Origin of the sequence: Pseudoalteromonas sp. CF6-2 (assembly GCF_021729425.1) — a bacterium.
Taxonomy (GTDB): Bacteria; Pseudomonadota; Gammaproteobacteria; order Enterobacterales; family Alteromonadaceae; genus Pseudoalteromonas; species Pseudoalteromonas arabiensis.
Genome location: NZ_CP091442.1, coordinates 705,515 through 936,200, shown reverse-complemented (window position 1 = coordinate 936,200; position 230,686 = coordinate 705,515). Strand labels below are relative to the sequence as shown.

The following is a 230,686-nucleotide window of genomic DNA, read 5'->3' as shown; positions in this document are numbered from 1 at the left end:
CATTAAGCTTTTGTAATTGATATAAATTTAGTTCCGCAACTAACTCAGCCAACTTTGTAGCAGTATTAAAGTTAACTTTTACCTCAACTGCTTTTTGACTCGACAGCTTAAGGCAAAACTCATGCAGCTCACATACTGTCAATTCGGTAATAAACACACCAGCCTGCCTGCTAATTCCAAGTTCTTGCACTGCGGAGTCAATACCATCATAAGCGCTAAGCTCACATATTCCATGAACTAGCAACGGTGCAGCTTCATTTTTGAAATCAAGTGTCCCTTCAAACATGGCTTCCTCCATTATTGAACTTAGCCAGCTGTCTATCCTTGCGCTGAATGATCCTTGCCAACTTTTTTAACTTGTACTGTTGCTCACCGTTTACTTTTTCCAGTTCTGTTGAACGCTGCTTAATAGTACTTACATCATCTAAAAATTGTGCCCATTCAGCGTCAGGAATAAATATACCGTACACATCGCGGTACTTTATTTTTTCTGCCATCTAATTGCTCCTATCATCGACCTAAATATATGACTGTGATCTGCTCTCGGCTGTGGCCAAGTTCATTAGAAACCTGTAATCGCGCTTGCCTATCAATTTGTTTTTGTTCTCGAGTGAGTTGTTTGCTTGTTGGCCCACCGGCGATTGGAGAGCGCCAACCGGTTAGTTCTAAGTAGCGCTTTTGGGCATACATGTGCCTAAGCCCGTGGTTTTTATCTAGCCCTGCTTGGCTTGTTTGCCGTTCATACGCTTTGAGTTGTTGAATATAGTTTCGGTCGGGGCGGATCAGCGCGCCTCCACCGACTTGCTTTTGCACTTGTTGAAGTAGATGTCGCTGAGATTCAGTCCTAATAGGAATGACTCTGGGACGACCGCCTTTTGTCCAGCTGGGTTTTAGCACTAACTGTTCGCCTCGAATGGCATAGTTAGGTCGAAATTTAATGGCTTCTTCTCTACGTAAGCCAAACTCTCGCTGAAGCCGAAGTGAGAGCTTAACAAGTGGGTCGCTGACTTTCTCAAGCTTATTTTGTTCTAGTTCTTTTGCTTTTGACTCGGTAGGTGTGTAGGTTCGCTTTTCCAAATCAAGTGTGATTGCTTGGTTTGCACCATTGTTAGACTTTGGCAGCATCGAAGCTTTACCGATTTTTTCCGCCCACCATCTTATATGGCTAAGTCGATTTTTAATGGTGCCAGCAGATAGCCCTTCTCCCTGCCAGCGCTCAACAAGATAGTTTACGTGTTTGGGTTTGAGTGATTGCACAGATTGCAAGCGGTATCCGCCCTGTTTAAGCTGAGCAGAGATCTGAACCAGTACTTTTTTACGCTCAGCCTTAACTCCAAAACTGCCGTCTTGATTTCTGAGCATAAGCCCTTGAAGCTGATATTTTAAATTACTCAATACTTGTTCACTCACCGTGTTTATAAATTCGATTACACGTTACCAACCCAACTAACTATTGAACCAATATCCAAATGGTAAGTTTTAAATGCCAATTGCACGTTGGAGCGTACAATTTCCGTATAAATACGAATAAGGGCACAACAGTTCAAAATGGCCAAATTAGCCTCACTTTAGATGCTTCCCTCAATGGGCGTGCATGATAAAGCGCAAATAAAAAATGTGCTCAGCACAGGTCAGTTAGGTCATAACATTTCTCCTATTTGGGTTCGTTAGGGATCGCTTAATTCTCTGCAAAACGCAGGTACAAATAGTCAAATTCAAGACACAAAAATGCCTAAATCATCTGGACTAATTTGTGAGGTAAAAAGCCCGAAAGCTTGGTTTCTAGTTGTGAGTAGATCTCATTGGTATGACAAAGCCAAAGGCTTTGTTTGATGACGCGATGACCGATGTCTCGCTATTGTTGGAATCATTTTTAGAGTGTCATAACGCCCACAGAACGTCAACAATTGATTCTCCCCCTCTTTGTTCTGCTTGGTTTAGCGTGGGGTTTACCACCACGTCATTCCTCTTTGCTTCGCGGAATGACGTGGTTTCTCAGGTACTTTTTAAGCATATATTTTTCTTTGTGCTGGATAAGAAATATGAAAAAATCAAATACGTTAAAAAAAATTAGAAACTAACGGCATATTCAACGCCCCACTTTTATTAACATTTATCAATAGCTTGGCAAGCTTAACAGTAGAGTACTTAAAGTAGGAAAAGCTTGTATCTTCCCAACTCATATAGTAGTTTTTTTGTGGCATTCGTCGTTTGGTTTTTATGGACACAATCAGACTTATTACAAAGCCATAAGAGGAATGCCTGGAGATTTGCCGATTTTTGAAGTGGTGGAAATTAGATTGTTGATTGATATTTGCTTATCAGCTCAGTAATGGTTGTCCTCTCACCAGTCATAAAAGAGTGACAATCCTAGGATACCCACAACAAAATAATCAAAAGGCACTAACCACTAAATTAACAATTACAACGTTTTATAATGATTCTGAACTAATACTATCCGTTCTAACAATTTATGAAAACCTGAAAAGTCTATAACATTTTTCTTGGCTTGCACAATATGTCTTGAAAAAGCATCTTTACTGAGGTCTACATTATCATTCCTGAGCTTTACAGTATTAAAGCACTTCCCATTGTAAGGCCTTTTTCGATCGAAATCTGTGAAAAAGTACTCAATATCAGTATTATCACCAGTGTTGGATTGAGGAGTTAGAATCAAGTACAGATTATTTGAAATATGAACAAAATCCGACTTCCTTATATCACCCTTATTCAAGCTTGTAGGGTAAATCCCTATCCCTTTCATTCCTTTTATTCTGCTTATTAGCTGATCAGGTCCTGTATCATTATCAACGAAAATAATAACCGGATTTGCAGGCTTTGGTGCTTTATATAATCGATAGCGCTCTTCGTATGAGCCAACAAAACTTTTAAAATAGTCCCCACCACCATGCAACTCTAACAAAAAACGTGTTCTTTCTGTATATTTAAAGAACTGGCAAAGTGGTTCATAAGGTTGAGACTTAGCTAACGATGGAAACGCCGTTGCTAAACGACTTAAAGCAGCTTTTAGATATATGTTATCTGTTTTCCCTTCCGTTAAAATCATTGTTAGAGGATTCGCATAGAAAAGCTTATAAAACAGAAAATTGCTAAAGGTTTTCTCCCGATTGTTATACAGGTACCTACGTTGTTTTTGATTTCCCCCTTTAGCAAGGGCGTCTTTTTGCCGGTGATACTGTGGGTTGAGCGCTGGCTTTTGACGAAGCCTGTTATAGTGGTCTAGTTGGTCTATAAAATTTAGCTTACCTTCCAACTCATAAATATTCCCCTCTACCTCCTTGTTATTTATAAGATCATAAAACTTTCCTGTCTTAAATAATAAATTGCATTGTGCTCTAACTGTTCTCCAATATTCAGCTTTAATATTGGGCTTTTTATTTACAATCAAGCCAGTAACATCTTGCCTTGAATCTTTATAAAGAACCCTTGTCTTTTTTGAGTTTATAGAAAAACCAGAGCGCCTAACCTCTGATTTAAGCTTCTTTCCGAGAGCACATATACCATTTTCCTCACTAACAATTTCAGATGGAAATTTTCTCTTTCCAGTTGAAAAAGTTATATCATCTGCATACCGACTGTATGTACATGAATTTTTCCTCGCCAAATCAGCAAGCCTAATATCTAATGAATGAGTGATGAGATTCGTGATTACTGGAGAACAAGGGCTTCCTTGAGGTAATTCATTATCATGGCAAGCTATCTGAGCTATTGTTGTGGCAACGTTATCATCTAATTCAAAGTTTTTGTTTTTTATAAAGAAGCCACGAACCCGCCCAAAATTGAAGCTTGAGAAAAAATCTTTTAAATCAATATTCAAAATTGCTTTTTTATTAACATGCATCATAGCATTAGTAATAATTGAGCGATGCCTTGTAAAACCGTGAGAAAGTGAAGGCTGCTTAGTTTTCGCACTGTTACATTTGACCTTCAATATATTCGAGTGACTAGCTTTCGGTGACGCTAACTCTGAATCAGGAAAATTGGCTAAATTGATTTCATCGATACAGTCTAAAAGCAAGTTGGATAATGCAGATTGAATTGACTTGAGGCCAGAATCAGGGGATTGTATAGTTCTTACACCGCCAGACTTTTTAGGTATATTAAAGGAAGTATAGAGCGAATTTGTTCCTCGCACATACAGAGTATATGTAAGAAAAGATGGATGCACTCCTAGCACATCGGCCAACTCAGGTTTTGTTTTTGCAGCTCTTAGCTTTGCAAGCTTACTCATATAAATCCTTTAAAAGTAATTAGCTTACGGGCACTCTTACGCGTGTCGAGAAGTACCTTAAAGTGATGATACATTTCCTCATAGGCGGTCCGTTCGAACATTTTTTTCACTGTTCGCGAAGCGCGAACAAAAATCTGCCCGTAAGCTAATTAACAACTTAGCGAACTATGTATGTATAGGCAAGAATTTTGAGTTTGGAACCCCAAACAACTTCACTACTTTGCTTTATGAAAAAGCCAATGGTACTCACAAATCGTTTTCACTTTCACGTCGATTATTAAAGATTAACTCTCTGTTTCTCATAGTAAAACAGCGGTTATCAATCTGGAGGTACTCCACGCAAGAAACTAGGGGGGGAAATATCTAAAGCCTCAACCACGGCGAATCGTCCCACCTCCTAGACTTGTTAACCTTTTAGTGTGTACTACTGTTACTCAAGGGTTTTTCATCAGACATGCTCAAAATAACTTGCATCATATAGTCTTGAATTGCTTCACTTTCATCATCTGACACACCTTTCAACACAGCTCGTTTTGAAACGCACTCGACACCAAATCGCTCAAAGTCAGTTTGACCAACACAGAAAAATACATATTCACCATTCAGATCATGCTGAAACGTTACTGGCTCAACTCCAAGCTCAATCTTTTCCATTACAACGGCTACCTTTAAAAAACTTAAAAATGATTTTGGCCAAACTACGTTTTGGTAAAAATCTATCTATTTATATTTAAACACTATATTTAAAGGCATCACCAGCTAAAAGTGATAGATCACTAAGTTTGTAGCTTTTAGCACTGATTTAAATTGAACGAAAAACACCTATCACTAATTTATATACACAGTACTCTCAAGGCGTTGCAAAGAGCGCATTTAGGCCCTTAAGTTGCTTAAACTAGGAAAATTCTGGTTTTCATTCATCTGGAGAAGTCAACGGAGAAGCTGTGTGCTCTATTTTTTGAATTTCAGGCACAACAAAGCCCTGCATCGAGGCAGTTCTGATTTATCTTGGCGAAAGCTGTATTAGGCTATGGGAATATCGCGGTATCGCTCGATTGGTGGTGCTTCGCGCTCTTTTCTGGAGATTATCGCTTGTTGCATTTTGGCTTTACTTGCCTTCAACTCACCAAACACAAGCTTTGCTACACGATCTACTTGCTCTTTGAGCACCGACAACAAACCAAGTGGCCGCATGGTTTCAATTAAAGACTTTACCGTCATATATGCCCATCCCAACTTTTTAGAAAGCTGAGAAATGCTTTGTTGGTAGGTATCTCGTTTATTACGTGTCGATAGTTTGCTGGCTTTGATTTTACTGCTGATCAACGCATGTAGCATCAGCATTTTGTGTTGATGTCGTGAATCATACCGGCTTTTTGAGTCGAATAAATGTAACTGAAGACCATAGAGGGGAAGTGTATCCGCTGCTTGTTGGCCATGAATGATTTGCGTGTAGCTTTGAAGTAGCCGGTAGCCTAGTTGGTGTTTTAAATTAAGCCTCAATGTACGGCTGTAGCCTTTTGTACATTCTTCAAGCAGCAGTGGCTGTTTTTCTTCATTTTCAGCGCTTAGAAGCTGGCTCAGCGCATTTTTTATCGCGTTGATTGAATAACAAAGGTGTTTTGCGATGGATGAAACGCTGGAGTTAAATTTTCCGTGTTTAGCATGATGATAGGCAATATGGCCTAAAACTAATGTCTGGGTATCAGATTTAGTTTCATGCAACACTTCTAGCGAGAAAAAGACTTGCTTCTTTTTACCTTGGTTGTCCAAGTTTTGCTTTGCACTTGGTGCAAATTTATTTTTTTGGTTGTGACTCAACTTATTTTCGACAGGAACGTCGTCAGCAAATTTTTAACTACCTACTAGACACAGGATTACCCTACGGCTAAGATAGCCATATAAACACTTTCGAATGTTTATGAAAGCCGCGTTGGAAACTTAAGTCGCCAAACTTAATCTGAGTTTCTTTATCGCGGTTTTTTGCTTTCTGGCGTTCGCTAAATCGCCTCCGTCATGCGCGACGAAGCTATAGGTTTTGTAGGAAATGGGTGTTTTTGTAGGAAACGGTAGTTCTAAAATACGCTGTAAGCGAGAAGGGATGGTGCCCAGAGGCGGAATCGAACCACCGACACGAGGATTTTCAATCCTCTGCTCTACCGACTGAGCTATCTGGGCAATATTCGGTTTTTATGCTGAATATCCAAAGAGGATTTTCAATGCAATTCCCAATGGCTCTACCGACTGAGCTATCTGGGCATTCTAAACTTTCGTTTAAAATAAATGGTGCCGACTATCCGAGTTGAACGGATGACCTACTGATTACAAGTCAGTTGCTCTACCAACTGAGCTAAGTCGGCACACTAAATTTGCGTGCGCTGTGCACTATAATCACTTTAAAAGAGATTATCAAACAATGGTGCCCAGAGGCGGAATCGAACCACCGACACGAGGATTTTCAATCCTCTGCTCTACCGACTGAGCTATCTGGGCAATATTCGGTTTTTGTGCTGAATATCCAAAGAGGATTTTCAATGCAACTCCAAATGGCTCTACTAACTGAGCTATCTGGGCAATATTCGGTTTTTGTGCTGAACATCCAAAGAGGATTTTCAATGCAACTCCCAATGGCTCTACCGACTGAGCTATCTGGGCTAAGTTCCTGACTGCAATTTGCTGCCAAGGATAATAAATGGTGCCGACTATCCGAGTTGAACGGATGACCTACTGATTACAAGTCAGTTGCTCTACCAACTGAGCTAAGTCGGCACACTAAATTTGTGTGCGCTGTGCACTATAATCACTTTAAAAGAGATTATCAAATAATGGTGCCCAGAGGCGGAATCGAACCACCGACACGAGGATTTTCAATCCTCTGCTCTACCGACTGAGCTATCTGGGCAATATTCTGTTTTTGTGCTGAACATCCGAAGAGGATTTTCAATGCAACTCCCAATGGCTCTACTAACTGAGCTATCTGGGCAATATTCTGTTTTTGTGCTGAACATCCGAAAAGGATTTTCAATGCAACTCCCAATGGCTCTACTAACTGAGCTATCTGGGCATAACAAAAAGCTAGAAGCTTGATGTTTAAATAAATGGTGCCGACTATCCGAGTTGAACGGATGACCTACTGATTACAAGTCAGTTGCTCTACCAACTGAGCTAAGTCGGCACACTAAATTTGTGTGCTTTGCACAATACTGATGTTCTCACTATTAGAGATAACACCAATATATTAAATAATGGTGCCCAGAGGCGGAATCGAACCACCGACACGAGGATTTTCAATCCTCTGCTCTACCGACTGAGCTATCTGGGCAATATTTAGTTTTATGCAGAATATCCACAAGGATTTTCAATGCAACTCCTAACAGCTCTACAACTGAGCTATCTGGGCACTAACTTTTAAACGCACTTTTAAGCAACAAATCTAGTTGTCGCTGTCTGGGCGTGCGGCGTATTAAACGGGTTTTGCCCTCTCAAGTCAACTTTTTTTTAAGGATTCTGACTGTTTGAACAGTTTTCAATCAAGATTGCTATTTTTCGTACTTTTACGGTTACTTATGCAGCAAAAACTCCTATTCTGATAGTTTCCTCCAACGATTATTGCTTTGCTAAAGTAAAAACGTGGTGAATTTTTCTTCGTTGATGGTAGGATTATGTTAATCAATCAAGTAACTACTTCTTACTGCTGTAAAATTGTTGGATAAAAGCCATGTCGAGTAAATCTACATCTCCTGTAAAAGGGCTATTACCGTTATTCATTATAACGAATCTTGTTATTACACTTCTCGCAGTTGTAGCTTACTCTTTTTACCCAACAAAGGATTCTAAAACTCAAGTTACACACCCAAGCCTAAATGCTGCGCAAGTAGTCGAACAATTATCACCACCATTAGTAAGCGCACTCACAATGCCAGGCCAAGATAAGGTCAAAGAAGTACTGGATCTTAGCCTTTTACTCAATGCTGGGTTTGATTACTACTTGTATAGGTACGAAGTGAATGGTGATGTGTCTTTGGTATTTGCAAACAATAAAGAAGAACTCATCGCTGTAACGAAAGTAAATCAGCAATTAGAACAAGCCAGCATAATTCACAAAGTGCTTGAATTTAACGACCAACCCGTTGGCGAGTTAATCGTAAAGCAGCATTCACAAGAACAGCCAATTGTTGAATCAGCTGTAATGTCATATGTATTAGCTGCTGTTGCTCTGATTGCACTTATTTTTCTGTCTGTATTATTAAATGTGTATATTAATAAACGTTTTATGAAAAGTAGTGAACTACTTAGCGATGAACTATTAGCTATTACAGAAAACCAAAATTACCACACTCATGTTACTGAAACTCTTGACTTTGGTTTAGATATTGTAGCTAAAAACATTAACCATTTACTTAGTAAAGTTCAGTCTGCAATTACTGAAAATAAAGCAGCACAACAAGACCTACAAAAACTACAAAGTAGCCTTGAAACTGAAGTACAAAACAGAACACTGGCACTTGAACAAGCAACATTAAAAGCAGAGCAAGCCAACGAAACTAAAACAACCTTCTTAGCAACAATGAGTCACGAAATAAGAACACCAATGAATGGGGTGATTGGGACTATTGATTTGCTGCGCCAAACAGAGCTCGATGGTGCACAACATAGACTCAGTACAATAATTCGTGATTCTGCCTTTTCATTGCTTGGCATTTTAGACGACATTCTCGACTTCTCTAAAATCGAAGCAGGAAAACTCAATATCGATAACATTCCTTTTTCGGTCTCAGATACTATCGAAGAAGTTGCCCGTGTGCTGTCTTCTGTCGCTAAAAAGCGTAACTTAGATCTAGAACTTGCCATAGCACCCGATATTCCGACTAACTTAATTGGCGATACAGTGCGCGTACGCCAAGTGCTTTATAACCTATGTAGTAATGCGATTAAATTTACAACCACAGACGATAACCGAAAAGGTCATGTAAAAATATCTGTCGAAGTCGCGCAAAACACAACCGATCATTACACCTTGCGTTTTAGCGTTTCCGACAACGGTAAAGGCATGACCCAGGCACAGCTTCGCGAAATATTTAACCCATTTATTCAAGCCGAAAGCTCTATTACACGCGAGTATGGAGGCACAGGTCTTGGGCTTTCGATCTGTAAGAGCCTTACCGAGTTGATGCTAGGTACGATTACTGTAAACAGTGATTTGGGGATCGGTAGTGAATTTATCGTTGAGCTGCCGTTTAGCACGCAAGGAAAAGTTAACTTTGCTCACAAACAGGTGATGAAAAACCAGCGAGTGGTTGTTGTAACCCAGCACGAAGGCAGACACAGCTTATTAACTCGTTATCTTTCATTTATGGGCGCAACGACAATCATTGCCAATAGCAATGAAAAAATAGAAGCTGAGCAAGATAAAAAAGACATAATTTGGATTCTCGATGGCATCGAAAGCATGGAGGATATTAACTACATACTGCGCCGTTTGCTTTACACCTTAGAAGACAACCATCAACAAGTGATTGTATTAAGTAAGCTAGATGAAGCCGCTGTTAATCATAAAAATATTTTTTATTTAAATGCAGCACCACTATGTAAGTCTAACTTTATGGTGTCGTTATTAGTTGCTGCTGGCCTTCATCAGCCAAAACAAATTTCCTCTGCAAAAACACTCAATAACTATTTGAGCGTGGATCAAGCCCGTGAAGAAAATAAATTAATTCTTTTGGTTGAAGACAATGTTCTTAATCAGCAAGTGCTGACAGATCAATTACATTTATTAGGTTATGGTGTCGAGTTAGCCGAAAACGGTGAGCAAGGATTAGAGATGTGGCGTGAAAACCACTACTCGATCATTTTGACCGACTTACACATGCCAAAAATGTCAGGCTATGACATGGTTGAAAAAATTCGCAGCGAAGCCTCTTTGCTTCCTGACATCAATGCCCAACCCTACATTGTTGCTATTACCGCTAATGCACTCAAAGGGGAGAAAGAGCGATGTTTAAGTATTGGCATGAACGACTATATTACAAAACCTGTCGAACTCAACGTACTTGAGGCAACATTGCTAAAGTGGTCGCATAAAGTCGACCCTGAGCGAACACCTCTTGAAATAAAACAACCTGCCATGCCAATTGATATGAACATGCTTGGTAAATACATAAATAACGATGAAGCTAAAAAACTGCGTTTCTTTAAAATGTACCTTGAACAAAGTAATCAACTAACTAAAGAGGTAAATGCAGGGGTGATCGATCATGATTTAGAAACCATCATTTCGGCATGCCACCAATTAAAATCGATTTCCAAAACAATTGGAGCAGTGAAAATTGCCGAACTGGCATCAGCATTTGAACAACGCTGTAAAGAAGAAGAGCTAACAAGTGACGATCTAATTGAGCTGCGCGACGAGTTCGAAATCGAGTACTCTAAAGTAGCACAGTTCTTAAAAGAACAAATCAAAAAAGCCGAACAAGAAAGTGAAAATTAAAAAGGGCCAATCGGCCCTTTTTAATTTCTGTGCTTATTTTTCAGGTGGACGATAACCTTCAATTTCAACGTCTTTACCTTCAAATAAAAAACCAACCATCTGCTCTTCTAAAAAAGTGCGATGTTCTGGGTCCATCATGTTTAGATGCTTTTCGTTGATCAGCATCGTTTGTTTGTGTTGCCATTGGCCCCACGCCTCTTTACTGATGTTGTTGAAAATCTTTTCACCAAGCTCACCTGGATATAGTTGGAAGCCTAAGCCTTCAGCTTCTTTTTGTAACTTTTGACAAAATACTGTACGTGCCATAATTGCTCTCTACTCTTATTGCGTGATGTTATTGTAATCTATTGTGCGTAATTGTTTAACCAGCTTTTTCGTAGGGGCTGCAAGGCCGACTTCAATAGACTCATCAAGCGGATACCAAACCAATTGACGCTCATTAATGAGATCTGGAATGCTTGGCAATGTTAAAACATGCGGATTAATGGTCAGCTCAAAATGCGAAAACACATGAGTAAACACTTCAAGTTCCTGTGTATTAGCCGTTAAACCATGCTGGACTAAAAATGTTTCTAGCTCGCTTAACTCACTAAACTCGAAAAAGCCAAATAAGCCTCCCCAAATTCCTGAATTAGGCCGTTTTTCCATAAGAACTTTATCACCACAAGCTAAAATAAGCTGATGACATGACTTTTTCGGTACCGCCTTTTTAGGCTTTGAATGCGGAAACTCTTTAACCTTACCCTCATTAAAAGCACTACATTTGCTATTTAAAGGACAAGGCTCACAGTCAAACTTGCTGCGTGAACACAGACTTGCCCCTAAATCCATCATTGCTTGATTAAACTCAGTAACGGACTCTTTAGGCGTTAATTGTGATGATAGTGACCACAGTTGGTTTTCAACTTTTTTAACCCCATACCAGCCTTCGATCATAAAAAAGCGCGCGAGTACACGTTTAACGTTACCGTCCAAAATTGGGTGATGCTGACCAAGCGATAACGATAAGATAGCCCCCGCAGTTGAACGACCGATGCCAGGCAAATCCATCACTTCTTCAAGCGTGGTTGGAAACTCACCTTGGTATTTATCACAGACTATTTTTGCCGTTTTATGTAAGTTACGTGCGCGAGCGTAGTAACCAAGGCCCGTCCAGTGATGCAGCACTTGATCTTCATCGGCATCGGCCAGCGCAATAATATCAGGAAAACTCTGCATGAACTTTTCAAAATACGGAATGACAGTGACGACCTGAGTTTGCTGAAGCATAACCTCAGAGATCCACACTTTATAAGGGGTTTTATTTAACTGCCATGGAAGAGTTTTACGGCCGTGAAGGTGATACCAGTCAACGACTTGGCTCGCGAACCAAGTTGACTCCTTATTGCTTAAATTCAAAATAACATCTTTACTTGCTGAAGCTCATTGCGGCTCAGTCTATTGCAGTTAGTTAGGCCAAGCAAGCTAAAAGCTTGTACTCAAGGCGCAGGTCAGGGATAATACGCAACCTTTTTCTATAGTCAGTGTTTTTATCAGGCCAAATTATATGAATGACTCAAGTAACCCAAACCTCGAGCAAGCAAAGCAAGAGGGTAAATATATCCGCACAATTCGTAGTTTCGTTAAGCGCGAAGGTCGCCTAACAAAAGGCCAAGCAGCCGCCATCGAAAAGTGTTGGCCAACAATGGGCCTTGAGCACAAAAATGGCATGCTCGACTTTAAAGATGTATTTGGTAACGATAACGACGTCGTACTAGAAATCGGCTTTGGTATGGGTAAGTCACTGGTTGAAATGGCTAAAAACGCTCCAGAGCTTAACTTCATAGGTATTGAAGTACACCGTCCAGGTGTTGGCGCTTGTTTAATGGATGCCGACGAAGCCGGAGTTACTAACTTACGCGTATTCGAGCACGATGCAGTTGAAGTATTAGCCGATTGTATTGCTGATGAAAGCTTAGCTAAGTTGCAGTTATTCTTCCCTGATCCGTGGCACAAAAAACGTCACCACAAGCGTCGTATCGTACAGGCTGAATTTGCACAAAAATTACGTAGCAAATTAAAAATTGGTGGTGTTTTTCACATGGCTACTGACTGGGAAAACTATGCCGAGCACATGCTTGAAGTAATGCAGGTCGCTGAAGGTTACAAAAACCAATCAAACACGAATGATTATGTTCCTCGTCCAGATTCTCGTCCGTTGACGAAGTTTGAGCAACGCGGGCACCGTTTAGGCCACGGCGTATGGGATCTAATGTTTGAGCGCACTAAGTAATAATAAGGTAAAAGCAGCATGAGTAAGTTAACCAACCCAAGTTTATTATTGCTTCGAAATGAAGACGAGCTTGTTGGAAAGTCCATTTTAGTGGTTAACTTTGAGCAAGATGGCTTTTTACGCGAGCTTACAGCGCTAAACCCTGACGCAAAAATTACCGCGTTCAGTTATAACCACGCTAACGCTATGTATGCCAACAAAATTGCCGGTGTACATGCTGTGGTTGATCACACCATTCCCAATGGTAACTATGATTTAGTTATCTACTACTATCCAAAAGCGAAGCCTGAAGCACTAATGTGCCTTGATAACATTCGTGCTGTATGTCACCAAGATGCCCAGTTGTTTGTGGTAGGTGAAAATAAAAGCGGCGTTAAATCAGCAGAAAAGCAATTAAAAGACTACTCTGGCTTTAGTAACAAAATCGACAGTGCCAAACACTGCATTTTGTATCTATTTTCTGAGCTTACGCTAAACAATAGCTTTGATATCAGCCGTTATCACAAACAATTCCAAGTCAAAACAAACGATCTAGAATTTACAGCTATTAGTGTGCCTGGGGTATTTAACCACGGTGCGCTTGATGTTGGTACGGCGGTACTTCTTAATAATGCACCTCGTATTAACAAGGGTAAAGTGCTCGACTTCGCGTGTGGTGCAGGTGTTATTGCTACTTACTTAGGACTCAAGCAGCCTGAACTTGAATTTGTGTGTAGCGATGTAAGTGCGCTGGCAACTTATGCCACTGAGCAAACGCTTGCGCTAAATAACCTCAAAGGTGAAGCTTTATTGAGTGATGGCCTTGAAAATATTAGGGGCAAATTTGATTTAATCATCAGCAACCCGCCATTCCACACAGGTATCGCCACAGATTACAGTATTGCTGAAGCGTTTTTAGCTAATGCTAAACACCACCTAACCAAGCAAGGTTCATTAACGATTGTTGCTAATAGCTTTTTAAAATACCCGCCCATCCTCGAGGCGCAGTTTGCTAGTTTCAACACAGATTTTAAGAATACCAAATTTGCCGTTTACTCTGCTAAATAGCAAAAACGCCTAATAGCCTATTCCGTGACTAAATATTTTTCCTAATATTTAGTTACTTTCTATTGTCTTTGCTAGACTAAACAGTTACTAATAATATAAAAAAGCTTGGCTTAATAAGGCATATGTCAATATTCAAAAGACAAACAAGTATTCGCAAAGCATTGACTAATGCTGTTATGTTAGTCACAGCATTATGCTTGTCATTGTCGATCTCAATTTCGACTTATCTTGATGTCAAAGAACAAAAAAGCCTTATTATTGATAAAATAACGATCCTCTCGAAGATTGTCTCTTATAATGCCCAAGTGACTGTGCTATTCGACGATAATGACACAGAAACTGAACGCTTAAAGTCATTTGAATCTGTGCCATTAATCAAAAATATTCATATTTACTCTATTGATGAGTTATCTAACGAGCCCGTCTTCTTTAGTAGCTTTAATGCCAGCAAAACGCCGCCAGTGCCCATTAAAGTCGGCAGCATAAATGAACTATTAGAGCCTCATATAAAAGATAAGGTCATTGAGCTCATTACCCCCATCGTTTACGAAGGCAACACCATAGGCTACGTGTATGTGCGAGGTGGATTAGACAGATTAAACCAATACATCAACAGAAAAATCATTATTGATATTTTTCTGATACTTTTTGTCTTAGTGTTGGTGTATTTTGTCGCGCGTCAAATTCAAAGGCGTATTGCAAACCCAATTGATGAGCTCAGTGTGTTGTTGCAAGATGTGTCAAAAAACCATAATTACGAAACACGGGCGAAAAAGACAAATATCGATGAAATAAACCAACTTGCTGCTAGTTTGAATATCATGCTTGCTCGCACACAAAAGCAAATTGAACGTCATGAAAAAGATAAGCAAGAAATAAAACAGCTCAACCAAAGTCTTGAAGAAAAAGTTAACCAACGAACAATAGCCCTACGCGAGGCAAATCAAGAGCTTCTTAATACCCTTGAAAGGATGCACCAGTATCAAAACCAAATTGTTGAAAATGAAAAAATGGCTTCGCTTGGGCAAATGGTTGCGGGTGTTGCCCATGAAGTAAATACCCCTATTGGACTGGGTATAACTGGTTCCACCCTATTACGCGATAAGCTTGCAGAAATTTGTACAGAGTTTGAGCAAAAAACCTTAACCTCGACTCACTTAAAGCGTTTTATTGACGATGGCATTGAAAACCTCGATCTCATTTATCGAAACCTTAATCGAGCAGCCGAGCTCGTTTCAAGTTTTAAAAAGGTCGCTGTGAATCAAGATAGTGAAAGCACCTCACAAGTTAATCTTAATAACTTATTAAGTGATGTGGTACTTTCCATGCGTTCAGAAATACAATACCGCAACCCTAAAATCACAATAAACTGTGATAAAGAACTTAATATTGAAACCAAATCAGGGCCCTTACAGCAAGTTTTACAGCAACTCCTAAGTAACTCGGTGATCCACGCATTTAATGATGATAAAGACAACGAAATCACCTTCAACGTACAAAATAATGAATCAAACTTCACTATTCATTATTTTGATAATGGCATCGGTGTTGAGAAGTCCGTAAAAAAACGTATTTTCGATCCATTTGTTACCACCAAACGTGGTGAAGGTGGCAGTGGTTTGGGCATGCATTTAGTTTACAACTTGGTCACTCAAGCGCTTGGTGGCAGTATTGTGTATGACGAGTTAGCGCAAGATGGGGCACACTTCATCATCACCTTACCAAAGAAAGAAGGTGACATACGATGAGAAGTATTGTTTTTATATTGCTGATGCTTTCATCGTGGTCGATTTTTGCTAAATCCCCTGATCAAGTTAAATCTGCTTTTTTGTTTCAGATTGCAAAGTTTGTCGAGTTTACCCACGATGATATAACCCGCCCTATTTCATTTTGTTTTTATGACTTAGAGTACGGACCAGGTGCGTTCCTAAAAGATAGAAATGAACTGCAAATTAACAAAAAACCAATCAAGGTTATTTTAGTGAAAAAAAGTCAGCAAATTTCTGAACTTTCTCAGGTTTGTGATATCACATACGTTGATGAAACATTAGAAAATGATATACTTCCACTTTGGACCGATACAATTTCATTGGATACTTTAACCATAGGTGAAAGTATCAGTTTTTTAGAAAACGGCGGTATAGCCTCTCTGGTTCAAGAAGGAAATAAAATCCGACTGTATATCAATAAGCAGCACGTATTGCAGCAAAACTTTAAAGTGCAATCTCGATTGTTAGCTATGGCTAAGTTTTATCCAAATTGATTTTACTTGTTAACAATTGGATCTAATCCTATAATCTCTAGTATTCGGTTTTGCTTGGTAATACCGAATTTTTGTAAATAAAATTTCCGAAAAGGTTAATATACAATGCAAACGCCAGTCATTCTGATCGTAGAGGATGAAGACGTAACTCGACTAAACCTCGTTAGTTTATTTGAAGCTGAAGGTTACAAAGTTATTGAAGCCATTGATGGCGATGATATGCATGACAAGCTTACAAATAATGATGATGTGAACCTTGTAGTTATGGACATCAATCTGCCAGGTAAAAACGGGCTAATTCTAGCACGTGAGCTACGCCAAAAACGCAACGTTGGTCTAATTTTCTTAACAGGTCGTGACAACGACGTTGACCGCATCTTAGGTCTTGAGATTGGTGCTGATGATTACATCACAAAACCATTCAACCCACGCGAATTAACAATTCGTGCGCGTAACCTTATTACACGTACAGCGCTTGGTGGTGAAGAAACTAACCTTGAAACAAATGGTGTGATTACATTTAACGGTTGGGAACTTGATGAAAACAGCCGTTGTTTAACATCGCCAAGTGGTGATGCTAAACGTTTACCTAAAGGTGAATACCGTGCACTGCGTCTAATGCTTGACTCTCCTGGTCGTATCTTCAGCCGTGAGCAACTTATTAAGCACATGACAGGTCGTGAGCTGCGTGCTAATGACCGTACTGTAGACGTTACTATTCGTCGTATCAGAAAACACTTTGAAAGCGATAACAGCACATCTGAGCTGATTAGCACCATCCATGGTGAAGGCTATCGCTTCATTGGTAAAATCGACAGCTAATTAGAATTAGCTTTCTAACTGTTGTAAAAATGATTGGAGGGCGTCACGCCCTTCATTTATTTTAACTGCTAAAACATCCAGCCACTGTTGTAACTCTTCACTACTTTGTTCAAGCGCGCCGTGTTCCATCTTCTTCGCGTGTAACTGCACATCATTTAAGCCCACAGAGCCAGCCGCACCTTTTAGTTTATGCGCAACAGACTTATATTCTTCTCTATCATCTGATGCCAAAGCATCTGCAAGCTCTGTTTGATACTGCGGGTTCAACTTATTGAATAACTCACAGCTACGATTAAAGATAACTAAGCCCATTGAACCAACAAAGTCCTCAATCGTTTCTATATCGAGTAATTCAACACGAATACCCGATAAGTCTTTTTTAGTCACGGTTTTGATTGGCTCAGGCTGACAGTTTTGTTGCTGCTTGATATCAAATAGCTCACCGAGCATTTTATCAAGTTTCGTGGTATTAATCGGCTTAGCAAGTGCTCCTTGAATGTTAATACCAGCAAGCTCTTCTTCAGCACTACGAACGTTTGCGGTCAACGCGACTATAGGTAGGCTATCAAAATGTTCATCATCACGAATTTGGCGAGCTACTTCATCGCCATTAATATCAGGTAACTGCATATCAAGTAACACGAGATCTAAATCATCTTCGGTATAAACGAACGACAATGCATCTTCACCGGTTTCCGCCCAAATAACCTCATGCCCTCGTTGCTCAAGTAAGTTCGTGGCAATTTCAGCATTGAGAGGAACATCCTCAACCAATAAAATATTTAAACTACGCACGGCATAGCTTTTCTCTGTCGGTGCAATACAAAGCTTAAGCGGTATTTCCACCACAAATACACTTCCTTCGCCCTCTGTACTGCTCACGTGGATTTCGCCTTTCATTGCAGTTACAAGTGCTTTTGTTACCGCTAGACCAATACCAGAGCCAATTGCATTGGTACCATTCACATCTGGTGCTTTATAATACATATCAAAAATACGGTGTAGTTGCTCTCGTGGGATCCCTTGCCCAGTATCAGTGACTCGCATAACAAGCCACGGACCATCAGGGCGGTTTTCACGGCGGCACTCAAGCTCAACATGACCTTGCTGAGTAAACTTCACCGCATTATTAATTAAATTCCAAACAACCTGGCGTAAGCGAGTTGGGTCGAGCGACGCATAAACATCCAGCGTGCCTTTACGTTTAATATTAAACTCAAGCCCTTTTTGCTCAGCAATAAGGCCTGCAAAATTCACTACATCGTTGATAAAGTCAGCGACATTCACAGAGTCCGTGACAATATCTAATTGCTCACGATCAATTTTGTCTAAGTCAATAATGTCATTAAAGATATTGCCAAGCGTTTCGGCACTAGAAAAAACAGTATTACACCAGCTACGCTGCTGCTTATCGAGCTCAGTATCGAGTAACATACGGGTTAAACCAACGATACCGTTCAAGGGAGTTCTTAGCTCATGACTTAAGGTGGCAATAAATTTCCCTTTATCTTTATATGCCGCTTCAAGTGCTTGAGCAGCCTCTTTACGGCTAGTAATATCACGGCCGAAAGCGAGCAAACCAATGTACTCACCCTTTTCATTGATAAACGGTAACTTACGCATCTCAAACCACCGTTTTTCACCATCAACAGGGTATTCAACATCTAAGGTAAGTGCTTGGTGAGTTTGTGCTACCTTTTTATCTGTACACAATACTTCAGGAAGGTAATCACTAGGGTAGATTTCTTCAACGCTCTTCCCTATTAACTCTTCACTACTTTTACCCATCACTTGTTCAAACATTTTATTACAGCCTGCAAAAACACCATTGTTGTCGCGGTAATAAAATAAATCGGGTGAGGAGTCGACGATTGAGCGCAGTAACATCCCTTGCTGTGCCAGCTCTTGCTGTGTTTTTTTACGCTCTGCGATTTCACGCCTTAGCTCTTCAATTGCTCTGTGCTTTGCATGAAAAGCCATTTTACGTTCATCAATCTCTTCATTTAAACGACTGATATTGTCTTTTAGCGTTTGGTTTAACAGCTTTTCTTGCTTAGTTGCACTATCTAAATAACTGTAAGAGGCTTCTAACTGACGAATTGAGTTTAATAATACAGAAATTAAAAGTGGCGATACGACAGCGGTAAAAAACATCACCGCAAGAACATCAACCAAGGTAACAGTGCCCACTGCCACGTAATAAAACATACATGACAAAATTAATGACATGACTAACAATAAGGCATAACAAACTGCGGCAGTTTTAAACTCACCATATTTAGAGATCAAGCTTGAGAGTGTGCGAGCCCACGGACTCAAAGACGAATCAATCATAGATAAAGCTTAGGCACATAATTGAAAAAAAACAGCATAGTTAATTTTACCACTATTCCTTTAGAAATATTCATATTGTGCGATAAACACAGAATTTTTTCATCAACGCCGATTTTTTATATTTTTTCATGTAAACTACCGCGCTTTAATAACTGCAAAGAAATGAGTATAACCATGCAAACCACAATGCCTGACATTGCTGATACAGCACCTGCTTTACAAACTGGTAAATTAGACTGGGTTGGCATGGGTGAAATTGAGCTCCCTTTTATTTTTGAATCTCACAATATTGCCCCTGTAAATGTGATTGCCAAGGCACGTGCTTTTGTAAACTTATACAAAGAAGATGCCAAAGGCATCCATATGTCGCGATTATTTTTGGCGCTTGATACCTTATCGACTGAGCAACACGTTAACCCGCAGACATTAGCACAAGCACTCGATGCTTTTATTACTAGCCATGATGATTTGAGCGACCGAGCACAAATTGAGTTTAAGTTTGAACTGCCGCTGCGTCGTAAATCACTGTTAAGTGGCAAAGTTGGCTGGAAAAACTACCCTATTCATCTTATAGCAAAAATAAACCAAGGCACCTTAAGCTTTGAATTAATGGTTGATGTTACTTACTCATCAACTTGCCCATGCTCAGCGGCACTTGCTCGTCAGTTAATTCAAAATGCCTTTGCTGAAAAATTTACTGACAGTCAACTTGATAAACAAGCTGTCCATGAGTGGCTTGGCAGCACAGAGGGAATAGTAGCAACACCACACTCACAACGTTCGATTGCCAATGTAAAAGTGAAGCTTGATAGCAAGATTGAGAGCTTTGATGTTGTTGGTTTAATAGATGCCATTGAAAGCGAACTGAAAACACCAGTACAAGCGGCGGTAAAACGTGAAGATGAGCAAGAATTTGCTCGCTTAAATGGTCAAAACCTGATGTTTTGTGAAGACGCTGCCCGTAAAATTAAAGCCCTGCTTGAGGCACAAAGCTACGCTGATTATTGGTTGCAAATCAATCACTATGAATCTTTGCATGCGCATGACGCCGTTGCCATTGCGGTAAAAGGTGTTGCCAACGGATATACCGCTTAATTCAGTAACTACTCACAACTTAGGCACATAAATTGCTAATACAATTCAGTGTCAATTTGTTGTTGTGGAGTTACCAGATGGAATTCGCTTTATTATCAATTTTAGTTTTAGTCGTAGGGGCTTCTGTTGTTGCGTCAAAGTATACAGATGATGGCGGAAACCCATACCCTTTCACTCGTAAACAAAGTGTATTTACACAAGTAGAGAGTGCGTTTTTACACCTTCTTGAACGTGCAGTTGGCGATCAATATAAGATTGTAAGTCGTGTTAAACTCATCGACTTAATTGACTGCAAACAAGGGCTTTCGCCGAAAGCTAAACGTGCTGCAATTACTAAAGCCAAAAACAAGCAATTAGACTATGTCTTAATTGATAAAGATAAGCTCACCATTGTTGCCGCAGTTGATCTTGTTAATAACACCAACAAGGATGGACACAAAGCGCAGCGTGATTGGTTTGTAAGTGGTGCGCTTGAAGCAGCAGGTATTCCACATATCCGCATGAAAGTAAAAGCGGGTTACCAACCTAAAGAAGTACGTGATGCGATTATGTTTAAACTTGGTAAACCTAGCGCAGCGCCACTAAGGCCCACTCGCAACCGCGTAACAAAACCAGCCGTGTTGTCGCCTTCTCAGGCAAAAGCTCACTCAACAGCATTGGCAGAAATATAGCGTGTCATAATTTTGGCAAAAGCAGACTTTAAGTCTGCTTTTTTGTTTTTACACTTGCTGAATTCTCGTAACTACTCAAGGTTGGGTATATAATCACCCTATTCAATCTAAGGAAACAAATATTATGCATGTTGGTATCATTGGCGCGATGGAGCCTGAAGTAAAAATTTTACGCGAAACCATGGTTAACCCAAGTGTCATGACAAAAGCTGGATTCACATTTTATACAGGTGAGTTAGCAGGCCATACTGTTACACTTGTACAATCAGGCATTGGTAAGGTTGCTTCTGCAGTTGCTACTACGCTTTTAATTGACAACTTCACTCCAGATTGTGTGATTAACACAGGTTCAGCTGGCGGCTTTGAGGCTTCTCTTAGCGTGGGTGATGTTGTTATTTCATCTGAAGTTCGTCACCACGATGTTGATGTAACAGCCTTTGGTTACGAAATTGGCCAAGTACCACAAATGCCAGCAGGTTTTGCTGCACATCCTAAATTAATTGAAGCTGCTGAACAAAGCGTAAGCCAAATCAGCGATGTAAAAACCATGATTGGTCTAATCTGTACAGGCGATTCATTTATGTGTGATCCGGTGCGAATCGATAAAGCACGTGCAGACTTCCCAACCATGCTTGCAGTTGAAATGGAAGGCGCAGCAATTGCTCAAGCCTGTTACTCACTAGACACTCCTTTTGTGGTTATCCGCTCTATGTCTGATATTGCTGGTAAAGAGTCTCCACAATCATTTGAAGAGTACATCGAAACTGCCTCTATTAACTCATCTAAAATGGTTGTTGCTCTACTAGAGAAACTAACGTCGGTGAGTTTATAAGGTGATTGCAAGTTTTGTTCAAACCCATTTGGACATTATTGTATTTTTTATAGCGCTCCTTGCTGAGCGCTTTTTCCCTTTAGTAAGCTGGTATCACCCCAATACATTGCTGAGTGTTATTTTTTCTTCACTTGGCGATCGCCTTTACGATCAACATAACCCAAGAAGCTATCAGTATTTATCGTCAATACTTGCATTTACGCTTACAACTTTGCTGATTGTCGTACTGGTCATGTTGTTTTTGGAGTTTGCCTTTTATCCTGAGCTGCTCAACGGGCTAATTCTTTACTTATTACTCAATAGCCGCGGACAAGAAAAGAAGTCACTTCGAATTGCGCGCTTAGTTAAAAAAAATCAGAAAGCGGCTGCCAGAGAATTACTCTCAGGTTTAGTTGCACGAGATGTATCTCGTCTATCAGCTCCTGGGATTTGTAAGGCATGCATGGAGTCTTTACTCCTACAAAGCGCACGGCAGTATTTTGCCGTGATCTTTTTTTACTTAGTCGGCGGCGCAATAATATGCCTGACTTACCGTTTATTAACCCTTATTCACCAAGCATGGCGTGAAAAACAATTACCTGACAGCCCTTTTTTACTACCCATTGCTAAACTGTTATTTGTACTTGAGTGGATACCTATTCGACTCCTAGCCATTACACTTGCAGCAACAAATGCGAGTAAACAAAGCCTGCATTACATTAAACATTATGGACGCCATTTTTACCAAACCAATACTGGCTGGCTACTCAGCGTAAGTGCGGCATCACTGGGTGTGCAACTAGGGGGGCCCGCTTTATACAAAGGTGTGCGCTTTAACAAAATGCGTGTAGGTACGGAGCGATTACCCAGTGCAGATGACATTCCAATTCTTATAAGCCGACTAAATCAGGCTAAAGCATTTTGGCTACTATTTATCATCTGTATTGAGATAATCACATTTCTAGCTTTTGCTTAACAAATACAAAAAAAACCAGCCGAGGCTGGTTTTTATAATACGCCCTATTAACGCTTAAGCGACGGTGATTTTAGCAAACTTACGTTTACCTACTTGGTAAATTTCAGTACTGCCTTTAGCAACTTCAAGCTTAGTATCTGTTACTTTTTCTTCACCATTAATTTTTACAGCACCTTGTTTGATCATACGCATAGCCTCAGACGTACTTGCAACAAGATTAGCTTCTTTTAATAAATTAGTGATAAATACAGTGTCTTCAGCAATTGTTACTGTTACTTCTGGGATCTCATCTGGTAATGCATTTTTTTGAAAACGCTTAATAAAATCTTGATGAGCACCTTCTGCCGCTTCTTCACTGTGGAAACGAGCAATCATTTCTTTTGCTAATTCAATCTTAATGTCGCGCGGGTTTGCACCGTCAGCAACACGCTGTTTAAGAGCTGCAATTTCTTCGATTGATAATGCGCTTAATAAGTCATAGTAGCGCCACATTAGCTCATCGCTAATAGACATCACTTTACCAAACATATCGTTTGGCTCATCGGTAATACCAATGTAGTTACCTAATGACTTAGACATTTTCTGAACGCCGTCAGTACCTTCAAGCAGTGGCATCATTAGCACTGTTTGTGGTTTTTGACCTTCATCTTTTTGTAGCTCTCGGCCCATGAGTAGGTTGAAACGTTGATCTGTACCGCCAAGCTCAACATCTGCTTCTAATGCAACTGAATCCCACCCTTGTACCAGTGGGTATAAAAATTCGTGGATAGCAATTGATTGACCACCGGCATAACGCTTTTTGAAGTCATCACGTTCTAGCATGCGTGCTACTGTTTGACGCGCAGCCAGTTTGATCATACCTGCTGCACCTAAGTTTTCCATCCAAGTAGAATTAAATGCAACCGTTGTTTTTGCAGGATCTAGAATCTTAAATACTTGCTCTTTATATGTTTCTGCATTAGCAAGTACATCTTCACGAGTTAACGGCTTACGCGTCACATTTTTACCCGTTGGGTCGCCGATCATGCCAGTAAAGTCACCAATAAGGAAAATAACCTCATGACCTAAGTCTTGAAAGGTTTTCATTTTATTAATTAAAACCGTATGACCTAAATGCAGATCAGGCGCCGTTGGATCGAAACCCGCTTTAATTTTAAGCTTTTTACCAGACTTTAGTTTTTCAACTAATTCGTCTTCAATTAATATCTCTTCTGCACCGCGTTTTATCTCAGCTAGAGCGGTTTGTAAATCCACTGTGTATTACTCCAAAAATTCAGCTTACCGGGCGTGGTGGCCTATCAGGGTTAAAAATAGAGCTAAAAATGATTAAATTTAGCAAGTTAGCTCCAGAAAAGCTGCACCAAGAGCAAGCCAACTTAAGTATTTTAAGCATCAGCCTAGTGGAGCAGCGCGCGTGATTGTTCTTTATACCGCGTTATTGCATTTTTATGAAGGTACTTTAGTTAACTAATGCATATTTAGCTTAACATCAGACATATGCTGCAAATTTAACCAAAAAAGATTAACACGCTGAGCAATTCTAGCGTAAAATAGCGCTAGTTTAAATCTACAAAACACTGGTATTTGCTCTATTTTAGGTATATCCTGCAATATTAGTAATTAATTTTCTTGACAGCAGAAAAAGGCACGTTATGGTTCACGTAGTGCATAAACTCCCCAAAAAACACAAACTGCTTATTCTCGGTTTGGTTTCTGCTATTATCGGCTTAGCATTATTACCGTCAGAAAAAGCCACCGCTTCAAAGGATAACAGTGCCGACGCACTTGAAATTGGCAAACGCTACGAATTACAAGTTAAAGTTGATGATAACGAAAAACTAACTGAACTAAATTCAGAGCAAGCAGCTGCTAAATTACCAGAATACGACCTTGTCGATCATCAAGTACGTAACGGCGATAATCTAGCACTTATTTTCAAACGCGCGGGCTTTTCAGCGCAAACATTACATAAACTAATCAACACAAATGCCGAAACGCGTAAATTAACCAAAATTCACCCTGGTGAAATTTTGAGTTTTGCTACAGCTGAAGACGGTTCTCTTGCACAGCTTCGTTATGTAATTTCAAAAACCGATACTCTGTACGTTACTTTAAATGATGAAGGTAACTACGACACGGCAATCGATAGTAAAGAAATCGAAACCTTAAGTAAGTCGGCCGGTGGCGAAATCAGCAATAGCTTTTGGACCTCAGGTATCGCCGCTGGGTTAAGTGAACGCCAAATAATGAATTTTGCTGACATCTTTGGTTGGGATGTTGACTTTGCTAACGACATTCGTAAAGGCGACCAGTTTGGTCTTATTTACGAAGCGCATTATGTTGATGGCGAGTACATAGGCGACGGCAAAATAATTGCCGCTGAATTTATCAACCAAGGCGAACGCTATTCTGCAATTCGTCATACTGATGGAAACTTCTACACACCCGAAGGCCGCAGTATGAAAAAAGCATTCTTACGTGCCCCTGTTAACTTTAAATATATCAGCTCAAGCTTTAATCCGCGTCGCTTACATCCAGTAACGAAGACTGTTAAGCCGCATAATGGTATTGACTACGCTGCTCGTACGGGGACACCGGTGGTTTCTGCTGGTAATGGTAAAGTAGTTAAAGCTGGCTACAGTAAGTATAACGGTAACTATGTATTTATTAGCCATGGCACTCAATACGTGACTAAATACTTACACTTGAACAAAAAGCTTGTTAAAACAGGTCAAAAAGTAAAACAAGGTCAAAAGATTGGTACCGTTGGTGCAACAGGTCGTGTTACAGGCCCTCATTTACATTATGAATTTTTAGTAAATGGCGTTCACCGCAATCCTAAAACAGTTAAACTGCCTAAGTCAGAGCCACTACCACGCGATGAGTTAGCTAAGTTTAAACCAATTGCCGACAACTTCTTAGCGCAGCTTGAACGCAATCGCGAGCTACAACTGGCACTTAATAAGTAATCGCTAAAGTTGAATAATTGAAAACCCCAGTAACTTAATTACTGGGGTTTTGCTTTATAACCACACTGTTTCTATGAACTAACACATAGCGCGAGTTAGATTACATCTTGCTTTTTACTTTGTTAGTAGCCTGACTTAAAGCAGGGTTATCTGGCCAGAAATGTTTGGGATAACGACCTTTCATCTCTTTCTGTACTTCTTTATAACTAGTTTGCCAGAAATTTTCTAAATCTTGAGTGAGTTGTAGTGGCCGCCTTGCTGGCGACAATAGCTCCATTAGTAGGGGTAACTTGCCCTGTGCAAGCAGGGGTGTGCTAGTCATGCCATAAACTTCTTGCATGCGTACACTCAGCTTTGCAGGTCCATCCAGCTGGTAAGTAATTCTCACATTTGAGCCACTGGGGACGGTTAAACGCAGCGGCAACAACTCATTAAGTAAACTCTGCTGGTGCCAATCAAAACAATTTTTTAAAGCTTCACTGTAATTAAGCTTTTTTAATTGCTCTACGTTTTTTATCTCATCAAGGAAAGGTGCAAGCCACTGATTATTAGTCGTCAATTCGTCACGACTAATAACTGGAAATGACTGCGGCAATAATTTGCTCGCTAAGCTCATTCTAATTAGTAATTGCTCACTTTCACTTTGCTCATTAAATAGTGAAAAACCTTTTTTATTGAACAAATTTAGCCATGCTTTAGTGCGCTCGGCTTTATCAAGAGGCTGTTTACTTGGCTGGCTTGCTACTGTAATCGCCCCTAGCTTTAGTTCCTCTTGATGAATAAAACGTCCAGATTTTTCATCGTATTCACAGCGAGTTTGCTCTGAAAATAAATGCCCTAACTGATCTTCAAGTTCATCTGGTAAAAATGCGACTGCCGCAAATATTCGACTTCCTTTGTGGCCGCCCATACTGGCAATAGCAAGATAGTCATCGTTATGCCAAAACTCATCACTTAAGTCGGCCCCCGCGCCATTGGCGAGCAAGTAGCCGTTGCCACGCTTTTTCGCTAAGCGATCTGGGAATGCAAAAGCCACCAGCAAAGCAAGGTGCTGCATATTTAACTCGCGCACTGCCTTCAAATTTAAACGTGATAGCCAATAGTTTAATTGTTGCTTAAACAGTGGATGAGGCTTTGTATGCATGCTGTGAAGTGCAAGCTTAAGATCAGCCGGTATACTCACACGACTCTCAAGTAGCGCCACTAAGTATGCAGCGAGTTCATAAATTCTCGGCATACTTGCTTGAAGTTGCTTAGCCTTAATAAGCATATGTGATAAACGAATATCCGCCCCAAAACTAAGCATTTGGCTACCAAGTTTTGTTAGTTTTTCATTTTCATCAAGCGCTTCAAGCATTTTTAAAAGTGCTGTAGCGTGTTTAATTTGCTGTGGGCTTGGTGCATCAAGAAGGTTTAGTTCAGTAATAGCTGCGCCCCACTGCTTAGTTTCAAGCAGTAGTTGGCTAATATCACTTGTTAGAATTTCTGGGGCGTCATGGCTGTTACGACGTTCAAACGTTTGTTTACTACCTAGGCGATATACCACACCAGCTTCTAAACGCCCTGCACGGCCCGCGCGTTGTACCGCAGAGGAACGAGAGATGCTTTGGGTTACAAGTTCAGTTACGCCAGTTTTTAAGTTGAAGCTGGCTGCACGGCGCTTACCGCTATCGACAACAATACGGATCCCTTCAATCGTTAAGCTGGTTTCGGCTACATTTGTTGTCAGCACGACTTTTCGCTTACCTTGTTGTGCAGGAGCTATGGCTGCTTGTTGCTCTCCTTTGCTTTGTTCACCAAATAAAGTAAACACTTCGCAATCATCAGCAAGATCGTTCAATGCCTGTTTTACACGTAGAATTTCTCGCTGACCGGGTAAAAACACCAAAGCACTACCAGTTTGCTCATTGAGTGCTTGCTTAATAACCGCAGGAATATCCTCTAACCATCGGCTTTCATCTATAAGTGGAACATAAATTTCATCAATTGGGTAACTTCGCCCTTCAGATGATATTATTGGGCAATCAAAAAACTCACTGTACCGCTCACCGTCTAAGGTGGCCGACATGAGTAAGATTTTTAAATCGTCTCTAAGGGCCGCTTGCGTTTCAAGCGCAAAAGCGAGGGCTGTGTCTGCGGCAATCGAGCGCTCATGAAATTCATCAAAAATAAGTAAATCGACACCGCTTAACTCAGGGTCATTTTGTAGCATCCGTGTGAGCATCCCTTCTGTCACAATTTCCAGCTTGGTTGCATTACTAATTTTTGATTCACCCCTAATGCGCAAACCAACACTTTCGCCAACGGCCTCATTTTGTAAAGACGCCAAGTATTGAGCAATGTTACGTGCAGCCAAACGCCTGGGTTCAAGCATAACAATCCGCTTGAAGTGGCCTGCTTGCATCAGCGTTAATGGCAGCCATGTTGATTTACCTGCCCCTGGTGGCGCTTGCAGCAAAGCCATAGGGTTATTTTGTATCGTCGTTAACAATGATTGGTAAATATCTTGTACGGGCAGCACGTTTCTTTCTCTTACTTTATTTTTAGCTATTGTAACAAAAAACAGCCGACGACAATGACTCTCCCTTGCAAGAAAAAATTACAGGGTTTTATAAATAACTAAGAACAAATTGCAGTAAAAAATAAACGCCTTATAGATAAAAACAATTATTTACAACAATTTCAACAGGTTAAAAAATTTAACGGTATGGCATATCAATTGCTTTTATAAAAATGAATGTTTAACAAAGTAAGGAGATAATGATGAACAGCGATCGTTTAGAAGGCAATTGGAAAGAGTTAAAAGGTAAAGTGCAACGTAAATGGGGCGACCTTACCAATGATGATTTAGATAGAATCGAAGGTAGCCGTACAGAGCTTGTTGGTAAAATCCAGCAAAAATACGGCAAATCGAAAGAAGAAGCAGAGCGTGAAGTTAATGACTTTGAGAAAAGCCATTAATTTTGCAGCCTAACAAAAGCCGCCATCGGCGGCTTTTGTACTTATTTTGTTAGTGCTATTGCTTGGCCTGCAAGAGAAAACACATTTTTAAGCATTAACTTTAAAATATGCCTGATAGATGCATACGTAAACGAGATTGCTTTGAATGGATAGCCACAAAAAGCCAGCATGTAACCTAAAATTCCCTTCACATCACTTGTATAATTTTTAGAGAGATCGATGCTGTCGGTTAATGCTTTAGCAATTTGATCATAGACGGTAAGCGTATTCGTGTAGTGGTTTTGTATCGCATATAACTTACCTGTATCACGTAAATATGTGATTAATGCAGCGCCTATTTTTCTTGCCCATCTTGAAGTACGGCTGCACTCTAATCGCTTATCATAATCAAGCCTGACTTCTTCTTGAATCCGTTTTTCCATGCCCTTATTGATTGCAGCATAACTTTTAAAATTACTCGCAGTATGTAAGTAGCCTGGCGTCTGGTCTGTCATACTATGGGCTTTTGGAGTAATTGTTGCAGCACCATTTAAAATATATTCTTGCTCCGTATGCATAAATGGCCAGACTGGCACTAAAGGTACGGGGTCGGCGGCATGCACACAGCGATAAACATGGTTATTTGTTGCTGCTTCTGTCTGTATAGCAAAGCTATGATAACCAACTCGTGGAGCACCAAAAGTATAAAGCTTCACATTTGCACCAAAGTGATTTTTTAACCAATTCGCAGCCAAATTAGCCAAAGCACCGCCTAAGCTATGACCCACAACATGTATATTTAGCTTTTTGCTCGCTTTTTTACTAAAAAATTGTTCTAACTGCTTTCTAAATGAGTTAAAGGTGTGATTAAACCCCGCATGCACAGGCTGACTATTACTACAGGTACTCAAACCACAATTAAGGTCAGTAATCACATCTCGCATTTTCGCCGTACCGCGTAACGCTAAAACATAATCACCTTCAAATAGTCCCTTTTTGCCTTTTGCAATACAACCAAATTCAGTTTTATGATTAAACATTCGTTCTAAAACTGAGCCACTCACCCCCTGAACTGGCTCAGACTCCAGCGTAAAAAGAGAATTAACTCGTTCAACGTAAGGGTTGGTAGCTATTAAAGGTTGTTTATCTAATAGTTCATATGCAATTGCAGCGAAGTTAGCCGCAATTGCAGGACTTAAAGTCTTCATTTTCATTTCCTTATAATTTTGATTTTGAAACCTTAATCTTCTTCAATCTCAGAAAGATCGAAATAATCACTTTGCTCTAAAATCTCAAAATCTTTATCCCAACGCCCAATACTGACGGCTTCAAATGTATAGCCTTCAACTTTTGTGTTCTCAAATTTAAAAAGTACTTTATCACTAGAAATATCTGCAACTAAACATCCTAGCTTCTTGGCATATTCTTCACGATAACTAAAACCTGACAATCTTGCCCCCCATAAGCAGTACTCTTTACTCTTATGTGTTAAAAGAAGTGACTGGGAAGTAAAAATTTCTGCAAATGGCACTGCGGGTTGATTAGAGCGAATATTGGTTTCAGGAAATGAAAAGCCGCCTTTATCATCGGTATAGGCAAAATCTTCTACATATTTTCCATCAGAGAAACGAAGCCTTCTTTCTATTTTTGCGTTTACTAAAGGTTTACCATTTTCACTAACTTGACCTTTAACTTCGGGGCATAGGTGTACCTTGTATGCACCAAAATAGTTACCCAACTTCTTAAATGATTCTAAGAGTGACATTAAAAATGAGCCTCAAAACAGGCTGTGAACTTAACGGGAAGAAGATGTTGATGATATTCCTTATCTTGACTCACTATTCACATGCCCTTGTAAATAATGAGCACATAGTACACAACTCAGCGATGAAAAAAAATAGTATCATTGTAAATAATTGTGCCGCAAAACTATGCCAAGCAGATTAGTCTTTAGGTATTTTGCTTTTTAAAACTTGCTTTAAAATTAATATTGAGAGTTTTTTAAAGGAAATAAGTTAACGCTATGATGAGGCTTAAGTGTTATGACTGACACTCTTCATCATCAGATTCAATTTCCGATAATCCATAGTATGAGTCAAGATCTATAACTTCAAAGTCCTCATCCCAACGAGCTATACCACCAGCACTTAGTTTATAACCTTCGACTTCATCATTTCTGAAAAAGAAAGATACTTTTTCATCAGATATATCTGCTTTCAAACAACTTAATTTTTTAGCATATTCATTGCGATACCTTGTACCTGACAATCTCGATGTCCATAAAATATATTTAGTGCCTTCATAAATAAGCGTTATGATTTGAGATGTAAAAAGCTCTGCAAATGGCACTGCGGGTTGGTTAGAGCGAATATTGGCTTCAGGAAAAGAAAAGCCGCCTTTGTCATCAGTATATACATAGTTTTCTACATGTTTTCCGTCAGAGAAACAAAGTAGCCTTTCTATTTTTGCGTTAATTAAAGGTTTGTCATTTTCACTCACTTGGCCTTTAACTTCGGGGCATAGGTGTACCTTGTATGCACCAAAATAGTTACCCAACTTCTTAAATGATTCTAAGAGTGACATTAAAAATGAGCCTCAAAACAGGCTGTGAACTTAAGAAGAAGATGTTGATGATATTCCTTATCTTGACTCACTATTCACATGCCCTTGTAAATAATGAGCACATAATACACAACTTAGTGATAAAAAGTAGCATCAGTAAAAATAATTGAGTCGGCGAGGCTTATTAGGCTGGCTCGTGTTTGGCCAAATCAGGCTCAGCAACTGTTTGGTTTTTACCTTGAGATTTTGCTTTGTATAGTCGCTTATCAGCAATATTTAAGCATTGATCAATACTGTCCACTAGAGTTCGCTGATACAAACCAATACTTAAACTCACATTGAAGGAATGCTTACCACTTTTAAATGTATTATTTGCGAGTTGTGTGTGTATTTCATCAGCAACGTTTCGTGCGCGAAGTTCATGCCCTTTTGGGATTACAATTAAAAACTCTTCACCACCCCAACGCGAATTAATGTCTTCATCGGTACACACTTTCTTAAAGATATCGGCAATAAAGATAAGCACTTCGTCACCCACTTGGTGACCATAGGTGTCATTCACTTGTTTAAAGTTATCAACATCAATTAAAAGAAACACGGCGCCCTCTGCAAAGCAACGACTTTGCATACACTCTGTCGCATAACGTCGGTTTGATAAACCGGTCATGGCGTCGGTGCGGGCCAGCTTTTTGTTTATTTTAAGCTGTGCTATGAGCTCACGACTGTACTTATTTCGGTAATACTCATAGAACGCGCCAAGTATACATAAAATTGAAAAGCACAGCATAACTCGTGTAGGAAAGTAATGACTTGGATAACTGTAATAACCCAATTTGTCCGTGTAATAAAAGAGAGTTGAAATCACACAAGCAAGCACGATTAAGTCTATCGCTCCGCGCTTTAAGCCACGAATAAAAAAGGTCACAGGCGAGGCAATAAATAACCATAAAGGACCTGTACCATGATTACCGCCAGACACTATCAAAAAGCACATAATCGCATATAAGGTGTAAAGCATCAGAATAGCAATTGTATGGTCACGATTTTTGATTATAAACGGACTGGCAAATACACCCACAGCAACCACTAGCATACTACTAAGAAGGGTGTAGCCATCTAAGTAACTAGTAATAGACATAAAAAAAGAGGTAACAGCCCCAATGAATGCAAATACACGTAAAAACAGTGCTTTATCTTGCTGACTTGCATTGACTGTATCGATCACACTTTTGCCTTGCGTTTATTATTGCTTATTCCTAAATAACTTTAACACAAATATCTAATAATGAAGGCGTAATACAGCTTTTCACATGCTAAATGCTTAACAAAAAGAATAAAGTATTAAAAATACCGACCTTTTTGTTCATTAAGGCTAGGTTATTTTTACCTTAAACAGGAGCAAAGTTTCTATAAATTAACTACTTATAGCACTATCAAAACTGAGAGCTAGGCGAGTAAGAGGTTAGCCATGTTTATATGGCAGATTATTTTAACTACGACGAACGGCTGCATGCGCGACTAGCTCATCAAGTTGATTCTGATGCTGACGAGCCTGTTTTTGCTTTGTCTGATATGCTTTTTTAGCAATTACGCCCTCTAACCCCTTCGTGAATGAAAGTTGTTGGATACAAGCATGTTGTTGCCGTGATTGATCGCCTTGTAGCTGCGTTACTCGTTCGGCCTGCTGCTGCGATAGCCCATGCAGAATGTGTTTCATGCCTGCTAAATTTTGCAAACCAATTGCATTACCCATCTGGTTGTTTGTTTGCATTTCGTCGATAAATTGCTTTAGTTGGGCTAGTCGCTGTTGCTCTACTTCGGTTTGTTGTTTTAGAACTGCCTGCTCAGAGAGCATGTTATCAAGCTTCTCTTGTTGCATGTCTTTAAACTTATCTAGCATCATGTTTTCCTATTAACTGCGAAAGCTGTTGATTTGTAGTCGCAAAGTCTGCTTTTTCATTTAATGATTGGCATAAGAATGCTTCTATTTGTGGATACAAGTGTACAGCTAAATCCAATTCAGCATCTTTCCCTGCTTGGTAGGCACCAAGCGGTATTAATTCATGTACTTGTAGGTATCGACTGTAGAGCTTTTTAAGCTTATAACAAAAGGCAAGCTGCTCAGAGGAGACAATGTTAGGCATAACACGGCTTATAGATGCGCCAATATTAATAGCTGGATAATGACCTTTTTCTGCAAGCGTTCGGTCCAATACAATGTGGCCATCTAAAATAGCCCGCGCATTGTCCGCAATTGGGTCTTGCTGGTCGTCCCCTTCTGCTAATACCGTGTAGATCGCAGTCATTGAACCTTTACTTTTTTCACTGTTTCCAGAGCTTTCAACTAACTGAGTTAGCTTACTAAATACCGATGGCGGATACCCCTTAGCGACAGGCAACTCGCCAACCGCAAGGCCTATTTCTCGCTGTGCTTGCGCATAGCGAGTCAAAGAGTCCATCAATAACAGAACATTTAAATCTTGGTCACGATAAAAAGCAGCCAGTTGATGACTTAACTCCGCCGCTTTTGCTCGCAGAAGCGGTGAATCATCAGCAGGGGAAGCAATTACGATGGCCTTTTTGAGCCCTTCTGGACCAAGACTTTGTTCTATAAATTCTTTCACTTCCCAGCCACGCTCACCAACTAGAGACACGATTACAACGTCTGCACTGGTAAAGCGAGTCATCATGGCCAGTAGCTTACTTTTACCGACACCTGAGCCTGCAAAAAGCCCTAAACGCTGCCCTTTTCCAACGGTAAAAAGACCGTTTATTGAACGGACTCCTACATCCAAGGGTTCGCTCACCCCTTTACGCTGCAATGGATTTAAAGAGGGTTGTTTTTTTAGAACGCAATCAGCTCCTAAATCAACACGACTTAAGTTACCTAAATCATCTATCGGTTGCATTTGTGCATCAATTACTCTTCCGAGTAAAGACATATCAACCTTTATCGCTTGTGTATCAGCAACAGCTCTGACTCTCGCACCTGCGTATAAACCATCTGCTTTATTTAGTAGCATCAAGAACGCTTTGGTATCATCAAAACCAATCACTTGAGCGTCATTCCACGTGCCATCAATGCTCTCGACTTGGTATTTTTTTGCCATTAAAAACTGCCCGCCGACAGCTGTTAATGTCATACCATTGACTCTTACAAGACGACCGTAACTTTGGATTAAAGGCGGGGCTGTCAGCTGTTTTGTAGCAGTATTAAGAACATGAGATAACACGGTATTACTCATGAATAACTTGACCGTTTAGAAGGGCTGGCGTTATATCAGCAAGTACAGCATCTAAACGCTCTGAAAGAGACAAGCTATGGCTTTGCTCACTAGAAATAAGCTTTACACTGCCGCTTGCAAGTTGAGGCTCAAAACTCACTGTTAGGGGTATTTTATCAAAGCTTGAATCGTCAAAAAGGGCCGCATCAGCGCTAGAAAAAACAATTTCGTTAACATCATCTCGCCCTGCTAATAAATTGAGGGCCTGTTCGACTAAATCAATTAAGCAATTAGGCTGCAAAGTTAACTCACAGGCAATTACCTGCTCCGCGACCTTTGCAACTAACACACTAAGATCTTTTAGTACCTCATTAGACAGCAGATTAAGTTGTTGCTTTGTTTGCTGTGTTAGCACATCGAATTGTGCCAGCATTTGCTGCTTTAATTCTAGTTCACGCTCTTGTAGTAATAGTTCAGCTTGCTGCGAGACGCGCTTTTCTATATCAGCTTGTAGCGCCGCTTGACCTTGCTTTAATCCCTCATCATAACCCTTTTGCCAAGCAGCCTGCTCAGCTGCCTCGATACGCTGTTGAACACTCTGGTGCTGTTGTTCTTTTGTTAACGTTGGAAATTGATAAGCTTGCATAGCACTTAACCCGCGGTCTCTTCTTCGTATAGCTGATAAGTAATTTCTTCTCGCTTGCTCATATCACGTACAATGCTCATGATTTCACGACGTGCAGCATCCACTTTACTCACCGGCTGTGATGTTGTTGCTTCTAACTGCTGTTGATACACTTGCGCTAAGCGTTTTGGTAATGCCCCCAAAAGGCGCGCCACAATTTTTTCATCTGCGCCTTTTAATGCCATCAACCAAAGCTCGTCAGGTACGTCGTTCATTAATTGAGAAAGGGTCTCATCACTTTGCAGTAATAAACTGGCAAAGTCATACATACGCTCTTGTACTGCATCTGCCACTTGTAAATCATGCTTTTTAATAACTTCAATAATTTGGCTTTTATTGCCGCTATAACGGCTCATAATATCAGCGACTTTATCAACACCATTTACCTGAGAGCCGACTTGCTTGCCGACAAACTCAATACAGGCTTCAATGGTTAATCGAATATCATCCATCACATGCTCACTGACTTCTCGTAAGCTGGCAATACGGTATAATAGGTCTTCATGCTTTGCTTCAGGAAACAATGCAATGACAGCAGCGGCTTGATCCGCTGGTAAAAACGCTAAAAACAGCGCTTGCATTTGCACATGTTCATGCTCTAAGAAACGGACAATTAGCTCAGGTGGGATCCACTCTAAACGACGCAGATCGTCACTCATCGCGCCACCATAAATATCATCTAACATGCCACGGGCAAGCTTACGTCCAACGGCTTTATCAAGTGCTCTTTCAAGATACAGCCTTGATGCACCATTAACCCCACTTTCGTTACGGTAACAATCGAAAAAACTGGTGAGCGTGTCAGCTACATCATTTTTTGTAATGTTAGAAATACTGGCCATTCGCTCTGAGATTGCCTGTACCTCACGGCGACCGAGTTTACGGATCACACTTGCTGCATTTTCTTCGCCCATACTGAGCAGTAAAATAGCAGCTCTATCGAGTGACGCACGAGCAGGTGCTGACATTGTCACATTATCTTGATTTACTTGACTCAACTTCAACTCCTTGCTCTACCCAATATTTAATAACAGAGGTTACACGCTCGGTTTCTCGGCTTGCTAATAACTGCATATGTGCAATTTGCTCTTCAAAATCACTGCCTATCTTAGGCAACGCAATATTTTCACCTTCCTGCTCAGGCTGCTCATTTTTGCTATCTCGCTCAAGTGCGCCATCCAGAGGTGTACTTTGTCTTTCATAGGCATCGCTTTTAGCGGCGGCTAATTTTTCTTGCTCATTTTCACTTGGTGTTGAAGCTGTTGTTTTGCCTTTAATCAAATGATTTACCAGCGGTCTTACCGCAAAGAAAATAAGCATTAAACTAATAAAAGTACCGAAAATGTAACGAGCATACTCTCGAATTTCAGGCATTTGCCACCATTGTAATCCGTCAGACGGTACAAAAGGTTTTGCTTCAACAAATGCAAAACTGGTGATATTGAACTGATCGCCACGCTGCTCATTAAAACCGGTGGCTGTTTTAACCATTTCGCCTAAAGAGTTTAGGCCTTCTTGGCTCCAACCTTCAGCTGTGGCTGCGGCTTGTTCATTAACAAGTACCGATACGCTCATTGAGCTTAAGCGTCCAACTTCAAAACGAGTATGGGTAACAGAGCGGCCATTTTCATATTCACGGCTACTTTCACTGCGTTCAGACACTCGTTCATTTTCAGCCTCTTCACCTTCTTGATCTGGCAATGGAGGTTGATTAGCCAGTGAACCTGGAATACCACCGGCAAATTGGTCTTGTCGAGAATCTGATTTAACCAATTCTTGCTTTAACACCCCTTGTGGGTCTACCGCTTCACGTGTTTCTTCAACAACGCTAAAATCAACATCTGTTGAGACCTGAATTCGAAAATTTCCTTCGCCTAAAATAGGCAGTAACATAATTTCAGCGCGTTGTTCTATGTTACGTTCAACCTTTTCGATAAAAGCGAGCTTCTTATCACTTTCTTTACCAACGGGAGTGGTATCAAATAAATCACCCGACAGTAACTTTCCGCGCTGATCGACTACTGATACATCTCGCGGGTTTAAACCTGGTACCGAGCCAATGATGAGTGAAATAATAGCTTCTACTTGTTCAGCTTTTAGCTCATGCCCTGGCGCTAAATCAACCATTACAGATGCAGCTGATTTTTGCTCTTCCCTACCTATAAATAAGCTACGCTTTGGTATTGCTAAATGTACTCGCGCATTGCGAACACCTTGCATATTAATAATGGTTCGAGCAAGTTCTCCCTCCAAAGCATGTTGATATTGCATCGATTCCATAAACTGGCTTGTGCCCATCGACACTTTAGCACTTAGGTTATCAACGCCCTCAGGCATTGAAGCTTTAATACCACGTGCCGCTAGAGTGATTCGTGCGTCTGCTAATTTTTCTTGAGGAACTAAAATATTGCCTGTGTCGTTATCGATACGAAACACAATTTGTTCTTTATCCAATATTTCTAAAATATTAGCTTTATCATAACTTTCTTGGTTGCCGTAGAGTGGCACGTAGTTCTTTGCTGATGTCCACAAAATAACAACGATAGTTGCAGCTACTAACGTCGCCAATAAAGCGATTGTCGCGACATTTCTATCATGGCTTTTATTTGAAAAGTTTATTTTATTTGAGAAGTTTACGACTTTTTCACGTAGGTTTGTCTCCCCAGACATCGGCGGTACAGCTTTAGTTAATTCGCCTTTCATAACAACCTCTACAGTGACATACGCATGACATCATCAATGCCATTAAGTAGTTTATTGCGTACTTCCATTAACATTGAGAAGCTTAGGCTGGCTTTTTGACTTGCGACCATTGCCCCCACAACATCATCCGTTTGCCCCGTATCTACCGCATGCATCATTTGCGATGAGATATTTTGTTGCTCATTAACAGCGCGAACAACTGTTTTGAATTCAGTACTAATTGCTGCGTCTTGATATTTACTTGCTGCAGGCGCAATGCTCTCTGCCGCAGCTAGTTGCTGCATATCAGTCATTTTTCCAAGCAGAAGGCGTTGACTTTCAATAGGTGACATTACTCTGTTCCTTAAATTAAGCGATTGCGTCTATATCCATGCCATACTCACGCATGGCGGCTATTTTGTATCGAAGAGCTCGGGTACTCACACCGAGTGCCTCTGCGGTTTGGGTTCTGTGTCCTTTGAAACGGCTAAGTAAATCATAAATATAATCAAATTCAGCTTGTTTCTTGCTATGTTTTAACTGTGACGCACTGGTTGTCGTGAGTGCTTTAACGTTTTCGGGTAGGTTTAGATCTGCCGCTTGAATTTCGACACCGCGAGCCATCACTAATGCCCTTTGCACTACATTTTCCAGCTCACGAACATTACCTGGCCAGTGATAGCTATGCATCAACTGCTCTGCCTGTTGACTAAAGTGAAACTTCTCATCTCCGTATTTAGCAATAAAATACTTCGCTAATGGTAAAATATCGTCACTTCGGTCACGTAATGCTGGCCACATTAACGGCAATACATCTAAGCGGTAAAATAAGTCTTCACGAAAAAGGCCTTTCTCTACTTGCTCACGCAGTGGCTTATTGCATGCTGCAATCACACGAATGTCGAGTTTAATGCGTTGATGACTGCCTAATCGCTCAACCTCTCGCTCCTGTAGGACACGAAGTAATTTAGCTTGCAGCTCTAAAGGCAGTTCAGTTATCTCATCCAGTAAAATAGTGCCGCCATTTGCAAGCTCAAACTTACCCGCTTGCTGTGCTACCGCCCCCGTAAATGCACCTTTGTTATAACCAAATAACATAGACTCCAGCATATTTTCTGGAATAGCTGCGCAGTTAACCGCAATAAATGGCTTATCTGCACGTGGAGAAGATTGATGAATGAAGTTAGCGAGCTTTTCTTTACCTGTACCCGACTCACCCATAATGAGTACGCTTGCAGATGTTTGTGCTGCACGATTGGCAAGTCTAAGCACTTGCTGTGATTTCAGTGACACAGCAATTAAGTCACTCACACCATGCTTCATAGAATCAGCGTTACGGATAGTTAGTTTGAGTTGATCAGCAAAAAACGGTTTAAGTAAAAAGTCGACAGCCCCATTATTGAGTGACTGTGAAGCAAGCTCACCTTGGTTCGATTCCACAAGCGTGATAATTTGTCCACCTTGATGAGTTCTTTTAACTAGTTTTACCAAGTCAACCAAGTTCATTTGTGCTTGTTGAGCATCAATTAATACCAGTTCAGGCTGATAACTCAAACAATAACCAATAGCATCGGGGATCGAATCTGTGTACAGAAGTTGATACTGCTCATCATTGATCGCCAATTCAATTTCACGTGATGGTTGTTCTGGCGCAAGCCATAGTAGATGTTTCTGATCCATATTCCTTCTCACACCTTAGCTTTTTTGACGAAATAGACGAATTAAGACGCGCCTATTTGAAGACTGACCGTTCGAATCTGAATTGCTTGCCACGGGATAGCGTCCTCCGTGAGCCCTGATCTCAATTAACTTTGCATCGATCCCGTACTCAATAAGTCGGGATGCCACATCATCGGCTCTTTCTTTCGATAACAAACGATTGGCAAGTGGAGAACCTACATTATCTGTATGTCCATCAATCATGACTTTCTTAACTTTAGGATCGAGTTGAATATAACGAACTAGTTTCTCTAAATAACGCAGGTCTGCGGCACGTTTAACAACACGCTCTCCTGAGTCAAAATTAATTTCATAATCTCTCGCTTGTCGCCAAGATAAAGGTGCTAATTTTTCACGGCATTGCTGGTATTTATCAATCGCGTTATCACTATGAGTTGTAGGAAAAGTCAGTCTCAGTTGCTCATCGCCAAACCCGACGATTGTATCTAACCAGTAGCCTTGCTTAATGGCGCTTAAAAGAGGTGCAACACCTTGTTTAAACGTAACCTGTTGCTGCTCAATATTGGCTGAAAAGAATTGTATAGAAGGGGCGATTGCTTGCTTGTTTTGCCAATCCGCTGTACGGGCAAATACTTGTACATCCGTGATATCACGTTCGGTTAACAACCACTTAAAATCTAGGTGCTGTGGCTCTGCAGGCTCGCTAATAATCGATAATTGCGCATAACTATCTAATTTTTGGCTAAGTTGGCAATAAAAAGCATCACCACTGACATACCATGTTGCCTGCTCATAATTTTGGGTAATTACGCGTTCAGCTTTCACAGGCAATGCATAAGCAGTTATAATGCCTACAACAATTAAAAAAGTTGCCTTAACAAGCTGATATGAGTTGTTCATTCGTATTCCAATTATCATAAACAGCCCAATTAAGGGCTTTAACGTATATAATAAGCGGAACAAATTGCCTGAAGAGGCGAATAGACGTGCCGCTAAGTTAATGTAACCCCACTATCATGACCTTGCGGTTTTAGACTGGAAGCTTTGCGTCCTACCCTTTCGGTGTAGTTTGCCATTTAATTGTCTTAGTGTTTCCAACTAAGTAACTGTTATTATAAAACAGTTAACAAGTACCTAATTCTTAATGATTATAGATAAAAAAAACCAAAAAGCAACATTACGGGTATTTATTCATATTAAATTCATACCGCTTACACTATCCTAAAGAGCCAACGATACTAACTTTAATATTATCAGGCACTTCATTATAAGAAAGCACTGATAAACCTCCCTTCGTAAATGAACGTGCATAGCGCGCCAGTAAAGGTCTTAGCTGCGGAATAACAATCAACACAGGGTTAACACCTTGAGATTTCATTTCATCAGTAATCACAGGCATGGCTCGTTGGAACTGGCCAAGTAAATTAGGATCTACAGCAAAACTATCTAATGCTACCTTCCCTGCTTGCATGGCTTGTTCTAACGAACTTTGCATCGTTTGCTCTAGTTTTTCATCTAAGCTATAAGCAGCTAATTCGTCACGATTGCCCATCACTTGTTTTACTAACACACGTTTTAGTGCACAGCGTACATCGGCAGCAAGTAGAATCGGGTCTTTTGTGACTTCGATACTGTCAACTAAAGTGCCTGCAATAGTCACGATATCACCAATCGCGACATGCTCCTTAAGTAGCATTCTCATCACTTTTAGTTGCAGGTTAATTGGTAAAGACTTTTCAAGCGCATCAGCCAAACTAGGTGATACAGTCTTTAATCTCTCGTGTAAGTTTTGAATATCTTCATAACTAAACAGCTCATCTAAATGCTCTTTTATCACTTTGCCCATATGCGTTGCGATTACCGTGGCTAAGTCGACAACTGAATAACCCATATTCAGTGCCTTGGCTTTATTTTTCTCATCAACCCACACAGCTTCCAAACCATAAGCTGGGTCCGTCGTTAGTTCACCATCTAACTGGCCGTAAGTATCGCCGGTGTTTAAAGCTAGTAGCTGCTTGGCATTCAGTTGAGCAGACGCAACGGCCACTCCTGCTAGTTTGATTTTATATTCTTGAGGATTAAGATTGAGATTATCTTTAACTCTGATTTCAGGTAACAAGAAACCAAGTTGTTCAGATAAGCTTTTACGCATACCACGTATTGTTTTTGCTAGCTCCTCACCTTTTTCCTTATCGGCCAGATAAACTAAACGAAAACCAAGCTCAACGCTTAAAGTATCGACATGCGGAATATCTTGCCAGCTCAGAGCTGCTTGTTCTTGGGCAATTGTATCTGTAATACTTTGCGCTTCTTCTAACTGCCCTTGTGGTGTCTTTTTGTAAAGTCGCCAAGCAACATACAAAAGAGGCAGTGCAAAGCCAATAAACGCAAGGCTTGGCATGCCTGGCACAATACCTAACACCAGCATGACTAATGCGGCTGTTAGAATCACTCTTGGTGAGGCAAGTAACTGGCTTCCCACCGCTTCACTCATGTCACCTTCATCGTTCATTCTGGTAACAATAATTGCCGCAGCAACAGCCAGTAATAATGAAGGGACTTGTGCAACTAAGCCGTCACCAATTGTTAAAAGAGCGAAACGTTGAAATGCTTCAGCCATGCTCAAGTCATGCTGAAATACCCCAATGCTGACACCACCCAGTAAGTTGATCACTAAGATGATCAGACCGGCTATTGCATCACCGCGTACAAATTTAGAAGCACCATCCATTGAACCATAGAAATCAGCTTCTTGTGCCACGGTAGTACGTCGTTCTTTAGCTTGTTCTGGGCCAATTAGTCCCGCATTTAAGTCGGCATCAATTGCCATTTGCTTGCCTGGCATTGCATCAAGAGTAAAACGTGCTGCAACTTCAGAGATACGCTCGCCACCTTTGGTGATTACGACAAAGTTAATCACCATCAGAATAATGAATACGACGATACCAACAACATAGTTGCCACCAATCACCACCTCACCAAATGCTTGAATGACTCGCCCTGCCACATCAGAGCCTTCATGACCATGTAGTAAAACAACCCTAGTCGATGCAATATTTAGAGTAAGGCGCATTAAGGTTGCAACCAACAGAATGGTTGGGAAAACAGAAAAATCGAGTGGTTTCGAACTTGAAACAGCAACCAATAACACGATCACAGAAAGTACAATATTAAAGGTGAATAAGGTATCCAGTAGCCATGCGGGTAATGGCAAAATAACCATAGATAAAACAGCTAACAGCAATACCGGTATAGCAGTATAAGGTCGGGTTAAACTACGCCAATTCAAAGTCATTCTCCACCATTATGGTTTTTGTAAATTTTTTGGAATTTCAAGTTCAGGCAATGGCGCTGGCGCTTGACCTCGCCCTTGCTTGTAAGCCTTTAGCTGCATTACGTAAGTAAGTACATAAGCAACCGCTTTATAAAGTCCATTAGGTACTTCTTGGTCGATGCGTGTCGAAAAATAGATAGCCCGCGCTAAAGCAGGTAACTCAATAACTTCTTTATTGTGCTGACGCCCTAATGTTCTGATCCTAAGTGCCATTTCATCCATGCCTTTAGCGACAACATAAGGTGCTTTGGCTTTTTCTTCGTTATAGCGAATCGCAACCGCATAGTGTGTTGGATTTGTAACAATCACGTCTGCTGTGGGGACCCGCTCTTCGATACGCCTATTTGCTTGCTGATATTGAATTTGCTTAATTTTGCTTTTGATCTCGGGGTTACCATCGGATGATTTGCGCTCTTCCTTGACTTCTTGATGGGTCATTTTAATTTTATCTAGAATTTGTTTTTGCTGAATAGGCACATCAATCACAGCTACAAATAACAGCAAAGTTACAGTGATCATCATAGCTAAAAATAGCAGGCTAATACCTTGATTTAGAGCCACCAGCAAGTCTTGATTTTGTAAGGCTACTAACTGCTGCCATAACTGAGTCAAAAAGCTAAATAAGCAAATAGCCAACAAGGCAATTTTAATCATCGACTTTAACAGCTCAGTCAAAACCTGTTTACCAAACATTCTTCCTAAACCCGAAAGAGGATTTAGCTTACTTAACTTAGGTGCGAGTAATTTTTTTGAGAAAATAAACCCACCAGGTAACACCCCCGTGATCCACATAGCGCAAAACGCGAGCAATAAAAACGGCACTAAAGTTGCCAGCATATCGAGTATTGCTTGAGCTATGGCATTTGGCATGAGTTTCGTATTATCGATAATACGATGATCCAGTTGCATACTTGTGCGCATCAAGCCAATAAATAGGTCATAAAATAAATTAGCGAAAAACAATAGCCCTGCCACACTCACCATCAATAAAATAGCCGTATTAAGTTCTTTAGAACGGGCTACCTGCCCATCTTCACGTGCTTTTTTGAGGCGCTTTTCACTGGGCTGTTCTGTTTTTTCTTGTGCACTGTTATCTGACATTCACCCTCCCATCGCCGTTTTAAATACGGTTAAAACATGGTAGGTCAATTTAGCAAATGCATTGCCTGTGTAACTAAGTGTCATAAATACACAAAAGAAACCCATTATTAAGGCCATCGGAAAGCCTAAAACAAAGATATTCAAAGAAGGAGCTGCGCGACTTGCTACGCCAAACGTTAGATTGACTAACATCATGGCAATCACGCCAGGTAGTGCAAGTAGTAGAGTAGAGGCTAATAACCAAGCAAATAAATTAACGACAGCCATAATGTCCAAGTTATAAATACTGCTGCCTATAGGCCAAACAGTAAAACTCTCGACCATAACGTGCAACGTAATTAAATGACCGTCAGCGGCAAAAAACAAAAGCGCAGCCATTATCCAGAATAACTGTCCTAATAATGCAACCTGATTACCACTGCCAGGGTCCATTACCAAAGCCATCGATAAACCCATTTGCATCGACAACACAAGACCAACCAGAGACATCACTTCAAACAACAACCGCAAGGCAAGCCCCATTAAGACACCAAAAATGATCTGCTCAACAGTCAGCACGACAGCATCTAACGAAAAAATATCAACCGCTGGAGCGAGTGGCAATTGCCCTGCCACTAAAAAGGCCAGCATCATAGCCACAGCGATTCGGGCGCGTGGAGTCACTGCGGGGTTTTCAAATACTGGCATTGCCCACAGCAAAGCCGAAAACCGAACAAATGGCCACCACATGGTGCCCATCCAGCTAACAATGTCGTTACTGGTTAAAGCAATTAAGGAGTTCAACCAAAAACCCCTGGGATCATAAACTTAAGGTCTTCAAACCACGTCAATAAGGTGCGCACTAACCAATGCCCTGCAAACACCACCATTAACAGTGTTAGCAGCATACGAGGTAAAAAGGTTAACGTTTGCTCTTGAATAGAGGTAGCGCCTTGTATAACTGCCACCACAATACCCAAGATAAGCCCAGGTACTATCAGTACCAAAATCATCTCTATAATGGTATAGACTGCATCGGCAATCAGTTGCGTGGCCATCTCAGGACTCATATTGGCCCTCCGAATGTCGCAGCCAGCGTTCCTGCCACCATTGACCAACCATCAGCGAGTACGAACACCATCAGCTTAAATGGTAAGCTGATAATCAATGGGGATAACATCATCATACCCATCGACATCAATACGCTGGCAACCACTAAATCAATAATCAAGAAGGGAATAAAGAGCATAAAACCGATTTGAAAAGCGGTTGTCAGCTCACTAAGCACAAAAGCAGGCATAAGTACTTCAAATGGAATTTCATCCGCTTTTAAGTTGGTGGGCTCATTAGCAATTAAAAGCACTTGATGTAGCTCGCTTTCACGTGTTTGCTTAAGCATAAATGCACGTAGAGGCTGTTCAGCTCGAGCTAGTGCTTGCTCTAATCCCATCTCTTCTGCTTGAAAAGGCTTATACGCATTTTGATATATATCTTGCCAAACCGGACGCATAATAAGCATGGTGAGCATCAATGCAATACCAATTAAGACACGATTTGGGGGACTTTGCTGTAGCCCCATTGCTTGGCGCAAAATCGCGAGCACAACAATGATCCGAGTAAAGGAAGTCAGTACCATTAACAACGCTGGTATTAAACTCAACACCGTCATCATTAACAAAATTTGTAGCTTGACGTTATAGTCTTGCCCTTGCTCTGTGTCTTGCAACGAGAACAATGTTAATTCTTGCGCGTTTAACCAAGTTGGTAAAAGAAGGATAAGTAAACCAAACCCGACGTTGAATGCACTGCGTAAATTCATTACTTAACTATCCGCCTTTTCTTGCTCATCTTGGCTGATAAACTTAATGCCATATTGGCCATCAACCAGTACAACTTCAGCTTTCGCAAAGTATACACCGTTCACTTTCACATCCATCGGCTCACCTGCGGCTTTGTCTAAGCGTAAAACATCGCCGTGTTTGGCTTGTGATAACTCACCTAACGTTAATTCTGTGCTCGCGACTTCTAGCGTAATAGTTAACGGCACATCAGCAAATACAGACATATCATTCTCATTGCTTGGCTCAGCGCTTAAGTTGTCTAAGCCATCAAGCTCTAAACCTGCTAATGCATCATCAAGGTTGTCAGTCATAATTCATTTACTCTTTATTTGTGTTATCTGTAATTTGGAAAGTCAAACTGGCATCTTGTTGTACAATTTGACCTGTAAAGAAGGTTTTATTACCTAACTTGAAAGAAGCAGGCTCACTAAGTTGAATAGGCAATACCTCACCATTTAATGCCGCTTTTAACTGCCTTAACGTGACTTTTTTGCGCGCCATTTCAACATGTCCTCTCACTAAAAATTGGCTGCTTTTTTCCATATTTAATAAGTGTGTTTGTTGTTCGTCATGCTCGCTTTGCGGTTGACTAAAGAAAGCCACTGGCAACCAAATGAACCAGCTGATCACATCGTTATCAAGAATTAACCGTACTTTAAATGCAAGGTAATTGACCGCGCTCGGTAAGTTGTTAGTGCTACATGGCTCAGCGAGTAAGCATGCCCGCTCTTTAAAAATAAGCTCTTGAATACCCTGAACTTGTTTTTGTAATAACCGTGCACAAATGCGGCTTTCTGTGCGTGTTAACTCTGCTGGCGGCTCTTCTGCTACAGCCTTATTAGCTTGGCTTAAATCACCACCTAGGCATAAATCAGCCATTCTGTGAGCACTTGTGTAATCCAATGCGATATAAGCATCAGCGTCTATTGGCTCAAAAACAGAACTTTTAAAGAAAACGCGTTTCGCTTCAGCTAGCCAGCTTTGCAAGGTGCTGTGTGAACATAAGTTAATATCAACAGCAAACTGACTATCATTAAATAGCTGTCCTAACTCAAACTCGATGGCTTTATGCAAACTAAACTCACCCGCTCGCTGATGGGCAATTTCGTATTGACGTTGTTGCTGTGTGATCGCATACGGCCTAAACTCTTTACCTTGTTCAGCCTTGAAGAGCTTTATTTTTGGCTTAACAAATTGCTTCATAAAATTTTCCAATATCCAAAAGTGTGGCTATAAAGTCGTTGTGTAATTAGCCTGCTTTTGTAACTCAGCAACTAACTCTATACGCCTTAATTCATCTTTCTTTTGCCATTCAATACCAACAAAGTTCAGTTTTTCTGTAACGGGATACGTATAACGAATTGTGCCAATAAAAGCATTACTATCATTAAATGCTACACGGACCTTGCCCGGTAACTTATGCTCATTTGGCACCAACATTCCAGCCCCACCTACGCTAATATCTTTAACCACAGCACGGCATATAAAGTAGTTAAACAACCATGAATGATGCAGCTTAACGGCAATGCCACCTTGTTGCATTGCCGCAGGAAGTTGAGTATCTTGCTCACAAAGCGGCCAGCGAGGGTGAGTTCGTTTCGACTCTTCTGACTTATTCATATAACTCCTGCGAGCGTAATACTGGCTGATTTGCTGTTGCAGCACTAGCGGCCTTTTTAACAGGATTATTGATGTTATCCTCAGCGAATAACGCCTCTAACTCTGATTCTGCCTTTTTGGTCAGAATCAGGATCTCGACACGTCTATTTTCACTCGCAAATCTATCTTTTTGATTAATCGGTCTATTAGAAGAAAAAGCATTAACTTGCATAACTTGGTTTGTTGGCATCCCACCTGCTGCCATGATTTTTCTTGCTTGAAATGCACGTGCACCTGATAAGTCCCAGTTATTCGACTGAGTTCCTTTGAATGCACTGGCATCACTGTGACCCGAAATAATGATTTTGTTTTCAATACTTCTGAACAGGCCACCTAAGTGTAAAAATAAGTCTTCAAAAAATGGCGACATGGTTTGCTCTGAACGCGCAAACATTTGATGATTTTTGTCATCTTGAATAATTACTCTGAGCCCAGAACTAACTTTCTCAACCTGCAGATTGTTCTGTAATAGCTCTTCTTTGGCTAAATCTTGAAAGCTACTTAGTAATAAACTCAGCTCACTTGATGCTGCAAATTCACTGTCAATCACTGAATTAAGCTTATCGCCTTTCCCCGCTAAAGGCGCATGATCGCCTTTAGGTACTTTTAAATATTCACTCATGCCTGGGCGAGGATTATCAGGTGGCAAGCGATTTGATGCTTTATGATCAACAACGGAAGGTGACCCCCCTAAATCGACAGGAAAAGGGCTATTGCCTGGTTCAAATAATGCGGGGCTACCATCAAAGATTGAATGTGTACGCATATAATGAGCAATATCTTTTCGCTCTTGCTCATTGGTAATAGCCATGATCCATAGCACCATGAAGAACGCCATCATCGCTAATGTGAAATCAGCAAAGGCGACTTTCCAAGCACCACCATGCTTGCCACTCTTTGCTGAGCGGCGACCACGTTTAATAATTACTGGGTTAGAATTATTCATTTAAGCTGCTCGGTTATTGATCCACTGTTCCATCGTGGTAAAAGAAGGTTTACTTTCTTGTGTTATCAGTTTTCGACCAGAGTCAGTCGCCACAATAGCTACATGGCCTTTTGCGTGGGCAACCAACATAGCTCGAACACACTCAAGCATAGTCATTTGTTTCTTTACATACTGCTGCATAGCCGATGACAGAGGTGCTAATAGGCAGTAACAACCAAAAATACCAACAAAGGTTCCCACCAGTGCTGCCGCAACGTGATAGCCAATTTCGCTCAATGGTCCATCTAAGTGCTGCATCGTGATAATAATGCCACCTACCGCAGCTAAAATACCGAAACCGGGCATTGCTTCGGCAATGTCGCCTAACGCATTTGACGGCTTCATTTTTTGCTCTTCAATGGAAAAGATCTCTTGCTCTAACATAGCATCGAAATCATGTGGGCTAATTTTTCCCATGCTGTATAAGCGTAGGTTGTCACAAATAAATGTTACTAACTCAGGAAAGGCTGTGACCTGTGGGTAGGCTAAAAAAATTGAGCTAGTATCAGGGTTTTCTACATGATCATCTAACTCTTTAATCCCTTTTAGGCGAGCCAGTTCAAGTAAGGTGTATACCACCATGAGCAAGTCATGATACAAGTCTTTGTTATTTTGATTTTTATTGCCAAAGAATTGATATTTTAACTGACTTAACATTTCAGTTAAAACATGACGTGAATTACCAACAATAAGTGCTCCTAAGCCCGCACCAAAAATGATTACAAACTCTGCAGGCTGCCACATACTCGCTAAGTTACCACCAGCAATAGCAAAGCCACCTAGTACGGCGGCCAGCACAACGACTAAACCTAATATTCTTTGCATAATTGTTTTCCCGGTTGGTTATTCACTTTGTTGAAGTTTTCTTGTTAAAGATTCTATTGCCAATTTATGTAGTTGGCAGACCCGTGCTTCGGTTAAATCAAGGGCAAGGGCTATTTCTTTCATGTTCATTTCATGGCTGTAGTAAAGATGCAGTAACAACTTGTTTCTTTCTGGTAGGCTGGCGAGTGCTTTTTGTAGCATTAAAGCCGTTTCTGTATGTGATAACTGGCTGCCTGCATCAGTAAACGAATCATCGTGACCGAGCAATGCTTCGAGGCTATCAATTGCTTCAGCTTGACTTGCATAATGCAGTTTCAACAGCTGGTCTAAATCAATATCCAATGCTTGACATAGCTCACTATCATTTGGCTCTCTGCCTAGTTGCTTCAATAACTTGCGCGAAGCATCACGCAATTGATGCGACTGTTGTCTTAGTTGTCGTCCTCGCCAATCTATTCGACGAAACTCATCTAGCATCGCGCCCCGAATACGCTTAAAAGCAAATGCCGAAAATTGTTCGTCGACATTTCGACCATAACGACGAATTGACGAAAGCAGTGCCACTAAACCTATTTGCTGAATATCGTCCATGTCGACAACAACACCCAATTGCGTTCGCATGTGGGAAGCTGCACGCTTCACTAAGTATGCATACCGTTCGAGTAGTTCCCCCTCGGTATGTGTACTCATTAAACCTGCTTGCTGCTCATCCGAAGATGGCCATTGTTGTTCAACTAACATACGCGTTCTCTACTGAATGAAAACATTGGTTATTAATACATCAGCCAATTCAAGCGATGACTTATTAGCCAACACCTTATTAAACTGACTAAGTAGGTCTGTTTGAACTTTCTCTACATCGGTAAATGTGCTCCGCACAGTAGCGTGCTCCATATTCGCAAAGTTTTTTACAAGCACATTGCGTAGTACTGGCATAAAGGTTTCAGCATCTGTTTCGTTTTGTAAGGTTGGTGCAAAACCAAGGCTCAAATCGAGCACTAAATAGCGAGCATATTCATCGTCAGCAACACTGATAATAAAGCGATCCATTGCCATATATTTAACGTCTGGTTTATCAACAGAGGCCACTGGGGCTTGCTCTGTTTTTGATTCTTGAAAATAGCTTGCACCAAAAAAACCAAGTGCTAATAATCCGACAGCAAGTACTGCTAATTGTATTTTTTTCAAAGTTCCACTCCCATTTCTATATCAGTCTATTCAACCAATCTTGTTGCTGCGCTTGCCTAGGCTCAACGGAGGTAGGCAAATCATTTAACTGATTAGCTGCAATATCTTGCTCTTGTGTAAATTCGTGTGTTTGTTTGTGCTGTTGATGTTTATCGCTAATATCAACATCAACAGTACTTTGCTCGGCATGAGTGAGTGATTGGCGAAGTTGCTCAAGCGTTTGTTGCATGGCTTCACGTATTTGTGGATTACTCGCAACAATGTGTACTGTGGTTTTTTCTCCCTCAACACTAATACTTATGTCAATACTGCCTAACTGGGGAGGATCAAGGCGGATTTGCGCGCGTTGAACCTGTTGGCCTATTTGCAACTGCACCTTGTCATGCAGCACATTCAGTAAGCGTTGGCCCCATTCACTACTATTTGTCGATAACGACTCAGTTCGCCACTGCTGCACCTGTGTGGCTTGCTCTGAACTAGCAGCAGAAGAAAAAGAAAATGAACGACTTAATTCTGTCGTCGCAAAATTGGGCTGCTCAAGCGCTGTCTTAACCTTAGTGGGCTGTGTAGGGCTTGTTTCCACCATTAAAGCCGGTCCTACTCTAGTTTCACTTGAGCGCAACGTTTCCAACTCAGCCACCGGGGGCATGTGCGGTTGTTGGCTGCTAAGTGGGTATTCTTTACTCGGCGATGCAATAGCCGTATTCAAACTTGATGCATTAAATAAAGGTACTTGCTTTTTAGTTAACTCAACAGTTTCATTGTTTAATAATTGATTAGCTGCCGGTATAGCTTGAGCGCTATTAGGGCTAGGCTGTAATAACTCTTTAGCGTTCGAAGCACTCGTTACTTGTAACTGTTCCTGCTCTGTAGCATTTGCTATCGACTGAGTAGATAAACCACCAAGCAAGGTTTTCGAGGCTGATTCACCCTGTGTAGTAGGGCTTTGCTCATTCACGCGTATTTTTTCTGATATAGCTTCATTTTCAGCAGCAGTCTGCATAGCTAAAGTAAGGCTATCCTGCACAGGAAGCGAGCCCAAAGCTTGTGGTTCTGTAACTCCCTGAGAAGCGGGTTGAATAGGCAGGGCTGAATCAACTTGCTCCATATTGATTTGTTCTTGAACTGTCGCTTCAGCACCTTGTTGCAGCGATGTTTCAGATAATGCAGTTATACCTGGCGCTAACATGCTTGACTCATTTTCAGCTTTAAACTGTGTATATACACCTGAGCGCCATTGAGACGGTAGCTCAAATGGCTTTTCTGTCTCTACTTGCTCAAGCTCAGAGCGAAGCTCACTAGTAGATTGTGCTTGCTCTTCATGGTCGGTTAAATCGAATTGGCTTGTTTCAGGGTCAGTAAAGTTTGCTTGCACCTTTTCAGCACCGGCTCTATTCCCTGAAACATGTGGGTGTATGATTAATTCTTTCATTAACGCGCACCATCAGTAAATTGTTTGTATGCAATAATGCCGTCACGATCTTTTTGATGTTGCTGCATACGTGTTTGTAATTCGTTTTTTTGCGCATTAATTAATGCTAGAAAGTGTGAATATTCACCTTTCAACTCACTCACTCTAGACTGCCAACTTGGATACCAAGGTGCTAACTTCGCCTCATTAAGGATCTGCATTAATTGCTGATCAAAATGACGAATATGTTGCCACTGCTGCTCTTCTATCGCTTTCGCCATAGCTTGCAATAGGGTTTGAATTTTCTGGTCTGTTTGCTGTTTATTCATCATGATCATTTCAATTAAAGCGAGCAGCCGTAAACAATTCAGAGCTGCATTAACACCAGCTTAACGAGCAAAAAGCATTCCAAAACACAACGTGTTGATATATAAGGAAAAAGTTAATCTACAAAATGCTGAACGGAAGTTTAATTTCCGCTTATCGGAAAGGTAGGAAGTAAAGAGGAACTTAAGCGTTTGTTGAGAATGCTAAGTTACAAAAAAAGCCAGCTAAAAGTGCTGGCTTTGGATTCAGAACAAATAACATTACTTATAAATAAGGTGTGATTAAGCAGCTTGAGAGCCTAATCCTGCCCAGCCCTGCTGTAGGTTTTGCATAACTTCACGTACAGATGACAATGCAGATAAATCATTTTGAAGACTTGCAGTCATTAAAGCACCACCACAGTACTCATAAAGCTGCTGCATATTAACAACGACTTCGCCGCCTTTTTCTGTATCTAAAGAGGCATCTAAACCACCAAGAATACGCATCATTTTTTCGATGCCCTGAGCTTTTTTATCAAAACGCTTTTGCTGTATATGACCAGCTACCCGCTCAAGTTCATCTAAAAACCCATCGAATAACATTAAAACTAACTTATGAATATCAGCGCCAGCTGCACGGCTTTCTACTGAAGTATTTTTATAAGCTGAAAAGCCATCATTTAAATCATACATAATTAATCCCCTTAAAATTGTCCCATTGATGACTCTAATTTAGAAATCGTTATTTGCATTTGCGTAAATTGTGATAAGTAGCGGTTGTAAACCTGCTCCATAGAATATTCATGGCGCTGTTGTTTATCTGTCACTAGGTTTAAACTCGCTTGCAGAGTATTTTTCTTATCATTAATTAAGCCATAGCTTTTTGTGTATGGCTCAACACGCTGCTCGAGTTTCGCCATCAAACCATCAGCACCTGTTAACATGTGTGTTAGTTGCTCAGGTTGAGTGGCAATTGCATCTTCTAACTTACCTTTATCAATAGATAGCTTGCCATAACGGTCAAATTCAATACCAATGGAAAATAAGGTTTTCCCTGCAAATTCACCTTGAAAGTCATTGCGTAATGAACGCCCTATTCCCGATGCCATAACATCTCTTTTTAATGCATCGTTATCGTTTATTGAGCTTAATAATGTATTGAACTTATCAACAAATTGCTGAATATTCTCAACGCTTTTCTCATTATCTTGTGCAACAGACACTTTAATGGGTGTCTCTCCAGCCTGCTGGGCTTGAGTAAGGTTAATGCTCACACCATCAATAACATTATCTAGTTGGTTACTGGTTGAGGTCACCGTAATATTTGAGTTTGCACCTAGCTTTACAATAGCATCTTGCGCACTGGTTAATTCCTGCTGTGATGCAATCGCATTACTAATATTTGCACCATTTGCATCTGCACCGGCTGTAAATGTTGTTGATACAGTATTTGCAGCACCAGACTCTTCACTGGTCAGCACTAAAAATGTTTCACTCCCTGAGCGCATCAACGTCGCTTTTACGCCACTATTGTCAGCATGATTGTTGATTGCACTGGCCAAGTCAGTAAGCGTTGCCCCCGCAGGCAAACCCGCTAAGTCAACAGAAAAGCTGTCCGTGCCAAGGCTAACAGCCAATTCGCCATCGGTCGATAAGGGTTGGCTTGGATCAAAACTTAATGCTATCTGGTGTGCTTGTGCTAACTGCTCAACAAAAATATCGTAGTCACCGCTGACTGCATCAGCTGAGGCTGTCACATTCATATTTGTTTCGCTACTAACAGACGCTGTATTAGTAAGCAAACCTGTATCAGGGTCTTGGTAATCTTCTAATGCATCAAAAAAATCTGATAAATCATTCTTAAGCTGAGTAAATGCTTTAATTTGATTATTATATTTTGCATATTGCGTAGATAAAATCTGATCTTTTGCTTGTCGCTCAATTTGCGTGTATTGACTCGCTAAATTAGCGGGATCAATGCTTAGCGCTGATGTCATATTGGCTCTCCAATTAACGATAACGAAAGCACTTTACAAAAAAGCGCTTTCGTTATTGCAAAGCACCGCTTAATTGGCGGTGCTTATTATAATGATTAGATTAACGTAATAGTGAACCAATCATTTGTGTTGTGCTGTTTGCTGTACTTAGTACTGAAATACCAGAATTCATAAGTAGCTGTTGCTTAGTCATGTTTGACGTTTCTTGTGCAAAATCAGCATCCATTAATTGACCCGCAGAAGCTTGCGTGTTCTCTTTCATGTTTGTAACGTTGTTCATTGTGTGCTCAAGGCGGTTCATTGTTGCACCTAAACCAGAACGCGCTGTACCAATCTCATCAATGATAGTGTCAACAAATGCGATTTGAGCTTGAGCTGTTGCAACATCAGTAAACGCTGCTGCGTTACCAATTGCAGTAGTTACGTTGCCAAGCTCAGTTGAGATATCCACACCGAGTGTTTCTGCTGCACTTGCACCTACTTGGAAATCAACTTGACCAGCACCAAATTTACCCGCTGCATCAAGTAGTGTTGTACCGTCACCAAACGACGTGTTATCCATGATGTTAGTTAGCTCTGCTGCAAGAGCTGTGTACTCTGCACTTTGTGCTGTCCACTCACCTGCACCATTTGTGTCACTTGCACCTTGCGTTGCAAGTTCTTTCATGCGGTATGCAATATTGGTCATTTCTTCAAACGCGCCTTCAGCTGTTTGCATCATAGACATTGCATTGTTACCGTTATAAAGACCAGCTTCTTGACCACGAACCTGAGCATTAAGACGTGTTGCGATTTGCAGACCCGCAGCATCATCTTTTGCTGAGTTAATTTTAAAACCAGAACCTAAACGCTCAAGTGCAACAGAAAGATCGTTGTTGCTGCGGTTAAGTTGGTTTTGAATAGAAAGTGACGCCATGTTTGATTGAATTGATAAAGCCATTTTTAAATTCTCCTGTGAATTCTATTTATTTAACTTTCATTTATTAAGAGCGACCACCTATTGTAAAAACTAAAATTTTTTTTCTATTTTTTTCATTTATTTTTAAATCTGTTCAAAACTGCCTGTTATTAAAAACGCAATAGCGTGCTTCAAGGCACGCTGTACGAATTTAAAAACTAATTTATCTTTTAAGCTAAAGCGTATTTCACCATGCTACGGGTCATGTTTGCTTGTGCTGTTATCACAGCAATGTTATCAACATTTGGCGTAAGCATTTTTGATTTTAATGATTGGCTAAGTTGCGTCATTTGCTCACCAGAGACATCTGCACTTTTTTCTATTTGCTGTAATTGGGCTGTAAGCTCACGGTGCTGGGCTTGGATTTGTAATAAATTAGCCTTTAGCTGACGCTGAGCACGATTTATAAAATCTAAATGTGCGCTAACATCTTGCTGTTTTTTTACCGACTCTTCTAGTTGATCAAGCGGACTGGCGAGCTCTGAAAGTTGAAGTGAAATAGGGTTACCCGCTGCCACCCGTACTCCCTGGCCGGTAATGACCCAATTTTCTTTAAGTGCATCACTGTGCTCAGGGGATGTAGTGAACAGTAGACGGTTATCGCGGTTAACCTCAACATTTATTTGCTGCTTGGCGAATGCTTCAGCAATCGTATTTAAGTTTTCAGCTTCACTTTGATTAGCCGGTAGCTGTAAATGTACAGCTTTACCGCTTCGTCCTAGCAGCAAATGAATACTTTCATCGTGCGGACGTTGTGATATCAAATCGACTTTACTATTTAACTGACGCACAACTTGAGCATTTGGCTGCTGCACTTTAAGTTGCGAATTTAGACCTGAACTTTGTGCGCTTGCTTGTTGCTGCAGTTGAGTAATTTGCTGCGTCATACTGTGACTTTGTAAAGCAGAAACCGGTGCACTACTAGGCATTGATTTTAACTGTTGCGCGAGTTTTTCAAGACCTGAATATAACTGTTTTATGGTCATTTCACGATGTTCAACTTGCGCCATAGCTTGGCTCAACTGGCCCTTTTTAGCCCATCGAGATAATACGGCAACTTGGCCTTGTTCAGGAGCTGTATGTTTAGCTGATTGCTTTACATCACTCGCCGACACCGGGCTCTGCTGCTCAACAACAGATGCTTTGCTCGACTTAACTGATTCAATCTGCGTTGGCTTCTCGCTACCTTGAACAAGCATGATTAATTATTCCTTAAACAATAACTACTTAATATATGAAAACAATGATAGCTGTGTAACATTTGCATACACTTGCATCGAAGACTCATAAGCGGCCATTGATTCGTTCATGCGAATATAGGCTTCAGGGTAGTCAACTGCACTAATATCATCACGCAGGTTAGTCGTAAACGTATTGATGTCTTGGTTGCTGGTTGCCAACGAATCCATTGATGCCATCGTGCCACCGATCACTGTTATTTCGCCGGTAATATGCCCTAAATAATCAGATAAATTATTAATCATGGTGCGCGATTCATTACCAACACCCGCAGCAGGTGGGTTGTCAATTAAATCCAAATAATCTTTCATAGCGTTTAAAAAATCAGCATTAGGGTCTAAATCACTACCGATAATATTTGTTAATACGTTAGAGTCTGGTGACACTGCCACTTCGCGAATACGTTCATCACCGTTATAAATGTAATCTCCCGCTGCATCTTGAATAAAAGGCTTATTATTGGTTTCGCTACCAGAAAATAAATAACGCCCTTCGCCATCCTGAGCATTCATTAAATCGAGCATTCCTTGAAAAATCACCCGCATTTCTTGTCCAAGTGCTTTTAATTGCTCAGTGCCCATTGAACCATCTGCTGCAGTCGTAATGAGCTCTTGTAATGAGTAGCTCTGATTTACAATGCCTGTTAGCTGTACTTCTTGCTGACCTAAAGCGTAATTGACTGCATCCATGTTGCTTTGATATTGCGATAAAGACTCGATTTCACTCTCAAGCTTTAGCAGCATTACGGCTCCTAAAGGGTCATCCGATGGTTTCGAAATACGCTCATTGGTCGACAATTGAACCGATGCTTTATTAAATTCTGCAGTGTTATGTTGGATATTTTTAATTGAATTAAGATGAAATTGGTGACTACTAATACGCATGACTCACTCCTAAAACATGGTTAGTAAAGTATTGAATACTTGATCAGCCGTAGTAATCACTTTGGCATTAGCGCTGTACATTTGTTGAAAATGCAGCAAATTAGCAGCTTCTTCATCTAAATTAACGCCGCTTCGGCTATCTCGAGCAAGTACCGCATTGCTATTTAACACTTCAGAGGTTGTCGCACTGTTTTGATTTTGTTTACTTGCAATTCCCAAATCCCCAACCAATACAGAGAAATCATCATCATTACTTTGAATTGCCGCAATAATATTGGCGACATTGGCATTATCGCCACGCCCGCCTGCTGCAACCCAATTTCCTCCTGCGTCAAACTCCCCCCCTATTAACGCTATTTTTTCTGGGGTAATTGCAGGATTAATTTCGATTGACGATAGAGGATTTGCAACGTTGTAAGTAAATAAAGGAATACCAGCATCACCATTTAAGTCAAATCCTTCAGATAAAGCAGTATTCACATCATCGGCAAAGTCCTTGACCAAATCACTTAGCTTTTCAAGTGTTGGTTGAATAACCTGTGAGTCAGCACTAATTAAGCCACCAAACTTACCACCGACTTGGTCATTAAGTGTAAATGATTGCCCCTTTAATGACGTGCTAACCTCAGTTCCCGCAACTGACACTGTTGCAGCAGAAGTCCCAATAACTAAAGGCGCGCCACTTAGGGTACTAATATCAAGGCTGCCATCATCACGTTCAGTGATGGCAATGCCTATCTGCGATGATAGTTCTGTTATTAATTGTTCGCGCTTGTCTTTGAGTTCTGCGGTAGGCTGCTTGTTTGCTATAGCTTGCACTATACTCTGATTCACGTCCGCGATCTGTTGAGCTGTTGAACTTGTGTTACTTGCTAGGTTCGTCATCTCTAGGCTCAACTTATCTATTTGTGCCGAAAGCGCACCATTCATTTGTGCTAAATCTTGTATCAATCCTTCCGATGAAGAAATAATTTGCTGTCTATATGCGTTTGAATCAGGGCTACTTGCCGCAGCATTAAAGGCATTTGTTATCTGTCCAACAGCATCATTAAAATTTAACGAGTCTGTACCAACAATTTCTTCTACATAACCTAAATATGTTTGCTTGCTTTGATAATAAGACAAGTCAGACTGCGTGCGCCAAATATCATCATTTAAAAATGCATCGACAATACGATCGACTGAATTAACATAAACACCGCCTAACGGCGAGTTGCTCGTAGCAAAACTTGCAGCTTGACGTGAGTAGCCATCAACCGCTGCATTTGCAACATTTTGACCTGCAACCGTCATAGCGACATTAGCCGCATTTAAGCCACTCATGGCGTTACTTATCATTGACATAGCAATTACCTAATCGGAATAATATTAAGTGATTGAGCGAATGCAGGGCCACTTAAACGCTCAACAGGCGCTGCCTCAATTTCATTCACCTCTTTACTATGTTCAGCGACAACCTGTGCCATTTCCTTAAATTTATTTTCAACCGGTGTAAACTTTTCGCTAAATTGACGGACAATAGCCTCAGCTAAACCTAACTGGTTATTTGCAGCTAGCTCCTGAGCTGTTTGGGCATCATACATATCACGAAATTGCTGTTGCTCTTTACTTGCAAAAAAGCCATTTTGTGATGACACGGCCTCGGTTGCTGCATGCATGTTTTTCAATACTAACTGCAAGAAAATAGCTTCAAATTGCTCCGCGGCCTTTTGAATTCCTTCCTCTTGCGTATTATTAGCTATAAGCTGCTGAACTTGACCAGGATCGATAGCAAGCGATTGTAAGGTATTAAAATCCGGCTTGGTTAACTCAATAGTCACTATATTGACCCCTTATTAAATCACGAGTAGTTCAGCTTCTAAGGCGCCAGCCTTATCGAGCGCAATTAGAATTGACATTAACTCACTCGGTGTAGCACCAAGCGCATTAATTGCTTTTACAATTTCATCCAGCGAAGTCCCTGCCGGCATCAGTAACATGCCATTGTGTTGCTCCTGCACATCGATATTACTCGATTGCAATGGCATCGTTCTGCCATTCGAAAATGCGTTAGGCTGTGAAGCCCCTTCCATTTCAGTAATCGTAATGGTCAAGTTGCCATGACTTACCGCAGCTTGATTCACTTTTACCAACTCGTTCATCACGACCGTACCAGTACGACTATTAAAAATAACACGAGGCTGTTTAGAGCCCTGTTCAACACGAATATCTTGAAGCATTGACATAAAAGTGTTGCGGCTATCAGGGTCGATTGGCGCACTGACTTTTAAACGCCCCCAGTTTTCAGCACTTGCAACCGATGGCCCAAAAACTTTATTGATCGCTTTAACAATGTTTCGAGCGGTTTGGTAATTGGGTTCTTTTAAATTCAAAATGACATCAGGTTGCAACTTGAACATATCAGCCGTGTTACGTTCAATAATCGCACCGTCAGGAATAATCCCCGACGTGGGTACGTTTACTGTGACAGATGAACCATTACGGCCACTGGCATTAGTACCACCTACAACAAGATTACCTTGTGCCAGCGCATACACTTTGCCATCAATGCCCTTTAAAGGAGTAAGCATTAAACTTCCCCCATGAAGGCTTTTGGCATCACCTAAAGAGTTGACCGTTACATCAATTGCTTGGCCAGGGTTGGCCATAGGAGGAAGTGTTGCATGCACAGCAACCGCAGCAATATTCTTTGATTTCGGCAGACGGCTTTCATCCATTGTTACGCCGAACTGTTTAAGCATATTATTCAAAGATTGCGCAGAAAACTTTACTTGTGCCTTATCGCCTGAACCAGCTAGACCAACCACTAAGCCGTAACCTACAAGCTGATTGTCTCTTACTCCTAAGACATCAACCAGCTCAAGAAGCTGGCGTGAAGACGGCTCTGCTTGCACTGGCGTAAAGCAACTACTAAGAACAAGCAATAGTAAAAGTATCTGTTTCATATCTACGCTCTAAAATGGGTTTAAATAACGGCTAAATAAAGAAGTAAACCAACCTGGGCTTGATGCATCGGCTAGTGTGCCGCTACCTGTATAGCTAATTTGTGCTTCGGCAACTCTTAATGATGAAATGCGGTTAGCTACGTCAATATCATCTGGGCGAACGAGGCCTTCCATTTCAATGTATTCATCACCTTGATTTAGCTGAATTTGTTTGCGTCCTTTAATCACTAATGTGCCATTTGACAGCACATGAATAACGCGCACTGTGATTGCACCGCTTAAAAAGTTTTGCTGACTTGCGCTACTACCACCATCAAATTCAGTACTTGAACCAATTCCTAAATTAAAATCAGCGACATTCAAGTTACCCGCAAAAGGCACCGACACATCAACATCAGTATTTTTTTCTAAGTTACTATCAGCACTTTTGCTCGACTGTGTACGCTCATTTAAAACAACCGTTAAAATGTCACCCACTCGATAAGCACGTTTATCGGAATACAGAGAAAACATATAGCTGTCACTGTAAAGGCTACCGTTTTCATAATTTAAGCCTACTTGATACGCATCTTTAGCGACTTCATAGTCTTCGCGTGCTCTAGATTGTTTTTGAATCGGGCACTTGGGTTCACCATGAACAACTTTACATTGCACATATTGTTCATGATCGGTAGTGCTGCATCCTGCTAGCAGCATAACCAATAAAACAGTAGCACTTAACTTAATCATAGCAATCACACATTCTGATTAATGAAACGCAACATTTCGTCAGCTGCAGATACGACCTTAGCGTTCATTTCGTACGCGCGCTGTACCGCAATCATACTTACCATTTCATCAACAACACTGACATTCGAACCTTCAATGGTAAATTGCTGTAATTCACCGAATGCTTCTTCACCTGGTACACCTTCAATGGCTTCACCTGAGGCTGCTGTTTCACGGTAAAGGTTACCACCTAAGCTCTCTAAACCAGCAGGGTTCGCAAAATTAACCGTTAGTAACTGACCCAACTCAATTGGCTCAACGCCATTATCAACAACCGCACTCACTGTACCATCGCGACCGATGGTGACTTTAGTTGTCCCCTCTGGTAGAGCGATATTTTGCGCAAGCGGTAAGCCGTTACCATTCACCAATAAAGACTCTGAATTTAATTGGAATTGACCATTACGTGTGTATAGTAACTCACCATCTGGGCTTTCAATTTGAAAAAAGCCTTGCCCTGCAATCGCAACATCTAATTGATTGCTACTTGTCTCAAAGCTTCCTTCAGTAAATTGCTTTTGCGTACCATTAATACGCACCCCTGTTCCCACCTGAATACCCGACGGTAACTGATTCAAGTCATCTGCTTGTGCGCCTGGTTGCTTCTGTACTTGGTAGAATAGATCTTCAAATACGGCACGGTCTTTTTTGAAACCGGCCGTGCTCACATTCGCTAAGTTGTTTGAAATTGTGGTCATACGCAAATCTTGCGCTGCTAACCCTGTTTTACTTACCCATAATGCTGAATTCATTATTCACTCCACATCCTAACCGCGACCGCTAACCAGCTTATTGCCACTGTTTGCCAGTTCATCAGCTGCTTTCATCATGTTGATATTCATTTCAAATTGGCGGCTGATATTCATTGTTTTAATCATTTCTTGAACCGCATTCACATTCGACCCTTCCAGTACACCTGTACGCAAACGAATAGCTTCGTCCATGTCTAGCGGCTCAAGGTTCTCAGCACGAAATAAACCATCACGCCCTTTAACCATCACCGCACCTTCATCACCGGTACTAGCAAGTTTAATTTGTGCTTCTTCAGCGATAACACCACCACCGAGCGGAACCACATTAATGATACCGTCAGGGGCAATTTCTAACTCTGCAAAATCCCCTAGCTGAATATCACCGATATTGCTTTGCACACGGCGATTATTTACGGTTAAGAAACCATCCGCATCAATTTCAAGGTTACCAGAGCGCGTATAAGCAGGTTCGCCATTGTCATCAATCACTTCTAAAAAACCACCATCGCTAAGAGCAACATCCAGTTTTCTGCCAGTGTCCATCATAGGACCCGCTGATAAATCGGTAGTGACAGGCAACATTTGTGCGTGATAACGAGTGCGAAACCCACTGCCTGTAACTTGCATTGATTGCGCTTGCTCTAAATCAGCCTTAAAACCTGCAGTGCTTACATTGGCTAAGTTATTGGCTGTTACTTTTAAGGCTGTATTGTTTAGTTCAGCCCCTGAGACAGCGGTATAAATTAACTTTTCCATAAGATGAAACCTTAAGTATTACTAAATAAAATTTGCATCATTTCATCAGCACTGCTGATGGTTTTCGCATTTGCTTGGTAGTTCTGTTGGAACGACATTAAGCCGACTAACTGCTCACTGATATCAACATTAGAGCCGACATACGCACCTGCGATTAATCCGCCAACTGTGCCGCTGTCTGGCTCACTGTATGAGGCACCACCAGAGTCACGGGTTTCATACCAAACCGTATTATCACCCGCTTCTAAACCATTTGTGTTTGCAAACGAAGCAAGTACAACCTGCCCTTGAAGCTTAGATTCTCCGTTAGTGAATGTGGCGAAAATTTTGCCATCTTCTTCGACTGATAAACCTGAGAAAGTGCCTGCTGAATAGCCACTAGCATCATTTTCAAGAATATTAAAATTAGTACCAAACTGCGTTGTTTTTGCCATATCCAGCGTTAAAGACATTGGCGCAGCACCGCCCCCAACAGGGAAAGACATGGTAATTTCACGTTGATTGTAAGGGTCAAGTACGTTGTCATCTTCTTGTGCTGGCGGCGCAGGAGGCGTAAAGCCAGGATCAAGCGGTTGCATTTGACCGTCGGCATCAAAGGTAATATTAACAACACCTGCTGTGACAACATTGCCATCAACAACAACATCCTGAGTATCAGTCACAGCCCCTGCGGGGGTACCAAGTGCACTTGCTGGTAGTGGTGAACCATCCATAAAGTACATTACTTGCCATTGGTTATCAGCTGTGTGATTGAAGTATTGAGTCAATACATGGCTGTTACCTTGCGAATCGAATACTTCTGTTAGCTGCGAAAAGTTATACTGTGTGCCATCGGTAGGATCAAAGTTATTCGGTGCTACAGGATAAGAAATAATGTCGCTGGCAGAGCTTAAGTTGCCATGAAAATCGATTGCATCAGTTGCGACAGCTGGGATGTTCGCGCCTTGTACTTTAAGATCCGTTAACACACCTGGGATGATCTCAGCTTCGCCAGCCGCATCAGCATCACTCACGCCATAACCTTGCAGCTTTGCCCCATTTGCATTAACAATATTAAGCTCGTTATCTAGGGTAAATTGCCCTGCTTGCGTATAAGCAATACGGTTACCTTCAGAGATAGCAAAGAAACCTTGACCATCAATTGCAATATCAAGTGCGTTACCTGTTCTAACAATATCACCACCGGTTACAAAGTCTTCTTTGATATCTGAAACACGTACACCGCCACGGCTACCACCATTGTAAACCGCGGCAAATTCTGTATTACCTGTTTTATAACCAGAAGTTGATGAGTTAGCGATATTATTACTTGTTACTTCTAACCCTGTTTGAGTGCTTTTAAGGCCGCTTAAACCTATATTAAACATAGACATAATTATTCCTCTTCAGTCTAAGCAACTTGATTAATATCGGTTAAGGCAAAATTACCTAAGCCATCAACTTGCAATAAAATATCGTCGCTGCTGCTACCCACAGAGACGCGTTCTACTTCACCATTTAGCCAAGGTGTTAGGCGTTGTGAAACACCATTGGTAGTCGAAAAAGCATTAATCGAATAGCCACCCGCATCTTGTTCATCAAATTCGAAATTCAAAGAACCCACACCACTGTATGCCAACTGTTTTTCTTCAACTAACTGGCCATTACTGTCATAAAGTTGCACAGTGACTGAATCAGCAGGTGTTGATAAGTTAACTAACCCCGACACTTTGCCCTCTTTTTCTAAAGCCACCACGTCCGCTGGCACTGTCACTGTTTCACCAACTAAGTTGGTCGCTTCAAGGACTAACATGCTGCTACTGTTATCTAAACTCGCACTGGTGTTATTTTTTATACTTTGTAATGATTCAACATTTGAGAATTCAGCTAGTTGGCTAACATATTCGGTTCCGTCCATAGGTTGTAACGGGTTCTGATTGCTGATCTGTGCCACTAGCAACTCTAAAAACATGGTCGACATTTCTTCTGCCGAGTTAACATTCCCTGAAATACTTGAGCTTACATTGGCAGCATTATTATTGCTTTGTGTGGTATTTGCGATATCCATGGTGCTACTGTCCTAATTTAAGAATGCTTTGCTGCATGCTGTTAACACGCGACATAACATCAACGGATGTTTGATAACTACGACTTGCTGACATCATGTCTGCCATTTCTTCAAGTACATTGACGTTTGAATAGAAGACATAGCCATCATCATTGGCAAGTGGGTTGTTAGGCTCATAACGTTGCTCAACAGTACGATTAGACTCTGTCACACCCATGGTATTAACAGCAGCCGCAACATTTTGCTGATCAAAAGAGTCTTTATACATGGCAGAAAAAACCGGTTTAAGCGCCTTATATGCGCCCTCTTCGGTAGACGCCGCTGTGTCAGCATTAGCAAGGTTAGAAGCAATGGTATCTAAGCGCATCACTTGAGCACGCATTGCACTGCCGCTAATGTCATAAATAGAATTAAAAGACATTATTAATTTCCTTTGATTACTTTATGCAGGCCACTGATTTTCATGTTTAGAAAGGTCATACTGGTCTGAAAATCCATACTGTTGTTAGAGAATTTTGCCTGCTCGACATTGAGCTCTACGGTATTACCGTCACTGGATGCTTGATACGGCACACGATACATCAGCTCATTGGCAGTGATTCCCGCAAAGCCCACATCATTGTTATGCTCCATACTCGCTGCGACATCGCCCAAAATTTGCTGGTAATCCACATCTCTGGCTTTAAAATTTGGGGTATCAACATTTGCTAGGTTACTTGCGATCACCTCAGCTCTGTCTATTCTCAACTGCATAGCAAATGGGTGTACGCCTAACGCTTTATCAAATAATGCCATTGTTGCCTCAACTGACTACGTCTTGTATGCTCGTTTGCACATTTTGAATTCGGTATAAGGCTATTAACAACCTTTGTGCCAAATTTTATAAGACATATTTTTCAATGAGTTACTGTAATAAATTCAATCTAAGGCACGCCAAAGCGGAAGCAATACTTCCGATACGGAATGGTGCTTTTTTCCTCTTTTTTGGAATTATTTCCTTGTTATTTTCAGCCAATGTCTTAGCAAGCAATTTTCAAAAAGAGATTAAACGGTATATAAATAACGAAATAACTCATTACTTGGGCAGCATAAACAAGCAAAGTCAGCAAAAAAAAATTGCGTTATACATACCAGCTGCAGCAAAAGAGCTTAGCTGTGATCAGTTATCAATAAACAGAGTAAAACCCAATTCCATTCCCGCAGGCAGAATTCGTCTGACCGTCAGCTGTGCAGATCCTATTTGGCAATTTAGAGCCACCGCAAAAGTGGATCTGTGGCTCAATTTAGTCGTTGCTAAACGCGACTTACAACGCGGCGAAGTGTTAAGTAATGAGTTACTAAACTATGATTCGATTAATATTGCAAAACACGTTTACGGTATGGAAACGAGCACAAATGAATTGATTGGAATGACAGTTAAAAGAAACATCAAGCAAGGCGATTTAGTCACTCGCAGACAGCTCGAAAACAACTACCTAGTCAATAAAGAGCAGCATATAAAACTTCTCATCAGCACAAGCTCCTTTACTGCAAGTGTAAAAGCAATTGCACTTGAGGAAGGGATTAAAGGCCAAATGATCAAAGTAAAAAACCTCAGTTCTGGTAAAATTGTTGAAGGCCAAGTGATTGATAAAGGGGTTGTGAAAGCAACACTTTTATAAATTTAAAAATAAATTTAAGAAATCGATAAATTGGGTCGCTTTACAAAATTAGTAGAAAATTAATTGGGGATTGATAATGAACATAAACAACAAAGGTAGCAGTAGTCATGTTGAGCAAGCTGCAAAAGTGAACAACTTTATTGATGCGGGCAGTCAAGATATCAGTAAAAAATCTCACACAGCGGCGAACAAGCAAGCAAGCACAGAACAAATTAGTTCGCTTAGTAAAACAATCGATAATACCTTTGAAGACTTAGCGTCAAAGCCTGATGTTGATCTTGAAAAAGTAGCAAAAGTAAAAGCCGCTATTGCTAATGGTGAGCTGTCGCTTGACCAAGATACATTAATTAATGCCCTACTAGAGTTTCATAAAAAATGACCATAAACAGCATTAAGCAGTTTATTGAAAGCCTACAACACGATGTACGCAAGCTTGATTCACTCATTAGTGCACTTGAACAACAGTATGTGCTTCTAAGCGAACGAGATACAACATTACAACAGCACAACGCCAAGATGTCTGCTGTTTTACAGTCTTTAGATAAAAACCATCTAAGCCGTGATAGCTATTTACAAAGTTTAGGGCTTGCACAAGGTAAAGAAGGCTTAATGATGTTAGTTGAAAAGTTGCCAAAAGAAATCAAACAAACAACACAAACATTAATGCAGCAGTTAGTCATTAAATCAAAGCATTGTCAGGCACTTAACGAACGTTCAGGTTTATTATTAGCCCGACAAAAACAGTTACTGCACAGACTAACAGGCACACAAAGCAAAACCGCTTACCCTGAATCACCTTTTTAATTTTTATGCCTCCCCTAGCATCACATCAGTTCATTGGTGTGGTGCTTTCTATTTTAATAAAGCTAACCTAGATTTATAGGTTAGAATTAGATGACGTTTAAATTAATATTTTCGCACCTAAGTTTAATGAGATATTTACTTTTCATATTAAGCACTTTTTTATTTGGCTGCAGTTCAAGTAATAATACTTTGCATAATAATGATTTGCTCGATTCCTTCAATAAATATAAATCCCTGTACGGCACCCCTAGAGAGCAAACTTTACTAAAAAAAGAGCTCTGGGAGGCTTTAGTGGAAGCAAGATCCATAACTGATAAAACAGCATTTGTTGATCCTCTAGCAAAATTCCCCATAGAAATTACCAAAATAATTGATACTAAAGAGTCAATTGATGATAAAGATGGGTGTTTATTAGTAAGCGGTACCAATACTAGCGGAGTCCCTCTTGATTACTACATTTCGTTTAATCAAGAAGACAATCGTTGGATAATAAATGAGGTTACCGTCAAGTATTTTCTCGATGGTTCTGAGCAATACCTTGAAAAAGCGGTGTGTGATGAACAAGAAAGAATGAATTTATGGCTTGAATCAATGGAGAGTAGAGATAACTCATAACAACGAAAGTGATTAAACGAGATGAAGTTACGGAAAAGCTTTACAAAGTTTAACCCCATCCGTTAGAAGAATTAACCTGATGCATCGTACGAGATTTAAAGTACGAAAGTTTAAGTTAGGTACTTAGCCTTATTCGCAATTAAGTATCGCTTTAGAGTATCGGCTTCTAGCACCACTCCCTCAAATTAAGACTTTATCATGCAAATCTAAGCACAATAAAAAAGCCGAGTATTTACATACTCGGCTGTTTACTATTCTGGCTCGTAGCCTAAGTTCGGTGATAGCCAACGCTCAGCTTCGGCAAGAGTCATGTTGGTACGCTTAGCGTAATCTTCAACCTGATCTTGTTGAATTTGCGCCACTGCGTAGTATTTCGCTTCAGGATGAGAGAAATACCAACCTGATACCGCCGCCCCAGGCCACATTGCGTATGAACTGGTTAGCTTCATGCCGATACGCTGCTCGGTATCAAGTAACTGCCAGATTTTCTTTTTCTCAGTATGTTCAGGGCAAGCAGGATAACCTGGCGCTGGGCGAATACCTTGGTAGTTTTCACGAATAAGTTCATCGTTCGATAGGTTTTCATCTACCGCATAGCCCCAATACTCTTTACGCACTTGCTCATGCAAATATTCAGCAAACGCTTCTGCTAAACGGTCAGCAACGGCTTTAACCATAATCTTATTGTAATCATCTTGCTTAGCATCGAAGGCATCAGCAAGGTCATCTTCTTCAAGACCACCGGTAACCGCAAACGCACCAAAGTAATCAGGGGTGCCTTTAGGCGCTATATAATCAGCTAAACAGTAGTTAGCAAAGTCGGTTTTTTCAGTTTGCTGACGTAAATGACACGATGTAGTTAAAAGCGTTGTACGCGACTCATCGGTGTAAATCTCAATGTCATCCCCTACTCTATTTGCTGGGAATAAACCAATGACACCAAGTGGTTGTAACGCACCTGATTGCTCAAGCTCATCAAGCATTGCATTAGCATCAGCGAATAAGCTTTTAGCCTGTTCACCAACAATTTCATCTTCAAGAATACGTGGGTACTTACCAGCGATTGACCACGTCATGAAATAAGGTGTCCAGTCGATGTACTGTCTTAACGTCGCAATCGAAACATCTTTAAACTCAGTCACACCCAGCTTTTTCGGCACAGGTGGCGTGTAGTTGTCCCAATCAAGTTTGACTGCGTTGTCGCGAGCACGCTGTAAAGTAACGGGTTTTGAGCGAGGCTTTTTACGTGCTTGTTGTTCACGTACTTTTTCATACTCAGCCTTGGTTTTCTCTAAAAATGCCGGTTTTAACTCTTTCGACAATAAATTAGAAACCACACCCACTGCGCGGCTGGCGTTATTGACGTAAACCACACCTTTATCATACTGAGGCTCAATTTTAACCGCGGTATGCGCTTTCGAGGTTGTTGCACCGCCAATCAGTAGCGGTAATTCAAAACCACGACGGGTCATTTCTTTCGCCACATGCACCATTTCATCAAGCGATGGGGTAATCAGCCCTGATAAACCAATAATGTCGGCTTTTTCGTCAATGGCGGTTTGCAAGATTTTCTCTGCCGGCACCATAACACCAAGGTCGATAACCTCGTAGTTATTACACTGCAGTACAACGCCTACGATATTCTTACCAATGTCGTGTACGTCGCCCTTAACGGTTGCCATAACCACTTTACCGTTGGTTGCGCCCTCTTCTTTTTCGGCTTCAATGAAAGGGTCAAGATAGGCAACGGCGCGCTTCATTACACGAGCAGATTTAACAACCTGCGGTAAGAACATTTTACCCGCGCCGAATAAGTCGCCTACTACGTTCATGCCGTCCATAAGCGGGCCTTCGATCACTTCGATAGGCTTAGCTTTGCTCTTACGGCACTCTTCAGTATCTTCGTCAATATACTCGGTAATGCCTTTTACTAACGCATGTTCAAGGCGCTTTTCAACAGGCCAAGTACGCCACTCTAAATCTTCAACTTTTTCTGCTTGCGCCATACCTGAGTATTTTGGTGCAAGTTCAACAAGTCGCTCACCAGCACCTGGGTCGGTATTGAGGATCACATCTTCCACTGCTTTGCGCAGCTCTTCGGGGATATCGTCGTAAACCGCTAATTGGCCAGCATTTACAATGCCCATATCCATACCCGCTTTAATCGCGTGATATAAAAACACTGAGTGAATCGCTTCACGTACTGGGTTATTACCACGGAACGAGAACGACACATTCGATACACCGCCCGACACTTTACAGTGCGGTAAGCCTTGCTTAATTCGACGCGTACCTTCGATAAACTCAACCGCGTAGTTATCGTGCTCTTCAATGCCCGTTGCAACAGCAAAAATGTTCGGGTCAAAAATAATGTCTTCTGGCGGAAAGCCAATATCTTCAACAAGAATTTTGTAGCTACGCTGACAAATCTCGAACTTACGATCAGCGGTTTCAGCTTGCCCGGTTTCATCAAACGCCATAACCACCGCAGCAGCACCAAAGCGCTTAATTAGCTTAGCTTGGCGAATAAATGGCTCTTCACCTTCTTTAAGTGAAATTGAGTTAACAATGGCTTTGCCTTGAATACATTTTAAGCCCGCTTCAATCACGTCCCATTTAGATGAGTCAACCATGATAGGTACTTTTGAGATATCAGGCTCTGAGGCAATTAAGTTTAAAAACTTTACCATCGCAGCTTTTGAGTCCAACATGGCTTCATCCATGTTGATATCAATCACTTGCGCGCCATTTTCAACTTGTTCACGGGCAACATCGAGAGCGGTCTCGTAATCTTCTTCCATGATCAAGCGCTTAAACTTAGCCGAGCCTGTTACATTGGTACGCTCACCGACGTTAGTAAATACAGCAATTTGGTCAGTCATGTCGGTTTCCTAGTTTAAGTTACACGCTTCAAGGCCCGATAAGCGCATACGCACTTCAAGCTCAGGTAATTGGCGCGGTTTAACACCTTCAAGGCCTTTCGCAAACGCCTTAATATGAGCCGGTGTGGTGCCACAACAACCACCTACAATGTTGATAAAGCCAGACTTGCCCCAATCGATAATTTCTTTGGCCATCTCAGGGGCTTCTAAATCATATTCACCAAACTCATTCGGTAAACCCGCATTTGGATGCACCGAGGTAAAGGTTTCACAAACGCGCGATAGCTCTTCAACATATTGACGCAGTAAGTCAGGGCCAAGGGCGCAGTTAAGGCCGATTGAGAGCGGTTTAATATGGCGAATTGAGTTATAAAATGCTTCGGTGGTTTGTCCTGATAAAGTACGACCAGAGGCATCGGTAATGGTGCCTGAGATCATCACAGGTAAACTACGACCTGCTTGCTCGAATGCTTCCTCTACGGCAAACGAAGCCGCTTTTGCATTTAGCGTATCAAAGATAGTTTCAATCAAAATAAGGTCTGCACCGCCTTCCATAAGTGCAAGTGTTGACTCAACATACGCAGCCACCAGCTTATCAAAGTTGATATTACGATAACCTGGGTCGTTTACATCTGGTGAAATCGAACAGGTTTTTGACGTTGGCCCAAGTACACCGGCTACATAACGCGGTTTGCTTGGATTTTTTGCTTCAAACTCATCACACACACCGCGTGCAAGTTTCGCTGACTCGAGGTTGATTTCGCGGCTAAGACTCGCCATATCGTAATCTTCCATCGAAATAGTCGTGGCATTAAAGGTATTCGTTTCGATGATATCGGCACCGGCTTCTAAGTAAGCACGGTGAATATCAGCAATGATTTTTGGCTGAGTTAGACTTAATAAATCGTTATTGCCTTTAATAAGTACATGCCAATCTTTAAAGCGCTCACCGCGATAATCCTGTTCTTCTAATTTATGTTCTTGGATCATGGTGCCCATCGCGCCATCGAGGATTAAGATTCGCTGTTTTAGCGCCTCGGTTAATTGTTCGCGTTTATTCACTGCATTACTCGGCATAGTTGTTAGTCCTTACGTCTTGGCTAACTAAGTTAATATCATACGGTGTAGTTTGGTACACATAATAGTTTAACCAATTCGAAAACAATAAAAAGGCATGACTTTGCCACGTTTTCGACGGTTCGTTGTCTGGGTTATCGTCAGGGAAGTAGTTTTCTGGCTTAGGCGCATCCGCTGATTTTTCTTGGTCACGCAAATACTCCCCTTTTAAGGTATGCGCATCGTACTCTGGATGACCAGTAATATACACTTGGCTGCCTGATTTATTTTTAATTAAGTAGGCACCTACTCGCTCAGAACCAGCTAACACTACGAGCTCGTCGCAGGCAGTGATCTTGTCGATATCAATATGACCATAGCGAGAGTGTGGCACTAAAAAGGTATCATCAAAACCACGGGTAAGTGCTGCATGGTCAAAGTAACTTTTATGGGTAAATACCCCGCTCAGTTTATTTGGTTTAAGTTCACGCTTAAGGCCATAGTGATGATAAAGCCCCGCATGGGCCGCCCAACACGAAAACAACGTCGACGTAACATGCTGCTCTGCCCAATCTAAAATAACTTTTAGTTCATCCCAGTAAGCAACTTCGTCATACTCTAAATGAGCAAGCGGCGCGCCTGTTATGATCATGGCATCGTAGTTATTATCTTTCACTTCTGAAAAATAACGATAAAACGTATCCATGTGCTGCTCAGAGTTACTACTGGTGCGGTGAGTATCTAAGCGCAACAGCTCAACATTAACTTGCAGCGGTGAGTTAGCGAGCAAACGAATAAACTGCACTTCGGTTTCAACTTTGTTTGGCATTAAGTTTAAGATGGCCAAACGCATTGGGCGTATTTCTTGCGTTTTCGCGCGACTTTTTGGCATTACAAACACGTTTTCTTGACGTAACTTTGCAATAGCAGGCAATTCATCTTTTACTGTAATGGGCATAGCTGGCTCCGAGCATACTTATCTGACTGCTAATTATGAACGGATAGTTAGAAATTTCAACCTCTAGATGTTTAGATGTCCAAATGAAGTGATATTTCTGAGTGGCCATTAATTAAAATGTATGACTCTTTGAGTAAATAACACCTTGATATTAAGCCTATCATAAACGCTGAATTCTGTATTTTGAGGTAGTTTGGGTATACAATACTTGCTGTTAATTTTTATTATAAATTGAAGGCTTCTTTCATGGTGTTACCAGACAAGTTTATATTCTCGATGAGTCGAGTATCTAAGGTTGTGCCACCTAAGCGCACTATCTTAAAAGATATTTCTTTACACTTTTTCCCAGGCGCAAAAATTGGTGTGCTAGGTCTAAACGGTGCAGGTAAATCAACGTTACTTCGCATTATGGCCGGTGTTGACCAAGACTTTGAAGGTGAAGCTCGCCCTCAACCAGGCACTAAAATCGGTTACTTACCGCAAGAACCGCAGCTAGACGAGAACAAAACAGTTCGCGAAACAGTAGAAGAAGCAGTAAGCGAAGTTAAAAATGCACTGAATCGCTTAGATGAAGTATACAACGAGTATGCAATGGATGGTGCTGACTTCGATGCACTTGCGAAAGAGCAAGGTGAACTTGAAGCTATCATCCAAGCACACGATGGTCACAATATCGACAACGTGTTAGAACGTGCAGCTGATGCATTACGTTTACCACCTTGGGATGCAAAAATTGAACACCTTTCGGGTGGTGAGCGACGCCGTGTTGCGATCTGTCGTTTACTACTTGAAAAACCAGATATGCTAATTCTTGATGAACCAACCAACCACTTAGATGCTGAGTCAGTTGCTTGGTTAGAGCGCTTCTTACACGACTACGAAGGTACCGTGGTAGCTGTAACCCACGACCGTTACTTCTTAGATAACGTAGCAGGTTGGATTTTAGAGCTTGACCGTGGTGAAGGTATTCCTTGGGAAGGTAATTACTCATCGTGGCTTGAACAAAAAGATTTACGTTTACAACAAGAGCAGAAATCTGAAAAAGCACGTCAAAAATCAATCGCGCAAGAACTTGAATGGGTGCGTTCAAACCCGAAAGGCCGTCAAGCTAAGTCTAAAGCACGTATGGCACAGTTCTCTGAGCTACAGCAAAACGATTACCAAAAGCGTAACGAAACGAATGAGCTATTCATTCCACCTGGTCCGCGCTTAGGTGACCAAGTTATCGAAGTGAAAGGTCTGAAGAAGAGCTTTGGCGATCGCGTATTAATCGATGACTTAAACTTTGCAATGCCAAAAGGCGCTATCGTAGGTATTATCGGTGCCAATGGTGCGGGTAAATCAACCCTATTCAAAATGCTAAGTGGTGAAGAAACGCCAGATAGCGGTGAGATCCTTGTGGGTGATACTGTTGAGCTTGCAACCGTTGATCAGTTCCGTGGTGACATGGACGAAAGCAACACGGTTTTCCAAGAAATCTCTAACGGTCAAGACGTATTAAAAATTGGTAACTTTGAATTCCCAAGCCGTGCCTATGTTGGCCGCTTTAACTTTAAAGGTAACGACCAACAAAAATTCGTTAAAGACTTATCAGGTGGTGAGCGCAACCGCTTACACCTAGCTAAGCTATTAAAAGCAGGTGGTAACGTATTACTACTGGATGAGCCAACCAATGACCTAGACGTTGAAACACTACGTGCACTTGAGAACGCTATTTTAGAGTTCCCTGGCTGTGTGATGTGTATCTCGCATGACCGTTGGTTCCTTGACCGTATTGCTACACATATTCTTGATTACCGTGACGAAGGCCAAATTAACTTCTTCGATGGTAACTACACAGAATATGAAGAGTGGTTGAAGAAAACCTTAGGCGCAGAAGCGGCGCAACCTAAGCGTATTAAATACAAAAAAATAGGTTAATTGATACTTAAGCTATCATTATCAGAGCCCTGCACACGCAGGGCTTTTTATTTTGAAAGAAAAATGTTTGCATTTAGTTCTTATTAAAGTACCAACTTTAAAAAAGAACTAATCTCATGAAACACCTGCTAGCACTTATTCTACTCTTCTCATGCTTTATAAATAGCACCTTTGCATCTGAACTTGAAAACCCCATACAACTTCCTCCTCTCACGCTTGAAATGGCTGATGGGAGCCAGCTTAAAACGGCTGAATTACTTGGCACGCCTTATATTCTTCACTTTTGGGCAACGTGGTGCCCATACTGTAAAAAGCTTCAACCTGGACTTGAGAAAATTCATCAACAATATAAACGTCACGGCCTTCGCGTGATAGGTGTTAGCTTTCGTGAAGACGATGATGCAACACCTCAACAATCTTTAATAAACAGAGGGCATCATTTTAAAACAGCAATAAAGGCAGATCTGATTGCGCAACAACTTGGCGTAAAAGGAACACCCACAACGCTTTTTATCAATAAACAAGGCCAAGTTATTTGGCTAACCACCACATCAGACCCTGACGATAAAAAACTTCATGACAATGCCGCCAAACTCGTGAGTGATTGACTATACTCTAAGCTTAAGCATCGCTAAGGGTTATTATGAAAAATCGTCGTAAGTATTCGCGTATCTTGTTTTCTACACCAGCAACATTGGTTATGAATGAACACACATACAATTGTGAATTACTCGATATATCTTTAAATGGGGCACTGATAAGCCTTCCTGATAAGCTCTTGGCTGATAAAAATGCGCTGGCAGAACTTACTTTCTCGCTGCCAGAAAGCCAAATCACTATTAATATGTCTGTTGAAATCAGGCATATTGAGCCGTTTCATTTAGGCTTACACTGTGTCCATATCGATATTGATAGCATCACTCACTTAAAGCGGTTAGTAGAGCTAAACCTAGGAGACGATGACCTATTACACCGAGAGCTAACTATGCTAATACATACACCCGAATAGACTATTAAAGGTAACTTTATTACCATAGTTAAAAACTGGCTGTGCTGTATTCAATGAATTTAAATCCACATTTACCTATCGTCTATCATCCTAATTACTCATTTAACTTCGATCCGAAGCATCGCTTTGTAATGAGCAAATTTGCATACTTATATGAACATGTAAAAAGCCTTGGTCTTATTAATAGTAATTTAGTCCAACCAAAGTTAGGCACGCCAGAACCTCTCGAACTAGTACATTGCGATAATTATATTTATGACCTTTGGCATAACCGCCTTGACGAAAAAGCAATGCGCCGTATCGGCCTGCCGTGGTCTGAGCAACTCATGGCGCGTACTTTTACCGCCCCACTTGGCACCTTGCAAACGGCGCGTCTTGCCTTGAAGCATGGTATAACTTGCCATCTAGCAGGAGGCACCCACCATGCTCATACTGACTTTGGATCCGGCTACTGCATGGTAAACGACTTAGCGTTTACCAGCGAAACCCTAATAAAAAGTGGTGAAGTCACCAATATACTTATTTTTGATTTAGACGTTCACCAAGGTGATGGTACCGCAGCAATGCTCGCGCATCAGCCCTATGCCTATACCTGCTCTATCCACTGCGAAAAGAATTTTCCGTTTCGCAAGTCAGCCAGCGATTTAGACATAGGATTAGCACCCAATGCGGCGGATAGTGAATACTTAGGCGTTGTTGACGATACTCTGAGTTATTTATTAAACACCCTTAACCCAGATTTAGTGCTTTATGATGCAGGTGTTGATGTATGGCAAGAGGATGGCTTAGGAAAACTTGATATAAGCTGGCAAGGGATAGAGCAACGCGATCATTTAGTCCTTAAGCGTTGCCTAGAGCGCAATGTACCTGTCGCAACGGTAATTGGTGGTGGTTACGATAAAGATCACCGTCGTCTTGCCGCTCGCCATGGCATAGTGGTAGAGCAAGCTGCACGCTTTTAAACAATAACGAAAAAAGGCCCGGTGGAGAAAAGAACCGGGCCTTTGCTACTGTAACATTGGGATATGTTAGCAACTTTTTTCTAAGTTAAAACAAGTAGCTGTGGAGCTACCGAATGATAATCTAAAGCCATCGCTATACTCAAAACCGTAATATTTACTATCGAAAAAGCAAATACTTGGCGCGCCCAGCCGCTTACATCAATATTACGACGATAGCCACGGAGCGCCATTAGCAACCACCAAAAACTCGTTGTACAAGCCACAGCCATAAAAGCTAAACCTGTATAACCACTAATGGTTAATAACATCACAACCAACGCATACACGGCGATATATAAAACAATGTGATGCTTTGCCTTCTCAATCCCTTGCGCTACAGGTAGCACAGGAATTCTGGCCGCTTGGTAGTCGTTATAACGAAAGATTGCAATTGCATATGAATGAGGCATTTGCCATAAACTAAACATTACCAATAAAATCACAGCACCAGCATCAAACTGCCCAGTTACCGCACAATAGCCCACCACAGGTGGAACTGCGCCCGATAAACTCCCTACAAAGGTGCCGTACACAGAACGACGCTTCATATATAAGCTGTACACACCGACGTAAATGACGTAACCAAACGTAGCAAATAAGAGTGCCACTACGTTGGTATACACTGCTAATAATGTGAAACCAAAAACACCAAGCACGATGCCATGTGTCATAGCCGCCTTTGCTGACATTTCGCCAGTGACTGTGACGCGTTTGCGAGTGCGCGCCATAGCAACATCAATATCACGATCAATGACATTATTGATTGCGCATCCAGATGCTACGACTAAAGATAACCCTAGCAAGGTCGCGACCATTAACCATGGGTCAACATCACCACGAGAGGCTAGCAAGAATCCTCCCGCGACGGAGATTAAGTTGCCCATGATAATGCCAGGTTTAGTGACATTTAAATAACGTCGAAACACTTCCTCGACTCCTCTAATATTTCGCACAAACGCAAAATTACGAAAGAAACTAGCTAGTAACAGACTGTAAGAACTGGAGACACAACCTCAAACTAACCAGCTCCTTTCGTAAACTCTTTAATCAATTACAAAGTAATTGTTATTAGTACATCATCATGGCGTTCGATTCGTAGATGATCCACACCGACAAACCAACCACCATTACGATAATGATAGCGCTGAAGATAAATGACAATGAGCTGGCCTTGCCGTCTTCAGTTTTAAAACTTAAATGCAAGAAGTACTTTAAATGCACCCAAATTTGCACAACAGCCATCGTTACAATGCACCATACGGTGGCTGGTTTTGAAAACGACCCACTAATTACAGCCCAAAATGGAATAGCCGTTAAAACCACTGACAGTAGAAAGCCAACTAAATAGTCTTTGATACTGCCATGTGATTGCGCGTTATGTGCGTGTACTTCTAGATTATTAATGACATGTGATTCACTGTGACTCATTACATTGCTCCCATTAAATAAACAACGGTAAATACACAGATCCACACCACATCTAAGAAATGCCAGAATAAGCTTAAACAACTTAGGCGTGTCACTGTTTGCGGGTTTAAACCACGACGTAAAACTTCGATCATCATGATTGTCATCCAAATCAAACCTGCCGTCACATGCAGACCGTGTAAGCCCACTAAAGAGAAAAACGAGGTTAAAAAGGCGCTTTGTTGTGGGCCATTACCGTGCGCAATTAGGTGATGAAATTCATATACTTCCATACCAATAAACACGGCACCAAAGGCAAACGTGACCAGTAACCAAGTTAATGTAGCGGCCTTCTTCTGCGAATGCGCAGAGATCATCGCAAAACCAAAGGTAATACTACTAAGTAGGAGTGCCGCGGTTTCAACCGCAACAAAATCAAGTTCAAAAATATCTTTGCCAGACACGCCACCGGCTGTGTTCATAAACAGTACGGCATAGGTTGCAAAGAAAGAAGCAAACAATAAGCAGTCGGTCATCAAGTACAACCAAAAACCGAAAACCGTGTTGCCACCCGTATCGTGATGCTCATGGTCATGTGCATCAACATGACCTTGAGTATTATCTAAGGTGTTTAAATCAGCAGTGATAGAACTCATGCATTCACCCCTTTAGTCGCGGCGGTATTGTGCGCCGTTTCAAGTTCAACAATTTCATCTGGTTGCACGTAATAATCAACATCCGCCGTATAACAACGTTTGATAAATACCGCGATAGCGCCCAGTAAACCAAAGGCTGCAAGCCACCAAATATGCCAAATCATGGCAAAACAGAAAGTTGTTAAAGCTGCGCTCATTAATACACCTGCCGATGTATTTTTTGGCATGTGAATTGGGCTATAAGAGGCTTCTTGCTTGTAAGCTAGGCCTTTTTCTTTCATGTCAGTCCATGCATCAATGTCATCAACATGGGGGATTTTTGCAAAGTTATAGTACTGCGGAGGTGAAGCAGATGCCCACTCTAGGGTATGACCGTTCCACGGATCGCCCGTTGTATCGTCAAGTTGCTCGCGGTTTTTGAAGCTCACCACAAGTTGTACTACTTGGAACAAGATACCGAACATAATGATCACCGCACCGCCAGCTGCAATGTATAACCAGATGTTCCAATCAGGGTTGTTTGTGTGGTTTAAGCGACGTGTCATACCTAAGAAACCAAGTACGTATAACGGCATGAATGCTACGAAGAAACCAATTAACCAACACCAGAAAGATCTTCTGCCCCAGCTTTCATCAAGTTTGAAGCCCATTGCTTTAGGGAACCAAAATGCAAAACCAGCTAAATAACCAAACACTGCGCCACCAATAATGGTGTTATGGAAGTGAGCGATTAAGAATAAGCTATTGTGTAATACGTAGTCAGCACCTGGAATGGCAAGTAACACACCGGTCATACCGCCGATAGTGAAAGTCACCATGAAACCTAAAGTCCAAAGAACTGGCACCGTAATACGTAAACGACCACGATACATAGTGAATAACCAGTTAAACAACTTAACCCCGGTCGGTACCGCGATAACCATGGTCATCACACCAAAGAAGGCATTCACATTAGCGCTTGAGCCCATAGTAAAGAAGTGGTGAAGCCAAACGATGAACCCTAAAATAGAAATCGCACCGCTTGCGTAAACCATCGACTTATAACCAAACAGGCGTTTACCAGCAAACGTTGAAATAACTTCTGAGAAAATACCAAACGCAGGTAAGATCAGAATGTAAACTTCAGGGTGACCCCATGCCCAGAATAAGTTGATGTACATCATCGCATTACCACCTAATTCATTCGTGAAGAAGTGGAAATCGAGATAACGGTCAAGCGTTAGCATTGCCAGTACAGCCGTTAAAATTGGGAACGATGCTGCAATTAAGATATTCGCCCACGTACATGCCCACGTAAAAATAGGCATTTTCATTAATGTCATGCCTGGTGCACGCATTTTGAATACAGTCGCTAAGAAGTTAACTGACGTTAACAAAGTACCCAAACCGGATATTTGCAAGGCCCAGATATAATAATCGACCCCCACACCCGGACTAAACGACAGCTCAGATAATGGCGGATAAGCAACCCAACCTGTTTTAGCAAATTCACCGAAAAACAGTGAAATATTAATGAGTATCGCACCACCAGCAGTTAACCAAAAACTTAGATTATTCAAAAATGGGAATGCAACATCACGGGCACCAATTTGCAGCGGTAAAATGATGTTCATTAAACCAATCATGAACGGCATCGCCATAAAGATGATCATAATCACCCCGTGTGCCGTAAAAATTTGGTCGTAATGTTCAGGTGGTAAGTAACCACTTGCACCGCCGGTAGCCATCGCTAATTGCAGTCGCATCATAATGGCATCCGCGAAACCACGGAAAAGCATGATAAGCGCAAGAATGATGTACATCACACCTAAGCGCTTATGATCAATTGAGGTGATCCAGTCGTGCCAAAGCACGCCCCATTTTTTATATTTTGTTACTAAGCCTGCCACTAGCAAGCCTAAGACAGCAACCACCGTCATGGTAACCATGATAATTGGTTCATGAAACGGGATTGCGTCTAATGTTAATTTACCTAACAACGACATGATTATTCCTCGTCCTCGCTATGCCCTTTATGAGCTGAGTGCTCTGGCATTGCGTGTTGCATTGCACCGTGTGAGCCATGCGCTTGCATATATTTCATTACGATTGAATGGAACATATCTTTATCAACACTGGCGTAGTATTTAACTGGGTCGTACTCACTTGGCTTAGCAAGTTCAACATAGGTCTGTTTAGTAAGCGCAGAGCCTGTATTTTTAACCTTATTTACCCATGCATCGAAATCAGCTTGGGTTGGGGTAGCAATGGCATTAAACTTCATACCCGTGAAACCAGCACCGCTGTAATTTGCAGAGAAACCTTTAAAAGTTCCTGGTTCATCAGCTATCAAGTGAAGTTTGGTTTCCATGCCTGCCATTGAGTAAATTTGGCTACCAAGCTGAGGTATGAAAAACGAATTCATGGTGCTTTCTGAGGTGATCTTGTATTGAACAGGCACGTTAGCCGGAAAAACCAACTCATTCACTGTTGCAATGCCTTGCTCTGGGTAAATAAATAACCATTTCCAGTTTAAAGACACCACTTCTACAGTAAGGTGCTCACCCTTCCCTTCAAGTGGTTTATAAGGGTCAAGATCTTGCGTTGATTGCCAAGTGATCACACCTAAAATAACCACAATAATAATCGGAATGGTCCATACAACCGCTTCAATCTTGTTTGAGTGAGCCCACTTAGGAGCATAAATTTCTTGGTCTCGTCCATCACGGTATTTCCATGCAAAATAAATTGTCATGGCAATAACTGGGATTACAACAATCAGCATTAATACCGTCGCTACGATAATTAAATACTTTTCGTCAGCCCCAATTTGACCTTTTGGATCAAGTACCCCGCCTTTACAGCCAGACAAAGCCAGCACTAAAGACGCTAGAGCAATATTACAAAGGTTACGAATTGACAAAGGAATATCCTACAACCTAAAAGTTAACACTTGTCGATAAGTACACGACGCTTCTCTGTAGCAAAAAACGGCCACAGACATCCCCAGCCAAGTAACGAGCACAGAAAATCGGCACGCTAAAATGTGGGAATAATTAGGTTAGCTGACTGAAATTTGGACGCAGAAGGCCCACTAGGTGCTTAGTAAAGACAACTTAGTAAACGACTAAAATGGCTGAACTTAAGCAACAAAGCTTATTTACAGACAACCATTTACACGAGGAGGAGCACGACAGCCATGAGCGCTGTGTACTACTAAAGACTTTATCGTTTCACGCGCTGCGAAGGCCGCTTTACGTAAAATGACACCTGCACGACGCGCAGGGAAGAAATGGAAGACCAACCAGCATAAACCAATAAGTAACTGGCAAGACACCACTGGGTAAGCTAAAAAGCTCAACACATTAAGTAATGGTGCTTCGTACAGAGCCCCTTCACTTAATAAACTTCTTAGCCCGTGAGCATCTTCTAATGTACCGTTGATTAGCATGGCTGAATTAATCAGCAGCAAAGCTAAAACAGACATTAGTTCTTTACCAGCAAAAAACGCACGCGCAGCCAATTGCAATCTAGCTAAACTAGACTGTTTGACACCTTGTGACTGATTAATTGCTCGCAAAACTCACGCCTTTTAAAACTTTCACCACATTTAAGGTAGTTGCTCTACCCTATTTTTTAATGCGGTAACATGATCTTCATCAATAAAGTTTCAGTAATTACTGAAATTTCGATGTGGAGTATAACAAAGTCAACTTATCATACAAGAAAAAATTAACAGCGGTCAGTTAACCAGCATTTAATTAAGCTATAAAAAAATGTAAATAACCAATACTAACTTAGATAACCACCTAAAAAATTAGAGGATTTTATATTACAAAGTGAAATAGATAGGAAAGAAATTGTATAAAAACTTCTTAATACTGCAAGGTAATGCAGCTTGAGACAACTGTGTATCAGTACTCAAACCCAGAAGCATTCTAAATAATATCACTTTTTTATTTTTCATTCCCTAATTCAGTTACGCAGCATAATAAAGTATGTTAATTTACTATTACCTCTTGTTGTTGATATACAAGGGTCCAAAACAAAAACGCGAAACTATTTTTAAGGGAATAATATGAAGTTTGCTATTACATCGACACTTCTCAGCTTGATGTTAACCACTCAATCATCATACGCCGACGTAGAAAAAATGAAGCATTTTTCAAGCTTTGATGATTTAAGTAATGTTAGAGTGATCGATATTGATAATGATTCGAATAAAGATATCATTGCAATGATTAATGATGACAGCCAAAGGTTGTATATTATTAGTATCATCGGCAATGATGAAACTGTCAACACGCCAGTAACCAATGCAATAGAGTTTGAGAGCGAAGGAGAATCAATTGCTTCGTTTGAAATTTATTACGATAAAAGTTCAGATAATCACTTTGCTATTATTATTAGCGATCAACGCAACGCACACCTTGTAAATTTAACTGCTAGAAAATATGTAAAAAAGATCCCAAATATAACTGCTGATAACGTTAAATTTAAAGACATAGATAACGATGGCAATATTGAGGTTATGCTAATAAATGAAAGCACTATGTATACGCTAGATATGCATAGCCTCGAAACAAAAGCGCACTACACCCTGCCACATTATGAGTTTACTGTCGGAAAGTTTACCAATCATCTGCTCAATGAAATGCTGACATGGGACGGCGAAATCTACCAAATTCAAGGCAGTGATGTAAAAAAAGTTGGCGAGCTACCCGTAACAAGCAGATACTTATTTGCCAAAGATTTAAATAATGATGGCATGGATGAAGCTGTAGGTGAAAAGTGTACTATCGATGTAAATGAAAACAGCGTTATTTGGCCTTTGGAGAGTACGCTAGAAGATTGTAATCAAGATAATGATTTTTTAAAATACACTAGTAGATCGCCTTACTACAACAACGACCTTTATCAAGATTATACAGCCATTGATAACAATGCCGAGATGTACAGTGATTCGAATCGTAGGACTCACTTTAACTATTTCTATAACTATTTAACAAGAGAAGAAGAAGTCATTGGCAGGAGCGTCACAACACAGGATGGAGGCGATTATCAACCTAATATTCTTCATTATATCTATGAATATTTAGACTTGTATGGCGATGAGCAAAAAGAAACAATTGAGCAAATACAGAGACTCAATGTTAAAGAAGTGAGATTCGGAGAGGTAACTGAACTCGGCTTTAACGGCAATGCTTATTTAGCCATGCAAAATGAAGAGATAAAGATTATTGAAGAGTATAGACAGCTTATTATTACCACAGGTTCGAAGTGGGATCCTGCCTATTTAACAAGTTATACAATATTAAATAGTATTTCTCCTGTCACACAAACTGAATCATGGTCAAAAAGTGTAACTAAAGAGCTTTATGCTTCTGAAGTAGATAAAGTTTCCATAATACCTTTTGGTAGAAACACCGATAATAAAATTGTGTACTCGACTCTAGGTGAGCAGTGGAATCCCGGTATTAGTAAACACTATATATTGAACATGGATGGGTCTAATCATATCGAACAACCTTTTATTGGCTATTTCAAGCTATTGGGTGATATTGACGGTGACGGAAACCAAGAATACCTCTACCAATATTCAGACTGGTATTATGCTGATCAGTCAAAACCATTTGAAGTCAGAGAGTTATACAGTGACAACATAAAATATACGATTTCACTTATCGGTGAGCCTCAACTTGATATATCAGAATTACTAACGACAATTGACTTTGACGGTGATGGTATTAAAGAACTTGTGTTCGAGCATCTAGGAACTAACAAGCAGACAGCCGTCTATAACTTTGTTAAAGACACCCACTCATTACTTGATTTAGGTGATATCCAATCACTTGATACTTTTACGTATAATAATAACGAGCAATTGTATACAACAACTCAGGACGGGGCTTTAGTATCTATTTCCGCCCAAGGAAACAAACAAGAAGTGGCTAACTTCTGTGCATCATCAAAATTAATTGCTGTTGAGCAACACCTTAGTGGCCAACTTCATATCGCCTGCGAAAATGAACTAGGTGTCTTTAATTTGGCAAATGCACAATATAATAAGCTGGTTACTCTTGATGTGGCCGCTACACATTCAGATATTGAAATAGTTAACGAAAAGACCTATTGGCTAATAACACACTCAAATGGCAGAGAACTATTTAAAATCGGCGAAAAAACAGAGCAACCTTATCAACTTAGTGTAACTGAATTTAACACCAATAAGTTCACGCCTGTTGAGTTTAAAGCATTGAGTGAAAAAGATTCCTTCAACTATCGCTTTTATATTTCAAAGGCACCTAGCAAAGGCAATATTACATTTACCGATAGGGCTCTTGGCCACTTTAGTTACACTCCCACAACTGGCGAAGTTGGCCTAGACCAATTTGAGCTTTCTATGTCTATAGGCGGAAGGGCCACTGAAAGTGTGTCGGTTTCAGTCAATATTGATGGAACACCTCTTGTCATTGAGCCTAATCCAATTTCTGCTCATTGGCGCACGCCACTGAGCGAAACTCTCTCCTTATCAGGTGCAGGTGAAAACAGTAATCTTCAACTTAACGTAAAGGTACAGCCAGCATCAGGCGAGTTTGTGTTTAGTAATAATGCAACGGGTGAGTTTACCTATACACCATTAATCTCAACGTTAGAGCCAGCTAATTTTGTCGTTAATATAAGCAACGAGATTGGTTTAAATATTGATAAAATGATTACAATAAATCATACCAATACATCCCCACAGACACAGGCTCTGGAATTAATCATCAATCAATCTGAAGCAGCTCAATTCGAACTATTAGCCCAAGATGCAGATTCAGATCCACTTACTTATGAGCTTGTATCTGAGCCAAGCATAGGTTCAGTAACATTAGACAACATCAGTGGAATCGTATCATATACGCCGCAAACTAATACAAGCTACGAAACTAGCTTTCAGTACCGCGTTTTTGATGGTATGAGCTACTCTGAGCCAAGTACAGTTACTATAACCACTAAAGCCGATGATACAGACGATAATGGCGAAGAAACAAAAGAAAAAAGCGGGGGCAGTATGCCCTTCTATATTCTTTCATTACTTGCCATTGTGGGACTGCTGCGTAAATCGAAGTTTTCTTTCACTGTATAAACTTAGCAACTCCAACCTTTACTTGCTCTTGGGAAATATTCCAAGAGCAAGATTCAATAATAGCGCCTCTATTCTGTGTGCTTCTATAAAAAATCAACTAAAGACGCGCGCCGCTAAGTACCCCAAAGTTAAAAAGAATAAAAACAAGAAGATAAGGTTGAACAAAAGTTAGCCAAACGAATGCAAATATAATATTCTTAGCATTAAAACAAAAAGGAATAAAGGATATCTTATGCGGGGCTGTATACTTGCCATGACTTTGCTAATCAGTACACCAATAATTGCCACTGAAATTGAAAATAACGAGGTTGATGGTTTTGATAAAGCAGCGATTAATCTCACAGATATAAAACCTGTTTTAAACCGCATAGCCAAGCATCCTGCAATTACACTACAGCAACTCGGTAGGTCGTACCACAGTCAACCCATATACGCTCTTGATATAGGCTCTGGCACCACAAAAGTGATGATGTGGAGTCACATGCATGGTGATGAAAACACGGCAACCGCTGCACTTATGGATTTTCTTGATTTTATAACTTTGCCCGAAAACGCTCACTGGCTACAAAGCTGGCAAGACAAACTAACGCTCAGGATTATTCCCATGATTAATCCTGACGGTGCCAACGCTCAAACGCGTCACAATGCACAAGGTATTGATCTAAACCGTGATGCAAAAGCATTGAGGACCCCAGAGGGGCAAACACTCATGCGTGCCGCTAAGGAGTTTAAACCTGATTTTGGCTTTAACTTGCATGATCAGAACGCGTATTACGGTGCAGGAAAAAAAGGGAATCAAGCTACTATTTCTGTACTCGCCCCTGCCTATAATGATGCAAGAGAGATTAATACTAGCCGTGGCGAAGCCATGCAGCTTATCGCTCACTTAGCTAAAACAATTGAGACAATGATCCCAGGGCACCTAGCAAAGTATAACGACAGTTACTCGTATCGAAGCTTTGGTGATACATTTTCCGAAATGGGTATTCGCACTATATTAATTGAATCAGGTGCTTACCCGAACGACCCTCATCGCCAAGTTGCGCGAAAAGTAAATCGTGTACTTTATAAAGAGATAATCGATACACTACAAAATGGCACGTGGAAAGCAGCCAGCATTAACCAATACAATGCAATTCCTTTTAATGCTAGTAATAACTGGGTCGATCTACTTATTGATGATGTGAATGTACAGAGCCATTACGGTGATTACAAAATAGATATAGCCATTAATAACAAAGGTAATGCACCACGTATCAAAGAGCTGGGAGATATAAGTAGCATTCGCCGTGGCTACACTCAAATAGATGCCAACAAGCTCGTTTATAACCCAGGTAAAGGTTTTTCTTTAACAGAACCAATTAAGCTTAATAAGAGGCATTATAAAGAGCTATTAAAGCAAGGTTATAGCTGCTTTTCAGGGGATTTCGCGAAACTCGATAACCGTTCACACTGGCCAGTTTACCGGTGCCAAGGCGCATTTGATTCGCAACCTAAATTGCACGCCTCAGCGGCATTCTTACTTTACCAAGAACAAACCGTAAAATACGCAGTACTAGGTTCAGAACTCATAAAACTCAATTAATAAACATTAAAAAAGCGCCTAAAGGCGCTTTTTTTGTGGTTAAAGAATTTGATTCTCTTTCCAGACTTGTTCTTTTGCCATGCGCTTTTTGCGCTTGTCACACGGGTCGTCGCAGTCGCAGGCTTTGTCGATACCAACAGCACCTAGGCCGCCACAACTACTGGCCATAGATTTCTTTTGCACAATCATACCAACAGCCATCGCTGCCACAATTAAAATAAGTAGACCAAATGTAAGAAGAAAAAGTGACATTGCTTTGCCCCTATTGTTCAGCAATAAAATTGAGCCCAACCTGTTGGGCTGTATGCATTATAAACTGCTTCTTGCCCTGCTACAAATAAGGTTTAAAAGCAGGGCTTGAATAAGTGACTAAGCCATTGTCTGACTTACCAATTAAATATACCGGCAGATTATGTTCTTCAGCATATTTTTGCGCACGCTTCATTCCCATAACTGTCAATGCTGTTGCTAAGCCATCAGCCGTCATTGCTGAAGGATGCAATACTGTGACCGACACTAAGTCATGACGACTTGGCATGCCTGTTACAGGATCAATTAAGTGACTATATGTCACACCATCCATTTCATAAAAAATTCTGTAGTCACCTGATGTGGCAATACCATTGGTACCTGGTTCAATCACTTTATGTACTTTGCGCACGCCAGGCTCTGCATCTGGCTGCTCAATTGCAATTTTCCACGTGATGTTGTCTGGCTTAATACCCGATACACGTAGCTCACCACCTATCTCAACCATATAATTTGTTAAGCCGTGGCTTTCAATAACCTCTGCAACTTTATCTATGCCGTAGCCTTTTGCCGTAGCCGAAAACGACAGTTCTAAACCGTCTATCGTTTTCATAAGGCCTGAATCTGTTAATTCAAGCTTATCAACACCAATCTTTTCAATCATCGCCGCTAAGGCTTCATCAGTCGGGCGTTTAGTCGGCTTTTTATCTGGACCAAAGCCCCATAAGTCAATAAGTGGCCCCATTGTCACATCAAGGGTTTTTGTTGATTCACCAAGGCGAATTGACTCAGCCACAACCTTACGGAAATCATCACTAATCGGCATAACCTGCCCTGCTGGTAACTGGTTGAACTGGTTAATTTCTGAATCAGCAATGTAAGTTGACATAGATTGGTTTACATCTTTGAGTGCTTGCTTAATTTCAGAATGTAAATCAGCCCCTTCTAGTTTAGAAGGTTCAGCAAATACCTTGATGTGATAAGTCGTTCCCATGGTTTTGCCTTCGAAATAATGCTCCTCAGCTTTATCTGCTTGGCTACAACCTGCCATGAGTAAAGTAATAGTTAGTAAAAAAAAGGCCATCAAGCCTTGGCGATAAAACACTCTATTCATAGCACTCACCTTTAGGATACCGTGACGTTGGTATAAAAATAAAAAAAGCCTCGTAACACATTGTGCTACGAGGCTTGTATTCTAACCAAAACTTATTGTTTTGTGTATGGTGTTAGCCACCGAAGTCATCTAATAAGATGTTTTCGTCTTCTACACCTAAGTCTTTAAGCATATTGATAACAGCCGCGTTCATCATTGGAGGACCACACATGTAGAACTCACAATCTTCAGGCGCTTCATGATCTTTCAAGTAGTTTTCATAAAGTACGTTGTGGATGAAGCCTGTGTAACCTTCCCAGTTATCTTCTGGTTGTGGATCAGACAGTGCTGTATGCCATACGAAGTTATCGTTTTCTGCTGCTAAGCCGTCGAAATCTTCTACGTAGAACATTTCACGCTTAGAACGCGCACCATACCAGAAGCTCATCTTACGCTTAGAATTTAAACGCTTAAGTTGGTCAAAGATATGTGAACGCATTGGTGCCATACCTGCACCACCACCTACGAATACCATTTCTGCATCAGTGTCTTTCGCGAAGAACTCACCGAATGGGCCAGAAATAGTCACTTTATCACCTTCTTTTAGTGACCAAATGTACGAAGACATTTTACCACATGGAAGGCTTAGGTCTCTTGGCGGCGGCGTAGCGATACGCACGTTAAGCATGATAATGCCTTCTTCTTCTGGGTAGTTAGCCATTGAGTATGCACGAATTGTTTCGTCATCCACTTTAGACTCCAGATCGAAGAAACCGAAGTGGTTCCAGTCGCCACGATACTCTTCTGGAATATCGAAATCAGCGTATTTAACGTGGTGAGCTGGTGCTTCAATTTGAATATAACCACCGGCACGGAACGGTACTGACTCGCCATCAGGAATTTGTAATTTAAGTTCCTTGATGAAAGTTGCCTTGTTATCGTTAGAGATAACTGTACAGTCCCACTTCTTAACACCGAAAATTGACTCTTCAAGTTCAATTTCCATGTCGTTTTTAACATTTACCTGACACGCTAAACGGCAGCCTTCACGCGCTTCACCTTTAGAGATGTGATCAAGTTCTGTTGGTAAGATATCGCCGCCACCTTCTTTGATGTGTACACGACACTGACCACAAGAGCCACCGCCACCACATGCAGATGAAACGAAGATACCTGAATCAGCTAGGGCACCTAATAGCTTGCTACCTGCTGATGTTTTAATAGCTTTATCTGGGTCGCCATTAATTCCGATGATGATATCGCCGCTTGCTACTAATTTAGATTTAGCACCAATGATAACTAAAACTAAAATAACAACGATAGCGATGAAAACACCAACGCCTAAGAAAATCTCATTCATGATTTATCCTCGCTACCTATTAAAGTGAAATACCAGAGAATGACATAAAGCCAAGACCCATAAGACCAACAGTGATGAAAGTAATACCTAAACCACGTAAGCCATCAGGAACGTCTGAATACTTCATTTTCTCACGGATACCAGCAAGTAAAGTAATTGCTAGCGCCCAGCCCACACCTGAACCGATACCATAAACAACAGACTCGCCGAAGTTATAGTTACGCTCAACCATGAAAGATACCGCACCGAAGATTGCACAGTTAACTGTGATCAGTGGTAAGAAGATACCTAACGCGTTGTATAGTGCAGGGAAGAACTTATCTAATGCCATTTCAAGAATTTGTACCAGTGCTGCAATAACACCGATGAATGTCAAGAAGCGTAAGAAGCTAAGGTCTGCTTCTGGGTAGCCAAGCCACTCTAATGCACCTGGTGCAAGAACAGCGTGATAAACCAAGTTATTTACAGGTACAGAGATACCTAGTACCACGATAACTGCCACACCTAGGCCGATTGATGTTGTTACTTTCTTTGATACCGCAAGGAAAGTACACATACCTAGGAAGAAGGCTAAAGCTAAGTTTTCAATGAAAACTGCTTTTACAAATAAACTAATATAATGTTCCACTGCTCGCCCCTTACGCTTTTGCTTCTACTTGGTCTTTCTTGAAGGTACGAAGTACCCAGATGAACAAACCAATAATGAAGAATGCACTCGGTGGTAAAATCAATAGACCCATTGGTTGATACCAGCCACCGTTTTGTACAAGTGGGATAATATCAACACCGAATAGTGAACCTTTACCGAATAACTCACGGATGAAACCAACAGTTAGTAGTACTACTGAGTAGCCTAAACCGTTACCGATACCGTCTAAGAAAGACATTAACGGTGGTGACTTCATTGCGTATGCTTCAGCACGACCCATTACGATACAGTTAGTAATGATTAGACCAACGAATACTGAAAGCTCTTTTGCCGTTGCATAAGAGAATGCTTGCAATACTTGGTCAACCACGATTACTAATGATGCAATAATCGTCATTTGCACGATAATACGCACAGATGATGGGATGTGGTTACGAATTGACGAAATAAACAAGCTTGAGAATGCTGTTACAAGTGTCAATGCGATTGACATGATAAGTGCATTTTTTAAGCTTGATGTTACCGCTAGCGCAGAACAAATACCAAGTACTTGTAGTGCGATTGGGTTATTTGCGAATACCGGACCAAATAGGACCGACTTCATTTCTTTAGTATCAGCCATTATTTCAACGCTCCTTCACGTACTTTCGCAAGGAAAGGACCAAAGCCGTTTTCGCCAGTCCAGAAGTCAACTGTATGATCAACACCATTTGAAGTTAATGTTGCGCCAGAAAGACCATCGATTTGATGTTCATTGCTTGCACCACTTTTCACGATGTTGATTGGTAACTCTTTACCTTGCCATTTAGCAGTCCACTGTGGATTTTGAATTTCACCACCTAGACCTGGCGTTTCGTTGTGCTTGAAGAAATTGATGTTCTTAACAGTTTCACCATCACTCTCAAGCGCTAAGAAGCCATACATTACACCCCAAAGGCCATAACCTTGGATAGGTAGAATGATTGCATCAGTAGAACCATCTGCTTTTTTCGAGATATAAACAGGTGAATTCTTAGTCATGCGTTGAATACCCGCGATGTCTTTAATTCCCTCTTCTTTCAACGCAAAGCTACGCGCTTGGTCGAATTTAGTTTTCTCGAAATCAAATGAGTTAGGATCTGCGCCTTCAACAAATTCACCAGTATCCATATCTACAACGCGCGCTTCAATTTTGCCATTGAAAGTCTCTGATACAGAGCCTTCAACGTCAATGTCAGCTGCCGCTAGGATATTACGTTGAATATCTTGAGTTTTGTTAGCTTGCTGTAAAGGACGAAGCTGAACTGAAGCAAACGATACGATGACTGCACACACTAAACATAGTGCAACAACAACGGTTAGCGTTTTGCCGATTGATTCGTTATTACTAGACATTACGTGCCAACCTCCGCTTGATATTAGCTTGCACTACAAAGTGATCGAATAATGGTGCAAATAAGTTAGCAAATAAGATTGCTAGCATCATACCTTCTGGGAATGCCGGGTTAACAACACGGATCATTACAACCATAAAGCCGATTAACGCACCGTAAGCAAACTTACCTTTGTCAGTGAATGATGCAGATACTGGGTCTGTTGCCATAAAGAACATACCAAATGCAAAACCACCAAGCACTAAGTGCCAGTGCCAAGGCATCGCAAATACTGCGTTAGTTTCAGAACCAACTGTATTTAGTAAGAATGCCGTTGCAACCATACCTAGGAATACACCTAGCACGATACGCCATGAAGCAATACGCACATAAATCAGGAATAAACCACCGATTAATAATGCTAATGTTGACGTTTCACCTACAGAACCTTGAATGAAACCGTAGAACGCATTCCACCATAGTTCCATGTTGCTGTAATCAAGTGAACCAACGAATGCTTGGCCTAGCATAGTTGCGCCAGAGAATGAATCTACCGCAGTCCATACTGTGTCACCTGAAATTTGCGCAGGGTATGCGAAGAATAAGAACGCACGACCAGCAAGCGCAGGGTTAAGGAAGTTACGACCTGTACCACCAAAGATTTCTTTAGCGATTACAACACCAAACGTAATACCTAATGCAACTTGCCATAAAGGAATTGTTGCCGGCAGAATGAGTGCGAATAGTACAGATGTTACGAAGAAACCTTCATTTACTTCGTGCTTACGCACAGAAGCGAATAGTACTTCCCAGAAACCACCCACAGCAAACGTTACTGCGTATATTGGTAGGAAGAAGCAGGCCCCGTAAAACATTTTCGCGCCCCAACCAGAGTCAGCAGTTAATTCACCGCCAAATAATTGGAACAGACCAACTTGCCATGTGTTTGCTAATTCAAAACCTTGTGCTAATGCACCCGCGGCCTGATGACCGATGTTGAACATACCAAAGAACATTGCAGGGAACGTCGCCATCCACACTAAAATCATCATACGTTTTAGGTCGATGTTATCGCGAACGTGTGTTTTGCCTTTATTTACATAACCAGGCGTGTAGAAAATAGTCGCAGCAGCTTCGTAAAGCGCATACCACTTTTCATGTTTACCACCCGGTTCAAAATGCGGCTCAATATCTTCTAGAAATTTTTTTAAACCCATCTCTCTAGCCTTCCTTCTCGATCGTAGTCAAGCAATCGCGCAGGATTGAACCGTACTCGTATTTACCTGGACAAACGAAAGTACATAACGCTAAATCTTCTTCATCAAGCTCTAGCGCACCTAACGAAATTGCACCATCAAGATCACGTGCGATTAAATCACGTAATAATAGTGTAGGTAAGATGTCTAAAGGCATAACACGCTCATAGCTACCAATTGGTACCATGGCACGGTTCGAACCACCTGTAGAAGTCGTCATGTTAAATAGACGGCTCGGAGTCAGGTGAGATAAGAAGGTACGTGTTACAGAGAACTTATTAGCACCAGGCGCAATCCAACCAAAGAATTCTTTTTCGCGACCTTCAAGTAATACAGATACTTGAACATGGTAACGACCTAAGAAAGCATGTGGACCTTGTGAAGTAGCGCCTGACAGCACAGAACCAGAAATTACACGGTTATCACCGTCTTCTAATTCGCCAGCAACTAAATCATCTAATGATGCACCTAATTGAGTTTTCACTAAGCGTGGGTTTTTAACACGCGGACCAGCAAGCGAAATAACACGGTCTGTGAAGATTTCACCTGTCAGGAATAAGTTACCAAACGCAATAACGTCTTGGTAGCCTAAGTGCCAAACCTGTTTGCTAGCAGAAACGGGGTCTAAATGATGAATGTGTGTACCAACAAGGCCAGCCGGGTGTTTGCCACCAAACTCATGTACTTCTACTTGAGGGATTGATGAACTAGGCACTTGACTACCAGCTTGTTTACAAACAAATACTTTGCCGTCAGTTAAACGAGATACCACAGCTAAACCGGCTTCAAATGCTGGAGTGTTTTCAGCAATGATGACTGCAGGATCTGCAGCTAGCGGGTTAGTGTCGATAGCCGTTACAAAGATAGAGCTAGGATTTGCATCCAAAGCAGCTACTCTGCTGAATGGGCGAGCACGTAGTGCTGTCCATTGACCTGACTGAACTAGTACTTCTTTCACTTTTTCACGGTCTAAGCTTGAAAGCTCGTCGGCCTTGAAAGAGTCAAAGGTGATTTGCTCACTGCCATTAACTTCAATAACAACAGATTGCAGCACACGTTTAGCACCACGATTAATTTCTTTAACTACCCCAGAAGCTGGTGCAGTAAATAAGACGCCTGGGTTCTTTTTGTCTTCAAAAAGTACCTGGCCTTTTTTGACTTGGTCATCCACACGAACATGCATGGTTGGACGCATACCAATAAATTCTTCACCTAGCACAGCTACACGTTTGACGGCAGAACCATCATGAATAACTTGCTGAGGTGCGCCCTCTATGGGTAAATCCAGACCTTTTTTTATGTTGATCATACGCACTTGCATTACATTAACGGAAAGAAACTGAAAAATCGTACCAACCACGTCGCTTCTTGATATGCTCAAGTTAAGTTCTTAGTGTCTAAAAACAGCTTGTTTCACACCCAAACAAGCAACGCAGTAAACTCCTCACATATATTGCCCGAATTTTAACATCAATCAGGGTGACTATGCGAGAGCAAATATGAAATTTATACGACTGATGTGGTTATTTAGACTACAAAAAACCATTTGAATTAATTTCAATATAGACCAAAGTGCTATTGATGCCGTTTTATTTTCTCTTAAAAACAAAAAAGCCGCTTAAAAAAGCGACTTTTCCAAAACCAGCGTTATTTAATCACTAGTCAATCAGCTGTGAAATCGCCACATCAGGATTCACATCTTGCTCGTAATCTACGCTATCAATACCAAAACCGAATAAACGTAAAAACTCATTGTGGTAACCCACATAATCCGTTAATTCGTCAATGGTGTCTGTGTCTACCGTATCCCACACTTTTTGAACACGAGCTTGAACATCGTCTTCTAACTCTTTGTAGTTTTGGAATAAATGACCGCCGTCATCGAAACGTGGCGTTTCGCCGTAAAGGTTTTCAGTGAATAGCGCATGGATTTGTTCAATCGTACCTTCATATGTACCGTCAGCTTTCATTACTTTGAATAACGCAGAGATATATAAAGGCATGATAGGAATTGCTGAACTTGCCTGTGTCACAACTGCATTTAATGAAGAAACATACGCTTCACCATTTAAGCCTTTTGTAGATTCTTTGATTGCTTGTGTTGCGCGATCAAGGTCTTCTTTTGCTTTACCAATCGTTGCGTGACCGTAAATTGGCCATGTTAACTCTTTACCAATGTAGGTATAAGCCGTTGTTTTGAAGTTATCAGCAAGGACATCGGCTGCTTTTAATGCATCAATCCACATTTCCCAATCTTCACCGCCCATTACTTTAATTGTATTGTCGATGTCTTCTTGGCTTGCCGCTTCAACGGTTACTTCATCAATCACACGCTTAGACGTATTTAAGTTTTTCGTTGTGATATCTGAGCCAATTGGCTTAAGCGTTGATGAGTATGTCTCACCTGTATTTGGGTCAGTACGACGAGGAGACGCTAAGCTGTAGATAACTAAATCAATTTTACCTAAGTCAGCTTTAATCGTATCAATTGCTTTTTGCTTGATTTCATTAGAAAACGCATCGCCATTGATATTTTTAGACCATAAACCCGCTTCTTCAGCAGCTGCTTGGAATGCCGCAGTATTATACCAACCTGCTGAGCCTGTTTTACGCTCGCTACCTTCTTTTTCAAAGAAGATGCCTAAAGTCTTAGCGCCACCACCGAATGCAGCTGTAATACGCGATGCCAAACCATAACCAGTAGAGGCACCAATCACTAATACATTTTTAGGCGCATTGCTCAGTGGCCCCTGTGCTTTCACATAATTAATTTGTTCTTGTACATGCTCAGCACACCCTACTGGATGCGCGTTAGTGCAGATAAATCCACGAATTTTAGGCTTAATGACCATTGATCATCCTATATCTATCACAATAAAAATTAGCGCTAGTTTAAAGGCTAATAGTTAAAATACAGGTCTGATCAGTAATATAAGTATAAATTACTAATCAAACCATACGATTAATCGAACTTTGAACCACCCAAACATGTTGGTGATTCAGGAGCCTGCCCTTGCTGTGCAGAAAACTCATCGGGCGTAAAAGTATGAATCGCCAATGCATGTATATGATTAGCTAATTCATCTTGTAATAATTCATTAATTTGACGGTGGCGTGCAAGTAAACGCTTACCAGCGAACTCTTCGCTCACCACAATTACCTTAAAGTGTGATTCTGTGCCACGACTATGCATATGGCTTTCATTAACAACATTTAGGTGCTTACATTCAATACCCGCTGCGAGCTTTTCCTCAATTTGTTGTTGCATTGACATGTGTCATAGACCTTTAATAGCAAAATAATTGGTCGTCACTATATCAAGGGGATGACTCATTTTACCAATAATTTTATATTATCGAGCGAAAGGTTAAATTAATACGGGGATGCATTAGCTTTTGCTGCTTTGGCAAGCTGTGTTGATAGTCACGTTGACTAAAGCCATTCATTATTAAGCAGCTACCACTTTGCAGCAAGATACTCTGTTTTTCATTACTGTGTTTGTGCTTAATTTTAAATACCCGCTCAGCCCCCAGTGAAATAGACGCAATAGTCGGCTGCTCACCAAGCTCTTTTTCATCATCACTATGCCATCCCATACAATCTTGACCGTCACGATATAAATTTACCAACAACGCATTAAATGGAATGCGTAATTGTTGGGATAAGCGCTTTCGCATTGCATCAAGCACCTCAGGCCAAGGTTCAACCACAAGCTGTGTGCCTGAATAAGCATAGTTAATCTGCTCATCAGCGATAAAGCACTGCAAACGAGGAATAGGATGGGTTTTACCAAAAACAGTGATATTGGGCTGTTGCCAATTTAAATGTTGCTGTAAAAAATAAAACAAATCGAGACTTTTTTGAGCACTCAACGCTTTCTGTTGATAATAAAACCCTTCAGGTAAATGATTAGGCTTGGCGTTTGGCTGTTGCATGTTAGAATTTACCCATACTTAAATACTTACCCTAAAACCATGATGACCACCCAAGTACAACTCGGCGATAATACCTATACCCTAGAACGTTTTCCATTAGATCAAAAAAATCGCAGCCTACAAGCTTGGGACTCTGCCGATGAGTACCTTGTCACTTATGTACGGGAGCATCATGCGCAGGCAAATTCAATCCTGATTTTAAATGACAGCTTTGGTGCATTGGCTTGTGCGTTTAATCAATTAACCACTTATTCAGTTAATGATTCGTATATTAGTCATCAAGCAACATATTACAATTTACAAGCAAATGGCTTAGAAACAAGCTCATTGACGCAATTAAACTCTTTAGAGGCATTACCAAACAAGGTTGATTTAGTGATCTTAAAAGTGCCACGAAATTTAGGCTATTTGCAACATCAACTTGCTGCAATCAGTGCCGCGCTACCTAAAGATGTTGACATAATTGCAGCAGGCAAAACCAAAGACATTCATAACTCGACAATTAAAGCGTTTAGCCAATTCATTGGCGAAACATCAACAAGTTTAGCCGTTAAGAAATCTCGCTTAATCATCAGTAAAACGAGCCAACTCAATAAACAAGCTGCATTTCCTGTAAGCTGGCCACTTGAAGGCAGTGAGTTTGAGATTCAAAATCACGCCAATGTTTTCTCTCGTGATTCTTTAGATATTGGCGCTCGCTTTTTCTTTAACTACTTGCCACAAACCAGTAAAGCACGCCACATCATTGATTTGGGCTGTGGCAATGGCGTGATTGGACTGATGACACTCAAACGCTGCCCCAAAGCACATGTCACCTTTGTTGATGAATCATACATGGCAGTTGAATCTGCACGCCTAAATATACAAAGTAATTTACCTGAGCAATTAGCTAACTGTGAATTTATTCAAAATGATTGTTTAACAGATTTTGAGCCGCAAAGTGCAGATCTTGTTTTGTGCAACCCCCCTTTTCACCAAGCGCAAGCTGTGACCGATCACATTGCTTGGCAGATGTTTAAACAAGCTAAGCAGGCACTTAAACAAGGTGGTGAATTAAGAATAATAGGTAATCGTCACCTCGATTATCATGAAAAACTAAAACGCATGTTCGGCAACTGTAAACTATTGGGTTCAAATAAAAAGTTTGTTGTTTTAAGTGCAAAAAAGACAACTTAATGGAGCAATATAAATGAAAAAAATACTTCTTTTAAGCATGTTAGTTGCGCTAACAGCGTGTAGTAACCAACCTAACCAACTGATCTTAAACCCTGTTTATAAAGGCGGTAAGGTTGCATCCATCAATGCAAATATCAGTACTAGCGTCATTGATTTGCGTGGTGATAATGTAACCCTAAAAATTATTGAATCAGATAAAGTAAAAACACTGGCAAGTCCAGGCCTGACTGAATCGGTAAAAAGCACACTTGATAGCGCCCTTAGCCGAAATGGTGCCAGTATCTCTAACCTTGCGACAACACGATTTGAATTAGATATTCATGCATTACAAGCGATCGTCACCGAAAAAATGATGACACACACGAGTCATGCCAATATTGAGCTGGGTATTCGCGTAATAAGAAGTAACAGTAACTTTAGTAAAGTTTACCGTGGTAGTGCAAACCTTGAAGGGCCATTAAGACACGATAGAGCAAAAATTGAGAGTCAGCTTAATAAGTTGACTGAACAACTAATTACCCGCATTGTATCTGACCCAGAATTAATCGCTTATTTGGAAGGTTAACTATGAAGCGCATTTTTATACTTAGTTTTATCTTACTGTTCAGCCAGAACACCTTCAGTGCAACTGAGGGTAAGTTCATCCAAAAAGACAACATGTTTCCTCGTGTCGAAATTGTCACCACACTCGGTAGCATCATAGTAGAAATGGACCGTTCTCGCGCCCCTATCACAGTCAACAACTTCTTAACTTATGTCGCTGATGGTAGCTACAAAGGGAGTGTATTTCATCGTGTAGAACGTGATGAAGACAACGAACGAGATTTCGTTATTCAAGGCGGTGGCTACGATAAAGATTACGATGGCCTACACGAGTACGATCCTATTTTTAATGAGAGCGGGAATGGTTTAAAAAATGATATGTATAGTATCGCCATGGCTTATCAAGACAGACAACCACACTCAGGGACACGCCAATTCTTTTTTAATATGGATGACAATGATCATTTAAACCCCGGTCGTGACTGGGGATTTGCTGTATTTGGCATGGTTATGGATGGCTATGAAACACTGGATAAAATTATGCGTGTGGAAACGGCTTATAACGAAAAAATAGGTTACAGCTTCGTACCCAAAACGCCTGTGGTTATCTTAAATGTAAAAATGATTGAACCCACTGCACTATAAAAATAACAAGCGAGCTCATCGCCCCACTCATATGGCAGTACTATGACAAAGACGCTTTCTGTTTCAGAGTATTTTTCGTACTTTAAAGACAAACGCTTAATCAATATTTTTCTGTTTGGGATCAGCAGTGGCTTTCCGTGGGTACTCATTGGCTCTGTCATGTCTGCGTGGCTAAAAGATGAAGGCCTCAGCCGAAGTATGATCGGCCTATTTGGCATTGTATTTGGGGCGTACAGTATTAACTTTTTATGGTCACCTTTGGTTGACCGCGTAAAACTGCCAATTTTATTTAACTGGCTTGGTCAGCGCCGCAGCTGGATTTTACTATGCCAATCAGTAATTTTTATAGGCACCTTTTCACTTGCAGGGCTCGATATCAAAGCGAACCTTTGGTTTGCCGCCGCGCTGTGCTTAGTCATTGCGGTTGCCTCTGCGACTCAAGACATCGCCATTGATGCGTTTCGTATCGATACTTTAAGTGAAAATGAAAGCCATAAAGCCACGGCGGCTGCAGCCATGGCAACATCAGGTTGGTGGAGTGGTTATGCTTTGCTAGGGGCACTCCCCTTCTACATGGCTGATATCCCCTCTATTGATTGGCCCCAAGTTTACTTTTTCTTATCCGTTATCATGTTGCTATTAATGGGTAGTGTACTTTGGGCAAAAGAGCCCGAATCAAATCGTGAAGTTATTCAGGCTGAACTTGAGTCTACCTATCAGCAAAAACTTGTCGGTGTAGAACAAACGCGATTTGCAAAAGTAATTGCTTGGTTAGCGGTCACCGTGTTTGATCCATTTAGAACCTTTTTTGCACGCAATGGTGTAAAAACAGCGCTCGCACTTTTAGCGTTTATCTTCCTATTTAAAATTGGCGAAGCCTTTCTTGGGCGAATGTCGATTGTGTTTTATAAAGAAGTGGGCTTTAGCAACAGTGATATTGCCACCTTCTCAAAAGTAGGCACTGCGATTCTTACCATCGCTTTTACTTTCGTCGGGAGCCTATTCAATCAACGCTACGGTATCGTAAAAGGCTTATTCATTAGCGGCATTGCTATGGCAGCATCTAACCTTGCATTTGCTTGGATTGCGATTGCAGGCCCTAAATTAAGCCTCTATGCTTTTGCAATTATCATTGACGGCTTTACACAGGCTTGGTCACTGGTGGCAATGGTCGCCTTTATTTCTATGCTATGTGATCGCGCCTTTAGCGCAACTCATTATGCACTTTTAGCGTCACTTGGAAACTTAGGCAGAACACTCTTGTCCAGTTACAGTGGTGTTGTGATAGATGATTGGCTTTTAGGTAACTGGGCACTGTTTTTTGTACTAACAGCACTCATGGTTATCCCTTCGCTGGTATTTTTATTCTTAATCCGCCACAAACTTTATGCGTTAGAGAACAATTATCACCGAGATAATTAACAAAAAATATAAAGATGTAATTGAAATAGACAGAAAAGTGAGGATGACTGTTTAGTGCATCCATGCACTAATTGTATTACTAAAAATGTATTAGTAACAGCAAATTAAGCGTCTTTTAATAGATTAAGACCTTCGTATGGGTCTACTTCCAAAGCATCACAGTAACGCATAAATTCAATAACGTCTAAACGACGTTCTTGGTTTTCAATTTTACCAATGAATGAATGTGGCGTTCCTAAAACTTGAGCAAGGCTGCGCATTGTATGGCCTTTCTCATGGCGTTTTGTTTTAAGCCATTTCGTTAGTTTTGAGTTTTCTTCAGAAGAAACTGTTTTACCCATCATAAAAATACATCTCCTACTAGATGATTTAAGTTAATTAATTAAGAGTGAAATTTTGCCCGTCTCACTCTTGGATACATTATATACTAATAATTTTTTCTGTGAATTAATAATTATACAAATGTCCACGTTTCAGGTATAGACTGCTTTGCTTAGCAAGTCTAGTTTTAAAGCTAAAATTAAAGCAGATGCTCTATTATTAGTTGCTTAACTGTACCAAAAAATCGATCAATTGGAACCGTGTTAACTATAAATATAGCTTTTAAAATTGCATACTTATGCTTAAAGTGTACGTAAATACTGAAAAAGGCTAGAAAATGTTTCGAATATTATTTTTGTTGCCAATTGTACTGTGTGTCATCTGGTACCTATTTCTAAAGCAAAATCGTATACCTATTAAGCAAGGCAAACGAGGATTTATCTATATTTTAATCGCCTCAGCACTGGTATTAGGGTTTTTCCTGTTAATGATTCAGGTTACCCAAAGCTAGTAGCGCTAACATTTATAATAACTACTTGGTGAATGGTACTTATTAACGAAGCTCAGCTTCGCGGTATAATCATATACGAAAGGCAAGCGTTTCTATTAACGCTGTTTTCATTTTCAAAATTTTTTCTAAACGAAAAGCCATTGCTAAGATCAGCACTAAGAATAAAGGCAGGATGATGTAGAAATTAAAGCAATAAAAAAGCCATATCACATGGCTTTTCATAAAATCCGTTAAACGCTGAAGCTAGCTCCGCAACCACAGGTTGTGGTAGCGTTGGGGTTGTTTACAAAAAAGCGTGCCCCTTCGAGTCCTTCGGTGTAATCGACCGTTCCATCAACGAGGTATTGAATACTCATAGGGTCAATCACTAAGGTAACGCCATTTTTTACAATTTCTAAATCGCCAGGGTTGGCCTTTTCATCAAAGGTAAAACCATATTGAAAACCCGAACATCCACCACCTGTCACATAAACACGTAGTTTTAGATCTGGATTCTCTTCTTCTTCAATTAACTGTTTAACGCGAACAGCAGCTGCATCACTGAACTTAATTGGCAACTCTTCAGACATACCAAACCCCTCAAAATCTATAATGCTGTAATTATCTAATACCCGAGTATTTTAATCAAGTATCGACATAGACTCATAAGTATTTGCAAGTACGTATTAGCCAAGTCATTTGCATTGAACTAAGTTTAATTTATACAACTTTTTAATTAATTAAAGTAAGCGGTGAGAGAGTATCACAGTGTTTGACCATTTGAGGCTTCATTTTATTAGCTCTGACTTAAATAGTGCGCAAATAATCCCCGCACAATATGATACTTTGCTTGTCATAGCCTCAGTACTTACCGCCGTATTCGCCTCTTATATTTCTTTTTTACTATCGGCACGAATCAAAAGTTCTCACCTTAAAAATGAAAGCTTGGTATGGACTGTAATGGCAGCCTGCTTTTTGGGTATCGGTATTTGGGGTATGCACTTTATCGGTATGCTTGCTTATACATTACCGATAAATGTAGAGTACAACACCACAATAACCCTAGTATCTGTACTGCCAAGTGTGTTTGCCAGTTATATTGTACTTTCAACTTCACTCAGCCATATAAAAGGGCTTATTTTTCGAAGCGTTCTAATGGGAGCAGGAATTGGCAGTATGCACTTTGTCGGTATGATGGCAATGATGATGCCCGCTCATATGGCTTATGAGCCAAAGCTGTTTTCATTATCAATTTTTGTGGCAATCATTCTTTCTGGCATTGCCCTAAAAATAAATGACCTCCGACAAGCCCAAAAAATACATCAAGTACGCATGAATATGTTAGTGGCTATTGTGATGGGTAGTGCTATTTCAGGTATGCATTACATCGGTATGATTGCTATGTCGGTCTATGCAACCGAGCAAACCGTTTATACTACGAGTCACGATAGCTCAACGCTGGCTCAGCTTGTCATTTCTGTACTACTGGCGTTAAGTCTTTTAGTACTGAGTGTAGTAGAGCTTAGAGCAAGAAGCTTACTTTCCGCTAAACTAAAAGCCGTACTGAATACTGTGCAAGATGTCGTTATTAGCTTTGATAACACGGGTATCATCGAGTTTGCTAACCCTGCTGTTTTGCCTGTTTTTGGCTATAAGCCTAATGAATTAATCGGTAAGCATATTTATACGCTCATCCCTGATAAATCAACCGAACTTGAGCTAATCTTAAATACCTCATCAACGACATCCCAGCAATCAAGTTGCTTTTGTAAAAGCAGGTTATTAAATGCTCATAGAGCGAACCAAAACTCATTTCCAATTACCATGACAATCAGCTCTATAGGTAACAAGGAGATAGGCCCATACGTTGCCACGATTAAAGATTTGAGTGATATCCACAATCAAGAAGCATTTACTCAAACCATATTCGATAACCTACCTATTATGTTGTTTGTAAAAGAAGCTGAGCACTTAACATTTAGCCACGTAAATAAGGCCGGCGAGCAACTATTAGGGAAAACTAAAGAACAACTGATCGGCCTTAACGACTTCGACATTTTTAATGATGAAGATGCGCTTGGTTATGCGCAAACAGACCGTGATGTGCTTGCAAGTAACGATATTCTGACACTGGATGAAAAGCCTATTACAATTGACGGCCGAACTCACTACCTTCGTACCCGTAAACTCCCTATTAAAGATAGCCATGGTAAAGCACAGTACCTGCTCGATGTTTCAGAGGATATAACAGAGCTTAAGCAAGCCAAAACAGAGCTTGATAATTTACATCAAAGAATGTCAATGGCCGCCGATGCAGCCCAAATAGGAATTTGGGAGTGGAACTTTGAAAGCAACGAACTTATTTGGGATGATTGGATGCATACCTTATTTGAGATCCCCAAATCTCAGTTTAATGGTAATTATGCCGCATGGGCTAATACGCTTCATCCTGATGAATACGAAGCCGTGACAAACAAACTCAAACTAGCAGTTCTCAATAACGAGGATTTTCATGCCGAATTTCAAATTGTTCTCCCCAGCGGGCAAGTACGCTTCATAAATGCCGATGGTAGAATCTACGGAAATAGGATGATTGGTGTTAATTTTGATATCACCAAACGGGTTTTAGCAGAGCAAAAGATCAGACAGCTTGCCCAAACAGATCACCTCACAGGTTTAGCTAACCGCAGTGCACTAAGTAAATTCCTTAAGCATGAGTTTGCTCGTGTAGAGCGAACAGGAACAAAAGTAGCTTGCTTATACTTTGACCTTGATAAATTTAAACCCATTAACGATACCTATGGCCATTTGATGGGTGACTTTGTGCTTGTAGAAATCGCAAAACGATTGCAAGAAACCGCACGAAAAACAGATTGTACGGCGCGTATCGGTGGTGATGAATTTGTTGTTGTGATAACGGATGTTGAAAATAAAGAACATATAAAGCGTGCTCTAACGCGGTTAATTAATGCGATAGAAGCGCCGATAGTCAGTGAAGTGGGTATGTTAAACATAAGTGCAAGTGTGGGTTATGCAGTCTATCCTGATAATGCTAAGTCTCTCGACGAACTTCTTAAAAAAGCCGACGAGCAAATGTATAAGCAAAAGCGAGATTGCTCGCTTAAAACAGCAAGAATAAAAACCCAGTGACTCTGTGCACTTGTTTAAAGCAGATAATTTTGCAAAATCACAAGGACTTAGTGAATTTGATTTGCTAAACTTGCGTCTCTAAAGTGCTGTGAGGAAAAATGCATGTGGCTTGAAACGCTGAGGCGTCGTCTAGCAAAGCCTAAAACATCTGTGCAATTGTGCTTACTAGGAGTTTGCGCAGGATTAATTGCGGCAGTACTGATTATATTATTCCGCCTCACAATTATGTTTTTTCAAAGTCTTTTTTTGGAAAAGCCCGATGACTTCTCTACCTTAGACACGCTAGAGCGTGTACTTCTCCCGATTGGTGCTGCCTTAGTCATCGCTTTATTTGCAGCACTAACAGGTTTTAAGCATTACCGTTTAGGTATTCCTTTCGTTATCCATCGGATAAAAAAGCATTATGGTCATATGCCACTGTATAACACGGTCAATCAATTTGTTGGTGGTGCGCTCGCTTTAATCAGTGGTTTTTCTGTTGGCCGAGAAGGTCCTTCTGTGCATATGGGCGCAACCGGTGCAAGCTTGTTAGCAGATAAACTACATTTACCCCATAATGCCATGCGCACACTCAGCGGTTGTGGTGTGGCTGCAGGCATTGCCGCCTCGTTTAATACCCCGCTTGCTGCCGTTATTTTTGTAATGGAAGTAGTACTGAGAGAATACAAAGTACATATTTTTGTGCCTATTATGCTCGCAGCGGTTACAGGCGCCTTAGCCACTCAATTTGTCTTTGGTGACGCATCTGAACTTGCACTTATCACTATGAACCCTCTAAGTGGCTGGCACTATCCTTTTTTAATTATTTTTGGCATGGCGCTAGGCGCAGTCGCTTATGCATTTAATCAAAATTTAATGTTGATTATTCGTACCTTTAAACCGCTAAGTATGTTTCCTCGCTTATTACTCGCAGGCTTAATTGCAGGGCTAATTGCCTATATGGTGCCTCATGCAATGGGCTCTGGTATGAGTGCCATCACCATTGCCATTGAATCCCCTGATGATGTGCAATTTTTAACAACGATTTTAATCGCTAAATTACTTGCCACACTCTTTGCTATTGGTCTAGGGATCCCCGGCGGTATTATTGGCCCCGTGATTGGTTTGGGCGTATTAATGGGTACCTTAATGGCATTTTTTGCTCAATTTATTAGCCCAGGAACAGATATTGCGGGCACCTATAGCATGCTTGGCATGGCAGGCTTATTAGCGGCCACCCTGCACGCCCCTCTTGCAGCACTAACAACGGTAATGGAGCTAACATCCAGTCCTGAAATTATTGTGCCTGCCATGTTAGTTATTTCTTCTGCGTATGTTACTGCTCTGCAATTTTTTGGCAATCGTTCTATCTTTATGCAGCAACTAGACTTTCAAGGGCTTGAATATCAAATATCCCCTGCAACCGAAGCATTACAGAAGGTTGGAGTGATGGAAGAAATGGATGAACAATTTAAACTGCTATACAGCGACGATAAAGAACAAATAAAAGAGTCATTAGACGCTTTAGATAGTCAAACGCCATTGATTGTTCATGATGATGAAAATGGCTATCGCCTTGCAGAGTATGACTTAAGCCTAATGTCTGACCAAAGTAGTAATATAAAGTATGTCAGTTTGAATGGTTTAAGTAGCCAAGCAACACTTGCCGATGCATTTGATCTATTAAAAGATAAACGAAGTGGTGCTGTATATATTTATAACCTACTGGATAACCAGCAAATTATGGGGCTTTTGCGTTGGGATCAAATCAGGCATATTCTTACCATACGTAACAGCTTGCTATAACAACTAAAAATGGACACAACAATGAGCGCGCTATTAGTTTACAAAACCTTTCATGTATTTTTTATGATTGCTTGGTTTGCGGGGATTTTTTATCTTCCTCGCTTGTTTGTATACCACGCAATGAGTGAAGAAAAAGCCTGCAACTCGATGCTAAAAGTAATGGAACGCCGTTTACTGTTTTTTGTGACACCGTTTGCCGTTTTAACACTCGTGTTTGGCGTACTGACCATTTTTGAATATGGTCGAGATTGGTTTAGATACAGCATGTGGCTGCACTACAAACTCGTGTTAGTGATTATTCTTTATATCTATCATGGCTACTGTTTCAAATTACTGGCTGACTTTAAACATGATCGTAATACTCGCAGTGATCGTTTTTATCGTATTTTTAATGAAGTCCCAGTACTTATTCTATTAGCAATAGTTGCACTCGCTATTATCAAACCTAGCTTATAATTTGCTGCGGTGTACGCTAAAAATTTGCTATAGTACGGCGCAAATTTATGCGGCCTCCTATACAGAGAGCCGGCGCCTTAATAAATGTAATTAGGAACAACCCCATGTTAAGTTTCCAAGGTGAAAATATTCTGTCGGTTAATCAACTTGACCGCGATTGTATTGAACGTATTTTTGCAGTTGCTAAAAAAATGGAGCCTTATGCTAAAAAGCAAAAGCGCACCAATGTATTAGAAGGCGCAATTTTAGCAAACTTATTCTTTGAACCAAGTACACGTACTCGCGTAAGCTTTGGTACAGCATTTAACTTACTGGGTGGTTTAGTTCGCGAAACAACAGGCATGCAAAGCTCAGCTTTAGCCAAAGGCGAATCTCTTTATGACACCGCACGCGTTATCTCAGCGTATGCTGATGCCGTTGCAATGCGTCATCCTGATTCAGGATCAGTTGCAGAGTTTGCAACCGGTTGTGATGTACCTGTCATCAATGGTGGTGACGGCGCAAATGAACACCCAACCCAAGCCTTACTTGACTTACTAACCATTGAACGTGAACTTTCTCGCTTCAACCAAGGTATCGACGGTATGCATATTGCCCTAGTGGGCGATTTAAAATATGGCCGTACTGTGCACTCTTTATCTAAATTACTGTGTCATTATAAAGACGTTAAGTTCTCTATGGTGGCACCAGATGGTTTACAGATGCCGGACTACATTTTAGATGCTGTTGATAACGCAGGTCATAAAATTCAAGTAGTGAATAAAATGGAAGGCAACTTAGCGGCAGATATTGTTTATCAAACCCGTATCCAGGAAGAGCGCTTCCCTTCACAAGAAGAAGCTAACAAATACCGTGGTGGTTTTCGTATCAGCCAAGCAATTTACAATGCACACTGTAAGCCAAACTCAGTACTGATGCACCCACTGCCTCGTGACAGCCGTTTAGAAGCAAACGAGCTAGATAACGATTTAAATAGCAACGACAACCTAGCCATTTTCCGCCAAGTACAAAACGGTGTGTTAATTCGCATGGCGTTGTTTGCTCTAACCTTAGATGTTGCCGACAAAGTTGAGCAATATGAAGTCGACGTGCCTTGGTTTAGCCGTAAGCGTAATAGCTAATACGCTTCATTTTGGGCTCTTTGAGCCCTTGCAAACCAACTCATTTAACGTGACAACCCAATAGGACTATTCATGACAATTAGCCAAGACCTTTTTAATCGCGCGCAAGAATCAATCCCAGGCGGTGTTAACTCACCAGTTCGTGCCTTCAATGGCGTTGGCGGTACTCCTTTATTCATCACTAAAGCAGAAGGTCCTTTTACCTTTGATGCTGATGGCAACCGCTACATTGATTACGTTGGTTCATGGGGACCCATGATCATGGGGCATAACCACCCTGCTATTAAACAAGCAGTCTTAGAAGCCGTTGAAAATGGCCTAAGCTATGGTGCGCCAACTGAAACTGAAATCCTCATGGCCGAAAAAGTAAAAGAACTGGTACCATCAATCGAAAAAGTACGTATGGTAAGCTCAGGTACTGAAGCGACAATGAGTGCAATTCGCTTAGCGCGTGGCTTCACTGGCCGTGACAAAATCTTAAAATTTGAAGGCTGTTACCACGGCCATGCAGATTCACTCCTAGTTAAAGCAGGCTCAGGTGCGCTGACTATGGGCGTACCGAACTCACCAGGTATTCCTGAAGATTTTGCTAAACACACATTAACTGTGTCATTTAACAACCTTGATGAAGTAAAAGCCATTTTTGCCAAATACGCTGACGAAATCGCTTGTATCATCGTTGAGCCAGTTGCTGGCAACATGAACTGTATTCCTCCTGTACCTGGCTTCTTAGAAGGTTTGCGTGAAGTGTGTGATGAATACAAATCAGTGCTTATTTTTGATGAAGTAATGACAGGTTTCCGTGTTGCTTTAGGCGGCGCGCAAGCGTACTACAACATCAAACCAGACCTAACGTGTTTGGGTAAAGTAATCGGTGGCGGTATGCCTGTGGGTGCGTTTGGTGGTAAAAAAGAAATCATGGATTACATCGCACCAGTCGGGCCGGTTTACCAAGCGGGCACATTATCAGGTAACCCTATTGCCATGGCTGCAGGCTTAAAATCTTTAGAGCTTTTAAGTGCTGAAGGCTTACACGATCAATTAGAAGCAAAGAGCAAAGCAATTTGTGAAGGCTTTGAAGCCGCTGCGAAAAAAGCTGGCATTGCACTTACAACAAACTACGCAGGTGGTATGTACGGCTTCTTCTTTACTGACAAAGAAAAAGTAACTAGCTACCAACAAGCCACTGAGTGTGATTTAGAGCGCTTCAAAAAGTTCTTCCACTTAATGCTTGAAGAAGGTGTTTACCTTGCTCCTTCAGCATTCGAAGCAGGCTTTGTATGTGCAGAGCATTCAGAGCAAGAAATTAGCGACACCATAGCAGCGGCAGAACGCGCCTTTGCGAAGCTATAAAATATAATTAGAAAAAAAAGCCCGTAAGGGCTTTTTTTATGAATAAAAACAACGTAACCACAGGTCTACTCCTAATATAATTTCTAACTGGGTGTATCTGTGAATAATCTAATTAAACCTGCTGTTTTCTTAATGAGACAATTAAGTTACAAAGCAAAAATGTCGCTAATGTTTGGCATTTTAATTTTTCCTCTTTGTTTAAGTTTATTTTTTTTACTAAGCGTTCTAAGTAAAGGAATTGAAATATCACAAAAACAAAATCAAGGGGTCCAAATATATCCTCAATTACTCGCTAATTTACTCACTGCAAATCAAGCTGATAATATCAGTATTGCCCAACAAGCGGGTTTTGCGAATACAGCCACTGATGACGACAACATTTTAGAGATAGTCTCGATTGAGTCACAGCTTGCTATTGTAAACGAGCTCAGTAGTAGTTACTTAAATCGTACATTAGTGACCGCTCTACCGCCTCTTATCACACATTTAAATAAAACCATACAAAGTGCAGAAACCGTTTTATCTAGCGGGCAGTTTTCACCGAGTACATTTATTACTTTATCAAACCAAGTTAAAGCTCTGCCGCAGTTAGAGTCACAGTTTTTAATGAGTTTGAATACATCTTTAACTGCAAACGAGAAACTTAAAAACACCCTAACAGAACCCGCAACGCAACTTTCAAGCAGTATTAATGCGCTTTTTCTAGCATTAAACCAAGATCTACTCGAGCCAGATGAAATTGCGCTTACACAGCAGCAGCTTGCAAATTTAAAAGTAAATATTAACAGTAAGATTAATCACTTTATTAGCAACAGTGAGCCAGCTTTATCATTGATGATCTTAACGCAATTAAAACAGCAACGTATGACCCGTGTTGTGGTTATCATTGCCGCTTTAATCAGCCTATTTATAGCAAGTTATTTGATGATGGGGTTTTACCGCTCATTAGTTGATACTTTAAAGCAGTTTTCTAACGCAGCAACAGAGGCTGCAACAGGTAATTTAGGCGTGCGATTAGATTTAAAAGGCAAAGACGAGCTCAACTCAATAAGCTTACTATTCAATGATTTACTAAAATCGTTTACGGCGCTTATCAAAAATGCTCAAAAAACCACTCACTCAGTAAGAAGTACCACTCAGCACGTATTTGAAAGCCGCAATAAAACAACCAATGATGTTACTGAGCAGCAACAAAGCATTAGCGCTATTAATGACTCGCTAGATAACATGAGCCAATCGGCAGAGCATGTTGAAAAAACAGCCTCGCATGCTGTTTTTCTCGCTAATAGTGCCGCCAAACAGGTCCAAAACAGCGCAAAAAATAGTGAGGAGTTAGCGCAACATATCGCACAGCTACAACAAGAGTTTAACCAAGGGTTAAAAGCGCTGGATTCATTAGCGCAAGACACCTCAAATATTAGCCAAGTAAGCAAAGGAATTAGCGACATAGCTGAACAAACAAATCTTTTAGCCTTAAATGCTGCAATCGAAGCTGCAAGAGCCGGCGAGCAAGGACGAGGGTTTGCTGTTGTCGCTGATGAGGTTAGAACATTGGCAGGGCGAACTCAGCTACAAACAAAGGAAATACACGATATTATCGCTTCATTACAAAATGCATTGCAGTTAACACAGCAGAAAATGCAGCAAAGTGTCGAAAAAATGGAGCAAGGGGCAGCATCCGCTAACCAAACAAAAGCAAGTTTAGTTGAAGCCGTAAATACGATGGATGAAATCAGTCAACATGGTGAACAAATCGCGCAGTTAGTTGCTGAGCAAACGAGTGCAACACAAGATGCTTTAAATGATGCCAAGCGGGTAAGCTGTTTAGCCGAAGAGACGCTTAAATCATCAAAAAATGCCTCAGCAAGCGCACACGATTTAACCGCGCTTGCTGAGCAACTTAACGATGCAATGAAAGCATTTAGCGTCGACAACTCGGACGAGGCTCAAACTCACTAGCTCGAATAGGCAGTTGCACCACTTTGCCGCAGCCAGGTGGTGCTTGCAGACCTGTTTCTTCATTTATGAACGCCCAGCGAATAGAAGCTGGGCGAGTATCTGCAATGGCTTCAGGGTTAAGTGGTTTTAGATAACGAATATAGGTTTCTAACGCACCAACACTCCCCGTTAGGCCGGTATTTTTATTATCGTCTCGACCAATCCAAGCAACGGTAACTGTATTTTGGTCAAAACCTGCAAACCAGCTATCTCGTAAGTCATTACTTGTGCCCGTTTTACCCGCTAACTGAATCGATGGAAAGTGGGCATTTAAACGTTTTGCTGTGCCATCTTTAGTTACTCGCTTCATCGCATATTTAGTCATATAAACTGATGCTTCATCGAATCGCTTTTGTGACTCAACATTATGCTTATAAAGTACTTTACCTACTGAATCAGTCAGTGCAGAAATTGATGTTAGTTCACGATACTGTCCGTCAGCAGCAAGTGTTGTATAAAGTTGAGCGACCTCAAAGCTAGACAACTCCAATGCACCAAGTAGCAGTGATGGGTATTCATCGATGCTTCCTTCAACTCCTAATCGCTTCAAGGTCGTTGCGACAGTGTCGACCCCTACATCTAACCCAGTATTTACCGCAGGTATATTGATACTATTACTAAATGCTTTATAAAGCGGCATCATGCCTCTAAATTGCCTATCAAAATTCTCTGGCTGCCATATTTTTCCTTGCTCATTCGTTACTCTTAGAGGAGAGTCATCAACCAAAGATGCAAGGTTAAACTTGCCGCTTTCAAAGGCACTCAAATAAACAGCAGGTTTTACTAATGAGCCTATATTACGCTTGGTATCTAATACTCGATTAAAACCAAAATAGCGAACATCACGACCGGCAACTAAGGCTGAGACGCCACCTTTTTCAACGTTAACCGAGATCATAGCGGCTTCTAATTCTTCGGTTTTAGGACGTCTTTCAAGGTAAGGTAAGCTTGCCTCAACCGATTTTTCCATTGCAGTTTGTTTTTGTAAGTCGAAATAAGTAAAGACACGCACACCAGCATCCAATACTTGCTGGTCAGGTAACAAACGCTTTAATTCGCGATTAACTAACTCTAAATAACCAGGATACGACTTCTGTAGGCTATCTTTCATAGGTGAAATATCAATTGGACGCTTTAACGATGCGCGATACTCACGTGTATTTATTAAGTTATTTTCGACCATTAAGCGCAGTACTAAATCGCGACGCTCCATCGCACGTTCACTGTAACGGCGTGGGTTGTAGTACGATGGGCCTTTAACCATAGCAACCAGTAACGCAATTTGGTCATACTCTAGCTCGTCCACAGGTTTAGAAAAGTAGAATTCAGCGGCAAGCCCCATACCGTGAACACCCTGATTGTATGATTGCCCTAGGTATACTTCATTTAAGTAGGCTTCTAAAATTTCATCTTTGCTATAGCGGTAGTCTAATATCAATGCGATAAGTGCTTCATTAAACTTACGTACAAGAGAGCGTTCACGTGTTAAATAAATATTTTTAGCGAGCTGTTGTGTTAAGGTACTTCCACCCTGCACTGTTCTTCCCGCTTTAATATTGCTGTATAGGGCACGCATAATAGACCATACCGACACACCGTGGTGCTGATAAAAATCTCTGTCTTCAACCACCAGCAAGGTGTCTTTTAACATTGCAGGAAACTTATCAAGCGGCACAAACTCACGATCTTGATTCGAATCATTACCAATTCGCGCAATTTGCACAGGCTCCAAACGCGCAGAATTTAAGCGTCGACCGAATTTATCCTTAATAGTTGCTAATTTTTTCCCTGAAAAACGAAGCTCAATAACACGAGCATCTTCGAGCCCATCGTAAAATTCAAATTCGCGGCGATACACTTTAATACTGTTAGATGACTTAACATACTGCCCTGTACGACTAAGCTTATTCACTGAAGAGTAGTTTAATCTGTTAAGCTCCCAAAGAACTTCTTGCTGTGATAAAAACTGCCCAGGGTAAAAGCTCATTGCTCGCGCGTATACCTGCGCAGGTAACTGCCACTTGTTGCCCTCAAATTGACGCGTTATTTTTGCATCTAAATAAATAAGATACAGCACCATCGCAATCACAACAGCTAAGGATAACTTCCAAAAAATTGACCACGTTTTACGAAAAATACGCGACTTTACTGTCGTATTCGAAGAGGTTTTGCGTTTTTTAGTGGTTCGTTTCGTGGACGCCGTTTTCTTTGCTGGCGTTTTTTTAGCAGGAGTTTTTTTATCAGCCATTGAGTTCGCTATTGGTCAGTTAATTTTACAGGTGTAATCAGTCGCAATTCTATCACCTGTAAAATTAACAGTCACTTAAACTCGATTAGCGGGTACATAACCAAAGCGAGTGAATAACCGCAGGTATAAAAAATATAAAGCATAAAATAATATTAATAACTAAATCTTTACCAACACCGGCTTTTAAAAACACAGCCACAGGTGGTAAAAACAATGACAAAATAATTAATAACAGTTTGTTATCCATAGTATTCTCTTGTTGATTAAGTTATTTGAGCATAGTCAATATTGTTGAAATCGCCTATAAGAAAACACTTATTTTGAATGCAAAAAAGCCCTACCTGAGTAGAGCTTTGATTTGAACACACAATGATTATTGTATGTGCGTGCTGAAGCACGCACTAAAATTAGTTACTGCGAACTGATACAAACTCAGGGTAAGCATCAATACCACAGTCATGTTGATCCATACCGTTTAATTCTTCTTCTTCGGTAACACGGATACCCATGGTATTTTTCAGAATTGCCCATACAATTGATGACGCGATAAACACAAATCCTAAGATACACACTAAGCCAATTAATTGATTAACGAAGGTTGCATCTGAGTTTGAAAGTGGTACTAGCATAATGCCTAATGCACCACACACACCGTGTACAGAAATCGCACCGACAGGGTCATCGATTTTTGCTTTATCAAGTGCAACAATACTAAATACAACCAGTGAACCGCCGAGTAGACCTAATAGACAAGCAAGTAATGGTGTGGGTGATGCTGGCTCAGCCGTAATAGTGACAAGGCCTGCTAATGCACCGTTTAGTACCATAGTTAAATCAGCTTTCCCCCAAAGCACTTTACATACGAACAGTGCTGCAATAGCACCACATGCCGCTGCTGCGTTAGTGTTTAAGAAGATTTTACCCACTGCTGTTGCATTTTCAGCGTCAGAAACAAGCAGCTGGGAACCACCGTTAAAGCCAAACCACCCCATCCAAAGGATTAATGTGCCTAGTGTGGCAAGTGGTAAGTTAGAACCAGGAATTGGGTAAATTTCACCGTTTTTACCGTATTTACCTTTACGAGCACCAAGGAAAAGTACACCTGCTAGCGCTGCCGCAGCACCTGCCCCGTGAACAATTGCAGAACCTGCAAAGTCAACAAAGCCCATTTCAGATAAAAAGCCTGCGCCCCAAGTCCAATAGCCTTCAATCGGGTAAATGAAACCTGTCATAACAACAGTAAAGATCAAAAATGCCCATAACTTCATACGCTCAGCAACAGCACCAGATACAATAGACATAGCCGTAGCTACAAATACAACTTGGAAGAAGAAATCAGACTCTAATGAGTGATTTGCATCAGCTGCTTGTGTACCAATTAAAGCACCAAAAGAAGGAACAAAACCGCCTTCAGCGTTATCAACATACATGATGTTATAACCCACAAGTAAGAACATGGTGCAGGCGATCGAGAAAAGTGCTACGTTTTTAGTCAGTATTTCTGTTGTATTTTTTGCACGAACTAAACCCGCCTCTAGCATCGCAAAACCGGCAGCCATCCACATGACTAAAACACCCGACATCAAAAAGTAAAAAGTGTCGAGTGAGAACTTCAACTCTACAATCGTGTTTTCCATAAATCCCCCTTAAATTGCTTCTTCATCAAGTTCGCCGGTACGAATACGGACGATTTGGTCTAGGTCGTAAACAAAAATTTTGCCGTCACCAATTTTGCCTGTTGAAGCAATTTTCGTGATGGTTTCAACAACGCGTTGACAATTTTCGCTACGAGTTGCAATTTCAAGTTTAATTTTAGGAATAAAATCGACTTGGTATTCAGCTCCACGGTATAGCTCAGTATGACCACGTTGGCGGCCAAAGCCTTTAACGTCGACAACTGTCATCCCCTCAATGCCTAAATCAGCCAGTGCTTCACGCACATCATCAAGTTTGAATGGCTTTATTATTGCACTAATCATTTTCATAGTGGCCCCCTTCGGACGCTTATTGTTATCCTGTTGGCTTTAACAATCCAACCTTTGTGCCACTATTTTTTATTATTTATTTTCAACTGGTTAAATACAATTAGTCACTTACAAACAAAAAAAATGCACCACAAGGGTGCATTTTTTTAACAATTAACCAGCACTGGTGCAATTCAAGCAATTAAACCTTGATTATAGCAAAGCAAAAATCTCGTTACTTAGTTATACTTGGTAATTGCTTTGCATCCATGAAGTAGTAAAGCAATTATTTTTCAATCGGCTAGCAACAGCTTTAATCCCTTAAATAATTAAGTATTATTGCGTATTGATACTATAAACGGACCACGCAGTTACGTTGTTGCTGTTTAGCTTGATATAAAGCTTTATCAGCTAAGCGCATTGCGGCTGTGAGTGAGACATGTTGAAATGCGGTCATGCCAATACTCATGGTGAGTGAATAAGGTTCGCCATTAATTGAAAACTGGTGCTCCGCAAGTTGTTCCCTGAAACTATTTAACCTTGCTTCTGCTTTTTCAAGGTCCATGTTGTCTAACACAACTGCAAATTCTTCCCCACCAATGCGAGCAATTGTGAAGTCGTCGAACTTGGTTTTTAAAAAGGTGGTTACTTGCTTTAATGCATGATCACCCGCTTCGTGACCAAACTGATCATTAATCGTTTTGAAAAAATCAATATCGAGTAATGCCAGTACATTCTTTTGTTCTGTTTTCTTTAGGATTTTCTCAGCGTATTGATAAAAATAACGGCGATTATGAAGCCCGGTTAAGTGATCCCGGTATGCGCTTTCTTTAATGTCTGCGATTAGGGCAAGCTGTTCCATCGTCTGCATTACACGGCAATGAAACTCTTCATTCATAAATGGCTTAGTCAAAAAGTCATTAGCGCCGTACTTGATAAAACGTGCCGACAAACCGTGCTTACCTGCACCTGATAAACCTATAATAGCTAAGTCATCACGGCCTCGAAAATTACGCACCGCTTTAACAAGCTCAAAGCCATCCATCGTTGGCATTGCATAGTCTGTGAGTAGCAGCTTAATTTCAGGGTCATCTTTGAGCATTTGCAATGCTTGCTCACCATCGTGGGCATCACTTACATTAAAAAGCTGCTTTTCTAACATTTGCTTCATCAAGGTGCGACTTAATACCGAATCATCGGCAACAAGTGCCTTTGAACCATGGTTTCTAAGTAGTTGTGCAACAAGCTTAATAGCATAGTGGTATGAGTCACGATTATCTTTAACAACATAATCAACCACACCAAGTTCTAGCATTTGTTGACGAATGTATTCATCAATTTTAGACGTTAACACAACGGTAGGAATATTCTTTGATAAGGTGTATTTAGCCACTTCACCGTTCATCGCATCGGGCAGTGTTAAGTCGACTAAAGCGAGGGTGTAGTCATGCTCAGCGATTAAATCTATGCCCTCTTGCAAAGACCAAGCAAAGTCGACATCCACATCTAAATAGTGGGCAGATAAGTGGCGTAACACTTGCTGTACTACTTTACTGTCTTCAACAACTAACACTCTTTGCATTGCAACTTCTCTTTTCTATGCAGATGTACACAAATTACCAACATGCCAAATATACGTTATTTTTTAATCTAGCTAAATGATTAAGCAAAATATCTTTATTAAAAAGTACTTTTTAGTAATTAACCACGCAGTTTAGAGAATCTTCCTATTTAACAGCTATTATTGGTCACTAGTCTCAATAGTTTGTCTTCAAGCGAGCTTTTCTCTTTAATAGCAGCAACTCGAATAATAAGGAATCAACATGAAACTAGTTAGTTTTATTGGCTTGTCAGTAACAGCCCTAACACTGACCTTCAGCACCCCCAGCTTAGCTGATAATGAACGACGCATAGACGTTGACAGCAGTGTTGTTACAGAACATAAAGCACGTATTAACGGTGAGCGCTTCTCTTATACTGCAACAACAGGCACCCAACCAGTTTGGGATGAGCAAGGTAATGCGGTTGCAACGCTGCAATATACTTATTATACCCGCGATAAAGTAGACGATAGAACAAAACGTCCACTGGTTTTTTCATTTAATGGCGGCCCTGGCTCTGCGTCAGTGTGGATGCACCTTGCTTATACTGGACCACGTGTATTAAAAATTGATGACGAAGGCTACCCAGTTCAACCTTATGGCGTAAAAGATAATCCTTACTCAATTTTAGACGTGGCTGATATTGTTTATATCAACCCCGTAAACACGGGTTACTCTCGCGTTCTTGAAAACGATAAAGGAGAGTTACCAAGTAAAGCTGACCAACAAAAAATGTTTTTTGGTGTAAACGCCGACATCAAATATTTGGCTGAGTGGTTAAATACCTTTGTGTCGCGCAACGAGCGTTGGCGCTCACCTAAGTTCTTAATTGGTGAAAGCTATGGTACAACTCGCGTTTCAGGCCTTGCTCACGAATTACAAAACCGCCAGTGGATGTATATCAACGGTGTTATTTTAGTATCACCAACTGAAATTGGTATTAAACGCGAAGGCCCGGTAGAAGCAGCAAATCGCCTACCTTACTTTGCCGCAACGGCTTGGTACCACAAAGCCCTCAGTGCAGACTTACAAGCAAAAGGCTTAGATGAGTTACTGCCTGAAGTTGAAGAGTTTACTGTTAATAAGTTCTTACCAGCGATAGCTAAAGGTGGCTTCTTAGCTGCCGATGAAAAACGCGCAATCATCAAGCAAGCAGCAAAATACGCAGGCTTATCTGAAAAGTTTGTTGAACAAAACAACCTTGATATTCCAACTAACTTCTTCTGGAAAGAACTATTACGCGAGCGCGGTCAAACAGTGGGTCGCTTAGATTCTCGTTATTTAGGTATTGATAAACGTGATGCAGGTGAGTCACCTGATTACTGGGCAGAGCTTACCTCATGGTTACACTCATTCACGCCAGCAATTAACTATTACCTACGTGAAGAGCTTAACTACAAAACAGATATCAAATACAACCTATTTGGTAATGTTCACCCTTGGGATCGTACTGGTAATAACACAGGTGAAAATTTACGTTTAGCGATGGCGCAAAATCCATACTTAAACGTGATGATCCAATCAGGTTACTACGATGGTGCAACCAATTACTTTGATGCTAAATACACAATGTGGCAATTAGACCCAAGCGGCAAAATGAAAGACCGCCTAAGCTTTAAAGGCTACCGCAGTGGCCACATGATGTATTTACGTCATGCTGATCTTGAATCATCAAATAATGATTTACGTGAGTTTATCCTTAAATCACTACCAGCTGAAGGCAAAGCAGCTAAGTACTAACTAGACGATGACTCATTTATAAAGAAAAAGCCCGTTTTATACGGGCTTTTGTTTATCCACTAATCTATTTGGGTATATACTCAAGTCATTGATTTAAGGAATTGGATAATCACAACATGGCTGAAAAATTTCGTGTGATGTTTGCAGGGCTAGAAGCCGGTGTTGATCAAGCACACGCTACTGAGCAACTTGCAGCAAAATTAAAAACAAATACAGATAAAGTAGCCACTCTTTTTGAACATAAACCACTCTTTGCACCTAGCGAACAAGAAAAAGCATTAAAGCAAGCAAAGCTGTTGGCAAGCGTGGGGATTAAAGCTAAGCTCCAGCCAGTAAATCAAAACCAAGTTAATCAACAAACGAATGCAAGTCTTGAGGCTAAACAACGTGATGAACGCATTTTTGATGCCTTAGATTACATTACAAGTAGCCTCATTCGCCTTGAAGAAAAGCTTGATGATCTAGAACAGCGTTTGCCTGAAAGTGAGAGTACCAATCCACAAGATAACGAAGATAGCTGGCAAGAAGATGACTTACTGCTGGAAGAAGAGTTAACAGAGCCCGTTAAAAAACGCTCTAATACATTACTTTATTCACTCATCGCCATGGTGATTTTGTTACTAGCTATTCTTGGCGTTGTAGAGCTTTTTCCTGAGTTTTTCTCTTTTTTAGAAAGTTAACACCTATATTGACATGAGCAACACGCGAGCAGAAATTAGACAATCCATTCGAAAAAAGCGCAATTCACTGACTGTTGAGCAACAAAAAAATGCAGCAATTGCGCTGAAAGTGAATTTTACTCAACACTTAAAATCACTAAAAACCACTAAAAACGCCCACATCGGTATTTATTTCAGTAATGATGGCGAATTAGACACCTCATTGTTAATTAAAGAATTATGGATGCAAGAACAGCATTTATACCTGCCTATAATTCACCCCTTCAATGGCACAACTTTGTACTTTCAGAGGTATGAAGAAAATTCACCCATGACAGCAAACCGCTATGGTATCTTGGAGCCCAAGTTGAATTGCAGTCAAATATGTCCTTTAGACAAGCTTGATATTTTACTTATGCCATTAGTGGCATTTGATGATCAAGGTAACCGTTTAGGAATGGGCGGTGGGTTTTATGACAAAACGTTGGCACGGTATTACCAAGAAAACTGGCAAAAACCGATTTTGATAGGCCTTGCCCATCAATGTCAGCATGTTTCAGCATTGCCGATTGAATCGTGGGATGTACCGTTAAAACATATTATAACCCCAGAGAAAATCTACCAATGGTAAGCAAACTATTTGTATACTATGGGCCCTCTCTGACAGCTAACTGAGCACATAATTATGACGCAAGATGAATTAAAAAAAGCCGCTGCCTGGGCAGCACTCGAGTTTGTAAATGAAAACACCATAGTGGGTGTAGGTACAGGCTCAACAGTCAATCATTTTATTGATGCACTGGGTACCGTAAAAGACACCCTTGTTGGTGCGGTTTCAAGCTCTGAGGCTTCAACTGAAAAGCTAAAAGCACTGGGTATTGAAGTATTCGAGCTTAACGAGGTATCAAGTCTTGATGTGTATGTTGATGGTGCAGACGAAATCAACCCACACAACGAAATGATCAAAGGCGGTGGTGCAGCGCTGACACGTGAAAAAATCGTTTCAGCAGTCGCAAAACAATTTGTTTGTATTGTTGACGAATCTAAAGAAGTTGCAACATTAGGGGCTTTTCCACTGCCGGTTGAAGTGATCCCGATGGCACGCAGCTATGTAGCTCGTGAACTCGTAAAACTAGGTGGTGACCCCGTTTACCGTGAAGGTGTTGTAACAGATAACGGTAACGTTATTTTAGACGTACACAATTTAGATATCAGCAATGCCAAAGAATTAGAACTAACAATCAACCAGATTGTGGGTGTAGTAACAAACGGCTTATTTGCCCATCGCGGTGCAGATAAAGTCATTATCGGCACCAAAAATGGGCCGCAAATCAAGTAAATAGGAATGAGGATATGAGTAAGGTATCGTTAGCAAAAGACAAAATTAAAATTCTCTTGCTGGAAGGCGTGCACCAAAGTGCTGTAGAAACGCTTAAGCGTAATGGCTACAGTAATATTGATTACGTAAAAACATCCTTACCTGAAGACGAGCTCATTGAGCGCATTAAAGATGTGCACTTTGTAGGCCTTCGTTCTCGCACTCATATTAATGAAGCGGTATTAGAAGCAGCTGAAAAGCTAGTCGCAATCGGCTGCTTCTGTATCGGTACTAACCAAGTCGACCTGCAAGGTGCTCGTGAACGTGGTATTGCGGTATTTAACGCACCATTCTCGAACACCCGCTCTGTAGCAGAATTAGTACTTGGTGAAATCTTATTATTACTTCGTGGTATTCCAGCGCGTAATGCTCTCGCGCACCGTGGCGGTTGGTTAAAATCTGCCAACGGTTCATTTGAAGCGCGTGGTAAAACGTTAGGTATTATTGGTTACGGCCACATCGGTACACAGCTAGGGATCATGGCTGAAAATATCGGTATGAACGTTGAGTTTTACGATATTGAAGACAAGCTAACACTGGGTAATGCAACACAAGTTCATAACCTTACTCAGTTACTACAACGTGCTGACGTTATTAGCTTACACGTACCAGAAACACCGCAAACGAAGAACCTAATTGGTATGGCTGAGCTTGAAGTAATGAAGCAAGGCGCCATCTTGATCAATGCGTCTCGCGGTACGGTTGTTGATATCGATGCACTAGCAGAATCACTACGTGATAAAAAGCTAAGCGGCGCAGCAATCGACGTGTTCCCTGTCGAACCAAAATCAAATGATGAAGAATTTGTATCACCACTGCGCGAGTTCGATAACGTAATTTTGACTCCACATATTGGTGGTTCAACACAAGAAGCGCAAGAAAATATCGGTATTGAAGTAGCAGGTAAACTCGCTAAATACTCTGATAATGGTTCAACCATTACTGCGGTTAACTTCCCTGAAGTATCACTGCCTGAGCTTGCAAACCGTAGCCGCCTATTACACGTACACCACAACCGCCCAGGTGTTCTAACGCAAATTAACCAAGCGTTTGCACAGCACGGTATTAATATCGCTGCCCAGTACTTACAAACTGACGAAGCGATTGGTTACGTGGTCATCGATGTAGATACCGATCACTCTGAAGTAGCCCTTAAAGAACTAAGTGCCGTTGAAGGTACAATCAGAGCACGTATCCTCCACTAATCATTCGCATATCGAGATTAAAAAGCGCAACCAGTTAAACTGCTTGCGCTTTTTTGTTGTAACTTTGTAGGTTGCTCTAAGCAAAGCGAAAGCCACCAGCATCAAGCTTGATCGCTAAGTCAAAAATACCTCACCGTAGGCGTGAAATTTATTTCGCGTGAACATCAGCTACTGAAGATAACTTTCCGGTAGTATTTCCTTAGTTAATTTGTTAAAAATGTTTTTATTATTTATTTGTGCAATTTATAAACAACCAAATTATTGAGAGTCAAAAGGAATTTGAGTCATGGATGAAATATTTGCATTTGCCGATGAAAGTGGCACCTCAAAAGGATGTCCCTGCTACACGATAGGTATAATTGCTATTCCCAAGCACTACTTCGCTGCATTCAATCAAAAGATTTCTGACATTTACGATAATAGTGGTCTACAAGGTGAAATAAAATGGGAAAAAGTTAGGAAAAGTGCTGGTCAGATAAATTTATGTATAGATATATTGAGATTCATATTAACTAGTCCTGTTTCATTTCATGCTATAGCAGTACATAAACAACCTTATAGAAAGTGGCATAGCAATGAGGAGACAGCTTTTTACACAACTTATGATTTCCTCATACGTGAGAGTAGCCGTTCGAAAAATGCAAAAATAACTGTCTTTGCAGATCAAAAATCTAGCTCTTATTCAAAACAAAATGAAGTAATGCAGATAGTAACAAATCATATGTTAGCGAAGCTGCCAACATGTTCAAAAGTACATCATGTTGCAATGGAAGATTCTAAATATCACTGGGGCTTACAAACAGTAGATATATTAACTGGTGCAGTTAACAGCAGTTATCAATTGTTTTTTAATCCTTCGGCACAAATGCAGCTAGCTAAGAAAATAGCTATAAGTAAAATGGCAAGTCTTCTAGGTTGGGATTCTCTAGCATACGATACAATGCCGAACAATGACTTTAATATTTGGCACTTCCCTCTGGAAACGAGAGCTATTCCTGCAACAAAGCAAGTTATACCAAACTTTTCAATAACTAATATAAGTAGAGAGGAGTTTGAGTATTATATGAGAATTAACAAATAATTTTACTTTATTACTAATCACTTTCTTTGCGAATAAACTCCCCCACAACCACACTTCCCTGTGTAAATCACGCCGATGAGTCAGTAAATTTTACTCATCAGTCGCTTGAGATTCTGCATCTTTATCTTGGTGTTTTTCGCTTATCATGGCGTTTAACTTCTCGCCGCCTTTGATACCAAAATCTAACGTGCGGATTGGGAATGGGATGGTCATGTCAGCTTCGCTCAGCGCGCTTCTGACTGCCACAACTGCCTTGTGACGAACGGTCATGAAATCTGCTTCGCCTGGGTATTTAATCCAAAACCAAACCAATAAGTTAACGCTGCTATCACCAAAGCTTTCGGCGTACACAGCGGTTTCTTCTTGTTTAATGACAAAATCAAACTCATTGATTTTTTTAACAATTACCTCAGCGGCTTGCTCTGGGTCGTCAGCATACGAAATACCCACAGGCACTTCAATACGACGCACACCTAATGTACTGTAATTGCTGAGTATATTTCTAAACAGAATCTTATTAGGCACCAAGATAAGTTGCCCATAAAAGTTTTCGATAAGAGTGTTTCTAAGGTTAATCGCCTTGACGGTACCAAACACACTTTCGGTGCGAATTACATCACCTGTTTTAAATGGTTTGCGAATACCCATAGCAATACCTGCTATAAGGTTCTCTGTCATATCCTGAAAGGCAAAACCAATGGCAAGGCCAACTATACCCGCACCCGCGAGTAATGAGGTGACAGTACCTCTAAGCCCCAAGAAATCAAGGGCTACAAATAAGCCTACACATAACACGATGACTTTTACTATCGACGACATTAAATCGGCTATTTGCGAAGACTCTAGCGAGCGGCGTAATAGCTTTCTGAGCATTGAACCAACAATACGCGCCAGCAATGAAAACACGATAGTGATTATTACTGCGACAATAAAGTTTGGAATATGGCTTATGATGATATCAACCCAGCCACCGAGTTTTTCTTCTATCAGCTTTTCAGCTTCACTTACTGACGGAATTTTTAACATTTTTATACCTTGTTGAATTAATTGCTCAACAAAGTATTTAGCAAAATGAACGCCATTTCTAATTTAGTATATTAAAACCATAAAAAAGCCGTGCTTAGCACGGCTCTTCTAATTCATTTTACTAAAAATTAGTTCTGCTCTTCGCGTAAGAAAACGGGCTCTAATTCTTTTGCTGTTGCATCGCTGCTGAAGTAATAACCTGCAACGGTGAAATCTTTTAAATCACTCAATTGGGTAACTTTATTTTCAATGATGTAACGCGCCATCATGCCGCGGGCCTTTTTCGCATAAAAGCTGATCACTTTATATTGGCCGTTTTTACAGTCCTTAAAGTGTGGCGTGATAATTTGTGCATTTAAGGCTTTTTTATCAACCGCTTTAAAATACTCATTAGAAGCAAGATTAACTAAATACTTGCTATCTTGCTCAGCAAGCACAGTATTAAGCTTTTCGGCAATCACGCTGCCCCAAAATTCATAGAGGTTTTTACCACGTGGATTTTCAAGCTTGGTGCCCATCTCAAGGCGATAAGCTTGCATTAAATCAAGTGGCTTCAGCACACCGTAAAGACCAGACAAAATACGTAAGTGAGATTGTGCATAATCTAGCTCTGAACTCGTCAATGTTGCTGCATCTAAACCACCATACACATCACCATTAAAAGCCAGCACCGCTTGTTTTGCGTTATCGGTAGTAAAGGGCTGTGACCACTCTGCGAATCGTGCTGCGTTTAAACCAGCTAGTTTATCGCTGATTTTCATCAAGCTACCAATTTGCGCAGGTGTTAAATCACGGCAAACTGACATTAACTCTTCGCTGTGCTCGAGTAATTCAGGTTGAGTGAATTTATCGGTCGTGGCTGGTGTTTCGTAATCTAAATTTTTTGCTGGTGAAATAACAGTGATCATAGTTAGCTATTGACTTGTAATTTGTTTGATGTCAATTTCAACATTAATTGAATCAAAATGCACGTTTTGTTTCATCCTGCCTTGATACACTGCATTTTTACACCTAATGCCTTGGTTTTCTAAATTAAGGACATATAACCTATTAAACACTGTCATAGTGTTGCAGTATTAAGGCCGCTATAATGGATTTTCTTTTAACTTGCTTGGAATGAGGAAAGCAAATGACTTCAGCACTACAAAGGCTTAAACAGCATTCATCTATTGTTGCAGATACAGGTGATATCGAAGCTATCAAAAAGCACCAACCAGAAGATGCAACAACAAACCCATCTTTACTTTTAAAAGCCAGTGAAATTGAAGCGTATAAGCCTTATTTAGATAAAGCGTGGCAATACGCTAAAGAGACCGAGCAAGATGCAGCTAAACAACTTGAGTTAGCATGTGATTACTTCGCTGTATTAATCGGTAAAGAAATTAGCGAAATCGTACCGGGCTATATCTCAACAGAAGTAGACGCTCGTTTATCATTTGATACCCAAGCGACTATCGACAAAGCTCACACTTTACTGAGCCTTTACGAAAAAGAAGGCGTGAGCAAAGATAAAATTCTAATCAAAGTTGCATCAACGTGGGAAGGTATCAAAGCCGCAGAACAGCTTGAAAAAGAAGGCACTAAGTGTAACTTAACGCTGTTATTCTCTGAAGCACAAGCCCGCGCATGTGCCGATGCAAATGTATTTTTAATTTCACCATTCGTTGGCCGTATTCTAGATTGGCACGTTGCTAATGGCATGGAAAAACCAACTGATCCGCTAAACGATCCTGGTGTGCAATCAGTACGTAGTATTTACGAATTCTACAAACGCCACGGTTACAAAACGGTTGTTATGGGCGCAAGCTTCCGTAACACAGGCGAGATCATCGCGCTTACAGGCTGTGATAAGTTAACGATTAGCCCTGCTCTTTTAGAAGAGTTAGGCCAATTAACTGATGCACAAGAGTACTTACTAGAGAGCGACTTTACTGTTGAAGAAAAACCAGCACCGCTAACTGAAAGCCAGTTCCGTTGGTTACACAACCAAGATGCTATGGCAACAGAGAAACTAGCTGAAGGTATCCGCTCGTTCGCTCAAGCTCAAATTGAATTAGAAGCTCGCTTTAAAGCGATGTAATTTGCACAACAGCATTTTTTTGAAACGCCACCGCTCGGTGGCGTTTTTGTTTCTAAAATAACTAAATCATTGATCTATTCATCTATCAATCACAGTTCTGTAACAGTATTGTCACTTTTTTATTCTATTTTTAAGCAGCCTGTGGTATAGGTATTTCCGAGGTTCAAAAAATCAATAGGAGAAGTTCATGGATAGCCTAGACGATATTTTAGAAATATTAGAAGGTCCTAATAAAACAAGAAAGACCTCTACAAAAAATAAAAAGAGAAAATGGCGTGAAATCGAAGCGTTAAAAGATAAGCATAGATTACGCAAAGAACTACAGGAGTTAGACTACTTTACAGACAGTATTGCTATTGATGAGCTAGACTTTTTGTAAATTCAAAGGCCCAATTGGGCCTTTTGCATTTCTGTTATAGAATTTGTGGTAAAGACCAATTTACTGGCGTTTTATTTTGATCGCTAAGTAGCTGGTTTGCTTTTGAAAAGTGCTGACAACCAAAAAAGCCACGGTGAGCAGAAAGCGGTGATGGATGCGGACCTTGAATCACATGATGACGCGAGGTATCAATATGTTTACCTTTTTTCTGAGCATGTGCGCCCCATAATATAAACACCACCCCCTCACAATGCTGATTGATAAACGCAATCACTGCATCGGTAAATTGCTCCCAGCCAAGGTGCTTATGAGAATGAGCCTGCCCTTGCTCGACCGTCAGTACGGTGTTAAGTAAAAACACACCTTGCTCGGCCCAACTTTGCAAATAGCCATGGTGAGGTACTTCAAAACCATCAATATCGGTTGCCAACTCTTTATACATATTTTTCAAAGAGGGAGGTAACTTTTTAACTTCAGGCAATACAGAAAAGCACAAACCATGGGCTTGGCCTTCTCCGTGGTAAGGATCTTGCCCTAAAATAACCACTTTGATTTCACTTAATGGTGTGGCATCAAAAGCTGAAAATACCTGTTCATCTTTTGGATAAACGCTAACGCCTGCTGCACGTCTATCTGCCACATATTGCAAGGTTTCTTGCATGTAGGGTTTAGCAAGCTCGGTATCTAGAAGTGTTTGCCAATCGTTCATTTTGAAGCCTGTATTTGCTGACGAGAAACGTCTATTTTACCACACATATCAGTCAAACCATCAAGCATGCGGGTTGTAAAGCGGTGCAATAAATCTGCATTCACACTAATAAACTGGTTATGCTGCACCGCTGGCATTTCTGGCCATTGTCGCCAATCAATTTTAGGCTGAGGCTTTTTCGATTTTTCATCTGGGATAATGATGACTTCTGGCTCTGCTACCAATACATTTTCAATACTAATGCGCGGGTAGTCTGTATCGCTATTAGCAAACACATTATCCGCATGACAAATGGTTAATAGCTGATTGATCCAAGTATTTCCGCCAACTGTCATCATCGGCTCTGGCCATAATTGATAAAACACCGAAACGGTCGTTTTACCCTCTTGGGCTGCACGAATAGCACTCAGCTTAGCTTCAAACTCTTTAGCCACTTTATTTGCCTTTGTTTGCAAATGCGTAAGCGTGCCTAGTTTACGTAGTTCATCAGCAACATTATCAACCTGATTTGGGTTGCTGTACGCTACCGGAATGCCTAATTTTTCAATGTAAGCAAGATCGTCGGCTTTGTTGCCCGCTTTCCAAGCCAAAACAAGGTCTGGTTTTAACGACAACAGTTTTTCCATGTTGATGCCGTAATAACCGCCTACCCGTTCGATATCATTCGCTTGCTGAGGGAAGTCTGCATAATCAACGGTACCAACAATGCGCTCTCCTGCACCAATCGCAAATAGGTTTTCAACGATATGCGGTGCTAAAGCAACAATACGCTGAGGCTGTTTTATTTCATGAGCCTGAGCCAATGCTGGTAAATAAAATAAAACACCTAAGAGTGCAAACTTGATGGCCTTCATGTTAATAATCGAACCCTTTTTGCGCTTTTATTCCTGCATCAAAAGCGTGTTTTACATTTTTGACTTCACTGACTGTATCAGCTAAGTCGGTCAATTTTCGGTGCGCTCCACGCCCAGTAATAATCACCGATTGCATAGCAGGGCGAGAGCCAATTGCCTCTAGCACTTCATCTAAATCAATATAGCCGTAGGTGATCATGTAGGTTATTTCGTCTAGCATAACGAGGTTAATCGAGTCATCCTTCAGCATTCTTTTTGCTTCTTGCCATGTCACCTGCGCAGCAGCGGTATCTGACTCTTTGTTTTGTGTTTCCCAAGTAAAACCGGTGTTCATAATAACAAATTCAACCCCTGCTTTTTCCAATAGGTTACGCTCACCGCACTCCCAAGTCCCTTTAATAAACTGACACACAGCCGCTTTCATTCCGTGACCAACCGCACGTGCAACAGTACCAAACCCAGAAGTCGATTTACCCTTGCCATTGCCAGTTATAACCTGAAAAATACCCTGTTCTTTTTGTGCAGCAGCAATCCGTTCGTCGACTTTTTCTTTAACTTTTTGCTGGCGTTGTTGGTGCTTATCTTGATTCTGTTCGCTCATTATTGTTCCTTATGCCTCTAAATTGAAATTCTCATAAATATTGATGATTTGTTCAATATCGAGATTCTCTGCTACCACGTTTGCTAAACGGCTTAACTGCTGTTCACGGTTTAAATTAATATCAATGGGATTTATTTGGCTATTTGGTGCAAGCCAAGTTATTAGCTCAGATACGCCCTCAGGGGTATCGAACAAGCCATGTAAGTAAGTACCTGCTATTTGGTTATCATTACTAATAAAGCCATCTACTTTGAATCCACTTGGGTGATTATTAAAACTCAAAAATGGCTTTTCAAATGCCGGCCCTTGGCTTATCCCTGCGTGAATTTCATAACCTGAAATTGCTTTATTGCTATTGTTTAAATGAAGAGTGCCAGAGACTTGGCTTAGTACTTTTTGTTGCCCTAATTGGGTTTCAAAGTCAGCAAGCCTTAGTCCTTCTGCGCTACCTAAATTAGATTCAACAGCATGTGGATCAGCAAGGTAGTTACCTAACATCTGCAGCCCACCACATACTCCGAGCACTTTGCCACCATAGCGTAGATGACGTGTTATTTGTTTATGCCAACCTTCATTTTTTAAAAACGCTAAGTCGCTAAGTACATTTTTACTACCCGGAATAATAATCAGATCAACACTTGGAATAGCCTGAGTATGACGTACATACTGTAAATCGATTTCGGGTTGTAATCGCAAAGCATCAAAATCTGTGTGATTACTAATATGAGGGAGTAACGGCACTGCTATGCGTAATTGCGGTTTATCGACCTGATTAGTTATAGCAACGGCATCTTCAGCATCTAGTGCTAAGTCATGTAAATAAGGTAACACCCCAAGCACTGGCTTATTGGTGTATTGCTCTAACCAATCAAGGCCACCTTGCAATAACGCAATATCACCCCGAAAACGATTAATCACAAAGCCTTTTACTCGCGCTTGCTCTGATTCTGATAATAACGCTAATGTACCGACTAAATGGGCAAACACACCACCTTTGTCGATATCGGCAATAATGATCACTGGGCAATCTACCGCCTCGGCGTAGCCCATATTGGCAATATCATTTTCACGCAGATTAATTTCTGCAGGGCTCCCTGCTCCTTCAACAATAAGTAATTCAAAACGCTCACTTAAGCGCTGCTGCGAAGTAAGAACCGCATCCATCGCCACTTTTTTGTAGTCATGATAACTGCCCGCTTCCATATTCGACAGCGCTTTACCATGAACAATGACCTGCGCCCCGGTATCGCTGTTAGGTTTTAATAAGATAGGGTTAAAATCGACTTCTGCGGGCACTTTTGCTGCTATAGCTTGTAGAGCTTGTGCTCGACCTATCTCGCCACCATCGGCGGTTACAGCGCTATTTAATGCCATATTTTGTGGCTTAAGGGGCGCAACCTTAACGCCTCGCTCAGCAAAGATTCGGCAAAGTGCTGCGACAAGAGTACTTTTACCTGCATCTGAGGTCGTGCCTTGCACCATTATTGTTTTCATGATTTTTCACTTTTTAAGGTTTGTGCAAGGCCTGCAATCACAAACTCAACACGTGTAACTTGCTGTGCTAAGGCTTGATGCAACCAGCCAGAATGATCAACAAACTGACGACTTAATTCACCGAGCGGCACAATACCATGACCTACTTCGTTACTAACAAAAATCACTTCACCAAGCAATTTTGCTTGCACATCAAGTAAGGCCGCTTTTTGCTCAAGCCAAAATGTTTCACCATGCTGGCATAAGCAATTACTCAACCACAGGGTTAAACAGTCCACTAAAATACAGTTTTCAGCTTGGCTATACTGTTGTAATGCTTTGGCTAAATACAAAGGCTCTTCAACAAGTTGCCAATGCTTAGCACGCTCTGCTTGATGCCTATTAATTCGGGCTGTCATTTCTTCATCACCTGCATTTGCTGTGGCAATGTAGATAAGCGGCTTGTTTGAATTTATTGCCTGCTGCTCAGCAAAACGGCTTTTACCGCTGCGCGCACCACCTAAAATTAAAGTATGTTGTTGGCTCATAATAAACTCACCAAGCAAAGGTAGGTAGCAAGCTCTGACACTTGCTGAGCTGCTCCTAAGCAATCACCGGTATAGCCAGATAACTGTTTTTCAAACCAGCGCTTTAATAGTAAACGAGTAACAAAAAGCACACTGACGAGTATTAATATTTGCCCTAGAGTGTAGCCAAAAAACAACCATGCAATTGCTAACACCGCACCGCCCGTTGCTAGCAGTATTTGATAACTTTGCGTGCTTAAATGTATCGCTATTGGTTTTACTTTAGATGTGGCGTCCTGACTTACATAGTCCATGTCTGCAATTAAACTTGTTGCGACAACACGGCTTAAGCTTTGCCCTAAAACAAGTGCAATAATCAGAGTACTGGTTACTTCACTAAGTGCGACGAGTGTTTGGTACTTAATTAATAAGGCCATCATTAACGCCGCAGCACCATAGGTACCTAAGCGACTATCTTTCATAATGCTCAGCTTATCTACAACGTGCCAACCGCCACCAAAGCCATCCCACACATCAGCTAGACCATCTTCATGAAAGGCCCCTGTGATTACCAAGCTAAACGCCATAACTAACGCGACTGCAATGGCTACAGGGAATAACCAACTTAGCAGTAAAAAGCTCAGCGCTAAAAGTACACCTAATAACACTCCAACTAATGCAAAATAACGGCTGGCCTGATTGAGTGCCGTGCTCGATACCTCAAAGTTTAATTTAACGGGGATACGCGTTAGAAAACTAAGCGCCAGCAAAAATAACTGAAGCTGGCTTGGGGTCGTGTTTGAAGTGTGATGTTCAACGCTCATATCAAACTACTTGCTCAACATTAGCATAGGCAAAACTTGCCATGTCATTGTAAAACGCCAAAGATGCTTGCAGTAAAGGTAAGGCAAGCGCAGCCCCAGTGCCCTCTCCTAAACGTAAATCGAGCTGTAATAAAGGTGATGCATGCAAGGCATTGAGCATTATTTTGTGTCCTTGCTCATCAGAGACATGGGCAAATAACATGTAATCACGAGCGTTTGCATTAATACGAGTTGCAACAAGCGCCGCTGCGGTACAAATAAAGCCATCAACGATCACAGCCATACCAAGCTCAGCAGCAGCTAAAATGGCACCGGTGATCTGTACAATTTCAAACCCACCTAATGCCGCTAGCGTCATTAAAGGGTCGTCAAAATGGGCTTGATGTAATTGAAGGGCTTGCTCAACAACCTTGATTTTTTTAGCAATAACCTCGTCACTCACACCAGTGCCTTTACCAACACATTGGCTGGCAGGTAAAGACAACAAAGCAGCCATTAGTGCTGCAGCACTTGTGGTATTGCCAATGCCCATCTCACCAAAGGCGATGGTATTGCAGCCTTGCTCATAGAGTGAATGAACTCTCTGCTTGGCTAATTCAAACCCTTTTTCAACCTGATTAAGTGACATAGCCATTTCAGTATGCAGTGGTGCAGTGATTTCACCTAAACGCTGGTTATGCACACTTTTATCGTGTGCCGTAGTGAGTGTTCCAGCATCAACAACTTCTAGCTGCCAGCCAAGCTGGCGACAAAAAACATTGATCGCTGCACCTCCTGCTGCAAAGTTTGCCACCATTTGTGATGTAACACTGCTAGGAGCAATTGACACCCCTTGGCTTGCCACACCATGGTCGCCTGCAAATACAACCAAAGAGGGGTTTGAAATAACCGGTTTAAAGGCAACTAGTGCCTGCTCACTATCAAGCTGCTTTGAAAAAATAAGCGTTAATTGTTTAGCACAATTCTCAAGCTGACCTAAGGCACCAAGCGGCTTTGTTTTAAGGTCTATTTTTTGTTGAATAACAGCTGAAAATTGCTGGTTAATTGGCATGATATTAAACATCAGCTACCTGCTCTGTTTACGAAAGTAAAGTAAAAATAAAAAGAACACGCTACCGATAGCGGCTGTGATCACACCAACGGGTAGTTCTTGGTTATTCAATAGGGTTCGGCATAACACATCTACCCACACCATAAAAATACCACCGACCAAGGATGTCATAACTAAGTTATGGCTGCTGCCTTGCGGTGAAAAGTAGCGCACAATATGTGGGATCATCAGGCCGACAAAACCAACGCCCCCACACATGGCAACAAGCACTGCTGTAATTAATGAGCTTAGCAGCAGCATCATGATTCGAAAGCGCTGTACATGAATCCCCAAGGTCGCAGCACTTTCATCACCAAGCAGCATTGCATTGAGCTGACGACGAAATGCAATCATCAGCGTCATGCAGGCAATAATAACGGCAAATGGCAACCAAAGAGTGTCCCACTGGGCACGAGAAAAACTGCCCATCGTCCAAAACAAAATAGCGGTTATGGCTTGAGGATCGCTAAAATAAAGCAGCAGACTAGTCAGAGCACTAAATAAAAAAGATAGAGCAACACCAGCAAGTAACATGGCTTCAACTTGGCCAACATGGCGACGCCCTGCAATAACAATAAGCAACAGCATAGAAAGTAAGCTTCCGGCAAATGCTGCAACTGACATACTAAAGCCAAAACTCACACCTGTTAGGGCTATAAAGCACACCACACCAAATGAAGCCCCGGAAGAAATACCAAACAAGTAAGGATCAGCAAGTGGGTTTCGGGTTACGGTCTGCAAAATTAATCCCGCGAGAGCAAGTCCAGATCCCGCTAAAAATGCCAGCACTGTTCTTGGCATACGCAACTGCCAAATAATGCGCTGCACAAATTCATCACTACCTTGGCTAAACAAGCCATTGAAAACCTCACTCAGCGGTGTATTTGCAGCACCAAAGCTCAGTGCTAAAAAACAACTAATAAGTCCAACGACAACACATATACTTAAACGCATTGCATCAGTCATGTTGATGCTCCTGTGTCTGATAACCATAGAAATAAGTTATATGCGGAATAAACTTATCAGTGCTTGATTGCGGATGAGCAGATACCGCTGCACAGACGCCAAATACATCGCTCAACAGCTGCTCTGTTAGCACCGCTTTTGGTTGCCCCTGACAAACCAAGCGACCTTCATCAATCACCAGTAGCTCATCACATAAACTCGCTGCGAGATTTAGATCATGGAAAGAGGCAAGCACAGTTACATCGAGTGACTTCGCTAATTCCATTATTTGAATTTGGTATTTAACATCAAGATGGCTGGTTGGCTCATCCATGATGAGCAACTTAGGCTGCTGTACAATAGAGCGTGCAATGAGCGCTCTTTGCTTTTCGCCGCCTGAAAGCGAATCAAATGCTTGTTCACTATGATGAGATAAACCAACCTGCTCTATCGCTTGATATATTCGTTGCTTATCATTGGCAGACGTACCGCTAAAAAGTCGCTTATGAGGTGTTAAGCCTAAACTCACCACATCGAATAAAGACAAATTAAACTGCGATGGTGATTCTTGTAAAACCACAGCAACCTGCTTTGCATACTCATCAGCACTGATTTGCCAGATATCTTGACCGCTTAGCAGCACAGCTCCTTGCTGAGGTTTCAAGTAACGATAAAGACAACGCAGCAGGCTTGATTTACCAGCCCCATTAGGGCCGAGTAAACCTATAAACTGCCCTGCCTTTAACTCAAGGTTAATTGATTCAAGTATGGTTTTATTCGCAGTACCCCAACTTAAATCAGACACTGATATCAATGGCGCAGCGCTAAGGCTATTTTGTTGCAAGCTTTTTCTCTCTTGGCGAGTAAGCACAACGCACAAGAAAGTACTGCTAAGTACCAGAAAATGACGTGAGTTGACCCGCTCGATGATTAATTGTTAGTACTAAGTATCTGGCTGACCATATATTTATATGGATTACAGTTGCGGGAACAGCTGGAGAATTTCACTCCATTCCATAGCATATGAGTATTATGGCGGGCTAAGTAAATAATTCAATGAATATCGCTCTAGATGGCTAAAAAACAATTTTTGGCCAAGCTTGCCCTTGTTCATCTATATATACATCGAGTGTAATTAGCCCTGCATAAGGGAGATGGAAAACATTTAAATGCGTAGCTGATTGTTTTGGCATCAGGCAAACAATAGCAAGGATTTGTTTAATCACACCTGCGTGACTAATTACCAATGACTGTTCATGCTTAGATTCGCACAATGATTGTAAAAACGTTTGCCACCATGCCTCTACTCGTGCATAAAAGTCTGCCATAGACTCACCATTAGGTACTTTTACTTGCCAAGGATGCTGCCAAAAATCACCGATATGAGGTTTACTAGTTTGCTGCCAAAGTTGCTGATAGTCTTGGCCGTCCCAATCACCGAAATTAAACTCTTTCAGCGCGTTATTGTACTGTACATTCAAGTTATGTTGGTTGGCTAAATAATCTGCATGGACTGAGCAACGTTTTAGCGGTGAGCTATATATGGCATTTAAATTTATAAGCTCAGCAGAGGCTTGGCGCATTTGTTCAAGGCCTTGCTCAGATAAAACAATATCGATTTGCCCAGCAAGAATGCCTAGCGTAGCTATCTCGCCATGGCGAAGAAAGTAAACTCGTGAAGTAAATGCGTCCATAATATTCCTCAGTAACCAATAGTCAACGTTAACGCGTTTTAAATACACTGTCGACTTATGCTAAGGAACTCATGCGAAGAGAGTTAAGCTAAACGCATTAATCGAACATCAAAATGCAGCACTGCGTTTGCGCCAATCTTGCCACCGTTACCTTTTTTACCCCAAGCAAGCTCTGGGGGGACCACAAATTCATAGCGAGAACCAATATTCATTAGCAACAAGCCTTCTTTTAATCCTTCAATTGCTTCAGATAAAGCGAACACCTCTGGCATACCCGCTTTGTAACTATCGGCAATCACACTGCCATCAGCAAGCATAATGCGCTGATTAATCACCACAGTATCAAACTCCGTTATGCGATCCCCCTCAACATCATCAATCACTTTATACATTAAACCCGATGGGCACTGATGCGTATCTGGATGAGATGAGAACTTAACGATGAATGCTTCACTATTTTTACGGTTTAAACCTGAGGAGCCTTTTGACTTAGTAGTTTTCTTACGAGACACAGCAAACCTAAATTGTATTACAAATATAAACGCTTTATCGCATAACAACGTAACTGAAGCAAGTGGAGGTGTGAAGAATGAGCAGGGCAAGTGCTGAGAGACTCAGCACCTAACACCCACACAGGTCAGCTGACACTTAATGTCTCTGTGTTTCGGCTGATAGCCTGCGGCCAAAAGTCTATCACGCGATATAAAATCTCGCCACATACGAAAAAACCCGTTGCATTGCTGTAACGGGTTTCTCTAATTGGAGCCATGGTGCGCTACGCAGTAGGATGTCCTACTTTCACATGGCGAGTGCCACACTATGCCTACAAGGATAGAAGTAGTAGGGTCTTGGTTGGGTGTTTTATTTTTCTACAGGCAACAAAAAACCCGACTCTTTCGAATCGGGTTTCTCTAATTAGGAGCCATGGTGCGCTACGCAGTAGGATGTCCTACTTTCACATGGCGAATGCCACACTATGCCTACAAGGATAGAAGTAGTAGGGTCTTGGTTGGGTGTTTTATTTTTCTACAGGCAACAAAAAACCCGACTCTTTCGAATCGGGTTTCTCTAATTAGGAGCCATGGTGCGCTACGCAGTAGGATGTCCTACTTTCACATGGCGAATGCCACACTATGCCTACAAGGATAGAAGTAGTAGGGTCTTGGTTGGGTGTTTTATTTTTCTACAGGCAACAAAAAACCCGACTCTTTCGAATCGGGTTTCTCTAATTAGGAGCCTGGCGATGTCCTACTTTCACATGGCAAATGCCACACTATCATCGGCGCTGTTTCGTTTCACTACTGAGTTCGGCATGGGGTCAGGTGGGTCCAAAACGCTATTGTCACCAAGCGTATTCTGTTTGTTAATCGCCTTAGCAATTAACTAAAATTCGGAAATCTGATAATCGTAAATCTACTTTAGTATACTAACTTCTGTCTGTTACGCTGTCATAAAAATCTGTCTGGAACAGATTTTAACGCACGCAGTGCGGCTTTAGTGATTTACATGGATGTAAATCATAAAACGCGTTTGGCGTTGTATGGTTAAGCCTCACGGGTAATTAGTACAGGTTAGCTTAATGGCTCACACCACTTCCACACCCTGCCTATCAACGTTGTAGTCTTCAACGGCCCTTCAGAGACTTTAAAAGTCTAGTGAGAACTCATCTCGAGGCCTGCTTCGCGCTTAGATGCTTTCAGCGCTTATCAGTTCCGAACGTAGCTACCGGGCAGTGCCATTGGCATGACAACCCGAACACCAGCGGTTCGTTCACTCCGGTCCTCTCGTACTAGGAGCAACCCCTCTCAATTCTCAAACGCCCACGGCAGATAGGGACCGAACTGTCTCACGACGTTCTAAACCCAGCTCGCGTACCACTTTAAATGGCGAACAGCCATACCCTTGGGACCGACTTCAGCCCCAGGATGTGATGAGCCGACATCGAGGTGCCAAACACCGCCGTCGATATGAACTCTTGGGCGGTATCAGCCTGTTATCCCCGGAGTACCTTTTATCCGTTGAGCGATGGCCCTTCCATTCAGAACCACCGGATCACTATGACCTACTTTCGTACCTGCTCGACGTGTCTGTCTCGCAGTTAAGCTGGCTTCTACCATTACACTAACCGTACGATGTCCGACCGTACTTAGCCAACCTTCGTGCTCCTCCGTTACTCTTTGGGAGGAGACCGCCCCAGTCAAACTACCCACCAGGCACTGTCCGTAATCCCGATCAGGGACCAACGTTAGAACATCAAAACTACAAGGGTGGTATTTCAAGGACGGCTCCACAAAGACTAGCGTCTCTGCTTCAAAGCCTCCCACCTATCCTACACATGTAGGTTCAATGTTCAGTGCCAAGCTGTAGTAAAGGTTCACGGGGTCTTTCCGTCTAGCCGCGGGTACACAGCATCTTCACTGCGATTTCAATTTCACTGAGTCTCGGGTGGAGACAGCGTGGCCATGGTTACACCATTCGTGCAGGTCGGAACTTACCCGACAAGGAATTTCGCTACCTTAGGACCGTTATAGTTACGGCCGCCGTTTACCGGGGCTTCGATCAAGAGCTTCGTCCGAAAACTAACCCCATCAATTAACCTTCCGGCACCGGGCAGGTGTCACACCGTATACGTCATCTTGCGATTTTGCACAGTGCTGTGTTTTTAATAAACAGTCCCAGCCACCTGGTCACTGCGGCTCCCGTCCGCTTAGAGAGCAAGTCTCATCACAGATAGGAGCGTACCTTCTCCCGAAGTTACGGTACGATTTTGCCTAGTTCCTTCACCCGAGTTCTCTCAAGCGCCTTAGTATTCTCTACCTGACCACCTGTGTCGGTTTGGGGTACGATTCGGTATAATCTGAAGCTTAGAGGCTTTTCCTGGAAGTATGGCATCAACAACTTCACACCCTTGGGTGCTCGTCTCGTGTCTCAGTCTTAAGAGTCCGGATTTTCCTAAACTCTCAACCTACTCACTTTCACATGGACAACCAACGCCATGCTTGTTTAGCCTGCTCCGTCCCCCCATCGCAATTATACCAAGTACGGGAATATTAACCCGTTTCCCATCGACTACGCCTTTCGGCCTCGCCTTAGGGGTCGACTTACCCTACCCTGATTAACATGGGATAGGAACCCTTGGTCTTCCGGCGTGCGGGTTTTTCACCCGCATTATCGTTACTCATGTCAGCATTCGCACTTCTGATACCTCCAGCATACCTCCCGGTACACCTTCAACGGCTTACAGAACGCTCCCCTACCACTCAAACAAAGTTTGAATCCGCAGCTTCGGTGCATAGTTTAGCCCCGTTACATCTTCCGCGCAGACCGACTCGACCAGTGAGCTATTACGCTTTCTTTAAAGGATGGCTGCTTCTAAGCCAACCTCCTGGCTGTCTGGGCCTTTCCACATCGTTTCCCACTTAACTATGACTTTGGGACCTTAGCTGGCGGTCTGGGTTGTTTCCCTCTTCACGACGGACGTTAGCACCCGCCGTGTGTCTCCCGGATAGTACTTTACGGTATTCGGAGTTTGCAAAGGGTTGGTAAGTCGGGATGACCCCCTAGCCTTAACAGTGCTCTACCCCCGTAAGTATTCGTCCGAGGCTCTACCTAAATAGATTTCGGGGAGAACCAGCTATCTCCCGGTTTGATTAGCCTTTCACTCCTAGCCACAGGTCATCCCCTAACTTTTCAACGTTAGTGGGTTCGGTCCTCCAGTTGATGTTACTCAACCTTCAACCTGCCCATGGCTAGATCACCGGGTTTCGGGTCTATACCTTGCAACTCAACGCGCAGTTAACGCTCGCTTTCACTACGGCTACCCTAATCGGTTAACCTCGCTACAAAATATAAGTCGCTGACCCATTATACAAAAGGTACGCAGTCACATAACAAGTATGCTCCTACTGCTTGTACGTACACGGTTTCAGGTTCTATTTCACTCCCCTCACAGGGGTTCTTTTCGCCTTTCCCTCACGGTACTGGTTCACTATCGGTCAGTTGGGAGTATTTAGCCTTAGATGATGGTCCACCTATATTCAGTCAAAGTTTCACGTGCTCCGACCTACTCGATTTCACTTAGATTGCATTTTCGTGTACGGGACTATCACCCTGTATCGTCAAACTTTCCAGAATGTTTCACTAACACAAAATAAGCTTAAGGGCTGGTCCGGTTTCGCTCGCCGCTACTTCCGGAATCTCGGTTGATTTCTGTTCCTACGGGTACTTAGATGTTTCAGTTCTCCGCGTTCGCCTCTTACACCTATGTATTCAGTGCAAGATACCTGCAAGCAGGTGGGTTTCCCCATTCGGAAATCCTAGTCTCAAGCGCTTTTTACTAGCTTGACTAGGCTTATCGCAAGTTAATACGTCCTTCATCGCCTCCAACTGCCAAGGCATCCACCGTGTACGCTTAGTCACTTAACCATACAACCCAAACGGGTCTTTGTTAGTGACAGCTGTTAACTTCGCCAGAAGTTAATTCATCAAATAATGATGAGAATACTAAAGTAGATACCAATTAATCATAAATGATTAATGGCATTTTTTTACTTTTGAAAACTCTTTATAGATACAAGTATCTATAAGAATTTTAATATCAGCTTTCCAAATTTTTAAAGAGCATATTAATTAGTCAAACCAAGCGGTTTAGCTAACTAACAATCATCTGTGTGGACACTACGAACAAATAAGTTCTAAATCGTATAAGGAGGTGATCCAGCCCCAGGTTCCCCTAGGGCTACCTTGTTACGACTTCACCCCAGTCATGAATCACTCCGTGGTGAACGTCCTCCCGAAGGTTAGACTATCCACTTCTGGAGCAACCCACTCCCATGGTGTGACGGGCGGTGTGTACAAGGCCCGGGAACGTATTCACCGCATCATTCTGATATGCGATTACTAGCGATTCCGACTTCATGGAGTCGAGTTGCAGACTCCAATCCGGACTACGACGCACTTTAAGTGATTCGCTTACCCTCGCAGGTTCGCAGCACTCTGTATGCGCCATTGTAGCACGTGTGTAGCCCTACACGTAAGGGCCATGATGACTTGACGTCGTCCCCACCTTCCTCCGGTTTATCACCGGCAGTCTCCTTAGAGTTCCCGACCGAATCGCTGGCAACTAAGGATAGGGGTTGCGCTCGTTGCGGGACTTAACCCAACATCTCACAACACGAGCTGACGACAGCCATGCAGCACCTGTATCAGCGTTCCCGAAGGCACCAAACTATCTCTAGTAAGTTCGCTGTATGTCAAGTGTAGGTAAGGTTCTTCGCGTTGCATCGAATTAAACCACATGCTCCACCGCTTGTGCGGGCCCCCGTCAATTCATTTGAGTTTTAACCTTGCGGCCGTACTCCCCAGGCGGTCTACTTAATGCGTTAGCTTTGAAAAACAACTCCGAAGAGTCGAGCTTCTAGTAGACATCGTTTACGGCGTGGACTACCAGGGTATCTAATCCTGTTTGCTCCCCACGCTTTCGTACATGAGCGTCAGTGTTGACCCAGGTGGCTGCCTTCGCCATCGGTATTCCTTCAGATCTCTACGCATTTCACCGCTACACCTGAAATTCTACCACCCTCTATCACACTCTAGTTTGCCAGTTCGAAATGCAGTTCCCAGGTTGAGCCCGGGGCTTTCACATCTCGCTTAACAAACCGCCTGCGTACGCTTTACGCCCAGTAATTCCGATTAACGCTCGCACCCTCCGTATTACCGCGGCTGCTGGCACGGAGTTAGCCGGTGCTTCTTCTGTAAGTAACGTCACAGCTAAGTGCTATTAACACTTAACCTTTCCTCCTTACTGAAAGTGCTTTACAACCCGAAGGCCTTCTTCACACACGCGGCATGGCTGCATCAGGCTTGCGCCCATTGTGCAATATTCCCCACTGCTGCCTCCCGTAGGAGTCTGGGCCGTGTCTCAGTCCCAGTGTGGCTGATCATCCTCTCAAACCAGCTAGGGATCGTCGCCTTGGTAAGCCATTACCTTACCAACTAGCTAATCCCACTTGGGCTGATCTTATGGCGTGAGGCCCGAAGGTCCCCCACTTTGGTCCGAAGACATTATGCGGTATTAGCAGTCGTTTCCAACTGTTGTCCCCCACCATAAGGCACATTCCCAAGCATTACTCACCCGTCCGCCGCTCGACGCCAGAGGTGCAAGCACCTCTTCGTTTCCGCTCGACTTGCATGTGTTAGGCCTGCCGCCAGCGTTCAATCTGAGCCATGATCAAACTCTTCAATTAAAAGTTTTTTGAAACCGAAGTTTCGTGCTCAATGAATTCTGTATAAATTGACTATATAGTCACTCATAAGAAATTGAGACTCTAAATTTGTTTGCGTCATCTAGCGAACTAGACTCTGCTGTTAGAACTCAATCTGTACGAGTGCCCACACAGATGATTGCTTTATATTGTTAAAGAACGTTGCGAGGTTGTCGCTAGGGATGCGTATAATACATCCTTAATTTTTCGAGTCAACACTTAATTTTAAACTTTCTTTTTAGACCGTTTTAAACCGAAGTTTTACTTAACTCTCTGTCACCTTGTTCAGCGTCTTTCGTTGCTGCCCGCCGTGTCAGTGGATGCGCATTATAGGGATGCGAATAATTAACGCAAGCACTTTTTGTAGAAAACTACTAAAAACTTACCTTTCGCGCAAAAAACAAGCTAAAGGCAGTAAAAAACACAGTTTACTGTACAAAATACAGCCAACTTTTCTCGAGAGGATCTTAAGTATTATCGATATTAGGTAATACGCAAGTTTTTAAATAAAAAAGCGCCACTATTTTTAATGGCGCTTTTATCAATCAATGATGGATTAGTACAAGATACTATATAGTTTACGGCGATACTTAGACGCCAATGCATCGCCATCAGGTAAAGAGGCAATGATTTCTAGATAGCTTGGTTTTGCATCTGCGTAGTTAAGATCTTTTTTAAGCACATTAAATAACACCTCTAACGCTTCTTCTTTGCGACCCGCATTATTAAGCGCATTGCTTAACTCTACTTTTATCTCTAAATCATTTGGGTATTTTTCAACTTTAGCTTGCAGTGCTTTTATTTCTGGAGAGTCTGTTGCAGCTAATGCTTGTTCACACTTTGCTTGAATATTTGTGAAATACGCATCACGTTCATTCTCTGCCACTGAATCTAGTAATGCTTGTGCATCTTCTAATTTATGAATTTGAATACAAATATCAGCTAATACTAATTTTACACGCGTATGGCTCGGATCAAGCTCATAAGCCTGCTTTGCATAATTAAACGCATTATTTAAATCTTGATTAATTAACGCTTGCTTAGCTTGTTCAAGTAATAACTCGTGCTGGGCTGGTAAATGCTTTGCTAGCGCATCACGAATTTGCTGTTCTGTTTGAGCACCCGGTAACATATCTACAGGCGCAGAATCTTTTAACATCACAAGCGTTGGTAATGCTTGCAAACCAATTTGCTGTGCAAGTTGCGCTGCAAGAGCTTGCTCAACGTCACAGTCTAATGTCGCTACTAATAAATGCTCACCGTATTCATGTGCGATTTTTTCTAAAATAACAGCTTGCTGATGACACTCTGGGTTTTGCGCAGAGTAGAAAGTTAGTAAAACTAATTTTTCGGCTGAGGTCTCACCCAGTACTTGCTGTAAATTCTGTGGAGTAACATTTACCATATTATTCATTTGATCAATTGCACTATATAAGTATTTAGGTTTTTATATGGTGACAAACATAACAATTACAAGCCCATTCAGTCGAGGTCATTATGAAATTATCAGTTATATCTGCTGCGTTATTATTTCTTACTCCCATAACACAAGCAACAAGCTTAGATTTAAATCTTCAGAAAACCATGCCAGAGATTGAAAAGCTTTACTTAGATTTACATCAATCTCCAGAGCTTTCTTATCATGAAAAACAAACAGGTAAGAAATTAGCAAAACGACTTACTAAACTTGGCTTTGAGGTTACTGATAATGTAGGTGGCTATGGCGTAGTTGGTATTTACAAAAATGGTACTGGACCAACTGTGATGATCCGTACCGATACAGATGGCTTACCCATTGTTGAACAAACTGGTAAACCGTACGCTTCAAAAGTAACGGTTACAAACGACGAAGGCTCAACTGTCGGTGTAATGCATGGCTGTGGTCATGATATTCACATGAGTTCGTTTATTGGCACAGCCCAACAGTTAATGACACACAAAGATCAGTGGCAAGGTACATTAATGATGGTCGCACAACCCGCTGAAGAAGTAGGCGGTGGTGCAAAAGCAATGCTTAAAGAAGGACTTTTTACCAAGTACCCTACGCCTGACCACGTAATTGCTTTACATGTCAGTGCCAGTGTTCCTGCTGGTAAAATCAGCATGAAAAATGAGTACACAATGGCAAGTGTTGACTCTGTTGATATTACTGTAAAAGGTAAAGGTGGTCATGGTGCTTATCCTCATACAACAATAGACCCTGTTGTAATTGCTTCACGTATTGTGTTGGCACTGCAAACAATTACGAGCCGTGAATTGTCACCATTAGAGCCATCGGTGATCACGGTAGGCTCAATTCATGGTGGCTCTAAACACAATGTCATTTCTGATGAAGTAAAACTACAACTTACATTGCGTAGTTATAACCCTGAAGTTCGCTTACAACAAATCGCGGCGATTAAACGAATTTCTAAAGGTATCGCATTAAGTGCAGGACTTGATGAAAGCTTAGCACCTGAAGTATATGTGCATGAAGATGAATCTATTCCATCTACTTATAATAACCCTGAGCAAACCAACTTAGTGCGTTCAGCAATTGCTAATGCGATTGGTGAAGACAATGTACTTGAAACAGAAGCAGTCATGGCCGGCGAAGACTTTGGTTTATACGGACGTACAGATAAGAATATTCCAATTACTTTATTTTGGTTAGGGGGTGTTGAGCCTAGTCAATATGATGCCGCAATACAATCTGGCACAACATTACCTTCTTTACATTCAAGTAAGTTTGCACCTGATTACAAAAAGGCGCTCCCTACTGGGATTACAGCGATGAGTAATGCCGCGGTTGCCCTATTCAACAAAAAATAGTTTAGGCTGACTTAGTTCTGGGCTTAGCTTTTCTTTTAAAACGTCGCTTTTGCGGCGTTTTTGGTAACTGGGCAAAGACTTGGCTGTCGCACTGCTTAGCTTGCTCAACTAAAGCATGTAACTCAGTCAGTAATGGCGTTAAAAATTGCTGATAACTCATATGTTGCTCAGCTATATTCCCTAACGATGCTTCCCACTTAGCTGTTAAGTCAGGGCTAGCAAGCTGCTCTGGTAATGTACTTATGAGAGCTTTACCTGTTACTGTAGCTAAAATGTGTTTACCTTGACGCTCTAGAAAGCGGCGCTTGAATAAAAGCTCAAGAATGCCTGCCCGTGTAGCCTCAGTACCTAGACCATCCGTATCTTTGAGGATCTTTTTAATTTCAGGGTCTTTCACATAGCGACTGATGCCTGTCATAGCACTTAATAAGGTCGCATCAGTAAAGTGCGCTGGCGGTGTGGTCACTTTGTCTACCACTTCACCTTGATTGCAATGCAGCGGCTGACCTTTTTCAAGTGGCGGTAAGGTTTGCTCATCCTTTAACTCTGTTTTGCCCATTAATGTTTTAAAGCCTAAGCTAATATCTTGCTTAGCAGCAGCTTTAAAAAGCCCACCCGCAATATCAACCGTTACTTTGGTTTCTTTAAACACATAGTCTGGATAAAACTGAATTAAATAATGACGACAGATCAATCGATAGATTTTTTGTTCTTCGCTATTTAATGATGCTGAGCGTAGCTGCTTTTCGGTGGGAACAATAGCGTGGTGAGCTGCAACCTTGTTGTCATTAAAACATTTACTCCGCTTACTGGTATCAGCTTGCTTGCAAGCTTCACTTGCTTGACCTTCATTATTGGCGATAGCGGCAATAATACTCGCTGCATCTTTATGATGCTCTTTTGGTAAATAGCGATTATCTGAACGAGGATACGTAATTAACTTATGACGCTCATACAAGCTTTGACAGGTATCTAGCACCTTTTGTGCTGGCATAGAAAACGCTTTTGCCGCATCAATTTGTAAAGCCGACAAGTTATAAGGTAACGGCGCTTGTTGTTTTTTTTGTTTTTGCTCAAGCTCAACCACCTTAGCTGGTTGATTAGTAATTCGTGACACAACATTTTCAGCAAGTCCTCTATGTAATACTCTACCTTCTTCATCTTGATAGGGCTCGCATGCTTTACTTGGTTGCCACTTAGCAGAAAATGTTTGCTGCTGCTCTGTTTCGAGATGAGCCAAAACTTCGTAGAAAGGTTTTGCTACAAAGTTAGCTATTTCATTATCGCGATTTACAACTAGCCCTAAAATAGGTGTTTGAACACGACCTACAGACAACACATTACCAAACCCTGCTTTTTGCCCAGCAAGCGTATAAGCTCGCGTTAAATTCATGCCAAATAACCAATCAGCACGTGAGCGAGCTAAGGCTGATACGCTCAAGGGAATAAAATCGCGATTCGACTTTAAATTATTCAGCGCTTTTTTAACTGCACTTAAGTTTAAGTCGCTTATTAAGAGCCGCTGGATTTGCTGTTTTTTAGCTTGGCTTAGTTTTACCTGTTCAATTACTTCATCTACCAATAACTGGCCTTCACGGTCAGGGTCACCAGCATGGATGATTATACTCGCTTGCTTAATCAGCTTTTTTAATACGGTGAGTTGTTTGCGTGTTTTTGCTTTAGGTTTTAACTGCCATTGTTCAGGCACGATAGGTAAGTGCTCAAATCGCCACTTTTTAAAACTTGCATCGTAATCGTCAGGCTCAGCTTGTTCAAGCAAATGACCAATACACCAAGAAACACAATCACCATTAGCAAGCTCAATATAACCTTCCTGCTTTTTTTGTGGTTTTGGTAGTGCATCAGCAATGGCTCGTGCAAGGGACGGCTTTTCGGCAATGTAAAGTTTCATAACGCAACACTAAATACTGTTTTTATAAACAGTAGTCTAACACAGCATTTTTTACTTAGGAATGGTCTCGGCGAGCCTATTGCGACGGGTAAATAAATAAATCATAGGCAAATAACATACAACTACGGTGCCTATATTAATAACAGGGAGTAAGGTTTTATACATATATGTGCTATACGATAAATCCCATAAGTGAATATCAATTACGCGAAATAGTTGTAATATGGGTGCCATTACAACAACTAACTGCCCTAGTACGCTCTGCCAAAGATAAACCTTATCTTTTATACCAAGATAAGCAATGATGGCCATCCATGCTATGTCATTAAATGCCCATACAACGTAACGCCAAACAAAGATGTCATCAAACTCACTCAGGCTTGAATGGATAAGAGTGCCATATAGAAAAAAACTAGCGGTTATTACAGAAAACCTGAAGGCGAGCCAATCATTTCTGATATAAAAAACAAAAATAGCTGGGCTCAGAATGAACACCCAGCTATTACTTAATATAACAATAAAAGAGTTGAACCAATCAGGCACAAGTAACGACCTTAATCAGTTTTCTGTTTTACCATCGTTACCATCACCGTTACCTGGCAGGTAGCAATATTTATCGAGCTTTTTCATTCTTATACCCATTACATTCTTTAACTAATTGTAACTGTAACTGATTTAGGGTCTTACATCAATAGGATCCGACTCTTGCGCCTTGCCTTGCATAATTGAGATTTCGACGCGACGGTTACGCTTTCTATCTTCATCGGTAACATTGGGAACAAGTGGCCTCGTTTCAGCATGGCCCACTACGACCATTCTCGATTTATCGAAACCTGGGGCTTTTTCCATTTCACTTGCAACTGCAACTGCACGCTTTGAAGATAAATCCCAATTATTGGTATATAGCTCATTGGAAACCTGAAAATCATCAGTGTGACCAGATACCGTTATTTCGCCAGGCACGTCTTTTAACAAGGTTGCAATATCTCGAATAATTGGTTTAAATTTAGGCTGTAAAAACGCACTCCCTGAAGGAAATGAGCCATTTTCCCGAATACGAATAATAATTTGCTGGCCTAAAGACTCTAGTTCAATCGCCCCATCAATAATCTGTTGTTCAAGTTGTTGCGCAATTTTCTTCACAAGCTCGTTGGTTTGTTCTTGATTCGCAGCGGAAATAGATTGATCCATCGCTTGTTCTTGCGCTGTACTTTGAGACTCACCGCCACGCTTATTACCACGCTGCTCTTGACGTCCACCTGCTGAGCTTTCATCACCGGCTTGGAATTCCAACATCTGCTGGGTCATTTCAACCGTTTGTTGTTGAATTGTTTCGATAGGCGTAGGCTCAGGTTTACCTGGCGTAAACTCCATGGCTATTACTGAAGTTCCTTTTGGGATGTCTTTTACTTCAATTTTGTTTTGCACACCAAAAGCAAACTTCATTGAGCCAGCAATTTGCTTAAATTTAAGGACATCCATTTCAGAAAAGGCAAGCAAGAGTACAAAGAAGCACATTAACAGTGACATTAAATCTGCGAAGGTTCCCATCCAAGCTGGTAAACCCGGAGGTGGACATTTGCACTCTTGATCAGACATGCTTACTCCTCAGTATCCACTTTTCGTTTAGACTCTGCTAAGTAGTTTTTCAAGATACCCTCGATTACTTTCGGGTTTTGACCATCTTGAATACCCAGTACCGCGTCGAGAATTAAGCGTTGGTTAAGAGCCTCTTCGTCTTTACGTAGCTCTAGTTTTACCTGAATTGGAATAGCAACCACATTCGCTAAGAACGCGCCATATAATGTCGTTAATAGTGCAACGGCCATCGCAGGACCGATGGCTTTAGGATCATCCATATTTGATAACATGGCAACAAGACCAATTAGCGTGCCTATCATACCCATTGCAGGAGCTATGTCGGCTAACGATTTAAATAGTCCCGCGCCATGCTCATGACGAGTGGCAGTAAGTGCGATATCTTTTTGCAAGGTAGCACGAACCACATCGGCGTCATGACCATCGACGAGCATATCAACGCCCTTGCGCATAAAGCCATTAGGAATTTCAGCTTCTTCGAGTGCTAAAAAACCACCTTTACGGGCTGAGTCTGCTAACTCTACAGCTTTCTCTATTAGCTCTTCTGGAGATTCTATCTTGAACATGAAAGCTTTCGCGGCAACTTTACCTATGCCCAAAAACTGACCCATAGTAAAGTTTGACAACACAATGAAAATAGAGCCGCCAAATACAATGACCACCGAAGGGGTGTTATAAAACATTGCAACTTGGCCATCACTACTTAACACCATCGACATAGCAATTAAGCCTATGGCACCAAGAATACCTATTATGGTTGCTAAATCCACATACCCCTCCAGAGGAACAATTGCACGATACCCTAAGGCATCAAATTTTTATTATTAACTGCTTATCGGCAAGCAATTGAAATACTTAAATCATTAAATGAATTAATTTTATTTTAATGTAAGTTTCTCAAGCTACAAGTTTATCTTGTGTCTAAAAGCGTAAAAATAACATATTGGCGTTGCTTTATGCGTAAAAAAACACATCATTCTTTGACCTAGTTTAGCATTCCCCCTAAAATTGGCCTCACTTTCTATCAGCTAGTGAGGCCACTATGGCAGCGAAGAAACCAGAAAACTTGAGCTTTGAAGAAGCCTTGGATGAATTATCTAATATTGTTGTACAAATGGAACAGGGTGACTTGTCATTAGAGCAATCTCTTAAGCAGTTTGAACGTGGTATTGCATTAGCTAATGCCTCATCAGGTAAACTACAACAAGCAGAACAAAAAGTTGCCATACTTATGGGTAACGATAGCCAAGCTCCACTGAGCAATTTCGATTCAAATTTGGACTAATTTCAGTGCAATTAATAGACCAACTGCAAGATGCGCGCAATGATGTTGAAGCAACACTTAATCACTATTTTGATCAGCCTTTAGATACCGAACAAACAATAAAAGAAGCCACTCATTATGGCGTGTTAAATGGCGGCAAACGATTACGTCCATACCTTGTTTATGCAACAGGTAGGATGATGGGGGCACAGAAAAAAGACCTTGATATTCTTGCAGCAGCCATTGAGTGTATCCATAGCTATTCACTAGTTCATGATGACTTACCAGCAATGGATGATGACGATCTGCGACGTGGCCGCCCTACTTGCCATATAGTGTATGGTGAAGCAAACGCTATTCTTGCAGGTGATGCACTACAAACACTTGCCTTTGACTTAATTGCCAATCATCCTTTTTCTGTACCGCCAGCGCAGCAAATAAAAATGATCGCCTCATTAAGCAAAGCCTCAGGTATTGAAGGTATGGTAGGTGGTCAAGCGCTTGACATTAGTGCGACGAATAATGAAATCAGTGTCGAACAATTAGAGCGTATTCATCAACTGAAGACAGGGGCACTGCTTAATTGTGCAATAACCCTAGGTGCATTGTGTGCCAATCAATGTGACGAGTACACATTAAAACAGCTTAATTTGTTTGGACAAGCGATAGGTCTGGCTTTTCAGGTACAAGACGATATCCTAGATGTCGAAGCAGATACAGAAACACTTGGCAAACCACAAGGGTCAGATATTGCAGCGAATAAAGCAACCTACCCCGCTCTTTTAGGACTGGATGGCGCAAAGCAAAAAGCGCAAGATTTACTCGCACAGGCACATCAAGCTTTAGAGGCGATTAATTTCGATACGAGTGAACTGGCAAGGCTTGCCAACTATATTGTTGAACGCAAATATTGATGCGTAAAACAACGACAAAATAACTAAAAAATCAGAGTCACAATAAGCTATAATGCACTCTGGTTAGCGAAGGATGTATATAAAATCATGACACTTGATAGTAGCAAGTATCCATTATTAAGTTTGGTTGACGAGCCAGCACAGCTGCGTGATTTAGCGCAAGATAAATTACCTGCGTTTAGTAAAGAGTTACGCGAGTACCTGCTTAACTCAGTCTCGCAAAGTAGTGGTCATTTAGCCTCAGGGTTAGGCACAGTTGAATTAACTGTCGCTCTGCATTATGTCTATAACACGCCCTCTGATCGACTCGTTTGGGATGTAGGCCATCAAGCCTACCCACATAAAATTTTAACGGGTCGCCGTGACCAAATGCATACTATTCGTCAAAAAGACGGTTTACACCCTTTCCCATTTCGCGAAGAAAGCCAGTACGACACATTTAGTGTAGGTCACTCAAGTACATCAATTTCAGCCGCACTAGGAATGGCCATTGCCGCTGAAAAAGAAGGTAAAGATCGAAAAACAGTGGCTGTTATTGGTGATGGTGCGATTACTGCAGGTATGGCATTCGAAGCGATGAACCACATGGGTGATGTAAACCCTAACGTATTAATTATCTTAAATGATAATGAAATGTCGATTTCTGAAAACGTGGGTGCACTAAACAACCATTTTGCACGAATCTTATCAGGTAGCTTTTATACCAACATCCGTGAAGGCAGCAAAAAGCTGCTATCAGGTTTGCCTCCAGTAAAAGAGCTGGCAAGTCGCATGGAAGAGCACTTAAAAGGTATGGTCATCCCCGGCACTTTCTTTGAAGAGCTAGGTTTAAATTATATCGGCCCGATTGATGGGCACGATGTAAACATGTTGGTTGATACCTTACGCAATATGCGTAATCTTAAAGGCCCACAATTACTGCACATAAAAACGCAAAAAGGGAAAGGTTATAAACCTGCTGAAGCGGACCCTATTGGCTACCACGGTGTACCAAAATTTGATCCAAGCATGTCAAAACTACCCAAATCAAAACCAGGAGCCGCTACATTCTCTAATGTGTTTGGTGACTGGCTTTGTGATATGGCAGCACAAGACGACAAGCTGATGGCAATTACCCCAGCAATGCGTGAAGGCTCAGGCATGGTACGCTTTTCGAAAGAATACCCCGAGCAATACTTTGACGTTGCTATTGCGGAACAACATGCAGTAACACTGGCAGCAGGTTTAGCATGCGAAGGCTTAAAACCAGTTGTTGCCATTTACTCAAGCTTTTTACAACGTGCATATGATCAGCTCATTCATGATGTGGCACTACAAAACCTTCCTGTTTTATTTGCCATTGACCGTGCAGGTATTGTTGGCGCAGACGGTGAAACTCACCAAGGTGCCTACGACTTAAGCTTTATGCGCTGCATACCAAACATGATCATCATGGCACCAAGCGACACCAATGAGTGCCGACAAATGCTTTACACTGGTTACCAATGTAATCAACCAGTAGCAGTTCGCTACCCACGTGGTAGTGCGGGCAATTGTGACGTTGAAACGCAAATGAGCGCAATTGAAATAGGCCGTGCACGCACTATACGCAAAGGCAGTAAAGTGGCGATTTTATCGTTTGGTACATTACTAGAAAACGCTGAACTGGCGGCAAAGGAACTCAACGCCAGCTTACTTGATATGCGTTTTATTAAGCCGCTTGATACACAAGCTATTGATGACTTACTCGCAGAGCACGATGTACTTGTGACATTAGAAGACAACGCCATAGCTGGTGGTGCTGGCTCGGCAGTTAATGAGTATTTAGCAGCCGCTAAGGCAAGTGTAAAAATATTGAACTTAGGTATTCCTGATGAATTCATTAAGCATGGCACTCAGCAAGAGATGCATGCAGAAATGGGATTAGATACCCAAGGAATAGTAACCAGTATCAACGCATTCATAGCCTGACATTAATTTACAAAAAGGAGCATAGAGCTCCTTTTTTATTTATAGAACAATCACATCTAAAAAAATTGAAAAATAATTAATTTTTCTGCATCCAACATTATCCCTTCTTCGTTTATTCACTGAGGTTAACCTGTGAGCAAGTAATGCTTTTAAGCTGTGCTAAGCAAAACAGATGTCTGTTCACATTTGATGGAATATTAAAGAAGGTATGAACAAATGAAAGCGTTTAAAAACAACCTAGCAGTAGAACAAATTGACACTCAGTCTAAACTTATGAAGTTAACATTTTCGGCCTTAGCGCTCGCTGTTACGATTGGTATTGCAGGCTGTAGTGGCGATGATGGTAAAGACGGTGCAGCAGGTCAACAAGGTGTTGCAGGACAAGATGGTTCGGATGGAATGGATGGGCAAAATGGGGCGCCAGGCTTTGCGGCAGCCACCTTTATTCTAGCTAACAATGGCGCTGATAACGCAGGCACAGTCAACTTGATTGACCAAAATGCGGCTAAGTTAAGTACGTTTAATAGTGGTGCCAATGAAGGTGTTGCATTCGATAGCTTAGGTAACTTAGTGCAAGCAGCAGATTCTGCTAATGGCTCGTTAAGTACCGTATGTCAGGTGCTTAGTCGTGGCGATGGCAGCTATAACAGCAGTATCGATCGTATGATAAGCGGTACTAACACAACCCTTGTCAATCCCAAAGGTATTCATGTATCTCATAAGCATGGCTTGGTGCTGATTGCTGATTTTAATGCGATGCAAGTCACTGTATTCGGTAAAGAAGCCGCAGGTGATGTGGCCCCACTTGCAACAACCACCACAGCTGCAAAACCATGGGACTTAACCTACGATGATGACAACGATCGTTTATACGTTGCGCTAACCAATGGTGATGTAGCAGTTTATGACAATTACGTCAGTGGTGGCTTTGTAGCGACGCCAGCCCGAACAATTACACCTAGCGATGACAGCGGTGCTAAAGTTTCAGTCAACATTCATGGCATCGCGCTTGATATGCAAACTAACACCTTAGTACTCTCTGATGTAGGCAGTGCATCAGATGCAACAGATGGTGCAATTTTTGTTATTTCTGATGCATCACAAGCCAGTGGCATGGTCACGGTAGATCGTCATATTGCAGGGCCTATGTCTATGCTAGGTAACCCAGTTGATATAAGCCTCACAGGGAGTGACTTAAGAGTCGCTGAAAAATCAAATGACGCAGTTCTGGTATTTAGTAACATATTTGCAGGCCCAAGCGGTGATATTTCGCCAGACTTAGTCACTGCGACCACAAAACCAGAATCAATTACAGAAACCATCATGCATAACAATATGCAAGATAGTTCTGATAGTATCATGGTGAATATGCCGCTACTTGGTGTTGCAGTCAGCAGTAACCCAGGAGCCGTAGGCCCTACTACGGGGCAAATTAGTCGTTTAAATGCTCCTTTAACAGCTGAGCTTGCGACTTATAATGCAAGCCGAACCATTGAGAGTGTTGCATTCGACAAATCAGGCACTAGCTATGCCACATTTGATAATGCAAGCACGTCAATTGGCGGCGTTGCAATTTCAACTAAAGTGGCGACTTCTCGTGATGGCGAAAGCTTTTCAATGGCCCAAGACAGATTAATTACTGGCGCAAATACCGGTATTATTTCACCGAAGGGGCTTGATGTAGCATCTGATGCTGGCATGCTATTTGTTGCAGAATTCAATCCAACTACACCTGGGGTTTTGATATTTTCAAGCTGCGCAACAGGTGATGTAAGCCCACTCATGACACTGACTCCTAGTGCTAGTACGCGCCCTTGGGATGTTGACTATGACCCTGTAACAGATAAAGCGTTTGTTGCACTGACCAATGGCACGGTTGCAGTATTCGATGAAGTTAAAAGCAAATGGCTAGCTGGCATGACAACTATTTCAGGTGAAGATCGCTTAATTACTCCTGCATCGGGTGGTACTGCATTTGCGGCGCCAACCAACATTCATGGCATAGACTACGACCCAACCAGTGACTCGTTAATTATCTCTGATGTAGGCAGTGCTGCGGATGCAACAGACGGTAAAATTTACGTGATAAATAATGCATCAATGGCAAGTGGTTTAACCAATGTTAGCGTTAACATCGCAGGTCCCGCTAGTCAGCTTGGTAACCCTGTAGATATTATGTACACAGGCAGCCATCTCTATGTGGCTGAGAAATCAAACGGTCTAGTAATGCGTTTCGACAATATTTTAAATAGCCCTGGAGGCGATATCGCTGCAGATGTTAGCTATTCATTTACAGCGCCTGAGTCGGTGGCTATTTTACCTGCTTGGCTTAACCACTAAACCATCAATAGGCGTTTAGGTAACAAGCGCCTTGGTTGGCCTCCAATGCCTTATCTAGCCCTAGATAAGGCATTTTTATTTAGCGCATCCAGATTTTAATATCTGCTAGACCATTAGCCTGAAGAGCACTGAGTTGCTGATCAACATTTTGAGTTTGTTCAAACTCAAATGCGTCAAGTTGCTCATCAAACGTTATATTAGCAACCCCGTCGCCACCACGCTTTTTAACTTGATGTAGCGCGATATCTGCAAGGTTCACTGATGTTTCCCAACCAATAACTTGCCCACCTAGCAAAGGAAGCGGATAAAAAGACCATCCAAGAGAAGCAGTAATGGTTGTTGACTCTCCATTTGGAAGTCTAAATGCATTACCCGCAATAGCCTCACACAGTTCAGCTGCATAACTATCTATACCAGAACGTTTAAAATCACGTAGTAAAAGTAAGAACTCATCACCGCTCCAACGTGCAACATAATCAGAGCCTTGGGTACGACTATTCAACAGTGTAGCCATTTGCTGTAAGCAACTATCCCCAGCCAGCGGTCCATAGGCGTCATTGATACGGCTAAAATTATCAAAATTAATAATCATCAATACTAAGCATTTACCCTGCGCTTGCAGTGATTGCGAGTTACGCTGGAAATGTTCAATATCCTTAGGGAGTTGATCAAATAAGAAGCGACGACTACGAAGCCCCGTCAGCTCATCTGAGTGACTAACTAGCTTAAGCTGTGAGTTTACTTGGTTGAGCTTATCGTTCGCTTCACGTAGCTCTACGGTGCGTTCTGTTACTAAGCTTTCAAGGGCTAACTGCTTGCGTTTTTCTTGCGCTCTAAACACCCAAAAGACCAGATAGAATAATAAAATAAAGCTGCTTGTAATGAGCAATCTAAAATAAATAGTTTCATCAAATCGTTGTGGGACAACAAACGCATAGTCTGTTCTGCGCGCTTTCTGCCAATCTTCACCACGGCGTTTAGCTTCTAGATGAAATAAAAAAGAGCCCGGTGGTAAGTTAGTGTAGATTGCTTCGCGACGTGTGTTTGCGTAGCGCCAGTGACTATCTAACCCACTTAATCGGTAACGGAACTCAATACTTGAAGGAGCATAATAATCAATAGCGGTGTACTTAATGGTGACATCTCGCTCATCAATTTGTAATTCTGGTTTAGCGCCAAGCGAAGCCGTACTCATTTGGCGAAGAGGTGTGGTAATGTTTTCAATACGTGGCTTAAGCGCTTTAACACCAAATAGTTCAACACTTTTAGGTATTTCAACGACCCCTTGTAAGCTTGGATACCAAATTGAATTACCAGTGTCCGCCACCGCATCATGACCAAGACCCGCACAACATTGGCTAGCCTTACCATCAAGCTGGCGGTCAAATGACGAAATAACCTGCTCAACTTTCAAGCTCTCAATGTCGGTACTAAACTGCTCAACCGGCATACGGTATACGCCTTTCATGGTACTGACCCAAATACGTTTTAGTTGTTTGTCGTAAACAAGACTGAAAATAGATCCATAAGGTAAACCGTCTGTAGCATCTAGCTGACGCCACTGCCCTTGTGTGCTTCGATAAAATAAGCCATCATTCAAAGAGCCAATTAAAATACCCACACCGTCGATATTTAAAATACTGGTCACATACGCACTCTCTAAACTGGTCTGATCGCCAATTTTCTCAATACCGCGGTCGGTAAAGTAGTAAGCACCTTTACTCGTGCCAATTAAGCCAAAGTTTTGCTCATCCAGTACGTAGGTTATAAATTTACTGCTCAAAAAGGCGTTGTAAGCAAATGGCGTTAATCCCCCATAACTTAACCGATACATGCCCCGACCCGTGCCAAGCCAGAAACCGCCTTTGTTTGAACTGCTAATTGCAAATACGGGGTTATCACGAAGCGCTCTACCAGGTACCGTATACAAACGCTGGTTTTCATAATAAAAAACGCCTCGACCAGTGGCAATATAGAGGCGGTCGCCATCAAATTGTAAGTCATGCACCGCAGCGCGACCAAATTGATTGCTGGGTATTTGATTTACAAAGTTTTTATTGTAATCGAAGTAACCAACACCACTACGGTTAGCAACCCATAACTTACCATCAGGCGCTTGGCTAATCGCCATCACCGCTTCGGTCATATTTGAAATAGCAGAATGGCGCTCTATTCGCCCTTCGTGGGCAAGCCATAAACCTTCACTAAAGCTTGCCAGCCAAATATTATTTTGATTATCACGAAAGATGTCAGCAAACCAGATGCTCTGATCTAACTGACTAGGCTCAACCCACTGCCAGTCACCTGAGTTATCTCTAAATAATAAACGACCATAGGTGGAAATCCACAGCGCACCATCTGAATCGCTCATAAACTTATAAACAGCTGAGTTGCTCGCGTTAGGGAGTGGGAATGGACGCAGCTCATCATCTAAATCAAGAAAGTATGCACCCAGCTCCGATGCTAAATATAAGTTACCCTCAAGCCAAGCCATATCATGAATAATGGTCTGCGCTAGGCGCTCAGGCAATGACACTTTTGCGGTAAGTTCTAAACGTAGTTTTGCAAAGTCAGATGAGGTATTTGTTAAACGCAACAGGTGACGCTCATTGACCAACCATATACCTTCTGGTGATAGCGCCATTTGGCTGACTGAACCGACAATTTGCGTAATTGGTGTGGCATTGGATACAGGCACGACCAAGGCTGAATTTTGATTTAATGTAACCTGATTACGTGCTACGAAATAAAGGCCATTGGCTGCAATCCAAATACTGCCTTTTGAGTCTTCTAGAATATCGCGAACAGGCCCTTTTACGTTAAAGGTTTGCGACATCATAGTTTTAGGATCAAGTGTTACCAAACCATTTTTGGTACCAACCCAAAGTAACCCGGTGCTATCTACCAATAGCTTATTAATACCATTACTAGGTAGAAAATCGCTATTTTGTGTATTGAAGTTAGTAAAGGTATTTCCATCAAAGCGACTTAGGCCAAACTGTGTGCCTAGCCACATATAGCCTTGCTCATCTTGAGCAATACTTTTTAAAGATTGTGAGGGCAAGCCATTTTGGATATTCCACTGTTTAACGACGTAGTCGGTAATAGACGCAAATGCAGACGTGCTGCAAAGCATCAACAAACAGAGGATTATAAATCGCATCATATACTTGCCACCAAGTAACACCTAACTCATCGTTTAAAAAGGTAAATAGCCTGCTTTAAACAAGGCTTGAACACAAATTAATGAAAATATACCTGCTAAAATATCATCAGCCATGATGCCCAAGCCACCGTGTAAACGTCTATCTAAAATTCGGATAGGACCTGGTTTAGCAATATCAAAAAAGCGGAACAATAAAAAACCAACCAATAATGACTGCCAACTTAATGCGGCACCTATCATGGTGATATAATAACCAGCAACTTCATCCCAAACAATGGCTGGATGATCATGTACTCCTAAGTCATCGGCTGTTTTACCACAGGCCCAAATACCAAACACACTGATCACGATGGCGAACACCACCTGTAACCACAATGGAAAGTACATAGTTATAAAAATAAATGGTAAGGCAGCAAATGTACCGAAGGTGCCTGGTGCTTTAGGCGCAAGACCTAAACCAAAACCCAAACCAAAAAACTGGTGTGGGCGTTTTAAATTGAATAAACGGTTACTGCTCAAACCGGCTCCTTCGTAAAATGCTGAAAGCCCTTACCTTGATAGTTAAATTTTTCACCATCAAGTAATAGCTCAATCTCGCCTTCGCCACTTTGAATTTGCCCAACACAACTCGCTTCAACACCGTACTGGCGTAGTTTCATATCTACCATGCTTTTATTACTTTCAGGCACAGTAAACAACAACTCGTAGTCGTCACCGTAATTTAGAATGTAATCAAACTGCTCTTTACGTGGAATTGAAGAATTTAAGGCATCTGACACAGGCACTTTATCAACATTAATCACAGCACTAACTTGCGATAGCGCTAAAATATGGCCTAAATCTGCCAGTAAACCATCAGAAATATCAATGGCTGATGAGGCTGCACCGCGTAAAACTTGCCCTGCAGCCACTCGAGGCGTCGGGTAATCGAAGCGATTATTTAAATAGCTTAAATGTTCTGGGGCAATATCAAGGCCTTGCTTACGTGCTTCTATTGCTACACCAGCATCCCCCAGTGGACCAGTTACATAAATCCAATCGCCCACTTTGGCACCACTACGACGCAACGCTTTACCTTGAGGTACGATGCCTTTAGCACAAATGGTAATCGTTAAAGGCCCTTGTGTTGTGTCACCGCCAATGATCTGCACATTGAAGTACTCTGCAATCTCATGCATGCCTTCGGTGAACTGTTCAAGCCACTCTATATTAGCTTCTGGCAATGTTAAACCAACCGAAACCCACGTAGGTTCAGCGCCCATTGCAGCCAAGTCACTTAAATTAACGGCTAAAGCACGATGTCCTAGGGCACGCGGTGATATATCATCAAAAAAGTGTACACCCGCGACTAAGGTATCTGTTGTTACTGCCAGTTGGCAGTTTTCAGGCACGGTTACTAACGCACAATCGTCACCAATTCCAAGGTTTACATCACGACGAATAATGCCGCGACCTTTAAAGTAACGATTGATTAATTCAAATTCCTTCATACACAAAAAAGCCGGCCCAAGCCGGCTCTCCTTTACGGGGTTGATTACTTGCGCAGCTCTTTCACTGCTTTATCAAGTACACCGTTAACAAATTTATGACTATCTTCAGCACCAAACATCTTCGCAAGCTCAATGCCTTCATTGATTGCTACTTTATAAGGTACGTCTTCACGGAATTTCAGCTCGTAGCCAGACAGACGTAAAATTGCTTTTTCGACCATGTCTAACTCATCAGCTGGGCGTGCTAAATGTGGTGCAACGATTTCATCTAATTGCTTACAGTTAACAACAACACCGCGTGCTAGGTCTTTGAAATATTCGACGTCGATTTTAGTCACATCATTTTCAATTAACATTTGCTGTTCAATGTCAGCAATTGGGTTACCGCTTAACTGCCAAGAGTATACGGCTTGAAGTGCTAAGATACGTGCTTTACGTCTTGCTGCTGGTTTCACAGAGATTCCTTAAACTTAAATTTTGTCTAACACATTAACCATTTCAAGCGCACCTAAAGCAGCTTCGCCGCCTTTATTACCCATTTTGGTACCTGCGCGCTCAATTGCTTGCTCAATGCTTTCAGTGGTTAATACGCCAAATGCAACCGGGATATCATACTCAAGAGATACTTGTGCAAGACCTTTGTTTGATTCGCCAGCGACTAAATCAAAGTGTGGCGTACCACCTCTGATCACTACGCCTAAAGCGATGATTGCATCGTGTTCTTTCTTTGCTGCAACGCGTTTCGCTGCTAAAGGTAATTCAACGGCACCTGGTACGTAAACAACGGTAATGTCGTCGTCAGATACGCCACCTGTGCGCTTAAGCTCATCAACAGCACCTGCTAATAGGCTGCTACCAATAAAGTCATTAAAGCGAGAAATGACAATGGCAAATTTTTTGCCTGGTGCGTATTTGTTACCTTCAATAATTTTCATTTAATAACCCTAAAAAATAAGTTTAAGCGGTTGCGATTGCGCAAAAATTACGGCGCATAATACCACAAAAATATAAAAGTAGCCTAGTTAATTAAGACTGCGGCTCAACGTAATCAACCACCTCTAAGTGGAAACCAGATAACGCATGGTACTTTTTCGGACGGCTCATTAAACGCATCTTTTCAATACCTAAATCAGCTAGGATCTGAGAGCCGACCCCCACGGTACGCGATGTACCTTGGAATTTACGATGACTAACATTTTCACCCGCATCTTCAGCGGCAAATGCTTTTACCGTTGCTTCAAGCTCTTCGGTTGACTCTTGTTTACCTAAAATTACTAACACACCATCATGTTTAGCAATATAAGCCATTGCATCAGATAACCCCCAACTACGGTCTGCATTGCGATCTGAGAGCAAAATATCATTAAACGTACTTTGTAAGTGAACACGTACTAACGTTGGCTCATCTTTTGATACGTCACCTTTTTGTAAAACATAATGAAGCTGACCATCAATAGTGTCTTTGTAGGTCACTAAATCAAACTCACCATGCTCGGTTGGCAGTTTACATTTAGCAACGCGCTCAATGGTGGTTTCGTTTAGGTTTCTGTACTCGATTAAATCCGCAATGGTGCCAATTTTTAAGTCATGCTCTTTCGCAAATACTTCGAGATCTGGGCGACGTGCCATGGTGCCATCTGCATTTAAAATTTCAACAATCACTGATGAAGGCTCAAGACCCGCTAAACGCGCTAAATCACAACCCGCTTCAGTATGACCGGCACGTGTTAACACGCCACCTGGCTGCGCCATAATTGGAAAAATATGCCCTGGTTGTACAATATCGCTCGGCACGGCACCTTTAGCGATAGCCGCTTGCACTGTGCGTGCGCGGTCGGCCGCAGAAATACCCGTTGTTACGCCTTTAGCCGCTTCAATCGACATAGTGAAATTAGTTGAAAAGGCAGCACCGTTGTTTTTGACCATAAGTGGTAATTCTAACTGCTGACAACGCTCTTGTGTCATGGTTAAACAAATTAAACCACGGCCGTGTGTTGCCATAAAGTTGATGGCATCAGCACTAATATGTTCTGCTGCGATGATTAAATCGCCTTCATTTTCTCTGTCTTCATCGTCCATTAAAATAACCATTTTACCGGCTTTAATGTCATCGATAATTTCTTGCGCGCTGTGTAAATTCATAATGTGCCCATGAGAGTATGATTAATTTGACCTATCCGTGCTTATTTAATAAAGCCAGCTTGTGCTAGCAAGCTCATTGATATGTCTGAACGGGAAGGTTGTTCAGCCCCTTTTATTAGGCGCTCTAAATAGCGAGCAATCTGGTCAACTTCTAAGTTCACCTGAGTACCCACCTGAAATTCTGCAATCGTTGTTTGCTCAGCGGTATGTGGAACAATCGTCAACTTAAAGCGATTTTGCTCGACTTCGTTGACCGTTAAACTAATACCATCAATACATACCGAACCTTTGTAGGGAATGTATTTCATTAAATCGCTGTTGGTACTTAGCCAATACTCTGTTGCACGAGCATTAGGACTAATACTTTCTACCGTCGCAATACCATCAACATGGCCTGATACCAAGTGCCCACCTAAGCGAGAAAGTGGTTGCATGGCTTTTTCGAGATTAACTGTTTGGCCTTTTTTGTAATGTGCAAATCCAGTTAAGCTGATTGTTTCGTTTGATAAGTCAGCACTAAAACCATCGCTATATTTAGCGACAACCGTTAAACACACACCGTTGGTGGCAATACTGTCACCGAGCTTGACGTCTTTCATATCCAAATTATTGCTTTGGATACGAATAGCTAGATCACCTTGCTTTTGTGTTAGTTCAACAATTTTACCTGTTGCTTCAATTATTCCAGTAAACATAGTGCTACTCTTTATTTTCAATATATGTGGCTTGCTTTGCTTTTTTCGCGGTTATGCGGATGTCGTCACCAATCATCACTGTATCAGTAAAGGTCAGCTCAGTGATATCACTCATCATGGTGACTTCTGCAAAGTTTAGTAAGCTTTTGCCCAAATCACCTATTAACTTAGGAGCAATATAAACAATGTATTCGTCAATTAAATCTTGCTCAGCAAACACGCCAGCGAGGGTCGCACCTGCTTCGAGCCAAACATGATTAACTTGTAGTTCAGTAAGACGCTTTAAAAGGGCCGATAAATCAACTTTATTGTTAACTGCTGGCACCACTTCGTGCTTAACAAAATGAGGCCATTGATGCTGATTATCAAGCGACGTGGTAAAAATAATCACCGAGCTCTCGATGCTGAATAACGCAAGCTCAGGCGTTAACCTATTTTGTGAATCAATAATGACTCGGGTCGGCTGGCGTAAAGGCAGCGAGGTTGGCATGGTAAATGGAAGCTCTTCAATGCGAACATTCAGTTTTGCATTATCGGTCAAAACCGTATCTGCACCAGTGAGTATCGCGCAACTTTGGGCACGAAACGCTTGCACGTCTTGGCGTGCTTTAGAGCCTGTTATCCATTTACTTTGGCCGTTATTTAGCGCAGTTTTACCATCTAAACTACATGCCATTTTACAAGTCACATATGGCAATCCTGATTCCATACGCTTTAAAAAACCTTTGTTTAAATCGCGCGCTTGCTGTTCAAGTAAACCAGATGCAACGCTAATACCGGCGTCGGCTAAAATTTGTAGGCCGCGACCACTCACCGCAGGGTTTGGGTCGACCATAGCGGCAATCACCTTGCTAACACCCGCTGCTTTTAAACCTTCGGCACAAGGTGGAGTGCGTCCATAATGACTACAAGGCTCTAAAGTCACATAAGCAGTGGCGCCTTTCGCGTTGTCGCCAGCTACAGCCAAGGCATTCACTTCAGCATGGCCCTGCCCTGCTAATTGATGAAACCCTTCACCGACTATTTCGCCATCTTTAACCAAAACACAGCCAACATTCGGGTTTGGCGTCGTAGTAAAACGACCTTGTTTAGCAAGCTCAATGGCACGCGCCATATAAGCTGTATCAAGCTCTGTAAACGACATGATTAATCACCTAAACGAGCGATTTCTTCACCAAACTCGCGAATATCTTCAAATGAACGATAAACCGATGCAAAGCGCACATAGGCTACTTTGTCGAGTTTCTTTAGTGACTCCATGATGCACTCGCCAATTAAATGGCTAGAGATCTCACGTTCACCCGTGGCACGAAGTTGAGATTTAATGATATTAACGACTTCATCGACCTGCTCAGTGCTAACAGGGCGTTTCTCTAAAGCGCGATGCAAGCCATTGAGTAACTTGTCTTCATTAAATGGTTCGCGGCTACCGTCTTGCTTGATGACTCTTGGCATCACAAGCTCAGCGCCTTCAAAGGTGGTAAAGCGCTCATGGCATTCGTTACATTCACGTCGACGTCTCACTTGGTGACCACCGCCAACAAGTCGAGAATCAATTACTTTGGTATCTTTTGCGGTGCAAAAAGGGCAATGCATAGGGTTCAACTTCCGTTTATAAAAAACAAAAAAAGGCCGCTTAGTAAGCGGCCCTTATAATAGCAAAAAACAACGCTATTGTTATCTTAATTACGGTTTAACCAGTAATTAAGCGTAAACTGGTAATTTTTTACAGATAGCTTTCACTTTCTCTTTTACTTCTGCTTGTACAGACTCATCGTTGATGTTGTCTAGTACGTCACAGATCCAGCCCGCAAGCTCTTTTGACTCAGCTTCTTTGAAGCCACGGCGAGTAATAGCCGGAGAACCAATACGAAGACCAGACGTTACAAACGGTGAACGTGGGTCGTTTGGTACTGAGTTTTTGTTAACTGTGATGTTTGCATTACCTAGTGCAGCGTCAGCATCTTTACCTGTGATATCTTTATCGATTAGGTCAAGAAGGAATAAGTGGTTGTCTGTTTTACCAGAAACAACTTTGTAGCCACGCTCTTGAAGAACTTCAACCATAGCTTGAGCGTTCTTAACAACTTGTGCTTGGTACGTTTTAAACTCTGGTTGTAATGCTTCTTTAAACGCAACCGCTTTAGCAGCGATGATGTGACATAAAGGACCACCTTGACCACCAGGGAATACAGCGCTGTTTAGCTTTTTGTAAATCTCTTCATCACCACATGCAGAAACGATTAGACCGCCACGAGGACCCGCTAATGTTTTGTGAGTTGTTGTAGTAACAACGTGTGCGTGAGGGATTGGGCTTGGGTATACACCCGCTGCGATAAGACCAGCAACGTGAGCCATATCTACGAATAAGTATGCACCTACTTTGTCAGCGATTTCACGGAATTTAGCCCAATCAACAACGCCAGAGTATGCAGAGAAACCAGCGATGATCATTTTTGGCTTGTGCTCTAATGCAAGTGCTTCAACTTGAGCATAATCAATTTCGCCTGTCTCTTCATTTAGGCCGTATTGAATTGCATTGTACGTTTTACCAGAAAAGTTAACGTGTGAGCCGTGAGTTAAGTGGCCACCATGAGCTAAGCTCATACCTAGTACTGTATCGTGCGGCTGAAGAAGCGCTTGGAAAACAGCTGCGTTTGCTTGTGAACCTGCGTGAGGTTGAACGTTAGCGTAGTCAGTACCGAATAATTCGTTTGCACGGTCAATAGCCAGTTGCTCAACAACGTCAACGTGCTCACAACCGCCATAGTAACGTTTGCCTGGGTAGCCTTCAGCATATTTGTTCGTTAGCTGAGAGCCCTGTGCTTCAAGCACGCGTGGGCTACAGTAGTTTTCAGACGCGATCAGTTCGATGTGCTCTTCTTGACGAGCCGTCTCTTTATTGATGGCTGCAAATAACTCTGGATCGAAATCCGAAATATTCATGCTACGTTCTAACATGGGGTCTCCTAAGGCAACGTGTATGGTGTTTTTTTGAAGGCTATATTGTACGCTTAAAACGCACTTTTGCCTATCGTGTAAAGATGAACATATTTAAACAGGGATTGAATTTATTTCACAGTGTTTTAATAATGATATTTTTTTATTGATACATAACAAAAATTTATAAATTTAAAATATTACATATATTTTTAAAATGTCACTAAATTAAAAAGTGCCCGCTGATACTTGTATTTCCACTAACACCAACTAATCTTATAGTATTAGTTAGTATCATGGATGATAGCGAGACATGTTAGCCAAACCAATTTACGAAGTTGTCCCTTATGTGTACTTCTTTCTCGGGGTGAGTTGTATTACGTTAGCCAAGGATAGTGTGCCAACTTTAATCGGTATAATACTGTTTTTAATGGGCGCTAATGTGTGGCGTATGCGCTCTGAGGCCAGAAGAACTGATCACTCAAGCCAAAGAATAAAACAAACGAAATCTCACTATTACTATGAATTTAAACCATTTATTTTATTCATTTCAGCGTTCACTTTAATTCAGTGGACACAAAACGAAATAATCTCAATTATCAGTGTGTTACTGTGTATCGCCTCTTTGGTAATTCTCATTATGCGAGTTTTAAACCGTCATAGCCATTCACTACTTCATTAAAATAAGCAATATAAAAAAGAGCGGCTAAGCCGCTCTTTTTTATGGATATTACGCGAGTTTACTTAGTAGCTCAGTGCGAAGCAATTGATAATCAAACTTGATATCTTCAGCTAAACATTGCTTTGCTAATGCATCAGCAAGTGGTTTCGGCATAGGCAATTCGATATCTAAAATTTCTTCAACACTTTCTTTAAATTTAGCTGGGTGTGCAGTCGCTAAAAAGATGCCTGCGCTGCCGTCTGCTAGATTTTCTTTCAAGCCTTGATAAGCAATTGCAGTATGAGGCTCTGCAATGTAACCCGTTTGATGAATTTTTTTCATCACCTCTTTTGTTTCTTCTTCACCTACACAGCTTGAGTAAAAATCATCATAGCTAAACCATTTGTTATCCAACATAAACTGAACACGTGGCCAGTTATTCGGTTTACTCACATCCATTGCGTTCGATAACGACTCAAGTGTGTCATTCGGTGCCCATTCTTTATTTCGTAAAAAACGTGGCACCGTGTCGTTTTGATTCGTTGTGGCACTTAATTTAGCAACCGGCATACCAAGCACTGCTCCAATCATTGCAGCGCACACATTACCAAAGTTACCACTTGGTACTGAGATATGTGCTTTACTACGCTGCTCTTTAGGTAATTGAGCAATGGCTTCAAAGTAATAGCATACCTGTGCAACTAAACGACTGATGTTGATTGAGTTAGCAGAGTTTAGACCTAGCTTTTGTTTAACTTCATCGTCTAAAAACGCTTGTTTTACCATGCTTTGACAATCATCAAAGCTACCATCAACAGCATAGCAGTGAATGTTATTACCTAACGTTGTGAATAGCTTTTGCTGCGCCAGTGATATTTTCCCTTTCGGGTATAAGATCACGACATCAATATTAGGCTTATTATAAAATGCATGAGCAACCGCAGCCCCAGTGTCGCCTGATGTAGCCGTTAAAATCGTGACTTTTTCGCCTTGGTTAAATTGCGCAAGACATTCAGCCATAAAACGGCCACCAAAGTCTTTAAACGCAAGCGTTGGACCATGAAATAGCTCTAAGCAATAAATGTCTTTTTCAACTTCTACCAACTTCACATCAAAGTTAAACGCATTTTGCACCATCTGAGCAACGGTATCGGCAGGTAATTCATCACCAATTAGGTGCGATAAAATCTTGCTGCTACGGCTAACAAAGTCCAAATCTAATAACGCATCAATGTCTTGAATTGGCGTTAGGCTTTCTGGGAAGAACACCCCTTGGTTACGCCCTAAACCCGTTTTTACCGCTTCAACAAACGACACCTGTTGTGTTTCATCTTTTAAATTATGTAATTGCATGTTTATTCCTTAAATTCTTTAAAGCTGTCGTGTGCCAAGCTGATCAAGTTGACAGATGTGGCAAAAGCCCTGCTCATTGATGTAATTATCATTCAGCCACGCTGCACACTTTTGTGCAGCTGCAAGGCTCTTACACACGGTAAATAATGTTGGACCCGCCCCCGAAATACTGACAATCTCTGCGCCAAGCTCTGGTAAAGCACTTTTAGCTTCTGCAAAGCCTTGAATGAGCGGTGCGCGATGTGGCTCAGCTATTTCATCACTCATAATGGATAGCGCTGCATCAAAGCGACCAGTTAGCAATAAGCTACTAAATGCAGAAAGTCGCTGTGCAAACTCAACACTGTCGTGCATTGATAATTGCTTTGGCAGTACTGATCGCGCTTTTGCGGTATTCAGTGAAAAACCTGGAAAAGCCGCTACGTAATACCATTGATTATCAACAGGTAACGAAATTGACTTGTTCGGAATAAGTTCACCAGTTAATTGCAAACCACCTAAATAACATGGCGTGATGTTATCGTAATGACGGCCGCCACTAACAATGGCTTCAAAATCAGCCATCAACTCGATAAGTTGCTCTTGTGATAAGTTCGTTTCGGCAAACTTATCAAGGGCTGCAAACGCAGCCACCACAGAACACGCACTTGAACCTAAACCTGAGCCAATTGGTAAGTTCTTTTTAAGCTCCAGTTTTACCGCTGGCATAGCCGGCGCAACGTGTTCTTTAAAGTGAATTAAACATTGATAAGCCAAGTTTTCTTCAGCATTAGCAGGCAATTTATGAGCATAGTCGCCAGAGCAGACAAAGGTATCTTGCTCAGCGGCACTCACCTCGACAACATCACCTAATAAGGTGCCATCGATAGGTGCCAGCGCAGCACCTAGCGCATCAAAGCCAACAGCAAAATTCCCGATTGAAGCGGGTGCATATACACGGATCATAACCTGCTCCTAGCGCGTTAACGTTTTTAAGATATCAGCAAATACGCCTGCGGCCGTTACTTCAGCACCTGCGCCATAACCACGTATCACAAACGGGCGTGGTTGATAATATTGACTTAAGATTGCCAGTGCATTTTCACCGTCACGGATATCGTATAAAGCATGGCTACTATCTACGGCTTCAATGCCTACTTTACATTGACCGTTTTCAATAGTGCCCACATAACGAAGTACTTTACCTTCACTTGCTGCACTTTGAATGCGGTCGTTAAACTGCGCATCAACTGATGGTAGTTTTGCCATAAAATCGGCTACAGAATCATCTTCTGCAAACCCTTGTGGTAAAACAGATTCTACTTCAATATCGCTTAGTTCTAACTCAAGACCTGATTCACGAGCAATGATCAGTAGTTTTCGGGCAACATCAGTGCCTGATAAATCATCACGCGGATCTGGCTCTGTAAATCCACTTTCTTTTGCTTTTAACGTTGCTTCGCTAAGTGATAAACCATCTTGTAGCGCACCAAACATATACGATAATGAACCCGATAAGATACCGCTGAACTTAATAAGCTCATCACCCGCACCAAATAGCGATTTCAGGTTATCAAGAACCGGTAGGCCTGCACCTACGTTTGTTTCATATAAAAACTTACGATTATTCTTTTGTGTTGCTGCCACTAAATCTTGGTAGTAAGCATACGAGCTAGTATTGGCTTTTTTATTCGCCGCAACGACATGGAAGCCTGCATTTAAGAAATCAACATATTGCGCAGCAAGTTTATCGGCTGAGCTACAATCTACGATCACAGGGTTGATTAAGTGATTTTGTTTAACAAATTGCTCAACCAGATTTAAATCAAATGCTTGCTCTGAGCTCGCTAGTTTTTCTTGCCAGCCATCAAAAGCAATGCCTTCGCTATCTAGATATAGCTGTCTTGAGTTAGCAACACCGTATAGGTTCAGCTTAATGTTGCGTTTTTCAAGCCATGCTTGTTGGCGCTCTAGCTGCTGAATAAGCTCTTGACCAACTAAGCCACAGCCAAGTAGAAACACATCGATTGAAGGAATATGCGTAAAGAAGTTCTCATGGCACACTTTTACTGCGTCGTTGCATAGCTCACCATCGATAACGGCTGAAATGGCGCTTTCTGTTGAGTCTTGTGCAATAGCAACAATGTTAACCTGCGCTTGTGCCAATGAAGCAAAAAACTTAGCAGCTAAACCTTTATGAGCACGCATGTTGTCACCCACTAAAGTGACAATAGCAAGATTACGCTGTACTTGTACTGGCTCAATTAAACCAGCTTGTGATTCTAATTCGAAAGCTGTTTGTAATGCTTCAAGGGCAAGTGATAGGTCACTCTCATGCACACAGAAACTGATGCTAAATTCACATGAAGATTGAGTGATTAACACAATTGAAACATTGTCATGAGCCAGTGCATTAAATACTTTTGACGCCATGCCCACTTTGCCTTTCATACCCGGGCCTGACACCGTTAACATAGCGAGATTTTGTAAACTTGATAGCGCTTTAACAGGATCGCTCGACACACTGTCGTTGCTGATCACAGAACCTTCTGCACGTGGGTTATGAGTATTTTTAATCTCGCACGGCACACCTGCTTTAGCACAAGGTAAAATCGTTTTTGGGTGCAACACTTTCGCACCAAAATACGATAGTTCCATCGCTTCTTTATATGAAAGCGAATCAACCTTAGAGGCTTTTTTGATATAGCGCGGGTCAGCATTGTACACACCGTCTACATCAGTCCAGATTTGACACACATCAGCTTCTAAACACGCTGCTGCAATCGCAGCTGAGTAATCTGAACCATTACGGCCAAGTGTTGTAAGCTCCCCTTGCTCATTAGATGCTGTGAAACCTGGCATGATATAAATAGTACTTGGCGCCGCTTTCAATGCTTCTTGAAAACGTAGTTTACTTGCTGCTAAGTCAGCTTCAGCATCAATGTAACCACCTACAGAAGCTATACACGCCGTTGCTTCGAGGTAGCGAGCATTGCTCTCTTTAAGCATACATTCCATCAAGGCAACACTAACGCGCTCACCAAAACTGATTACATAAGCACGTACTTGGTCTGGGCAGCATTTTAAAAGTGCAACACCATCTAGTTTATTCTTAAGCTCGTTCAAGTCTGGCCAATTTGCTACCTGACCAAAATCAGCTTCAACAGCAACTTTTAATTGTTCACAGCGTTCAACCAGTGCTTGCCATAACTCACTAAAATCTTGCCCATGTTCTGCTGCACTTGCTAACGCTACCAGAGAATCTGTCATACCACCTGGTGCTGATAGAACTAACAACATTTCATCACGTAATTCTTCTTTGACTAACTGAGCTACCTGTTGCAAACACGCGAAGTCAGCCAAGGACGACCCGCCAAATTTTAATACTCGCATTATTTATGTTTCCTCATCCCATAAACGAAAAAAGGCCTGTGTTCTAGTGAACACAGGCCTTTATATTTGTTGCACCGACCTATGCCACTATCCCGTAAGGATGATGGTTGTAATAATAATGGTCGTTGCGTGATTAAATGTTTTCATAGCCTTTAGACTGCCCTATTACTAGCTAGGCTGTCAACCCTTTACTTGAAGATAAATTATGCATTTAGGTTATAAGAAACACTAATGAATACCAAATTTATGCAAGGTCGCTTTTAAGCGGGCAATATCTATCGGCTTGTCGATAAAGTCGATAGCACCTAGTTTTGCAACTCGTTGTTTCATTTCAACTTGAATATCAGCCGAAATAACTAATACAAAACACTCTATTTTTTCAGCTTTGATGGTTTCGAGTACAGTTACGCCATCGACTTCTGGCATAGTTAAATCCAAGCACAGCAAATCAAAGCTCTGCTCTCGTAAAAAAGTAAGTGCTTCTTTGCCATTCTTGGCTTGATGAATATCAGCACTGATGCAATCACCTAAGCACCTAACAACTTGTTTCCTAGCAACGTTTGAGTCATCGCAGACAAGTACTGTGAAATTAGAACTATTCATGAGATAAAAATCTTTGCTGTAGCAAATACAACATTAAAAAAGGCTAAAGTAAAAGATGAAGTAAATTTATAACACACTTTTTAAAGTGCAGTAAGGCTAAGTTTTTTCAATATTTAGTAACAATTTATAAATGTTTCTTCAAAAAAGGATATATTTATTTATTTTTAATCATTTATTAGCTAACTTTAGAACTAGCTGAATGTATTACAATTGTCACCAAGGAGCTATGGATATTCCATGCTACAAAAAAGCCTGTCAAAAAAATTATTAACCAGCGTACTCTCGGTCTACTTTTTATTAACGTTTGTAGTTACGTGTGGGCAGGTCATTGCTGAATACGTTAATACTAAAGACTATATACGTGACGAATTAACCACCTTGCAAAAAACATTTAGCCGAAGCTTAACCCGCGCCATTTGGGAGTTAAACACCAAACAAACAATTACCACGGCCGAGGGATTACTCGCCATTCCAATGATTGAAGGTATTATTGTTCGTGATGATAGCGGTGAAATATTATCCCAACTTGGGCGCTCTCTAGATATACACGAATTATACAGCCAACAACTAGTGCAAGAAGAAGCCATTATTGAGGACACCCCTTCGGGCTTATTTGGTTATACTTTCCCGCTTATTTTTGAGTTTTCAGGCAGAGCAACCCAAGTCGGTGATGTCACCCTATTTTCAAGCCGCGAAGTTGTCTTTAGCCGTATTATGATTTCAATTTATTTCTTGATTGGTAATGCGATGATCAAAACCACGTTTTTGATCATTTTATTTTTAATAGCCTTTAGAAAACAACTTACCGAGCCACTTGCACAACTCACCGAACAAATTGAAGACCTTGAGCTCAATGACTTAGAAGGTCGTCACATCGAAATCGAAACGAGTGAGCATAACGAGTTAAAAGTGATGGAAGAGTCATTCAATCGCTTAATAGATAAAGTGGTGTTGTACAGAGAAGAGCTCGAACATACCCAAAAAGAACTGCTCATAAGCAACGAAAAACTTGACCAACAAAATCTGCAATTAGAGCAAGAAGTCGCACGTAAAACATCCAACCTCAGCCAAGCTATGATGGACTTGCAACAGCAAAAATATGAGTTAGAAAAACAAAAACTAACCCTTACAGAAGAAATCGATTTACGTAAACAAACCGAACAAGAATTAATTACCAAGCAAACAGAATTACAACGTTACCTTGATGAGCTAAACATGGCACAAGAGCGCCTTGTCGGCTCAGAGAAAATGGCTGCACTAGGTGGCTTAGTCGCGGGTATTACGCATGATGTAAACACACCGATTGGTATTGGTGTAACTGCAACCTCATTTTTACAGGAGCGGTTGGACCAAATAGAAGCCGCTTACAAAGACAAAACCCTGTCGCCAAAAGCGCTTGAAGAATTTATTAATGATGCCAAACAAAGCACAAGCTTACTCACCAGTAACCTTGACCGCGCTTCAGAGTTAGTTGCAAGTTTTAAACAAATTGCAGTAGACCAAGCAAGCGAAGCGGTGCGAACCATTAACTTTAAAGAATATTTAGGGGAAGTTATTCGCTCGTTACACCCTAAATTAAAGAAAACATCGCATCATATTAACCTTGATTGTCCTGAAGATTTAACCCTTAACTTACCGGCTGGCGCTATTAGTCAAATTTTCACTAACCTTATCATGAACTCGCTGATCCACGGCTTCGAGGGCATCGAAAATGGCCTTATTGATATCATTATTAAAGACGAAGAAGATGAAGTGATTATCGACTTTAAAGATAACGGTAATGGCGTTACCAAAGAGCAGTTAGAAAAACTTTTTGACCCATTCTTTACCACCAAACGCGACCAAGGCGGCAGTGGCCTAGGGACACATATCACCTTTAACCTAGTGAAACAAACGCTTAGTGGCGATATTGAAGTCAATAGTGAACCTGGTAAAGGCTTGCACTATCACATAAGCTTTCCAAAAAACATGCCGAAACCGCTTTCAATGTTCAACTCGTAAGCAAAACGCCATGATGCCGAAATCATTCATTTCGGCATCACTTTTTTATTGTTATGATTGGGCAAATTTATTGAAAGGATTAGCCTAATTATGTGGTTTAGTAACCTTATCTGTTACCGCTTTAAACAAGACGTCTCATATAACCAAGAAGATTTCGACAAAGCCCTAGAGCAAGACCTATTTCGTTCATGTACAGGCCAAGAGCTATCAACGTTTGGTTGGACAAAAGCATTTGGCAAACATGGCCAAACACTGTCTCATTTTTCTCAAGACAGTATTTTAGTGTGCGCTAAGCGTGAAGAAAAAGTACTACCGGCGGCCGTAATCAACGAACTTGTAATTGAAAAAGTAGAACAAATTGAAGCCGAAGAAAATCGCCCTGTTAAGAAAAAAGAAAAAGACGAATTAAAAGAAAATATTCTACATACGCTACTTCCTCAAGCATTTAAAAAATCGAGCCTACAGTTTGCCTTTATCGATCAAAAAAATGGCTGGGTAATCGTAAACAGCGCAAGCTTTAATAAAGCAGAAGAGCTACTAGCCCTACTTCGTAAATCACTTGGCACACTGCCTGTTGTTCCTGCATTTGCGAATTATGACCTTGATGTATTTTTAACAGATTGGCTCACTAAGTTCAGTGCACCTGACGGGTTTGCTATCGGCAATGATGCCGAGCTTGAAGAAGCTGATGACAGCGGAGCTCAGGTAAAACTAAAAGGTCATGACCTATCATGTGATGAAGTAAAATCGCATCTAGAAAATGGCAAGCGTGTAACTAAGCTGGCGCTAGATTGGCAAGAGCGCGTTAAGTTTATGCTGCAAAATGATGGTTCAATCAAACGCATGAACTACTCAGAAACATTAAAAGAAGAAAACGCTGACATTCCTAAAGAAGATATGGCAGTCAAGCTCGATGCAGACTTTATCCTCGCATCAGAAGAGATCAAGCAAATGTTAGAAGAGCTAACACAAGGGCTTGGTGACGCTGACGATTTATAACAGTGCGTGACACAAAAAAGTGCGATAAACATCGCACTTTTTTGTTATTTCATACTGCGTAGATAAAGATTATACCCTGTATGGTATTAGTCAGTAAAAACGGCCTTAACCTCATTGAGCATATTGTGGTACTCATCAGTATTGAACATATCAAGAGACTCAATGACCCCTTTATCAACATACATTTGCAACGCGGCCGACTTATCTGAAACTTGTAAAATTCCCTCCAGAATGGCACCTATACGGATAAAATCCACATAACAAATATGCTCAGGGCGGTAATTAGGATTTGCCCAGCTTTCAGCAACTTCAACAAATTCATCAGTGAAACCCCATGCTCGCATGATAGCACCGCCAACCTTCCCCCCTAGCTTTTGAATAGCGTGGGCAAGAAAACTAGGATTGGCAAATACTTCGGGGTGTTTTTCAGCTTCAGTAAGAATGGGTAGCACGCCAATGTTATAAACCAATGAAGCGAGTGTAATGGTATCTCGGTTCAATGAAGTGTGCTTATTCATATGTAAAAAGAAATCCATTAAGGTAATTGAATGGCAGGCAACTTTAAGCGTCTTTTGCCATGCTTTATCCATATAACCCTTAATTAACTCATTATGTGAAACAAAAAGCTGCTCCATGGCCATTGCCGTAGCAATATTCTTAATTTGCCTTAAACCAATACGAGTTACCGCTTGATGTAAATTTGTGACCTTCACTGAGCGTCCCATAAATGCACTGTTGGCCACTTTAATCATTCTTGCCGATAAAGCAGGATCATGTGCAATGACATCCGCCATCTGCATTAAATTTACATTCGGATCGTCCGCCGCTTGTCTCACTTTGACAGCAACTTCCGGTAAGGTAGGTAACACTAACGTGTCATTATTTATTCTGTCGACCAAAATGGTCAGTAAAGCATTCTCTGTTGACATATACGTGCCATCCTCTTGAATTAGCCACTTGCAAATAACGCAAACTAATGACTGACATTCTTAGATTAATTATAGTTTTAGTATTATCTAAGTTAGCGCTAAAGTTAAGAAAAACACAGAAATTATATTTTTTTATTTTTAAGTCACTACCTGATAAATAAATATTGCTTCTAGCGCACTAAACTTGCCATATATATGTCAGATTTGCTTTAATGCGAAGACGTTCTGTTTTAAACGTAATGATTCTCTCTTTCTAACGGGCAAAAAAATGACATTAAATAAAATTAGCCAAGCACTTATCTTATCAGGTGCTGTTTTTCTTGGCGCATGCTCTAATGAGCAAGCAACCACTTCTCAAACTAAGCCTACAGCACAACAAACAAAGCAAATTACTGAAGAAAATAATCCTCAACTTATCAATGCTGACAAGAGTCGTTTAGATATTTATACAGACTTTACACTTACATCAGACTTGAGCCACTTAAGTGACAATCAAAAACAAATGGTTGGTAAGCTAATTGATGCATCAAAAATCATGGATCAACTATTTTGGCATCAAGCATTTGGTGAAAACAAAGACGCATTTTTAGCAAAAATAAATGATGAAAAAGTTCAGAAATTTGCAGATATCAACTACGGCCCTTGGGATCGTTTAAATGGCGATAAAGTCTTTTTATCTGGCTACGAAGAAAAGCCACTTGGCGCAGGTTTTTATCCAAGCGATATCACTAAAGAAGAATTAAATAGCGCAAATGTTGAAGACAAAACAGGCCTTTACTCTGTAATTAAGCGTGATGAAAATGGCAAACTTTATAGCGTTGCATACTCTGTAGAATATGCACAAGAGCTTGAAAAAGCAGCGAACTTATTACGTGAAGCAAGTAAACTTGCTGACGACAAAGAATTTGCAAACTACTTAAGTATGCGTGCTGATGCGCTAGTAAGTGATGATTTCCAACCATCTGACTTTGCGTGGATGGATATGAAAAATAACCCAATTGATGTTGTTATAGGTCCTATCGAAACTTACGAAGATCAGCTATTTGGTTATCGCGCCGCCTATGAATCTTATGTACTTATTAAAGACCTTGCTTGGAGCGAACGCTTAGCTAAGTTTGCTGCTTTCCTACCTGAGTTGCAAAAAGGCTTACCTGTTGCAGACAAGTATAAGCAAGAAGTACCCGGCTCAGATGCAGACCTAAATGCTTATGATGTTGTGTACTATGCTGGCCACTCAAATGCGGGCAGTAAAACAATTGCCATCAACCTGCCAAATGACGAGCAAGTTCAATTAGAAAAAGGCACACGTCGCTTACAGCTGAAAAATGCAATGCGCGCTAAGTTCGATAAAATCTTAGTGCCAATTTCAGAGCAGTTAATCGTTCCAGAGCAACGTAAGCACATCACCTTTGATGCATTTTTTGCTAACACTATGTTCCACGAAGTAGCCCATGGTTTAGGCATTAAAAACACCCTTACAGGTAAAGGGACTGTTCGCCAATCACTACAAGAGCATGCCAGTGCCCTTGAAGAAGGTAAAGCAGATATCCTAGGGCTTTACATGGTTGAACAGCTACTTAAAAAAGGCGAAATCACTGACGGAACATTAGAAGATTATTACATCACCTTCATGGCTGGTATCTTCCGCTCAGTGCGTTTTGGTGCATCAAGTGCCCACGGTAAAGCAAATATGATCCGCTTTAACTTCTTTGCTGAAGAAGGTGCGTTTTCTAAAAATGCGGACGGCTTATACAGCGTTAACATGGAGAAAATGAGTCAAGCAATGGAAAAACTTTCGCGCTTAATCTTAACGATTCAAGGTGACGGTGATTACCAAAAAGTTGATCAGTTAATCGCAACTCATGGTGAGATTAAAGCTGAGCTTGCTAAAGATTTAGAAAAGCTAAGCCAAGCAAATATCCCTGTTGATGTAACCTTCAAGCAAGGTAAAGACGTATTAGGTTTAAACTAAACCAGTTATTTTGAAATAAAAAACGCTGCCAGTGGCAGCGTTTTTTATTATTTAAAGCTTATTAATGAGCAACAAAACTGAGTCCATACTTGTTGTTTAACTTTACGATATCGCCACTTATCAACATGTTATGAAACTCTCGGTTAAACTCATCAATAAAACGACCTAACTCTCGTTGTTTAGAAAAACCAAAATAGCCTTGATTAACAGTTAGCAAGGGCGAAAGCATAATAACGTCTTCAGCAATCCCTAATCTTTCTATTACAGGCTTTGCCGCACGTGGATGAGCCAGAAGCAGATCAACTCTATCGTACATTAACTGTAAAAAGCTTGCTTGCACACTCGCCACCTCAGAGAGTGACAAACTCGATTCATAACGCTTAAACTCTTGACCGTAATCCCAACCTCGAATTACACCTATTACGTCTTTTTTTAAACTAGCGAAGTTGCCAAGCCAAGTAACTGAGTTACTCGGTTTAGTATAAAATACAATAGGATCCTCATAGAAAGGCAGTTCACTGTACAGAATATATTGCTCGCGAAGCAGCGACTTGTAGGGTCCAATAATCGCATCAGCCTTCCCTTGCTCAACCATTTTCAACGCTCGCTTCAATGGCATCACATCGATAATTACGGTATGCCCTAAACGCCGACATATTTCATGAACAATATCAGCACCCAGTCCGGTAGCATCTCCTTGGGGATTAGGCTCCAAAATTGCGGGGAAATGACTCCCTACAAAGTAATAACTTTTAGCAAAACACGAAAAGGAGCTAAAAATAAAAAGTACTGAAAGCATTAACCTTTTCACTTTTTACTCCCTCCTTTTAGTATTCTGAAAAATAAATTTTACTCTAGCACGAATATTAAAAATGCGCTTTAAGTGCTGAAATTTGCTCATCGCTATAAGGTATAGCAGGTAACTTTCCCCATACAGGTGCGGGCCATGCGGCATCGCTTTTAAAACGCGCAATATGATGAATATGTAATTGCGATACCATGTTACCCAGTGCAGCAACATTCAGCTTATCAGGACTAAATACCTGTTGAAGCAGCTTACTTAACTTAGCAGATTCTTGAAGTAACATAATTTGTTGCTGTTCAGACAGGTCAATGATCTCTTTAACACCCGCCTCTCTAGGCACTAAAATAAACCATGGATATTGGCTGTCATTCATCAGCAATACTTTACACAGTGGCCAATCAGCAAGTTCGATACAGTCGCGTTGTAGTTCTTTGGCCAGCGAAAACGGCGAGTAGGTATTTTCCATCAAAAAATCCTTAAATCTAAGTTGTACCCCTGCTACTTTATAGCATTTAGTTGCAGTTGCCTAAGCTTACCATTAACATCGTGGCAGTTTTTATTCGAGCAAAGGTACCCTTGTGCTAAAAAAAATTAAATATCTCTCACTTGCCCTGCCAATGGTTGCAACGGTATTTAGTGTAAACGCAGAACAACTCACCCTAGAACGTATTTTTGATGACCCAAGCCTAGCTGGTAAAGCGCCGGTACAGTTAAAGTTTTCACCTGATGGAAGTCGAGTTACTTACCTACAAGGTAAAACAGATGACTATAACCGCTACGATTTATGGGAATACAATCTAAAAGATAACAAAAATCGTCTACTGGTTGACTCCGCAGCATTATTTTCAGGCCCAGAAAATTTATCTGATGAAGAAAAAGCACGTCGTGAGCGTCAGCGTATTTTTGGTAAAGGCATTTTAGAATACAAATGGTCAAAAGATGGAAAGGCACTCCTTTTTCCACTTAATGGTGATCTTTACTACTACGAACTTGCCTCAGCTAAAAGCCGCAAGTTAACGGACACTGACGCATTTGAAACCGATGCACGTTTCTCACCAAAAGGGCATTATGTATCTTTTATCCGTGAGCAAAATCTTTACGCACTTAATTTAAAAACAGGTAAAGAAATCCAATTAAGTAACGATGGCGGTGGCGTAATTAAAAACGGCATGGCTGAATTTGTTGCGCAAGAAGAAATGGGCCGTATGACGGGCTACTGGTGGTCAGGTGATGAAGCAAAAATTGCCTATACCCGTGTTGATGAAAGCCCTGTAAAAGAAGCCATTCGTAACGAAATTTACGCAGATGAAGTAAAGCTTTTTAATCAACGCTATCCGTTCACTGGCACTGATAATGTTGAAATAAAACTTGGCGTAGTAAATATCAACAATCAAAAAACTGACTGGATTGATTTAGGTGAAGATAAAGACATCTACATCGCGCGAGCTAAGTGGTTAAAAGACAACAAAACTTTGTCATATCAGTGGCAAGACCGTTCACAACACAATTTAGAGCTGCGTTTTTATAATAGCGATAGTAAAAAACAAAAAGTCGCATTAACAGAAACAAGCAAAACGTGGATAAACCTACACTTTGATCTTGAGTTCTTAAATGATAAAAAGCACTTTGTATGGGCATCTGAACGTGATGGCTTTAAACACCTATATTTATATCGCACAAACGGTGAAATGATCCGCCAAATCACACAAGGTGATTGGGTTGTTGATAGCTTAAAAGGGATTGATGAGAAAAAAGGCATCGTTTATTTTGCTGGCCGTAAAGACACAGCACTTGAAAGCCACCTTTACAGCGTACCGCTATTCAAAAAAGGCGAAATTAAGCGCGTAACTGAACTTGGTGCATACCACAATGTGGTCATTGCAAAAGATAACAAAACTTTTATCGATAACAGCTCATCAGTTAACAAACCAGGCTCTGCTGCGTTACGTAAAATCAATGGTGATTTCATCACCTGGCTTGAAGAAAACAAGTTAGATAAGTCACACCCATTAACGCCTTATCTCGCTGATTTAATCACCCCAGAATACGGTACATTAACGGCTGAAGATGGACAGACTATGCATTATCGTTTGTTCAAGCCAACAAATTATCAAGATGGTAAAAAACACCCTGTCATTGTAAATGTATATGGGGGTCCTCACGCGCAACGTGTCACTAATAGCTGGCGCAGCAAAAACTTGTACTTCCAGTATATGGCGCAACAAGGCTATGTTATTTTCCAACTTGACAACCGTGGTTCATACAACCGTGGTAAAAAGTTTGAAGACGTGATTTATAAGCACTTAGGTGTTGCTGAAGTTGCAGACCAAATCAAAGGTGTCGAGTTCTTACGTACTCTTGATTACGTTGACCCTGAGCGTATTGGTATTTATGGCCACAGCTACGGTGGTTACATGGCGCTTATGACGATGTTTAAAGCGGGCGACTACTTCAAAGCCGGTGTTTCTGGTGCGCCAGTAACTGATTGGGCACTGTACGATACGCACTACACTGAGCGTTATGTCGGTCACCCTGCTAGCAACGCAAAAGGCTACGAAGCAAGTGCCGTATTCCCCTATGCTGAAGGCTTAAAAGGCCCGTTGATGATTTACCACGGTATGGCTGATGACAACGTGTTATTCACTCACGCCACTAAGTTGTTCAAACAACTGCAAGATCAAGAAAAGCAGTTCGAAATGATGACTTACCCTGGCTCAAAACACAGTTTACGTGGCAAGAGCGTACAAACTCACTTACACCAAACTATCACAAGTTTCTTCAACCGACACTTTAACGTAGAGTAATCTAGTTTAATTTCGATAACTTAGACTAAAGGCTGATTGTAAAATCAGCCTTTTTTTTGTCTCAATATATTCTACTAGTTAACTAGATTTTCGACCTATTTTAGCTACGCTTAATACATTGCTCCTATGAGCATGACGAAGGAATATACATGAATTATTTACGCCGCTTTACTATTTTACAACGTCTTGCCATGTTGGTGAGCGTAGTAGTGATTGGTCTTATCTTTTTAAGCATATCAAGCTTAACGCAACAATATGAATCTTTAGAACAAGAACAATACATCAAAACCCAAAACTTAGTTGAATCAGCTCATAGTATTATTGAACATAACTATGCACTTTTTAAAGAAGGAAAGCTCAGCGAAGAGCAAGCAAAACAAGCTGCCTTACAAACTATTTCTGCACTACGGTACGACAATAACAATTATTTTTGGATAAATGACTACCAACCCGTCATGGTGATGCATCCATTTAAACCAGAACTAAATGGTAAATCACTTGCGGGCAGTAAAGATCCTGATGGCGTACTGTTATTTGTCGATATGGTCAATATTGTCAAAAAGCAAGGTGAAGGATTTATCCCTTACAAGTGGCCAAAGCCTGGGAAAGATCAGCCCGTCGATAAAATTGCCTATGTTAAAGGCTTTGCTAAGTGGCAGTGGATTGTTGGCTCAGGTGTCTATATCGATACCATTGAAGAGGCATTTGCTTCACTGCGAAACCACGTCATTATCACTGCCGTGATCATTATCGCCCTGTTAACTGCGCTCAGTTATCTCATTGCAAATAGCATTTTACGACCAACGCAGCTTGCCGCTAACATGATGAAAGATATTTCCCAAGGAGAAGGCGACTTAACTCAGCAACTTGATGAAAATGGCAATGATGAAGTGTCACGGTTATCGCGCTACTTCAATCTTTACACCGCTAAAATGCGTGAATCGCTCAAGCATGTTGCACATAATGCACAACAGGTGAACCAATTCGCTCACAATGTCGATGATGCCAGTAAAACCAACCTGTCATTTATAGAACTTCAAAATGACAGTTCAACTCAAGTGGCTACAGCAATGGAGCAAATGACACACCAAATCCACGATGTCAGTCAAAATGCCGAACAAGCTGAACATGCAGCCAATGAAGCATCCCATAACGCTGAAAATGGCAAGCAAGTGCTAAATAAAACCATCACAGCTATAGAAACACTGTCGCATAATATTGAGCAAGTCAGTCAAGCGACCGCAGACCTTGCAGCCGAAAGTAACAATATAGGCTCTGTACTTGATGTGATACGCAGTATCGCCGAGCAAACTAATCTACTGGCGTTGAACGCAGCTATAGAAGCAGCTCGAGCTGGTGAACAAGGCCGCGGCTTTGCGGTTGTCGCTGATGAAGTGCGCACCCTTGCTAGCCGCACCGGCAAGAGCACTGATGAAATTCAAGCTATGATCAGTAAATTACAAATCGGTGCTCAAGCCGCTGTTGATGCAGTATCAGCAAGTCAACAGCTTTCAAGCGATACCGTACTACAAGCGAGTGAAGCGAACGCATCGTTGACAGAAATTGAGCGCTTAGTGAGTGTAATTAAAGACATGAATAGCCAGATAGCACGCGCCACAGAGCAACAAACAAGCGCAGCAGATGAGGTAAATTTACGAATCAATGAACTTTCACAGTCCACCGAGCAATCCTTATCAAATACTCAAGGATTATCAAGTGACAGTGAAAACTTAAAGCAAAGCTCCCAAGCATTAAGTGATGTTGTAAACCGCTTCAAGCTCGACTAACGACAAAAAAACCCGCATGATGCGGGTTTTTTCTTAATCTAATAACTTACAAACAATAACGTGCAAATAAGCTGCTAACTGTTGCAGCGGTTGGCTTGCCGTGTTGCCAGTCACCGCCTTCTACACCACTGCCCGCAATATCCATGTGCACATACGGTAATGGTTGCGCTGATTCAGTGCCATGCTTATCTAAGCCACCAACAATCGCCAAGAACGCCATTGGAAATTGGTGACCACGTGCAGTCACTGCAGAAGCTGCATTATTACTTGATAATACATCATCAGCTAACGTGCGCGGCTTAATAAAGTCATAATCTTCACGGCGGCTACGAGAAACCTCTGCAGCATCGGCCCATAAGTCGCCTAAATCAGCAAGTTTACGTGAAATATTAGCCTGACGTGCGGGGCCATTTTCAACATAAGCGCTGTAAGGACCCATGGCTCGTGCTGCGTGACCAGTTAGAGTTGCCACAGTGAATAGCTCAGGGTTTACTTCGTTTAATGCGCGGTCTTTCATTTCACTTAGTAAGTCACCCATTGCTAAACGCCCCTCTGCATCCGTATTGCCAATACGCACACGCACACCTTCACGACTTGTAATGATTTCATCTGGAACAAAGCAATCAGAACCAATCGAATTACGAACCACGGCTAAATAAGCAATCACTTTTACCCCTTTTGGAGCATAGTCTGCCACTGACTTCATAAAGCCAGCTACCGAAGCAGCACCGCCTTTATCGCGGCTCATACCTGCCATAAAGCCACCAACTTTAAGGTCTGCACCACCGGTATCGTAAACTAAACCTTTACCAACAAACATCAAGGTACGCTCAACGTCGCCTTCAGGTACATATTCTAGTTTCACAACGCGTGGGTGATGGCGCTCAACAGCGTAAGAAGCACGTGCTACCGTGCTCATCATTGGGTAATCTTTATCGATAGTGTTGATATCTGAAATCACCTCAACAGATACCTTGCTGCCTGCAAATAACTCAACACAGTAATCTGCAAAACGTGGTGGTGCCATGCGCTCAGGCTCCGTACCACATAAATCACGCGCAGCGTATTGACCCGCTGCAATCGCATTCACAGCTTTCGTTGTTTGCTCATTTGCGCCAATAAGACTAATTTGACTAATAGGCTCAATGGATTGCCCATGAAATTCTCGCGCTTCAAGCGGTTGCCACAATGCCTGACATGCACCTAAAAAAGCCACTTCAAGTGCATGTTGATAACGCCCATCTTGGCTTGCTTGTGGTAAGTACAAAGCTGGTTTAGTGCTACCTGATGCTTTGGCTTCTAATATACCTTGCTTTGCAGCATCAAAATAACGACGTACATCGTCATAGTCGCGATTAAGTGGACCTGTCGGTGCTAAAATTACACGTTTAGAATCAATCACAAGTAACGTAACTTGCTTACCAATACGTGCATCAACAGCTTGATGTGTAGTAATTGCTTGACTTAAATTTTGATCAGCTAAAGAAGAAAAGTCATCACTGATAATAATTAATGCATCGTGATCTGCATCAGCAATCTGAGGTGCTGAAATTGCATGAGGGTATGCCATAAAAAAGGTCCTGCTGTTAGAAACATAGGACCGTATTATCATTGATTTGGTCAGCTATTGCCAGCCAAGCAAATTAAGCTGCTTTATGGCTGGCAAGCTAAGTTTACTGCTCTGTAACTTGCTTATTATCGTTACGATGCTTAACGATCACAGACCACGCTTCTAACATCACCAAAACGCTAATTACAAGCACTAAAACATCAAGAGTAACTAACAGCCAGTTACCTTGCTGATAGTATTCACCCAGTTTGATTACGCCAGCAAAAAACGCCATCACTAGCACAAAGCTCATCGGGATCAATGTATATTTTGCAGGACGGTTCGCTTTAATTAACATCACAGAAATAACCAGTAACGTTAAGCTTGCAAGGATCTGGTTAGTAGAACCAAATAGAGGCCAAATAATCATACCGCCACTGCCATCAGCACCACCAGCACCAAAAGCTAGCAGTAAGCAACACAGCACAGCAATTAAGGTTGCAATCACACCATTGCGAATAATACTGATGTTATAAATATCACCCCATTCTTGGATAATATAACGCTGCAGACGCACACCCGAATCCATCGTTGTACCAGCGAATAACACAACCATCACGGCAAGTAATGTTGAAGCTATCTCGTTTGACAAGCCCCAGCCGCTTTCAATTAAGTTAGCACCGCCATTAATAAATGCACTGACACTACCAGCCCCTAAATGACTGTAAATTTCATGCCACTCTTCAGGCGAAACAGCAAGCGCAACACCACTTACCGCAACTAGGGTAATCAACGCTAGCATGCCTTCGCCCACGGCACCTAAATAACCAACAAAACGGCCATCGGTCTCTTTATTTAGCTGTTTAGAGCTGGTACCCGATGACACGATACCGTGGAAACCAGACACCGCACCACAGGCAATAGTAACAAATAGCAACGGAATAATACTTGGCGTATCCACCGCAGTTTGGGTATTAAAAGCAGGTGCTGTGATATCTGGCATAGAAATAAATACCGCACCATATAGCAGGACTAAACCAACCAGTAATTGCATACCATTAATAAAGTCGCGTGGTTGCAGCAGCATCCATACAGGTAGAAGTGAAGCGATAGCAGCATAAATGAATAAAATAATAATCCAGTTCGCATTTGCGCTTAAACCAAACATTTCGTCAGGTAAAGCAATTGGCATTCCGCTTCCTAGATAAATGGTGTAATAAAGTATCCCCACACCAACAAAGCAAAGTGGGATTAAAGACACTTTACGTCTTAATAACTGACCAATAACTAAAGCAACAACAATGGCAGCCCAAGCAGGAAAAACAGCATTTGGTTGTGATACAAATGACTTGGCAATAACAACGCCAAATACAGCGTTGACCATTAGCAGTACTAAAAATACCACAATCATAAATAACGCACGGGTGCGTTTGCCTATCACCGTCTCAGACAGTGCCCCCATCGACTTGCCTTTATTGCGGGCACTGGCCCACAAAGCGCCCATGTCATGCACACCAGCGAAGAAAATAGTACCAAATACAACCCAAAGTACAGCAGGTACCCAGCCCCAGTATACAGCAATCGCTGGGCCGACTATCGGCGCAGCACCTGCCACTGAAGTAAAATGATGGCCCCACAACACAACCTTGTTTGTAGGCACATAGTCAACACCATCTTCAAGTTCATGAGCGGGTGTGACAAAATTATCATCCATTTTGAAAATCTTCTCGGCGATGAATTTCGAATAGAAAAACCATCCGAACAACATACCGATTATTCCGAGCAGCACGATCACGACCGATTGCATAGTCATCTCTCTTATTTAGTTATAATGTTGTCTTAAGGAGGTGTATAGAAAGATTCAGCACCCCACCAAACACTATCAAAATTTCAACCACCAAGGTGTTAACCTTTAGTCTAATATACTAAGCTGAAAATGCTCATGAGATTGACTCTTTATTCCAACCCCTATTCCCAATAAACGCACTGGTTGGTCTTTGCCTCGCTCATACGCTTTACTTAAAAGTTCTGAAAATATGCTTTCATCTAATTGGTGATGACTTTGATCAGCACTGGTTACTACAAAGTTCGCAAACTTCACCTTCACCGATAATTTGTTGATACGGTTATTTAATTGTTGTTTATCAAGGCGGCGCGTTAATTCATCCATTAAGGAGGGTAATTGGCTTAAACATTCATCCAAATTAGTTTTATTGTACTCATAGGTATGCTCAACACTCAGTGATTTACGCACTCGCTCTGTGGATACCTTACCAATGTATTCACCCGCACATTTTTGATATAGAGAAACGCCAAAATTTCCAACATGCTGCTGCATCCAGTTAACACCCTTAGCACACACATCAGCCCCAGTATAGAGCCCCTTAAGTTGCAGCTTTTCTAAAGTCACCTTGCCCACACCTGGGATTTTACCCAGCGGCAATTGTGCCAAAAAGTCATCGACTTGCTCAGGTAACACGACAAACTGGCCATTAGGCTTGTTTTCATCGCTGGCGATTTTGGCAATAAACTTAATTGGCGCAACGCCAGCTGATGCAGTCAGGCCTGTCGTATCATAGATTTCTTGACGGATTTGCTGTGCCATAAGCGTAGCACTGCCTTTACAAGCGGTGCTGTCAGTTACATCAAGATAAGCTTCATCAAGTGATAAGGGCTCAATTAGGTCGGTATATTTAGCAAAAATAGCGCGTATCTGTGTGGAGATTTCTTTGTAAACATGCATTCGCCCAGGCACAATGACCAGATCAGGGCATAATTGTTTGGCATGGTAGTTAGACATTGCCGAACGCACACCATACTGGCGAGCAATATAGTTAGCTGTAGAAAGCACCCCACGACGACTATTACCGCCAATTGCTAACGGCACACTTGCCAAAGCGGGGTTATCACGCATCTCAACGGCTGCATAAAAGCAATCCATATCAATGTGAATGAATTTTTTCATCAGGCATATAACAACTGTTTATTTATACAGTCATTATTATGTAATCTGCCTAATTGTGCAAGTTATGAGGTTTGATTTGAGTGCTCAGACGCTTTTTTACGGTTAAATAATCGATAGCCAAATAACCAAAATGCGCCTTCAAGTAAAAAACCGACCACAATTATAGCGATAAAACCTGACATTGTGCCCATACTGTAGCAGAGTAAAGCAAGTGCTAGTACGATGAACAAGGCTATCCACTTCATTATCCTCACTGTTGTTTGCTGCATAATAAAATCCTTTATTGTGTCTTCTATATGAGCCACACTTTACGTAAGCGTGAACTATTAAAAGTAGCACAATTTGCTGAAATTTCTAATTTCCTTGAGCTAAAAGCAGCATATTGCTAACCTAAGTTTTCTCCAATTAATGAAGATTTACTATGCAATCGTTTATAGAACAACATCCTATCAGAACAAAAATTAATGTCGCTTGGGGTGAAATGGATGCCCTGCAACATGTCAATAATGTGGTCTATTTTCGTTATTTCGAAACAGCTCGGATCGACTTTTTTACCCAACTAGGTTTTCTTAAAGATTTACAAGTAACAGGTGTAGGCCCTGTGATCAGCGAAAACAACGCCCGCTATAAACGCCCAGTGACATTCCCTGACACAGTTCATGTTGGCGTAAAGATTAGTGACATTGAACACGATCGTTTTATGATGCATTACACTGTATTTAGTGAAAGCCAAGACGCTGTCACCACCATTGGCTCATCACAAGTCGTTATGTTTAATTTTAAAACGGGTAAAAAAGCCCAGTTAAGCGATGAGCTATTAACTGCACTCAAAGCCCATTCTCACGATTAACAAGGAACTAATATGCTTTATAGTCCACTTGGCCGAAGTGGTATTGATGTTTCTCGTGTCTGCCTAGGTAGCATGACATGGGGCATGCAAAATAACCAAGCTGATGCCGACGAACAAATTGCTTACGCGCTAGATAAAGGGGTTAACTTTATCGATACAGCAGAAATGTATGCCGTCCCCCCCTCACCCGACACATACGGAAAAACAGAAGAAATTATTGGTAATTGGCTAGCTCGTAACAAAAACAAGCGTGATAACCTTGTTATCGCAACTAAGATTGCAGGCAATGGATTATCTTGGGTGCGTGATGGCGGCGACATTACTCGTCAAGCTGTGATTGACGCTGTTGATGCGTCATTGAAACGCTTACAAACTGATGTTATCGATTTATACCAACTTCACTGGCCAAATCGTACTTCGCCACATTTTGGCAAGCAATGGCCTGGTATAGTCCGTTTTTCAGATGCCGACACCGAGCAAAATATAGCGGGTATGCTCGATATTCTTGAAGGTCTGAATGACTGTGTAAAAGCCGGTAAAATTAAACACTGTGGTTTATCAGACGACACGCCTTGGGGCATCAGCCAATACCTGCGTTTAAGTGAGCAGCATAATCTACCGCGCATGGTTTCTATTCAAAATGAGTTTAGCCTACTGCATGCCAAAGATTGGCCTTATTTAATAGAGCAATGTATTCACGAAGATGTTGCTTACCTGCCTTGGTCACCACTAGGTGGCGGTATGCTAAGCGGTAAATACTTAAATGGTAATCGCCCAGAAGGAAGTCGTTGGACCTTGGTACAACGTAATGGACTATTCAGAGACACAGTGCAATCACAGCAAGCGATTGCAAATTATGTGGATATTGCAAAAACCTACAGTGTAACACCCGCACAGCTTGCCCTTGCGTGGTGTAATCAAGTTGATGGGGTCTGTTCAACGATTATTGGGGCAACCTCGATGAGTCAACTACAAGACAATATAGCTGCTTTTTCAATTGAGTTATCAGAACAAGCTATCACTGATATCAATAATGTATTTAAACAATACCCGCAACCTTTCTGATATTTAAAGCTTCTGACTGAATAAGTATTAATACCTAAAAATTAATACTTATTCAGTAATTTACTTAACAACCCGTTATATTTTCAATACTTTAGTGTATAGTTAACATAAGTAATTTTGAAAACGGGTACTCAATGAGTAAGCATATGAAGTTAAAAATTTATACTGTTTTAAGCTTATTTTTAGCTCCGTTGACTCACGCCTCTGAAACCTTATCAATTACTTGGCTGGAAAATGACAGCAAGCCGTTTTATCTAGAAAAAAACGACAAAAACCAATACGGTGGTCTGTGTAATGAAATTACAGATATGCTCATCGAAGCACTGCCTAACATTAATCACAGTAAAGTATTACTACCGCAAAAAAGAGCTGGGAAGTACCTCGATGAAGGTCATATGGCGTGTTACTCTTGCATGATTCATCGGGAACAAAAAACTAAGCGTGCGACTTACTCAATCCCCACCACGGTTTACCCTCCTTTCACAATACTGAGTACTCATGAGCAAGCAAAAAAGATAACTCAAATTCATGGTAATCCCGTATCTTTAATTTCATTACTGACTGACTCAAGATTTATGTTTGGGCAAAACGATGCTCGTAAATTCGGGAGCAAATTTGAAAAAATAGCTAAAAATACTAAGTTATATGAAAGTGCAGCGCTTAGTAGCACAGGTAGTCATCCGAGTTACGCTATTCTTTCGCAACTTCAGCATGGTTATATTGATTACACAATTGATTATCCGTTTGTTGCTGATTACTACAATCAAAAAAATCAACAATATATAGAAAAGCTAACCATTAGTAATCCAAAGCAAAGTATTATGCTTGGCGCGATTGGTTGCTCAACAAGTGCTCCAAATAATTACGCCGAAAAAGTACTCGCTGAAATCAATCATGCATTAAAAACGAAAGTATTACCCAGTGAGCGCTACCAACAGAGTCAACGAGTATGGTTAGAGCAAAACTTTGCAGATTTTTCGTCACAATATGAGCGCTTGATATTAAACCCAATCAAACAGCCAGCCACTGGTGAGACAACACCTCACTCTGTTCGTCCATAAGCACCACTTGGAAAGTTGAACCAGATTCAACCTCCCCAACTCCTTCAGGGGTGCCGGTCATAATGATATCGCCGTCTTCGAGATCCAGAAATTCACTGATTTCAGATAAGATTTTCTCGGCATTATGGAGCATTAATTGTGTGTCACCATACTGAGCAGGCTCACCATCTATCAGTAAACTAAACTGATAATGCTTGGTATCATTACATGGTACGAAGTCACTAAAAAGAGCGGCACCATTAAATGCCTTGGCGCGCTCCCAAGGTAGCCCCTTTCCTTTTAAAGTGGATTGTAAACGGCGCTTTGTTAGGTCAAGCCCAAGTCCTACACCTGCAAGCTGTTTATCTTTAACTAAAAAGCACAACTCCGTTTCATAATGTAACTGTTCAGCACCATGAGTAGCATGAAGCGTATCTGACAAAGCACTATTGGGTTTAATAAATAACACCATACTCGTTGGCGTTTCATTATTAAGCTCTGCGATATGAGCGGCATAATTTCGGCCAACACAAACCACTTTACTTGGTGTGACTAACTCATTTACAAATTTAACTGCCTGCATGCTGGTCTCCTTGATTTGCTTCTATGTGAGTAATTTTTCAATTATTGCTAAAAATAGATACATTTGATACTAGGATGAAAAAATATGGCTAAAATAATATCCATAATAACATGAACATACATATTAATTGCGAGTATAAAAGTTATTTTTATTGACGATTGTTTTACTTTCTAATAACTTATTGTAAGCGGTTACATTTATAAAAATCGGGTTCGGCGATTTTTTTTGCAATAAAATGTAAGCGCTTACATTAGACAACAAACACAAAAATAAAACCAAATCTGGAGATTTGCATGAACCACACACAATTCAAGAGAAAGCAGCTTGCCATTAGCCTATCTATGGCAATGGGTTTAAGCGCGCTAGTTCCTCACTCAGCTGTCGCCGAAGAACAATCCGACAAAGCAAGTGATATTGAAGTTATACAAGTATCGGGGATTCGCGGTAGCCTTGTAAAATCAATGGACATCAAACGCCAATCTACGGGTGTTGTTGATGCAATCACTTCAGAAGACATTGGTAAGTTCCCAGACACGAACCTAGCCGAGTCACTGCAACGTATCACCGGTGTCTCTATCGACCGAAGTAACGGTGAAGGTAGCAAAATTACCGTGCGTGGTTTTGGTCCTGAGTTTAATCTAGTGACCTTAAACAATCGCCAAATGCCAACAACCGGCGGACGTTCATTCGATTTTGGTGACATCGCAACAGAAAGTGTAAGCGGTGTTGAAGTGTATAAAACAGCGCGTGCCGACATCCCAAGCGGCGGCATTGGCGCAACGGTTAATATCACGACTGCAAAGCCACTTTCAAATCCTGGTTTACATGCTTCTATCGGTGCAAAAGCCGTTCACGATACATCAAATGAAACTGGTGATGATATAACACCAGAATTATCAGGTATTTACAGTAATACGTTTAATGATGACAAATTTGGTATTTTAATCTCAGGTTCAGTACAAGAACGCGATAACCGCGAGCAATCAATGGCGGTTGATAACTGGATCCCAAATGTCGATCTCTCTACTTCACCAAACTTAAGTGTAACAGACAACAATCAACGTGCAGACGGTACAACTTGGTACCCGCAAAATGCGGGCTACGCTTTCTCCGATAACTCGCGTAAACGTACCAATGGCCAACTTGTACTGCAATACGCACCGAGTGATCGCGTAACGACAACCCTTGATTACACTTATTCAAAACTAGAATTTGAAAAAGACGGCCGTAGTTTTGGTGTATGGTTTAACAACGGGGGTAATGTTAGTTCTGCAACGATTAACGAAAATGGGACGTATACTAAGGTTAGCGAGTTCGGTGGAGATTACTCAACGAACCTCAACCGGGGTGCAACAACCAACGAAAATAAATCACTTGGTTTAAATATTGATTGGCAAGTAACCGATACTTTAAATATTGAGTTTGATGCTCATAACTCATCAGCAGAAACCGCGGGGGTTGGCTTAGGTCATGATGCCTTTATGATCATTGGTAATACCTCATGTTCATGGTGTGAAAACCCGACTGTTAATATCGATGAAAAAATGGCTGATTTTAGCCAAGGCGAAATACCGCTAATTGATATGACATTAACCAATGGCCAAGCAGAGCTTCTGCCAAGTGATATGGGAACGCTATTTGCTGGGGTTAATAAAGATACGAACACAAATGATCTTGATCAGTACCAGTTAAAAGGGACTTGGTTAAACGAAAATAATAGCGCCCTTACAAGTATCAATTTTGGTGTTTCACATACCAAAATTGACTTTAGAACCACACAAGCTTATTCAGAGCAACTTGCTGCTGGTTGGTGGTTAAACTCAGCTGATTGGTACAATGATGACCTGTTTACTCGTGTTGATAGTTCAGGTTTATTAGACGGCTTCTCAGGCGGCGGTAACGATAAGCTATTAAACTACTACTACGATGCTGACTTTGATGAGATAGTCGCGATTGCCCAAAGCATTGACTGTGACCACCCAGATGGCGGCATTGGCGCATGTAGCTGGCCTGCTGAATTAAATGGTATGGTGCAAGCTGGGCCGATTGATAATGATCATCGAGTAAGCGAAAAGACCCTATCATTCTACACTCAAGCAAACTTTGAAACTGAGTTTAACAATATGTATGTCACCATGGCGGTCGGTTTACGCTATGAAAAAACAGATGTTAGTTCGCAAAGCCTAGAAAAACCTGCAACAGGTATTACCTGGGTTAATGGTAATGAGTGGTCATATAACTTTGGTGAGCAGGCTTTCGCAAGTGGTGAAGGTAGCACCAGTGAATTTTTACCAAACTTAGATATTAATGTTGAAGTGACAGAAGATGTAATGGCTCGCTTTTCGTATAGCCGAACACTCGCTCGCCCTCCGGTTGATTCACTGCGTTCAACAACCTCATTCTTAGGTAACCCAAAAGTAGGTCAACGTAAAGTGGCTGTGGGTAACCCTGACTTGAAACCATTCGTCGCTGACAACATAGATTTATCACTTGAATATTATTATGGCGAAGGCAGCTACCTATCTGCAGGTTACTATCGTAAACAAGTTGAGAATTTCATTGTTAACATTACAACCCAAGAGACCATGGGAGATATTCGTGACCCATTCCTTGGCGAGCGTGCTGATCAAGCGCGTGAAGACTTAGCAGCAGAAGGAATAACACCTTCTGACCAAGCTATTCACGATAAAATCAATGAAAATCAAGGAACTGAGCAAGGAACAGGTATTACAGGCATTGGCACTGATCCACTAACAATCTTTGATGTGTCTCGCGACACCAATGTGGAAACAGGTAACCTTTGGGGTTGGGAGCTGGCAGCACAACATATGTTTGGTGATTCGGGCTTTGGTATTGCCGCCAACGCGACTTTCGTATTCGGTGATGTTGAAGCAGACCGAGATGCGATCGGCTATCAATTTGCTCTGCCTGGCTTAAGTGATTCAGCTAACTTCTCTGCTATTTATGATTTAGACGGTTTATCAGCTCGTGTTTCTTATAACTGGCGTGATGAATTCTTAACAGGCTTTGACCAACATGCTTCACCAATCTTCACTGAGTCTTATGGCCAGTGGGATATCAACGTGAACTATGCAGTAAACGAGAACCTAACTGTGTTTGTTGAAGGTCTAAACCTAACAGATGAAACGCAGCGTACCTACGTTCGTTACTCTGAGCAGCTGTTACGTGCAAACCAATACGGTGCGCGCTACAACATCGGCTTCCGCTACTCGTTCTAGCATTTTGTTGTCAAAAAAGCCGCTCAACAGCGGCTTTTTTTTTCACAATTATGCTAGTTTGTCTATATAGCATTTGAGGTAGCCTTGAATATGCAACACAAAGAAGTAAAAAAAATCGTCATTTTAGGTGGTGGTACTGCAGGTTGGTTATCTGCAGGGTTAATTGCTGCCCAGCCCCATTTAACTCACAACGCACAGATCACCCTGATTGAGTCGCCAGATATTGCCACCATTGGTGTCGGTGAAGGTACTTGGCCGACTATGCGACAAACCTTAAAAACCATCGGCATTAGCGAAAGTGAATTTATTCAACGCTGTGATGCGTCTTTTAAACAAGGTTCACGCTTTGATGGCTGGTGCGAAGATGAAGGTAACACACATTATTACCACCCGTTCAGCTTGCCTGTTGCGTATCAGCAATTAAATATTGCACCTTACTGGTTTGCCAACAAAGATGCGGTGAGTTTCAGCCACGCAGTGGCAAGCCAAACCTACTTGTGCGATCACCATAAAGCACCGAAAAACCACTTACATAGCGCCTATCAAGGTGAGGCAAACTATGGCTATCATTTAGATGCCGGTAAGTTTGCCATGCAGCTACAACAGCACTGCACAACAAAACTAAACGTTGAGCATATTGTCAGTCATGTTGAACGCATTAATAGTGATGAAGATGGCTATATTAGTTCATTGCAAACCCGCGATCATGGCGCTATTACGGGTGATTTATTTATTGATTGTTCAGGCACCCACGCAAAGCTGTTACATCAACATTACGGTATCGAACTAATCGAGCAACAAGATGTACTATTTAACGATCGTGCTGTGGCCGTACAGGTGCCTTATTTAAACCCCCAGCAAGAGATCCTGTCTTACACCAAAGCCACTGCGCAAGATGCTGGTTGGATTTGGGATATCGGCTTACAAAGCCGCCGTGGTCTGGGTATGGTATACTCAAGCCGCTTTGCCAGCAGTGAAGATGCTAAACAAGCGCTTAGCCAATACATTGCAAAATCCCAACCCGATACAAACCAAAGTGAACTAACCTTTCGTGAAATCAGCTTTACCCCGGGCTTTAGACGCCGTTTTTGGTATAAAAACTGTTTAGCTATTGGTATGTCTGCAGGCTTTATTGAGCCACTTGAAGCCTCAGCGTTAGTCATGGTGGAGCTTGGCCTGAATAACTTACTTGCTAATTTCCCAACACATCGTGCTGCAATGCCGACACTAGCCAAGCGTTTTGATGAGCAGTGCCATTATCGCTGGCAGCGTATTATTGAATTTTTAAAGCTGCATTACGTGTTGTCAAAACGCACTAGCCCCTATTGGCAAGCCCATAAAGAAGCAAACTCAATCCCAGAGCAGCTACAAGAAAATTTAGCACTGTGGCAATATCAAAGTCCATGGCTAAACGACTTTGACCGCGCTCAAGAAGTTTTCTCTGCGGCTAGTTACCAGTATGTACTTTATGGCATGAAACAACTACCGCAATTTCCAGCTCTAACAATGCCTTCAGCGATTGTTGAACACTTTAGTGCTAACCAACAACAAGCCAAACGCGGATTACAACAACTACCAACGAACCGCGAGCTGTTAAATCATATTCAGCAATTTGGCATACAACCTATTTAATCTCAGCATTAGGAGGCCCAATGGCCAATCATGTATTACTTGATAACATCAGCCATAAAGACCTAAAAGTGATCACCACACGCGGTGCTAACTGGGGCGATAATATTAGCTGCGCTACCGTATTCCCAAGCGAGTTTGCTAAAGTTCAAGCAAATCAACCCATCGTATTTCGTAAGCACCCTCAAACAGGCCAATTTGAAGCCCTCGCTTTATTTGGTTTTGAAAATGGCGAGAACTTGTTGCTTAACGAACAAGCCGAATTACAACTGAGTTACTTACCACTGAGTATGCAGCGCCAGCCATTTTTAATTGGTCAACAAACCCAGTATAACAATGGCATTCCTGAGCAATCACTGGTGGTACATATTGATTTAGACAGCCCACGTATAAGCACACGCGATGGTGAAGCCATTTTCCTTGAACATGGTGGGAATAGCGATTACTTAAATCATATTGCTCAAGTACTTAACGCGTTACATCAAGAACACCAAACAATTAATCAGTTTTTTGAACGTTTACTAAGCGTTGATTTACTCGAAGCGTTTAGCATTGAATATGCTCAAAAAAATGGTGAAAAGGTCACTGTAACTGGTTTCTATACCATTAACCAGCAGGCACTAAATAACTTAACTGCAGAACAACTCAAGCAGTTACAACAACAAGGTGACTTGCTGGCTATTTATATGGTGCTGGCATCAATGGAGCAAATTCCTCATTTGCTTGATAAAAAGTGGGCTAAGCAGTAATGTTTGTGGCTGCGCCAATAAAAGAATGCCATGCTTCCAGCATTGCTGATCTTAAACTGTTTTTAGCTGAGCAAACTGAGCCACTGGTAATAAGAGATCTCTGTGCTGATTGGCCACAAGTCATCGCGGCTAAACAAGGCTCTAAAAACGCCTTGGACTACCTTTTAGGCCTTGCCAATCACGCCCCAGTACGTAGTTTTAGCAGCGACGCTATTCATCAAGGTCGTTATTTTTATAACACTGATTTCTCGGGGCTTAATTTTTCACAGCAGGCCGATAATCTACTTTCTGTGCTACAAAAATTAGCACTAAAACTGTCGCAAACCGACTGTGATTCTCTATATATGGGCTCTACTGCTGTGGAGTATTGTGCTCCTAGCTTTAGCCTTAAGAACCCATTAACAGTGACCGATTATAACTGCCTAACAAGTCTCTGGGTGGGAAATCATAGCCAGATTGCGGCTCACTATGACAATGCTGATAACCTAGCCTGTGTTGCTGCGGGTGAGCGTACGTTTACTCTATTGCCAACTGATCAGGTCAATAACCTTTACGTTGGCCCACTCGAATTTACACCCGCTGGGCAAGCGATTAGCTTGGTTGATTTTAATAATCCTGATTTCAGCCGCTTTCCGCGCTTTAAAGAGGCTGTAGCAAAGGCGCAATCAGCCACCCTTGGCCCTGGCGATGCTATTTATATTCCAGCACTTTGGTGGCATCAGGTGAGCGCAACCAGTCCGTTTAATGTATTAGTAAACTATTGGTGGCGACAAGCCCCAGAGTATTTAGCAAATCCATTTGATGCCATGCTGCACAGTATGCTGGCAATTAAAGACTTACCAAACGAGCATAAGCAGAAATGGCAGCAACTATTTAATCATTATGTGTTTGCTGATGGTGTGGATTTAGCAAGCCACGTTGCTGAGCCTGCGCAAGGGATATTAGCGGATATCGACGAACTAACGGCCAGAAGAATAAGACAGCTATTACTACAAAAGCTCAACCGATAGAATGAACCAAAAGCCAGCGGATGCAACGAGTTCGGCGAAGCATCTGCAGGCTCTTGGTTCATAATTCACTTATACCAATCCGCTTAATTAAGTGCTCTGTTATTGCGCAATGGTATTACCCTTTATTTGTACTGCTGATGGCTGTGTTGTTGCGCAGCCAATACCTGTTTCACTATTTTTACTACATTGAAAAACACGTACGTAATCCACCAGCATTTGCTTAGGGTAACCTGTAGAATCAACGCCTTTGTCATTCACATTGGCTGGCCAGTTTCCGCCTACTGCAAAGTTAAGAAGTAAATGAAAACGCTGATCAAACGGAGCAAAGCCGGTATTTTCTATAAACGAGCCGTCTTGTTGTTGTGATGTTGAATACCACTGGTCGTGACGAAACGTTGCATAGTGAACATCATCAACATACCAACGAATTTCATCTTGCTGCCATTCAAGGGCATAAACATGAAAGTTATCAGCTGGGTTATCTGCTTCACTGAAGCGGTACGGCGTACCACTGTAAACATTTTTGGGTGCAGGACCACCGTAATGCAAGGTGCCGTGTACGCGTGTCTCAAGGCTGCCTGCTGGCGCTGTTTTGTCATCAGTAAGCGTCTTTAAATTAACTGCTTCCATGATGTCTATTTCGCCTGATGATGCCCAGCGACCATAATGCCAGTCTGTCGGTAACATCCAAATTGCTGGCCACGCACCTTGCCCTGCTGGCAATTTAGCGCGAATTTCAAACCGGCCGTATCGCCAATCTGCTAAGTTTTTTGTGCGTAAGCGTGCAGAAGTAAACGGCTGAGTTGCTTGTTTTTCTCGCTCAGCATCGCTGCTCACTTCATCGCTATTATGTAAAGGCCCAGTGTATTGCTCTTGGCGAGCAACAATATGCAATATGCCATCTTTAACAAAACTGTTTTCGCTACGCGCGGTATAACATTGCTGCTCATCATTACCGCCACCTCGACAATTTACTTCGTGTTGCCACTTAGTTAGGTCGAGATCATTTTGCGAAAATTCATCTTGCCAAACTAACTGCCAGCCTTCTCCTAGGCTGGCTTTAACAGGCGCAGGGGTTTGCTGACAGGCACTAAGCGCACCTGTTAGCAAAATAACAGCATACGATTTTACTGACATGAGAGCGTTGCATCCTCAGTGTGTGCGCTCGTTACTGATAGTTTAGCAATTGAGACTTGCCATGCACCTTCAGTGGCTAATTGCCAAGGCGAGAATACTTGCCCAAGCTGCACACCTTGCTCAGCAAAGCAGCTCAAATCTACAGTTAGCGTTTGCCAATCATGTGCTGCTTTAAGGTGTTTGCTAATATCAAATTGACCGCTACAGTTTTCACCACATTGCATACCTAGCATTAGCGGCGCATCAGCAGCTTGGTCTACCTTAATTTGCATTTGCAGTTGACCCGCTTTTTCAACGTATGAGCGTAAATCCGATGGGAACGCCGCCATTAAACGAACCGCAGCCGCTTCTTTACCATTAAAGCTGATTGCGCGCGCATCTTCTTGTACGTCTTTATCAAAAGTTTTTACGCTAACAGCGTTAAGTGCTGCACGACTACTGGTCATGGCTTGTCGCTCAGAGCCACTTTGTAGTTGCAGTGACCACGGTGCTTTTACGGCACGTTCAAATAATACTAAGTCTTCTAATTTAGCAGAAACTTGTGATTTTTCGCTTAGGTCATCCGCTAATGTATTTTTATCTTGATACGTTAAGCCAAACCCATAAGGCAATAGTGGCGCGTAATCTTTATCGCCACGGTTTTCGTTACCTACCGGGTTATTTGGCCATGAGAACGATAACTTACCTTTAAAGTCATGATTAATAGTGCCATCTTGTTTTTTAAAAATAACATCGCTGATTGCATCACCTTCACTCCCTGGTAACCAAGTTGCGACAAATGCATCGCTGGCATTAAGCTCAGCATTCACCCACATTGGACGACCACTAATAAATAGCGACACCACAGGAATGCCGGCATCTTTTAGCTTTTTAAGCAGGGCTAAATCAGTTTTATTACCGCGTTGGTATTCAAGGTTATCTAAATCACCATTGCCTTCTGCGTATGGTTGCTCGCCAAACACCACAATGGCAACATCTGGACGGGAATCAAACTCACCGTTTAAGTCATAACTAACTTGCCCGCCCGCATGCTCAACCGTTTGTTTGATCCCATCCAAAATAGAAGTCCCGCCTGGGAAGTCGCTATTCTCATTACCTGTACCCTGCCATGTGATTGTCCAACCACCTGACTGCATGCCAATGTTATCAGCGCCTTGACCGGCAACTAATACATTTGCATTTGCTGATAGCGGTAGCAACTGCTGTTTATTTTTCAGAAGAACCAGTGATTCACGGACCGCTTGTTTTGCAACTGCACGATGTTCTGCACTGCCAATGATCTCTGTTTTACCAGAAAGCGGACGCTTTGCAGGGCTTGGCTTATCAAACAAACCTGCGCGCATTTTTACACGTAAGATACGCGTTACTGCATCATCGATGCGGCTTTGTGCAATTTCGCCACTTTTAACTTGCTTGATAAGGTTTTCGTAAAGTGGTTTCCATGCATCTGTCGGTACCATGTACACATCAAGACCGGCATTTGCTGCTTGCGCACAGTTGCCATTAGTACAACTCGGAATTTGACCGTGGCCGTTCCAGTCACCAACAACAAAACCATCAAAACCCATTTTGCCTTTTAGTACGTCGGTAAGTAGGTATTTACTACCGTGAATTTTTTCACCATTCCAGCTGTTGAATGACGCCATTACGGTTTGTGCACCCGCACCTAAACCGCCAACATAACCTTGCGCATGAATATCAAATAATTCTTGCTCAGATGCCGTGTTATTGCCTTGGTCATCACCGCCTTCGGTACCGCCATCACCTAAAAAGTGTTTAACCGTACTGATCACACGCTTATCTGATAAGAAGTCATCATCAACCGCACCTTGCAAGCCTTTAACAATAGCTGCCGAGTATGCTTTCACAATTTCAGGGTCTTCAGAATAGCCTTCATAAGTACGACCCCAACGGTCGTCACGAACAACTGCGACTGTTGGTGCGAACACCCAGTCAATACCTGTTACCATTACTTCTTGCGCGGTAGCGGCTGCAATTTTTTCAATTAACTCAGGGTTGTTTGTTGCACCCAAACCAATGTTATGCGGGAATAACGTCGCACCAATCACGTTGTTGTGGCCATGCACGGCATCGGTGCCCCACATAGTCGGGATTGAGCTGCCATCAAGGGAGTCATCAATTGAGGCTTGGTACATTTTTTCAGCAAGCTCAATCCAATCTGCGGCACTGGCGTGTTTATCATTATTTGGGAATGCACCACCGCCATTGAGGTAAGAGCCAAAACCGTATTTACGCATATCTTCAACGCTAATATCACGAATTTCTGGCTGGATCATTTGCGCAATTTTTTGCTCAAGGGTCATATTTGCCAGCATTTTTGCTATTTTTGCTTCCATCTCTGGGTTTGCAGCAATGCCTGTTTCGATATTTGGCCAAATTTCTTGCTCAGTGCTCACGTTTGCCACCTTGTCTTGCCCAGTACAACCTAGCATGCTGACGCTTGCCATCACTAACGAACAAAGAGTGACTGTTTCTTTCAATTTCATTTTTGCACCTATGAAGTCTGAGTTGATACTTTTGAGCCAACTAACGCAAAGTAAGTTATATATAAGTAACAGGCGATAGGTAAAAACAACGCCATTTGCACGCCAACAGAATCGGCTAATACGCCTTGCAGTAATGGAATAATTGCGCCTCCTACAATTGCTAAGCATAAAATACCTGAGCCTTTTGAGGTGTATTTGCCAAGGCCATGTAATGCTAGGCTGAAAATTGTTGGGAACATAATCGAGTTACATAAGCCAACCAGTAAAATAGCCCACATAGCAAGGCTCCCCTCACCTGTCATAGCAATTGCAACAAGTAGTACGGCAAGTAAGCCATGACATGCCAACACCTTACCTGCATTAAATTTTTGCATCACAGCAGCTCCAATAAAGCGACCCACCATGGCACCTGCGAAATAATAACTAATGTAATGAGCGGCTTCTTTTTCTGCGAGGCCAGCAATGTTATCTAAGGTCAGAAAGCCCACCAAAAAGCTACCAATCGCCACTTCTGCGCCCACATATACAAAGATACCGATGGCACCTAAAATCAGGTGGCGATAACGCCAAACGCTACCTAAATCAACAAAGTCTTCTAAATCTTGTTGTGCTGCTTCACTATCGCTTTCTTTACCTAATTTAGGCAGCTTTAGAAATGCAAAAATTACAGCAAGTACTAATAAGCTGGCAGATAACATTAAATAGGGAAATTTTACTTGCTCCGCAGTGGCTTGACTTACTTCAGTTAAAATTAACCAACCGCCAAAAATCGGCGCGACTGTGGTGCCTAATGAGTTAAATGCTTGTGTCATAGTCAAACGTGACGAGGCTGTTTTTTGCGGGCCAAGTACACTCACATAGGGATTTGCTGATACTTGTAAAATAGTGATACCAGAGGCTAGTACAAACAAAGCCAGTAAAAATAATTCGTACACATGGGCAACAGCGGCGGGATAAAACAGCGCACAACCAATTGCTGCTACCACTAACCCAACGACAATACCAAACTGATAACCAATACGACTTACCAACTTGCCAGCAGGGATCGACATCACAAAATACGCACCAAAAAAGCAAAACTGTATAAGCATGGCTTGCGTATAATTAAGCGAAAACATTCCTTTTAGGTAAGGGATCAAAATGTCATTCAAACAAGTGATAAACCCCCACATAAAAAATAATGTGGTCAAGGATGCCAGTGCAAAGTGTTGCTTTGGCATTGCCCCTTGACTCGCGTTACCTGAAACAGGCGTTGAAACATGGGCCATAATTTTATTCTCTAGTTATTTATATTTTTCAGTTTGTTACATTAGTTATAGTGCTAAGTAATGAAGAATAAAAAAGCAAAAAACTATTGCAACATAAAATGTAAGCGCTTACATTTATAACATATTAATCATATATAGCAATTTATTTGCAATAAAATTGTAAGCGCTTTCACAAATTGTAACTCTGCATTTTGGTTTGTCTTACAAAAACAATGCGAAGGACGACTCATAACTGTGTATAAATCAATTTCTCTTTTGCCAGACTCATTTTTACTCAAACCTGAATTTACTTTTGGTGTTGCGACTGCGTCGTTTCAAATTGAAGGCGCACGTGAACAGCGTCTCGATTGTATCTGGGATACGTTTTGTGAAAAGCCTGATGCAATTGCCGATCAAAGTCATGGCGATGTCGCATGTGACCATGTTGCACGTTGGCAACAAGATGTAGACATGATTGCTGACTTAGCCGTAGATGCTTACCGTTTATCAATTTCTTGGCCACGGGTCATGAATCAAGATGGCACGATAAATAAACAAGGTATGGCGTTTTATGTTCAGTTATTAACGGCGTTAAAAGCGCGTAATATTAAAACCTACGTCACCCTATACCACTGGGATTTACCACAATACCTTGAAGATAACGGAGGTTGGTTAAATCGCGATACAGCCTATAAATTCAAAGAATATGCCGAACTTGTTACTCAACACCTTGGCCACTTAGTCGACTCCTTTGCAACCTTGAATGAGCCCTTCTGTAGTGCCTACTTAGGTTATGAGGTGGGTGTGCATGCACCGGGGATAAAATCGCAACAAGCAGGCCGACAGGCGGCTCACCATTTACTACTTGCCCATGGCCTTGCCATGCAAGTATTACGTAAAAACTGCCCAGAAACAGAAGCAGGTATCGTGTTAAACTTCAGCCCTGCTTACCCTTTAACAGCGGATGATAAAAAAGCCGCAGAACTTGCCGATCAATACCATAACCAATGGTATATCAAAGCGATTTTAGAAGGCACATACCCTTCTTTATTTGATGAGTTGGCTGCAAAGGTTAAACCGACTATCCTTGCTGACGATATGACCATTATTAGTCAAGCCGTCGACTTTATTGGCGTTAACTACTATACCCGCATACACTACAAAAATACCGCTGATGGTTGGTTTGAAGAAGCATGCCTAACGGATGTTCGTGTTACCGATATGGGCTGGGAAGTTTACCCACAAGGTTTAACTGAATTGCTTGTATCACTAGATCAGCAATATGATTTGCCAAAGATGTATATCACTGAAAACGGCGCAGCCATGGCCGATACCCTAGAAAACGGTGAAGTGAAAGACATTGAACGCGTTGATTATTATCACACTCACTTAAATGCGGTCTGTGATGCCATTCGACAAGGCGTCGACATTCAAGGCTACTTTGCGTGGAGTTTAATGGACAACTTTGAATGGGCATATGGCTATGAAAAACGCTTTGGATTAGTTTACATTGATTACCAAAGCCAGCAGCGCATTTTAAAAGAAAGCGCAAAACAATACCGTGCGCTGCTAAAACAGCGAAAAAAATAACAATAAACGAGAACACACATGCTGACAACAAAAGAGAAAGTAGCCTACGGATTAGGTGATACCGCAAGTAACATTATCTTTCAAACAGTGATGTTATTTTTAACTTTTTTCTATACGGATATCTTTGGCATTTCACCTGCTATTGTCGGCACCTTGTTTTTGGTGGTGAGAATTGTTGATGCGATTACCGACCCACTAATGGGCGCATTAACCGATGCCACGCGAACTAAATGGGGAAGTTATCGCCCTTATTTACTTTGGCTCGCTTTACCGTTTGGGGTGATCAGTATGATCACCTTCACTACGCCAGACCTACCTGAGTCAGGCAAAGTCATTTACGCCTTTGTCACTTATACTTTGCTAATGCTGGTTTACACAGCCATTAATATTCCTTATTCAGCGTTAGGCGGAGTATTAAGTGGCGACCCTAAAGAGCGCGTATCGATTCAATCTTATCGTTTTGTGTTTGGCATGCTGGGCGGCCTAATAGTTAGTGCCTGTACCTTACCGTTAGTAAACTGGTTAGGAAAAGGTGATAACGCCACAGGCTATCAACTTACTATGGCATTGATGAGTGGCTTAGGCGTCATCTTATTCTTGATTTGTTTTCGCTTCACTAAAGAGCGCGTTACAACCAATAACAGCTCATCATTGAGTTGGAAAAACCGCATCGACACGCTTTGGCAAAATGGCCCATTTAAGGTGCTGTGCTTAGCTGCACTTATGCTGTTAACTAGTATGGTATTGCGTACAACACTTGCCATCTATTACGTAAAATATGTACTTGGTGAAGCCGAACTGGTCACTTACTTTGTCACTCTCGGTATGATAGGTAATATTCTAGGCTGTGCGTGTGCAAACCCGCTAAGTAAACGTGTTGATAAGAAAACTGCTTATATTTTTTTGCAATATATCTCTGCGGCAATTAGCTGTGTGGCATTTTGGTTACCAAGCGAACAACTGATTCTTGCTTTTATTGTGTACTTTTTATGGTGTTTTTTCACACAAATGGCGACCCCACTACTGTGGGCAAAAATGGCCGACACGATTGATTATGGCCAGTGGAAAACCGGTGAGAGACTAACAGGGCTTGTCTACGCGAGCGTGGTATTTTTTATTAAACTCGGCCTTGCCCTTGGTGGTGCTATCGCTGGTTGGTTACTCGCATTTTACGGTTACGAAGCGAATACTGAGCTCAGTGAACATACGCTGTCAGGCATTTTAATTTCATTTACGCTTTATCCAGCAATTGGCAGCGTGCTTGTCGCTTTAATCATGAAGAGGTATATTCTTGATAATCAAACCGTTGAGCAAATCAGTGCCGACTTATCATTAAAACGTCATCCATAATTGGGTTTTACAAAGGAATAATATGGCCACCATTTACGAGGTGTCGAAACTAGCTGGAGTGTCTTTGGCAACTGTTTCGCGAGTAATGAATAACAATGCGAATGTCAGTGATGCTACTCGTAAAAAAGTCACTGCGGCAATGAGTGAGCTTGGCTATAGACCAAACTCTATTGCGCAGTCATTAGCGTCGAATTGCTCGAACAGTGTTGGTCTACTTGTTTCTGAATTACAAGGCCCGTTTTATGGTCCTATGATGAGTGGTATTGAGAATATTTTTAGAAACCAAGGTAAACATGTAATCATTGCTGCCGGCCACAGCGACGAAGAGCGAGAAAAGCAAGGCATTGAGTTCCTAATAAGCCGTAACTGTGATGGCCTTATTTTGCATGTTGAAGCTGTCAGCGACGATTACTTAATCAAGCTGAGTAAGGGCCGTGTACCATTTGTACTCATTAACCGTTTTATTCCAGAATTAAGCGACCGTTGTATTATTTTAAATAACATCAAAGGTGGCTATCTCGCAGCCAAACATGTTTTAGAACAAGGCCACAAGAACATAGCCTATATCAGTGGCCCACTTTGGAAAAAAGATGCTCAAGATCGTCTAGCTGGTCACAAACAAGCACTTGCTGAATTTAATTTATCATTTAATGAACAACTGCTTTATCAAGGTGACTTTATGGAAACCAGTGGCTTTGAGGGATTAAAAACAATCTATCAACAAGGGTTGTCGTTTAGTGCAGTTATTTGTGCCAATGATGAAATGGCGACTGGCGCCATCGCCAGCGCCAGAGAACTTGGCTTAGCGCTTCCAGAGCAGCTATCAGTGATGGGCTATGATAATGTATTTTTTACTCGCCACATTTATCCGCCCCTAAGTACAATTAACTATCCAATCAATGAGATGGGGAAAATGGCTGCAAACTGGATTCTTAAGCACGTTTATCAAAAGCAAACTGAGCCTCTGCAAACTATGTTTGAGCCAAGCCTTGTTGCTCGACAATCAATTAGGCACTGCCCTCAATAAGATCTGTCAGTAGACCTAGGTTAATTGGCTTTAACAGAACTTGTTCAATATCTAGCGGTTCTATTTTCTCTGGCTCAGGTTCTGCCCCACTGACAATAACTAAGGTTAAGTTGGGGTATAGTTGTTTGAGCTGTTTTGCTAAATCCAAACCGCTGCCGTCAGGCAGGTGCATATCAAGCAGCACTTTATCAAACTCAGCGTCTTCACTTAGCGTATTTAAACACGCTTCACAGCTGGCAGCGATTACCGTTTCAACCCCAAGGCTTTCTAATAAAAGCTGAGTGATTTGCGCTGCATCTGTGTCATCTTCAACTAATAAATAACGGGTACTTTTTTGAGTCATCGCCGGACTGTCATCATGCTCAATGACAGGCTCTGTTTTACCTTGGCAAATATAATGATTCAGCACCTGATAAAGCAGCCCTGAATCCACTGGCTTGGCGATCATGTCATTAAAACCAAGCGCCGACAGCTCACTTTTAACCCCTTTCATGGTTGCAGCTGTCAGTGCAATAATCGGTTCTTTATACCCCATTTTACGAAGCTCAATTGTCGCCTCTTTACCACCCATAACAGGCATGTGAAGGTCGATAAATATAATATCGAAAGCTTTACCAGCTTGTTCAGCAGCAGCAACCTTTTCAATCGCATGTTTACCATTTTCAGCGTATTCAACATCAGCCCCAGTGCTTGCGATCATGTGTCCTACCAAAATACGCAAATCTTTAAGGTCATCGACGACAAGTACGCGCCCACTGGTTGAAAGTGTTGTTAACTTTTGATGGCAGTCGGGGTTAGAGTCAAACGTCAGCAATTGACGCTCAACATCACGAATGTTGCCAGGATAAATAGATAAAGTAAATTCAGAGCCGACCCCTTGAGTGGACTCAAGCTCTATTGAACCTTGCATACGTGTGAGTAATTCAGAGCAAATAGCAAGGCCTAGTCCTGCACCACCAACATCACGTGATTCAACATCAGCAATTTGTTCGAATGGCTTAAAAATCAGAGCCTGCTTTTCGGGTGCAATGCCAAGCCCTGTATCTTTGATACTGAAGAACAGCATTTCGCGCTCATTAACCCATGCAGTCCATGCACGTACAACGATCTCACCTTGGTTAGTGAACTTAATTGCATTATTAATAATATTAATGAGGATTTGGCGAAGACGAGTAGCATCAGAATTAATAATTAAAGGCAGTGCCTGTTGTGACTCAAACCTAAGCGATAAGCCCTTATCTACAGCTGACACTCGCATTAAAGTATATACGTCAGCCATTAAGCTATCGAGGTTTACATCACAGCAGTTGAGCTCTAACTTATCTGCCGCAATTTTCGATAAATCGAGTACATCATTAAGTAAGCTCAATAGGTGCTTACCATTTCGGTAAATGACCCCAAGTTCATTATGCGCGTGCTGGTTTTTTTCGCTTTGCATCAACAGTTCGGTATAACCTAATATTGACGATAAAGGCGTGCGTAACTCATGACTTAAATGCGCTAAGAAGCGATCTTTCGAGCGATTTTCAGCTTCAGCTTTCAAACGTTCAACACGCTCATCTTCTACATCCCGTCTGGCTAATGCATAACGAATTGCACGGGCAAACCGACTTGAACTCATTTCGTTCTTAACTAAGTAGTCAACAGCGCCTGCATCAAGTGCAGCAGAGTCTAAGGTGTCATCCGATTGACCCGTGAGCATAATGATAGGGCCACGGAACCCATTAGCAACCGCACTTTTTAATACTTCAAGTCCATCAGAAGCACCAAGTCTATAATCCAATAAACAAATATCGTGTTTATTTTCACTCAATACGTTAACGGCTTCTTCAGGGCAGCTAAGCCATTCAACATCGAATGTATGGGAACCCAATTGCTCTAAGTAATCACAAGTTAGAATATAATCATCTTCATCATCTTCAACTAAGAGTAGTCGGGTTACCTTATCTAACATTTGTTGTCCTTTTTAGTCGTTTAGAGGGGTGGGTAATTCAACAAACTCAACCCAATACTTACCGAGTGTTTTCATCAAATCGACCAAACCATCGAAGGTCACAGGCTTTGTGATGTAAGAAGCGGCGCCTAAGTCGTAACCTTTAACCATATCTTCTTCTTGCTTTGACGTAGTTAAAATAACAACTGGAATACCTTTTAAGTTAGGGTTTGATTTAATCGCTTCTAATGCCTCTCGCCCATCCATCCGCGGCATATTTAAATCAAGCAGAATAAGCCCAGGCCGAGGAGAGTTCTGCTTATCACTAAACTTCCCCTTTCGCTCTAAGTATTCAAGTAATTCAACACCATCTTCGACAAAAAATAACTCATTAAGAACGCGGCTTTCTGCAAGCGCATCTTGAGTTAATAAACGATCGTCTTCATCGTCATCAGCCATTAAAATGGTAATAGGTTTAACTTTGTTAAGTGGCATCTAAGCCTCTCCTTGTAATGTGAAAAGCGAAGCTTCCACGGGTAATTTAAGAATGAAGGTTGCCCCTTCACCAACGCGACTACTCGCTATAATTTCTCCACCATGACGCTCAACAATACGGCGACACACAGACAAGCCGATACCTGTGCCTTTGTATTGCGAGCGGCCATGTAATCGCTGAAATGGTACAAATATTTTTTCGAGATATTCTTCCGAAAAGCCAATACCGTTATCTGATATGGTGATGACTTCCCATTCAACATTACTATTGTGGTTCGGACTAAACTCTTCAATACGCTCATAATCAATGCTAATAAGCGGGGCGACATTTTCACGTCTAAACTTCACTGCATTGGACAAAATATTTAAGAATAGCTGTATCATTTGACTTGGGTCAGCCTGAATATGCGGCAGAGTCATTACATTGACTTCAGCGCCAGCTTCTTTAATAGCGATTTCTAAATCATCCAGCACTTCATCGACAATACTATTTAAGTCTGTGTCTGTGAAATCTTTACCCCGCGTAGTCACGCGTGAGAACTCAAGTAAATCATTTATAAGGTTAGACATACGCTGAGCGGCATTTTTCATTCGGCTGATATAATCAATGCCTTTTTCACCAAGTTCATTCTTAAACATACTCTCAAGGCGATCGCTAAATGCTTGAATTTTTCGAAGCGGCTCTTGCAAATCATGGCTGGCTACAAAAGCAAACTCTTCAAGCTCTCTGTTAGAGCGGCTAAGCTCATCAGCATAAATCGTCAGTTCTTGAGTACGTTCATCAACTTTAGCGGCTAAGCTTTCATTTTGTTTTTCTAATTCTAAGCGGTATTTAGCAGCATTTTGTAGGTTCGTTCGCGCTAAAATAAACATACCGATTAACAGTAAAGAGCTGGTCACTGCCGTGATAGCAAAAGTGATCTTAGCTTCATTTTTAATCTCAGAAAGGATAGCAAACTTTTCTATTTTAAAATTAAGTTCGCGCATTTGAATTTCATTAACCGCGGCACGAATGGCTTTATACAGATCACGGCCTTTATCTGTAAGTAATAACCGACGCGCTTTCACGTCTTTATTTTCGAGGGCAAAATCGGTTGTTTTAGCCATAACTGCCACTTTGTCGTTTACTAAATGGATAAGGCGTGCAATACGATCAGCCTGCCCAGGTATTTCTGAGTGTAAGCTCTTAACAAGCATAATTTGCGCTTGCATCGTAGCCATTGCATCCGTGTATGGTACTAAATAGTCCTCACGGTCTGTCAGCAAATAGCCCCGCTGCCCAGACTCAGCCTGTACAACTGACAAGTGTAATTGCTCAATAGCTGTGTTTAATGAATTTGTGTTATCAAGGCTACTCTGTGTGTCGCTCAAAGAGCGTATGCTATTAATTGCTAAGAATGCATTCGCCACAACGATACACAAAACAACAATGATAAACCCTGCCCAGCTAACTGTTATTTTACCCTTTTGCTTATGCATTTTTTTCCTAGTTTGTATGCTGCTTACTCACCGGAATGAGTGTCACTTATTTTTTGTAGTTGCTCGCTACATTGCTGGCAATTAATAATTATTTTATCAAGGGCTGCAAGTGCTTTATCTTTCGGCATATCATTTTCTAATACGAGCTTAACTAACTCTGCATTCATCGAAATACGGTTTAAGGGAGCACGCGCATCGTGCACCAACTGACGTAAAGACTCGTTATTATTCATAGTATTCCTTTGTTATTTATATTCGCCAATGCCTCCATAAGCATTCAAACGGTTATACAGTGTTTTTGTGCTGATCCCTAACATTTGGGCTGCAATTGTCTTGTTACCTTGTACTTTATCTAAAGTCGCATGGATCAACTCTTTTTCAACTTCTTCAATCGTTTGCCCTGCCAGCACTTGATTGTTTGCTTCGGCTTTTTTATTTACCCGTGAAAATGGTGACTCTAGTGAGTCAGGCAAGGTAATAGTGCTTCCTTTTGGATCACTCATAATAAATGCACGGTGGATAGCATGGCGCAATTCTCGTACATTACCAGGCCAGTCATGCCCTTCAAGTACCTTTATCTGACTTGCTTGCCATTTAAAGCTGGTTCCATTTTCGTCATTTAGTTGATCTAAAAATGCCTCTGCGAGCAATGGAATATCTTCTTTTCGCTCGCGCAGTGGGGGAATATCAATTGGAAAAACCGCCAAACGAAAATAAATATCTTCGCGGATCACGTTATTTTGTGCAAGGTCGGTTAACGTTCTATTGGTTGCTGAAATAACACGACAATTTACAGCCTGCTCTTTGGTACCACCAACACGTGTGACTCTTTTGCTTTCAAGTACACGTAATAAGTTTGGCTGCATATCAATAGGCATTTCTGTTACTTCATCTAAAAATAACGTGCCCCCTGCCGCTTGCTCAAACACCCCTTCTTTACGAGCTACAGCTCCCGTAAATGCGCCTTTTTCGTGACCGAATAATTCACTACCAATCAGTTCTTTCGAGAATGCACCACAGTTAGTCGCAACCAAAGGACCATCGCACTGCGTGGCGTTGTGAATTGCTTGTGCAACCACTTCCTTACCAGCCCCACTTTCACCCATTAGCATAACGTTAGCCGATGTTGCCGCAACCCGCTCAATCATCGTATAAAGCTTTTGCATAACCTCTGACTCACCAATTAGGGTGCCAAAATGACGCTTAATACTTGGTGTTGCTTTTTTCTTACCACTGGCTTTTTTAGGATTTAAAACCCGTTCTATATCTTCACGTTGCAGTGGTTTTACAAGGTGCCCTACATTTGGCTCACACATTTCTGCGAGCTTACCTTTCACTGACGGATGACCCGAAATTAAAGTAACACGAGGCGATTGACCAATTAGTTTCAGGTGCTCAAGCAAGTGTAAGCCGCTGCCATCTGGTAGCATAAAGTCTAAAAAGACATGATCAAATGTATTGTTCTCAAACCACTGCTCTGCTTCTGCAAGATTTGCGGCTGTGTTTATATTATGACCTAGGAACTCTACAATGTGACATACAACTTCACTAAACTCGCTATCATCATCAACTAAAAGTACGTTTAACATATTAATTCCCTAAGCTTTTTCAACCATTCTACGCAATTATTTGAAAATGAAAACTACCTGCGTCGAACTACAAACCAATACTTTTAAACTATATTACCCTACAAGTACCACTTTAGGGTAAGTTTAATTAAACTTTTATAACCCTGTATGATGCAGTTCTATAGATTAAGCCAAGCTGTATACTATGAAACTATTAAGAAAAGTTACCCACCCTAGTATTAATGACGAAAACAAAAGTCAGTTCACCCGTGAAACCGCCCGTGCGGTCGTTTTAAAAGGTGAAAAAATCCTCCTGCTTTACACAGCTCGCTATGATGACTATAGCTTACCTGGTGGCGGAATTGACACAGGTGAAAGTATTGAAGAAGGATTAATACGCGAACTACAAGAAGAAACGGGAGCACAAAATATTAAGATAAAAAAGCCACTTGGTCTCTATGAAGAATTAAGGCCTTGGTATAAAGATGACTTTGAGTGTATACACATTAAATCCTACTGCTACTATTGCGATATCGATGAGCAGTTGGCTCTGCCAAAAATGGAGCACTACGAAATACAAAATGGCATGCAACCCAAATGGGTAAATATCCATAGTGCAATTGCTCACAACGAAACCACAATGGCAATGAGCGAGAAGCAAGGTTTGTCGATTCAGCGAGAAACTTTTCTACTCAAACTCATCGCTAAAACTATATAAAAATAATCCCATTAAATTATGGCGTTACTGTTCTTGGATTAACATAAAAACGCCATAAACCCAGAAGATTACTCAACAGGAAAACGGTTTCCATGACCACCGCAACAGGCGAAAAAATAAGTAAGTTGTGCGTGATCCAACAAAGAGTACCCAACACCATCAAGCAACGAAGTAATAGATCTTTGCTCTGAAATGAGGCATATGTTTGAACTAGAGTCGCAGTCAGTGCAATAAAACTGAACCAACTTTGCCATGTAATAAGCACTGCAAAAACACTTAAAGCCATAAAGCCGTACATTACCCACTGCTTTCGAGCAAAAATGCAGTAGCCGTAGCGTAGAGCAGCTATCAGCATCAGTGCCGATGCACTTAAATTATTGAGTAACAAAAAATGTATCGACGTTAGCAAAACCGAGCTAAACAAACACATTAAAATAATTTGCCGAGATTTAAACTGGAACGAGGCTAAATCGAGCAAAGTAGCAACAGCAACCAAACATTGCGACAAAATAAACATGACGACTCCTGAAAAAACAGCAGTGTAATGCGCCGCACTCTATCGCGCCTTAACTTAAGTTAAGACGCTTACGAATTCGTGATAATGAAATAGCTGAAATACCAATATACATTGCCACTTCTGTTAGGCTCAACTGAGCCAACCAATGGGGCTTTTTAGCAAGTAAGTATTCATAACGCTGCTGTGGGGAATTGAGTAATAAAAAGGCTTCTTTTGCTTCTTTGAATAACAACTGCTGGGTAACAAGTTGCTGCTTCATCATTTGATTCAAAGGCTGCTCAAGTAATGCTAGCGGTACTTTTATTACTTTAGCGTCACGAATGACTTTAAGCTGATAAAGAGCTGGCGTGTGTGTTAACCAATTACCATAAAGCAATGCAAATTCGTCTTGAAAGTAAAACTCTTTGCACTTTTGCCCACCATTTTCACTGGCGTGGAGTGCCCCGAGTACACCCGATAAAATAAGATAGCCATGAGTTTGCAGCGCTCCTTGCCTTAAAAGCACGTCATCACGCGCATAACGTTTTGTTGGATAGCTCCCCGCTAATTGTTGCTTTAATTGCTCTGCAAGTTGCTGGTAGCTATCCCCTAGTTCAAGTAACTGCGTATCCGTCAATCTTGCCATCCTTGCATTAGCAACTGAGTGATCTTTGCTGCGCTCAGCCCATCACGGTTAATAAATTTTTCTCCGCACCAAAGGGGCGAAAAACCACTATCATTGTTTGCTTCTGCATGAGTTCGTAATGCCGTAATTGCGATAGATGCATAAGGAAAAGGAGGCACATGTTGAGGAGTTGCGCCTAACTCTTTCATCACTCTATTCGTTATCCCTCGTGCTGCACGGCCTGAGAATAAGGTCGTAAGTGCAGTACTGCCTGCTTGCTGAGAGATTAATGCTTGGCGGTGTAACGAACTTGTTGTTGCCTCTTCAGTCAATAAATAAGCACTCCCCACTTGCACTGCAATCACGCCTAACTTTTGATACAAACTCACATCCTCTGGTGTTGCAATGCCCCCCGCTGCAATTGTTGGAATATCAAGTTCGATACACGCACCAACCAACTCTTGAGTAGTCAGCTGTAATGATAAATCCATCGATAAAAAGTGACCTCGATGGCCACCAGCTTGTAGTCCTTGAGCTATTACAGCATCGGCACCGTTTGCAACCAACCACTTGGCTTCTGCGAGTGTAGTTGCTGATGAAAGCACCGTGCCACCCCATTCTTTAATTTGCGAAATGATTGCCGCTTCAGGTAAGCCAAAATGAAAGCTGATCACAGGCGGCTTATAAGGTGCTATTACATCAATAACCTCTTGATTAATTGGCTGACGTGAGGCCACCGTCGAAAGTGCTGATACATCAACATGAAATTCCTCTAGGTAAGGAGAAAGTAAGTTATGCCAAGCAGCTTGCTGCTGTTTCGTATAAGCTGGTGTATGGTGGCAAAAAAAGTTTAAATTATAAGGCTTGTCAGTGGCATTACTTAAATACTCAAGCTCACTTATTAATTGCTCTTTTGATAGCATTGCACAAGGTAAAGATCCTAGCCCACCTGCTCGACACACTGCCTCTGCTAACTTTGCATTTTGCACTCCAGCCATAGGGGCTTGAATAATCGCCAACTCTGTATCGAAATATGATTTTTTCATTGCCTCTCCTTGTAAGTTTTGCATCTGTTTGCAGTTTTTACAGAACCTGCTCATGAGCATTCAAATAAAGATAAAAATTAGCTATAAAAAACAAACAGATAAATAAATATAAAAGTGGTGTTCACCTTGCACGTACCCCTTTACATTTTTTGTAAGGAGATAATGATGACTGACACTGTAACCACAATCAATCCGACTACAGAGCAAGCGCTCGAAACATATACTCTCTTGTCTTTAGAGAAGGCGCAAGCAGAAGTAGACAAATGCCATGAAGCCTTTGAGAGCTGGCGCAAAACATCATTAACCAAACGGGCTGAGCATCTCAATAAGCTCGCAAGTGTTATCGAATCAAATAAGCAAGATATTGCACAGCTTATGACAGATGAAATGGGCAAGCTTTATCAGCAAGGTTTACAAGAAGTTGAGCTATGCGCTGCTATCTGTCGCTATACAGCTGAACAGGGCCCAAAAGTACTAGCGGATGAAAAACGTGACATGCAAGGCGGCCATGCAATCGTTACCTATCAGCCAATAGGGGTTATTTTGGGTATTCAGCCATGGAATTTCCCGCTTTACCAAGTTATTCGTTATGCCTGTGCAAATATTATGGCGGGTAATACGACTGTATTAAAGCATGCTGGCAATGTATTTGGCATGGCTGAAAAGATAGAGCAGCTCTTTGCACAAGCTGACTTCCCTGACTATTGCTTTAAAAACCTTTTAATAGATGGCAAAACGGCCAGCGAATTAATCGAGCATAAAGCGATTCGTGGCGTTACGTTCACAGGCAGTGATGGCACTGGTAAAAAGGTTGCTGAACGTGCAGGAAAATATGTGAAGAAAACCGTCCTCGAACTTGGTAGTAACGATGCCTACGTTGTACTGGATGATGCTGACCTTGAAACTGCCATTAGCGCATGTACGCAAGGTCGTTTGATAAATAATGGGCAAACCTGTGTGTCTGCAAAACGCTTTGTGGTTGTCGATGCGCTTTATAGTGATTTTAAAGCAATGATCAAAAAGCAATTTGAAAATACAAAAGTGGGTGACCCTAATGAGAAAGATAGCGATTTAGGTCCAATGGCTCGTGAAGACTTACGCGACAAGCTACATCAGCAAGTCAAAGAGTCTATTGAAGCAGGTGCAGAGGCTGTGGTGGGAGGCGAAATCCCCGAACGTGAAGGTTTTTATTACCCTGCAACCTTACTTGAAAATATTAAACCTGGCATGCCAGCGTATGATGACGAACTGTTTGGCCCTGTTGCATCTCTTATCAAAGCCAAAGATAACGACGATGCTATGCGCATTGCAAACGACTCCCGCTACGGTCTAGGCGGTGGTATTTTCTCGAAAAATGAAAAGCAGGCTATTGAGCTTGCCAAACACCACTTTGATACAGGCATGGTCAATATCAATGGCTATGGCTTGGCGCAACCAAATCTGCCTTTCGGAGGCGTAAAAGATAGCGGTTATGGCCGTGAGCATGGCGGTTTTGGATTACGCGAATTTGTGAATATAAAAACCGTTATGGTCAATGAATAGCAACAAGGGCTCAATTGAGCCCTTTTCTTTTACTTACTATTAGTATTGCTTTAATCATCGAACATGGGAACTTGGTGCTTCGATGCACTGGGCATTTTTAATTCCTCAACTGCCACATCTTCATCTATTTGCTCGGTTTGTTTTTGATTACACGCATTGGGCTTATAAACCAGCTCAGTAAGTAAAGCAAAGTGATCTGAGCCATACTTAGCCAACCGCTCAATGCGTTTTACCGTAAAGTCATTACTGTGAAATAAATGGTCGAGCGGCCAGCGCATAAAGAAATACTCAGCATGAAAAGTATTAAAGAAACCGCGACCTTTACGTGGATCTAAAAAGCCAGAAATCTTCATAAATAATCGTGTTGTACGAGACCATGCCACATCATTTAAATCACCGGCGACAATGCAAGGACGGCGTAACTTTTTCAGTGCTTTAGCAAGAATAATAAGTTCCGTATCGCGCGTGCGAGAGCTGTCTTCTTCAGTTGGACTAGGTGGTGCAGGATGAATAAAGTGCCCCTGCATTTCAACGCCATCAGCGTCTTCAAATAAAATATGAATTGAAGGAATATCATCTTCAATCAACTCACAAATTTGATAGCGTTTTATTTTATACTTACTGTATAGATGCATTCCGTAGCGATTATCTTTAGGACAATATATTCGGTGTGGGTAATCGCCCTCAAGTCCTTTTAACTGCTGCTGCCAAGTGATGTCAGATTCGAGCGTGATAAATAGATCGGGTTGGTGCTTATTAACTAATGAAATGAGCTTTTCATAGCGATCATTCGACATCAGTACATTAGCCGACATAATACGAATGCTGTGTTCAGCATCCTTGGAACTGGCTAACACCTCTTGCTTAGCAAGTGGTGTATAAGGGTAAATCCACTTTCCTTGCAGTAATAAAATAATAATACTTAAAATGACACAGCTAAGTGTTAGAAACGACCATTGGGATACAGCAAGGTAGCTTGAAACCGCACAACAAAATCCTGCCGAGTAAAACACTTGTAACCTAACAAAGTCACAGCTACGCACCAAATAATGCTGGCAATATGACATAGGTAATAAGGTGATGATAAGTAATAGCGTCAATACACCGGTTAAAACATAAATCATATTGCTCCCACGTTTAGTTATCTGCTCAAAATAGAAATGATTTCTCGCGTATCTTCAACTAAGCGTACCACTGTCCCATCCACTTGGATAGAAATAAGACCATCTCTGTCGCGAGACTTAATGACCTTACCATGGCGATAAATATCACGATCTAGGATATCTCCTTTACGGTATTTTTTCTGCCAGCCTGGTGGGAGTTCTCCACCGCTAGCAACTTTCTTTTCCAAGCCTGGTGGTAAGCTCTTTCCCTTATTTTTCTCTTTATTCTTGTCTTTAGCCTGCACACCAGTGGCGATAACAGCTAAGCCCACAGCAAAAACCATTAATAGCGTTCTCATATGAATGCTCCTTTTAGTAAACCTTTTTAAGCCTAGCAATGAATGCTGAACACGCAGTGAAATTTCATAAATAAAGCCGCATGAGTGAAGTGAGCGGCTTTAAACATGATTAACGGTAGCGCGAAACAATGGATAGAATTTCACGCGTATCGTGAACAAGATGAATAAGGCGATCGTCAATTTCTATCGCAATGATGCCATTTCTATTACGGCGTTTGATTACTCGCCCATGACGATAAATATCACGGTCTAAAATATCACCATGATGGTAGCGTTTATACCAACCCGGCGGTAAACGACCACCATGCCCTACTTTCTTATAAAGACCTGGCGGTAAGTCACGATAACTATAGCGATCATATTTATCGTAATGTTCATGATGCTTATGATGTTTTTTATATTTATAGTGTTTTTTATGTTTATGATGCTTTTTACGTTCGTGTTTGTGCTCATATCTATCATGATCACGATCATGCCTAGCACTTGCTTCTGCAGGTATTAAACTCAAACCTAACACAGCTAAAGAGATAGTAATTATTTTGTTCATAATAGAGACCCTCTACGTTTGCTCTTGTTACAAAAGCCTAACGTTTGCGACTGAATCATAGATGAAGGATTACAATTAAAAAACCTTATTACTTACATATCAAAAAGTTAAAAAACCAACATTTACACTTCTTTAAACTTAAAGTGCGCTCTGATACTTATTATTGCTCTTTTTGAATCAAATACCTCTTTCATGCCAATCGCAGGAAGATTACTTAAGTAAAGCCATTGACCTCGAATACTTTTACCTACTTCAAAAAGCAGTTACCCTCTATTTTTTGTTGTAATTAACCTAAAGGCGTTCATGAAATTATTACTCCTCCCAGCACTCACTGGCTTACAACTTTTAAGTTTACAGTCATATGCAGCGACAACTGAACTTGAGCATATTACGACAACTGCCTCTCGCACAGAAGTGCTTGCCGATCCTCTGCCCGTTGTTGTGAGTAATATTTCAAAACAGCAATTAGCACTCATTGCGCCAACCCATATTGAACAAGCCCTTAAGCAAGTTGCTGGTGCAAATCTTCAACACGGCAATGGCCAAGAGTATTTACCCGCTTTACGTTCGCCTGTTTTTTCTGGTGCCGGTGCATGCGGTGGCTTACTTACGGCTGAAGATGGCATACCGCTGCGTGCTGCAGGCTTTTGTAACATTAACGAGTTATTTGAAGCACACACAGAAATGGCCGAGCGTATTGAGGTATTAAAAGGCCCAGGTTCTGCACTTTATGGCTCAAATGCAGTGCATGGGGTGATCAACGTGATCACTCCTGATTCGACCTACGATCATAACCGATTTGGTTTTGATTACGGCTCGTTTGGCTACACTCGTTATAAACTAGGTTCTGGCCATGATTTTGGTCAACAAGGTTTTGGCATCAATGCCAGTATTACTCGCGATACCGGCTATCGAGATGACGAAGGGGTTGACCAAGAAAAAATATCATTACGCCACCGTTTCGATGGTGCAAACTTAACAGTTAATAGTGGCTTGACGTACACCCACTTAGATCAACACACAGCAGGTTATATTGAGGGCTTTGAAAGCTATAAGGATGAGGATATGGCGCAATCAAACCCAAACCCTGATGCCTTTCGTAAAGCACGTTCTTTACGTATATGGTCAAAAATAAATTGGTCTAGGGATGAGAATAATACCTTTACGTTTACACCTTATATTCGTGACCAAAGCATGACCTTTTTTAAACACTTTTTACCAGGTACACCGCTTGAAGAAAATGCCCAGCAAGGTGTTGGTTTGCAATCAAGTTGGCAACATAAGTTAAGTGATTCAAGTCATTTAACTATGGGTTTTGATGGTGAGCTTACTGATGCTGATTTTTTACAATATCAAGATAGCCCAACTGAAGGCTCAGCATTCTTAGTTGCTACAGTCCCTCAAGGAAAACATTACGATTATCAAGTAACAAGTACCTTATTGGCGCCCTTCATTAACCTTGACTGGCAATTGAATGACTTACTCATTAGCCTTGGCGGTAGATACGAACGTATGCGCTATGATTATCAAAATCACATGCTCGCTGGACGCACTAAAGAAGACGGAACAAAGTGCACAATGGGCGGGTGTCGCTACTCTCGCCCTGCAAGTGGTGTTAATCGCTTTACTAACTTTTCGCCGAAGCTTGGCTTAAGCTATCAATATGCTGATAACCAGTTTTTCTACGCCAATGCTTCTGAAGGTTACCGAGCCCCGCAAGCGGCAGAGCTTTATCAGTTGCAACGCGAACAAAATGTGGCAGATCTTAAGTCTGAAATAGCTAAAAACTTAGAGCTTGGTTTAAAAGGCCAACAAGCAAAGCTGCATTATGTATTTAGCATTTACGCTATGAACAAAAAGAACACTATTTTCCGCGACAGTGATTTTTATTATGTCAATGATGGTCAAACTCAACATCGTGGAATTGAGCTTGAGCTTGCCTATGCCATCACATCAAGCCTATCGATGCAGTTTGCCGCGAGCCATGCCAAGCATACTTACAGTTACAATCAAGTGCTCGGCGGGATTAATATCAATGGCAATCTTATTGATACCGCACCACGTAACATCGCAAACTTGCAGCTACTTTGGCAAGCAAACGACATGACACGTATTGGGCTTGAGCTGCATACCACTAGCAGCTACTTTACAGACCCCGAAAATCAGCACAGCTATGAAGGCCACTCTCTTGTTAATTTAAGAGCCGCATGGCAACTCACTCCTAAGCTTACGGTGACTGCGCGAATTAATAACCTTACTGATGAGCATTATGCAGAGCGCGCTGACTACACAACCTTTAGCGGCGACCGTTACTTTCCAGGTCGGCCACGCAATGCAATGTTATCAGCAAGTTACCAGTTTTAAGTAACCGCATTATTTTGTTAGCTGTCTCATAGTTGACACACGCTGTTTAGTAATTAGGTATGATAGTAATAACTTTTACCTAATCGACTGAACAGCGTGTCATCCTCTCAAAACCTCATTAACAAAGCGCTATTAGTACTAGGCATTTTTCTGATTGCGGCTTGCCTACGCGCGCCGATTACTGGCATTGCTCCCGTACTCGAACAAATAATTGAGCAGTTTCACTTAACGGCTTCTCAAGCGGGTATGCTGACTACATTACCACTCATCGCCTTTGCGATTGCTTCTCCGATGGCTGCTGGGCTTGCAAAAAAATGTGGCCTTGAGCTGTCGTTGTTTATTGCCCTGCTCTTGATAGGCGCAGGCGTGATGTCACGCATCGTAGATGCTGCCAATATTTTGTTTATAGGCACTGCAGTCATTGGGGTCGGTATTGCAATTGGTAATGTTTTGTTGCCAAGCCTGATTAAACGTGACTTTCCGCATAAAGTTGCAGTGATGACATCAAGCTACGTGTTGGCAATGGGCATATTTGGGGGCAGCTACTCAACACTTATCATTCCACTTGCAGAGTATAAAGAACTAGGCTGGCAGATAGCACTGGCAAGTTACGCGCTGTTAGTTTTACTTGCTGTGCTAGCTTGGTTACCGCAACTTAGACAGCACACCATGCCCAAAGAAACATCAATATCGAACGCGACACAAAATAGAGTCTGGCATTCATCATTGGCATGGCAGATAACGCTTTTACTCGGCTTTAACTCGTTTTTCACTTATATCATGCTTGGCTGGTTACCGAGTATTTTGGTTGAAGGTGGCCATAGTCCGCAACATGCAGGCGCACTACAAGGTGCTTTCCAAGCCGCTTCTGCGCTGCCAGGTGTTGTACTTATTCCATTACTTGCAAAGTTAAAAGATCAACGCATTCTTACGCTAAGCCTTGCCCTATTAGGCGCACTTTGCTCATTCGGGTTACTCACTGCACCTAGCTTTGCCTTACTTTGGTCTATTACTTTAGGCTTTTGTTCAGGTGCCTGTTTTATTTTGGGTTTATCGTTTGTCAGCTTGCGTACACATAATGCACTACAAGCAGCGGCACTCTCTGGGATGGCACAATGTATCGGTTATTTATTAGCAGCAACAGGGCCTATTGTTGCAGGCGCATTACATAGCTACTTTAATAGTTGGGCCGGCGCACTTTGGCTATGTATTGCATCAAGCCTGCTGTGTGCTTTGTTTGGTTACTTAAGTGGCCGAAATATCACTATCGGCCAACAGTAAAAATGAGACCGCAGCTATTTAGGTGTGGTTTCAAAGGCGCTCATATTACTAAGGTTATCTAGCCAAGGCTTGTGTGAGCGATACCAAATATGGGCTTTTGGAATAAGCTCATCAGCTTGCTCTACTGCACCGAGTCGTAAGCCATAAACACGTTCGCCTTCGCCCACGGAAGTAGCGTACAAGGCCGTACCACAGTTAGCACAAAACCCTTGTGCTCGCTGATTGCCACTTTCAGCAATTTTTATATATTCTTTTGGTGCAGCTGCTGTGAAAGTCACCGCATCAGGTTTAGAGACAACCACAGTACGAAAAGGCGCACCCGAGATAATTTGACAGTCAGTGCAGTGACAGTTTATCACTTTATTTTCATCAACTTCAGCACGGTATGTAACTTCACCGCAATGACAACGACCGGTTATGTGCATATTAAACTCCCTCTTTATTTACTGGATATCGATTAGCCAGCTTGATGCTATTTAAATCATTAAAGCGTACTCCGTACTGTTTCATAACAGGACGTATTTTTTTACTAATTAACTGGCGAATATAAAAGGGTTGATTGGGCACAAAATGATGAATAGTGTGAGTGCGCCCAAAGTCAAAGCAAAACAATTGAAATGGTAAAAACCAACGGCTACTTATAACATGTGTTTGCTCAAGTACATTATTAACTCCACCATAGTAATGCATAGAAGAGGTAACAAGGTTAAGTGATATCGAGCGAATGATATTTGGCAATATAAGAACAACCATGAGAAATTCAGCACCAGCAAGCAAGTGAGCGCCCCATGTTGGTAAGGCAAAAGGGCTAAAAAACTGCACACCATAATAACCAATCAAGCCATATAAAATAGCAAAGTATGCTGTCGCGATCGGAAACCCAGCATTAAATACTCGAAAAAACTTAAAGCCTCTAATTTCTTTACTAAAGCGTTGACTATTAATTAGCAAACCAAGTAGCCCGTCACTGATCACAACCGCTCTTAAAAAGGGGTTTTTGATACCATTGCCAACAAGACGCTCTTCTAAATCTTGCTCGGTTCCTGAAACTTTGTGATGGTGTAAGTGAATTTTACGCCGATACCAAGGATTTACTGTATTTGGGCGCATTAGCCACACTGTTAACATCATAAAATTATGTATAAGCGGCTGTTTGCTAAAGTATTGCTTGTGAATGAGATCGTGCTCAAGTTCATGGGATATTGAGGTGATAAAAGCAGCTAAAATAATGCATAACCAAGCGGGGATGAATGCGTAATAATAAAGTAGCGCAACACCAACTAGAGCAGATAATGATAAAAATAAAATACCTAGCGCAATGCCATTTTGCTTTTGCAACACTGGATACCGTGCTCTAAGTTGCTGCTCTTCAACTTTTATAGCAGCAACAATCGCTTGAATGTTTTGCTTTGCGGTTAATTTTGACATACATCAATGTGCTCTTTTCGTAATGGCAAAATCATACCGCGAATCATCAATGCTCTCTAGCTAATTGTGTTAAAAATGCTTGTATTTCATCGCCTGGAAGAGGCTTTGAAAAATAATAACCTTGAATAAAGTCACACCCTGCCTCTTTCAAAACTGCCAACTGTTGTTGCAATTCAACACCTTCAGCAACCACTTTAATACCAAGTACTTGGCTCATTTGTATTATCGACTTAACCAATGCTTCATCACCTGAGTTAGTATGTATTTCGTCAATGAATGATTTATCAAGCTTTAACACATCAACAGGAAAACGACGTAAATAACTCAACGACGAGTAACCAGTCCCAAAGTCATCCAAAGAGATTAAACAGCCAGCAGATTTAAGCTGAGTTAATACTTCAAGGTGGTTTGTGTTTTCTGGAGCAAGCACGCTTTCAGTTAATTCAAAAGAAATTTGTGACGGATTGACGTTCTGTTCAGTAATGATCTCAAGCCATGCGTTACGGTGCGGATTAAACTCAGTAAACTCAAACAACGAGCGATTTACGTTGAATACAAATTGATTATAGCCTTGTGCTTCTAGGTATTTTATTTGTTGGCACGTTTTTCGAAGAACAAGCTCACCCAACTCAATGATCACACGAGACTCTTCAGCTAATGGAATAAACACGGCGGGTGATACCCACTGCCCATGATTGCGCCAGCGAACTAGACTTTCAAACTTTGCAACCGTGTTGCTTTGAACATCGATAATAGGTTGAAAGTGGACTTCTAACTCATCATTCTTAACAGCTTGAGTTAATTGCTCAACCAGTAAGTTGTGCTTTTTTACTTTATCATCCATTTCCTTGCAAAAGTGCAAGAACGGCGCACCAACTTGCTTGGCGTTTAACGTGGCCAACTCTGCCTGCCTCACTAACCGGCGAGCGATTTTTTCAACTCTGTCTTGTGATGATATTGATTTTGCTTGCTGATACGTACTCACTCCCAGCGTCACCGAAACTTGTTGGCTAATCCCACCGATTAAAAAAGGCTCCACTAACAAGGCTGAAACCTGCTTGCATACAAGCTCTAACTCACTTACTTGCTGATAAGTTTGCAGTACGGCAAAACTATCACCATCAATACGTGAAAAAGCACATTCTTTAAAGCTGCTTTCCAATCGCTCGGCTAGCTGGCACAACACCTTATCACCAAAGCTCAAGCCATAAACCGTATTAATATCTTGAAACTTATCTACATCAAAATAAATAACCGCTAAATTAGTACTCTCTTCATCTTGATAAGACAGCGAAGAAACTAACTCGGATATACGCTCTTTGAAATAGAAGCGATTTGTTAGGCCGGTTAATTGATCATGGTTAGCATGAAAATAGATTTTTTGTTCTGCTTCTTTCTTCTCGGTAATATCGAGAATAAACGCGACATAACAAATTTCACCATTCGTTTGCATTTGAGTGATTGATAAAAACTGAGTGTAAAGAGTGCCCTGCTTCGTTTTGTTTGTTATCTCCCCTGACCACTTACCTTTTTTATCTATTTGATGCCACATAGCGCGATAAAAATGCTGATCATGTTGGTTAGAGCTTAATATTTTCGGGTTGTGCCCTAGTACTTCGTCAGGGGGATACCCTGTCATTTTTGTAAAGGCAGTATTTACGTAAGTGATCTCGACATTTTTATTGCAAATAAAGATTGCTTCATGGCTTTGTTCTATAAGTTGATTTGCAAAATCTAACTTAGCAATAAAGCGATCTTTATCTATTTCACGTTGAATTAAACCTGTGAATAAAGAGAAAAAGGACTCAACCTGAAGCGCATCACCTATCTCATGCTGAAAAAGAGCCACTAAAATCGTGTCAGTTTTACCTGATAGACTTTGTAATGGCACACCAACATAGGCTTCAATTCCCATGTCTACGAGTAGGCGATCATCTGGAAACAGTGCTTGCACACCTGAGCTGTAGCTTGAGATGCCGCCACACATAACATCATTACATGGAGTACAGCGAATATCATAGCTAATGTTATCCACTATTTCGTCATACGCAGCCAGTGCAATTGTTGATGCATGCATTGTCGATTCATCAACTTGGGCTAAAAAAACATGAGATGCACCAAGTACTTCCGACAGTGACAGGCATATTGCATTATAAAAGTTCTCACTTTTAAGGTTAGATATACTTTCTACGATACGTTTTAAATCGTATGCTCCCACGCTTTGCCACCCTATCGACTTTGTGCACTAAGTGATTGACTTCACTTAAACTTCAGGCTGCAAATTGTATTATAAGATGAGTAAAAACGCCATGCTACCCTAGTCTAAAACGATTACTTTGCATACAAATAAGCACACTTATTTTAAGGTTATTTAAATACCAAGCACCGTTTACATTTATTCGTTTATAAATAGAACAAAAGGAGCTCAAATAATTAGCTGGTAGGCTCTGAAGCTATCGAAAGGCACAAATAGGCTTGCACTGTAGTTTCTTACTAGCATAAAAAAACCCTAACCAGTTGGCTAGGGTTCAAAAGTGGTACCAGTAGGCGGACTTTTACTTGCTTTAGTGCCTCGCCCCGCGTGGCGCTCAAGTCCGCAAACTACTCTTTCAGGCATAAAAACCCTAACCAATTGGCTAGGCTTCAAAAGTGGTACCAGTAGGCGGACTTTTACTTGCTTTAGTGCCTCGCCCCGCGTGGCGCTTGAGTCCGCAAACTACTCTTTCAGGCATAAAAAAACCCTAACCAATTGGCTAGGGTTAAAAAGTGGTATAAGTAGACGGACTTTTACTTGCTTTAGTGCCTCGCCCCGCGTGGCGCTTGAGTCCGCAAGCTACTTTTTCAGGCATAAAAAAACCCCAGCAAAACTGCTGAGGTCATAAAAGTGGTACCAGTAGGCGGACTTGAACCGCCACGCCCGAAGGCAACGGATTTTGAATCCGTCATGTCTACCAATTCCATCATACTGGCTTCATTTTTCTTTCACCTTCTAAACACGAGAAGATAAAGAAAAACCACTTTAGAGCAAAAACTTATTTACTGCCTTTGTCTCTATGCCAAGCATTATACAAAGAATGGGTATGGCAGCAAGCGTTTTATTCGTCTCGCCCTTTCAACCGAACAATTAATATACAAATGATTAACTTTGATGTTTTGGCATCATTCGCAGGACGATAGCCTCACAATCAATCTCATGGCTCAAACAACCATACTGCGAAAACCCTGTTCCTTTTAAGCGGCTTTTAACAAACGCATCAGCGATAATTGGCTCGCCGAACTGTAGCAAGGTTGCGGCTTGCCAAAGCTGCGCTAGGTGCTCCATTATACGCCGAGCATGCATTTCCAGATGTTTAGCTTCATTGAGCATGAGCTTTAATTCATCAAGTTTAATCGCAAACTCTTGGTTAAGTGTTCGAGCTTTCTCCAGCTCATTTATAAGTGCTTTTAACGACTCAGGTTCACGTTTAAAAACACGTAATAAGTCTAAGCACTGTACATTACCGGAACCTTCCCAAATAGAGTTAACCGGTGCTTCTTTATAAAGACGACTAGTGACATTGTCTTGCACATAACCCACGCCACCAATACACTCCATCGCCTCATAGGTATGTTGAATAGCACGCTTACAAATCCAGTATTTGCCAATCGCGGTGGCACTTCGAACCAATAATACTTCGCTGTTATCATTTTGATTATCAAGGGCATGAGCTATACGCATAGAGATTGCCAAAGCAGCTTCAGCCTCGATTGCTAAATCAGCCAGTACATTTAACATGAGAGGTTGTTGGTGTAAATTTTTACCAAATACACTTCGCCCTGCAGTATGCCATATCGCTTCTTTTACAGCTTGAAGCATTAACGAGCTCGAGCCTAACATACAATCGTAACGAGTAAGTGCTACCATTTGAATAATAGTAGCAATACCTCGCCCCGGTTCACCTAAAAGCCAACCATGCGCCCCCCTGAACTCTATTTCTGAACTGGCGTTCGATTGATTACCTAACTTATTTTTTAAGCGCTGAATATACAGGGCATTTTTTTCACCATTTTCGAGCCACCTAGGTACTAAAAAGCATGAGAGTTGTTTTTCATCCGTATTTGCAAGCACTAAGAATGCGTCACTCATAGGCGCTGAGCAAAACCACTTATGTCCCTCTAAGCTATAAAGCTCACCTGCTCCTGCAGTCGTTAATGGTGCAGCTTTTGTAGTATTTGCACGCACATCAGAACCACCTTGTTTTTCGGTCATTGCCATACCAATGGTAACCCCTTGTTTTTCAAACCAAGGTTTATTGCTGCCATCGTAATGCTTTGAAAGTATTTTTGGCAGCCACTTTTGTGCCACATTGGCTTGGCTAGCAATCGCTGGCACACTGGCAAATGTCATAGTGAGGGGACAACCTGAGCCTGGATCTGCATGATTATGCAGCACCGCCATTACAGCTCTGACTACATGACTGCCAGGCTTTTTTTGCTGCCAAGGTAAAGCGCAATGCCCTTGTTCAATAGCATGCTGCATTAATTGGTGGTAACTCGGGTGATAATCAACTTGATCTATGCGTTCGCCAAACCGACTGTGAGTCGTTAATTCAGGTAAGTGCTTGTTTGCTAAGAATCCAGCTTGCAATAGTGCACCACCCACTTGCTCCCCAAATGCCGTTAAATGCGCAGTGTCCCACTGACCTGAAAATTGCTTTTGCCAATATTTCAAAACATCATCGGCTTGATAAACATTATAGTTTTCTAATGGTTGAGGCTGATTAAAAACATGATGAGTTTCACTTTTTGAAATAGACATTGTGTGTGCTCTTTTTATTATTTTCTCAACTATAGCAGGTCAGACCTGCTTGTCGAATTACTAAACAATCGCTAAGTATTTCTTGTTTTGTGAGTACTTTGCTAAACTACTGCGCAATTTAATTGGATGAGATTGTCTATGTCAGCTGAGTTTCCACGTGCCGGTTTTTGGCGCCGTTTTGCTTCTTTAATCTACGATACATTAGTTGTCATTGCTTTTGCGATGCTGACAACTGTGCTTTATCTACTTGCTATTCAAGCTTTAATTTCGCTAGACATATTAACTATTGGAGATGCAGAAGATGTCTCAGCTTATATTCAAAACTCACCGCTTCTTTATGGGATTCGCAGCGCTTTATTGGTATTAGTGAGCGTCGCTTTCTTTAGCTATTTTTGGGCTAAAAGTGGTCAAACGATTGGTATGCGCGCATGGCGTTTAAAAGTACAAACACTCGATGGTAATCTAATAAGCTGGCCACAAGGCGCTCTTAGAGCAATTAGCGCACTACTGGGGTTGGGTAATTTAGTGGTATTAATTGATTTTAAAAATAAGCGGGCACTGCAAGATTATGTAGCTAAAACAGAAGTGATCACGCTTACAAAAGAAGAAAACAAGCGCATTTATCGCTCATTAGATTAAGCTACATACAAGCACAAAAAAGCGTGGCTTCAAAACCACGCTTTTTTGTGCTGAGTGTTACACTCGTTTGTTCAATAAATAGGTTGCAAAACCAATAAACAAGATACTTGGCAACACGGCGCCTATTACGGCAGGTATTTGATAAACCATGACAACAGGGCCAAAAATTTCGTTTGTTAGGTGAAAAGTAATCCCCGTTATAACACCCATGATGATGCGTGCGCCCATAGTTACTGTGCGTAGCGGGCCAAAAATAAACGATAAAGCCACTAATAACATTACTGCGATAGATATCGGCTGCATAAACTTGCGCCACAATGCAAGCTCATATGTACTTGTGTCTTGCTCATTTTGTTGTAAATAACTTAAATAAGACCAAAGCCCTGTAAATGAAAGTGACTCTGGTTTTACAGATACTACCCCCAACTTTTCGGCCGTCAGCTGTGAGTCGTAAAACTCTTCATCTTGCTGTTCTGTGGTGATTTTTTCTGGCGTGATCTTCACTTTATTTACATCGCGAAGTAGCCAACCATCTTGACGGTTAACGGCTTCTTCAGCTTTAGTGATTTGCGTTAATTGCAAAGATTTATCGAAGTGATACATATGAACACCACGTAAAATACCTTGCTGATCAACGTCTTCTATATTAATAAAATTGCTACCATCTTTTGCCCATACACCTTGCTGGGCACTAAACACATCACCACCGTAAATAGCATGGTTACGTATCTCTTTGGCTTTTAACTGCGCTTCTGGCGCACCCCACTCACCTAGGGCCATCATACAAATAGCCATGAACATTGCGGTTTTCATTACAGAAGCAATAATTTGCAAGCGCGACATTCCTGCGGCCTGCATAACAACTAACTCACTATTTGATGCCAGTGCACCCAGTCCTGTTAAACCACCAATGAGCGCAGCCATTGGAAAAAATATAACTAAATCACCCGGCATGCTATACAAGGTGTAGATAAGTGCAGTCGCAATATCGTAACTACCACGACCAACCGATTTAAGCTGCTCAATAAACTTTATTAACGTACTGATACCAACCAGCACCATTAATGCAAAACCTGTTGTTTGAATAATGCTGCGGCCCAAGTACCAATCGAGTGTTTTCATCATGCGCTTAACTCCCGCTTAGTCACAACAGCCTTTAACCAAGCGCCTAGCGGGCGACCTTTAATAATCAATAATCCACCTATGAATAATGCTGATAAATGAATCCACCAAAGACCTATTGAAGGAGGGATTTTGCCATCTTCAACTGCAAACTTAGCCGCATTTAATAAAATGAAGTAACCCAAATATAAGCTGATCGCAGGCACTAGTTTAGCAAATTTACCTTGGCGCGGATTAACAACACTTAAAGGCACTGCCAATAGGGTTAACAATGGGATCGAAAGAGGGATCGCTAGGCGCCATTGCCATTGCGCTATTGCCTCGGAGGTTTTCATTTTAAATAAATCAAAAGTAGGAACCGCTTCTAGCTTACGGCGTTGGTGCTCAATTTCTTGATCTTGAATTTGCACACTGTAACCATCAAACTCTGTTAGGTTTAAAGCAGCTGACTCGCCATCTGTTTCATAGCGCTTACCATCATTAAGTACCAGCTGTTGTTCACCATTTTCTTGCTCAATAACAACACCACGCTCTGCATAAACTAAACGTGCTAAATCACCTTTTTCACGCTCAGGCAGCTGGGCAACAAACACTTTATGTAACTCTTTCCCGCTGTTTTCAATATTATGAATAAACACGACTGCTTTTTCGTTACCCGTTTGTTGAAAACGTCCAGCCCTTAGAGCTGATAAACCGGCATCCGCTTTTGCCTGCTCTTTTAACTGGTATTCTTGTTCGCTTGCCCACGGAGCAACATATAAGGTTAATACACCCGCTAGTATGGCAAGAACCACGCTTGAAATAAGTGTTACACGTACCACATACCACTCACTCACTCCACACGCCTTAAGCACGGTCATTTCACTGTCAGCATAAATGCGGCTATAGGCTAATATAATCCCCAAGAAAATACTAAGAGGTAGAATAAGCGAGGCAAGCTGAGGGAGCTTTAGCGCGATCATGGATAGTACAAGTTTTGCAGGAAGTC

At 41.5% G+C, this 230,686-nt stretch carries 205 protein-coding genes, 8 tRNA genes, 3 rRNA genes and 2 riboswitches (2 of these 218 cut by a window edge); of the genes, 66 read left to right on the top strand and 150 right to left on the bottom strand.

Annotation, left to right across the window (positions count from 1 at the left end; translation table 11 throughout):
• The 13 genes from L3Q70_RS04410 to L3Q70_RS04350 all read right to left on the bottom strand — a co-directional run.
• Positions 1-286, bottom strand: the 5' end (the start) of a protein-coding gene (locus tag L3Q70_RS04410; protein WP_237114910.1) for a hypothetical protein. Its footprint begins 644 nt before the window's first position; 286 of the gene's 930 nt are visible here — the first part of the coding sequence; its start codon is at positions 284-286; its stop codon lies beyond the left edge, outside the window.
• Positions 279-497, bottom strand: coding sequence for a hypothetical protein (locus tag L3Q70_RS04405; protein WP_237114909.1), 219 nt, complete (start codon positions 495-497; stop codon positions 279-281). Before L3Q70_RS04405 ends, L3Q70_RS04410 begins: the two co-directional genes overlap by 8 nt.
• A gap of 13 nt (positions 498-510) precedes the next feature.
• Positions 511-1,395 (bottom strand): phage integrase N-terminal domain-containing protein, encoded by an 885-nt coding sequence (locus tag L3Q70_RS04400; RefSeq protein ID WP_237114908.1) that lies wholly within the window; start codon positions 1,393-1,395, stop codon positions 511-513.
• Between the two features lie 1,027 nt (positions 1,396-2,422).
• A complete protein-coding gene (locus L3Q70_RS04395; RefSeq protein WP_135925822.1) occupies positions 2,423-4,252 on the bottom strand; it encodes a retron Ec67 family RNA-directed DNA polymerase/endonuclease in 1,830 nt (609 codons plus the stop codon).
• Between the two features lie 414 nt (positions 4,253-4,666).
• On the bottom strand, positions 4,667-4,906 hold the full coding sequence (locus L3Q70_RS04390; protein ID WP_237114907.1) for a hypothetical protein: 240 nt from the start codon (positions 4,904-4,906) through the stop codon (positions 4,667-4,669).
• 369 nt (positions 4,907-5,275) lie between these two features.
• On the bottom strand, positions 5,276-6,073 hold the full coding sequence (locus L3Q70_RS04385) for a helix-turn-helix domain-containing protein (RefSeq protein ID WP_237114906.1): 798 nt from the start codon (positions 6,071-6,073) through the stop codon (positions 5,276-5,278).
• Positions 6,074-6,354: 281 nt separating this feature from the next.
• A tRNA-Phe gene (locus tag L3Q70_RS04380) sits at positions 6,355-6,430 on the bottom strand.
• A gap of 106 nt (positions 6,431-6,536) precedes the next feature.
• Positions 6,537-6,612, bottom strand: a tRNA-Thr gene (locus tag L3Q70_RS04375).
• Positions 6,613-6,669: 57 nt separating this feature from the next.
• A tRNA-Phe gene (locus tag L3Q70_RS04370) sits at positions 6,670-6,745 on the bottom strand.
• Between the two features lie 200 nt (positions 6,746-6,945).
• Positions 6,946-7,021, bottom strand: a tRNA-Thr gene (locus L3Q70_RS04365).
• Between the two features lie 57 nt (positions 7,022-7,078).
• Positions 7,079-7,154: transfer RNA gene (locus L3Q70_RS04360), tRNA-Phe, on the bottom strand.
• A 197-nt stretch (positions 7,155-7,351) separates the two neighbouring features.
• Positions 7,352-7,427 (bottom strand) — tRNA-Thr (locus tag L3Q70_RS04355).
• 71 nt (positions 7,428-7,498) lie between these two features.
• Positions 7,499-7,574 (bottom strand) — tRNA-Phe (locus L3Q70_RS04350).
• A gap of 396 nt (positions 7,575-7,970) precedes the next feature.
• Between L3Q70_RS04350 and L3Q70_RS04345 the strand changes: the two genes are divergently transcribed.
• Entirely contained in the window at positions 7,971-10,739 is a 2,769-nt protein-coding gene (locus L3Q70_RS04345; protein ID WP_237114905.1) for an ATP-binding protein, read from the top strand.
• A 33-nt stretch (positions 10,740-10,772) separates the two neighbouring features.
• Here L3Q70_RS04345 and L3Q70_RS04340 read toward each other — a convergent pair whose 3' ends face one another.
• Together L3Q70_RS04340 and mutY are read right to left on the bottom strand one after the other, a co-directional pair.
• Positions 10,773-11,045: an oxidative damage protection protein gene (locus L3Q70_RS04340; protein ID WP_062570343.1), complete on the bottom strand. Its 273-nt coding sequence runs from the start codon at positions 11,043-11,045 to the stop codon at positions 10,773-10,775.
• Between the two features lie 15 nt (positions 11,046-11,060).
• Positions 11,061-12,140: an A/G-specific adenine glycosylase gene (gene mutY / locus L3Q70_RS04335; RefSeq protein ID WP_237115239.1), complete on the bottom strand. Its 1,080-nt coding sequence runs from the start codon at positions 12,138-12,140 to the stop codon at positions 11,061-11,063.
• A 145-nt stretch (positions 12,141-12,285) separates the two neighbouring features.
• Here mutY and trmB point away from each other — a divergent pair, with 145 nt between their 5' ends.
• The 5 genes from trmB (at position 12,286) to arcA (ending at position 17,143) form a co-directional block, all read left to right on the top strand.
• Positions 12,286-13,011: a tRNA (guanosine(46)-N7)-methyltransferase TrmB gene (gene trmB / locus L3Q70_RS04330; protein ID WP_062570341.1), complete on the top strand. Its 726-nt coding sequence runs from the start codon at positions 12,286-12,288 to the stop codon at positions 13,009-13,011.
• 18 nt (positions 13,012-13,029) lie between these two features.
• Positions 13,030-14,058 carry a methyltransferase gene (locus L3Q70_RS04325; protein ID WP_237114904.1) on the top strand — a complete coding sequence of 343 codons (1,029 nt, stop codon included), beginning with the start codon at positions 13,030-13,032 and terminating at the stop codon, positions 14,056-14,058.
• A gap of 122 nt (positions 14,059-14,180) precedes the next feature.
• Positions 14,181-15,806: an ATP-binding protein gene (locus L3Q70_RS04320; protein ID WP_062570339.1), complete on the top strand. Its 1,626-nt coding sequence runs from the start codon at positions 14,181-14,183 to the stop codon at positions 15,804-15,806.
• Positions 15,803-16,321, top strand: a complete 519-nt coding sequence (locus tag L3Q70_RS04315) for a YfiR family protein (protein WP_237114903.1) — start codon at positions 15,803-15,805, stop codon at positions 16,319-16,321. Before L3Q70_RS04320 ends, L3Q70_RS04315 begins: the two co-directional genes overlap by 4 nt.
• Before the next feature lie 105 nt (positions 16,322-16,426).
• Complete coding sequence (gene arcA / locus L3Q70_RS04310; RefSeq protein ID WP_062570337.1) at positions 16,427-17,143, top strand: two-component system response regulator ArcA; 717 nt, start codon at positions 16,427-16,429, stop codon at positions 17,141-17,143.
• Between the two features lie 6 nt (positions 17,144-17,149).
• On the opposite strand, the gene arcB is transcribed toward arcA, so the two are convergent.
• Complete coding sequence (arcB, locus tag L3Q70_RS04305; protein ID WP_193988451.1) at positions 17,150-19,477, bottom strand: aerobic respiration two-component sensor histidine kinase ArcB; 2,328 nt, start codon at positions 19,475-19,477, stop codon at positions 17,150-17,152.
• A gap of 174 nt (positions 19,478-19,651) precedes the next feature.
• On the opposite strand from arcB, the gene folE2 reads away from it, so the two are divergent.
• From folE2 to ampE, 4 genes are all read left to right on the top strand, one after another.
• Positions 19,652-20,572 carry a GTP cyclohydrolase FolE2 gene (folE2, locus tag L3Q70_RS04300; RefSeq protein ID WP_193988450.1) on the top strand — a complete coding sequence of 307 codons (921 nt, stop codon included), beginning with the start codon at positions 19,652-19,654 and terminating at the stop codon, positions 20,570-20,572.
• Between the two features lie 77 nt (positions 20,573-20,649).
• The gene (locus tag L3Q70_RS04295; RefSeq protein WP_062570334.1) at positions 20,650-21,243 is read left to right on the top strand and encodes a DUF2726 domain-containing protein; all 594 of its coding nucleotides are present in this window, start codon (positions 20,650-20,652) and stop codon (positions 21,241-21,243) included.
• A gap of 124 nt (positions 21,244-21,367) precedes the next feature.
• Positions 21,368-22,075 carry a 5'-methylthioadenosine/S-adenosylhomocysteine nucleosidase gene (gene mtnN / locus L3Q70_RS04290; RefSeq protein WP_237114902.1) on the top strand — a complete coding sequence of 236 codons (708 nt, stop codon included), beginning with the start codon at positions 21,368-21,370 and terminating at the stop codon, positions 22,073-22,075.
• Position 22,076: 1 nt separating this feature from the next.
• Positions 22,077-23,030 carry a regulatory signaling modulator protein AmpE gene (ampE, locus tag L3Q70_RS04285; RefSeq protein ID WP_237114901.1) on the top strand — a complete coding sequence of 318 codons (954 nt, stop codon included), beginning with the start codon at positions 22,077-22,079 and terminating at the stop codon, positions 23,028-23,030.
• A gap of 54 nt (positions 23,031-23,084) precedes the next feature.
• Here the strand turns inward: ampE and tyrS are convergent, their stop codons facing one another.
• Positions 23,085-24,284, bottom strand: a complete 1,200-nt coding sequence (gene tyrS, locus L3Q70_RS04280) for a tyrosine--tRNA ligase (RefSeq protein ID WP_062570331.1) — start codon at positions 24,282-24,284, stop codon at positions 23,085-23,087.
• A 398-nt stretch (positions 24,285-24,682) separates the two neighbouring features.
• Between tyrS and L3Q70_RS04275 the strand changes: the two genes are divergently transcribed.
• A complete protein-coding gene (locus tag L3Q70_RS04275) occupies positions 24,683-25,999 on the top strand; it encodes a peptidoglycan DD-metalloendopeptidase family protein (RefSeq protein WP_062570330.1) in 1,317 nt (438 codons plus the stop codon).
• A 100-nt stretch (positions 26,000-26,099) separates the two neighbouring features.
• Here the strand turns inward: L3Q70_RS04275 and hrpB are convergent, their stop codons facing one another.
• A complete protein-coding gene (hrpB, locus tag L3Q70_RS04270) occupies positions 26,100-28,520 on the bottom strand; it encodes an ATP-dependent helicase HrpB (protein ID WP_237114900.1) in 2,421 nt (806 codons plus the stop codon).
• A gap of 242 nt (positions 28,521-28,762) precedes the next feature.
• On the opposite strand from hrpB, the gene L3Q70_RS04265 reads away from it, so the two are divergent.
• On the top strand, positions 28,763-28,960 hold the full coding sequence (locus L3Q70_RS04265) for a CsbD family protein (RefSeq protein WP_062570328.1): 198 nt from the start codon (positions 28,763-28,765) through the stop codon (positions 28,958-28,960).
• Between the two features lie 41 nt (positions 28,961-29,001).
• Here L3Q70_RS04265 and L3Q70_RS04260 read toward each other — a convergent pair whose 3' ends face one another.
• From L3Q70_RS04260 to flgB, 41 genes are all read right to left on the bottom strand, one after another.
• Positions 29,002-30,147 carry a lipase family protein gene (locus L3Q70_RS04260; RefSeq protein WP_237114899.1) on the bottom strand — a complete coding sequence of 382 codons (1,146 nt, stop codon included), beginning with the start codon at positions 30,145-30,147 and terminating at the stop codon, positions 29,002-29,004.
• Between the two features lie 32 nt (positions 30,148-30,179).
• Positions 30,180-30,704, bottom strand: coding sequence for a DUF4198 domain-containing protein (locus L3Q70_RS04255; protein ID WP_237114898.1), 525 nt, complete (start codon positions 30,702-30,704; stop codon positions 30,180-30,182).
• A gap of 275 nt (positions 30,705-30,979) precedes the next feature.
• The gene (locus L3Q70_RS04250; RefSeq protein WP_237114897.1) at positions 30,980-31,522 is read right to left on the bottom strand and encodes a DUF6795 domain-containing protein; all 543 of its coding nucleotides are present in this window, start codon (positions 31,520-31,522) and stop codon (positions 30,980-30,982) included.
• A gap of 163 nt (positions 31,523-31,685) precedes the next feature.
• Positions 31,686-32,726 carry a GGDEF domain-containing protein gene (locus tag L3Q70_RS04245; protein ID WP_237114896.1) on the bottom strand — a complete coding sequence of 347 codons (1,041 nt, stop codon included), beginning with the start codon at positions 32,724-32,726 and terminating at the stop codon, positions 31,686-31,688.
• 264 nt (positions 32,727-32,990) lie between these two features.
• A complete protein-coding gene (locus L3Q70_RS04240) occupies positions 32,991-33,404 on the bottom strand; it encodes a hypothetical protein (protein WP_237114895.1) in 414 nt (137 codons plus the stop codon).
• Complete coding sequence (locus L3Q70_RS04235; protein ID WP_062570321.1) at positions 33,391-34,746, bottom strand: FliI/YscN family ATPase; 1,356 nt, start codon at positions 34,744-34,746, stop codon at positions 33,391-33,393. The genes L3Q70_RS04240 and L3Q70_RS04235 overlap by 14 nt, the downstream gene beginning before the upstream one ends.
• Positions 34,739-35,371 (bottom strand): FliH/SctL family protein, encoded by a 633-nt coding sequence (locus L3Q70_RS04230; RefSeq protein WP_062570320.1) that lies wholly within the window; start codon positions 35,369-35,371, stop codon positions 34,739-34,741. The genes L3Q70_RS04235 and L3Q70_RS04230 overlap by 8 nt, the downstream gene beginning before the upstream one ends.
• 5 nt (positions 35,372-35,376) lie before the next feature.
• Complete coding sequence (locus L3Q70_RS04225; RefSeq protein WP_237114894.1) at positions 35,377-36,408, bottom strand: FliG C-terminal domain-containing protein; 1,032 nt, start codon at positions 36,406-36,408, stop codon at positions 35,377-35,379.
• Positions 36,386-38,113, bottom strand: coding sequence for a flagellar basal-body MS-ring/collar protein FliF (gene fliF, locus L3Q70_RS04220; protein WP_193988443.1), 1,728 nt, complete (start codon positions 38,111-38,113; stop codon positions 36,386-36,388). Before fliF ends, L3Q70_RS04225 begins: the two co-directional genes overlap by 23 nt.
• An 8-nt stretch (positions 38,114-38,121) precedes the next feature.
• Positions 38,122-38,445, bottom strand: a complete 324-nt coding sequence (locus L3Q70_RS04215) for a flagellar hook-basal body complex protein FliE (protein WP_062570318.1) — start codon at positions 38,443-38,445, stop codon at positions 38,122-38,124.
• Positions 38,446-38,461: 16 nt separating this feature from the next.
• On the bottom strand, positions 38,462-39,772 hold the full coding sequence (locus tag L3Q70_RS04210; RefSeq protein WP_130151065.1) for a sigma-54 dependent transcriptional regulator: 1,311 nt from the start codon (positions 39,770-39,772) through the stop codon (positions 38,462-38,464).
• Between the two features lie 15 nt (positions 39,773-39,787).
• Positions 39,788-40,672 carry an OmpA family protein gene (locus L3Q70_RS04205; RefSeq protein ID WP_237114893.1) on the bottom strand — a complete coding sequence of 295 codons (885 nt, stop codon included), beginning with the start codon at positions 40,670-40,672 and terminating at the stop codon, positions 39,788-39,790.
• Between the two features lie 98 nt (positions 40,673-40,770).
• Positions 40,771-40,856: riboswitch (cyclic di-GMP riboswitch) on the bottom strand.
• Positions 40,857-40,988: 132 nt separating this feature from the next.
• Entirely contained in the window at positions 40,989-43,067 is a 2,079-nt protein-coding gene (gene flhA, locus L3Q70_RS04200; protein ID WP_276574698.1) for a flagellar biosynthesis protein FlhA, read from the bottom strand.
• A 9-nt stretch (positions 43,068-43,076) separates the two neighbouring features.
• Positions 43,077-44,207: a flagellar biosynthesis protein FlhB gene (gene flhB / locus L3Q70_RS04195; RefSeq protein WP_193988441.1), complete on the bottom strand. Its 1,131-nt coding sequence runs from the start codon at positions 44,205-44,207 to the stop codon at positions 43,077-43,079.
• Positions 44,208-44,990 (bottom strand): flagellar biosynthetic protein FliR, encoded by a 783-nt coding sequence (gene fliR / locus L3Q70_RS04190; RefSeq protein ID WP_062570315.1) that lies wholly within the window; start codon positions 44,988-44,990, stop codon positions 44,208-44,210.
• Positions 44,987-45,256, bottom strand: coding sequence for a flagellar biosynthetic protein FliQ (locus L3Q70_RS04185; RefSeq protein ID WP_130151061.1), 270 nt, complete (start codon positions 45,254-45,256; stop codon positions 44,987-44,989). Before L3Q70_RS04185 ends, fliR begins: the two co-directional genes overlap by 4 nt.
• Positions 45,253-46,005 (bottom strand): flagellar type III secretion system pore protein FliP, encoded by a 753-nt coding sequence (fliP, locus tag L3Q70_RS04180; RefSeq protein ID WP_062570313.1) that lies wholly within the window; start codon positions 46,003-46,005, stop codon positions 45,253-45,255. Before fliP ends, L3Q70_RS04185 begins: the two co-directional genes overlap by 4 nt.
• A 3-nt stretch (positions 46,006-46,008) precedes the next feature.
• Complete coding sequence (locus tag L3Q70_RS04175) at positions 46,009-46,338, bottom strand: FliM/FliN family flagellar motor switch protein (RefSeq protein ID WP_062570312.1); 330 nt, start codon at positions 46,336-46,338, stop codon at positions 46,009-46,011.
• 7 nt (positions 46,339-46,345) lie between these two features.
• A complete protein-coding gene (locus L3Q70_RS04170) occupies positions 46,346-47,230 on the bottom strand; it encodes a FliM/FliN family flagellar motor switch protein (protein WP_062570311.1) in 885 nt (294 codons plus the stop codon).
• Between the two features lie 27 nt (positions 47,231-47,257).
• Positions 47,258-47,647 (bottom strand): PilZ domain-containing protein, encoded by a 390-nt coding sequence (locus tag L3Q70_RS04165; protein ID WP_062570310.1) that lies wholly within the window; start codon positions 47,645-47,647, stop codon positions 47,258-47,260.
• A complete protein-coding gene (locus tag L3Q70_RS04160) occupies positions 47,640-48,632 on the bottom strand; it encodes a flagellar motor protein MotB (protein WP_062570309.1) in 993 nt (330 codons plus the stop codon). The genes L3Q70_RS04165 and L3Q70_RS04160 overlap by 8 nt, the downstream gene beginning before the upstream one ends.
• Positions 48,633-49,496, bottom strand: coding sequence for a flagellar motor stator protein MotA (gene motA / locus L3Q70_RS04155; protein ID WP_062570308.1), 864 nt, complete (start codon positions 49,494-49,496; stop codon positions 48,633-48,635).
• An 18-nt stretch (positions 49,497-49,514) separates the two neighbouring features.
• Positions 49,515-50,237, bottom strand: coding sequence for a FliA/WhiG family RNA polymerase sigma factor (locus L3Q70_RS04150; RefSeq protein WP_237114892.1), 723 nt, complete (start codon positions 50,235-50,237; stop codon positions 49,515-49,517).
• Positions 50,238-50,246: 9 nt separating this feature from the next.
• Positions 50,247-50,684: a flagellar basal body-associated FliL family protein gene (locus L3Q70_RS04145; RefSeq protein WP_062570306.1), complete on the bottom strand. Its 438-nt coding sequence runs from the start codon at positions 50,682-50,684 to the stop codon at positions 50,247-50,249.
• 16 nt (positions 50,685-50,700) lie between these two features.
• A complete protein-coding gene (locus tag L3Q70_RS04140; protein ID WP_237114891.1) occupies positions 50,701-52,116 on the bottom strand; it encodes a flagellar hook-length control protein FliK in 1,416 nt (471 codons plus the stop codon).
• The gene (locus L3Q70_RS04135) at positions 52,116-52,427 is read right to left on the bottom strand and encodes a hypothetical protein (protein ID WP_130151052.1); all 312 of its coding nucleotides are present in this window, start codon (positions 52,425-52,427) and stop codon (positions 52,116-52,118) included. The genes L3Q70_RS04140 and L3Q70_RS04135 overlap by 1 nt, the downstream gene beginning before the upstream one ends.
• 276 nt (positions 52,428-52,703) lie before the next feature.
• Entirely contained in the window at positions 52,704-53,096 is a 393-nt protein-coding gene (gene fliS, locus L3Q70_RS04130) for a flagellar export chaperone FliS (protein ID WP_062570303.1), read from the bottom strand.
• 11 nt (positions 53,097-53,107) lie between these two features.
• A complete protein-coding gene (fliD, locus tag L3Q70_RS04125; protein ID WP_237114890.1) occupies positions 53,108-54,400 on the bottom strand; it encodes a flagellar filament capping protein FliD in 1,293 nt (430 codons plus the stop codon).
• A gap of 100 nt (positions 54,401-54,500) precedes the next feature.
• Entirely contained in the window at positions 54,501-55,340 is an 840-nt protein-coding gene (locus L3Q70_RS04120; RefSeq protein ID WP_062570301.1) for a flagellin, read from the bottom strand.
• A 188-nt stretch (positions 55,341-55,528) separates the two neighbouring features.
• Positions 55,529-56,557, bottom strand: coding sequence for a hypothetical protein (locus L3Q70_RS04115; protein ID WP_062570300.1), 1,029 nt, complete (start codon positions 56,555-56,557; stop codon positions 55,529-55,531).
• A gap of 24 nt (positions 56,558-56,581) precedes the next feature.
• Positions 56,582-57,481 (bottom strand): flagellar hook-associated protein FlgL, encoded by a 900-nt coding sequence (gene flgL / locus L3Q70_RS04110; protein ID WP_193988437.1) that lies wholly within the window; start codon positions 57,479-57,481, stop codon positions 56,582-56,584.
• Positions 57,482-57,490: 9 nt separating this feature from the next.
• Positions 57,491-58,825, bottom strand: coding sequence for a flagellar hook-associated protein FlgK (gene flgK / locus L3Q70_RS04105; protein ID WP_193988436.1), 1,335 nt, complete (start codon positions 58,823-58,825; stop codon positions 57,491-57,493).
• A 5-nt stretch (positions 58,826-58,830) separates the two neighbouring features.
• On the bottom strand, positions 58,831-59,301 hold the full coding sequence (locus tag L3Q70_RS04100; protein WP_237114889.1) for a rod-binding protein: 471 nt from the start codon (positions 59,299-59,301) through the stop codon (positions 58,831-58,833).
• A gap of 15 nt (positions 59,302-59,316) precedes the next feature.
• Positions 59,317-60,426: a flagellar basal body P-ring protein FlgI gene (locus tag L3Q70_RS04095; protein WP_062570296.1), complete on the bottom strand. Its 1,110-nt coding sequence runs from the start codon at positions 60,424-60,426 to the stop codon at positions 59,317-59,319.
• A 9-nt stretch (positions 60,427-60,435) separates the two neighbouring features.
• Positions 60,436-61,155 (bottom strand): flagellar basal body L-ring protein FlgH, encoded by a 720-nt coding sequence (locus L3Q70_RS04090; protein WP_062570786.1) that lies wholly within the window; start codon positions 61,153-61,155, stop codon positions 60,436-60,438.
• Between the two features lie 5 nt (positions 61,156-61,160).
• Entirely contained in the window at positions 61,161-61,946 is a 786-nt protein-coding gene (flgG, locus tag L3Q70_RS04085) for a flagellar basal-body rod protein FlgG (protein ID WP_062570295.1), read from the bottom strand.
• A gap of 15 nt (positions 61,947-61,961) precedes the next feature.
• Positions 61,962-62,702, bottom strand: coding sequence for a flagellar basal body rod protein FlgF (gene flgF, locus L3Q70_RS04080; RefSeq protein WP_062570294.1), 741 nt, complete (start codon positions 62,700-62,702; stop codon positions 61,962-61,964).
• An 11-nt stretch (positions 62,703-62,713) separates the two neighbouring features.
• On the bottom strand, positions 62,714-64,075 hold the full coding sequence (locus L3Q70_RS04075) for a flagellar hook-basal body complex protein (protein WP_062570293.1): 1,362 nt from the start codon (positions 64,073-64,075) through the stop codon (positions 62,714-62,716).
• 17 nt (positions 64,076-64,092) lie between these two features.
• Complete coding sequence (locus tag L3Q70_RS04070) at positions 64,093-64,749, bottom strand: flagellar hook capping FlgD N-terminal domain-containing protein (protein ID WP_193988435.1); 657 nt, start codon at positions 64,747-64,749, stop codon at positions 64,093-64,095.
• A 4-nt stretch (positions 64,750-64,753) separates the two neighbouring features.
• Positions 64,754-65,170 (bottom strand): flagellar basal body rod protein FlgC, encoded by a 417-nt coding sequence (gene flgC, locus L3Q70_RS04065; RefSeq protein WP_062570291.1) that lies wholly within the window; start codon positions 65,168-65,170, stop codon positions 64,754-64,756.
• 2 nt (positions 65,171-65,172) lie between these two features.
• Positions 65,173-65,544: a flagellar basal body rod protein FlgB gene (gene flgB / locus L3Q70_RS04060; RefSeq protein ID WP_062570290.1), complete on the bottom strand. Its 372-nt coding sequence runs from the start codon at positions 65,542-65,544 to the stop codon at positions 65,173-65,175.
• Between the two features lie 203 nt (positions 65,545-65,747).
• On the opposite strand from flgB, the gene flgA reads away from it, so the two are divergent.
• The 4 genes from flgA to L3Q70_RS04040 all read left to right on the top strand — a co-directional run bounded on the left by flgA (position 65,748) and on the right by L3Q70_RS04040 (position 67,829).
• Complete coding sequence (gene flgA, locus L3Q70_RS04055) at positions 65,748-66,410, top strand: flagellar basal body P-ring formation chaperone FlgA (RefSeq protein WP_237114888.1); 663 nt, start codon at positions 65,748-65,750, stop codon at positions 66,408-66,410.
• Between the two features lie 76 nt (positions 66,411-66,486).
• Positions 66,487-66,789, top strand: coding sequence for a flagellar biosynthesis anti-sigma factor FlgM (gene flgM, locus L3Q70_RS04050; RefSeq protein ID WP_237114887.1), 303 nt, complete (start codon positions 66,487-66,489; stop codon positions 66,787-66,789).
• The gene (gene flgN / locus L3Q70_RS04045; RefSeq protein ID WP_228074417.1) at positions 66,786-67,214 is read left to right on the top strand and encodes a flagellar export chaperone FlgN; all 429 of its coding nucleotides are present in this window, start codon (positions 66,786-66,788) and stop codon (positions 67,212-67,214) included. The genes flgM and flgN overlap by 4 nt, the downstream gene beginning before the upstream one ends.
• A gap of 90 nt (positions 67,215-67,304) precedes the next feature.
• A complete protein-coding gene (locus L3Q70_RS04040; RefSeq protein WP_237114886.1) occupies positions 67,305-67,829 on the top strand; it encodes a hypothetical protein in 525 nt (174 codons plus the stop codon).
• Positions 67,830-68,080: 251 nt separating this feature from the next.
• Here the strand turns inward: L3Q70_RS04040 and metH are convergent, their stop codons facing one another.
• From metH to metA, 3 genes are read right to left on the bottom strand one after another with little or no spacing between them, the layout of a single operon-like run.
• On the bottom strand, positions 68,081-70,711 hold the full coding sequence (metH, locus tag L3Q70_RS04035; RefSeq protein ID WP_237114885.1) for a methionine synthase: 2,631 nt from the start codon (positions 70,709-70,711) through the stop codon (positions 68,081-68,083).
• Positions 70,712-70,720: 9 nt separating this feature from the next.
• Entirely contained in the window at positions 70,721-71,788 is a 1,068-nt protein-coding gene (locus L3Q70_RS04030) for a homocysteine S-methyltransferase family protein (protein WP_193988430.1), read from the bottom strand.
• Positions 71,778-72,725 (bottom strand): homoserine O-succinyltransferase, encoded by a 948-nt coding sequence (metA, locus tag L3Q70_RS04025; RefSeq protein ID WP_193988429.1) that lies wholly within the window; start codon positions 72,723-72,725, stop codon positions 71,778-71,780. The genes L3Q70_RS04030 and metA overlap by 11 nt, the downstream gene beginning before the upstream one ends.
• Positions 72,726-72,971: 246 nt before the next feature.
• Between metA and ettA the strand changes: the two genes are divergently transcribed.
• From ettA to L3Q70_RS04005, 4 genes are all read left to right on the top strand, one after another.
• A complete protein-coding gene (gene ettA, locus L3Q70_RS04020) occupies positions 72,972-74,645 on the top strand; it encodes an energy-dependent translational throttle protein EttA (protein WP_237114884.1) in 1,674 nt (557 codons plus the stop codon).
• A gap of 116 nt (positions 74,646-74,761) precedes the next feature.
• Positions 74,762-75,253: a TlpA disulfide reductase family protein gene (locus tag L3Q70_RS04015; protein ID WP_062570282.1), complete on the top strand. Its 492-nt coding sequence runs from the start codon at positions 74,762-74,764 to the stop codon at positions 75,251-75,253.
• A gap of 35 nt (positions 75,254-75,288) precedes the next feature.
• On the top strand, positions 75,289-75,654 hold the full coding sequence (locus L3Q70_RS04010) for a PilZ domain-containing protein (protein ID WP_062570281.1): 366 nt from the start codon (positions 75,289-75,291) through the stop codon (positions 75,652-75,654).
• A gap of 53 nt (positions 75,655-75,707) precedes the next feature.
• Positions 75,708-76,616, top strand: coding sequence for a histone deacetylase (locus L3Q70_RS04005; protein WP_237114883.1), 909 nt, complete (start codon positions 75,708-75,710; stop codon positions 76,614-76,616).
• Between the two features lie 80 nt (positions 76,617-76,696).
• Here the strand turns inward: L3Q70_RS04005 and cyoE are convergent, their stop codons facing one another.
• From cyoE to L3Q70_RS03975, 6 genes are all read right to left on the bottom strand, one after another.
• A complete protein-coding gene (cyoE, locus tag L3Q70_RS04000) occupies positions 76,697-77,581 on the bottom strand; it encodes a heme o synthase (RefSeq protein WP_193988424.1) in 885 nt (294 codons plus the stop codon).
• 142 nt (positions 77,582-77,723) lie between these two features.
• Positions 77,724-78,083 (bottom strand): cytochrome o ubiquinol oxidase subunit IV, encoded by a 360-nt coding sequence (gene cyoD, locus L3Q70_RS03995; protein WP_237114882.1) that lies wholly within the window; start codon positions 78,081-78,083, stop codon positions 77,724-77,726.
• Positions 78,083-78,718 carry a cytochrome o ubiquinol oxidase subunit III gene (cyoC, locus tag L3Q70_RS03990; protein WP_193988422.1) on the bottom strand — a complete coding sequence of 212 codons (636 nt, stop codon included), beginning with the start codon at positions 78,716-78,718 and terminating at the stop codon, positions 78,083-78,085. The genes cyoD and cyoC overlap by 1 nt, the downstream gene beginning before the upstream one ends.
• Positions 78,715-80,703 (bottom strand): cytochrome o ubiquinol oxidase subunit I, encoded by a 1,989-nt coding sequence (gene cyoB / locus L3Q70_RS03985; RefSeq protein ID WP_193988421.1) that lies wholly within the window; start codon positions 80,701-80,703, stop codon positions 78,715-78,717. Before cyoB ends, cyoC begins: the two co-directional genes overlap by 4 nt.
• Positions 80,704-80,705: 2 nt before the next feature.
• Positions 80,706-81,620, bottom strand: coding sequence for a ubiquinol oxidase subunit II (gene cyoA / locus L3Q70_RS03980; protein ID WP_130151029.1), 915 nt, complete (start codon positions 81,618-81,620; stop codon positions 80,706-80,708).
• Between the two features lie 237 nt (positions 81,621-81,857).
• Positions 81,858-82,277 carry a hypothetical protein gene (locus tag L3Q70_RS03975; RefSeq protein WP_130151028.1) on the bottom strand — a complete coding sequence of 140 codons (420 nt, stop codon included), beginning with the start codon at positions 82,275-82,277 and terminating at the stop codon, positions 81,858-81,860.
• 498 nt (positions 82,278-82,775) lie between these two features.
• Here L3Q70_RS03975 and L3Q70_RS03970 point away from each other — a divergent pair, with 498 nt between their 5' ends.
• Both L3Q70_RS03970 and L3Q70_RS03965 read left to right on the top strand, forming a co-directional pair.
• A complete protein-coding gene (locus L3Q70_RS03970) occupies positions 82,776-85,829 on the top strand; it encodes an Ig-like domain-containing protein (protein WP_193988420.1) in 3,054 nt (1,017 codons plus the stop codon).
• Positions 85,830-86,061: 232 nt separating this feature from the next.
• Complete coding sequence (locus L3Q70_RS03965) at positions 86,062-87,414, top strand: M14 family zinc carboxypeptidase (RefSeq protein ID WP_237114881.1); 1,353 nt, start codon at positions 86,062-86,064, stop codon at positions 87,412-87,414.
• Positions 87,415-87,453: 39 nt separating this feature from the next.
• On the opposite strand, the gene nqrM is transcribed toward L3Q70_RS03965, so the two are convergent.
• The 11 genes from nqrM to L3Q70_RS03910 all read right to left on the bottom strand — a co-directional run bounded on the left by nqrM (position 87,454) and on the right by L3Q70_RS03910 (position 97,308).
• A complete protein-coding gene (gene nqrM, locus L3Q70_RS03960) occupies positions 87,454-87,666 on the bottom strand; it encodes a (Na+)-NQR maturation NqrM (RefSeq protein WP_055020649.1) in 213 nt (70 codons plus the stop codon).
• Positions 87,667-87,745: 79 nt separating this feature from the next.
• Positions 87,746-88,777, bottom strand: a complete 1,032-nt coding sequence (locus tag L3Q70_RS03955) for an FAD:protein FMN transferase (protein WP_193988418.1) — start codon at positions 88,775-88,777, stop codon at positions 87,746-87,748.
• Positions 88,778-88,889: 112 nt separating this feature from the next.
• Positions 88,890-90,116 carry an NADH:ubiquinone reductase (Na(+)-transporting) subunit F gene (gene nqrF, locus L3Q70_RS03950; protein WP_062570265.1) on the bottom strand — a complete coding sequence of 409 codons (1,227 nt, stop codon included), beginning with the start codon at positions 90,114-90,116 and terminating at the stop codon, positions 88,890-88,892.
• A gap of 19 nt (positions 90,117-90,135) precedes the next feature.
• Positions 90,136-90,744, bottom strand: coding sequence for an NADH:ubiquinone reductase (Na(+)-transporting) subunit E (nqrE, locus tag L3Q70_RS03945; protein WP_016708692.1), 609 nt, complete (start codon positions 90,742-90,744; stop codon positions 90,136-90,138).
• 10 nt (positions 90,745-90,754) lie between these two features.
• Complete coding sequence (locus L3Q70_RS03940; protein ID WP_054554281.1) at positions 90,755-91,387, bottom strand: NADH:ubiquinone reductase (Na(+)-transporting) subunit D; 633 nt, start codon at positions 91,385-91,387, stop codon at positions 90,755-90,757.
• On the bottom strand, positions 91,387-92,139 hold the full coding sequence (locus tag L3Q70_RS03935) for a Na(+)-translocating NADH-quinone reductase subunit C (protein WP_062570264.1): 753 nt from the start codon (positions 92,137-92,139) through the stop codon (positions 91,387-91,389). Before L3Q70_RS03935 ends, L3Q70_RS03940 begins: the two co-directional genes overlap by 1 nt.
• Positions 92,132-93,334 (bottom strand): NADH:ubiquinone reductase (Na(+)-transporting) subunit B, encoded by a 1,203-nt coding sequence (locus L3Q70_RS03930; protein WP_062570263.1) that lies wholly within the window; start codon positions 93,332-93,334, stop codon positions 92,132-92,134. Before L3Q70_RS03930 ends, L3Q70_RS03935 begins: the two co-directional genes overlap by 8 nt.
• 4 nt (positions 93,335-93,338) lie before the next feature.
• A complete protein-coding gene (locus L3Q70_RS03925; RefSeq protein ID WP_237115237.1) occupies positions 93,339-94,682 on the bottom strand; it encodes a Na(+)-translocating NADH-quinone reductase subunit A in 1,344 nt (447 codons plus the stop codon).
• Positions 94,683-95,031: 349 nt separating this feature from the next.
• On the bottom strand, positions 95,032-96,225 hold the full coding sequence (gene fabV / locus L3Q70_RS03920) for an enoyl-ACP reductase FabV (RefSeq protein WP_130151022.1): 1,194 nt from the start codon (positions 96,223-96,225) through the stop codon (positions 95,032-95,034).
• 110 nt (positions 96,226-96,335) lie between these two features.
• Positions 96,336-96,647, bottom strand: coding sequence for a BolA/IbaG family iron-sulfur metabolism protein (locus L3Q70_RS03915; RefSeq protein ID WP_062570261.1), 312 nt, complete (start codon positions 96,645-96,647; stop codon positions 96,336-96,338).
• A gap of 73 nt (positions 96,648-96,720) precedes the next feature.
• Positions 96,721-97,308: an alpha-ketoglutarate-dependent dioxygenase AlkB gene (locus tag L3Q70_RS03910; protein ID WP_237114880.1), complete on the bottom strand. Its 588-nt coding sequence runs from the start codon at positions 97,306-97,308 to the stop codon at positions 96,721-96,723.
• 42 nt (positions 97,309-97,350) lie between these two features.
• Between L3Q70_RS03910 and L3Q70_RS03905 the strand changes: the two genes are divergently transcribed.
• From L3Q70_RS03905 to L3Q70_RS03890, 4 genes are read left to right on the top strand one after another with little or no spacing between them, the layout of a single operon-like run.
• A complete protein-coding gene (locus L3Q70_RS03905; protein ID WP_062570781.1) occupies positions 97,351-98,484 on the top strand; it encodes a methyltransferase in 1,134 nt (377 codons plus the stop codon).
• Between the two features lie 13 nt (positions 98,485-98,497).
• A complete protein-coding gene (locus tag L3Q70_RS03900; RefSeq protein WP_237114879.1) occupies positions 98,498-99,049 on the top strand; it encodes a YajG family lipoprotein in 552 nt (183 codons plus the stop codon).
• A 2-nt stretch (positions 99,050-99,051) separates the two neighbouring features.
• The gene (locus tag L3Q70_RS03895) at positions 99,052-99,672 is read left to right on the top strand and encodes a peptidylprolyl isomerase (RefSeq protein WP_062570258.1); all 621 of its coding nucleotides are present in this window, start codon (positions 99,052-99,054) and stop codon (positions 99,670-99,672) included.
• Between the two features lie 42 nt (positions 99,673-99,714).
• Complete coding sequence (locus L3Q70_RS03890; RefSeq protein WP_193988416.1) at positions 99,715-101,094, top strand: MFS transporter; 1,380 nt, start codon at positions 99,715-99,717, stop codon at positions 101,092-101,094.
• A 104-nt stretch (positions 101,095-101,198) separates the two neighbouring features.
• Here L3Q70_RS03890 and L3Q70_RS03885 read toward each other — a convergent pair whose 3' ends face one another.
• Complete coding sequence (locus L3Q70_RS03885; protein ID WP_054562310.1) at positions 101,199-101,438, bottom strand: helix-turn-helix transcriptional regulator; 240 nt, start codon at positions 101,436-101,438, stop codon at positions 101,199-101,201.
• Positions 101,439-102,156: 718 nt separating this feature from the next.
• Positions 102,157-102,495, bottom strand: coding sequence for an iron-sulfur cluster insertion protein ErpA (erpA, locus tag L3Q70_RS03880; RefSeq protein ID WP_062570256.1), 339 nt, complete (start codon positions 102,493-102,495; stop codon positions 102,157-102,159).
• A 178-nt stretch (positions 102,496-102,673) separates the two neighbouring features.
• Here erpA and L3Q70_RS03875 point away from each other — a divergent pair, with 178 nt between their 5' ends.
• The 6 genes from L3Q70_RS03875 (at position 102,674) to L3Q70_RS03850 (ending at position 111,729) form a co-directional block, all read left to right on the top strand.
• Entirely contained in the window at positions 102,674-105,055 is a 2,382-nt protein-coding gene (locus tag L3Q70_RS03875; RefSeq protein ID WP_237114878.1) for a diguanylate cyclase, read from the top strand.
• A 102-nt stretch (positions 105,056-105,157) separates the two neighbouring features.
• A complete protein-coding gene (locus L3Q70_RS03870; RefSeq protein WP_062570254.1) occupies positions 105,158-106,840 on the top strand; it encodes a chloride channel protein in 1,683 nt (560 codons plus the stop codon).
• A gap of 21 nt (positions 106,841-106,861) precedes the next feature.
• Positions 106,862-107,296, top strand: coding sequence for a CopD family protein (locus tag L3Q70_RS03865; protein ID WP_062570253.1), 435 nt, complete (start codon positions 106,862-106,864; stop codon positions 107,294-107,296).
• Positions 107,297-107,400: 104 nt separating this feature from the next.
• Positions 107,401-108,417: an aspartate carbamoyltransferase gene (locus tag L3Q70_RS03860; protein WP_062570252.1), complete on the top strand. Its 1,017-nt coding sequence runs from the start codon at positions 107,401-107,403 to the stop codon at positions 108,415-108,417.
• A gap of 72 nt (positions 108,418-108,489) precedes the next feature.
• Positions 108,490-109,770 (top strand): glutamate-1-semialdehyde 2,1-aminomutase, encoded by a 1,281-nt coding sequence (gene hemL / locus L3Q70_RS03855; protein ID WP_237114877.1) that lies wholly within the window; start codon positions 108,490-108,492, stop codon positions 109,768-109,770.
• A gap of 99 nt (positions 109,771-109,869) precedes the next feature.
• A complete protein-coding gene (locus L3Q70_RS03850; RefSeq protein WP_193988413.1) occupies positions 109,870-111,729 on the top strand; it encodes a methyl-accepting chemotaxis protein in 1,860 nt (619 codons plus the stop codon).
• On the opposite strand, the gene mrcB is transcribed toward L3Q70_RS03850, so the two are convergent.
• The 5 genes from mrcB to L3Q70_RS03825 form a co-directional block, all read right to left on the bottom strand.
• Entirely contained in the window at positions 111,692-114,016 is a 2,325-nt protein-coding gene (gene mrcB / locus L3Q70_RS03845; RefSeq protein WP_130151011.1) for a penicillin-binding protein 1B, read from the bottom strand. The genes L3Q70_RS03850 and mrcB overlap by 38 nt on opposite strands.
• Positions 114,017-114,101: 85 nt before the next feature.
• A complete protein-coding gene (locus L3Q70_RS03840; protein WP_083515349.1) occupies positions 114,102-114,263 on the bottom strand; it encodes a YqaE/Pmp3 family membrane protein in 162 nt (53 codons plus the stop codon).
• A 160-nt stretch (positions 114,264-114,423) separates the two neighbouring features.
• Positions 114,424-115,653, bottom strand: a complete 1,230-nt coding sequence (locus L3Q70_RS03835; protein ID WP_062570248.1) for an ammonium transporter — start codon at positions 115,651-115,653, stop codon at positions 114,424-114,426.
• 9 nt (positions 115,654-115,662) lie between these two features.
• On the bottom strand, positions 115,663-116,001 hold the full coding sequence (locus L3Q70_RS03830; RefSeq protein WP_054554260.1) for a P-II family nitrogen regulator: 339 nt from the start codon (positions 115,999-116,001) through the stop codon (positions 115,663-115,665).
• A 331-nt stretch (positions 116,002-116,332) separates the two neighbouring features.
• Entirely contained in the window at positions 116,333-117,562 is a 1,230-nt protein-coding gene (locus L3Q70_RS03825) for a response regulator (RefSeq protein ID WP_062570247.1), read from the bottom strand.
• 241 nt (positions 117,563-117,803) lie between these two features.
• Between L3Q70_RS03825 and L3Q70_RS03820 the strand changes: the two genes are divergently transcribed.
• The 6 genes from L3Q70_RS03820 to L3Q70_RS03795 all read left to right on the top strand — a co-directional run bounded on the left by L3Q70_RS03820 (position 117,804) and on the right by L3Q70_RS03795 (position 123,644).
• Positions 117,804-119,321: a carboxypeptidase gene (locus L3Q70_RS03820; protein WP_237114876.1), complete on the top strand. Its 1,518-nt coding sequence runs from the start codon at positions 117,804-117,806 to the stop codon at positions 119,319-119,321.
• Positions 119,322-119,437: 116 nt separating this feature from the next.
• On the top strand, positions 119,438-120,001 hold the full coding sequence (locus L3Q70_RS03815) for a hypothetical protein (RefSeq protein WP_062570245.1): 564 nt from the start codon (positions 119,438-119,440) through the stop codon (positions 119,999-120,001).
• A gap of 13 nt (positions 120,002-120,014) precedes the next feature.
• A complete protein-coding gene (locus L3Q70_RS03810; protein WP_062570244.1) occupies positions 120,015-120,611 on the top strand; it encodes a 5-formyltetrahydrofolate cyclo-ligase in 597 nt (198 codons plus the stop codon).
• 54 nt (positions 120,612-120,665) lie between these two features.
• Positions 120,666-121,319, top strand: coding sequence for a ribose-5-phosphate isomerase RpiA (gene rpiA / locus L3Q70_RS03805; protein WP_062570243.1), 654 nt, complete (start codon positions 120,666-120,668; stop codon positions 121,317-121,319).
• A 14-nt stretch (positions 121,320-121,333) separates the two neighbouring features.
• Entirely contained in the window at positions 121,334-122,563 is a 1,230-nt protein-coding gene (gene serA / locus L3Q70_RS03800; RefSeq protein ID WP_062570242.1) for a phosphoglycerate dehydrogenase, read from the top strand.
• 286 nt (positions 122,564-122,849) lie between these two features.
• Positions 122,850-123,644, top strand: coding sequence for a DUF3800 domain-containing protein (locus L3Q70_RS03795; protein ID WP_237114875.1), 795 nt, complete (start codon positions 122,850-122,852; stop codon positions 123,642-123,644).
• A gap of 90 nt (positions 123,645-123,734) precedes the next feature.
• On the opposite strand, the gene L3Q70_RS03790 is transcribed toward L3Q70_RS03795, so the two are convergent.
• Together L3Q70_RS03790 and yaaA are read right to left on the bottom strand one after the other, a co-directional pair.
• Positions 123,735-124,670 (bottom strand): mechanosensitive ion channel family protein, encoded by a 936-nt coding sequence (locus L3Q70_RS03790; protein ID WP_193988406.1) that lies wholly within the window; start codon positions 124,668-124,670, stop codon positions 123,735-123,737.
• A gap of 128 nt (positions 124,671-124,798) precedes the next feature.
• Positions 124,799-125,578, bottom strand: a complete 780-nt coding sequence (gene yaaA, locus L3Q70_RS03785) for a peroxide stress protein YaaA (protein ID WP_062570235.1) — start codon at positions 125,576-125,578, stop codon at positions 124,799-124,801.
• Between the two features lie 221 nt (positions 125,579-125,799).
• Between yaaA and tal the strand changes: the two genes are divergently transcribed.
• Both tal and L3Q70_RS03775 read left to right on the top strand, forming a co-directional pair.
• Positions 125,800-126,750, top strand: coding sequence for a transaldolase (tal, locus tag L3Q70_RS03780; RefSeq protein WP_062570234.1), 951 nt, complete (start codon positions 125,800-125,802; stop codon positions 126,748-126,750).
• 187 nt (positions 126,751-126,937) lie between these two features.
• Positions 126,938-127,129 (top strand): DUF3545 family protein, encoded by a 192-nt coding sequence (locus L3Q70_RS03775; protein ID WP_062570233.1) that lies wholly within the window; start codon positions 126,938-126,940, stop codon positions 127,127-127,129.
• A gap of 34 nt (positions 127,130-127,163) precedes the next feature.
• Here L3Q70_RS03775 and ung read toward each other — a convergent pair whose 3' ends face one another.
• The 15 genes from ung to L3Q70_RS03700 all read right to left on the bottom strand — a co-directional run bounded on the left by ung (position 127,164) and on the right by L3Q70_RS03700 (position 143,523).
• Positions 127,164-127,838: a uracil-DNA glycosylase gene (ung, locus tag L3Q70_RS03770; protein ID WP_062570232.1), complete on the bottom strand. Its 675-nt coding sequence runs from the start codon at positions 127,836-127,838 to the stop codon at positions 127,164-127,166.
• The gene (locus L3Q70_RS03765; RefSeq protein ID WP_237114874.1) at positions 127,835-128,692 is read right to left on the bottom strand and encodes a cobalamin-binding protein; all 858 of its coding nucleotides are present in this window, start codon (positions 128,690-128,692) and stop codon (positions 127,835-127,837) included. The genes ung and L3Q70_RS03765 overlap by 4 nt, the downstream gene beginning before the upstream one ends.
• 1 nt (position 128,693) lies before the next feature.
• The gene (gene cobO, locus L3Q70_RS03760; protein ID WP_062570230.1) at positions 128,694-129,293 is read right to left on the bottom strand and encodes a cob(I)yrinic acid a,c-diamide adenosyltransferase; all 600 of its coding nucleotides are present in this window, start codon (positions 129,291-129,293) and stop codon (positions 128,694-128,696) included.
• 9 nt (positions 129,294-129,302) lie between these two features.
• Positions 129,303-130,787, bottom strand: a complete 1,485-nt coding sequence (locus L3Q70_RS03755; RefSeq protein ID WP_062570229.1) for a cobyric acid synthase — start codon at positions 130,785-130,787, stop codon at positions 129,303-129,305.
• Positions 130,784-131,314: a bifunctional adenosylcobinamide kinase/adenosylcobinamide-phosphate guanylyltransferase gene (gene cobU / locus L3Q70_RS03750; RefSeq protein ID WP_062570228.1), complete on the bottom strand. Its 531-nt coding sequence runs from the start codon at positions 131,312-131,314 to the stop codon at positions 130,784-130,786. Before cobU ends, L3Q70_RS03755 begins: the two co-directional genes overlap by 4 nt.
• Positions 131,311-132,117 (bottom strand): adenosylcobinamide-GDP ribazoletransferase, encoded by an 807-nt coding sequence (locus L3Q70_RS03745; protein WP_237114873.1) that lies wholly within the window; start codon positions 132,115-132,117, stop codon positions 131,311-131,313. The genes cobU and L3Q70_RS03745 overlap by 4 nt, the downstream gene beginning before the upstream one ends.
• 1 nt (position 132,118) lies before the next feature.
• Positions 132,119-133,180: a nicotinate-nucleotide--dimethylbenzimidazole phosphoribosyltransferase gene (gene cobT / locus L3Q70_RS03740; protein WP_237114872.1), complete on the bottom strand. Its 1,062-nt coding sequence runs from the start codon at positions 133,178-133,180 to the stop codon at positions 132,119-132,121.
• Positions 133,181-133,183: 3 nt separating this feature from the next.
• Positions 133,184-134,173: an iron ABC transporter permease gene (locus L3Q70_RS03735; RefSeq protein WP_237114871.1), complete on the bottom strand. Its 990-nt coding sequence runs from the start codon at positions 134,171-134,173 to the stop codon at positions 133,184-133,186.
• Positions 134,166-134,996 carry an ABC transporter ATP-binding protein gene (locus tag L3Q70_RS03730; RefSeq protein ID WP_237114870.1) on the bottom strand — a complete coding sequence of 277 codons (831 nt, stop codon included), beginning with the start codon at positions 134,994-134,996 and terminating at the stop codon, positions 134,166-134,168. Before L3Q70_RS03730 ends, L3Q70_RS03735 begins: the two co-directional genes overlap by 8 nt.
• An 80-nt stretch (positions 134,997-135,076) precedes the next feature.
• A riboswitch (cobalamin riboswitch) is annotated at positions 135,077-135,216 on the bottom strand.
• 12 nt (positions 135,217-135,228) lie between these two features.
• Positions 135,229-135,846 carry a histidine phosphatase family protein gene (locus L3Q70_RS03725; protein ID WP_062570224.1) on the bottom strand — a complete coding sequence of 206 codons (618 nt, stop codon included), beginning with the start codon at positions 135,844-135,846 and terminating at the stop codon, positions 135,229-135,231.
• 83 nt (positions 135,847-135,929) lie between these two features.
• Positions 135,930-136,358 carry an FKBP-type peptidyl-prolyl cis-trans isomerase gene (locus tag L3Q70_RS03720; protein WP_237114869.1) on the bottom strand — a complete coding sequence of 143 codons (429 nt, stop codon included), beginning with the start codon at positions 136,356-136,358 and terminating at the stop codon, positions 135,930-135,932.
• Positions 136,359-137,081: 723 nt separating this feature from the next.
• A 5S ribosomal RNA gene (gene rrf / locus L3Q70_RS03715) occupies positions 137,082-137,196 on the bottom strand.
• Between the two features lie 190 nt (positions 137,197-137,386).
• Positions 137,387-140,271: ribosomal RNA gene (locus L3Q70_RS03710) — 23S ribosomal RNA — on the bottom strand.
• A gap of 279 nt (positions 140,272-140,550) precedes the next feature.
• Positions 140,551-142,091: ribosomal RNA gene (locus L3Q70_RS03705) — 16S ribosomal RNA — on the bottom strand.
• The 16S, 23S and 5S rRNA genes sit together here, the layout of an rRNA operon.
• A gap of 574 nt (positions 142,092-142,665) precedes the next feature.
• A complete protein-coding gene (locus L3Q70_RS03700; protein ID WP_062570212.1) occupies positions 142,666-143,523 on the bottom strand; it encodes a tetratricopeptide repeat protein in 858 nt (285 codons plus the stop codon).
• 83 nt (positions 143,524-143,606) lie between these two features.
• On the opposite strand from L3Q70_RS03700, the gene L3Q70_RS03695 reads away from it, so the two are divergent.
• A complete protein-coding gene (locus L3Q70_RS03695) occupies positions 143,607-144,920 on the top strand; it encodes an amidohydrolase (RefSeq protein ID WP_237114868.1) in 1,314 nt (437 codons plus the stop codon).
• A gap of 1 nt (position 144,921) precedes the next feature.
• Here L3Q70_RS03695 and L3Q70_RS03690 read toward each other — a convergent pair whose 3' ends face one another.
• From L3Q70_RS03690 to pomA, 4 genes are all read right to left on the bottom strand, one after another.
• On the bottom strand, positions 144,922-146,832 hold the full coding sequence (locus L3Q70_RS03690) for a DNA topoisomerase III (RefSeq protein ID WP_237114867.1): 1,911 nt from the start codon (positions 146,830-146,832) through the stop codon (positions 144,922-144,924).
• Positions 146,833-146,883: 51 nt separating this feature from the next.
• Positions 146,884-147,375: a hypothetical protein gene (locus tag L3Q70_RS03685; protein ID WP_062570209.1), complete on the bottom strand. Its 492-nt coding sequence runs from the start codon at positions 147,373-147,375 to the stop codon at positions 146,884-146,886.
• A 132-nt stretch (positions 147,376-147,507) separates the two neighbouring features.
• Positions 147,508-148,431, bottom strand: a complete 924-nt coding sequence (locus L3Q70_RS03680) for a flagellar motor protein MotB (protein WP_130150836.1) — start codon at positions 148,429-148,431, stop codon at positions 147,508-147,510.
• Positions 148,432-148,433: 2 nt separating this feature from the next.
• Complete coding sequence (pomA, locus tag L3Q70_RS03675; RefSeq protein WP_062570207.1) at positions 148,434-149,201, bottom strand: flagellar motor protein PomA; 768 nt, start codon at positions 149,199-149,201, stop codon at positions 148,434-148,436.
• A gap of 272 nt (positions 149,202-149,473) precedes the next feature.
• Here pomA and xseB point away from each other — a divergent pair, with 272 nt between their 5' ends.
• The 4 genes from xseB to L3Q70_RS03655 all read left to right on the top strand — a co-directional run bounded on the left by xseB (position 149,474) and on the right by L3Q70_RS03655 (position 154,899).
• A complete protein-coding gene (gene xseB, locus L3Q70_RS03670; RefSeq protein WP_062570206.1) occupies positions 149,474-149,716 on the top strand; it encodes an exodeoxyribonuclease VII small subunit in 243 nt (80 codons plus the stop codon).
• Between the two features lie 5 nt (positions 149,717-149,721).
• Complete coding sequence (gene ispA / locus L3Q70_RS03665) at positions 149,722-150,609, top strand: (2E,6E)-farnesyl diphosphate synthase (protein ID WP_062570205.1); 888 nt, start codon at positions 149,722-149,724, stop codon at positions 150,607-150,609.
• An 87-nt stretch (positions 150,610-150,696) separates the two neighbouring features.
• Positions 150,697-152,559: a 1-deoxy-D-xylulose-5-phosphate synthase gene (gene dxs / locus L3Q70_RS03660; RefSeq protein WP_193988392.1), complete on the top strand. Its 1,863-nt coding sequence runs from the start codon at positions 150,697-150,699 to the stop codon at positions 152,557-152,559.
• Between the two features lie 216 nt (positions 152,560-152,775).
• Positions 152,776-154,899, top strand: coding sequence for a hypothetical protein (locus tag L3Q70_RS03655; protein WP_237114866.1), 2,124 nt, complete (start codon positions 152,776-152,778; stop codon positions 154,897-154,899).
• 79 nt (positions 154,900-154,978) lie between these two features.
• Here L3Q70_RS03655 and L3Q70_RS03650 read toward each other — a convergent pair whose 3' ends face one another.
• The 10 genes from L3Q70_RS03650 to glyA form a co-directional block, all read right to left on the bottom strand.
• Positions 154,979-158,065, bottom strand: coding sequence for a ligand-binding sensor domain-containing diguanylate cyclase (locus L3Q70_RS03650; protein WP_062570203.1), 3,087 nt, complete (start codon positions 158,063-158,065; stop codon positions 154,979-154,981).
• A 33-nt stretch (positions 158,066-158,098) separates the two neighbouring features.
• Complete coding sequence (locus L3Q70_RS03645) at positions 158,099-158,584, bottom strand: phosphatidylglycerophosphatase A (protein WP_193988391.1); 486 nt, start codon at positions 158,582-158,584, stop codon at positions 158,099-158,101.
• Positions 158,581-159,555, bottom strand: coding sequence for a thiamine-phosphate kinase (gene thiL, locus L3Q70_RS03640; RefSeq protein ID WP_193988390.1), 975 nt, complete (start codon positions 159,553-159,555; stop codon positions 158,581-158,583). Before thiL ends, L3Q70_RS03645 begins: the two co-directional genes overlap by 4 nt.
• A 44-nt stretch (positions 159,556-159,599) precedes the next feature.
• Positions 159,600-160,010 (bottom strand): transcription antitermination factor NusB, encoded by a 411-nt coding sequence (gene nusB, locus L3Q70_RS03635; RefSeq protein WP_054552571.1) that lies wholly within the window; start codon positions 160,008-160,010, stop codon positions 159,600-159,602.
• Between the two features lie 15 nt (positions 160,011-160,025).
• On the bottom strand, positions 160,026-160,490 hold the full coding sequence (gene ribE / locus L3Q70_RS03630) for a 6,7-dimethyl-8-ribityllumazine synthase (protein ID WP_036966328.1): 465 nt from the start codon (positions 160,488-160,490) through the stop codon (positions 160,026-160,028).
• 91 nt (positions 160,491-160,581) lie between these two features.
• Positions 160,582-161,697, bottom strand: coding sequence for a bifunctional 3,4-dihydroxy-2-butanone-4-phosphate synthase/GTP cyclohydrolase II (gene ribBA, locus L3Q70_RS03625; protein WP_237114865.1), 1,116 nt, complete (start codon positions 161,695-161,697; stop codon positions 160,582-160,584).
• Between the two features lie 41 nt (positions 161,698-161,738).
• Positions 161,739-162,392 carry a riboflavin synthase gene (locus L3Q70_RS03620; RefSeq protein WP_193988389.1) on the bottom strand — a complete coding sequence of 218 codons (654 nt, stop codon included), beginning with the start codon at positions 162,390-162,392 and terminating at the stop codon, positions 161,739-161,741.
• 4 nt (positions 162,393-162,396) lie between these two features.
• Positions 162,397-163,536 carry a bifunctional diaminohydroxyphosphoribosylaminopyrimidine deaminase/5-amino-6-(5-phosphoribosylamino)uracil reductase RibD gene (ribD, locus tag L3Q70_RS03615; protein ID WP_237114864.1) on the bottom strand — a complete coding sequence of 380 codons (1,140 nt, stop codon included), beginning with the start codon at positions 163,534-163,536 and terminating at the stop codon, positions 162,397-162,399.
• A gap of 2 nt (positions 163,537-163,538) precedes the next feature.
• Entirely contained in the window at positions 163,539-163,988 is a 450-nt protein-coding gene (gene nrdR / locus L3Q70_RS03610) for a transcriptional regulator NrdR (protein ID WP_054552576.1), read from the bottom strand.
• Between the two features lie 108 nt (positions 163,989-164,096).
• On the bottom strand, positions 164,097-165,353 hold the full coding sequence (glyA, locus tag L3Q70_RS03605; protein WP_062570197.1) for a serine hydroxymethyltransferase: 1,257 nt from the start codon (positions 165,351-165,353) through the stop codon (positions 164,097-164,099).
• 292 nt (positions 165,354-165,645) lie between these two features.
• Between glyA and L3Q70_RS03600 the strand changes: the two genes are divergently transcribed.
• Positions 165,646-166,014 carry a hypothetical protein gene (locus L3Q70_RS03600; protein WP_062570196.1) on the top strand — a complete coding sequence of 123 codons (369 nt, stop codon included), beginning with the start codon at positions 165,646-165,648 and terminating at the stop codon, positions 166,012-166,014.
• Between the two features lie 48 nt (positions 166,015-166,062).
• Here L3Q70_RS03600 and thrC read toward each other — a convergent pair whose 3' ends face one another.
• The 4 genes from thrC to L3Q70_RS03580 form a co-directional block, all read right to left on the bottom strand.
• Positions 166,063-167,346, bottom strand: a complete 1,284-nt coding sequence (gene thrC / locus L3Q70_RS03595; RefSeq protein WP_237114863.1) for a threonine synthase — start codon at positions 167,344-167,346, stop codon at positions 166,063-166,065.
• A gap of 18 nt (positions 167,347-167,364) precedes the next feature.
• The gene (gene thrB, locus L3Q70_RS03590; RefSeq protein WP_237114862.1) at positions 167,365-168,291 is read right to left on the bottom strand and encodes a homoserine kinase; all 927 of its coding nucleotides are present in this window, start codon (positions 168,289-168,291) and stop codon (positions 167,365-167,367) included.
• A 9-nt stretch (positions 168,292-168,300) separates the two neighbouring features.
• Entirely contained in the window at positions 168,301-170,718 is a 2,418-nt protein-coding gene (thrA, locus tag L3Q70_RS03585) for a bifunctional aspartate kinase/homoserine dehydrogenase I (RefSeq protein ID WP_237114861.1), read from the bottom strand.
• 228 nt (positions 170,719-170,946) lie between these two features.
• Entirely contained in the window at positions 170,947-171,321 is a 375-nt protein-coding gene (locus L3Q70_RS03580; protein ID WP_062570192.1) for a response regulator, read from the bottom strand.
• 237 nt (positions 171,322-171,558) lie between these two features.
• On the opposite strand from L3Q70_RS03580, the gene L3Q70_RS03575 reads away from it, so the two are divergent.
• Both L3Q70_RS03575 and rdgC read left to right on the top strand, forming a co-directional pair.
• Positions 171,559-173,322 (top strand): HAMP domain-containing sensor histidine kinase, encoded by a 1,764-nt coding sequence (locus tag L3Q70_RS03575; protein WP_062570191.1) that lies wholly within the window; start codon positions 171,559-171,561, stop codon positions 173,320-173,322.
• Positions 173,323-173,412: 90 nt separating this feature from the next.
• A complete protein-coding gene (rdgC, locus tag L3Q70_RS03570) occupies positions 173,413-174,321 on the top strand; it encodes a recombination-associated protein RdgC (RefSeq protein ID WP_062570190.1) in 909 nt (302 codons plus the stop codon).
• 86 nt (positions 174,322-174,407) lie between these two features.
• Here the strand turns inward: rdgC and L3Q70_RS03565 are convergent, their stop codons facing one another.
• Complete coding sequence (locus tag L3Q70_RS03565) at positions 174,408-175,250, bottom strand: HDOD domain-containing protein (RefSeq protein WP_062570189.1); 843 nt, start codon at positions 175,248-175,250, stop codon at positions 174,408-174,410.
• A gap of 268 nt (positions 175,251-175,518) precedes the next feature.
• Between L3Q70_RS03565 and L3Q70_RS03560 the strand changes: the two genes are divergently transcribed.
• Positions 175,519-177,222 (top strand): Zn-dependent hydrolase, encoded by a 1,704-nt coding sequence (locus L3Q70_RS03560; protein ID WP_193988384.1) that lies wholly within the window; start codon positions 175,519-175,521, stop codon positions 177,220-177,222.
• A 61-nt stretch (positions 177,223-177,283) separates the two neighbouring features.
• Here L3Q70_RS03560 and L3Q70_RS03555 read toward each other — a convergent pair whose 3' ends face one another.
• The gene (locus L3Q70_RS03555; RefSeq protein WP_157066227.1) at positions 177,284-178,033 is read right to left on the bottom strand and encodes a transporter substrate-binding domain-containing protein; all 750 of its coding nucleotides are present in this window, start codon (positions 178,031-178,033) and stop codon (positions 177,284-177,286) included.
• 55 nt (positions 178,034-178,088) lie between these two features.
• Positions 178,089-178,493, bottom strand: coding sequence for an HIT domain-containing protein (locus tag L3Q70_RS03550; protein WP_237114860.1), 405 nt, complete (start codon positions 178,491-178,493; stop codon positions 178,089-178,091).
• 112 nt (positions 178,494-178,605) lie between these two features.
• Here L3Q70_RS03550 and L3Q70_RS03545 point away from each other — a divergent pair, with 112 nt between their 5' ends.
• Both L3Q70_RS03545 and L3Q70_RS03540 read left to right on the top strand, forming a co-directional pair.
• The gene (locus L3Q70_RS03545) at positions 178,606-180,831 is read left to right on the top strand and encodes a S9 family peptidase (protein WP_237114859.1); all 2,226 of its coding nucleotides are present in this window, start codon (positions 178,606-178,608) and stop codon (positions 180,829-180,831) included.
• A gap of 149 nt (positions 180,832-180,980) precedes the next feature.
• A complete protein-coding gene (locus tag L3Q70_RS03540; RefSeq protein ID WP_193988381.1) occupies positions 180,981-182,618 on the top strand; it encodes a methyl-accepting chemotaxis protein in 1,638 nt (545 codons plus the stop codon).
• Positions 182,619-182,664: 46 nt separating this feature from the next.
• Here L3Q70_RS03540 and L3Q70_RS03535 read toward each other — a convergent pair whose 3' ends face one another.
• From L3Q70_RS03535 to L3Q70_RS03520, 4 genes are all read right to left on the bottom strand, one after another.
• Complete coding sequence (locus L3Q70_RS03535) at positions 182,665-184,188, bottom strand: leucyl aminopeptidase family protein (RefSeq protein WP_237114858.1); 1,524 nt, start codon at positions 184,186-184,188, stop codon at positions 182,665-182,667.
• A gap of 103 nt (positions 184,189-184,291) precedes the next feature.
• On the bottom strand, positions 184,292-185,974 hold the full coding sequence (locus tag L3Q70_RS03530) for a carbon starvation protein A (protein WP_062570182.1): 1,683 nt from the start codon (positions 185,972-185,974) through the stop codon (positions 184,292-184,294).
• A gap of 105 nt (positions 185,975-186,079) precedes the next feature.
• Entirely contained in the window at positions 186,080-187,132 is a 1,053-nt protein-coding gene (gene dinB / locus L3Q70_RS03525) for a DNA polymerase IV (RefSeq protein WP_193988380.1), read from the bottom strand.
• A gap of 62 nt (positions 187,133-187,194) precedes the next feature.
• Positions 187,195-187,401, bottom strand: a complete 207-nt coding sequence (locus L3Q70_RS03520; protein ID WP_237114857.1) for a hypothetical protein — start codon at positions 187,399-187,401, stop codon at positions 187,195-187,197.
• Positions 187,402-187,553: 152 nt separating this feature from the next.
• On the opposite strand from L3Q70_RS03520, the gene L3Q70_RS03515 reads away from it, so the two are divergent.
• The 3 genes from L3Q70_RS03515 to L3Q70_RS03505 all read left to right on the top strand — a co-directional run bounded on the left by L3Q70_RS03515 (position 187,554) and on the right by L3Q70_RS03505 (position 190,108).
• Complete coding sequence (locus L3Q70_RS03515; RefSeq protein ID WP_062570179.1) at positions 187,554-187,982, top strand: thioesterase family protein; 429 nt, start codon at positions 187,554-187,556, stop codon at positions 187,980-187,982.
• A gap of 12 nt (positions 187,983-187,994) precedes the next feature.
• Positions 187,995-189,047, top strand: a complete 1,053-nt coding sequence (locus L3Q70_RS03510; RefSeq protein WP_193988379.1) for an aldo/keto reductase — start codon at positions 187,995-187,997, stop codon at positions 189,045-189,047.
• Between the two features lie 146 nt (positions 189,048-189,193).
• Entirely contained in the window at positions 189,194-190,108 is a 915-nt protein-coding gene (locus L3Q70_RS03505) for an ABC transporter substrate-binding protein (RefSeq protein ID WP_157066226.1), read from the top strand.
• Here L3Q70_RS03505 and L3Q70_RS03500 read toward each other — a convergent pair.
• Positions 190,059-190,670, bottom strand: coding sequence for a fumarylacetoacetate hydrolase family protein (locus L3Q70_RS03500; protein WP_193988378.1), 612 nt, complete (start codon positions 190,668-190,670; stop codon positions 190,059-190,061). The genes L3Q70_RS03505 and L3Q70_RS03500 overlap by 50 nt on opposite strands.
• Before the next feature lie 293 nt (positions 190,671-190,963).
• Here L3Q70_RS03500 and L3Q70_RS03495 point away from each other — a divergent pair, with 293 nt between their 5' ends.
• The 4 genes from L3Q70_RS03495 to L3Q70_RS03480 all read left to right on the top strand — a co-directional run bounded on the left by L3Q70_RS03495 (position 190,964) and on the right by L3Q70_RS03480 (position 197,297).
• The gene (locus tag L3Q70_RS03495) at positions 190,964-193,909 is read left to right on the top strand and encodes a TonB-dependent receptor (protein WP_237114856.1); all 2,946 of its coding nucleotides are present in this window, start codon (positions 190,964-190,966) and stop codon (positions 193,907-193,909) included.
• 90 nt (positions 193,910-193,999) lie between these two features.
• Positions 194,000-195,541 (top strand): tryptophan halogenase family protein, encoded by a 1,542-nt coding sequence (locus L3Q70_RS03490; RefSeq protein ID WP_193988377.1) that lies wholly within the window; start codon positions 194,000-194,002, stop codon positions 195,539-195,541.
• A gap of 20 nt (positions 195,542-195,561) precedes the next feature.
• Positions 195,562-196,287, top strand: coding sequence for a SapC family protein (locus tag L3Q70_RS03485; RefSeq protein WP_237114855.1), 726 nt, complete (start codon positions 195,562-195,564; stop codon positions 196,285-196,287).
• Between the two features lie 5 nt (positions 196,288-196,292).
• Positions 196,293-197,297, top strand: a complete 1,005-nt coding sequence (locus tag L3Q70_RS03480) for a cupin-like domain-containing protein (protein ID WP_167346351.1) — start codon at positions 196,293-196,295, stop codon at positions 197,295-197,297.
• Between the two features lie 99 nt (positions 197,298-197,396).
• Here L3Q70_RS03480 and L3Q70_RS03475 read toward each other — a convergent pair whose 3' ends face one another.
• The 3 genes from L3Q70_RS03475 to L3Q70_RS03465 are packed head-to-tail and all read right to left on the bottom strand — an operon-like array spanning position 197,397 to position 202,209.
• Complete coding sequence (locus L3Q70_RS03475; RefSeq protein WP_062570171.1) at positions 197,397-198,434, bottom strand: glycoside hydrolase family 16 protein; 1,038 nt, start codon at positions 198,432-198,434, stop codon at positions 197,397-197,399.
• Positions 198,425-200,941, bottom strand: coding sequence for an exo 1,3/1,4-beta-D-glucan glucohydrolase (locus L3Q70_RS03470; protein WP_062570170.1), 2,517 nt, complete (start codon positions 200,939-200,941; stop codon positions 198,425-198,427). Before L3Q70_RS03470 ends, L3Q70_RS03475 begins: the two co-directional genes overlap by 10 nt.
• Positions 200,942-200,949: 8 nt before the next feature.
• On the bottom strand, positions 200,950-202,209 hold the full coding sequence (locus L3Q70_RS03465; RefSeq protein WP_062570169.1) for a sugar MFS transporter: 1,260 nt from the start codon (positions 202,207-202,209) through the stop codon (positions 200,950-200,952).
• Between the two features lie 234 nt (positions 202,210-202,443).
• Between L3Q70_RS03465 and L3Q70_RS03460 the strand changes: the two genes are divergently transcribed.
• From L3Q70_RS03460 to L3Q70_RS03450, 3 genes are read left to right on the top strand one after another with little or no spacing between them, the layout of a single operon-like run.
• Positions 202,444-203,778 (top strand): GH1 family beta-glucosidase, encoded by a 1,335-nt coding sequence (locus tag L3Q70_RS03460; protein ID WP_237114854.1) that lies wholly within the window; start codon positions 202,444-202,446, stop codon positions 203,776-203,778.
• Between the two features lie 18 nt (positions 203,779-203,796).
• Complete coding sequence (locus L3Q70_RS03455; protein ID WP_237114853.1) at positions 203,797-205,128, top strand: glycoside-pentoside-hexuronide (GPH):cation symporter; 1,332 nt, start codon at positions 203,797-203,799, stop codon at positions 205,126-205,128.
• Positions 205,129-205,150: 22 nt separating this feature from the next.
• A complete protein-coding gene (locus tag L3Q70_RS03450; protein WP_237114852.1) occupies positions 205,151-206,155 on the top strand; it encodes a LacI family DNA-binding transcriptional regulator in 1,005 nt (334 codons plus the stop codon).
• Here the strand turns inward: L3Q70_RS03450 and L3Q70_RS03445 are convergent.
• From L3Q70_RS03445 to L3Q70_RS03425, 5 genes are read right to left on the bottom strand one after another with little or no spacing between them, the layout of a single operon-like run.
• Positions 206,136-208,109, bottom strand: coding sequence for a response regulator (locus L3Q70_RS03445; protein WP_062570165.1), 1,974 nt, complete (start codon positions 208,107-208,109; stop codon positions 206,136-206,138). The genes L3Q70_RS03450 and L3Q70_RS03445 overlap by 20 nt on opposite strands.
• Before the next feature lie 12 nt (positions 208,110-208,121).
• The gene (locus L3Q70_RS03440; RefSeq protein ID WP_062570164.1) at positions 208,122-208,583 is read right to left on the bottom strand and encodes a response regulator; all 462 of its coding nucleotides are present in this window, start codon (positions 208,581-208,583) and stop codon (positions 208,122-208,124) included.
• Entirely contained in the window at positions 208,584-210,062 is a 1,479-nt protein-coding gene (locus L3Q70_RS03435; protein ID WP_237114851.1) for a sensor histidine kinase, read from the bottom strand. It abuts the gene before it with no gap.
• A gap of 23 nt (positions 210,063-210,085) precedes the next feature.
• Complete coding sequence (locus L3Q70_RS03430) at positions 210,086-210,295, bottom strand: hypothetical protein (protein ID WP_062570162.1); 210 nt, start codon at positions 210,293-210,295, stop codon at positions 210,086-210,088.
• Between the two features lie 12 nt (positions 210,296-210,307).
• Positions 210,308-211,651, bottom strand: coding sequence for a sigma-54 dependent transcriptional regulator (locus L3Q70_RS03425; protein WP_062570161.1), 1,344 nt, complete (start codon positions 211,649-211,651; stop codon positions 210,308-210,310).
• Positions 211,652-211,835: 184 nt separating this feature from the next.
• Between L3Q70_RS03425 and L3Q70_RS03420 the strand changes: the two genes are divergently transcribed.
• On the top strand, positions 211,836-212,348 hold the full coding sequence (locus L3Q70_RS03420; RefSeq protein ID WP_237114850.1) for an NUDIX domain-containing protein: 513 nt from the start codon (positions 211,836-211,838) through the stop codon (positions 212,346-212,348).
• A 16-nt stretch (positions 212,349-212,364) separates the two neighbouring features.
• On the opposite strand, the gene L3Q70_RS03415 is transcribed toward L3Q70_RS03420, so the two are convergent.
• From L3Q70_RS03415 to L3Q70_RS03405, 3 genes are read right to left on the bottom strand one after another with little or no spacing between them, the layout of a single operon-like run.
• Positions 212,365-212,865, bottom strand: a complete 501-nt coding sequence (locus L3Q70_RS03415) for a YgjV family protein (protein ID WP_237114849.1) — start codon at positions 212,863-212,865, stop codon at positions 212,365-212,367.
• Between the two features lie 49 nt (positions 212,866-212,914).
• Entirely contained in the window at positions 212,915-213,490 is a 576-nt protein-coding gene (locus tag L3Q70_RS03410) for a Crp/Fnr family transcriptional regulator (protein WP_237114848.1), read from the bottom strand.
• Entirely contained in the window at positions 213,478-214,515 is a 1,038-nt protein-coding gene (locus tag L3Q70_RS03405; protein WP_062570157.1) for a nitronate monooxygenase, read from the bottom strand. Before L3Q70_RS03405 ends, L3Q70_RS03410 begins: the two co-directional genes overlap by 13 nt.
• A gap of 165 nt (positions 214,516-214,680) precedes the next feature.
• Here L3Q70_RS03405 and L3Q70_RS03400 point away from each other — a divergent pair, with 165 nt between their 5' ends.
• Positions 214,681-216,057 carry an NAD-dependent succinate-semialdehyde dehydrogenase gene (locus L3Q70_RS03400; RefSeq protein ID WP_062570156.1) on the top strand — a complete coding sequence of 459 codons (1,377 nt, stop codon included), beginning with the start codon at positions 214,681-214,683 and terminating at the stop codon, positions 216,055-216,057.
• 50 nt (positions 216,058-216,107) lie between these two features.
• On the opposite strand, the gene L3Q70_RS03395 is transcribed toward L3Q70_RS03400, so the two are convergent.
• The 3 genes from L3Q70_RS03395 to L3Q70_RS03385 all read right to left on the bottom strand — a co-directional run bounded on the left by L3Q70_RS03395 (position 216,108) and on the right by L3Q70_RS03385 (position 218,066).
• Positions 216,108-217,181 (bottom strand): endonuclease/exonuclease/phosphatase family protein, encoded by a 1,074-nt coding sequence (locus tag L3Q70_RS03395; protein WP_237114847.1) that lies wholly within the window; start codon positions 217,179-217,181, stop codon positions 216,108-216,110.
• A gap of 17 nt (positions 217,182-217,198) precedes the next feature.
• The gene (locus L3Q70_RS03390) at positions 217,199-217,519 is read right to left on the bottom strand and encodes a hypothetical protein (RefSeq protein ID WP_062570154.1); all 321 of its coding nucleotides are present in this window, start codon (positions 217,517-217,519) and stop codon (positions 217,199-217,201) included.
• Positions 217,520-217,628: 109 nt separating this feature from the next.
• On the bottom strand, positions 217,629-218,066 hold the full coding sequence (locus L3Q70_RS03385; RefSeq protein WP_062570153.1) for a hypothetical protein: 438 nt from the start codon (positions 218,064-218,066) through the stop codon (positions 217,629-217,631).
• 303 nt (positions 218,067-218,369) lie between these two features.
• On the opposite strand from L3Q70_RS03385, the gene L3Q70_RS03380 reads away from it, so the two are divergent.
• Both L3Q70_RS03380 and L3Q70_RS03375 read left to right on the top strand, forming a co-directional pair.
• Positions 218,370-220,430, top strand: a complete 2,061-nt coding sequence (locus tag L3Q70_RS03380; protein WP_237114846.1) for a TonB-dependent receptor — start codon at positions 218,370-218,372, stop codon at positions 220,428-220,430.
• 87 nt (positions 220,431-220,517) lie between these two features.
• Positions 220,518-221,711 (top strand): MFS transporter, encoded by a 1,194-nt coding sequence (locus tag L3Q70_RS03375; protein WP_237115236.1) that lies wholly within the window; start codon positions 220,518-220,520, stop codon positions 221,709-221,711.
• A gap of 14 nt (positions 221,712-221,725) precedes the next feature.
• Here the strand turns inward: L3Q70_RS03375 and L3Q70_RS03370 are convergent, their stop codons facing one another.
• The 5 genes from L3Q70_RS03370 to L3Q70_RS03350 form a co-directional block, all read right to left on the bottom strand.
• Positions 221,726-222,136 (bottom strand): GFA family protein, encoded by a 411-nt coding sequence (locus L3Q70_RS03370; protein ID WP_237114845.1) that lies wholly within the window; start codon positions 222,134-222,136, stop codon positions 221,726-221,728.
• Position 222,137: 1 nt separating this feature from the next.
• Positions 222,138-223,139: a fatty acid desaturase gene (locus L3Q70_RS03365; protein WP_237114844.1), complete on the bottom strand. Its 1,002-nt coding sequence runs from the start codon at positions 223,137-223,139 to the stop codon at positions 222,138-222,140.
• A gap of 46 nt (positions 223,140-223,185) precedes the next feature.
• Positions 223,186-225,357 carry a GGDEF domain-containing phosphodiesterase gene (locus L3Q70_RS03360; protein WP_237114843.1) on the bottom strand — a complete coding sequence of 724 codons (2,172 nt, stop codon included), beginning with the start codon at positions 225,355-225,357 and terminating at the stop codon, positions 223,186-223,188.
• A 667-nt stretch (positions 225,358-226,024) separates the two neighbouring features.
• Positions 226,025-226,109, bottom strand: a tRNA-Leu gene (locus L3Q70_RS03355).
• 169 nt (positions 226,110-226,278) lie between these two features.
• Positions 226,279-227,937 (bottom strand): acyl-CoA dehydrogenase family protein, encoded by a 1,659-nt coding sequence (locus L3Q70_RS03350; RefSeq protein WP_237114842.1) that lies wholly within the window; start codon positions 227,935-227,937, stop codon positions 226,279-226,281.
• A 138-nt stretch (positions 227,938-228,075) separates the two neighbouring features.
• On the opposite strand from L3Q70_RS03350, the gene L3Q70_RS03345 reads away from it, so the two are divergent.
• Positions 228,076-228,576 carry an RDD family protein gene (locus tag L3Q70_RS03345; RefSeq protein ID WP_193988359.1) on the top strand — a complete coding sequence of 167 codons (501 nt, stop codon included), beginning with the start codon at positions 228,076-228,078 and terminating at the stop codon, positions 228,574-228,576.
• 57 nt (positions 228,577-228,633) lie between these two features.
• Here L3Q70_RS03345 and lptG read toward each other — a convergent pair whose 3' ends face one another.
• Together lptG and lptF are read right to left on the bottom strand one after the other, a co-directional pair.
• Entirely contained in the window at positions 228,634-229,701 is a 1,068-nt protein-coding gene (gene lptG, locus L3Q70_RS03340; RefSeq protein ID WP_062570145.1) for an LPS export ABC transporter permease LptG, read from the bottom strand.
• Positions 229,698-230,686, bottom strand: partial view of an LPS export ABC transporter permease LptF gene (gene lptF, locus L3Q70_RS03335; protein WP_062570144.1) — the 3' portion only. 124 nt of this gene lie beyond the right edge of the window; only the last 989 of its 1,113 coding nucleotides appear in the window; the start codon falls outside the window, past its right edge; its stop codon occupies positions 229,698-229,700. Before lptF ends, lptG begins: the two co-directional genes overlap by 4 nt.

Excerpts from the sequence above, each read along its gene's own strand:
- L3Q70_RS04405 (WP_237114909.1), bottom strand. The coding sequence starts at position 497 with ATGGCAGAAAAAATAAAGTACCGCGATGTGTACGGTATATTTATTCCT.
- L3Q70_RS04395 (WP_135925822.1), bottom strand. The coding sequence starts at position 4,252 with ATGAGTAAGCTTGCAAAGCTAAGAGCTGCAAAAACAAAACCTGAGTTG.
- L3Q70_RS04390 (WP_237114907.1), bottom strand. The coding sequence starts at position 4,906 with ATGGAAAAGATTGAGCTTGGAGTTGAGCCAGTAACGTTTCAGCATGAT.
- L3Q70_RS04345 (WP_237114905.1), top strand. The coding sequence starts at position 7,971 with ATGTCGAGTAAATCTACATCTCCTGTAAAAGGGCTATTACCGTTATTC.
- L3Q70_RS04340 (WP_062570343.1), bottom strand. The coding sequence starts at position 11,045 with ATGGCACGTACAGTATTTTGTCAAAAGTTACAAAAAGAAGCTGAAGGC.
- trmB (WP_062570341.1), top strand. The coding sequence starts at position 12,286 with ATGAATGACTCAAGTAACCCAAACCTCGAGCAAGCAAAGCAAGAGGGT.
- L3Q70_RS04325 (WP_237114904.1), top strand. The coding sequence starts at position 13,030 with ATGAGTAAGTTAACCAACCCAAGTTTATTATTGCTTCGAAATGAAGAC.
- L3Q70_RS04320 (WP_062570339.1), top strand. The coding sequence starts at position 14,181 with ATGTCAATATTCAAAAGACAAACAAGTATTCGCAAAGCATTGACTAAT.
- L3Q70_RS04315 (WP_237114903.1), top strand. The coding sequence starts at position 15,803 with ATGAGAAGTATTGTTTTTATATTGCTGATGCTTTCATCGTGGTCGATT.
- arcA (WP_062570337.1), top strand. The coding sequence starts at position 16,427 with ATGCAAACGCCAGTCATTCTGATCGTAGAGGATGAAGACGTAACTCGA.
- arcB (WP_193988451.1), bottom strand. The coding sequence starts at position 19,477 with ATGATTGATTCGTCTTTGAGTCCGTGGGCTCGCACACTCTCAAGCTTG.
- folE2 (WP_193988450.1), top strand. The coding sequence starts at position 19,652 with ATGCAAACCACAATGCCTGACATTGCTGATACAGCACCTGCTTTACAA.
- L3Q70_RS04295 (WP_062570334.1), top strand. The coding sequence starts at position 20,650 with ATGGAATTCGCTTTATTATCAATTTTAGTTTTAGTCGTAGGGGCTTCT.
- mtnN (WP_237114902.1), top strand. The coding sequence starts at position 21,368 with ATGCATGTTGGTATCATTGGCGCGATGGAGCCTGAAGTAAAAATTTTA.
- L3Q70_RS04275 (WP_062570330.1), top strand. The coding sequence starts at position 24,683 with ATGGTTCACGTAGTGCATAAACTCCCCAAAAAACACAAACTGCTTATT.
- L3Q70_RS04265 (WP_062570328.1), top strand. The coding sequence starts at position 28,763 with ATGAACAGCGATCGTTTAGAAGGCAATTGGAAAGAGTTAAAAGGTAAA.
- L3Q70_RS04260 (WP_237114899.1), bottom strand. The coding sequence starts at position 30,147 with ATGAAGACTTTAAGTCCTGCAATTGCGGCTAACTTCGCTGCAATTGCA.
- L3Q70_RS04255 (WP_237114898.1), bottom strand. The coding sequence starts at position 30,704 with ATGTCACTCTTAGAATCATTTAAGAAGTTGGGTAACTATTTTGGTGCA.
- L3Q70_RS04250 (WP_237114897.1), bottom strand. The coding sequence starts at position 31,522 with ATGTCACTCTTAGAATCATTTAAGAAGTTGGGTAACTATTTTGGTGCA.
- L3Q70_RS04240 (WP_237114895.1), bottom strand. The coding sequence starts at position 33,404 with ATGATGCTAGATAAGTTTAAAGACATGCAACAAGAGAAGCTTGATAAC.
- L3Q70_RS04235 (WP_062570321.1), bottom strand. The coding sequence starts at position 34,746 with ATGAGTAATACCGTGTTATCTCATGTTCTTAATACTGCTACAAAACAG.
- L3Q70_RS04230 (WP_062570320.1), bottom strand. The coding sequence starts at position 35,371 with ATGCAAGCTTATCAATTTCCAACGTTAACAAAAGAACAACAGCACCAG.
- fliF (WP_193988443.1), bottom strand. The coding sequence starts at position 38,113 with ATGAAAGGCGAATTAACTAAAGCTGTACCGCCGATGTCTGGGGAGACA.
- L3Q70_RS04215 (WP_062570318.1), bottom strand. The coding sequence starts at position 38,445 with ATGTCACCTATTGAAAGTCAACGCCTTCTGCTTGGAAAAATGACTGAT.
- L3Q70_RS04210 (WP_130151065.1), bottom strand. The coding sequence starts at position 39,772 with ATGGATCAGAAACATCTACTATGGCTTGCGCCAGAACAACCATCACGT.
- L3Q70_RS04205 (WP_237114893.1), bottom strand. The coding sequence starts at position 40,672 with ATGAACAACTCATATCAGCTTGTTAAGGCAACTTTTTTAATTGTTGTA.
- flhA (WP_276574698.1), bottom strand. The coding sequence starts at position 43,067 with ATGACTTTGAATTGGCGTAGTTTAACCCGACCTTATACTGCTATACCG.
- flhB (WP_193988441.1), bottom strand. The coding sequence starts at position 44,207 with ATGTCAGATAACAGTGCACAAGAAAAAACAGAACAGCCCAGTGAAAAG.
- L3Q70_RS04185 (WP_130151061.1), bottom strand. The coding sequence starts at position 45,256 with ATGAGTCCTGAGATGGCCACGCAACTGATTGCCGATGCAGTCTATACC.
- fliP (WP_062570313.1), bottom strand. The coding sequence starts at position 46,005 with ATGAATTTACGCAGTGCATTCAACGTCGGGTTTGGTTTACTTATCCTT.
- L3Q70_RS04175 (WP_062570312.1), bottom strand. The coding sequence starts at position 46,338 with ATGACTGACAACCTTGATGATGCATTAGCAGGTTTAGAGCTTGATGGC.
- L3Q70_RS04170 (WP_062570311.1), bottom strand. The coding sequence starts at position 47,230 with ATGAAGCAATTTGTTAAGCCAAAAATAAAGCTCTTCAAGGCTGAACAA.
- L3Q70_RS04165 (WP_062570310.1), bottom strand. The coding sequence starts at position 47,647 with ATGAATAAGTCAGAAGAGTCGAAACGAACTCACCCTCGCTGGCCGCTT.
- L3Q70_RS04160 (WP_062570309.1), bottom strand. The coding sequence starts at position 48,632 with ATGAATAATTCTAACCCAGTAATTATTAAACGTGGTCGCCGCTCAGCA.
- motA (WP_062570308.1), bottom strand. The coding sequence starts at position 49,496 with ATGCAAAGAATATTAGGTTTAGTCGTTGTGCTGGCCGCCGTACTAGGT.
- L3Q70_RS04150 (WP_237114892.1), bottom strand. The coding sequence starts at position 50,237 with ATGTTAGTTGAACAACAATGGCCATCTTCGGATGAGCAGCAAGCAGGT.
- L3Q70_RS04140 (WP_237114891.1), bottom strand. The coding sequence starts at position 52,116 with ATGAAAGAATTAATCATACACCCACATGTTTCAGGGAATAGAGCCGGT.
- L3Q70_RS04135 (WP_130151052.1), bottom strand. The coding sequence starts at position 52,427 with ATGATGAATAAACAGCAAACAGACCAGAAAATTCAAACCCTATTGCAA.
- fliS (WP_062570303.1), bottom strand. The coding sequence starts at position 53,096 with ATGTATGATTTAAATGATGGCTTTTCAGCTTATAAAAATACTTCAGTA.
- fliD (WP_237114890.1), bottom strand. The coding sequence starts at position 54,400 with ATGACATCAGCGCTAAGCATTGATCCCGCTAATTTAGCGAGTCAATAC.
- L3Q70_RS04120 (WP_062570301.1), bottom strand. The coding sequence starts at position 55,340 with ATGGCTTTATCAATTCAATCAAACATGGCGTCACTTTCTATTCAAAAC.
- L3Q70_RS04115 (WP_062570300.1), bottom strand. The coding sequence starts at position 56,557 with ATGCTTGTTCAAGGTAGCGAGAAGCCAACGCAGATTGAATCAGTTAAG.
- flgL (WP_193988437.1), bottom strand. The coding sequence starts at position 57,481 with ATGCGTATTAGTAGTCACCAATTTCATCTTAATTCAATTAAAAATATC.
- flgK (WP_193988436.1), bottom strand. The coding sequence starts at position 58,825 with ATGTCAATGATAAGTAACGCCATGAGTGGCTTAAATGCGGCTAATGTC.
- L3Q70_RS04095 (WP_062570296.1), bottom strand. The coding sequence starts at position 60,426 with ATGAAACAGATACTTTTACTATTGCTTGTTCTTAGTAGTTGCTTTACG.
- L3Q70_RS04090 (WP_062570786.1), bottom strand. The coding sequence starts at position 61,155 with ATGATTAAGTTAAGTGCTACTGTTTTATTGGTTATGCTGCTAGCAGGA.
- flgG (WP_062570295.1), bottom strand. The coding sequence starts at position 61,946 with ATGAATTCAGCATTATGGGTAAGTAAAACAGGGTTAGCAGCGCAAGAT.
- flgF (WP_062570294.1), bottom strand. The coding sequence starts at position 62,702 with ATGGAAAAGTTAATTTATACCGCTGTCTCAGGGGCTGAACTAAACAAT.
- L3Q70_RS04075 (WP_062570293.1), bottom strand. The coding sequence starts at position 64,075 with ATGTCTATGTTTAATATAGGTTTAAGCGGCCTTAAAAGCACTCAAACA.
- L3Q70_RS04070 (WP_193988435.1), bottom strand. The coding sequence starts at position 64,749 with ATGGATATCGCAAATACCACACAAAGCAATAATAATGCTGCCAATGTA.
- flgC (WP_062570291.1), bottom strand. The coding sequence starts at position 65,170 with ATGTCTTTTAATTCTATTTATGACATTAGCGGCAGTGCAATGCGTGCT.
- flgB (WP_062570290.1), bottom strand. The coding sequence starts at position 65,544 with ATGGCATTATTTGATAAAGCGTTAGGCGTACACCCATTTGCTATGCAG.
- flgM (WP_237114887.1), top strand. The coding sequence starts at position 66,487 with ATGAACATAAACAACAAAGGTAGCAGTAGTCATGTTGAGCAAGCTGCA.
- flgN (WP_228074417.1), top strand. The coding sequence starts at position 66,786 with ATGACCATAAACAGCATTAAGCAGTTTATTGAAAGCCTACAACACGAT.
- L3Q70_RS04040 (WP_237114886.1), top strand. The coding sequence starts at position 67,305 with ATGACGTTTAAATTAATATTTTCGCACCTAAGTTTAATGAGATATTTA.
- metH (WP_237114885.1), bottom strand. The coding sequence starts at position 70,711 with ATGACTGACCAAATTGCTGTATTTACTAACGTCGGTGAGCGTACCAAT.
- L3Q70_RS04030 (WP_193988430.1), bottom strand. The coding sequence starts at position 71,788 with ATGCCGAGTAATGCAGTGAATAAACGCGAACAATTAACCGAGGCGCTA.
- metA (WP_193988429.1), bottom strand. The coding sequence starts at position 72,725 with ATGCCCATTACAGTAAAAGATGAATTGCCTGCTATTGCAAAGTTACGT.
- ettA (WP_237114884.1), top strand. The coding sequence starts at position 72,972 with ATGGTGTTACCAGACAAGTTTATATTCTCGATGAGTCGAGTATCTAAG.
- L3Q70_RS04015 (WP_062570282.1), top strand. The coding sequence starts at position 74,762 with ATGAAACACCTGCTAGCACTTATTCTACTCTTCTCATGCTTTATAAAT.
- L3Q70_RS04010 (WP_062570281.1), top strand. The coding sequence starts at position 75,289 with ATGAAAAATCGTCGTAAGTATTCGCGTATCTTGTTTTCTACACCAGCA.
- L3Q70_RS04005 (WP_237114883.1), top strand. The coding sequence starts at position 75,708 with ATGAATTTAAATCCACATTTACCTATCGTCTATCATCCTAATTACTCA.
- cyoD (WP_237114882.1), bottom strand. The coding sequence starts at position 78,083 with ATGAGTCACAGTGAATCACATGTCATTAATAATCTAGAAGTACACGCA.
- cyoC (WP_193988422.1), bottom strand. The coding sequence starts at position 78,718 with ATGAGTTCTATCACTGCTGATTTAAACACCTTAGATAATACTCAAGGT.
- cyoB (WP_193988421.1), bottom strand. The coding sequence starts at position 80,703 with ATGTCGTTGTTAGGTAAATTAACATTAGACGCAATCCCGTTTCATGAA.
- L3Q70_RS03970 (WP_193988420.1), top strand. The coding sequence starts at position 82,776 with ATGAAGTTTGCTATTACATCGACACTTCTCAGCTTGATGTTAACCACT.
- L3Q70_RS03965 (WP_237114881.1), top strand. The coding sequence starts at position 86,062 with ATGCGGGGCTGTATACTTGCCATGACTTTGCTAATCAGTACACCAATA.
- nqrM (WP_055020649.1), bottom strand. The coding sequence starts at position 87,666 with ATGTCACTTTTTCTTCTTACATTTGGTCTACTTATTTTAATTGTGGCA.
- L3Q70_RS03955 (WP_193988418.1), bottom strand. The coding sequence starts at position 88,777 with ATGAATAGAGTGTTTTATCGCCAAGGCTTGATGGCCTTTTTTTTACTA.
- nqrF (WP_062570265.1), bottom strand. The coding sequence starts at position 90,116 with ATGAATGAGATTTTCTTAGGCGTTGGTGTTTTCATCGCTATCGTTGTT.
- L3Q70_RS03940 (WP_054554281.1), bottom strand. The coding sequence starts at position 91,387 with ATGGCTGATACTAAAGAAATGAAGTCGGTCCTATTTGGTCCGGTATTC.
- L3Q70_RS03935 (WP_062570264.1), bottom strand. The coding sequence starts at position 92,139 with ATGTCTAGTAATAACGAATCAATCGGCAAAACGCTAACCGTTGTTGTT.
- L3Q70_RS03930 (WP_062570263.1), bottom strand. The coding sequence starts at position 93,334 with ATGGGTTTAAAAAAATTTCTAGAAGATATTGAGCCGCATTTTGAACCG.
- L3Q70_RS03925 (WP_237115237.1), bottom strand. The coding sequence starts at position 94,682 with ATGATCAACATAAAAAAAGGTCTGGATTTACCCATAGAGGGCGCACCT.
- fabV (WP_130151022.1), bottom strand. The coding sequence starts at position 96,225 with ATGGTCATTAAGCCTAAAATTCGTGGATTTATCTGCACTAACGCGCAT.
- L3Q70_RS03915 (WP_062570261.1), bottom strand. The coding sequence starts at position 96,647 with ATGTCAATGCAACAACAAATTGAGGAAAAGCTCGCAGCGGGTATTGAA.
- L3Q70_RS03910 (WP_237114880.1), bottom strand. The coding sequence starts at position 97,308 with ATGCAACAGCCAAACGCCAAGCCTAATCATTTACCTGAAGGGTTTTAT.
- L3Q70_RS03905 (WP_062570781.1), top strand. The coding sequence starts at position 97,351 with ATGACCACCCAAGTACAACTCGGCGATAATACCTATACCCTAGAACGT.
- L3Q70_RS03900 (WP_237114879.1), top strand. The coding sequence starts at position 98,498 with ATGAAAAAAATACTTCTTTTAAGCATGTTAGTTGCGCTAACAGCGTGT.
- L3Q70_RS03895 (WP_062570258.1), top strand. The coding sequence starts at position 99,052 with ATGAAGCGCATTTTTATACTTAGTTTTATCTTACTGTTCAGCCAGAAC.
- L3Q70_RS03890 (WP_193988416.1), top strand. The coding sequence starts at position 99,715 with ATGACAAAGACGCTTTCTGTTTCAGAGTATTTTTCGTACTTTAAAGAC.
- L3Q70_RS03885 (WP_054562310.1), bottom strand. The coding sequence starts at position 101,438 with ATGATGGGTAAAACAGTTTCTTCTGAAGAAAACTCAAAACTAACGAAA.
- erpA (WP_062570256.1), bottom strand. The coding sequence starts at position 102,495 with ATGTCTGAAGAGTTGCCAATTAAGTTCAGTGATGCAGCTGCTGTTCGC.
- L3Q70_RS03870 (WP_062570254.1), top strand. The coding sequence starts at position 105,158 with ATGTGGCTTGAAACGCTGAGGCGTCGTCTAGCAAAGCCTAAAACATCT.
- L3Q70_RS03865 (WP_062570253.1), top strand. The coding sequence starts at position 106,862 with ATGAGCGCGCTATTAGTTTACAAAACCTTTCATGTATTTTTTATGATT.
- L3Q70_RS03860 (WP_062570252.1), top strand. The coding sequence starts at position 107,401 with ATGTTAAGTTTCCAAGGTGAAAATATTCTGTCGGTTAATCAACTTGAC.
- hemL (WP_237114877.1), top strand. The coding sequence starts at position 108,490 with ATGACAATTAGCCAAGACCTTTTTAATCGCGCGCAAGAATCAATCCCA.
- mrcB (WP_130151011.1), bottom strand. The coding sequence starts at position 114,016 with ATGGCTGATAAAAAAACTCCTGCTAAAAAAACGCCAGCAAAGAAAACG.
- L3Q70_RS03840 (WP_083515349.1), bottom strand. The coding sequence starts at position 114,263 with ATGGATAACAAACTGTTATTAATTATTTTGTCATTGTTTTTACCACCT.
- L3Q70_RS03835 (WP_062570248.1), bottom strand. The coding sequence starts at position 115,653 with ATGGAAAACACGATTGTAGAGTTGAAGTTCTCACTCGACACTTTTTAC.
- L3Q70_RS03830 (WP_054554260.1), bottom strand. The coding sequence starts at position 116,001 with ATGAAAATGATTAGTGCAATAATAAAGCCATTCAAACTTGATGATGTG.
- L3Q70_RS03825 (WP_062570247.1), bottom strand. The coding sequence starts at position 117,562 with ATGCAAAGAGTGTTAGTTGTTGAAGACAGTAAAGTAGTACAGCAAGTG.
- L3Q70_RS03820 (WP_237114876.1), top strand. The coding sequence starts at position 117,804 with ATGAAACTAGTTAGTTTTATTGGCTTGTCAGTAACAGCCCTAACACTG.
- L3Q70_RS03815 (WP_062570245.1), top strand. The coding sequence starts at position 119,438 with ATGGCTGAAAAATTTCGTGTGATGTTTGCAGGGCTAGAAGCCGGTGTT.
- L3Q70_RS03810 (WP_062570244.1), top strand. The coding sequence starts at position 120,015 with ATGAGCAACACGCGAGCAGAAATTAGACAATCCATTCGAAAAAAGCGC.
- rpiA (WP_062570243.1), top strand. The coding sequence starts at position 120,666 with ATGACGCAAGATGAATTAAAAAAAGCCGCTGCCTGGGCAGCACTCGAG.
- serA (WP_062570242.1), top strand. The coding sequence starts at position 121,334 with ATGAGTAAGGTATCGTTAGCAAAAGACAAAATTAAAATTCTCTTGCTG.
- L3Q70_RS03795 (WP_237114875.1), top strand. The coding sequence starts at position 122,850 with ATGGATGAAATATTTGCATTTGCCGATGAAAGTGGCACCTCAAAAGGA.
- L3Q70_RS03790 (WP_193988406.1), bottom strand. The coding sequence starts at position 124,670 with ATGTTAAAAATTCCGTCAGTAAGTGAAGCTGAAAAGCTGATAGAAGAA.
- yaaA (WP_062570235.1), bottom strand. The coding sequence starts at position 125,578 with ATGATCACTGTTATTTCACCAGCAAAAAATTTAGATTACGAAACACCA.
- tal (WP_062570234.1), top strand. The coding sequence starts at position 125,800 with ATGACTTCAGCACTACAAAGGCTTAAACAGCATTCATCTATTGTTGCA.
- L3Q70_RS03775 (WP_062570233.1), top strand. The coding sequence starts at position 126,938 with ATGGATAGCCTAGACGATATTTTAGAAATATTAGAAGGTCCTAATAAA.
- ung (WP_062570232.1), bottom strand. The coding sequence starts at position 127,838 with ATGAACGATTGGCAAACACTTCTAGATACCGAGCTTGCTAAACCCTAC.
- L3Q70_RS03765 (WP_237114874.1), bottom strand. The coding sequence starts at position 128,692 with ATGAAGGCCATCAAGTTTGCACTCTTAGGTGTTTTATTTTATTTACCA.
- cobO (WP_062570230.1), bottom strand. The coding sequence starts at position 129,293 with ATGAGCGAACAGAATCAAGATAAGCACCAACAACGCCAGCAAAAAGTT.
- L3Q70_RS03755 (WP_062570229.1), bottom strand. The coding sequence starts at position 130,787 with ATGAAAACAATAATGGTGCAAGGCACGACCTCAGATGCAGGTAAAAGT.
- cobU (WP_062570228.1), bottom strand. The coding sequence starts at position 131,314 with ATGAGCCAACAACATACTTTAATTTTAGGTGGTGCGCGCAGCGGTAAA.
- L3Q70_RS03745 (WP_237114873.1), bottom strand. The coding sequence starts at position 132,117 with ATGAGCGTTGAACATCACACTTCAAACACGACCCCAAGCCAGCTTCAG.
- cobT (WP_237114872.1), bottom strand. The coding sequence starts at position 133,180 with ATGTTTAATATCATGCCAATTAACCAGCAATTTTCAGCTGTTATTCAA.
- L3Q70_RS03735 (WP_237114871.1), bottom strand. The coding sequence starts at position 134,173 with ATGACTGATGCAATGCGTTTAAGTATATGTGTTGTCGTTGGACTTATT.
- L3Q70_RS03725 (WP_062570224.1), bottom strand. The coding sequence starts at position 135,846 with ATGGACGCATTTACTTCACGAGTTTACTTTCTTCGCCATGGCGAGATA.
- L3Q70_RS03700 (WP_062570212.1), bottom strand. The coding sequence starts at position 143,523 with ATGAATAATATGGTAAATGTTACTCCACAGAATTTACAGCAAGTACTG.
- L3Q70_RS03695 (WP_237114868.1), top strand. The coding sequence starts at position 143,607 with ATGAAATTATCAGTTATATCTGCTGCGTTATTATTTCTTACTCCCATA.
- L3Q70_RS03690 (WP_237114867.1), bottom strand. The coding sequence starts at position 146,832 with ATGAAACTTTACATTGCCGAAAAGCCGTCCCTTGCACGAGCCATTGCT.
- L3Q70_RS03680 (WP_130150836.1), bottom strand. The coding sequence starts at position 148,431 with ATGTCTGATCAAGAGTGCAAATGTCCACCTCCGGGTTTACCAGCTTGG.
- xseB (WP_062570206.1), top strand. The coding sequence starts at position 149,474 with ATGGCAGCGAAGAAACCAGAAAACTTGAGCTTTGAAGAAGCCTTGGAT.
- dxs (WP_193988392.1), top strand. The coding sequence starts at position 150,697 with ATGACACTTGATAGTAGCAAGTATCCATTATTAAGTTTGGTTGACGAG.
- L3Q70_RS03655 (WP_237114866.1), top strand. The coding sequence starts at position 152,776 with ATGAAAGCGTTTAAAAACAACCTAGCAGTAGAACAAATTGACACTCAG.
- L3Q70_RS03650 (WP_062570203.1), bottom strand. The coding sequence starts at position 158,065 with ATGATGCGATTTATAATCCTCTGTTTGTTGATGCTTTGCAGCACGTCT.
- thiL (WP_193988390.1), bottom strand. The coding sequence starts at position 159,555 with ATGAAGGAATTTGAATTAATCAATCGTTACTTTAAAGGTCGCGGCATT.
- ribE (WP_036966328.1), bottom strand. The coding sequence starts at position 160,490 with ATGAAAATTATTGAAGGTAACAAATACGCACCAGGCAAAAAATTTGCC.
- ribBA (WP_237114865.1), bottom strand. The coding sequence starts at position 161,697 with ATGAATTTACACAGCGCGCAAGAAATTATCGATGACATTAAAGCCGGT.
- L3Q70_RS03620 (WP_193988389.1), bottom strand. The coding sequence starts at position 162,392 with ATGTTTACTGGAATAATTGAAGCAACAGGTAAAATTGTTGAACTAACA.
- ribD (WP_237114864.1), bottom strand. The coding sequence starts at position 163,536 with ATGTCGTTTACAGAGCTTGATACAGCTTATATGGCGCGTGCCATTGAG.
- nrdR (WP_054552576.1), bottom strand. The coding sequence starts at position 163,988 with ATGCATTGCCCTTTTTGCACCGCAAAAGATACCAAAGTAATTGATTCT.
- glyA (WP_062570197.1), bottom strand. The coding sequence starts at position 165,353 with ATGTTAGAACGTAGCATGAATATTTCGGATTTCGATCCAGAGTTATTT.
- L3Q70_RS03600 (WP_062570196.1), top strand. The coding sequence starts at position 165,646 with ATGTTAGCCAAACCAATTTACGAAGTTGTCCCTTATGTGTACTTCTTT.
- thrC (WP_237114863.1), bottom strand. The coding sequence starts at position 167,346 with ATGCAATTACATAATTTAAAAGATGAAACACAACAGGTGTCGTTTGTT.
- thrB (WP_237114862.1), bottom strand. The coding sequence starts at position 168,291 with ATGATCCGTGTATATGCACCCGCTTCAATCGGGAATTTTGCTGTTGGC.
- thrA (WP_237114861.1), bottom strand. The coding sequence starts at position 170,718 with ATGCGAGTATTAAAATTTGGCGGGTCGTCCTTGGCTGACTTCGCGTGT.
- L3Q70_RS03580 (WP_062570192.1), bottom strand. The coding sequence starts at position 171,321 with ATGAATAGTTCTAATTTCACAGTACTTGTCTGCGATGACTCAAACGTT.
- L3Q70_RS03575 (WP_062570191.1), top strand. The coding sequence starts at position 171,559 with ATGCTACAAAAAAGCCTGTCAAAAAAATTATTAACCAGCGTACTCTCG.
- rdgC (WP_062570190.1), top strand. The coding sequence starts at position 173,413 with ATGTGGTTTAGTAACCTTATCTGTTACCGCTTTAAACAAGACGTCTCA.
- L3Q70_RS03565 (WP_062570189.1), bottom strand. The coding sequence starts at position 175,250 with ATGTCAACAGAGAATGCTTTACTGACCATTTTGGTCGACAGAATAAAT.
- L3Q70_RS03560 (WP_193988384.1), top strand. The coding sequence starts at position 175,519 with ATGACATTAAATAAAATTAGCCAAGCACTTATCTTATCAGGTGCTGTT.
- L3Q70_RS03550 (WP_237114860.1), bottom strand. The coding sequence starts at position 178,493 with ATGGAAAATACCTACTCGCCGTTTTCGCTGGCCAAAGAACTACAACGC.
- L3Q70_RS03540 (WP_193988381.1), top strand. The coding sequence starts at position 180,981 with ATGAATTATTTACGCCGCTTTACTATTTTACAACGTCTTGCCATGTTG.
- L3Q70_RS03535 (WP_237114858.1), bottom strand. The coding sequence starts at position 184,188 with ATGGCATACCCTCATGCAATTTCAGCACCTCAGATTGCTGATGCAGAT.
- L3Q70_RS03530 (WP_062570182.1), bottom strand. The coding sequence starts at position 185,974 with ATGCAATCGGTCGTGATCGTGCTGCTCGGAATAATCGGTATGTTGTTC.
- dinB (WP_193988380.1), bottom strand. The coding sequence starts at position 187,132 with ATGAAAAAATTCATTCACATTGATATGGATTGCTTTTATGCAGCCGTT.
- L3Q70_RS03520 (WP_237114857.1), bottom strand. The coding sequence starts at position 187,401 with ATGCAGCAAACAACAGTGAGGATAATGAAGTGGATAGCCTTGTTCATC.
- L3Q70_RS03515 (WP_062570179.1), top strand. The coding sequence starts at position 187,554 with ATGCAATCGTTTATAGAACAACATCCTATCAGAACAAAAATTAATGTC.
- L3Q70_RS03510 (WP_193988379.1), top strand. The coding sequence starts at position 187,995 with ATGCTTTATAGTCCACTTGGCCGAAGTGGTATTGATGTTTCTCGTGTC.
- L3Q70_RS03505 (WP_157066226.1), top strand. The coding sequence starts at position 189,194 with ATGAAGTTAAAAATTTATACTGTTTTAAGCTTATTTTTAGCTCCGTTG.
- L3Q70_RS03500 (WP_193988378.1), bottom strand. The coding sequence starts at position 190,670 with ATGCAGGCAGTTAAATTTGTAAATGAGTTAGTCACACCAAGTAAAGTG.
- L3Q70_RS03495 (WP_237114856.1), top strand. The coding sequence starts at position 190,964 with ATGAACCACACACAATTCAAGAGAAAGCAGCTTGCCATTAGCCTATCT.
- L3Q70_RS03490 (WP_193988377.1), top strand. The coding sequence starts at position 194,000 with ATGCAACACAAAGAAGTAAAAAAAATCGTCATTTTAGGTGGTGGTACT.
- L3Q70_RS03485 (WP_237114855.1), top strand. The coding sequence starts at position 195,562 with ATGGCCAATCATGTATTACTTGATAACATCAGCCATAAAGACCTAAAA.
- L3Q70_RS03475 (WP_062570171.1), bottom strand. The coding sequence starts at position 198,434 with ATGTCAGTAAAATCGTATGCTGTTATTTTGCTAACAGGTGCGCTTAGT.
- L3Q70_RS03470 (WP_062570170.1), bottom strand. The coding sequence starts at position 200,941 with ATGAAATTGAAAGAAACAGTCACTCTTTGTTCGTTAGTGATGGCAAGC.
- L3Q70_RS03465 (WP_062570169.1), bottom strand. The coding sequence starts at position 202,209 with ATGGCCCATGTTTCAACGCCTGTTTCAGGTAACGCGAGTCAAGGGGCA.
- L3Q70_RS03455 (WP_237114853.1), top strand. The coding sequence starts at position 203,797 with ATGCTGACAACAAAAGAGAAAGTAGCCTACGGATTAGGTGATACCGCA.
- L3Q70_RS03450 (WP_237114852.1), top strand. The coding sequence starts at position 205,151 with ATGGCCACCATTTACGAGGTGTCGAAACTAGCTGGAGTGTCTTTGGCA.
- L3Q70_RS03445 (WP_062570165.1), bottom strand. The coding sequence starts at position 208,109 with ATGTTAGATAAGGTAACCCGACTACTCTTAGTTGAAGATGATGAAGAT.
- L3Q70_RS03440 (WP_062570164.1), bottom strand. The coding sequence starts at position 208,583 with ATGCCACTTAACAAAGTTAAACCTATTACCATTTTAATGGCTGATGAC.
- L3Q70_RS03435 (WP_237114851.1), bottom strand. The coding sequence starts at position 210,062 with ATGCATAAGCAAAAGGGTAAAATAACAGTTAGCTGGGCAGGGTTTATC.
- L3Q70_RS03430 (WP_062570162.1), bottom strand. The coding sequence starts at position 210,295 with ATGAATAATAACGAGTCTTTACGTCAGTTGGTGCACGATGCGCGTGCT.
- L3Q70_RS03425 (WP_062570161.1), bottom strand. The coding sequence starts at position 211,651 with ATGTTAAACGTACTTTTAGTTGATGATGATAGCGAGTTTAGTGAAGTT.
- L3Q70_RS03420 (WP_237114850.1), top strand. The coding sequence starts at position 211,836 with ATGAAACTATTAAGAAAAGTTACCCACCCTAGTATTAATGACGAAAAC.
- L3Q70_RS03415 (WP_237114849.1), bottom strand. The coding sequence starts at position 212,865 with ATGTTTATTTTGTCGCAATGTTTGGTTGCTGTTGCTACTTTGCTCGAT.
- L3Q70_RS03410 (WP_237114848.1), bottom strand. The coding sequence starts at position 213,490 with ATGGCAAGATTGACGGATACGCAGTTACTTGAACTAGGGGATAGCTAC.
- L3Q70_RS03405 (WP_062570157.1), bottom strand. The coding sequence starts at position 214,515 with ATGAAAAAATCATATTTCGATACAGAGTTGGCGATTATTCAAGCCCCT.
- L3Q70_RS03400 (WP_062570156.1), top strand. The coding sequence starts at position 214,681 with ATGACTGACACTGTAACCACAATCAATCCGACTACAGAGCAAGCGCTC.
- L3Q70_RS03395 (WP_237114847.1), bottom strand. The coding sequence starts at position 217,181 with ATGATTTATGTTTTAACCGGTGTATTGACGCTATTACTTATCATCACC.
- L3Q70_RS03390 (WP_062570154.1), bottom strand. The coding sequence starts at position 217,519 with ATGAGAACGCTATTAATGGTTTTTGCTGTGGGCTTAGCTGTTATCGCC.
- L3Q70_RS03385 (WP_062570153.1), bottom strand. The coding sequence starts at position 218,066 with ATGAACAAAATAATTACTATCTCTTTAGCTGTGTTAGGTTTGAGTTTA.
- L3Q70_RS03380 (WP_237114846.1), top strand. The coding sequence starts at position 218,370 with ATGAAATTATTACTCCTCCCAGCACTCACTGGCTTACAACTTTTAAGT.
- L3Q70_RS03370 (WP_237114845.1), bottom strand. The coding sequence starts at position 222,136 with ATGCACATAACCGGTCGTTGTCATTGCGGTGAAGTTACATACCGTGCT.
- L3Q70_RS03365 (WP_237114844.1), bottom strand. The coding sequence starts at position 223,139 with ATGTCAAAATTAACCGCAAAGCAAAACATTCAAGCGATTGTTGCTGCT.
- L3Q70_RS03350 (WP_237114842.1), bottom strand. The coding sequence starts at position 227,937 with ATGTCTATTTCAAAAAGTGAAACTCATCATGTTTTTAATCAGCCTCAA.
- L3Q70_RS03345 (WP_193988359.1), top strand. The coding sequence starts at position 228,076 with ATGTCAGCTGAGTTTCCACGTGCCGGTTTTTGGCGCCGTTTTGCTTCT.
- lptG (WP_062570145.1), bottom strand. The coding sequence starts at position 229,701 with ATGATGAAAACACTCGATTGGTACTTGGGCCGCAGCATTATTCAAACA.